The 230,686-nt window shown below is 51.9% G+C and carries 200 protein-coding genes, 2 tRNA genes, 1 other RNA gene and 2 riboswitches (1 of these 205 cut by a window edge); of the genes, 114 read left to right on the top strand and 89 right to left on the bottom strand.

Translation table 11 applies throughout. The features are described 5' to 3' along the window. Both DZC79_RS04745 and DZC79_RS04740 read right to left on the bottom strand, forming a co-directional pair. Nucleotides 1–565, bottom strand: the 5' end (the start) of a protein-coding gene (locus DZC79_RS04745) for an esterase-like activity of phytase family protein (protein WP_198666775.1). Its footprint begins 3,197 nt before the window's first position; the window shows 565 of its 3,762 coding nt (coding positions 1–565); the start codon lies at nt 563–565; the stop codon falls past the left edge of the window. A gap of 242 nt (nt 566–807) precedes the next feature. Beyond that, entirely contained in the window at nt 808–2,859 is a 2,052-nt protein-coding gene (locus DZC79_RS04740) for a M13 family metallopeptidase (protein ID WP_118950398.1), read from the bottom strand. Between the two features lie 389 nt (nt 2,860–3,248). Between DZC79_RS04740 and DZC79_RS04735 the strand changes: the two genes are divergently transcribed. From DZC79_RS04735 to DZC79_RS04700, 7 genes are all read left to right on the top strand, one after another. After that, a complete protein-coding gene (locus DZC79_RS04735; protein ID WP_118950397.1) occupies nt 3,249–3,956 on the top strand; it encodes a hypothetical protein in 708 nt (235 codons plus the stop codon). 217 nt (nt 3,957–4,173) lie between these two features. Then, a complete protein-coding gene (locus tag DZC79_RS04730; protein WP_118950396.1) occupies nt 4,174–4,923 on the top strand; it encodes a 5'-nucleotidase C-terminal domain-containing protein in 750 nt (249 codons plus the stop codon). Then, entirely contained in the window at nt 4,913–5,845 is a 933-nt protein-coding gene (locus tag DZC79_RS04725; protein WP_118950395.1) for a bifunctional metallophosphatase/5'-nucleotidase, read from the top strand. The genes DZC79_RS04730 and DZC79_RS04725 overlap by 11 nt, the downstream gene beginning before the upstream one ends. 259 nt (nt 5,846–6,104) lie before the next feature. Then, nucleotides 6,105–7,583 (top strand): chromosomal replication initiator protein DnaA, encoded by a 1,479-nt coding sequence (dnaA, locus tag DZC79_RS04720; protein ID WP_118950394.1) that lies wholly within the window; start codon nt 6,105–6,107, stop codon nt 7,581–7,583. A gap of 118 nt (nt 7,584–7,701) precedes the next feature. Then, nucleotides 7,702–7,790: transfer RNA gene (locus DZC79_RS04715), tRNA-Ser, on the top strand. A gap of 42 nt (nt 7,791–7,832) precedes the next feature. Continuing rightward, nucleotides 7,833–7,906, top strand: a tRNA-Pro gene (locus DZC79_RS04710). Nucleotides 7,907–8,700: 794 nt separating this feature from the next. Continuing rightward, on the top strand, nt 8,701–9,585 hold the full coding sequence (locus DZC79_RS04700) for a site-specific integrase (protein WP_118950392.1): 885 nt from the start codon (nt 8,701–8,703) through the stop codon (nt 9,583–9,585). On the opposite strand, the gene DZC79_RS04695 is transcribed toward DZC79_RS04700, so the two are convergent. The 3 genes from DZC79_RS04695 to DZC79_RS21450 form a co-directional block, all read right to left on the bottom strand. Beyond that, nucleotides 9,582–10,277 (bottom strand): M48 family metallopeptidase, encoded by a 696-nt coding sequence (locus tag DZC79_RS04695; RefSeq protein WP_118950391.1) that lies wholly within the window; start codon nt 10,275–10,277, stop codon nt 9,582–9,584. The two genes, DZC79_RS04700 and DZC79_RS04695, sit on opposite strands and share 4 nt — an antisense overlap. After that, nucleotides 10,277–13,504, bottom strand: a complete 3,228-nt coding sequence (locus DZC79_RS04690) for a type I restriction endonuclease subunit R (protein ID WP_118950390.1) — start codon at nt 13,502–13,504, stop codon at nt 10,277–10,279. Before DZC79_RS04690 ends, DZC79_RS04695 begins: the two co-directional genes overlap by 1 nt. 204 nt (nt 13,505–13,708) lie before the next feature. Beyond that, the gene (locus DZC79_RS21450) at nt 13,709–14,554 is read right to left on the bottom strand and encodes a Fic family protein (protein WP_198666773.1); all 846 of its coding nucleotides are present in this window, start codon (nt 14,552–14,554) and stop codon (nt 13,709–13,711) included. Nucleotides 14,555–15,178: 624 nt separating this feature from the next. On the opposite strand from DZC79_RS21450, the gene DZC79_RS04680 reads away from it, so the two are divergent. Further along, nucleotides 15,179–15,688, top strand: a complete 510-nt coding sequence (locus DZC79_RS04680) for a hypothetical protein (RefSeq protein ID WP_118950389.1) — start codon at nt 15,179–15,181, stop codon at nt 15,686–15,688. Next, nucleotides 15,678–16,649, top strand: a complete 972-nt coding sequence (locus DZC79_RS04675; protein WP_157976925.1) for a WD40 repeat domain-containing protein — start codon at nt 15,678–15,680, stop codon at nt 16,647–16,649. The genes DZC79_RS04680 and DZC79_RS04675 overlap by 11 nt, the downstream gene beginning before the upstream one ends. Nucleotides 16,650–16,753: 104 nt before the next feature. On the opposite strand, the gene DZC79_RS04670 is transcribed toward DZC79_RS04675, so the two are convergent. From DZC79_RS04670 to DZC79_RS04660, 3 genes are all read right to left on the bottom strand, one after another. After that, complete coding sequence (locus DZC79_RS04670) at nt 16,754–20,848, bottom strand: T9SS type A sorting domain-containing protein (protein WP_118950387.1); 4,095 nt, start codon at nt 20,846–20,848, stop codon at nt 16,754–16,756. A 723-nt stretch (nt 20,849–21,571) separates the two neighbouring features. Next, nucleotides 21,572–22,210, bottom strand: coding sequence for a response regulator (locus DZC79_RS04665; RefSeq protein ID WP_118950386.1), 639 nt, complete (start codon nt 22,208–22,210; stop codon nt 21,572–21,574). An 8-nt stretch (nt 22,211–22,218) separates the two neighbouring features. After that, nucleotides 22,219–24,225, bottom strand: a complete 2,007-nt coding sequence (locus DZC79_RS04660; protein ID WP_118950385.1) for a tetratricopeptide repeat-containing sensor histidine kinase — start codon at nt 24,223–24,225, stop codon at nt 22,219–22,221. Nucleotides 24,226–24,321: 96 nt separating this feature from the next. Here DZC79_RS04660 and DZC79_RS04655 point away from each other — a divergent pair, with 96 nt between their 5' ends. From DZC79_RS04655 to DZC79_RS04645, 3 genes are read left to right on the top strand one after another with little or no spacing between them, the layout of a single operon-like run. Next, a complete protein-coding gene (locus DZC79_RS04655; protein WP_118950384.1) occupies nt 24,322–27,213 on the top strand; it encodes a DUF7948 domain-containing protein in 2,892 nt (963 codons plus the stop codon). A gap of 54 nt (nt 27,214–27,267) precedes the next feature. After that, nucleotides 27,268–29,490: a gliding motility-associated C-terminal domain-containing protein gene (locus DZC79_RS04650; RefSeq protein WP_118950383.1), complete on the top strand. Its 2,223-nt coding sequence runs from the start codon at nt 27,268–27,270 to the stop codon at nt 29,488–29,490. Nucleotides 29,491–29,521: 31 nt separating this feature from the next. Continuing rightward, the gene (locus tag DZC79_RS04645) at nt 29,522–29,827 is read left to right on the top strand and encodes a GIY-YIG nuclease family protein (protein WP_118950382.1); all 306 of its coding nucleotides are present in this window, start codon (nt 29,522–29,524) and stop codon (nt 29,825–29,827) included. 73 nt (nt 29,828–29,900) lie between these two features. On the opposite strand, the gene DZC79_RS04640 is transcribed toward DZC79_RS04645, so the two are convergent. The 3 genes from DZC79_RS04640 to DZC79_RS04630 all read right to left on the bottom strand — a co-directional run bounded on the left by DZC79_RS04640 (nt 29,901) and on the right by DZC79_RS04630 (nt 31,874). Next, entirely contained in the window at nt 29,901–30,467 is a 567-nt protein-coding gene (locus tag DZC79_RS04640) for a YdeI/OmpD-associated family protein (protein ID WP_118950381.1), read from the bottom strand. A gap of 83 nt (nt 30,468–30,550) precedes the next feature. Next, nucleotides 30,551–31,192, bottom strand: a complete 642-nt coding sequence (locus DZC79_RS04635) for a chloramphenicol acetyltransferase (protein WP_232831756.1) — start codon at nt 31,190–31,192, stop codon at nt 30,551–30,553. Next, nucleotides 31,179–31,874: an HAD family hydrolase gene (locus DZC79_RS04630; RefSeq protein WP_118950523.1), complete on the bottom strand. Its 696-nt coding sequence runs from the start codon at nt 31,872–31,874 to the stop codon at nt 31,179–31,181. The genes DZC79_RS04635 and DZC79_RS04630 overlap by 14 nt, the downstream gene beginning before the upstream one ends. 75 nt (nt 31,875–31,949) lie before the next feature. On the opposite strand from DZC79_RS04630, the gene DZC79_RS04625 reads away from it, so the two are divergent. Together DZC79_RS04625 and DZC79_RS04620 are read left to right on the top strand one after the other, a co-directional pair. Beyond that, nucleotides 31,950–32,513: a Crp/Fnr family transcriptional regulator gene (locus DZC79_RS04625; RefSeq protein WP_118950380.1), complete on the top strand. Its 564-nt coding sequence runs from the start codon at nt 31,950–31,952 to the stop codon at nt 32,511–32,513. A gap of 106 nt (nt 32,514–32,619) precedes the next feature. Continuing rightward, a complete protein-coding gene (locus DZC79_RS04620; RefSeq protein ID WP_157976924.1) occupies nt 32,620–33,201 on the top strand; it encodes a hypothetical protein in 582 nt (193 codons plus the stop codon). Nucleotides 33,202–33,292: 91 nt separating this feature from the next. Here DZC79_RS04620 and DZC79_RS04615 read toward each other — a convergent pair whose 3' ends face one another. Next, the gene (locus tag DZC79_RS04615; protein ID WP_157976923.1) at nt 33,293–33,928 is read right to left on the bottom strand and encodes a hypothetical protein; all 636 of its coding nucleotides are present in this window, start codon (nt 33,926–33,928) and stop codon (nt 33,293–33,295) included. A 168-nt stretch (nt 33,929–34,096) separates the two neighbouring features. On the opposite strand from DZC79_RS04615, the gene DZC79_RS04610 reads away from it, so the two are divergent. Beyond that, a complete protein-coding gene (locus DZC79_RS04610; RefSeq protein ID WP_118950377.1) occupies nt 34,097–34,735 on the top strand; it encodes a response regulator transcription factor in 639 nt (212 codons plus the stop codon). Nucleotides 34,736–35,006: 271 nt separating this feature from the next. Continuing rightward, a complete protein-coding gene (locus DZC79_RS04605) occupies nt 35,007–37,229 on the top strand; it encodes a T9SS type A sorting domain-containing protein (protein ID WP_118950376.1) in 2,223 nt (740 codons plus the stop codon). A gap of 74 nt (nt 37,230–37,303) precedes the next feature. On the opposite strand, the gene DZC79_RS04600 is transcribed toward DZC79_RS04605, so the two are convergent. Then, complete coding sequence (locus tag DZC79_RS04600) at nt 37,304–37,741, bottom strand: GNAT family N-acetyltransferase (protein ID WP_118950375.1); 438 nt, start codon at nt 37,739–37,741, stop codon at nt 37,304–37,306. Between the two features lie 141 nt (nt 37,742–37,882). On the opposite strand from DZC79_RS04600, the gene DZC79_RS04595 reads away from it, so the two are divergent. The 4 genes from DZC79_RS04595 (at nt 37,883) to DZC79_RS04580 (ending at nt 43,374) form a co-directional block, all read left to right on the top strand. Next, the gene (locus tag DZC79_RS04595; RefSeq protein ID WP_118950374.1) at nt 37,883–38,284 is read left to right on the top strand and encodes an ester cyclase; all 402 of its coding nucleotides are present in this window, start codon (nt 37,883–37,885) and stop codon (nt 38,282–38,284) included. A 177-nt stretch (nt 38,285–38,461) separates the two neighbouring features. Next, nucleotides 38,462–40,672: a gliding motility-associated C-terminal domain-containing protein gene (locus tag DZC79_RS04590; protein ID WP_118950373.1), complete on the top strand. Its 2,211-nt coding sequence runs from the start codon at nt 38,462–38,464 to the stop codon at nt 40,670–40,672. Between the two features lie 85 nt (nt 40,673–40,757). After that, a complete protein-coding gene (locus DZC79_RS04585; protein WP_198666772.1) occupies nt 40,758–42,746 on the top strand; it encodes a tetratricopeptide repeat-containing sensor histidine kinase in 1,989 nt (662 codons plus the stop codon). Beyond that, entirely contained in the window at nt 42,736–43,374 is a 639-nt protein-coding gene (locus tag DZC79_RS04580) for a response regulator (RefSeq protein ID WP_118950371.1), read from the top strand. The genes DZC79_RS04585 and DZC79_RS04580 overlap by 11 nt, the downstream gene beginning before the upstream one ends. Before the next feature lie 6 nt (nt 43,375–43,380). Here the strand turns inward: DZC79_RS04580 and DZC79_RS04575 are convergent, their stop codons facing one another. After that, entirely contained in the window at nt 43,381–44,019 is a 639-nt protein-coding gene (locus tag DZC79_RS04575; protein ID WP_198666771.1) for a response regulator, read from the bottom strand. Between the two features lie 29 nt (nt 44,020–44,048). After that, the gene (locus DZC79_RS04570; protein ID WP_157976922.1) at nt 44,049–46,055 is read right to left on the bottom strand and encodes a tetratricopeptide repeat protein; all 2,007 of its coding nucleotides are present in this window, start codon (nt 46,053–46,055) and stop codon (nt 44,049–44,051) included. 164 nt (nt 46,056–46,219) lie between these two features. Here DZC79_RS04570 and DZC79_RS04565 point away from each other — a divergent pair, with 164 nt between their 5' ends. Beyond that, the gene (locus DZC79_RS04565) at nt 46,220–47,419 is read left to right on the top strand and encodes a T9SS type A sorting domain-containing protein (protein ID WP_118950368.1); all 1,200 of its coding nucleotides are present in this window, start codon (nt 46,220–46,222) and stop codon (nt 47,417–47,419) included. Between the two features lie 550 nt (nt 47,420–47,969). On the opposite strand, the gene DZC79_RS04560 is transcribed toward DZC79_RS04565, so the two are convergent. After that, nucleotides 47,970–48,659 (bottom strand): response regulator transcription factor, encoded by a 690-nt coding sequence (locus DZC79_RS04560; RefSeq protein WP_118950367.1) that lies wholly within the window; start codon nt 48,657–48,659, stop codon nt 47,970–47,972. Between the two features lie 277 nt (nt 48,660–48,936). Then, a complete protein-coding gene (locus DZC79_RS04555) occupies nt 48,937–49,158 on the bottom strand; it encodes a hypothetical protein (RefSeq protein WP_118950366.1) in 222 nt (73 codons plus the stop codon). Between the two features lie 199 nt (nt 49,159–49,357). On the opposite strand from DZC79_RS04555, the gene DZC79_RS04550 reads away from it, so the two are divergent. Next, nucleotides 49,358–51,016: an FAD-binding dehydrogenase gene (locus DZC79_RS04550; protein ID WP_118950365.1), complete on the top strand. Its 1,659-nt coding sequence runs from the start codon at nt 49,358–49,360 to the stop codon at nt 51,014–51,016. Nucleotides 51,017–51,088: 72 nt separating this feature from the next. Here DZC79_RS04550 and DZC79_RS04545 read toward each other — a convergent pair whose 3' ends face one another. Further along, nucleotides 51,089–52,207: an alkaline phosphatase family protein gene (locus tag DZC79_RS04545; protein ID WP_157976921.1), complete on the bottom strand. Its 1,119-nt coding sequence runs from the start codon at nt 52,205–52,207 to the stop codon at nt 51,089–51,091. A gap of 278 nt (nt 52,208–52,485) precedes the next feature. Here DZC79_RS04545 and DZC79_RS04540 point away from each other — a divergent pair, with 278 nt between their 5' ends. From DZC79_RS04540 to DZC79_RS04500, 9 genes are all read left to right on the top strand, one after another. Beyond that, nucleotides 52,486–53,565 (top strand): hypothetical protein, encoded by a 1,080-nt coding sequence (locus DZC79_RS04540; protein WP_118950363.1) that lies wholly within the window; start codon nt 52,486–52,488, stop codon nt 53,563–53,565. Beyond that, nucleotides 53,555–54,361, top strand: coding sequence for a cytidylyltransferase domain-containing protein (locus tag DZC79_RS04535; RefSeq protein WP_118950362.1), 807 nt, complete (start codon nt 53,555–53,557; stop codon nt 54,359–54,361). Before DZC79_RS04540 ends, DZC79_RS04535 begins: the two co-directional genes overlap by 11 nt. A 23-nt stretch (nt 54,362–54,384) precedes the next feature. Further along, nucleotides 54,385–55,239 (top strand): transketolase, encoded by an 855-nt coding sequence (locus DZC79_RS04530; RefSeq protein ID WP_118950361.1) that lies wholly within the window; start codon nt 54,385–54,387, stop codon nt 55,237–55,239. 1 nt (nt 55,240) lies between these two features. After that, nucleotides 55,241–56,179, top strand: a complete 939-nt coding sequence (locus tag DZC79_RS04525; protein ID WP_118950360.1) for a transketolase family protein — start codon at nt 55,241–55,243, stop codon at nt 56,177–56,179. A 21-nt stretch (nt 56,180–56,200) separates the two neighbouring features. After that, a complete protein-coding gene (locus DZC79_RS04520) occupies nt 56,201–57,550 on the top strand; it encodes an aminotransferase class III-fold pyridoxal phosphate-dependent enzyme (protein ID WP_118950359.1) in 1,350 nt (449 codons plus the stop codon). 1 nt (nt 57,551) lies between these two features. Beyond that, nucleotides 57,552–58,355 (top strand): SDR family oxidoreductase, encoded by an 804-nt coding sequence (locus tag DZC79_RS04515; RefSeq protein WP_118950522.1) that lies wholly within the window; start codon nt 57,552–57,554, stop codon nt 58,353–58,355. A 20-nt stretch (nt 58,356–58,375) separates the two neighbouring features. Further along, complete coding sequence (locus DZC79_RS04510) at nt 58,376–59,827, top strand: N-acetylneuraminate synthase family protein (protein WP_118950358.1); 1,452 nt, start codon at nt 58,376–58,378, stop codon at nt 59,825–59,827. Beyond that, on the top strand, nt 59,824–60,777 hold the full coding sequence (locus tag DZC79_RS04505) for a sterol desaturase family protein (RefSeq protein ID WP_118950357.1): 954 nt from the start codon (nt 59,824–59,826) through the stop codon (nt 60,775–60,777). The genes DZC79_RS04510 and DZC79_RS04505 overlap by 4 nt, the downstream gene beginning before the upstream one ends. Before the next feature lie 125 nt (nt 60,778–60,902). Continuing rightward, nucleotides 60,903–61,289, top strand: coding sequence for a DMT family transporter (locus DZC79_RS04500; RefSeq protein ID WP_198666770.1), 387 nt, complete (start codon nt 60,903–60,905; stop codon nt 61,287–61,289). Between the two features lie 10 nt (nt 61,290–61,299). Here the strand turns inward: DZC79_RS04500 and DZC79_RS04495 are convergent, their stop codons facing one another. The 3 genes from DZC79_RS04495 to DZC79_RS04485 all read right to left on the bottom strand — a co-directional run bounded on the left by DZC79_RS04495 (nt 61,300) and on the right by DZC79_RS04485 (nt 66,847). Next, nucleotides 61,300–61,494 (bottom strand): hypothetical protein, encoded by a 195-nt coding sequence (locus DZC79_RS04495; RefSeq protein ID WP_118950356.1) that lies wholly within the window; start codon nt 61,492–61,494, stop codon nt 61,300–61,302. A 191-nt stretch (nt 61,495–61,685) separates the two neighbouring features. Further along, complete coding sequence (locus DZC79_RS21100; protein WP_157976920.1) at nt 61,686–64,907, bottom strand: metallophosphoesterase; 3,222 nt, start codon at nt 64,905–64,907, stop codon at nt 61,686–61,688. A 107-nt stretch (nt 64,908–65,014) separates the two neighbouring features. After that, nucleotides 65,015–66,847 (bottom strand): cytochrome-c peroxidase, encoded by a 1,833-nt coding sequence (locus DZC79_RS04485; RefSeq protein WP_198666769.1) that lies wholly within the window; start codon nt 66,845–66,847, stop codon nt 65,015–65,017. A 223-nt stretch (nt 66,848–67,070) separates the two neighbouring features. On the opposite strand from DZC79_RS04485, the gene DZC79_RS04480 reads away from it, so the two are divergent. Then, complete coding sequence (locus tag DZC79_RS04480) at nt 67,071–68,279, top strand: hypothetical protein (RefSeq protein ID WP_198666768.1); 1,209 nt, start codon at nt 67,071–67,073, stop codon at nt 68,277–68,279. A gap of 44 nt (nt 68,280–68,323) precedes the next feature. Here DZC79_RS04480 and DZC79_RS04475 read toward each other — a convergent pair whose 3' ends face one another. Both DZC79_RS04475 and DZC79_RS04470 read right to left on the bottom strand, forming a co-directional pair. Then, nucleotides 68,324–69,190 (bottom strand): hypothetical protein, encoded by an 867-nt coding sequence (locus DZC79_RS04475; RefSeq protein ID WP_118950355.1) that lies wholly within the window; start codon nt 69,188–69,190, stop codon nt 68,324–68,326. 195 nt (nt 69,191–69,385) lie between these two features. Then, nucleotides 69,386–69,784, bottom strand: a complete 399-nt coding sequence (locus DZC79_RS04470; RefSeq protein ID WP_157976919.1) for a hypothetical protein — start codon at nt 69,782–69,784, stop codon at nt 69,386–69,388. Between the two features lie 126 nt (nt 69,785–69,910). On the opposite strand from DZC79_RS04470, the gene DZC79_RS04465 reads away from it, so the two are divergent. From DZC79_RS04465 to egtD, 3 genes are read left to right on the top strand one after another with little or no spacing between them, the layout of a single operon-like run. Then, the gene (locus DZC79_RS04465; protein ID WP_118950353.1) at nt 69,911–71,299 is read left to right on the top strand and encodes a mercuric reductase; all 1,389 of its coding nucleotides are present in this window, start codon (nt 69,911–69,913) and stop codon (nt 71,297–71,299) included. A 10-nt stretch (nt 71,300–71,309) separates the two neighbouring features. Continuing rightward, the gene (egtB, locus tag DZC79_RS04460) at nt 71,310–72,473 is read left to right on the top strand and encodes an ergothioneine biosynthesis protein EgtB (protein ID WP_118950352.1); all 1,164 of its coding nucleotides are present in this window, start codon (nt 71,310–71,312) and stop codon (nt 72,471–72,473) included. A 53-nt stretch (nt 72,474–72,526) separates the two neighbouring features. Then, nucleotides 72,527–73,540: an L-histidine N(alpha)-methyltransferase gene (egtD, locus tag DZC79_RS04455; RefSeq protein ID WP_118950351.1), complete on the top strand. Its 1,014-nt coding sequence runs from the start codon at nt 72,527–72,529 to the stop codon at nt 73,538–73,540. 46 nt (nt 73,541–73,586) lie between these two features. Here egtD and DZC79_RS04450 read toward each other — a convergent pair whose 3' ends face one another. Further along, complete coding sequence (locus DZC79_RS04450; protein ID WP_118950350.1) at nt 73,587–76,187, bottom strand: M1 family metallopeptidase; 2,601 nt, start codon at nt 76,185–76,187, stop codon at nt 73,587–73,589. A gap of 73 nt (nt 76,188–76,260) precedes the next feature. Further along, nucleotides 76,261–76,761 carry an NADPH-dependent FMN reductase gene (locus DZC79_RS04445; protein WP_157976918.1) on the bottom strand — a complete coding sequence of 167 codons (501 nt, stop codon included), beginning with the start codon at nt 76,759–76,761 and terminating at the stop codon, nt 76,261–76,263. A gap of 211 nt (nt 76,762–76,972) precedes the next feature. Here DZC79_RS04445 and DZC79_RS04440 point away from each other — a divergent pair, with 211 nt between their 5' ends. Then, a complete protein-coding gene (locus DZC79_RS04440; RefSeq protein ID WP_118950348.1) occupies nt 76,973–80,239 on the top strand; it encodes a zinc-dependent metalloprotease in 3,267 nt (1,088 codons plus the stop codon). Nucleotides 80,240–80,317: 78 nt separating this feature from the next. Here DZC79_RS04440 and DZC79_RS04435 read toward each other — a convergent pair whose 3' ends face one another. Beyond that, complete coding sequence (locus tag DZC79_RS04435) at nt 80,318–81,001, bottom strand: hypothetical protein (protein WP_118950347.1); 684 nt, start codon at nt 80,999–81,001, stop codon at nt 80,318–80,320. A 284-nt stretch (nt 81,002–81,285) separates the two neighbouring features. Here DZC79_RS04435 and DZC79_RS04430 point away from each other — a divergent pair, with 284 nt between their 5' ends. The 7 genes from DZC79_RS04430 to DZC79_RS04400 all read left to right on the top strand — a co-directional run bounded on the left by DZC79_RS04430 (nt 81,286) and on the right by DZC79_RS04400 (nt 86,480). Further along, entirely contained in the window at nt 81,286–81,543 is a 258-nt protein-coding gene (locus DZC79_RS04430; RefSeq protein ID WP_118950346.1) for a hypothetical protein, read from the top strand. A 96-nt stretch (nt 81,544–81,639) separates the two neighbouring features. Then, nucleotides 81,640–82,092 carry a DUF6194 family protein gene (locus tag DZC79_RS04425; RefSeq protein ID WP_118950345.1) on the top strand — a complete coding sequence of 151 codons (453 nt, stop codon included), beginning with the start codon at nt 81,640–81,642 and terminating at the stop codon, nt 82,090–82,092. A gap of 146 nt (nt 82,093–82,238) precedes the next feature. Continuing rightward, nucleotides 82,239–82,937, top strand: coding sequence for a cytochrome c biogenesis protein CcsA (gene ccsA, locus DZC79_RS04420; protein WP_118950344.1), 699 nt, complete (start codon nt 82,239–82,241; stop codon nt 82,935–82,937). Continuing rightward, the gene (locus DZC79_RS04415; protein WP_157976917.1) at nt 82,897–83,145 is read left to right on the top strand and encodes a CcmD family protein; all 249 of its coding nucleotides are present in this window, start codon (nt 82,897–82,899) and stop codon (nt 83,143–83,145) included. Before ccsA ends, DZC79_RS04415 begins: the two co-directional genes overlap by 41 nt. 40 nt (nt 83,146–83,185) lie before the next feature. After that, nucleotides 83,186–84,631: a Glu/Leu/Phe/Val family dehydrogenase gene (locus DZC79_RS04410; RefSeq protein WP_118950342.1), complete on the top strand. Its 1,446-nt coding sequence runs from the start codon at nt 83,186–83,188 to the stop codon at nt 84,629–84,631. 214 nt (nt 84,632–84,845) lie between these two features. Further along, complete coding sequence (locus tag DZC79_RS04405; RefSeq protein WP_118950341.1) at nt 84,846–85,715, top strand: helix-turn-helix domain-containing protein; 870 nt, start codon at nt 84,846–84,848, stop codon at nt 85,713–85,715. 306 nt (nt 85,716–86,021) lie between these two features. Next, the gene (locus tag DZC79_RS04400) at nt 86,022–86,480 is read left to right on the top strand and encodes a hypothetical protein (protein WP_118950340.1); all 459 of its coding nucleotides are present in this window, start codon (nt 86,022–86,024) and stop codon (nt 86,478–86,480) included. A 96-nt stretch (nt 86,481–86,576) separates the two neighbouring features. On the opposite strand, the gene DZC79_RS04395 is transcribed toward DZC79_RS04400, so the two are convergent. Beyond that, a complete protein-coding gene (locus DZC79_RS04395) occupies nt 86,577–87,584 on the bottom strand; it encodes a Smr/MutS family protein (RefSeq protein ID WP_118950339.1) in 1,008 nt (335 codons plus the stop codon). 99 nt (nt 87,585–87,683) lie between these two features. Further along, nucleotides 87,684–87,885, top strand: a riboswitch (cobalamin riboswitch). Nucleotides 87,886–88,009: 124 nt separating this feature from the next. Between DZC79_RS04395 and DZC79_RS04390 the strand changes: the two genes are divergently transcribed. The 10 genes from DZC79_RS04390 (at nt 88,010) to DZC79_RS04345 (ending at nt 95,738) form a co-directional block, all read left to right on the top strand. Continuing rightward, nucleotides 88,010–89,254 carry a DUF4465 domain-containing protein gene (locus DZC79_RS04390; RefSeq protein WP_118950338.1) on the top strand — a complete coding sequence of 415 codons (1,245 nt, stop codon included), beginning with the start codon at nt 88,010–88,012 and terminating at the stop codon, nt 89,252–89,254. 66 nt (nt 89,255–89,320) lie between these two features. Next, on the top strand, nt 89,321–90,322 hold the full coding sequence (locus DZC79_RS04385) for a T9SS type A sorting domain-containing protein (RefSeq protein ID WP_118950337.1): 1,002 nt from the start codon (nt 89,321–89,323) through the stop codon (nt 90,320–90,322). Nucleotides 90,323–90,332: 10 nt separating this feature from the next. Then, on the top strand, nt 90,333–91,400 hold the full coding sequence (locus tag DZC79_RS04380; RefSeq protein ID WP_157976916.1) for a YncE family protein: 1,068 nt from the start codon (nt 90,333–90,335) through the stop codon (nt 91,398–91,400). Nucleotides 91,401–91,506: 106 nt separating this feature from the next. Further along, the gene (locus DZC79_RS04375) at nt 91,507–92,043 is read left to right on the top strand and encodes a hypothetical protein (RefSeq protein WP_118950335.1); all 537 of its coding nucleotides are present in this window, start codon (nt 91,507–91,509) and stop codon (nt 92,041–92,043) included. Between the two features lie 207 nt (nt 92,044–92,250). Continuing rightward, entirely contained in the window at nt 92,251–93,213 is a 963-nt protein-coding gene (locus DZC79_RS04370; RefSeq protein WP_118950334.1) for a MauE/DoxX family redox-associated membrane protein, read from the top strand. 26 nt (nt 93,214–93,239) lie between these two features. Next, nucleotides 93,240–93,800, top strand: a complete 561-nt coding sequence (locus tag DZC79_RS04365) for an NADPH-dependent FMN reductase (protein ID WP_198666767.1) — start codon at nt 93,240–93,242, stop codon at nt 93,798–93,800. Nucleotides 93,801–94,026: 226 nt separating this feature from the next. Then, nucleotides 94,027–94,689, top strand: a complete 663-nt coding sequence (locus tag DZC79_RS04360; RefSeq protein WP_118950333.1) for an SRPBCC family protein — start codon at nt 94,027–94,029, stop codon at nt 94,687–94,689. Between the two features lie 166 nt (nt 94,690–94,855). Next, nucleotides 94,856–95,137 carry an HU family DNA-binding protein gene (locus DZC79_RS04355; RefSeq protein ID WP_118950332.1) on the top strand — a complete coding sequence of 94 codons (282 nt, stop codon included), beginning with the start codon at nt 94,856–94,858 and terminating at the stop codon, nt 95,135–95,137. Further along, nucleotides 95,124–95,369 (top strand): 30S ribosomal protein THX, encoded by a 246-nt coding sequence (locus tag DZC79_RS21620; protein ID WP_232831755.1) that lies wholly within the window; start codon nt 95,124–95,126, stop codon nt 95,367–95,369. The genes DZC79_RS04355 and DZC79_RS21620 overlap by 14 nt, the downstream gene beginning before the upstream one ends. Before the next feature lie 135 nt (nt 95,370–95,504). Further along, nucleotides 95,505–95,738 carry a PspC domain-containing protein gene (locus DZC79_RS04345; protein ID WP_118950331.1) on the top strand — a complete coding sequence of 78 codons (234 nt, stop codon included), beginning with the start codon at nt 95,505–95,507 and terminating at the stop codon, nt 95,736–95,738. A 3-nt stretch (nt 95,739–95,741) separates the two neighbouring features. On the opposite strand, the gene DZC79_RS04340 is transcribed toward DZC79_RS04345, so the two are convergent. Beyond that, entirely contained in the window at nt 95,742–96,038 is a 297-nt protein-coding gene (locus DZC79_RS04340) for a hypothetical protein (RefSeq protein WP_118950330.1), read from the bottom strand. Between the two features lie 454 nt (nt 96,039–96,492). On the opposite strand from DZC79_RS04340, the gene DZC79_RS04335 reads away from it, so the two are divergent. Together DZC79_RS04335 and DZC79_RS04330 are read left to right on the top strand one after the other, a co-directional pair. After that, nucleotides 96,493–97,566 (top strand): sensor histidine kinase, encoded by a 1,074-nt coding sequence (locus tag DZC79_RS04335; RefSeq protein ID WP_118950329.1) that lies wholly within the window; start codon nt 96,493–96,495, stop codon nt 97,564–97,566. After that, entirely contained in the window at nt 97,538–98,221 is a 684-nt protein-coding gene (locus DZC79_RS04330; RefSeq protein ID WP_118950328.1) for a LytR/AlgR family response regulator transcription factor, read from the top strand. Before DZC79_RS04335 ends, DZC79_RS04330 begins: the two co-directional genes overlap by 29 nt. Nucleotides 98,222–98,227: 6 nt before the next feature. On the opposite strand, the gene DZC79_RS04325 is transcribed toward DZC79_RS04330, so the two are convergent. Both DZC79_RS04325 and DZC79_RS04320 read right to left on the bottom strand, forming a co-directional pair. Continuing rightward, nucleotides 98,228–98,728: a YkgJ family cysteine cluster protein gene (locus DZC79_RS04325; protein WP_118950327.1), complete on the bottom strand. Its 501-nt coding sequence runs from the start codon at nt 98,726–98,728 to the stop codon at nt 98,228–98,230. A 32-nt stretch (nt 98,729–98,760) separates the two neighbouring features. Beyond that, nucleotides 98,761–99,576 carry an SDR family oxidoreductase gene (locus DZC79_RS04320; protein ID WP_118950326.1) on the bottom strand — a complete coding sequence of 272 codons (816 nt, stop codon included), beginning with the start codon at nt 99,574–99,576 and terminating at the stop codon, nt 98,761–98,763. A gap of 127 nt (nt 99,577–99,703) precedes the next feature. On the opposite strand from DZC79_RS04320, the gene purE reads away from it, so the two are divergent. Next, complete coding sequence (gene purE / locus DZC79_RS04315; protein ID WP_118950325.1) at nt 99,704–100,159, top strand: 5-(carboxyamino)imidazole ribonucleotide mutase; 456 nt, start codon at nt 99,704–99,706, stop codon at nt 100,157–100,159. 183 nt (nt 100,160–100,342) lie between these two features. On the opposite strand, the gene ruvX is transcribed toward purE, so the two are convergent. From ruvX to DZC79_RS04300, 3 genes are all read right to left on the bottom strand, one after another. After that, complete coding sequence (ruvX, locus tag DZC79_RS04310) at nt 100,343–100,759, bottom strand: Holliday junction resolvase RuvX (protein WP_118950324.1); 417 nt, start codon at nt 100,757–100,759, stop codon at nt 100,343–100,345. A gap of 31 nt (nt 100,760–100,790) precedes the next feature. Next, nucleotides 100,791–101,390 (bottom strand): DUF5683 domain-containing protein, encoded by a 600-nt coding sequence (locus tag DZC79_RS04305; protein WP_118950323.1) that lies wholly within the window; start codon nt 101,388–101,390, stop codon nt 100,791–100,793. Between the two features lie 68 nt (nt 101,391–101,458). Then, on the bottom strand, nt 101,459–102,379 hold the full coding sequence (locus DZC79_RS04300) for a lytic transglycosylase domain-containing protein (protein ID WP_118950322.1): 921 nt from the start codon (nt 102,377–102,379) through the stop codon (nt 101,459–101,461). Nucleotides 102,380–102,643: 264 nt separating this feature from the next. Here DZC79_RS04300 and DZC79_RS21095 point away from each other — a divergent pair, with 264 nt between their 5' ends. After that, nucleotides 102,644–102,808: a class I lanthipeptide gene (locus tag DZC79_RS21095; protein WP_157976915.1), complete on the top strand. Its 165-nt coding sequence runs from the start codon at nt 102,644–102,646 to the stop codon at nt 102,806–102,808. Between the two features lie 139 nt (nt 102,809–102,947). On the opposite strand, the gene DZC79_RS04290 is transcribed toward DZC79_RS21095, so the two are convergent. The 4 genes from DZC79_RS04290 to DZC79_RS04275 all read right to left on the bottom strand — a co-directional run bounded on the left by DZC79_RS04290 (nt 102,948) and on the right by DZC79_RS04275 (nt 106,811). Further along, a complete protein-coding gene (locus DZC79_RS04290; protein ID WP_118950320.1) occupies nt 102,948–103,634 on the bottom strand; it encodes a response regulator transcription factor in 687 nt (228 codons plus the stop codon). Between the two features lie 97 nt (nt 103,635–103,731). Further along, a complete protein-coding gene (locus tag DZC79_RS04285; protein WP_118950319.1) occupies nt 103,732–104,916 on the bottom strand; it encodes a mechanosensitive ion channel family protein in 1,185 nt (394 codons plus the stop codon). Between the two features lie 247 nt (nt 104,917–105,163). Beyond that, nucleotides 105,164–105,979 carry a 2,3,4,5-tetrahydropyridine-2,6-dicarboxylate N-succinyltransferase gene (locus DZC79_RS04280; RefSeq protein ID WP_118950318.1) on the bottom strand — a complete coding sequence of 272 codons (816 nt, stop codon included), beginning with the start codon at nt 105,977–105,979 and terminating at the stop codon, nt 105,164–105,166. A gap of 130 nt (nt 105,980–106,109) precedes the next feature. After that, a complete protein-coding gene (locus DZC79_RS04275; protein ID WP_118950317.1) occupies nt 106,110–106,811 on the bottom strand; it encodes a CoA transferase subunit A in 702 nt (233 codons plus the stop codon). A 212-nt stretch (nt 106,812–107,023) separates the two neighbouring features. Here DZC79_RS04275 and DZC79_RS04270 point away from each other — a divergent pair, with 212 nt between their 5' ends. Further along, complete coding sequence (locus DZC79_RS04270; protein ID WP_198666766.1) at nt 107,024–108,355, top strand: peptidylprolyl isomerase; 1,332 nt, start codon at nt 107,024–107,026, stop codon at nt 108,353–108,355. A gap of 73 nt (nt 108,356–108,428) precedes the next feature. Here the strand turns inward: DZC79_RS04270 and DZC79_RS04265 are convergent, their stop codons facing one another. The 8 genes from DZC79_RS04265 to DZC79_RS04230 form a co-directional block, all read right to left on the bottom strand. Next, on the bottom strand, nt 108,429–108,653 hold the full coding sequence (locus DZC79_RS04265; RefSeq protein WP_118950315.1) for a class I lanthipeptide: 225 nt from the start codon (nt 108,651–108,653) through the stop codon (nt 108,429–108,431). A gap of 100 nt (nt 108,654–108,753) precedes the next feature. Beyond that, complete coding sequence (locus tag DZC79_RS04260) at nt 108,754–109,443, bottom strand: carboxypeptidase-like regulatory domain-containing protein (RefSeq protein ID WP_118950314.1); 690 nt, start codon at nt 109,441–109,443, stop codon at nt 108,754–108,756. 98 nt (nt 109,444–109,541) lie between these two features. Then, nucleotides 109,542–111,464, bottom strand: coding sequence for a gliding motility-associated C-terminal domain-containing protein (locus DZC79_RS04255; RefSeq protein ID WP_118950313.1), 1,923 nt, complete (start codon nt 111,462–111,464; stop codon nt 109,542–109,544). 415 nt (nt 111,465–111,879) lie between these two features. Beyond that, nucleotides 111,880–112,644, bottom strand: coding sequence for a succinate dehydrogenase/fumarate reductase iron-sulfur subunit (locus tag DZC79_RS04250; protein WP_118950312.1), 765 nt, complete (start codon nt 112,642–112,644; stop codon nt 111,880–111,882). A 60-nt stretch (nt 112,645–112,704) separates the two neighbouring features. Continuing rightward, on the bottom strand, nt 112,705–113,595 hold the full coding sequence (locus tag DZC79_RS04245; RefSeq protein ID WP_118950311.1) for a carboxypeptidase-like regulatory domain-containing protein: 891 nt from the start codon (nt 113,593–113,595) through the stop codon (nt 112,705–112,707). Between the two features lie 15 nt (nt 113,596–113,610). Beyond that, nucleotides 113,611–115,587, bottom strand: coding sequence for a fumarate reductase/succinate dehydrogenase flavoprotein subunit (locus tag DZC79_RS04240; RefSeq protein WP_118950310.1), 1,977 nt, complete (start codon nt 115,585–115,587; stop codon nt 113,611–113,613). Nucleotides 115,588–115,665: 78 nt separating this feature from the next. Beyond that, nucleotides 115,666–116,334, bottom strand: a complete 669-nt coding sequence (locus DZC79_RS04235; RefSeq protein WP_118950309.1) for a succinate dehydrogenase cytochrome b subunit — start codon at nt 116,332–116,334, stop codon at nt 115,666–115,668. Between the two features lie 149 nt (nt 116,335–116,483). Next, nucleotides 116,484–120,167 carry a TraB/GumN family protein gene (locus DZC79_RS04230; RefSeq protein WP_157976914.1) on the bottom strand — a complete coding sequence of 1,228 codons (3,684 nt, stop codon included), beginning with the start codon at nt 120,165–120,167 and terminating at the stop codon, nt 116,484–116,486. Between DZC79_RS04230 and DZC79_RS21445 the strand changes: the two genes are divergently transcribed. Together DZC79_RS21445 and DZC79_RS04225 are read left to right on the top strand one after the other, a co-directional pair. Then, nucleotides 120,082–120,489: a hypothetical protein gene (locus tag DZC79_RS21445; protein WP_198666794.1), complete on the top strand. Its 408-nt coding sequence runs from the start codon at nt 120,082–120,084 to the stop codon at nt 120,487–120,489. The genes DZC79_RS04230 and DZC79_RS21445 overlap by 86 nt on opposite strands. Next, nucleotides 120,456–122,147 carry a PQQ-dependent sugar dehydrogenase gene (locus DZC79_RS04225; RefSeq protein ID WP_118950307.1) on the top strand — a complete coding sequence of 564 codons (1,692 nt, stop codon included), beginning with the start codon at nt 120,456–120,458 and terminating at the stop codon, nt 122,145–122,147. The genes DZC79_RS21445 and DZC79_RS04225 overlap by 34 nt, the downstream gene beginning before the upstream one ends. Before the next feature lie 6 nt (nt 122,148–122,153). Here DZC79_RS04225 and DZC79_RS04220 read toward each other — a convergent pair whose 3' ends face one another. Continuing rightward, the gene (locus DZC79_RS04220; protein WP_118950306.1) at nt 122,154–123,107 is read right to left on the bottom strand and encodes a hypothetical protein; all 954 of its coding nucleotides are present in this window, start codon (nt 123,105–123,107) and stop codon (nt 122,154–122,156) included. Nucleotides 123,108–123,180: 73 nt separating this feature from the next. Continuing rightward, entirely contained in the window at nt 123,181–123,669 is a 489-nt protein-coding gene (locus DZC79_RS04215; protein WP_157976913.1) for a heavy-metal-associated domain-containing protein, read from the bottom strand. A 140-nt stretch (nt 123,670–123,809) separates the two neighbouring features. On the opposite strand from DZC79_RS04215, the gene DZC79_RS04210 reads away from it, so the two are divergent. Further along, on the top strand, nt 123,810–124,892 hold the full coding sequence (locus DZC79_RS04210) for a DUF3810 family protein (protein ID WP_118950304.1): 1,083 nt from the start codon (nt 123,810–123,812) through the stop codon (nt 124,890–124,892). A 24-nt stretch (nt 124,893–124,916) separates the two neighbouring features. On the opposite strand, the gene DZC79_RS04205 is transcribed toward DZC79_RS04210, so the two are convergent. Further along, on the bottom strand, nt 124,917–126,218 hold the full coding sequence (locus DZC79_RS04205; RefSeq protein ID WP_118950303.1) for a tetratricopeptide repeat protein: 1,302 nt from the start codon (nt 126,216–126,218) through the stop codon (nt 124,917–124,919). Nucleotides 126,219–126,531: 313 nt separating this feature from the next. On the opposite strand from DZC79_RS04205, the gene infA reads away from it, so the two are divergent. The 7 genes from infA to rplQ all read left to right on the top strand — a co-directional run bounded on the left by infA (nt 126,532) and on the right by rplQ (nt 130,435). Next, the gene (gene infA / locus DZC79_RS04200; RefSeq protein WP_106524340.1) at nt 126,532–126,750 is read left to right on the top strand and encodes a translation initiation factor IF-1; all 219 of its coding nucleotides are present in this window, start codon (nt 126,532–126,534) and stop codon (nt 126,748–126,750) included. Nucleotides 126,751–126,784: 34 nt separating this feature from the next. Then, nucleotides 126,785–126,901, top strand: a complete 117-nt coding sequence (rpmJ, locus tag DZC79_RS04195; RefSeq protein WP_118950302.1) for a 50S ribosomal protein L36 — start codon at nt 126,785–126,787, stop codon at nt 126,899–126,901. Between the two features lie 38 nt (nt 126,902–126,939). After that, on the top strand, nt 126,940–127,320 hold the full coding sequence (gene rpsM, locus DZC79_RS04190) for a 30S ribosomal protein S13 (protein WP_118950301.1): 381 nt from the start codon (nt 126,940–126,942) through the stop codon (nt 127,318–127,320). 156 nt (nt 127,321–127,476) lie between these two features. Then, on the top strand, nt 127,477–127,881 hold the full coding sequence (rpsK, locus tag DZC79_RS04185; RefSeq protein WP_118950300.1) for a 30S ribosomal protein S11: 405 nt from the start codon (nt 127,477–127,479) through the stop codon (nt 127,879–127,881). A 179-nt stretch (nt 127,882–128,060) separates the two neighbouring features. After that, nucleotides 128,061–128,666: a 30S ribosomal protein S4 gene (rpsD, locus tag DZC79_RS04180; protein WP_118950299.1), complete on the top strand. Its 606-nt coding sequence runs from the start codon at nt 128,061–128,063 to the stop codon at nt 128,664–128,666. An 81-nt stretch (nt 128,667–128,747) separates the two neighbouring features. After that, the gene (locus DZC79_RS04175) at nt 128,748–129,743 is read left to right on the top strand and encodes a DNA-directed RNA polymerase subunit alpha (RefSeq protein ID WP_118950298.1); all 996 of its coding nucleotides are present in this window, start codon (nt 128,748–128,750) and stop codon (nt 129,741–129,743) included. A 128-nt stretch (nt 129,744–129,871) separates the two neighbouring features. After that, complete coding sequence (gene rplQ, locus DZC79_RS21795) at nt 129,872–130,435, top strand: 50S ribosomal protein L17 (RefSeq protein WP_118950297.1); 564 nt, start codon at nt 129,872–129,874, stop codon at nt 130,433–130,435. A 270-nt stretch (nt 130,436–130,705) separates the two neighbouring features. Here rplQ and DZC79_RS04165 read toward each other — a convergent pair whose 3' ends face one another. From DZC79_RS04165 to sucC, 5 genes are all read right to left on the bottom strand, one after another. After that, complete coding sequence (locus DZC79_RS04165) at nt 130,706–132,469, bottom strand: GEVED domain-containing protein (RefSeq protein WP_118950296.1); 1,764 nt, start codon at nt 132,467–132,469, stop codon at nt 130,706–130,708. Between the two features lie 363 nt (nt 132,470–132,832). Next, nucleotides 132,833–135,634 (bottom strand): T9SS type A sorting domain-containing protein, encoded by a 2,802-nt coding sequence (locus DZC79_RS04160; protein ID WP_118950295.1) that lies wholly within the window; start codon nt 135,632–135,634, stop codon nt 132,833–132,835. A gap of 514 nt (nt 135,635–136,148) precedes the next feature. Beyond that, nucleotides 136,149–137,678 (bottom strand): poly(R)-hydroxyalkanoic acid synthase subunit PhaE, encoded by a 1,530-nt coding sequence (locus tag DZC79_RS04155; protein WP_118950294.1) that lies wholly within the window; start codon nt 137,676–137,678, stop codon nt 136,149–136,151. Between the two features lie 324 nt (nt 137,679–138,002). After that, nucleotides 138,003–138,431 (bottom strand): DUF3276 family protein, encoded by a 429-nt coding sequence (locus tag DZC79_RS04150; protein WP_118950293.1) that lies wholly within the window; start codon nt 138,429–138,431, stop codon nt 138,003–138,005. 248 nt (nt 138,432–138,679) lie between these two features. Next, entirely contained in the window at nt 138,680–139,900 is a 1,221-nt protein-coding gene (sucC, locus tag DZC79_RS04145; RefSeq protein ID WP_118950292.1) for an ADP-forming succinate--CoA ligase subunit beta, read from the bottom strand. Nucleotides 139,901–140,007: 107 nt separating this feature from the next. Between sucC and DZC79_RS04140 the strand changes: the two genes are divergently transcribed. Beyond that, the gene (locus DZC79_RS04140) at nt 140,008–141,156 is read left to right on the top strand and encodes a glycosyltransferase (RefSeq protein ID WP_118950291.1); all 1,149 of its coding nucleotides are present in this window, start codon (nt 140,008–140,010) and stop codon (nt 141,154–141,156) included. 29 nt (nt 141,157–141,185) lie between these two features. Here the strand turns inward: DZC79_RS04140 and DZC79_RS04135 are convergent, their stop codons facing one another. Next, nucleotides 141,186–141,959: a TylF/MycF/NovP-related O-methyltransferase gene (locus DZC79_RS04135; protein WP_157976912.1), complete on the bottom strand. Its 774-nt coding sequence runs from the start codon at nt 141,957–141,959 to the stop codon at nt 141,186–141,188. A 369-nt stretch (nt 141,960–142,328) separates the two neighbouring features. On the opposite strand from DZC79_RS04135, the gene DZC79_RS04130 reads away from it, so the two are divergent. From DZC79_RS04130 to meaB, 8 genes are all read left to right on the top strand, one after another. Further along, nucleotides 142,329–142,748 carry a hypothetical protein gene (locus tag DZC79_RS04130; protein ID WP_118950289.1) on the top strand — a complete coding sequence of 140 codons (420 nt, stop codon included), beginning with the start codon at nt 142,329–142,331 and terminating at the stop codon, nt 142,746–142,748. 126 nt (nt 142,749–142,874) lie between these two features. Beyond that, on the top strand, nt 142,875–144,209 hold the full coding sequence (locus DZC79_RS04125) for a methylmalonyl-CoA mutase family protein (protein WP_118950288.1): 1,335 nt from the start codon (nt 142,875–142,877) through the stop codon (nt 144,207–144,209). A gap of 11 nt (nt 144,210–144,220) precedes the next feature. Next, entirely contained in the window at nt 144,221–144,757 is a 537-nt protein-coding gene (locus DZC79_RS04120; RefSeq protein ID WP_118950287.1) for a GNAT family N-acetyltransferase, read from the top strand. 19 nt (nt 144,758–144,776) lie between these two features. After that, nucleotides 144,777–146,924 (top strand): methylmalonyl-CoA mutase, encoded by a 2,148-nt coding sequence (gene scpA / locus DZC79_RS04115; protein WP_118950286.1) that lies wholly within the window; start codon nt 144,777–144,779, stop codon nt 146,922–146,924. A 238-nt stretch (nt 146,925–147,162) separates the two neighbouring features. Beyond that, nucleotides 147,163–147,624, top strand: a complete 462-nt coding sequence (gene tnpA, locus DZC79_RS04110; RefSeq protein WP_118950285.1) for an IS200/IS605 family transposase — start codon at nt 147,163–147,165, stop codon at nt 147,622–147,624. A 16-nt stretch (nt 147,625–147,640) separates the two neighbouring features. Then, nucleotides 147,641–148,342, top strand: a complete 702-nt coding sequence (locus tag DZC79_RS04105) for a hypothetical protein (RefSeq protein ID WP_157976911.1) — start codon at nt 147,641–147,643, stop codon at nt 148,340–148,342. Between the two features lie 40 nt (nt 148,343–148,382). Beyond that, nucleotides 148,383–148,775, top strand: a complete 393-nt coding sequence (locus DZC79_RS04100; RefSeq protein WP_118950283.1) for an acyl-CoA thioesterase — start codon at nt 148,383–148,385, stop codon at nt 148,773–148,775. A gap of 48 nt (nt 148,776–148,823) precedes the next feature. Beyond that, on the top strand, nt 148,824–149,801 hold the full coding sequence (gene meaB / locus DZC79_RS04095; protein ID WP_157976910.1) for a methylmalonyl Co-A mutase-associated GTPase MeaB: 978 nt from the start codon (nt 148,824–148,826) through the stop codon (nt 149,799–149,801). 72 nt (nt 149,802–149,873) lie between these two features. Here meaB and rpoN read toward each other — a convergent pair whose 3' ends face one another. From rpoN to DZC79_RS04060, 7 genes are all read right to left on the bottom strand, one after another. After that, entirely contained in the window at nt 149,874–151,358 is a 1,485-nt protein-coding gene (rpoN, locus tag DZC79_RS04090) for an RNA polymerase factor sigma-54 (protein ID WP_118950281.1), read from the bottom strand. 65 nt (nt 151,359–151,423) lie between these two features. After that, on the bottom strand, nt 151,424–152,437 hold the full coding sequence (locus DZC79_RS04085) for a glycosyltransferase family 2 protein (RefSeq protein WP_232831751.1): 1,014 nt from the start codon (nt 152,435–152,437) through the stop codon (nt 151,424–151,426). A 39-nt stretch (nt 152,438–152,476) separates the two neighbouring features. Continuing rightward, nucleotides 152,477–153,004, bottom strand: a complete 528-nt coding sequence (locus tag DZC79_RS04080) for a DUF4199 domain-containing protein (RefSeq protein ID WP_118950280.1) — start codon at nt 153,002–153,004, stop codon at nt 152,477–152,479. A gap of 3 nt (nt 153,005–153,007) precedes the next feature. Continuing rightward, nucleotides 153,008–154,252, bottom strand: a complete 1,245-nt coding sequence (locus DZC79_RS04075; RefSeq protein WP_118950279.1) for a dihydroorotase — start codon at nt 154,250–154,252, stop codon at nt 153,008–153,010. A 198-nt stretch (nt 154,253–154,450) separates the two neighbouring features. After that, entirely contained in the window at nt 154,451–157,912 is a 3,462-nt protein-coding gene (locus DZC79_RS04070; RefSeq protein ID WP_198666765.1) for a hypothetical protein, read from the bottom strand. A gap of 168 nt (nt 157,913–158,080) precedes the next feature. Next, on the bottom strand, nt 158,081–158,728 hold the full coding sequence (locus DZC79_RS04065; protein WP_157976908.1) for a porin family protein: 648 nt from the start codon (nt 158,726–158,728) through the stop codon (nt 158,081–158,083). Between the two features lie 154 nt (nt 158,729–158,882). Further along, complete coding sequence (locus DZC79_RS04060) at nt 158,883–159,518, bottom strand: porin family protein (protein WP_118950276.1); 636 nt, start codon at nt 159,516–159,518, stop codon at nt 158,883–158,885. 347 nt (nt 159,519–159,865) lie between these two features. Here DZC79_RS04060 and DZC79_RS04055 point away from each other — a divergent pair, with 347 nt between their 5' ends. Beyond that, nucleotides 159,866–162,658 carry a 2-oxoglutarate dehydrogenase E1 component gene (locus DZC79_RS04055; protein WP_118950275.1) on the top strand — a complete coding sequence of 931 codons (2,793 nt, stop codon included), beginning with the start codon at nt 159,866–159,868 and terminating at the stop codon, nt 162,656–162,658. 72 nt (nt 162,659–162,730) lie between these two features. Here DZC79_RS04055 and DZC79_RS04050 read toward each other — a convergent pair whose 3' ends face one another. Further along, on the bottom strand, nt 162,731–162,931 hold the full coding sequence (locus tag DZC79_RS04050; protein WP_118950274.1) for a hypothetical protein: 201 nt from the start codon (nt 162,929–162,931) through the stop codon (nt 162,731–162,733). A gap of 283 nt (nt 162,932–163,214) precedes the next feature. Here DZC79_RS04050 and DZC79_RS04045 point away from each other — a divergent pair, with 283 nt between their 5' ends. The 4 genes from DZC79_RS04045 to DZC79_RS04030 all read left to right on the top strand — a co-directional run bounded on the left by DZC79_RS04045 (nt 163,215) and on the right by DZC79_RS04030 (nt 167,207). Then, entirely contained in the window at nt 163,215–163,997 is a 783-nt protein-coding gene (locus DZC79_RS04045; RefSeq protein WP_118950273.1) for a hypothetical protein, read from the top strand. A 154-nt stretch (nt 163,998–164,151) separates the two neighbouring features. Continuing rightward, nucleotides 164,152–165,711 carry a signal peptidase I gene (gene lepB / locus DZC79_RS04040; RefSeq protein ID WP_198666764.1) on the top strand — a complete coding sequence of 520 codons (1,560 nt, stop codon included), beginning with the start codon at nt 164,152–164,154 and terminating at the stop codon, nt 165,709–165,711. A gap of 497 nt (nt 165,712–166,208) precedes the next feature. Continuing rightward, an RNA gene (gene rnpB, locus DZC79_RS04035) (RNase P RNA component class A) lies at nt 166,209–166,574 on the top strand. 36 nt (nt 166,575–166,610) lie between these two features. Then, nucleotides 166,611–167,207, top strand: a complete 597-nt coding sequence (locus DZC79_RS04030) for an HPP family protein (RefSeq protein ID WP_118950271.1) — start codon at nt 166,611–166,613, stop codon at nt 167,205–167,207. A 95-nt stretch (nt 167,208–167,302) separates the two neighbouring features. On the opposite strand, the gene DZC79_RS04025 is transcribed toward DZC79_RS04030, so the two are convergent. Genes DZC79_RS04025 through DZC79_RS04015 form a run of 3 tightly spaced genes read right to left on the bottom strand, consistent with a single transcriptional unit; the run spans nt 167,303 to nt 169,352 of the window. Then, nucleotides 167,303–167,800 (bottom strand): KdsC family phosphatase, encoded by a 498-nt coding sequence (locus tag DZC79_RS04025; RefSeq protein ID WP_118950270.1) that lies wholly within the window; start codon nt 167,798–167,800, stop codon nt 167,303–167,305. Between the two features lie 15 nt (nt 167,801–167,815). Continuing rightward, nucleotides 167,816–168,592: a Rossmann-like and DUF2520 domain-containing protein gene (locus DZC79_RS04020; protein ID WP_118950269.1), complete on the bottom strand. Its 777-nt coding sequence runs from the start codon at nt 168,590–168,592 to the stop codon at nt 167,816–167,818. A 16-nt stretch (nt 168,593–168,608) separates the two neighbouring features. Next, nucleotides 168,609–169,352, bottom strand: a complete 744-nt coding sequence (locus tag DZC79_RS04015) for a lysophospholipid acyltransferase family protein (protein WP_157976907.1) — start codon at nt 169,350–169,352, stop codon at nt 168,609–168,611. 331 nt (nt 169,353–169,683) lie between these two features. Between DZC79_RS04015 and DZC79_RS04010 the strand changes: the two genes are divergently transcribed. After that, complete coding sequence (locus DZC79_RS04010; RefSeq protein ID WP_198666763.1) at nt 169,684–172,029, top strand: T9SS type B sorting domain-containing protein; 2,346 nt, start codon at nt 169,684–169,686, stop codon at nt 172,027–172,029. An 80-nt stretch (nt 172,030–172,109) separates the two neighbouring features. Here DZC79_RS04010 and DZC79_RS04005 read toward each other — a convergent pair whose 3' ends face one another. Both DZC79_RS04005 and DZC79_RS04000 read right to left on the bottom strand, forming a co-directional pair. Then, entirely contained in the window at nt 172,110–173,033 is a 924-nt protein-coding gene (locus DZC79_RS04005) for a bifunctional riboflavin kinase/FAD synthetase (RefSeq protein WP_118950266.1), read from the bottom strand. Nucleotides 173,034–173,070: 37 nt separating this feature from the next. Beyond that, nucleotides 173,071–175,014, bottom strand: coding sequence for a KUP/HAK/KT family potassium transporter (locus tag DZC79_RS04000; RefSeq protein WP_118950265.1), 1,944 nt, complete (start codon nt 175,012–175,014; stop codon nt 173,071–173,073). A gap of 162 nt (nt 175,015–175,176) precedes the next feature. On the opposite strand from DZC79_RS04000, the gene DZC79_RS03995 reads away from it, so the two are divergent. Then, on the top strand, nt 175,177–176,010 hold the full coding sequence (locus tag DZC79_RS03995; protein ID WP_118950264.1) for a hypothetical protein: 834 nt from the start codon (nt 175,177–175,179) through the stop codon (nt 176,008–176,010). Between the two features lie 54 nt (nt 176,011–176,064). Here DZC79_RS03995 and DZC79_RS03990 read toward each other — a convergent pair whose 3' ends face one another. The 5 genes from DZC79_RS03990 to DZC79_RS03970 all read right to left on the bottom strand — a co-directional run bounded on the left by DZC79_RS03990 (nt 176,065) and on the right by DZC79_RS03970 (nt 181,288). Continuing rightward, complete coding sequence (locus DZC79_RS03990; RefSeq protein ID WP_118950263.1) at nt 176,065–177,312, bottom strand: homoserine dehydrogenase; 1,248 nt, start codon at nt 177,310–177,312, stop codon at nt 176,065–176,067. Nucleotides 177,313–177,349: 37 nt separating this feature from the next. After that, complete coding sequence (locus tag DZC79_RS03985) at nt 177,350–177,982, bottom strand: peroxiredoxin (RefSeq protein ID WP_118950262.1); 633 nt, start codon at nt 177,980–177,982, stop codon at nt 177,350–177,352. Nucleotides 177,983–178,014: 32 nt separating this feature from the next. Further along, nucleotides 178,015–179,280 carry a homoserine dehydrogenase gene (locus tag DZC79_RS03980; protein WP_118950261.1) on the bottom strand — a complete coding sequence of 422 codons (1,266 nt, stop codon included), beginning with the start codon at nt 179,278–179,280 and terminating at the stop codon, nt 178,015–178,017. A gap of 17 nt (nt 179,281–179,297) precedes the next feature. Further along, entirely contained in the window at nt 179,298–179,750 is a 453-nt protein-coding gene (locus DZC79_RS03975) for a hypothetical protein (RefSeq protein ID WP_118950260.1), read from the bottom strand. 344 nt (nt 179,751–180,094) lie between these two features. Next, a complete protein-coding gene (locus DZC79_RS03970) occupies nt 180,095–181,288 on the bottom strand; it encodes a trans-sulfuration enzyme family protein (protein WP_118950259.1) in 1,194 nt (397 codons plus the stop codon). A 158-nt stretch (nt 181,289–181,446) separates the two neighbouring features. Beyond that, a riboswitch (SAM riboswitch) is annotated at nt 181,447–181,549 on the bottom strand. A 499-nt stretch (nt 181,550–182,048) separates the two neighbouring features. Between DZC79_RS03970 and DZC79_RS03965 the strand changes: the two genes are divergently transcribed. From DZC79_RS03965 to atpG, 4 genes are all read left to right on the top strand, one after another. Next, nucleotides 182,049–184,319: a S9 family peptidase gene (locus DZC79_RS03965; RefSeq protein ID WP_118950515.1), complete on the top strand. Its 2,271-nt coding sequence runs from the start codon at nt 182,049–182,051 to the stop codon at nt 184,317–184,319. A 185-nt stretch (nt 184,320–184,504) separates the two neighbouring features. Next, nucleotides 184,505–185,185 carry a lipoprotein signal peptidase gene (locus DZC79_RS03960; protein ID WP_198666762.1) on the top strand — a complete coding sequence of 227 codons (681 nt, stop codon included), beginning with the start codon at nt 184,505–184,507 and terminating at the stop codon, nt 185,183–185,185. Nucleotides 185,186–185,221: 36 nt separating this feature from the next. After that, nucleotides 185,222–186,487, top strand: coding sequence for a kynureninase (gene kynU / locus DZC79_RS03955; RefSeq protein WP_118950258.1), 1,266 nt, complete (start codon nt 185,222–185,224; stop codon nt 186,485–186,487). A gap of 155 nt (nt 186,488–186,642) precedes the next feature. Then, the gene (gene atpG / locus DZC79_RS03950) at nt 186,643–187,524 is read left to right on the top strand and encodes an ATP synthase F1 subunit gamma (RefSeq protein ID WP_118950257.1); all 882 of its coding nucleotides are present in this window, start codon (nt 186,643–186,645) and stop codon (nt 187,522–187,524) included. A gap of 449 nt (nt 187,525–187,973) precedes the next feature. Here the strand turns inward: atpG and bla are convergent, their stop codons facing one another. From bla to DZC79_RS03935, 3 genes are all read right to left on the bottom strand, one after another. Further along, entirely contained in the window at nt 187,974–188,708 is a 735-nt protein-coding gene (gene bla, locus DZC79_RS03945) for a subclass B1 metallo-beta-lactamase (protein ID WP_157976906.1), read from the bottom strand. Between the two features lie 86 nt (nt 188,709–188,794). Beyond that, nucleotides 188,795–189,274: a DUF4920 domain-containing protein gene (locus tag DZC79_RS03940; RefSeq protein WP_157976905.1), complete on the bottom strand. Its 480-nt coding sequence runs from the start codon at nt 189,272–189,274 to the stop codon at nt 188,795–188,797. 87 nt (nt 189,275–189,361) lie between these two features. After that, complete coding sequence (locus tag DZC79_RS03935) at nt 189,362–190,015, bottom strand: peptidase associated/transthyretin-like domain-containing protein (protein ID WP_118950254.1); 654 nt, start codon at nt 190,013–190,015, stop codon at nt 189,362–189,364. A gap of 181 nt (nt 190,016–190,196) precedes the next feature. Here DZC79_RS03935 and DZC79_RS03930 point away from each other — a divergent pair, with 181 nt between their 5' ends. Further along, nucleotides 190,197–191,297: an Mrp/NBP35 family ATP-binding protein gene (locus tag DZC79_RS03930; RefSeq protein ID WP_118950253.1), complete on the top strand. Its 1,101-nt coding sequence runs from the start codon at nt 190,197–190,199 to the stop codon at nt 191,295–191,297. Nucleotides 191,298–191,768: 471 nt separating this feature from the next. Here DZC79_RS03930 and DZC79_RS03920 read toward each other — a convergent pair whose 3' ends face one another. The 5 genes from DZC79_RS03920 to DZC79_RS21090 all read right to left on the bottom strand — a co-directional run bounded on the left by DZC79_RS03920 (nt 191,769) and on the right by DZC79_RS21090 (nt 196,229). Further along, nucleotides 191,769–192,350, bottom strand: coding sequence for a DUF3109 family protein (locus DZC79_RS03920; RefSeq protein WP_118950251.1), 582 nt, complete (start codon nt 192,348–192,350; stop codon nt 191,769–191,771). A 39-nt stretch (nt 192,351–192,389) separates the two neighbouring features. Then, a complete protein-coding gene (gene purD, locus DZC79_RS03915) occupies nt 192,390–193,661 on the bottom strand; it encodes a phosphoribosylamine--glycine ligase (protein WP_118950250.1) in 1,272 nt (423 codons plus the stop codon). A gap of 166 nt (nt 193,662–193,827) precedes the next feature. Further along, complete coding sequence (locus DZC79_RS03910) at nt 193,828–194,469, bottom strand: family 16 glycoside hydrolase (protein WP_118950249.1); 642 nt, start codon at nt 194,467–194,469, stop codon at nt 193,828–193,830. Nucleotides 194,470–194,612: 143 nt separating this feature from the next. Further along, complete coding sequence (locus DZC79_RS03905) at nt 194,613–195,803, bottom strand: pyridoxal phosphate-dependent aminotransferase (protein ID WP_118950248.1); 1,191 nt, start codon at nt 195,801–195,803, stop codon at nt 194,613–194,615. Between the two features lie 249 nt (nt 195,804–196,052). Continuing rightward, nucleotides 196,053–196,229 (bottom strand): hypothetical protein, encoded by a 177-nt coding sequence (locus tag DZC79_RS21090; protein WP_157976904.1) that lies wholly within the window; start codon nt 196,227–196,229, stop codon nt 196,053–196,055. A 231-nt stretch (nt 196,230–196,460) separates the two neighbouring features. On the opposite strand from DZC79_RS21090, the gene DZC79_RS21085 reads away from it, so the two are divergent. After that, the gene (locus DZC79_RS21085; RefSeq protein WP_157976903.1) at nt 196,461–196,613 is read left to right on the top strand and encodes a class I lanthipeptide; all 153 of its coding nucleotides are present in this window, start codon (nt 196,461–196,463) and stop codon (nt 196,611–196,613) included. Between the two features lie 62 nt (nt 196,614–196,675). Here DZC79_RS21085 and DZC79_RS03900 read toward each other — a convergent pair whose 3' ends face one another. The 3 genes from DZC79_RS03900 to DZC79_RS03890 all read right to left on the bottom strand — a co-directional run bounded on the left by DZC79_RS03900 (nt 196,676) and on the right by DZC79_RS03890 (nt 199,040). Continuing rightward, complete coding sequence (locus DZC79_RS03900; RefSeq protein ID WP_118950247.1) at nt 196,676–197,158, bottom strand: DUF4328 domain-containing protein; 483 nt, start codon at nt 197,156–197,158, stop codon at nt 196,676–196,678. A gap of 49 nt (nt 197,159–197,207) precedes the next feature. After that, nucleotides 197,208–197,429 (bottom strand): hypothetical protein, encoded by a 222-nt coding sequence (locus DZC79_RS03895; RefSeq protein WP_157976902.1) that lies wholly within the window; start codon nt 197,427–197,429, stop codon nt 197,208–197,210. Between the two features lie 72 nt (nt 197,430–197,501). Continuing rightward, a complete protein-coding gene (locus DZC79_RS03890) occupies nt 197,502–199,040 on the bottom strand; it encodes a YifB family Mg chelatase-like AAA ATPase (protein WP_118950513.1) in 1,539 nt (512 codons plus the stop codon). A 154-nt stretch (nt 199,041–199,194) separates the two neighbouring features. On the opposite strand from DZC79_RS03890, the gene paaE reads away from it, so the two are divergent. The 4 genes from paaE (at nt 199,195) to DZC79_RS03870 (ending at nt 203,802) form a co-directional block, all read left to right on the top strand. Next, the gene (paaE, locus tag DZC79_RS03885; protein ID WP_118950245.1) at nt 199,195–200,286 is read left to right on the top strand and encodes a 1,2-phenylacetyl-CoA epoxidase subunit PaaE; all 1,092 of its coding nucleotides are present in this window, start codon (nt 199,195–199,197) and stop codon (nt 200,284–200,286) included. A 123-nt stretch (nt 200,287–200,409) separates the two neighbouring features. After that, entirely contained in the window at nt 200,410–201,120 is a 711-nt protein-coding gene (locus DZC79_RS03880) for a LytR/AlgR family response regulator transcription factor (RefSeq protein WP_118950244.1), read from the top strand. A gap of 99 nt (nt 201,121–201,219) precedes the next feature. Further along, nucleotides 201,220–201,489 (top strand): hypothetical protein, encoded by a 270-nt coding sequence (locus DZC79_RS03875; protein WP_118950243.1) that lies wholly within the window; start codon nt 201,220–201,222, stop codon nt 201,487–201,489. 216 nt (nt 201,490–201,705) lie between these two features. Continuing rightward, nucleotides 201,706–203,802, top strand: a complete 2,097-nt coding sequence (locus tag DZC79_RS03870) for a sensor histidine kinase (protein ID WP_198666761.1) — start codon at nt 201,706–201,708, stop codon at nt 203,800–203,802. On the opposite strand, the gene DZC79_RS03865 is transcribed toward DZC79_RS03870, so the two are convergent. Both DZC79_RS03865 and DZC79_RS03860 read right to left on the bottom strand, forming a co-directional pair. Then, nucleotides 203,786–204,247, bottom strand: a complete 462-nt coding sequence (locus DZC79_RS03865; RefSeq protein WP_157976901.1) for a nuclear transport factor 2 family protein — start codon at nt 204,245–204,247, stop codon at nt 203,786–203,788. The two genes, DZC79_RS03870 and DZC79_RS03865, sit on opposite strands and share 17 nt — an antisense overlap. Nucleotides 204,248–204,312: 65 nt before the next feature. Then, a complete protein-coding gene (locus tag DZC79_RS03860; protein ID WP_118950240.1) occupies nt 204,313–204,687 on the bottom strand; it encodes a hypothetical protein in 375 nt (124 codons plus the stop codon). A 182-nt stretch (nt 204,688–204,869) separates the two neighbouring features. Between DZC79_RS03860 and DZC79_RS03855 the strand changes: the two genes are divergently transcribed. Further along, nucleotides 204,870–205,268, top strand: a complete 399-nt coding sequence (locus DZC79_RS03855) for a single-stranded DNA-binding protein (protein WP_118950239.1) — start codon at nt 204,870–204,872, stop codon at nt 205,266–205,268. Between the two features lie 213 nt (nt 205,269–205,481). Here DZC79_RS03855 and DZC79_RS21080 read toward each other — a convergent pair whose 3' ends face one another. Together DZC79_RS21080 and DZC79_RS03845 are read right to left on the bottom strand one after the other, a co-directional pair. Then, nucleotides 205,482–205,736 carry a class I lanthipeptide gene (locus tag DZC79_RS21080; RefSeq protein WP_157976900.1) on the bottom strand — a complete coding sequence of 85 codons (255 nt, stop codon included), beginning with the start codon at nt 205,734–205,736 and terminating at the stop codon, nt 205,482–205,484. A gap of 93 nt (nt 205,737–205,829) precedes the next feature. Next, entirely contained in the window at nt 205,830–207,536 is a 1,707-nt protein-coding gene (locus tag DZC79_RS03845) for a T9SS type A sorting domain-containing protein (protein WP_118950237.1), read from the bottom strand. Between the two features lie 253 nt (nt 207,537–207,789). Here DZC79_RS03845 and DZC79_RS03840 point away from each other — a divergent pair, with 253 nt between their 5' ends. Further along, complete coding sequence (locus DZC79_RS03840; protein WP_118950236.1) at nt 207,790–210,762, top strand: sensor histidine kinase; 2,973 nt, start codon at nt 207,790–207,792, stop codon at nt 210,760–210,762. Between the two features lie 93 nt (nt 210,763–210,855). Then, entirely contained in the window at nt 210,856–211,611 is a 756-nt protein-coding gene (locus tag DZC79_RS03835; protein ID WP_118950235.1) for a LytR/AlgR family response regulator transcription factor, read from the top strand. A gap of 3 nt (nt 211,612–211,614) precedes the next feature. Here the strand turns inward: DZC79_RS03835 and DZC79_RS03830 are convergent, their stop codons facing one another. Together DZC79_RS03830 and DZC79_RS03825 are read right to left on the bottom strand one after the other, a co-directional pair. Continuing rightward, nucleotides 211,615–211,974, bottom strand: a complete 360-nt coding sequence (locus DZC79_RS03830) for a hypothetical protein (RefSeq protein WP_157976899.1) — start codon at nt 211,972–211,974, stop codon at nt 211,615–211,617. 30 nt (nt 211,975–212,004) lie between these two features. Then, complete coding sequence (locus DZC79_RS03825; RefSeq protein ID WP_118950233.1) at nt 212,005–212,556, bottom strand: RNA polymerase sigma factor; 552 nt, start codon at nt 212,554–212,556, stop codon at nt 212,005–212,007. Nucleotides 212,557–212,732: 176 nt separating this feature from the next. Here DZC79_RS03825 and DZC79_RS03820 point away from each other — a divergent pair, with 176 nt between their 5' ends. The 17 genes from DZC79_RS03820 (at nt 212,733) to DZC79_RS03740 (ending at nt 230,652) form a co-directional block, all read left to right on the top strand. After that, on the top strand, nt 212,733–214,343 hold the full coding sequence (locus tag DZC79_RS03820; RefSeq protein WP_157976898.1) for a hypothetical protein: 1,611 nt from the start codon (nt 212,733–212,735) through the stop codon (nt 214,341–214,343). A gap of 70 nt (nt 214,344–214,413) precedes the next feature. Next, nucleotides 214,414–215,283, top strand: coding sequence for a 2OG-Fe(II) oxygenase (locus DZC79_RS03815; protein WP_118950231.1), 870 nt, complete (start codon nt 214,414–214,416; stop codon nt 215,281–215,283). 242 nt (nt 215,284–215,525) lie between these two features. Further along, nucleotides 215,526–216,092, top strand: coding sequence for an elongation factor P (gene efp / locus DZC79_RS03810; RefSeq protein ID WP_118950230.1), 567 nt, complete (start codon nt 215,526–215,528; stop codon nt 216,090–216,092). A 111-nt stretch (nt 216,093–216,203) separates the two neighbouring features. Beyond that, a complete protein-coding gene (gene accB, locus DZC79_RS03805; RefSeq protein ID WP_118950229.1) occupies nt 216,204–216,692 on the top strand; it encodes an acetyl-CoA carboxylase biotin carboxyl carrier protein in 489 nt (162 codons plus the stop codon). 211 nt (nt 216,693–216,903) lie between these two features. Continuing rightward, nucleotides 216,904–218,241: an acetyl-CoA carboxylase biotin carboxylase subunit gene (gene accC, locus DZC79_RS03800; RefSeq protein ID WP_118950228.1), complete on the top strand. Its 1,338-nt coding sequence runs from the start codon at nt 216,904–216,906 to the stop codon at nt 218,239–218,241. A 339-nt stretch (nt 218,242–218,580) separates the two neighbouring features. Further along, nucleotides 218,581–218,919 (top strand): TM2 domain-containing protein, encoded by a 339-nt coding sequence (locus DZC79_RS03795; protein WP_118950227.1) that lies wholly within the window; start codon nt 218,581–218,583, stop codon nt 218,917–218,919. An 11-nt stretch (nt 218,920–218,930) separates the two neighbouring features. Next, a complete protein-coding gene (locus DZC79_RS03790) occupies nt 218,931–219,338 on the top strand; it encodes a DUF2752 domain-containing protein (protein WP_157976897.1) in 408 nt (135 codons plus the stop codon). A gap of 899 nt (nt 219,339–220,237) precedes the next feature. Beyond that, entirely contained in the window at nt 220,238–222,241 is a 2,004-nt protein-coding gene (locus DZC79_RS03785; protein WP_198666760.1) for a M43 family zinc metalloprotease, read from the top strand. A 249-nt stretch (nt 222,242–222,490) separates the two neighbouring features. Then, nucleotides 222,491–223,348, top strand: coding sequence for an ATP phosphoribosyltransferase (hisG, locus tag DZC79_RS03780; RefSeq protein ID WP_118950224.1), 858 nt, complete (start codon nt 222,491–222,493; stop codon nt 223,346–223,348). A gap of 19 nt (nt 223,349–223,367) precedes the next feature. Next, complete coding sequence (hisD, locus tag DZC79_RS03775) at nt 223,368–224,648, top strand: histidinol dehydrogenase (RefSeq protein WP_118950223.1); 1,281 nt, start codon at nt 223,368–223,370, stop codon at nt 224,646–224,648. 1 nt (nt 224,649) lies between these two features. Continuing rightward, nucleotides 224,650–225,687 carry a histidinol-phosphate transaminase gene (gene hisC / locus DZC79_RS03770; protein WP_118950222.1) on the top strand — a complete coding sequence of 346 codons (1,038 nt, stop codon included), beginning with the start codon at nt 224,650–224,652 and terminating at the stop codon, nt 225,685–225,687. 11 nt (nt 225,688–225,698) lie between these two features. After that, nucleotides 225,699–226,787, top strand: a complete 1,089-nt coding sequence (gene hisB / locus DZC79_RS03765; protein WP_118950221.1) for a bifunctional histidinol-phosphatase/imidazoleglycerol-phosphate dehydratase HisB — start codon at nt 225,699–225,701, stop codon at nt 226,785–226,787. After that, the gene (gene hisH, locus DZC79_RS03760) at nt 226,784–227,362 is read left to right on the top strand and encodes an imidazole glycerol phosphate synthase subunit HisH (RefSeq protein ID WP_118950220.1); all 579 of its coding nucleotides are present in this window, start codon (nt 226,784–226,786) and stop codon (nt 227,360–227,362) included. The genes hisB and hisH overlap by 4 nt, the downstream gene beginning before the upstream one ends. Then, complete coding sequence (gene hisA, locus DZC79_RS03755) at nt 227,359–228,072, top strand: 1-(5-phosphoribosyl)-5-[(5-phosphoribosylamino)methylideneamino]imidazole-4-carboxamide isomerase (protein ID WP_118950219.1); 714 nt, start codon at nt 227,359–227,361, stop codon at nt 228,070–228,072. The genes hisH and hisA overlap by 4 nt, the downstream gene beginning before the upstream one ends. Then, entirely contained in the window at nt 228,066–228,818 is a 753-nt protein-coding gene (hisF, locus tag DZC79_RS03750; RefSeq protein ID WP_118950218.1) for an imidazole glycerol phosphate synthase subunit HisF, read from the top strand. The genes hisA and hisF overlap by 7 nt, the downstream gene beginning before the upstream one ends. After that, nucleotides 228,815–229,405, top strand: coding sequence for a bifunctional phosphoribosyl-AMP cyclohydrolase/phosphoribosyl-ATP diphosphatase HisIE (gene hisIE, locus DZC79_RS03745; protein ID WP_118950217.1), 591 nt, complete (start codon nt 228,815–228,817; stop codon nt 229,403–229,405). The genes hisF and hisIE overlap by 4 nt, the downstream gene beginning before the upstream one ends. A 113-nt stretch (nt 229,406–229,518) precedes the next feature. Continuing rightward, nucleotides 229,519–230,652: a formimidoylglutamase gene (locus tag DZC79_RS03740; protein WP_157976896.1), complete on the top strand. Its 1,134-nt coding sequence runs from the start codon at nt 229,519–229,521 to the stop codon at nt 230,650–230,652. Nucleotides 230,653–230,686 lie beyond the last annotated feature (34 nt).

The following is a 230,686-nucleotide window of genomic DNA, read 5'->3' as shown; positions in this document are numbered from 1 at the left end:
ACACATAGAAGTTGCCATCCTTATCTACCACCAGTCCTTCCGGATCGATAGACCAGATGTCTTTGGCAGCGATCTTGGTATTGAAGTTAGCGCAGTTCATTACGGTATCGGTGGAAGCCTGCTCTGTGGCGGTGCTGCCAAAGCCTGTAGGGTTAAGCACTCCGCTGGCATTGGCGCCGCCGGGACGCTTCATCGTAATCGAACGCAGGATACGGATCGAATCCCCTTCGATACGGATACGATGGATCTTAGGCGCATAGCTGGGAAAGCAAAAGATCTTATCGTAGGTGGGCGTACATCCGGAAGGATTAGCGCTGCCGCAATCGATGTTCACGCCACGGTCGGAGCAGGTCCAGAACTCCTTACCATCGGTACCGGGGATCGGATACAGCGTAGAAAAGCCTCCCTCGCGGAAATTGATACCCTGGAAGGTACCGATAGGCGCGGAAGTGTAATTTTTGTAGTCCTGCAACAGGTTGATCTGTCCCTGGCTGCGGGCCGGCGCCAGAAGGGCCATACCCAGGCAGCTGAGGCCGGACAACAGTCTTGTAAAATTGGTTTTCATGTACATCATTTTGTGCGGCGAAACTAGATGCGTAGTATTTTCTTAATGCTAAGCCTGGATTATGTAAATGTTAATCCTTCCGTTAACAGCGTCCCAGCCAGCTAATGTCCAGTTCGGTTTATTTAGACAAAAAGGAACATATGTATCTATTGTCAGCGTAGCGTCAGCAAAAAAAAGCGGGAAAGCTGTGTGCTTTCCCGCTGCTTCGGGGCGATTCGCCCTCATATTTTACGTTTCTTTTATTACCAGATCCTTACCCTCAGGTTCTCGGCAATATACATACCGTCGCCCGGCTTTACGTTGAAGACTTTGTAAAAAGCGTCCACATCCGAGAAGGGACCGTTGACCCTGTATTTCGCAGGCGAGTGTACATCCGTCAGCAATTGCTGCGCCATGGATTCCTTGCGGATATTGTACAGCCAGCCCAGGGAATAACCGAGGAAGAAACGCTGGCCGGGATTGAGACCGGCGATCAGCGCACCTTTCTTGTACTGTTCTTTTTTGGTAAAAGCATCCCAGCCCAGGAGCACCCCGCCGAGGTCGGCGATATTCTCACCCAGGGTAGCGCTGCCGTTGATGTGCTGGCTGTCGACAGGTATATAAGCATTGAATTGTTTCACCATTACTGCCGCCCGGGCGTTGAACTTCGCTTCATCTTCTTTGGTCCACCAGCTTTTCAGGTTGCCGTATTCATCGTACTGGCGGCCCTGGTCGTCGAAGCCGTGCGTGATCTCATGCCCTATGGTCGAAGCTGCGGCGTAGCCATATACCAGGGCATCGTCCAGCTCTTCGTCACGTTTGCCCGGTACGGTAAAGATACCGGCAGGCAACACGATCTCGTTGTTGGAAGGATTGTAGTAAGCATTGTAGGTTTGCGGCGTCATATCCCACTCATCGCGGTTTACAGGCTTGCCCAGCTTGTTGATATCGTACTGGTGCCACCATTGGCGGGCGGCGATCACGTTGCGTACATAGGGCTGGTCTTTGATATCCATAGCAGAGAAATCTTTCCACTTATCAGGATAGCCTACTTTCTTTTTCATCTTAGCCAGCTTCACCAGGGCTTTTTCCTTAGTCGCCTCGCTCATCCAGTCCAGCTTTTTAATGCGTTCTTTCAGCGCGTCCCGTATGTCTTCCACCATATCGTTGTAGCGCTTCTTGGCCTTCTCATTAAAATATTCTTTCACAAACAGCTGTCCCAGGGCTTCGCCGATCGCCCTTTCTTCTTCATCCAGCACACGCTTCCAACGGGGCTTTTGCTTCTTGGCGCCGCTGAGCAGCTGGCCATAAAAAGAGAAGTTAGCTTGTTCGATCTCTGCGCTGAGGTAAGGTGCAAGGTCGTTGAGCAGGTTCCATTTCAGGTAGTCTTTCCATACATCGATGCTTTCAGACATTAAAGCAGCATTCATCTCTTTGAAGAATTCCGGTTGTCCTACGATGACGGTATCCAGCTTGTTGACATCGATCATAGGCAACCACTTTTGCCAATCGATATCCGGTGTCAGCTTCTTCAGATCGGCTACAGCAAATTTGTTGTAGTTCTTATAAGGGTCGCGCAGGTCTTCCAGCTTACGGCTGGCTTTAGCCAGGCGTGTTTCCAGCCTTACAATACCTTCGCTTTTCGCTTTCGTTTCGGTAATGGGCGCCAGCGCCGCCAGGTTGAACATGCGCTCGATATGGCCGGGATAAGCTTCCCTTATTTTCTTAGTGCGCTCGTCCGCATTAAAATAGTAGTCGCGGTTGGGCAGCCCCAGGCCACCCTGCACCAGCAGGAAGGCCATCTTTTCGCTGTTCATATCATCCTGCGCTACATAGTTGCCGAACATAGCCCCTATGCCCATTTTGTTCAGCCTTGCAACCATAGCCAATACGTCCTCTTTGGTCTTGATCTGGTCGATCAGCTGCAGCTCAGGCTGTATCGCGGTCATCCCTTGCTTGCCGATACCCGCCGAATCCATACCGCTCTTCCAGAAGGCGGCGATCTTCTTAGCGATCGCATTGTCTGCTTTGGATACCGCCTGCTCATTGATCGTCTTCAGCCGGTTGTACAGGTCCTCTTGCACCAGGTAGGCGATACCCCAGCTTTTCTGCTCATCGGGAATAGGATTCTTTTTGATCCAGCCGCCATTGGCATAGTCGAAGAAATCGTTTGCAGGATTTACGGTTGTATCCAGGTTGGCTTTCAGGATATCGCCGGTCTTCTTATTGACATCGGCTTGTTCGTTATGGCTATTGCAGGCCGCAGTAAGCAATACTGCAGAACCACAAACTACGGACAGAACTTGTTTGATCATTAAAACAAATTTTACGTTTGAAGGGATACGATTATGCCCGCCAAAGATAAAATTTACCTTCCATCTATTTACTCCCCCGGATGAAGGGAGGTTTTTTGTGAAGTGTCGCTGCCGTTCTGTGCTTTGCTCACAAACAGTCAGGGGCATAGAGCCGTGTCTTGTCAAGCCGCCGTTCAGGCCGCTGCGCGTCCCGACCGGCTTGTCGATCTTGTCCCGTAGGGACAACACGTTTGTAGACAAAACCGGCACACCATTTCTTGCTCCGTAGGAGCAAAACCTGCTTAGTGCTATCCGGTCATCCTTCAAGCGCCGGGCATTCCAAGCGGCTTGCCGGTCTTTTTTGGAACAATTTTTGCAATGTCCTGTTTAGTCTGTAAACTTTGCAAGCTATGAACCCCGTACTTATCTTTTGCCTCCTGTCCCTTACCGTGCTGCCTTCCCTGCATGCCCAGAATACGGCTTCCAACCGCTGGAAAGAAACAAAAAGGCTGGACCTGAAACAAAAACCCGTAACCTATACGGACACACTCCGCCTCTCCGATATCACCAAAGAAAGCCTGAATATGCGCAAAGGCGCTTTCCAGTACAAAGGCAGCATTCAGAACGACCTGCTGGATATGGGCTACCTCACTTTCGGTATCGATAAGCACACGAAAGATGAAATACGGCTGAGAGATGAAGAATTCATCCATATCTTCACCAGGGAGACTAAAGATCTTTCAGCGGCAGATGCTGCTGCGGGCAAAGAAGCCATTGATCTGCCGGCACAACCGGTAAGCGCTATCGACACGGCGCTGCTGCAGGGCAATTGGGAAGTGTACAAGCGCAAAGGCAAAAACGGCCCCTTACCCGGCATTGACTACAGCACACTGATCAAAGGACTTAAGGTGGATAAAGGAGCTACCGGGCTGGGCACAGTATCCGGAGGACAGGGTCCCGGCCCTTTGTACACCATAAAAAAAACGGAAGCGCCCGATCTGGTCGTTACCGATGCGGGGCAAAAAGAGCACCGTATCAAGGTATGGCGGCTCAGCGCTACCGAGCTGGTGCTGGAAGATGAAAACGGGATCCTCTATTTCCTGAAACACTTCCGGTAAAAACCGGCACAAATAACAGGCCTATATCGCAGTATTAGCAGACTTATAGCCATACAGAACTGGCACAGGCATATGAACCTTTTTATAGGGGATATTTTTCTATAGCAGGCGCTGAAAAAGTACGCGCGACGGGCCATCGGGGATTTTTTGAATTTAATGTTGTATTAACCACTTTACCGGATGAGTAGCTTAATTTTGCCTCCTGATCGGCTATGATATGATACCTGCCCTGCGTCGCTTTTCTCCCTGCCTGGCCCTGCTGCTGCTTGTTTCCTGTTCGGCTTCCCGCAAGCAGGTGAGCCAGTATCATACGGCTTATACCGTAATTGATACCACGCTGCGCAAGGACACTCGTATGGAGCAGATGCTGCTCCCCTACCGCAAAAGCATGGATACTGCCATGAATGTGGTGATCGGCTACAGCGAAGTGCCTTTGTCCAAGGCCCAGCCCGAATGCACCATGGGCAATTTTATGGCCGATGCGCAAATGGCCCTGGCCCTGCGTTCCGATCCGGCAACACAGGTATCTATCCTGAATTACGGCGGTATCCGTATCCCCTACCTCAGTCCCGGAGCCGTAACCAAAGGCAAGCTATACGAGATGATGCCTTTTGACAATAAGCTGACGATAGTGGAAATACCCGGCAAGGTAATGCAGACGTTCTGCGATCATATCGCTGCCTGGGGCGGCTGGCCCGTAGCCGGCATCACCTTCCGGATCAAAGACAAGAAAGCCGTGGACATACGCATACAGGGCGAGCCGCTGAACGAGCAGTTGGTCTATCATACAGCCGTTTCCGATTACCTGGCCAACGGTGGCGACAATTGCGACTTCCTCACCACCTGCAAGAAAACATACTTCAACATATTTGTAAGGGACATGCTGATCGACTACCTCGCTGAACTCAACAGCAAAGGCGCTAAGCTGAATGCTTCCCTGGAAAAAAGAATCAGCTATGCAGAGTAGAAGATCATTCCTGAGACAGACCGCGCTCGGCAGCGGACTCTTGCTGGCGGGCGGCTTTCCTTTTGATGCTCTTGCCGCGGGCGAAACCACGCGGCTCACCATTCTGCATACCAACGATGTGCACAGCAGGCTGGATCCTTTCCCTATGGATGGCTCGAAATACCAGGGCCTCGGTGGTATTGCGGCCCGTGCTGCGTTGATTGAGCAGATCAGGAAAGAAGAGCAGCACGTATTGCTGTTCGATGCCGGCGATATTTTCCAGGGCACGCCTTATTTCAACTTGTATAAGGGAGAGCCGGAGATCAAAGCGATGTCGATGATGGGCTACGATGCCTGCACCATGGGCAATCACGATTTCGATGCCGGCGTGGAAGGCTTTGCACGGCAGCTGCCGCATGCCACTTTCCCGGTGCTGGTGGCCAATTATACATTTGACCATACTGAGCTGGAAGGAAAGACGCAACCGTATAAGATCTTTAAAAAGGCAGGCCTTAAGATCGGCGTGTTCGGGTTGGGTATACAGCTATGGGGATTGGTGCCTAAAGAAGCCTATGGAAAAACCAGGTACGGGGATCCTTTACCCGTTGCGCTGGCGCTAAGCGAAAAGCTGAAAAAGAAAAAAGGCTGCGATATGGTGATCTGCCTGTCGCACCTCGGCTACCAATATACCGGGAACAAGGTAAGCGACTGTGTTATTGCCCGCGAAACAGAGCATATCGACCTCATTATAGGAGGCCATACACATACTTTTCTCGATCAGCCGACCCTGATCAAAAACAAAGCTGGCCGCGATGTTATCGTCAACCAGGTGGGATGGGCAGGTATTCGCCTGGGCAAACTAGACTTCACATTTGACAGCAAAAAAAATACCAAACTCGCCAATGCCCAAACTGTAATTCTAGGGAAACAAACAATAGGTTGAGAATTTTTTTTTTCAACAAAATGTTGAGAATTTCGTCGTCCCGCTAAAGAAAAAGGGACCTGGTTTTCGGACCGCTGCACTCGCTACGAGCACGCAAAAAGAAGCTCCTGTATTACTTGATTTTTTTGAGAATTCATTAAGAAAAAGATTTAAGAAACGGATTGATTTTTGATTATTGAAAATAATCGAAAGAGTGCCTTGTCGACTGTAGAAAAAAAATTACATTTGAAAACAGGAAAAAATATACTTGGTTAACTAAATGACTCCATCCCAATCCAACAACTCTACTTCTAATCTTGACGCAGTAGCGGCATGGGACAAATGTCTTGGTATCATTAAAGACAACGTCAACTGGCGTGCTTTTCAAACCTGGTTTGAACCCATCAAAGCTGTTGCCCTCACCAACAACATTCTTACAATACAAGTGCCCAGCCAGTTCTTTTACGAATGGCTGGAAGAGCACTATGTAGAGCTGCTGGGCAAAACGATAAAACGGATACTCGGAAGGGAAGGAAGGCTGGAATACCGGATTCAGATGGAGGCCACGGCGCAGCAACGCCAGCAGCCTGCTACCATGCAGCTGCCCGGAAGCGCACACCCCAAGGCATCCAAGGAGAATAACTTTGTGAACCTGGATTACGTAATGGAAGATCCGCAGAAGATCAAGAACCCATTTGTGATACCGGGCATGAAGCGGGTACAGATCGATCCGCAGCTGAACCCTAATCTTACTTTTGAAAATTATATCGAAGGCGAATGCAACCGCCTGGCGCGCACTGCCGGTGTGCATATCGCCCAGAAGCCCGGCGCTACAGCGTTTAACCCGCTCATGATCTTCGGCAGCACCGGCTGCGGTAAGACGCACCTGATGCAGGCCATCGGCAACGAGATCCGCAGGCAGCACCCCAACAAATCGGTGCTGTATGTGAGTACAGAAAAGTTCATCAACCAATTCATCGATCACTCCAAGAACCAGGAAGTAAACGACTTCATCCACTTCTACCAGCTGATCGATGTGCTGCTGCTCGATGATATTCACCTGCTGGTGAGCGCGACCAAGACACAGGATGTGTTTTTCAACATCTTCAACCACCTGCACCAGAACGGCAAGCAGATCGTGCTGAGCAGCGACACACCGCCCAAAGACCTGGACGGCATGCCCGAACGCCTGCTGAGCCGCTTCCGCTGGGGCCTGCACGCCGAGATACAAGCGCCCGACTACGATACCCGTAAGGCTATCCTGGAGATGAAGATGCGCAACGAAGGCCTGGAGATACCCGAAGAGGTGGTACAATATGTAGCTTACAACGTGCAGAATAATGTGCGCGACCTTGAAGGCACCGTGATCTCGCTATTTGCACAGGCCACCCTGAACAAGAAAGAGATTGACCTCGAGCTGGCCAAGCGCGTGCTGAAGAACTTTGTGAAGGCTTCTTTCAAAGAGCTGAGCATCGACGATATCCAGAAAATGGTCTGCAACTTCTATAATGTCCCTTATAACGACTTGCTGACGAAGACCCGCAAGCGGGAGATCGTGCAGGCCCGCCAGATCACGATGTACTTTGCCAAGAAATTTACCCGCAGCTCTTTAAAGACTATCGGGGAGCACTTTACCGGCAAAGACCATACCACGGTGATCCACTCCTGCCAGACGGTAGAAAACCTGATGGAGACCGACCAGGCTTATCGCGAAAAGCTGCTGGAAATCCAGCAGAAAGTGCAGCTGGCCGCGATGTAAGCGCAAAACGATGGCGAAAAAATAATTATGAAAAATTTCGGGAAATAATTTCGCGATTCAAATTTCAGACGTTACCTTTGCACTCCTTTAACGAAGGAACCAGTTCTTTAAGATTAACGGTGAGGTGGATGAGTGGCTGAAATCAGTAGTTTGCTAAACTGCCGTACGGGTCAAACTGTACCGGGGGTTCGAATCCCCCCCTCACCGCTGAAAATTTCCTCAAATTTATTTTCAGCTGATTAACCGGTACGGGAAGTAGCGCAGGCCGGTAGCGCACCTGGTTTGGGACCAGGGGGTCGCAGGTTCGAATCCTGTCTTCCCGACTTAAGCCTGCAAGTTATTGACTTGCAGGCTTTTATATTGAATTTTTAGCCACTTTTTTACCCCGACGAACTACATTTACTGAGCTATCTACTGAGTAGATAAATAACTCAGTTCTAATGTCTTAACCACCCCCACTCTCAGGCTACAGTTCCCAAATTAGCAGCATTTTGTAAGTCTTTCCGTGAGTTAAGATTTCCTCTCCAATCTAAACTTCACGTATGCAATTCTTTACAACGGCTAGTTCGAATCCTATCAGGATTCGAGTTTCATTAAATAATTGATTATCAACCTGCCCAATCTGACCGTCATTTCCCAAAAGCGTATTATAAATTCACATTGAAATCATAAGATTTCCACTTATTTGAAGCTATTTGACCTGTCTTTAAAAGTAGGTCATGATGCTTCAAATTGAACCCATTTTCACCTTTTCATCTTAAAAATATTAGCCATGAAAAGCCATTCCGTATGCAATATTGCCTTCTACATCAGACAAGCCAAGAGTAAAAGAAAAGACTACAAAATATTCTGTTGTATCAAGGTTGATGATACGAGGCCTAGAGAGATAAGTATTCCCGGCAGCATAAAACGAGATGAGTGGGATTTGGGCAAAGGGCCCAAAGCAGATTAGAGATGACTTAATCCAACTTTCACTTTTCCTAGATTCAGTAAGAGCGAAGCTATACTCCATCTACTTTGAAGCGCAGATGAAAGGTTATGAACTTAGTGCTGATGCAATAAAGAAAACTTACTCAGGGCGTGGAGAACAAGACAAAACCATGCTGCAACTTTGGATATGGCTATCCGAAAATATAAAAGCGAACTTGCCTCCGGAAGCATAAAAAACTATGCAGCTACACGGAAATATACTGCGGCCTTCTGTCAAGTTAAATACATTGCGGGTGATATTCCTTTAAAGCGATTGACCTATGCCTTTATTGATGAACTGAAAACATTTATTCTAACCACTCCAATACGCCCTAATGATCCTTGTACGAATAATGGCTGTATGAAGCATCTAGAGCGGATTAAAAAAATAATGACCTGGGCGCATGAAATGCGCTACATAGACCGCGATGTTTTCCTTTCTTATAAAATCCAAAAGAAACGCTATGAAAGCAAATACTTAAGGTGGGACCAATTAAGGGCTATAGAGCTAAAAAAATTACACCAGCCCATGGTCTCGCTGGTAAGAGATCTATTTGTTTTCTGTTGCTATACCGGCATGGCACCCGCCGACATGCAGCTTTTACGACCGACCCAAATATATACGGGAACAGATAAAATAGCTTGGCTCGAATACACCAGGTTAAAAAGCGATATAAAAGCAAAAGTGCCATTACTAAAGCCAGCGCTAGATTTATTAAAAAAATATGAATTAAAGAAAGGAGATACTTTTCGAAATACAGCCTTCCCTGTAGTTTCCAATAAAGATTTAAATGCCAACCTTAAAGTCATCAGTGAGATCTGTGAGTTGGGCATTTCACTCAATTTCTACATGGCGCGACATACATTCGCGACAACAATTGCGTTATTAAACGGAGTACCCATAACGTCCATCAAAGAGATGATGGGACACGAGCGAATAGAGAGCACTATGATCTACATAAAGATTCATGCTGCATCCGTTGCACAACATATGAAACGGGTTCAGAAAAAGCTTGATAACTATTTAATTTAAGCTAATAATTTCTCCAATTTCATTTTCCACCTTTCCCAGTCTTTCATTTCCTTGGTTTGTAAGTCTATAAATTTCTGCGTATGATCGTGATGAATTAAATGACAAAGTTCATGGATGATCACGTATTCAATGCAACCTTTAGGCGCTTTAATCAATTCAGGATTTAAAATGATCTTGCCTTGGGGTGTACAACTGCCCCAGCGTGTCGGCATGTTACGCAATACAATAGAACCGGGTGCAACTTTGTATTTCCTGAACTTGTCGATAATGGGGGCGGCAATTGTATGAAATTTTGATGTGGCATGCTGCAAATACCAATCTTGCAAAAGGCTTTTTGCTCTTGACTTTTCTTTTGCGGTTACTTCAATAAATTTACCCCGTAACTTAACCGATTCGTGTTCCCGAATTTGTACCAGCAATCTGTATTGCCGGCCAAGGTAAAGGTATGTTTCTCCGCTTATATATTTCCGTTTTGGGGTCTTTGGTAGGAAAGAAAGAAAGAAGCTCTGCTGTTTAATAATCCAGGGCGCTTTCTTTTTAATCTTTTCCTTTACTTTTTCAACTGAGGTGGCTACAGGCGCTTTGACCAAAACCTCCATCTCTGGAGTTACGGTAATGCCAAGGGATTTCCTGTCTGAATATTCCAGACGGAAGTTAATGGTTCTGCTTCCAAATTGTATTGCCTCTGTCATTACCTGTAACGAATTTTAGCTACTTCAATACAATCATCCGCAATTTTGTCCATTTCTCTGAAAGATAAATCCACATTGTATTTGTCTCTCACTTCATCAATCAGATAATCTCCAATTTCGATGAGCAATTTACCCGTGATATTTGTTTTGAATTGCCAGTCGATAATGGGCTTGCCATTATCTAAAACAGATTGTTGTATCAGCTCGTCAATTTGTAAAGCTGTTTGGGTAGCCACCTGCTTACGAACCTGGTTATCTTGTATTTTCCCGGATAGGGCTTCTGCGGTCAGACCATAAAAAGCTTTCGCGATATCCCTGTTCTTTAACTGCTCCGGGATGTCGTTATCCGTATGCGTCAATACATTGTTCATGATGTGCTGTACCCTGGTCAGGTATTGTGCTTCGCTGATCCTTTTCGCCTCATAGTCGGCAATGGCTTCTCTCAGCATCTGGGAAAACTTTTTGTAGAATGCTGGGTCTTCCTCCATCTTTTCTGTAATATGCTTCGCCGTGCGGCTGGCTATCTTATCCGCCTTGGCGGCTTTCCCGATAGTATTCTCTACTTCCTGCTGAAATTTATCCTTTTCAAAGATGTTCACCAGTTCGGTAATGGTTTCGATGCGCTCCGTAGTGATATGTGTGTCGATCAGTTTTTGAATTTGTCCTTCATACTGTTTATAGTCTATTACATCGCTGTATCTTTCCATTACGGCCAGCCGCAGCTTCAGGAACATCGCTACATCTTCTTTATAGCGGTTAATTGTTTTCTCTTCTGTGTCTTTATGAAACTGGATAGATGATAGCGCCAGCTTCAGGCTCCTGGCAAAGGCGGCCAGTTTATCGTAAAACAAAACGCGCAGGGCCTCGTCTTTCAATAACTGCTGGTAAGCTTCGGCATCCCGCTTATTGGTAATGGTTTTGAAAATATCCCAGAGCTCCGCGTGCTTTTGTGGCAGTTTTTTGATTTCGTCGGCAATGTTGGTGAGCGCTCCGGCAAGATCTTCTTCATCAAAATCTTCAAAGGAGGAATACATTTGCAAAGCATCATCCAGGTTTTCGATCACCCCGTAATAGTCTATAATATAGCCGAATTCTTTATCAGGATATACCCGGTTTACTCTTGCAATGGCTTGTAGGAGCTTATGGCCCTGCAGGTTCCTGGTCAGGTATAAAACGGTGTTTTTGGGCTCGTCAAATCCCGTAAGCAGCTTATCCACAACAATAATGATCTCGGGATCCTTTTGATTTTTGAAGCGGCTGATGAGGTTCTTCTCATAGTTCCTGGAATTGCCATGTTCCTCCATCATCCGTTTCCAGAACTGGTTTACTTTTTCAGGCGATGTGGCATAGGCGCTGTCTTCCCCTTCACGCTCATCAATAGGAGATATCAATACCTCGCTGCTTACAATGCCGATCTCGTCCAGGTACTCCTTGTATTTAATGGCATTTATTTTCTTATCGCAAACCAACTGGGCTTTGAAAGGAGTTCTGCCTTGCCAGTTGTCGCGAAAATGATAGCTGATATCCCAGGCAATCATCCGCATTTTTTGTTCGGCCGAATTCAAATGGTCATAACGGGCAAATTTCTTTTTAATATCAGCTTTCTGGTATTCTGTCAGTGGTTCTGAAACCATTCCGAAAAAGGTATCTATCGGGCTGGCAATTACTTCCTGCAACGCCAACCGACCTTCATACAGTAAAGGCACAACTGCTTTGTCGCTCACGGCCTGGTCAACGGTATAGGCGTCGATGATACCACCAAATTTCGCTGCGGTGCTTTTGTCTTTTTTGAACAGGGGGGTGCCGGTCATCGCTATAAAGCAGGCATTGGGCAAGGTCTTTTGCATGTCGATATTAAAAATACCGTGTTGCGTCCGGTGGCCTTCGTCCACCAATACAAAGATGTCGGGGCTTTCCAAAGGCTTGGCGATCTTCTTTACGGCTGCCACAAATTTATTAATGATGGTGGTTACTACAGCATCGCTTTTGCTCTCCAGCAGTTCCACCAAGCGCCGGCCTGTAGCAGCATTTTCTACCAATTTGCCACATTTGCGAAAGGTACCGGTAATCTGCTGGTCGAGATCGGTGCGGTCGGTGACCAGCACAATTTTGGGATTGCGGATGCTTGGCTCCATGGCTATTGCCTGTGCCAGCATGACCATCGTCAATGATTTTCCGCTTCCTTGTGTATGCCAGATCACGCCTCCTTTTCTCCTGCCATGCTCCATTTGCTTTATTTGCCGCATCGATTTTTTAATGGCGAAATATTGCTGGTAACGAGCCACTTTCTTTTCTCCGTTGTCAAACAAAACAAAATTGAAAATAAGGTCCATCAATCGTTCGGGCCGGCACAACCCGAACAAATATTCGTCCTGCACCGTGGGCAGTATTTCTTCCTGTTCCAGTGCATCAAAATATTCACGAACGTATTTGAAGCGGTCGGAGAATAACTGTTCTTTTGCGGCACTAGAAAGTTTCCGGTTTTTAAGTTCCTGCAATACCGATCTGTAGTGCAGTTCTGCTTCATAGTTCTCGGGTTTTTCCTGCCATTTTGCCCAGAATTTTTCTTTTGTAGCGTTGGTGGCGTATAAGGCATCGTTGCAGCTTAAACAAAGCAATAATTGTGCGTAAACATACAGGTGCCGGATACCCTCTTCCTGCTGGCTTCTCAATTGCTGGCTTATGGCCTGTTTCAAAGGTTCTTTCCTGTCCGGCCTTTTACACTCGATAATACACAGGGGAATACCATTTACAAACAATACCAAATCGGGGCGGTAATGCTCTTTGCTGGCGCTGCGCATTACGCTGAATTCTTCCGTTACATGGAATACATTGTTCTCCATGTTTTTCCAATCGATATACTGCAGCGTAAAGCTCTTTTTATCACCATCTATATTTTGCTCCAGTGCCTGACCTAGGGTGAGCAGGTTATACGCTTTTTCGCTGGCAGCCATATAGCCTTCGTTCATGGGCAGGTGCTTCAATGCCAAAATGCCACGCTCGATATTTTCATCTGTAAAAATGCCGGTTTTGGTAGTGCTGACGCGGATGCTGTTGATTTCCTTTAACTGCTTCCGCAGTATGTCTTCCAGCAGCACATGAGTAGTTTTGCCGCCTCTCAGCCTTTCGGCTTCCGCCGGGTTCAGGTACACATAGCCCAATTTGATTAGCATTTGTAATGCCGGGATCTGGCTAATATGATCTTCTTTAAAACTAGGAGTGTCCATTAGTTTTTCTTTTCATTTTTATATCATGTATAGGAAAGTGATATTTTCTATACATGTTGTAGCGCTCATAGGAAGTTTTTATCTTTTTCTTTACATGAATCCTTGGTTTCAGTAATACTTCGCTTTTTTCAATTTTGTAGATTATCTACTCGAAAAAATACACCTATATATGTCTCAGAAACATGTATAGGGAAATGCCTTTTTCTATACATGTTTAATTTGATTCACGTTCGATAAAAGGTTATACAAATCGGTATTGATGTAATAATTATCCCTTCCCAACTTAACTTTTTGTACTATTCCAATCTGATCGAGCTCATCCAAATACTTGGCTGCTGTCAGGCGGCTTACCTCCAAATCGGTTATAACGAAATCAATTTTGGTATATGGGTGATTAAACAGATTATTGATTAAGTCTTGGCTGTAGAACTTAGTATGCTCTCTTATTTTCTTCTTATGCTTTAGCATCAGGTTTTTAATTCCTTCAATGATCTTAATGGTTTGCAAAGAAGTCTGTTCAATACCATTACCGGTCGCCGCAGCGCCGGCGCTACCGGTAGCCTGCCAGGCGCTGTTGCTGTAGATAAATTCGGTGGCCCGCCCCATGGCTACCTGCGTGCCGTTGAGCACGGCCGGGAAACCGCCGGTGGTGTTGTTGAAGATCACCAGGCGCTGGCCCGCATTGGGCGCCGCCGGCGCCGTAAGGGTAATGGCGGCCGTGGCTGCGCCGGTGAGCTGCACCTGCGAAGTATTGTCGGGGATAGTGGCGGCATTGCCGCTCACCGCTACTGCCGTTTCCCGTTGGGTAATGGCGCCGTTCACATCCAGGCTGGTACCGGGGGCAGCGGTACCGATGCCTACTTTGCCGGCGCTGTCGACCAGCAGCTTCGCCGGCGTGGTGGTCGTGTTGTTGCCGTCGACCTGGAGCTTGGCGCCCGGTACGATCTGCGACGGATTGGCCCCTATTTTCATCTGGGCCATAGCAGGCAGGCTGAGCCCCGCAAGGGTAAGGCCACACAGGGCCATACGGATTGTCGCTGTTGCTTTCATAGATTTTATGATTGAAGAGATTAAAATTTTATGATTAAGAGATTAAAAATATCCTGACCTGCGGGGTAGCTGTTTTTTAAAAGGAATACCGGTAATCGCCAGCATCGCCTGTTTCCGGCAGGCAGGCCACCTGCTCATACCACCATTCTTTCTTTTCCTTCCCCTGTGCTTTCAGACAAGAATGTGTAGTTCGAAACTAAATGCAAGGTACGGTGCATCCCAAGCAGGCAAGATCACCCTACAGGGTGATTTTTCTGTTTGTCTTGTAAAGTGAAATGCCGAAGGGCAAAGATGCATGGTGCTGGTCAATGTGGGCGCAAATGAGGCCCGCAGCAAGTGACGCAGGTCACGCTCCCGCTGCTTTGCAATGCGCCATGGGCAAGGATTGTACCTGTTGCCAGCGGGGCCGGACCGCTTACCGTTCCTTACCCGAACGTCGCTCCGGAACAATGCTCCGGGCTTTATGCAGCTGCCGGGAAAAACAGGCCGGCGTTCCGGGAGTGATCCCTTCCGGGAAAAGTCACCTTCAATGAGCGGCGCGGTAAAAGAATCCTGGTTTTCCGGTAGATACAGCCCTGTGAAACGAACGATACTTTTGCAGAACATTCCTTAAAACAGATACACATGAAAGACAAGCTTCTTTATGCAGTCAGCCTGCTCAACCTGGTCCTGTTCAGCAGTTACCTCTTCTCTTTTACCTCATCGAAGGATAAAGCCACAGAAGACCTCAGCAATAAGATCCTGAAGGTAAGCGGTATTGTTATCGTCGACTCCTCGGGAATAGAGCGGGTGATCGTAGGCGCGCACCTGCCGGAACCCAATTTTGCAGCCGGCAGCCGGACCAAAGCCCGGAAAAAAAACGGGTCCGTTTCGGGTGTCATGCTGTACGATAGCGAAGGCCAGGAAAGGGGCGGCTATGTAACCGACGACAATTACGGCAATGCCTTCCTCACATTGGATTCCAAAACCGCGCAGCAGATGCTGCTGATCGCTGAACCCCAGGGTGCAGCTACCATGCAGGTATGGAGCAGGAACGGGAAAAACAAGGCATCGCTTTCTGCCAGCGACGCGGATGCCGATATTACCTTGAAAAAAAATGAGCAAACCGTTAAGCTATATACCGATGAACATTAGAACAGCCTTGTACTGTATTTGCTTTTTCCTGCCGGCCTTGCCAGGCGCCGCCCAGCAGGTCATTGATAAGTTTACCGGCATTAACCCGGTATCTTATACCGCTGTTGTTTATACCGGCAGACACGATACCGTACTGGTAGCCACACCCAGCGGAAGAATAGCCCGTGTGATCAAAGGCTCGGGAGAGCGGGTGGTCGCTCAGCTGCACGACGAGATCTACGCACTGGCTTATAATAAGCGGACTTCGGAAATTGCCGCGGCCACGCTGGAAAACGGTGTCGTGCTGCTCGATGGCAAAAGCGGGCGCATTACCCGGAAGCTTGCCCTACCCGCCACCTGGACGATTGCACTCTGCTATTCGGACGACTACAAATGGCTGGCCACTTTCGACCAGGATGCCAGGCCGCATGTATGGGAAGTACAGGAAGGCTACAAAGAATTACAACTTCCCGATAGCTTTCCCAAAGGGACCATTATTGCCATCGACAGCCATAACATGGCTACCATAGCTTCGCCGAAGAAGCTCTGCTTCTGGGACCTGAAGCGCAGGCAATTGCAGGAAAGCCGCGAGATACCGGCCGGGAAGGTCATGGATAAGGATGCCGGAGGGAATGTCCTTATCATAGACTTTAACCAATGCATCAACTACAGCTCGCGGCAAAAGGCTGTAGTCTTTAGTCTCCAGCATCCCGACTGGCCTTACCACGATTTGGAAGACAGCAGCAAAGTGTACCGGGCTCCCTACCATATGCAGCTGAATGCTGCACGCTTTACCCCGACCCGGATCTATACTGCAGGTATCGACCGGACCATACGCGTATGGGACAAAGCCTCCGGCAAGCTGCTGCAAACGCTCACCGGGCACAGCGGTTCGGTCAGCAAACTGAAGGTATCGGAAGATGGAAAGCAGGTGGTTTCCGTCGACCTGAAGGGTATCCTTAAATTCTGGGATGCCGAGTAAAAATTGATGCTTCTTATTCACAAAATACAAGCCAGCATCGTCCATAGCAAAGGGCCGTCTCTCACGAGACGGCCCTTTCGGTTGAAAGGCTTTTTTCAAAAGGATCAGCGGATGATCACCTTCCGGCTTATATTAACCGAAGCATTACTGGCTTTCACGAAGTAAACACCGGCCTTCAATCCTTTGATCGTCGTCTGGCCCGAGAAGCGGCCTTCACGCAGCAGCCGTCCTGTCTGATCGAACAGCTGGTAGCTCACCTCATCCAGGTTGCTGATCTTGATGCAGAAGCCTTCCTGTTCCTTAACCGGGTTGGGGAAAATGGTGATCGCTGCATTCATGCAATTGTTGCCGAGCGCAACCACCGGGCTGAAGCGGTAAGCACCGTCTTCATCCGTCATCTTCAGCCGGTACAGGTTACGGCCCTGCGGTGCAGCCAGGTCGACATACTTATAGTCTTTCCGGTCCAAGCCCCTGCCCAGCGCAGGTACGGTTCCTATCGCTGTCCATTTGCTTCCCGCAGCGCTTCTTTCTATCGTAAAGTCCTTCAATTCCTCTTTTGCGGTCTGCCAGCTCAGGTAGGCGCGGCAATCCGTCATCTCTCCTCTGAAATAGATCAGCTCCAGCGGCAGGGGCGTCGGCGGTGGCAGGATCAGCACATAAGTCGTGTCGCATACCGGGCCGTTACAGCTGGTAATGCAGGTGGTTACGGTATCTGTAGCGGGTTGCGTACCGTTGGGTGTCCAGGTGGCGCAGCCGCTGGCATCCAGCACCAGGGTACCATAGCTGGAACCGGCAGGTGAAATGCCGCAGGTGCTGTGCGTAGTGGTATCGGTCACCGGCAGCTCAGGATTGGGCGTGTTGCATATCGTTACCGGGCAGGTATCGCAGGGCGGTACAACCAGTGTATCGGAGATGCAGTTGATCACCCTTACCGCTACAGTATCCGTACAATCTGGTCCGTTGGTCCAGATGAAATGGTAAAGACCGCTCTGGCTGAAATCAGTGATCGTGGTCGTGGCGCTCAGCGGGTTGGTGATGCTGGCGGTACCCGGGTTGTCGCCCTGGGCCGACCATTGCACACCCGATACCTGTGTAGCCGTCATGATCACATAATTGGAGATACAGATCATCGTATCCCTGCCCGCATCGGGCTTGATGCAGGCATTGTGGTTCATCGTACCGTCGTTGCCTGCCGAAGGTTGTCCCTGCGAGCGCAATGCAGCCGTGGTATTGCCGGTAACATTATGCACCGTATTGATTTTGAACACGCCGCCAGCAGTATTGTCGCCTACATACAGGTTGCCTGAGGCATCCATATAGGCTGCACCGAAAGAGCCTGCGGTAAAAGCAGCATTGCCCGTCACGTTGCCTACACTGGTGGCTGCGCCGGTAACCGGGTTGATGCGGTACAGCACGTGCGGCGAAGCATTGCCTACACCATACAGCAGCCCATCGATGGGATTAAAGGCCCAGTCGGCGATGTTCATGGCTGTAGTGTTCAGCACAGGCGCCAGGAGCGTGAGAAAGGTAGGAGAAGTGGGATTGACATCCACCCTGAAGATCTGGGTCTGGTTGGAGGAATACAGGTAAAGCACACCATCGTTGTCTACGGTGCCCACGTTGTAACCGCCGCTGTATAGCCCCGGTACCACGTAATAATGCGGAATGCCATCTTCCCCGATGCGGGCGATGCTGTCGCCGGTCAGCGCCAGGCCGGTGCCGTTCACCACGCTGCCCCATATTTCACCATCGGTAACATTGTAGCCTACAGCATTGATGTTCCCTGCAGAGCCATTCACATCTGTATACAAGGTCGATTGTGCACCGGTACCAATGTTCACAGCGATAATATCGGTTGCCGAGCCGGCTACGGATTGGTACAGGAAGGCGCTGGTATTGTTGATCAGCGGGCTGAGGCAATCGTCTACAACAACGGCCACCGTATCCTTACAGGCGGCAGTGCCCCAGGCAAACTGGTAGGTGCCCACAGCAGTAAAGCCATTGATGCGGGTGCCGGGCGCGGCAGCATTAACGAAGGTCGTCGCTGCGGGGTTGCCCGGCAGCGCGTCCCAGGTAGCGCCGGCCAGGGCAGCCGCTGTCATAATCGCGGGCTGGTACTGGCAGATCGCCTTATCGGCGCCGGCACGGGCCGGGCGGAGAATATTGAGGTTAGCGGCAGGGTTGGATACGCAACCGGTCGATACGAGCCGGCATACAGGGCTGTACAGGCCCGCAGGCAGCGTACCGAAAAACACCTGGCCAACAAAGCCATAGGTAGCGCCGCCGTCGATGCTGTATTGATAGTTGCCTATAGGCGTCGGACCGGAGAACGTGATCGAGCCGTCGGGGGCGCTGCAATCCGTTACATCTGTCTTTGTAGCGGTAGGTACCGTAACAACCGGGTTGGTCAAGGTTTTATTAACCGTTGCCGATACGCAGCCCGTGATCACCGACCGGGCTTTGGTGGCATAGACATCTGCTGCAAGGTTGGGAAAGTTGGTTACACCCGCAGCGCCGAAGGTAGCGCCGCCATCGATGCTGAACTCATAGTTGGCCAGTGCAGTGGGACCGGTAAAATTAATGGCGCCGTTAGGTGTATTACAATTCGTGGGATTGGTGCCGGCTGCTGTAGCAGGTACAGCGGTTACAGTATTGGTGATCACCTTATTGACTGAAGCTGCCGAAATACAGCCTGCTGCAGAACGGCTCTTCGTAACATATGTACCCGCCGGCAGGTTGTTGAATGTTGCTTGTCCTGCAGTACCGAAGGTGGCGCCGCCATCAACACTGAAGGAAAAGCTGGCCAGCGGTGTAGGCCCGGTAAAGGTAATGGATCCTGTAGCCGAAGAGCAGCTGCTGGTCGCGACCGTAGAGACAGGCGCCGCTACCGCGGGATTGGCAATGATTTTTGCAGCAGGCGTAGGCGAAACACAGCCGGAGGAAACCAGCTGGGCAACGGTGCTGTAGGTGCCTGCAGCAAGGTTGGGGAATATGGTCTGCCCCGGCGTACCGAAGGTAGCGCCGCCATCGACACTGAAACGGTAATTGGCCAGGGGCGTTGGACCGGTAAAGGTGATCCGGCCGTTAGGCGTGGTACAATTGGTAACATTCGTTACGGTAGAAACGGGCGTGGCTACCGCCTGGCTGGCTACCGTCTTATTTACCGTAGCAGAGACACAGCCGGAAGAGACCAGCTTGGCCACAGTAGGATAAGCAGCTGCCGCAAGGCCTGTGAAGGCCGCCTGCCCCGCCGTACCGAAGGTGGATCCGCCGTCGGTGCTGAACTGGTAGCTGGCCAATGGCGTAGGGCCTGTAAACGTAATGCTGCCGTTAGGGGCAACACAATTGGTTACATTAACGACGGTCGACACCGGGTTGGCGACGGTAGGCGCAGCAACCGTTTTGTTGACCACGGCCGAAAGACATCCGGTAGCGGTTACTTTAGCGCGGGTAGCATAAGTACCCGGGCTCAGGTTAGGAAACACGGTCTGTCCTATCGTTCCGAAAGAAGTGCCGCCGTCAATGCTGAAGACCGCACCGGCTTGTGCCGTAAAGGTGATCGTACCGTTGGGCGTGATACAATTCGTAGCCGCCGTTACGGTAGATACCGGCGCCGCTATTACCGGGTTGGCAACGGTTTTGGAGGTGATGGCTGAAACACAGCTGGTCGCTACACTACGGACCACCGTAGGATAGGTGCCGCCGGATAAGCCGGGAAAGGAAACGGTACCTGCCGGCCCGAAGGTTGTACCGCCGTCAACGCTGAACTGGTAGTTGGCCAAAGGTGTGGGCGCCGTAAACGTAAGGCTGCCATTGGGTGTAAGGCAATTCGTGTTGTTTACCACGGTCGAGGCCGGGTTGGCGGGTACGGCGGGATTCGTAATCGTCTTGTTGGTTGCAGCCGATACACAGCCCGTGGCGATGAGCTTGGACACCGTAGGATAAGAGCCGCCGAAGAGCCCGTTGAACACGGTTTGACCAGGTGTGCCGAAGGTAACCCCGCCATCAATGCTGAACTGGTAGTTGGCAACAGGTGTGGGGCCGGTAAAAGTGATCTTACCATTAGCCGTGCTGCAATTGGTATTGTTGACCACTGTTGAAGTCGGCGCTGTACATTGCGCATAGGCCAGCTGTGCCGGGAGCAGGGCTCCGCACGACAACAGCGCGTTTAAAGCTAAGCCGCGTAGAAAATTGCTCATAGATTTGGATTGGTTTTTGGTGAAAAATAAAAGCTCGGGGCTAAATCAATATCTTTTATTCCACCTCAGCACACCACTTCCAAAACAGCACAGGATATTCCATCTCCTATACACACAAAGATTTGCGCACAAAGGTACCCTGCATTCACCCGGGCGCATGCCCTGGTAAATCACTTGAAGCAATAAGGCCCCCTCTACCTCATGGCTGAAGTTCGGTAGCTCATTGCCGGAAATAATTCGCTGATTGCGGTGGCTGAGACGTTGTTTGGTTTGGTTTGGTTCGGTGGTTATTACTCAATAACCGGGCAAACTTAGCTGTTTTCTTATTAAGAAATACCAGTACATCAGAAAGTAACCGTAGTAATTTATTACCGGATATGAAGACCAGCAAGGCTCAAAGCAAAGCTGCCTGACTGATAAGCGCTTGCATTACAGTTAAGCGAAATAATTATGCTTAACCCAACCGGAACGTAGCATTTTTATTACAGGCATAGCCCTTCCAGCCTTTCATTCAGGGAAAACCACCAGCCTGAAAAAGCAAGGCTTTAGAAATAAGAGCAACAACGGCCTAACCCGCCAGTACCTTGGCCTTTTCCTGGTCAAACCCGGACGGGGTAAGGATACCGGCGTCCGGCAACGCTTTCGGGTCCATAAGGGCTTTCTTCCTGTCCGGGGCAGGAACTAACCTAAACACAGGATGGGCAGGCCTTTTCGGCCCGGTAGCTATTCGGCCAGTCCCGTGGTCAGCGCCTTCTTCACCAGCATAGCCGTATTGTTGACATCCAGCTTGAGCATGATGCTGGTGCGGTAATTCACCACAGTGCGCAGGCTGAGGAAGCACTGCTCGGCGATCTGGGGTGCGCTGTAGCCGTTTACGATCAGCTGCAGGATCTCCAGCTCTCTCGGCGTGAGGGTCGATTTGGAAAACGAAGCCTTCTTGTCCCGGATGCTCATTTGCCTGATCTTTTCTTTCATGCTCTCCTGCAGATACTGTCCACCTTCATACACCGTTCTGATCGCCTCTACCAGCGTGCTGTTCTCGGCGGTCTTCAGCAGGTAGCCGTGCGCGCCGCGCTTGAACATGTTGTTGGCATAAAGGGCGCTGTCAAAATTGGTCAGCACCAGTATCCTGAGCTCAGGATAGCGTTTCAGCAGCAGGGGCGCCAGCTCATCGCCGGTAAGGTCGGGCATCTGTATATCCAGCAGCAGTACATCGGGCCTTGTATTTTCCATGCCTTCCAGCAGCGCATTCCCGCTTTTATAGCTTCCCTTCAGTATGATATCGGGATAATTGGGCAATATATTCTGCAACCCATCAATAATCATAGGGTGATCGTCGGCAATGGCGATGTGGATACTCATGGATACCGTCAGAGATTTTTAAGCTTACTGAATTCAAATTCGATATGAGCAGTGGTCCCGCTGCCCGGCCGGGAGGCAATGGAAATATAACCCTGCAGCGTCTCTACCCTTCCCCTGAGGTTAAGCAGGCCGGCGCCTTTAGTTGGCACACCGCTGTCGAAGCCCTTGCCATTGTCTTCAACTATTATGCTAAGACGGCCATCGTGCAGCATGAGTTGGATCACGGCATAGCTGGCCCGGGCATGCTTTACTATATTCTGCACCAGCTCCTGAACGATACGGTAAACAAACAGCTCCGCCGCCTTGCTGCAGGATTCCGCCACGTCATATTGCAGGTCTACCCGCAGCTGGCTGTTGCTGTTGTTCTCGCAATACAGCAGCAGCGCCTCCCTCAGGCTTTGCCGGGTAAGCGCATCTGGTATCAGGTTATGCGCTGTCTTGCGTACTTCCCTGGTAGTGTCGGCCAGCATAGCCGATACTTTGCTAAAGCCGGGCAGCGCCTGCAGCTCGGATCGCTCGTCGCCGATCGCGTTCAGGTTCATTTTAATGGAAGCCAGCATGCCCCCGATGCCGTCGTGCAGGTCCTGCGCAATACGGATGCGTTCTTTTTCTTCGCCCTGCATCATGGCTTTCAGCTGGCCTATTTCCTGCTCCTGCTCCAGGCTACGCAGCTTTTCTTCCTGAAAACGCTTCTGGTGCCAGCTGCTGCGGTACAGGCTGTACAGCAGCGCCGCCATTACCGCCAGCAGCAGCGAACCTGCCGAGATGCCGAGTATCCACAGGTTGCGCTGCTTGATCTGCGTCTTCTGCCTGCTGATCTGCAGGGCCTTTTGCACGATCTCCTTGTCCTTCTGCGCTGTGCGGTAGCGGACTTCCAGCTGGTTGACGTTATAGCGGGTTTCCTTTCCTTCGGTGCTGTCTTTCATCAGCTGGTAAACCTGCTGGTGATGATAGGCTTCTTTAAAACGGCCCTGCCGGGCATAGAGATCAGCTAAGAGCTGGTGCCCCTGCGTAATGCCCCTTGCAATGTTCATTGTCTCCGCCATCTGTAGCGATTGCAGCAGGTATTGTTTGGCCAGCTGATACTTGCCCAATGCCATCTGCGCTCTGCCCATTAACGAAAGATTGGTGTTGCGGTAGTTGGGATCCACCTCTCCCCTGAGGCTCAGCGCTTCCTCCAGGTACACGATCGCTTCCCTGTATTGCCCCAGCTCATTGCAGTTGCCGGCCAGGTTGCTGAGCGCCAGGTGCTGCCATTGCAGGAAATGTTTCCGCCGGGCGATGGTCAGCGCCTCTTTCAGGTTTCTCGTGCTGGAGTCGATCTGGCCCAGGTTGCTGAAAGTATTGCCCTTATTGATCAGGATAAGGGCCAGCAGGTGATCGTGCCGGATGTTCCTGGCGATGGCTTCCGCTTTACGGAGGTAAAAAATACTTTTTTCATCGCCGCCGGTTATGTCCAGCACACCGCTCAGGTTGGTATATAAAGTAGGCAAAATAGCTTCGTTGCTGGTCTTATGCCGCTCGGCCAGGGCGATGGCCGAATAGTAATAGTGCATGGCGGAATCATACATACCCTTTCGCTGAAAGCGATTGGCCAGGCTGTTGTATACGGCCATAGACAGCTCATACAGCTTCAGCGAGGCAGCAATATTTTCCACCCGCCGGGTTTCGGCCAGCGCTTCATCATAACGGCCGGTATTGTTATAAAAGGTAATCACATGACTGAAAGCATCCATTGCCTCCACAGCCAGGCGCTCCTCAATAGCCAGGTCAAAAGCCCGGCGATAAAGCTGCAGCGCAGCTTCGGGCCTGGCATTGACAAGGCCCCCGGCGGAGTCGACCATTGCGGTAATCGCCTTCTGTCCCGGCTCCCGGCCGGCGGCTTCAGCAAGAGAAAGCCAGGCAGAGAGGCCCGTCAGCAAGCACACTTTTCCGGTAAACCGGAAAAGGGAAAGAAATTTCAGAGTAGGAAAAAGCCGCCGGAAAAACGTATTGGGAAATAAATTATAGATCATTCACTCTCTTTTCCTGGTGGTTAAACATTCGTTCTTTGTCAAGTAGTAACAGAACGAATAAAACATTTTTTACAGCAGGCATAAAAGTAGCAAATTATGAACAAAAAAGTAGTTACCCTATTAGCCGGTATCATGCTGGTTGCCGCGCAGGGCCAGGCCAGGACCGGCGCCAGCCGGAGCTACCGGCTCAATCCAACCTTAGCCCCGGGCGCATCCCCGGTAACGCCGGAATACAATATCCGCAGCCATGAAGGCTTCATCGAAAATGCAGGACAGATAACGGACCAGGCCGGGAAACCCAGGCCCGATGTGGACTTCCAGGTCAAAGGGGACGGGGTCAATGTCTTTTTCGGCGACGCTGCGATCCACTACCAATGGGCCGCAGCACGGGAGGCAACGAAGGATGGTAAAGATGCAGCGTCCCGCCTGATCGATATGTATCGCATGGATGTTACGCTGCTACATGCCAATACCCATGCTGTGATGATCAAAGAAGCGCCGCAAGCCTATTTTGAACAGTACCTCAATGGCACTATGCTGCAACGTGCGCATACCTATAAAAAGGTCATCTATAAAGATGTTTATCCCCATATCGACTGGGTGTTTTACTTCAATGCCGAAGGCAAGCTGGAACACGATTTCGTGGTACGGCCCGGTGGCAAGGTATCGGACATCCGCCTGCAATATGACGGAGCTACTGCTTTACAGCTTAACCGGGACGGGAGCCTTACGGCAACGACACCCATGGGCCGCGTATCGGAAAGCGCGCCCCGAAGCTATACGGACAAAGGTGTCGCAATCGCCTCTTCTTTTGTGCTGGACAAGAAAGAGCTCCGTTTCCGGACCGCAACGCACAGCGGCACGCTCACCATCGACCCAACATTGGAATGGGGCACCTTCTACGGCGGCACCAGCGACGATTTCAACCCCAGCCTGGCTACCGATCCGGATGGTAACGTGTATATGTCCTTTGCGACTATGCAGGGCAGCGCTGCAATCAATATTGTAACCACCGGCGCTTACCAGACTACCCGCCAGGTAGCAGAGGGCGACAACAGCCCCTTCCTGGTCAAGTTTGACAGCACGGGACAACGGCAATGGGGTACGCACTTCGGCCATTCTTCCTATACCCTGTATCCCCGCGACGTACCCAATCTCAGCTGCGATCCCTATGGCAACATCTTTATTATGGCCGATACGATGATCGCCAAGTTCAACGGCGCCGGACAGCTCAGCTGGACCAGGGGCCTGCCCGGCTATATCGAATTTCTTTACCGTACAGCGGCGATCCAATGCGATCTTTCCGGTAACCTGTACCTCACCGGCAATGCCTATTCGGGGCAGAATGCGGTGTTCGGCACGCCCGGAACTTACAAGGATACCGTTACCGGAGGCATGGACGCTTTCCTGATGAAGTACGACAGTGCCGGCAACCGGCTCTGGGGTACGTTCTTCGGCGGCGAAGGCAGTGAGCAGAATTATGTTGGTTTTGATCCGTTGGCGTGTGATGCCGCCGGAAATGTCTATCTCTCCGGGCGTACCGAAAGCCTTACCGGCATTGCCACGCCCGGTAGCTTCCAGACAACGCTCAGCGGCACTGACGATGCCTACCTGGCTAAGTTCGACAGCCAGGGCCAGCTGCTCTGGGCTACCTATTACGGTGGCGAAAGCACCGAAATGGGCGGAAGCGTGGTCACCGATGCCGATGACAATGTGTTCCTCGCAGGCATGACCAAAAGCGCTACGGGCATCAGCAGCCCCAACAGTTTCCAGGATACGCTGGCCGGCGGCAACGATTTCTTCGTCGCTAAATTCAACAGCAGCGGCGCCCGCCAATGGGCTACCTATTACGGCGGCGAAGGAGAAGAATGGTACAATTACAGGGGCGGCATCCTCGGTCGCGATGCAACCGGCAACGTGGTGCTGTATGGCTTCACCAACAGCCCTGACGGGATCAGCACGCCCGGCGCTTACCAGGAGGATATTCTTTCGGGCGGATACACCGTCTTCCTGGCCAAGCTGAACACTTCGGGCAACAGGCTCTGGGGCACTTATTTCGGCGGGGCCGGCGGCGCACAGATCGGCGGATACATCAGCTTCTATGGTCCCAACAGCGCCGGTGGCGACATCAGCTGCGACGCTTTCGGCAATATCTATATCGCCAACTCTGCAGGCCCCAATGCCGAGGTTACTACACCCAACAGCTATCAGCCCTTGTGGAGCGCGGGCAATACCAATGCCGGCATGCACGATGTCTTCCTTTCTAAATTCAGCGACTGTAGCATAGCCCTTCCCGGTACCATCACCGGCGATACTATGTTGTGCGCCGACGCAACAACGGCCAGCTTCCGTACAGAAGCAGCACCCGGAGCGGCTTCCTACACCTGGATCCTTCCTGCGGGATGGAGCGGCGCCAGTGTTGCCGATACCATTGCCGTAACCACCAACGGCAGCGGCGGGACCATAGGTGTTGTGGCCATCGCAGCCTGCGGCGGCACCGATACCGTATGGCGGACCATAACCGTGAGGACAGCGCCGGCACCGGTGATCAGCCAGACCGGAAACACCTTAACCACGGGGACTTTCAGCAGCTACCAATGGTACCGGGATGGTCAACCTTTGGCCGGCGCCACCAGCGCCAGCTATACGGTAAGCGCTACGGGTGACTATACCGTTAAGGTTACCGACGTCTTCGGCTGCAGCGGCACTTCTGCAGCGTTGCAAGTCCCTACGCTGGGCATCGGCGGGTCTAAATCCATAGCAGATAAAATACAAGTGTATCCTAATCCTTCGAGCAAGATCGTGCACATCAGCAGCCCGGTGAAGCTGCAGATCAGGCTGAGCAGCATCGACGGCAGAAAGCTCCTGGAAATGGATGAGACCAGCACCATAGACATCGGCGCTTATCCTGAAGGGCTATACCTGCTGCAGCTTTCCGATAGCAAAGGACACCTGCTGAAGACCGTGAAGCTGACCCGTTCAAAGTAATCTTATTCCCTTTCCCGGCGGCGCAGGCCGCCGGGAAATCTTCATCCCGCTTTTATGAAACGACTGATACCGGTGCTTGCGCTTTTAGGCTGCCTTACAGCAAGCGCGCAGAAGGAGGATTATGTATGGGCCTACGGCAATGCCTGCGGTATTGATTTCAATGCGACGCCGGCAACCTTCTTTTCCTCTTCTGTTGAAAATTATCATCATTATTCGGGAGGCGGTGCGGCCAGTATCTGCGACAAAGAGGGCAGGCTGCTGTTCTATACCAATGGCGCTAAAGTATGGAGCCGTGATGGTAGCATTATGTCCGGCGGTATCCTGCTTTCAGGCTACCCTATGGGACCCATCTCGATGGAGAACGGCATCTGGCAGCTGCAGCAATCGGCGGCTATCGCGGCCGATCCGGCCAACCGGAACCGCTATTATATTTTCCACACCTGGCGCAATGCACAGCCCGACGGACAATCCTTTTCCGATACCTGCTCGCTGTTCTATTCGGTAGTCGATATGAGCCTGAGCAATGGCAAGGGCGCTGTGCTGGCTTCGCAGAAAAAGGTATTGCTCGATCGCAGCACGACCGGCGCGCTCACCGTAGTCCGCGGCGAAGACTGTAATGTATGGGCCATCACACATGATATCGCCGGCAATACCTTTAAAGCCTACGAGCTTTCCATCAGGGGCGTGAATGCGAACCCGGTGCTTTCACCAACCGGCTTGCCCAGCCCGCCGCCAAACTATTCCAACGGCGGTATGTTCACGCCTACCCGTACCGCTATAAAAGCATCGCCCGACCGGAAAAAGATTGTTCACAGCAGCCACCAGGGCGCCGATGCCTACGGCAATGCCGGCTTGTCCTTCCTGCAGCTGATGGATTTCAATGCGGCCACAGGACAGGTCCTGAATCCATTGACGCTAGCGAATGTGCCCCTGAATATGCGGGCAGTGTATGATGCCTGCTTTTCCAACGGAAGCGCCAAGCTGTATTATGCCTGGACTTTCCCTTGCATCAGCTGCGGCAGCGTGTCCCAGTTTGATCTCAGCCTGCCCACACCGGCGGCTATCCTGGCTTCGGAGACATATATTTCCGCAGGCGCCCCCGTGTCGGCCAGCATTAAAAATGCACCCGACGGCCGCATCTACATCGCCAAAAGCTATGGCTATAGTCCCCCCTATGCCCCGGCGCGCGACGGACTCTTTTACATCCGGCAGCCCGAGCTGGCAGGGGTAGCCTGCCAGTTTATAGCCAACGACCTGCAATTTGAATCCTTCGACGACCGTGCAGGCCCGTTTCCCAACGATATTGCCGTATTGCCCAGGGATACCGTATCAGGAACCTATCCCGTGCTAGCCTGCGGTAAAGATACTTTATGGCTGCAGACCGACACCCTGGCTACGAATATCCAATGGTGGGATAATACCTCGGCTGTCCGCAAAGCAGTCACGCAGCCGGGCAAATACACCGTGGCCTACCAGTATGGCTGTACCGATCACTTCGATACGTTCGAGGTCAGGTTCCAGCAACTGCCCATCGTGAGCCGGGACAGCATTACCTGCGTCGATCCGGCAACAGCCCATGCCTATGCCACACCAACCGATACCACTACGGTTACTTTTATCTGGCAAAAGAACCAGGATATCCTGCGCACTGCGCAAAGCAATGCCGGGGATACGATAGGCGGACTGGCGCCGGGCAGCTATTCGCTGCGCATGACCACAGCCACAGGCTGCGATACCACGATACTCTTCGACATTGCGGCCTATCCCGGGATACAATTATCAGTTACGCCGGCCACCGCCAGGATCCCTTATGGAGACAGCATACAGCTGCAGGCTTCGGGCGCCATGCTTTACACCTGGTGGCCTTCGGGTACGATAAGCAACGACACCGTTCCGGCGCCATTTGTAAGACCTTTACAGCCCACCACCTATACCGTAATGGGCCTTAGCGAACATGGATGCCGCGATACAGCCACGGTAAGGATCGATATCGATTACCAGATGCCGGTCTTTATTCCCAATGCTTTCAGCCCTAACGGCGACGGCATCAATGATGTGTTCCGGCTGGGCAATGTCCGCTACCAGAAGCTGGCTGCGTTCCGCGTCTTCAACCGGTGGGGCCAGCAGCTGTTCGAGACTTCCGACCCTTATAAAGGATGGGACGGCACACAGCAAGGCCAACCCTGCAATACCGGCACCTATCACTACCTGGTCATTGTCCATTATCCTGATGGCGCCGCACGTACCTTCAAAGGCGACCTTACCCTGATACGGTAAGCCGCCGGCTACGAACATTGAAATCACCCCGATGGAAATTGAATTCAGGTCTTCCTATTTTGTCTATATCGTAACCGACGAAGAGCGTTCGCACTTCCAGGCCGGTGTCACCACCAGCCTGCACAATTTACCTGATGCCCGCACAGGCGCTGCTGCAGCCAGCGCGGGCGTTTACGACCGCTTGCTTTACTATGAGCAGCATGAAGAAATGCTGACGGCTGTCAAACGGGAAACAGAGCTAGCCTTCCTGTCGCAAAGGAAGCTACGCAAGCTGGTGTCGGCAGCCAATCCGCAGCTAATGTTCCTGGAAAAACCTGCCGGCACTCCGGGTATATAACCGTTCCTGCCTCCATGAGCAACAAACGCGCACGTGAATACGTGCGCGTATCTGTTTCCTTATCGCTTAATGCTTAATAATACTTTTGGTTACCGGCGCTTCCCGGCAACAGTTTGTTGCAGCTGGTACAGGCAATGAATTTCTCCAGGCGTTTCTCAAAAAGAGCAGGTTCCTTCCGTGCCAGCTCAATGGAAGCAATACGTATACGCTTATACGCTTCAGGCAGCTCCTGGAAATAATGCCAGGCTTCCTTGTTCTTTTTTATGGCTGCGATAATATCCTTTGGGAAATGGAAAGGTGCGGCTACTGCTGCTTCCAGCGCTTCCCGGAAATCGGCATGCACCAGGTCCCGGGCCAGGAGCAGCCTGATCCGTTCTATATTGAGCTGCGAAAAACCACCCTTCTTTTTCCGGGGCGTCATCCGGAGCACAGTATGCGCCTCATCCAGGGCCTTCTGGGTACTGTCGATCCAGTTAAAGCATAGCGCTTCTTCAATAATATCGTTCAGCTCGATTCCCTTCTTTCCTTTAGGAATGGTGATCCACACTTCTTTCTTGTCCTGGTAATGCTGCTGCAACCATTTTCGCCAGGCCTTCCTTGTTTGCGGACGGATAATTTCAGTAATGGTTATCGGGGCCATATTGCTTATCGGTTAAAGCATAAATATAAACCCGATTATTGTTTCCGCCAATACCGCCAACCGGTAAAGGCTACAGTGCGCGCCTATAAAGCTTCCCCGTTCAGCAGGCGCTGGAAGGTTTCTACAAACTGTCCTACATGGTAGCCATCTGCCAGGCCATGATGTACATGTACCGAAACGGGCATGATCTTCCGCCCGTCTTCGCCGCTCAGCTTGCCGAACGATATTTTAGGACAGCTGTCTATAAAGCTGAAGCTGCGCGCATGCGACAGGCTGGTAAAGGATAGCCAGGGCAGGGCCGAGCAATGGATCACATTTTGGCCCGACACGGAAGGGATCAGGCCTGTGCTGTTCTTCACTGCTTCCGAAGCCTGCCGGGCATCGGCATAAAATTGTTCCTCGTCTTCATTAAAGTCCATGTAAGCGAAGCCGAAAGTCCCGTCGGACCTGTTGATCGTAGGCGAAGCGTGCACCTTGTCGTAAAGGAAGACCTTGTCCTCCGCAATACGGTAGCGGAAAGCTTCTGTACGGTTGGCCGCTTTGAGCGCCCGGTATAGGTAATACAGGAAGAAGGAGCGCTCCTGTTCTGCTGCATAGCGATAAGCCAGCGTGCAATCCAGGTTGACCGTCACACCAAAGAAAGGTTCTTCAAAGCGGGAAAAGAAACGGTAATGATCCCGCCGTGCCCAGGTTTCCAGGTCTATTTCGTGTCTAATGTCCGACATAATCCAGGATATCGGTTATGGTAGTCAGTTGTAAAAAACGGGGATGCTCCAGGTTGCCTTCATAATGCTCGTGCGCCCATAAGGTATGAAAAGGGATATGCGCAGCATAGCCGTCCAGCTCCAGCACAGGGATCACATCTGACTTCAGCGAATTGCCCAGCATCAGGAATTGTTCGGGAGCGCAATCCAGGTGCTTCAGCAGCTTACAGTAGTCGTCCGTCTTTTTATCGCTCATGATCTCGATGTGATGGAAATAGTCGAGCAGGCCCGACTTCTTCAGCTTCCGTTCCTGGTCCAGCAGGTCGCCTTTGGTAGCAACCACCAGCCGGTAACGGCCTTTCAGGGCATCCAGCACTTCTTTGACACCATCCAGCAATTCAATGGGATGCTGCAGCATATCCTGCCCCAGGCGTATGATCTCCGGGATCAGCTTCAGGTCGGCTGTTCCGCCCGAAATTTCGTATACGGTTTCGATCATGCTCAGCATAAAGCTCTTGATCCCGTAACCATAGAGGTGCAGGTTCTGCATCTCGATCTTAAACAGCTCCTGCGATAAGGTATGATGGGGAGCATAATTTTCCAGCAAAGCACAGAACCGCTTTTCGGTTTCCTGGAAGTAAGGCTCGTTCACCCAGAGCGTATCGTCTGCATCGAAGGCAATTACATTTATTTTATCGTTCACAGCAAATTTTGTTTTTTTACGTGGCAAAGCTCCGCATTAACCCGGCAATTTAAAAAGACATTTGTCCCAGACCCTATGTTGCGTACCAATCCTGATTTCCTGTCCTATATCGAAAATCTGTACCATCAGCAGGGCGACGGGGCGGAGATCACGCTGAAAACCTTTGCCCGCGGCAGCGTGCTGCTGCACCAGGGCAGCCGCCCTTCCCGCATTTATATCATCAGGGATGGCATCACGAAATGTTATTGCAGCGAAGACAACGGCAAGGATTATGTCATGGAATTCCTGAGTGCGGGAGAGATTACCGGGGAGATCGAGCTCATCCGCAATACGCCTTGCCTGTGCACGATAGAAGCGCTGACAACGGTACAGGCCTACGTGATCCGGGGCGCTTATTTCCGCAGCCTGCTCGACAAGGATGCCGCGCTGAACCGGCTGATGCTGGAGGAGCTGGCCGAGCGCCTGGTAAATACGGCCAGCAGGGCTTCTTTCCAGCAGCTGTACACCATGGAGCATGGCTTGAAAAAGCTCCTCGCCTTCTGCGATAAGCTGCAGATCGAGCTGAGCAAAGAGGATATGGCGGCCTATCTCGGCATCACTCTGCGCAGCCTGAACCGTTTATTGAAACCCCGGCCCTGAAAGCAAAGGCAATTGCCCGTCAGCAAATGTTAATATTGCTCCCGGTGAACATAGCATTGGAATGCATTCAGGATTTTAACCCTAAATTACAAGATGAATTCATGATATGAACAAGCGAGCAGACATACGACGTCTACTGATCATAGCGCTATTCTTTCCCTTGTCCGTACAGGCACAAACGGTGAAGGGGAAAGTGATCCGCGCCAATATTCTGCCCAAGGACGGCTTCCCTTTCAGCAAGGAATGGGTCTATCCCTGGTACATCAGCAAAAACGATGAGGGCAGGTTTGAGCATGCAATGGGAGAACCCATTCAGGCGGAGGATACCGCTCACCTTTATTTTACGGCAAGCTGCGAGACCAATATACAGGGTGTATATACTTTTCGTTATTGCTATGCCTCAATGAGCCGCGATACCCTGAAGCTTTTATTCGAAGACGGCATGCCGGCCTATGCCAGCTCCTTTGAAGTAAGCGTGTACCAAAACGAGTTTGAAGTGATCCCTCACCTGGTCTATCCTTCGCCCGGAAAAGTGAAGCCGGGAAGGGTCCTGGAACAATCGCTGACCCTAAGCACCAATGCTTATGGCGCCGGAGGCTATATTTCCTATACCTTCCGCATCGGGGACAGCGACGAATCATACTACCTGCGGGGCTTTTTCAACACACCGCTTCAGCAGCAACGTTAAGTTCCCTTCCGCAATGCAGCACCACTCCATTAAGTAGTTTTATGTGTCTGGCTTCCTGAATTAGCAAAACGTCCCATCCATCATGCGATAATCAAGGCAGCTGGATCGCCCTGAAGTAGTCGGCCTGTAAGGTAGTATTGACGCCCACCAGGAAGCCGCAGACATCCAGCCGGTCGCCATTAGCAGCCATAGAATAGACTTCCGTGCCATTGATCAGGCAATGCGTGGTACCATCGCGCTGCTCCACCCGCAGCACATTGAAATCGCCCTTGGCTATGGCGCTGCTGAACAGGTCGCCCGAGATGTTAACATAGGTTCCGTTAGCATCATATTTTCCCACGGCGAAGATCCCGTTATCTTTCATTTCCAACGTTCTCGCCGCGATGCCAGCAGCGGAGCTGTTATCATTCCAACGGAGACCGCCATAGGTACCTGCTCCCGGCTTTACTTTAGCCTCTATGGCGATGTTGCCGCTAATGCCGTTAAATAAAGACGAAGTGTAGAAAAAGTCGACAAATTGTGTCTTTTTGTTTCTCATGGTGTAGATACCGTTTTGTATTGTCCCCGCTCCGGTAGCATCTTCTCCTGTATAGAAGAAACCGTCGTCGGTATCAAAATCGGTTTGGTAGATTATTTTTTCTCCCGGGGCTGTGTCACTCTTTTTGCAGGAGCCGCCAAACAGGAGGAGAAAGAAAGTACCTGTCATTGTCATCATGTAAGCTCTCATAGGCCAGTTTTTATTTCAAAATTCGGCAGCCGGAGGAGAACAGACAATCGACAGAAGGCTCCATTTTCAGTGCTCCACGAAAACCCTGAGAAAAATTCAGGGAATACCCGGAGCAACTGAAAGCAAATTATCGGCAATTTTGTAGCAACACCGCAAACTGCAAAAGCCATGTCCCAATTGCCAACACCCCTTCCCATCATTATTGTAGAAGACCATGCCATTTTTATCGAGGGCCTGTGCAGTATCCTGAAGCAGGTCGAAGGCATCCGGATTGCCGGTACGTTCACAGAAGGCAAAGCAGCGCTGGCCTTCCTGCAGCAGGAGCCCGTTGCGATTGTTTTCCTCGACATCAGCCTGCCGGAAATGTCGGGCATAGAGGTTTGCAAAACGATCAAGGCGCTGAATAAAGATATCAAGGTCATCGCGCTGACCAACCATATGGAAAAAAGCGTCATTATGGAAATGCTGCAAAGCGGCGCCGATGGCTACCTGCTGAAAAATACTTCCCGCGACGACCTGGTGACTGCTATTTTCCAGGTACTGAACAACCAGTTCCTGATGAATCACGAATTACAGCAGATCCTTTTTTCCCAGGAAAAAAAACCGAAAACCAAGCCCCGCCTTACCCAGAGAGAACAGGAGATCCTGCAGCTCGTCAGTGATGGCGCAACCACAGCGGCTATAGCCAAGCAATTGTTCATCAGCCCGCAAACGGTAGAAACCCACCGGCATAACCTGATGCAGAAATTCGAGGTCGGCAATTCCCCTTCGCTTATCAAGAAAGCGATCGAATACGGTATGCTGTAATCGCCCGGGACCTATGCTAAAAACACAGGGTTGACCAACGGCCACCTGTCCAATAAACCCGGGAGACTCTAAGAGCGAACTCCCGGGTTCATACCGCTTAAATCCACGCCCCATCGCTATTCCAGGAACCATATCCCGCCTGCCTGCCCCCGCCGTAGCAAAAAAACACAACCCTTAAAATACCTTCTTGTTGGTATTTAACAGACCACCGTGGCAAAGTACCTTTGACATAACCGATAACCATATTTATAACGACCAATTAAGACAGGCAATGACAAAGACAAAAATTTTACTATTGCTGCTCCTGTTCCAGTGCAGCCTCTCCGGGTTGCAAGCCCAGCAATGGTTCCGCTATAGCGGCTATCCCATGAACGCAGTGCCTAAAGATGTTACCGTCAACGACGCCGGCACCCTCTTTATGGTGACCAAGAGCAACCAGGTTTTTTATAAACCGCTCGACGGCACATGGACGGAAATCCCCGGTCCCCTGCCACCCGACGGCACGTACTGGCAGACACCTTCTATTACTGTAGAAAAAGCATCTAACCGTTTATATGTCGGTAGCGATGTATATCCCGGCGGACTGTTTGTTACATCCGACCTGGGACAGACCTGGGAGCAGTATTCTTTAGTAACCAACCCGGTCAGCGGTCTACACGAAAACTATTACTGCTTTACGGAAATAAAAAACCCCAACCTCTTCTTTGCCGGAACTATAGGTGGGGTAGTCAAGCTTACCAACCGGGGCGCCACCGGGCAGATCATTCCTTTCGGCAATCCGTTCATTTCCACACCTGAAGCGATCCACTATACCCGTAACAATAAGCTGCTGATCGGGAGCTTCAACGACGGTATCTGGCTTTCTACAGACGATGGCGGCAACATCAGGCATGCTAATTTCACCGCCAAACAAGTATACCGCTTCGCTGAAGCCCCGAATGGAAGGGTCTACGCCCTGTGTAAGAACCTGGTTACCCAGATGACGGAGCTCATTTACTCAGACACCTACGTGGACTGGACTTCGGTCAGCCTGCCCGACCCTGCGCAGACGTATACCAGCCTCTATTGCGACAGTGCTGCGGCTACCTTGTGGCTCGGCAGCGCATCGGGACTTTACAAAACCAGCCTCAGCACTATATCCTGGCAAAGCGCAAACCTCAACAACAGCGCCCACAATGTAGTGGAGGTCATCGGCGACAGGAACGGCATCTATGACTTCAGCAACCAATACGTCGCGCAAAAACGTAATGCTGCAGCCACTGCATGGGAACAGATCAACGAAGGGCTGCGCGGTGAAATCAACAATATATTCTTCAACGCGAATAACAAGTTATTTGCCTTTAACTATCTCAACTCCGAATCGGTGGCTGCGCTTGCTCCCCCGGCAGGTACGCCTCCTGTCCTGAGCGGCTGGCAACAGGCCCCGGTAGGACCGGCAGGCGCCAATATCCAGTTTGTCTGCAACGACCAGCATCCCGGCGTGCTATATGCCCTTACCAGCCAGAGGAAGTTCTTCCGCTCTGAAGATGATGGTATCAGCTTTACAGCAACTGCACTTCCGCCCGAATTCAACGCCGCATTGGTCCAGGTACACCAGCTGATTCCCGGTCAGCAGAGCGGTCTGTTCCTTGTTGGCCGGGATGGGCCTGATCCGGCTTTAGGGGGCAAGCTTTTCGGTTCGTTCGATAAAGGGAACACCTGGAGCGAGCTGGGTCGCTTCAGCGCTGCCGGCATCGAGACGGTTTCCCAGGATGCCACCGGGCGCTTGTTTGCACTGGTCGTTATCGACAGCACCCTCAACAACAATCTCTATACATCAGTCGATACAGGCCGCACCTGGAGCCTTGTAATGGAAGATGCGCTGCCCTTCAGCAACAGGACCCTGGTATCTTCCGGTAGCCGCACCTTCCTGTATTCCGACTGGGAGCTGTTTGAGATCAATCCGGCTAATGCAACGCCCAATACGCCTATTGGCCTTCCCTGGCCAAGCGGCACTTCAGGAAGGGAGCTCCGCAATCTCGCGGTAAGCCGGACCGGCACGCTGTATCTCTTCAACGACGGACTTTACCGGTCTACAGACAATGGCGCCAACTGGCAAAGCCTGGGTAAACCGGATATCACCTTACCGGATATCGATTTCCTGGGGACAAATCAGCTGTGCATTGCATTCGACAGTATTCCTTTTATCCTGCCTGCACCCGTGGCAGCAAAAGACAAAGGTATCTACTACTGGCGCAATGCACCTTTACTCAGCATTCACAAGGTCAGCAAAGAACATAACCTGGTCGTCTTCCCCAATCCAGCTGCCTATACCTTACAAGTAAAAACGGATTACCGCGGCAATATTTCCCTGCTGAACGTGCTGGGACAAGAGCTGAACCGGTATCGCATTAAAAAGGAAGAAACGGAAATAGATATCAGCAATATTGCTCCCGGTATTTACTTTATCCGTCTCGAAGAGACGGGACAATCGATAAAGATCGTGAAGCAGTAGGAAAAATAAAGGCAGGAGAAGTCAAGTTTTTAAGCAGGGGAAGTCAGGTTTTTTGAAACTTGACTTCCCCTCGTTTATACCAGCTCCATGTAATAAAGATCATAACCCGGCGCCCAATAATCTTTGACCACCTCCTTCGTACGGAAGCCGAAACGTTCGTAAAAGCGCCAGGCCAGCTGCGAGGTCCTGACCACAATCGTTCCCCTGTCGGGGATCGCCTGCATCTGCTGCAAACGGTAGCGAACCAGGGCGCTGCCCCAGCCTTTGCCCTGCCCTTCAGGATGGACCATATCCCAGGAGATCCTGGCTTCTTTTTTGTCTGCCAGGAGATTAAATCCGCCGCTGGCTACAATACGCCCTTCAGCTTCCAATACAAAATAGTATTCCGCTTCATGCAGCAGGTAACGAATAAGGTCCTGCTCTTCTTCGGGGGCAAAATATTCCGGTGTATTGGCCCTCAGCAAAGCCAGCACAGCTTCCCGGTCATCTTTACGATATGCTCTGATCGTCATGCTATTCATAACCAAAGATAGCCGTTCGGCGTGGGATATCCAGGCTAATCCGGGTCCGTAAAGCGGCTGAAGCAGAAGATCGTTTGCGCAGGAGATGGCTCAGGACCAATCCGTTTAAAGAAAGCAGGCTACCTTTACACCATGACAATAGCCGACAACAAGCAAGTAGTCCTTCGCTTCAACAAAGAATTTATAGAAGGCGGCAACACCGCTGTGCTCGACGAGATTGTCGCGAGCGACTTTACCAACCATACCGCCGTACCGGGCATTCCAAAGGATGTATCGGGACTGATACAGTTCATCGGCATGCTGCGGACCGGCTTTCCCGATCTTCGTGTAGAGATACTGGACCAGGTAGGCGAAGGCGACCTGGTCGCCAGCCGCAAAGTGCTCCGGGGCACGCACCTGGGGGAGATCATGGGCCATGCGCCCACAGGCAAGGAAGTGATCATGAATGTAATGGACTTTGTGCGCCTCCGCGATGGTCAATACGTCGATCACTGGGGCCGTAACGATGTGATGCAGGTCATTGGGCAGCTATAAGAACCGGAGGTTTTTCTGTCCCGGGAAAACTGAGTAGTTCTACTCATTTTAAAAATTGAGCGCTTGTACTCTAGTTGTTTTGCAGCAGGATAAATAGTTTTGTTTTCATCTTTTTGATTCATCTCATCAGGCACCGGAGTGAGGAAAGAAGGCACCACGTAGCAAAGCCAATGATTTATGAGAAAACTATTTACCCTGCTGCTGACCCTGTATGCTTTGTCGGCCTGCGCCCAGCACGGCTGGCACTTGAGAGAAAATGCCATCTGGAACTTCGCCGACTCGCTGGGTCTGAATTTTAACAGTGGCGGTCCTGATACCTTCAGCTCCACAGTACCCACTTCCTATAACTGCATTGCCACCGTATCGGATCCTGCAGGGCGGATGCAGTTCTATACCAATACCGAATACATCTGGGACCGGAATGGCAATGTGATGCCCGGTGGTTATCTTTTGTCTTCTTCCATCAACCCGCCTCCCGGCTGGGTGTTCAATTACCCGCTTCTCGATGCGACCTCCCACGGTGCGCCACAGGGTGTGATCATCCTGCCGGTAATCGCCAACCCGCAGCAGTACTATGTTTTCACCTTGTCGGGATATGTGTTCGGAGAAGACATCGGTGGCCCAACTTCCTTCCTGTGGCTTACCTATTCGATCGTGGACATGTCGCAGAACAGCGGTCTGGGCGCCGTGATCAGCGGCCCCAACCTTATCGATACCAATATGAGCGCGCATATGACCGCTGTACCGGGCGACAATTGCAACATATGGCTGCTGTGCCATGAAAAACGGACACCGCGCTTCAAAGCCTTCGAGATTACCCCGGCCGGGGTCAATACCACACCTGTGATCTCCAATACCGGCTTTCCCCCGGTAGTCATACCCGATCTCGGCAATTACAGTCATGGCTATGGCTCCATGGCGGTAACGCCCAACCGCAAAAAACTGGCTTATACCAGCCCTTACCAGCTTTTTCCAGAGACCTATGGCGGCGGCGAGCAGTTGTTCGACTTCAACCCGGCCACGGGTATCGTATCCAACGCGCAAACGCTCGATAGCTTCTACAGCTGGGACCTGGCTTTCTCGGCAGATAATTCCAAGCTTTATTTTACCTCCTGCAACCTGGTAGATGATGTCAACAATCCTTATCCCTTTCAAACCCTTTTGTACCAGTTCGACCTGAATCAGCCCACTCCTGCGGCTATAGCGGCTTCCAAAGTAATAGCCGATACCATTAAATCGCCGTATGCGGTAACGACACCGATCCGGCTGGCGAGAGATGAAAAGATCTATTACATTATGTCCAACAGCGCAGTGCCCGGGGATGCCGATTACCTGGGCGCGATACAGCAGCCCAACCTGGCAGGAACCGCCTGCAACAACGAACCTCATGCCGTGCTGATGCCGCATCGGTTCTATCCCGACGATAACCTCTCGGGCATCGGCTGCAACGGCTTTGTGCGGCCGATACCGGCCGACACCCTGTTCGGCAGGAAAGACACCATCATCTGTACGGCCGGCGACAGCATACGCCTGAAGGGACCGGCCGCTATTTATTATACCTGGAATACGGGCAGTACAGATACCAGCCTTACCGTCAACACGCCCGGCGTTTACTGGGTGGGTAGCGCACAGACCTATTGCCAGTACCGCATCGATACTTTTGTGGTTGCTCCGCCCTTTACCTTCAGCCTGGGCAACGATACCGTGATCTGCAACCAGGGCAGCTTCATGCTGAATGCCCCGGCAAATGCCACAGCCTACCAATGGCAGGACAACAGCACCGGCCCCAGCTTCCAGGCCGATACCAGCGGCTGGTACTGGGTCAACGTCAGGCATAGCGGCTGCGAAAAAACAGACAGCATCTTTGTTGCCATAAAAGACCTGAGGATGGACCTGGGCGCCGATTCCATATTGTGCCGGGGCATGCCTGTTGCACTTACCTTTGATGCCCGTGTAAAAGATCCTGCTGCCACTTTCCAGTGGAACACCGGCGCCACCGGCGCCCAGCTGACCATTACGGACACCGGGCACTATTCGGTGCAGGTAACGGATGCTCCCTGCGTCTTTAATGACGATATCCATATCACCGACGAGGTATGCAGCTGTGTGCCCCTGGTACCAACAGCTTTCTCACCCAACAGGGACGGGCTCAACGATGTATTCGGGATCGTGTTCAGCGAGGGCTGTCCCATACAGCATTTCAGGTGTTCGATCTATAACCGTTTCGGACAGCGTATTTACTTCAGCAATGATCCGGCAAAAGCCTGGGACGGCACCTGGAATGGCCGGCCCGCCGATGTGGGTACCTATATGTACACGATCACTGCGGAAACCGGCACCCAGCGTAAGCTTTACCAGCTAAAAGGCGACATTACCCTGTTGCGGTAGCGCCGCCAATGGAAATGCGCGGGGAAATCGGTACTTTAGCATGGACCGTTAAACCCGCTTTGTCTTCCTGCCGATGTACCGGACAATGCCTTGCCTGCTTTCTATTACCCCCTGGCGCCGCTTCGCTGCGGCAGCCTTGTTCCTTTGCCTGCTTTGTTGCCGGGCAACAGCGCAGGAGGTCCCGGGAAAGCTGCATTCCGGTATTTCCCGAACCGATTCGGCTGAGATATCTACCTTGATCAACCAGGCCAATGCTTTCCAGGAAACACAGCCCGACAGCACGATCTTCTATTCACGGAAGGCTTTAAGCAAAAGCCTGTCCCTGAATTATGCTTTCGGTTCGGGATTGGCCCTGGCCAATATGGCCACGGCTTACCGGAATAAAGGGGAGCACAGGAGAAGCCTGGCCTTATACCGCGAAGCCCTTACGATGATACAACAGCAGGAGCAGGATCGGGATTACTACACCGCAGCCGCGCGCAATGCGATGTTCGGCGTATTTTTTCACATGGGCATGTTTGACAGCGCCGCGCTGAATTGCTTTAAAGTGATCTCCCTGTACGATAATGCAGCACCGGGCAGTGTCAATCCTAAGGGAAGCCTGGTCGATCCGCTGATCGATGCCTTCCAGTACCTGGGTATCTGCTGGCTGCAGACCGGCTATCCCGAACGTAGCCTGGCTTATATCCGGAAGGCGGAAGCCTTATCACGCAGAGATAAGCATCACTACCAGCTGCTGAGCATCCTGACCAATAAAAGCAGCGCCTATTGCCGCCTGGAAATGCCGGATAAAGCCATAGCTACCGCCGCCGAAGCGTTGCAGCTTGCCGGTAAAGATAACAACCACAACTTTGATTACCTGCTCCGGATCAATACCGCCGCCGCCCTGCTGCAGCAAAACAACATCGATAGTGCCATCGCCTTGCTGCGGTATTACCTTAAACCGGATACCCGTCCGGGCGAAGCCATCGACGCGGCCTTCGTGCTGGGTGAAGCCTTTTACCGGAAGGGCCGGTATGCGGAGGCGATTGCTATGCTTGAACCGGCCGTCAGTGCAGCCCGGCAGGCCGATCAGCGATACAACCTCATTACACCTTACCGCGTTATAGCTGCTGCTTATGCAGCATGGGGCAAGCCAAAAGCCGCTTATGATGCGCTCAGCACCAAAGAGCTGCTGGAAGATTCGCTGACACACAAGGCGATCGAGGTTATGAACATGATGGATGCGGCATTGCAGAGCGCGGAGAAAGACCGAAAGCTCAGCCAGAACCAGGTAAGGATCAGCCACCAGCAGCAACGGCTGAAGCAGCAATACCAGTGGATTGCGGCGATATCGGCAGGTGGCCTGATGCTGGCTTTATTGCTGTTCTTATTGTACCGCAATGCGCGGAACAAGCGATTGCGGCAGGAAAAGCAGCTGCAGCTGATGAGCAAAGAGCAGGAGGTGCAGCAGCTTAAGGCGATCATGAAAGGCGAAGAGCAGGAAAGGGCACGCTTTGCCCGCGAGCTGCACGATGGCTTTGTCAGCCAGCTGTCGGCCATAAAGATGAATTTTGCGGCGATGGCAGCGCAGCCTTCTCCTGCCCGGTTCAACGAGAGCCTGTCGCAGCTGGACGAGACTATAAGAGAGCTGCGCAAAACCGCGCATAACCTGATGCCGGAGATACTGTTGAATGCCGGCCTGAGCGAGGCCACCCAGCTGTATTGCGACCGGATCAACCAGTCGCATACCCTGTACATCGACTTCCGGAACTATGGCTACCTGCCCAAGATGGAACCGGCATTCGAGCTGCCCTTGTATCGCATGATCCAGGAGGCGATCCAGAATATCATCAAGCATTCGGAAGCCAACCAGGCCCTTGTGCAGTTCAACTATGACAGTAACATCCTGGGCATTACCATCGAAGACAATGGCAAAGGTTTTGAACCACTCCCGGGAAAGACCACTGGCAGTGGCATGCACAATTTCAACGCCCGCGTGGAAAGCCTTGGCGGGCAATTCCATTGCAGCAGTGTGCCCGGTGAAGGCACAACACTTTATTTTGAATTTGACCTGAGTACTCATGAGCAATAAACCCATACGGCTGGCTATAGCCGACGATCACCCGATGGTCATCAGTGGCATCAGGAATATGCTGCACTACTACAAACATCTTGAAGTGACGGACACTTACAGCAGCGGTGCGGCGCTTATGGAAGGCTTGAAATCCGGGCAGCCCGATATCCTGCTGCTCGACCTGCAGCTGCCCGATATCAGCGGTAACGAGCTGATACGGCTCATCACGCAACAATACCCCACCATAAGCATACTGGTCGTAACGAGCATGGAAAGCGCCTTCCATATTAAAGACGCAATGAGGGCCGGCAGCAAAGGCTACCTGCTCAAGACGGCCAACCGGGAAACTTTGCTGGAAGCCATAGAGACCATACAGCAGGGCGGCGAATACCTGGAACCTTCCCTGAAAGAGCAGCTGCTGCAGGATATGCTCAAAAGAAAAAGTGTATCGGCATCACCGCTTACCCGCAGGGAAAAAGAAATACTGGGTCTGATCTCCCGGGAGCTCAGCAGCCCCGAGATCGCCGCCAGCCTCAGCATCAGCGTGCGCACAGTAGAGAACCACCGTTTCAGCCTGATGCAAAAGCTCAATGCCAAGAACACAGTAAGCCTCATCCGCATTGCACAGGAAAAAGGATATCTGTAGGCCAGCCTATTCGCCCAGCCCCAGGGTAAGCGCTTTCTTTACCAATTCGCCGATAGAGCCTACTTCCAGCTTGGTAAAAATGCGCGCCCGGTAATTGCGCACTGTATTATAACCCAGGAACAGGGTATCTGCAATTTCCTGGTTAGACTTACCTGCTGCGAGCAAACGGAGTATCTCCTTTTCTCGTATCGTCAGGGACAGCCGCGCATAAATATTTTTCTTCCGCTGCGGATAATCCTGCTGCAGCTTATCCTGCAGCGAAGGCTCGATAAAGGTCCGGCCCTGCGATACCGTTTCGATAGCCTCGATCAGCGTAGGTTGCCGCGTGGTTTTCAGCAGATAGCCCAATGCACCCTGCCGGAACATCGTATTTACATAAAGGCTGCTGTTGAAATTGGTAAGGGCCAGCACCGCAATACCGGGATATTGCTGCAGGATAAGCGGTACCAGTTCATCGCCCGGCATACCGGGTAATTGTATATCCAGCAGCAGCACATCGGGTTGCTGGGCCGGAAGCGCCGTCAGCAGGTCCTTACCGTCATTGAAAGCGCCGACAAGGCGTATGTGCTTGTAGCCCTTCAGCATATTTTTCAGGCCGTCGATGATCATCGGGTGATCATCCACGATCATGATCTTGATCTCCATTGTTCCATTCATTTTAGCAGGTGCAAGCCTCAGATAGCAGGGAGGCTTACGTCTTTCCGTTCAAAGGTTACCATAATAGAAGTACCCACTCCGGGCTCCGATTGTATATCCAGGCTACCGCCCAGCGTCCGTACCCTGTAATTCAGGTTTTCGAGCCCGAAGCCCTGGCCCCGGTTGCGCGTATCGAAGCCACGGCCGTTATCTTCGACCATCAGCGCGATCCGGTCGCCTTCTTTTTCCAGCGAAACGATCACATGGTCGGCCGCAGCATGCCGGATCACATTCTGTATCAGCTCCTGCACGATCCGGAACAGCATGTTCACATAAGCCGGGTTGATTGCTTCCAGGTCGCCATGGCGATGCAGATCGATATACAAACCGCCTTTATGGCCTATCGTATCGCAATAATACTGCAGCGCTTCACCCAGGTTCTTACGCAGCAGGGCCGAAGGCATCAGGTTATGGGCCGTCTTGCGCAATTCGTCGGTAGTATCTTCAATCATCTGCATCACATCGAGCAGCTCATCCTTATGGTCAAAATTATCTTTACGGGCCGCCTGCATATTCATATTCACAGCAGCCAGCATACCGCCGATCCCGTCGTGCAGCTCCTGGGCCAGCCTGATCCGTTCCTGCTCCTCGCCCCGGATCAAGGCTCTCATTTCCTTAATCTCCTCATCGCGCAGCATCAGCTTGCGTTTCTGCCTGAAGCGGTTGTACAGGAACAGACAAATGAGCACTGCCAGCAGCGCAAAAGCCGCCGATAAGATGATGATCATGTTTTTCCGGTGCAATGCCTGCTCCTGGTGCTCCATCTGCAGCTTGTTTTCCAGGAGCTCACGGTCCTGCTCGGAAGTACGGAACTTTACTTCCAGCTGTTGTACATTGCGGATCACCTCATGGTTACGCATGCTGTCGCTAAGGCGGGAATATTCTACCTGGTGAGCAAAAGCCCCGGCAAAGTCGCCTTGCTGCGCGCAGATCTGGGCCAACTTCCGGTTGCTTTCGATCAGATCGCGCACGATACCATGCTTGCGGGCCAGCTCCAGCGACATTGAAAAATACATCTTCGCCTTGTCCATATCCTTGAGGCTGTAATACACCTCGCCCAGGGTAAAGACCGCCATATTCCGGTAATAGGGCGCAATCCCCTGGCCCTCCACTTTGAGCGCACGCTCCAGGTAAGGAATGGCCTTTGCCGGTTGTCCCATATTGAAATATAGATCGCCGATATTGTTAAGCAGCACCATTTCCCACTGGCTGAATTGACCTTGCTGCGCCAGGGCCAGGCCCCGGTAAGAGAGCTCAAGGCTTTCGTCGTATCGCTTCTGGCTGCGCAGCAGTTTGGCTTTATTGCAATAGACGCAGGTGAGGATACGGAGGTTATGGTCACGGTTGGCGATTTCTTCCGCCTTATCCAGGTAATACATGCTGCGCTGCACGTTGATCGCGCTATCGGGCATCAGGGAGAGCAACCCGCCATAGTTGTTGTATACTGTCGCCAGGTATTCGGGGTGATGCCTGGTCGCCATTGGTATGGCCATCATGTAATAATTCACGGCCCTGTCATACTGCTCCCATAGCTGCATGATCTTGCCTAGCCCCGAATAGATCACGTCCAGCGCGGGCTCCAGGGCTGCCGTATGCCGGCAGAGCCATAGCTCCCGTTGTAGCAGGGCCTCTCCCTCCTGCTCCGGAAGCAATGGCAGTATAGCTTGCAACCCTTTCCGGATACCATCGGGATAAAGCGCCTGCCCGCTCTGGTACAGGCTTTTCTTCAGAAGGACACGGGCACTGTCGGGCAATGTCTCCGCTAGCTGCTGCGCCTCCCGGATAGCCGTAGCGATCGCTATGGTATCCCGCGGACTGGCCGGCGTCAGGGCATACAGCACTGTCCGGTTCTCCTGTGCAGCGGCCATTGCAGCCAGGCACAGCAACATACCCAGTGCAGGGAAAATACGGGCGCCGCTTTTCCTGCATAGGCTAAGCAGGTAACGAAGCAGCCTGCTCCTACGGTGTGTTAAATGGTACAACAATGGCAATTGTAAAAAGGTTAAATCATCTGCTCTAATGTATGAAAAATTATTTTATGATACACTTGTATCTAGTCTGCCGTATGCAGTAAAAGTATTTTTGTCCTATGTATCCAACGCTTTTCCCCGGGGAAAAGTACATTTTAGAATTCCTTTAATAACCCAATATGAAAAAGACCGCTATTTTTTTTTCGGCGATGGTAGCAGGACAGCTGGCCCTGGCACAAACACAAATTCCCAACAGCAATTTTGAAGACTGGACAGTGGCCGACAACGGCACAGATTCCCTTGTCGGATGGAGTTCCAGCAACCTGGTGGTGATGCCGCCCGTACACTCCCTGTACAAAGAATCCGGCGCCTATCAGGGCTCATTTGCAGCCAAAGTGAACACTGCGCCTTTTGGCTTTGTGCAATATACAACGATCGGTATCCTGGTTAATGGTACCGGTGCTGAATTCAGCTACGGCGGCGGTGGCGGCGGCGCCAACGTCGAATATGTTTCCGGCGGCGGAACACCCATATCGGTCAAACCTACCGAGCTGAGAGGCTATTATAAATATACGACCGGATCTGCAAGCGACCAGGGTACTGCACGTATATTGATGACCCGTTACAATACCAGCGATAACAAAAGAGATACGGTAAGCTATGCCACGCATACGTTCACTGCCCAGGCCTCCTATGCACCTTTCAGCATTACTTTGCCCGATATGCTGCCCGGTGTTACGCCCGATACCATCACGACTATCTTCTCTTCTTCTAATCCCGCTACAGTGGCTCCCAACAATGTGTTCAGCGACCTGGTCCTCGACAGCCTCAGCCTGTATAAGGCGCCGGCGCCACCTGTAGCGAACTTTTCGGCAACACCTGTTGTGGGTAATACCAATGTAACGCCGATCAATTTTACCGATCTCAGCACCAATATACCTACGACATGGCAATGGACAATTACACCCAATAACGTAGCCTACCAGTCGGGCACCAGCGCCACCTCCAATAACCCCATCGTTAAATTTACTGCTGCCGGTACTTATACCGTAAAGCTGAAAGTAGCGAATGCCGATGGCGCAGATTCGCTCACCAAGACCGGCTATATCATCATCACCGATGGTATGGGTGTCAACGAAAGGGCTTTGCTTGAAAGCACCACGCTTTATCCCAACCCCGCAAAAGACAAGATCAACCTGGATGCCCGTTTCCTGGGCGCTGAGCTGAAGATCAGCGATCTGTCCGGCAGGAGCCTCATCTATGTCGATAAAGTAAAGAACAAGACCGTTGATGTCAGCGCGTTAAGCGAGGGCCTGTACCTGGTAAGCCTGAAACAGGGCCAGCAGACTCTTTCAGGGAAATTGCTGATCCGAAAATAGCTAATGAGTAAGCAGTGTTTCTGTTCGGGACATGGATATTGATCCATGTCCTTTTTTTATAAAATACATCTTCTCATCCCGCAGCGTACCACAGCGCAGCCGGGTTTTCCATTAATCCTTTGGTGTCTTGTGAGAAAAGAAAAGAGATCCTTCGGTTGCTGCGCAGACCTCAGGATGACTGTGTGGTGCTTATGCTCTAATGTCAGCTTCATCCGAAAATTCCCCATTGTTCCCGGCTGGCACGCGCCCTCGCGTGTGCCTGGCGCTACAGAAATGTAGTTGGTCCACGCGAGGACGCGTGAACCAGCAGCATTTATTCCGCAGCGCTGCAGCGGCGGGATTTCCTATTAATGTTTCGTGTCTTGGTGAGAAAAGAAAGAGATCCTTCGGTTGCTGCGCAGACCTCAGGATGACTGTGTGGTGTTTATGTTCTAATGTCAGCTTCATCCGAAAATTTCCAATTGTCATCCTGAGCGCAGCTTGCGGAGCATGTGTAGTGAAGGATCTCTATTATACTGCTGTTCCTTTTGCTGCGAGAAAAAAGAACAACTTAATACTCATCGGTGAAACGATAGCCGACGCCCCAGGTGGTAAGGATATAGCGGGGATGCAGCGGATCGGGCTCAATCCTGGCCCGCAGGTGGCCCAATGCTGCGGTCAGCGTATGTTCGAAGCCTGCAAAACCCAGACCCCAGACTTCTTTGAGCAGGCTTTCCGCAGTGAAGCTTCTCCCCGGATGGGCCATAAGTACCTGCAGGAGATCAAATTCTTTATAGCCCAGCTCCAGCAATTCACCGTCCAGGGTAACCCGTCTTTTTTCTGCATCCAGTACCAGCGGCCCCCTGACGATCTTGTCCTGCGCGGGACCAGGCGCTTCCTGCTGCATCACCGAGCTGTGCATTAATGCTTTTACCCGCGACATAAAGCTGTTCATACTAAAGGGCTTCAGCAGATGATCATACAGGCCGGTTGTATCGGGACTAACATCTTCCTGCCTGGGAATAAGGACCAGCAGCGGCACTCCTGCCTTCTGCCGTTTCAGCTGCGCCAGCGCATCGGCGCCGGGCATATCGGGCAGCTCAATATCCAGTATCACCAGGTCATAGTGCCTTTCATGGGCCATAGTAAGCCCCAAAGCGGCGCCGGAAGCATAATCCAGTCCCCAGCCTTCGGCTTCCAGCTGCGCTCCCGCCAGCTTTGCGATCTTATCATCAGCCTCGATCATCAGTATCCGTTGCATAAAGGTTCTCTTTTAAACAGGCAACAACTATGACACCTTACAGCAATGTAATAAAAAACCGCATATAATAAAGCGGAAAGGCCCATAAAAAAAGCCTCCATCGAAGGGAGGCCTGTTTTAAATTCCAGTGATCAAATTCCAAAAGACAAATTCCAAATTCCAAAAGTCAAATTCCAATGTCCAATGATCAAATTCCAAATCAATTTCCAATTTCTAAGTTTACAAACACTTACATTTCGACATCTAACATCTAAAGTCTGATAGTTAACCACTGCCCTCACGATCGCAACATTTCTTCCCGGGCTTCCACGCTCAACTGATCGTATTGCTCGCGCAAGGCGTCCTGCGCATGATACAGCGCGCCATGAAATTCTTCGCAGCAGGCAGATACGGTGATAAAGCCCTCATCGTTGATATAGACATTGGGATTTTTGCGGTGGTGTATACAATAAAGGCCCTGCAGCCCTTTCATAATAAAGTTATTCCTTTCTATGTTCATCTTGAGTCGCGTTTAAGGGGTCAGAAAATAAGGTGAAACGGGTTTCGGCCAACAACCCGGGGACGTTTGGTTATTGTTCTTCAAAATTAAACAACTGTTTAATTTCCACAAAAAATTTCGGTAAGATTTCGGCAAAAATTTTTTACGCCTTTTGTGCTTAATTTCGGGATAGGCGGCTAACCCTTAAACCACCCGAACTATGGCAACTACGGAAACCGATGTGATCATTATAGGCGCCGGGCTGGCTGGCCTTGTTGCCGCTGCCGAACTGGTACAGCAGGGCAAAAGTGTATTGCTGCTGGACCAGGAGCCGGAGCAAAGCCTTGGAGGGCAAGCATTCTGGTCCTTCGGCGGCCTTTTCTTCGTCAACTCTCCTGAGCAGCGCCGTATGGGCATCAGGGATTCGCATGCACTGGCTTACCAGGACTGGATGGGCACGGCCGCATTTGACCGGCCGGAAGATCACTGGCCCCGGCAATGGGCTGAAGCCTACCTCGACTTTGCTGCAGGCGAAAAACGCCCCTGGCTGGGCCGTTTGGGCATGCGCTTTTTCCCGGTCGTCGGCTGGGCGGAAAGAGGCGGCTATGGCGCGATAGGGCACGGTAATTCCGTTCCCCGCTTTCACGTGACCTGGGGCACCGGACCCGGTGTGCTGGCCCCGTTTATCCGGATAGCCAGGGACGCTGAAAAAAAAGGGCTGCTACAGTTCCGCTTCCGGCACCGGGTCAACGAGCTGCTGACCGCCAATGGCGTTGTACAGGGCGTTTCGGGCGATATACTTGAAGACAGTACAGTGGAGAGAGGGATCAAAACTTCCCGTACGGTAACGGGCTCTTTCCGCTTTATGGCGGGCGCCGTAATCGTAACCTCCGGCGGCATCGGCGCCAATCATGAGCTGGTACGCCGGAACTGGCCTGCCTCGATGGGTAAGGCACCGGAACACATGCTCTGCGGCGTTCCCGATCACGTAGACGGCCGTATGCTGGCCATCACAGAAAGGGCCGGCGGACAGATCATCAACCCCGACCGTATGTGGCATTATACCGAAGGCATTGCCAACTGGAATCCTTTGTGGACCGGCCACGGCATCCGCATTTTGCCCGGCCCCTCATCGCTGTGGTTCGATGCTTATGGCAACCGGCTGCCGGTACCCTTGTTTCCCGGCTTTGATACCCGGGGCACGTTACAACATATCCTCGGCACGGGTAAAGAATATACCTGGTTTGTCCTTAACCAGAAGATCATTAAGAAAGAATTTGCCTTGTCGGGCTCCGAGCAGAATCCCGACCTGACCGGCAAAAACTGGAAGCAGGTGCTGAAGCGGGCTATAGGGAAAAAGGCCACACCGCCGGTTGAGGCCTTTAAAGAAAGGGGAGAAGACTTCATCGTAAGGTCCGACCTCGAAGCGCTGGTAGCAGCAATGAACGCGCTGAGCGGGGAATCCTTACTGGATATAACAAAGATCAGGCAGGAGGTGGAAGCGAGGGACCGCGAGCTTCATAATACTTTCAGCAAGGATTTGCAGGTGACCGCTATAAGGGGCGCCCGCAAATACCTCGGCGACCGGCTCATCCGCACTGCACCCTTACACCCTATTCTTGATCCCAAAGCAGGCCCCTTGATCGCTGTACGACTGCACCTGCTGACACGGAAAACACTGGGCGGCCTGCACACCGATCTTTCAGCACGGGTACTGAACGATAAGGGGCAGCCCGTTGAAGGCCTGTATGCTGCCGGAGAAGTCGCCGGCTTCGGCGGCGGCGGTATGCATGGCTACCGTGCACTGGAAGGCACTTTCCTGGGCGGTTGCCTCTTTTCGGGCAGGGTTGCGGGCAGAGCTGCCGCGGGTAAGGTATAACATTCATTTCAGCGCTTACATGGTTTAAAATCCTGTAAGCACTGAAGGAAAGCTTTAAAACCCTGTAAGGGTTCAAGGACGGTCCAGAGCAAAGCCATTGCCGGCCTCTCCTACCGTCGTTGGCAGGTCGATATAACGGCCCACGCTATGCTCGCATTCAAATTGCTGCCCCAGCAGGCGGGCGATCGTCGCTGCGATCTGCTTCTGGTAGATCACCTGCTCCGTCTTCACTTCGCCCAGGGGCTTAATGCCGGGACCCATTACTGCCATCCATATTTCCCGGCTGCCGCCGATAAGGAACAGATGATCTGTCCAGGTGCGGGTACGGCGGCCCCGGCCATGGTCGGTAGTGATGAGGAAAGTGGTATTGTTGCGGTAAAAGGGATCGCTCTGCACTTCATACCACAGTTCGGCGATCATACGGTCGGTATTGGCAATGGAGCGCAGGTAGCGGTCATAATGCCCATGGTGGGCAAATTCATCAGCTTCGCCAAAAGCCACCAGCGCTACTTTCGGATGACTCTTACGGATATACTCCCTGGCGCTGATAAAGGTCAGCTCATCGTAACGGGTGTGCGCCTTTCTGCCGACGGCTTGCTGCACGCTGTCAATCATCAGGGATAAGGGATCGGTATCATCCAAAGACTCGTAACCACTGTTGACCGGGATACCGCTCCTTTTTTCATTCAGGATAAAAGGGAAAATATTCCAGGAGGAAAATGCGGCCACCTTATGCCGATAGCCCCGCTGCTTGTTCAGGAATTCCAGGATATTGGTATTCTCGTTAAGCACCGGCGTGTTCGGTATAAAGTGGCTATCGGCATAACCGGTGAAGATCTCGTTGTAGCCGGGATAAGAAAACTTGTACCGGTTGCTCACGTTCATTTTATTGCCATGATCGCGGTTGCCGTAGATCTGTCCCTTACGTGCAATCACATTCCAGAGAAAGGGTGTCAGCCGGCGGCGGCGTTCGTCCTGGTCTTCGCTCCAGTACATCTCCCGCATCAGCGCAGTGTCGGCTACATAGCTTCCCTCGTTCAATATCGCTTCATCGGCGCCATGAAAGATCTCTTGCCAGCGCAGGCCGTCGATGGTAATGATAAAGATATTGGGGCCGGGAAGGCTGTCGGGTAACTGTGCTGCAGCAGTAAGCGAGAGTAGCAGGCAGAGCAACAATGCAGAGGCTTTCATTGTATCTGGTTTTGCAAAGAAACCCACCGTATGTAACCTTAACATGAGCGTATCGTTAATATATCGCTATGCCCTTTACAAGCCTGGCACCATGGGCATTCTGTTATTAATATTCATTACAGATGAACAGAAGATTATCCTATCATTACGCTTGTCTTACCAAAATAAGATGTAGTGGTTAGCAAAATATCAAGTATGTGTTATGTTTAACGAAAGCCGGCGAAGGTATCCATTCACAATATAAGTTTGCCGCCATAAGCGGATTGCTTCTAATGGGAATGAGCAAAAAAATACTGTTTCTTACCGGGTCGCTGAACCAGACCTCCCAGATGTACCAGATCGCCCTTGAGCTCGGCGATTTTGATTGCTGGTTCAGCCAGATGTTCACCGATCATAGGCTGGTCAACTTCCTGAAAAACAAAACACCCTTGCTGGATAAGACCATCATCTCCGAACCCCACCGGAAAAAAGCGGAAGCTTACCTGAAAGAGCGCAGCTGCGCCATCGATTATGGCGGGCACAAACACCACTATGACCTGGTCGTTTGCTGCAGCGACCTGATCGTTCCTGATATGCTGAAACAAACTAAGACGGTATGGATACAGGAAGGGATGATCGACAAGCTGACCCCGCTAAGCAAAATAGTCAAGGCGCTGAACCTGCCGCCCACCTGGTGCTTCAATACCTCCCTCAACGGATCGACCAATCAATGCGATTTGTACTGCGCCGCCTCCGAAGGCTACCGCCAATATATAGCAGAGCTGGGTACGGACCCCGAAAAAATATGGGTAACCGGTACGCCTAATTACGATCATGCGGCGCAGTTCCTGGATAACGATTTCCCGCACCGGGACTATGTTATGGTCGCAACAACCGACATGCGCGAGACGGCGAGACCCGAGAACCGCGTCCGGTTCATCAGGCATTGCGTAGCGATCGCAACAGGACGGCCTTTGCTGTTCAAGCTGCATCCCAACGAAAATTTCAAAAGAGCCATTAAAGAAATACGGCAACATACGCCGGAAGGTACGCTCATCTTCACCGAAGGACATACACAGGAGATGATTGCCAATTGCAGCGAGCTGATCACACAGTATTCCACTGTAGTATACACCGGTATCGCCCTGGGCAAAAAGGTACACTCCTATTTCGATATACAGCAGCTGAAACGCCTGTCGCCCCTGCAGAACGGCGGCACTTCTGCGGCCAGGATTGCCGCGCTATGCCGCGGCTACATCGCCTTTAACGGCACAGGTCCTGAATTCCTCCGCCAGTATCGCGACCGGGAACAGCCAGCGGCAACGGAGGCGCTGGTACCCTATTATCGTAACGAAAAGGAACAATCCTATGCAGGATAAGATCGTCATCGTGATACAGGCCAGGATGTCGTCCAGCCGGCTGCCCGGCAAGGTAATGCTTCCCGTATGGGGCAAAAGCCTGCTGATGCGCATGGTGGAACGCGTGCAGCGTACACAATACCCGGTAACCATAGTAGTGGCGACCTCGACCGATGCGTCCGATGATGTGGTCGAGAATGAGGCATATGCTCATGGTATTCCGTGCTATCGCGGCAGCCTCAACAACCTGCTCGAAAGGCATTACCTGGCGGCGCGGCAATATGGCGCACATGTGGTGCTGAAGATTCCTTCCGATTGCCCGCTGATCGACCCGGCGGTCATCGATGCCACGCTCGACCTGTTCTACGAGCAGCCCGGGCATTACGATTATGTCAGTAACCTGCATCCCGCTACCTGGCCCGACGGCAACGATGTGGAAGTAATGACCATGACCTGCCTGGAACGGGCCTATTATGAGGCAACGCATTCCTGGGAGCTGGAGCATACCACGCCTTATATATGGGAGCATCCCGAACACTTCCGGACCGGTAACCTGGAATGGTCTACCGGCCTCGACCTTTCGATGACCCATCGCTTTACCATCGATTATCCTGAAGACTACGACTTCATCGTACAGGTGTATAAAAAGCTGCACCCTTTAAAGCCGGCATTCAGCTGCAACGATATTCTCCAGCTGCTGGAAGACCGCCCGAAAATATATGAGATCAATGCCGGCTATGCCGGGGTGAACTGGTACCGCAATCACCTTTCCGATCTGAAGACCATTTCTGCAGACCAGACCAAAGTACTTCCGTAATTCCTATCCAAACCTGAAATCATATGGAAAGCCAGTATCAGCATTTAAAAGACATTGCCTTCAAGGTGCGGGAGCATATCATCCGTATGGCGGCCAATGGCGGCTGCTTTATCGGGGCCTCGCTCTCCGCAGCAGACCTTATCGTCTTCCTTTACGCCGACTTCTTAAATCTTAATGTCAACAATCTGGACGATCCCAACCGGGATTACCTCTTCCTGTCTAAAGGCCATGATGTACCGGCGCTGTACGGCACGCTGGCCGAGCTGGAGATCATCGGCAGGGAACGGCTGCAACATCACTTATCTATTGACGATCATATCTACTGGCATCCCAATACTCAAGTCGCTGGTATAGAATTCCACTCCGGCTCCCTCGGGCACCTGCCTTCCGTAGCCCTTGGTGTTGCGATCGATATTAAGGTAAGAGGCGGCCAGAATAAAGTGGTCTGCATCCTGGGTGATGGCGAGCTTAACGAGGGTACCTGCTGGGAAGCCGTGTTGGTAGCCAATGCCTACAAGCTCGACAACCTCATCTTTATCGTGGACCGTAACCAGTTCCAGGCCAATATGGCTACAGAAGACCTGATCCCGCTGGAACCCCTTGCAGATAAATTCCGCGCCTTCGGCGCTGAAGTACGGCGTGTCGACGGACATAGCTTCCAGGCCCTGGATGAAGCCCTGAGCCAGTACCCCTTCAGCGAAGGCAAGCTGAATGTGCTGATCGCCGATACCCTGAGGGGTAAAGGACTGCCCAGCATTGAAGGCCGCGCCGACCGCTGGTTCTGCAATTTCAACACAGACGAAACGGAACAGCTGCTGCAGGAGCTGCACGGAGCGCATCAAGCCCAATTAACCTCACAAACCTTAGTCGTACGTTAAGATGAACTACGAACAACTGCTGACCCAAACCGCGCTGAACGATGAGCGCTACATGGTAATGACCGCCGAGAACCGCGCCCTGGTACGTAATATACCAGCTGCTTTGGGGCCACGCTTTATCGACACCGGTATCACGGAGCAGACCATGATCGGCGCTGCTGCGGGCCTGGCCCTGCGTGGCCGTATCCCGGTTGTACACGCGCTCACTGCCTTTCTCACCATGCGCGCCTTCGAGTTTGTCCGCACCGACGTCGGCATACCCGGCCTGCCGGTGAACCTAAGCGGCTTTATTCCCGGCTTTCTTTCCGATGCTAATGGCCCTACCCACCAGGCCATCGAAGATATTGCCCTGATGCGGGGCATCCCCAATATGGAAGTCTATGCCCCGGCAGATGAAGAGGACCTGCTTCTGATGCTGCCGGCGATATGGTCTTCCCCGGCACCCGCCTACGTTCGGATCAATACACGACCTACCGGTCACAAGCATACGCCTTACGAGCCGGGAAAAGCCGAGATTGTCAGCAGAGGCGAGGATATTACGCTGCTCTGCTACGGGCTGCTGTTCGAGCAATGCCTTCAGGCCACAGCCATTTTGCAGGCTGAAGGTAAATCGGTGGGCCTGATCAATATGCGCTCTCTGAAGCCTGTCGATGAAAAAGCCCTTATCGATGCTGCACAGAACAGCAAGCTGCTGATCACCGTGGAAGATCACTTCCTGACCGGCGGTCTCTACAGCATTCTCGCCGAAACACTGCTGAAGCACCGCATCACCACCAATGTTATTCCTTTTGCCCTGAAAGAACGCTGGTTCAAGCCCGCGTTGCTTCCTGATGTGCTGCAATATGAAGGCTTCACCGGCAAACAGATCGCCGAAGAGATCCTGGGCTACGCCATCTCTGAACCGGCGGTCCGGATGAGTCCCTCCGAATTTGCAGAGTAATTTTTTAAAACAATCTTTTCTATGCCGAATACCGTTTCCTTCAACGAGCAATACCCGGAGATCAGCCTCTCCGAAGCTTATTATCAAAGAGCCCTTAATGTACAAAAACCCGTTACCCAGACGCTGGCCAAAGGTCCCGGCCAGTTTACCAAAGGTGTCGCCCCCAAATACCTGCAACGCGGCAAAGGCGCACGGGTATGGGATGTGGACGGCAATGAATATATCGACTACAACAGCGCCATAGGACCTATATCGCTGGGCTATGCCTATCCGAGGGTTGATGAAGCCATCCGTCGCCAGCTGGAAGAAGGCATTACCTTTTCGCTGATGCATCCGCTGGAAGTCGAGCTGTCGGAGCTGTTGCGGGAAGTGATCCCCAATGCCGAAGCGGTGAAGATCACCAAGACCGGCGCCGATGCCTGCTCCGCAGCGATCCGCGTAGCCCGCGCCTTTACCGGGAGAGACAAAGTGTTCTGCTGCGGCTACCACGGCTGGCACGACTGGTATATCGGCATCACCAGCCGCAACGCCGGCATCCCCACGTCCATACAGGACATGACCTATACTTTTGAATACAATGATATCGAATCGGTGAAAGCCGCGCTGGATAATGATGTAGCCGCAGTGATCCTGGAACCGTTCATTTTTGAAGCGCCGAAAGAAGGCTACCTGCAGGAGCTCCTGGACGTATGCCGGGCCAACGGAACCTTGCTCATCTTCGATGAGATGTGGACCGGCTTCCGCATTGCGCTGGGCGGCGCGCAGGAGTATTTTAAGGTAAAGCCAGATCTGGCGGTGTATTCCAAAGCCTGTGCCAACGGCATGCCTATCGCTCTGCTGACCGGTCGTTCCGATGTGATGGAACTGTTCAACAGCGAGGTGTTCAGCTATACCACCTTCGGCGGCGAAGCGCTTTCGCTGGCTGCCTGCGTTGCTACCATAGAAGAGCTGCGCGATAAACAGGTACCGCAATACCTGGATGAAAAAGGCGCCCTGCTGAAGGATGGCTATAACGAGCTGGTGCGCCAGCTGGAAATGGAGCAGTACACGCATTGTATCGGTTACAACTGCCGCAGCATGGTCACCTTCTCCCCCACTGCCGGCAATGCCCTAGAACTGAAAACCCTGATGCAGCAGGAGATGATCAAACGCGGCGTTCTCTGGGCCGGATTCCACAATATGTGCTTCAGCCACACGGATGAGGATATTGCTTATACGCTTGCGGCCTATGCTGATGTATTGCCCCTGGTGAAAGCAGCGATCGAAAGCGGTAATATACAGCAGCACCTTAAAGGCGAAGTGCTGGAAGCCGTATTCCGTAAGGTGAATCATTACAACATTAAACCCAAACCCACACCTGTTGCCGGATAATATGGAACGCTTTTCCCTTAAAGACAAAACGGCCATCGTCACCGGCGCCCTGGGCCTGCTGGGCCGAAAGCATTGCGAAGCGCTGGCTGAAGCCGGCGCGCAGGTGGTGGCTGCCGATATGAATGAAGCCGCAGCACAAACCTTTGCTGCTACCCTGGGCACAGCCCACACCGGCATCGGTGTCGACGTAACGGACAAAGCTTCCGTAACGTCACTCCGCGACAAAGTGCTGGAACGCTACGGCCGCATCGATATCCTGGTCAACAATGCAGCGATCAACGATAAGTTTGAAGATCCCGCTATGGCTGCTTTGCTATCCGCATTTGAACGCTATCCTCTTGACGCCTTTCAACGGTCGATCGATGTGAACATCACCGGGGTGTTCCTTTGTGCGCAGGTACTGGGCACGGTTATGGCCGAACAAGGAAAAGGCAGCATCATCAATATCGCTTCCACCTATGGTATGGTAGGTCCCGACCAGTCGATCTACCGCGATAACGAAGGCGTGCAGACCTTTTACAAATCGGCGGCTTACCCCGTAACCAAAGGTGCCGTGATCAATTTCACCCGCTTCCTGGCGGCCTATTGGGGCAACAAGGGCATAAGGGTCAATACCCTGTCGCCCGGAGGCGTAGAACAGGGACAAGACGATTTTTTCATCCGGAATTATTCCTCAAAAACCTTGCTGGGCCGCATGGCACAACCGGGAGATTACCAGGGAGCCCTGGTGTTCCTGGCCGGAGATGCCTCGGCTTATATGACAGGCGCCAACCTCGTGGTAGATGGCGGCTGGACAGCAATTTAAACCTATTAAAAACTGACAACATGAACAAGAACCTGCTCACAGAAAAAGCAAGCCGTATCCAGTTGTTGCTGACCGACTGCGACGGCGTGCTGACCGACGCCAGCGTATATTATGGCGAGATGGGTGAAACCCTGAAAAAGTTCAACCTGCGCGACGGCATGGCCGTAGAACGCCTGCGCCGCTTTGCCGGTACGGAGACCGGTATCATTTCGGGCGAAAACTCTGCAGCTTTACACCAACGCGCCGAAAAGCTGCGCATCAATGAGCTGCATGGCGGCATTAAAGATAAAGCGGCCCTGCTCAGCGATATCCTCGAGCGCTATCACCTGCTGCCCGAAAACGTGGCCTATATCGGCGACGATCACAACGACCTCGGCATTATGCAGCTGGTAGGGCTTAGCGCCTGCCCGGCCGATGCGCTGCCTGCGGTAAAGCAGCAGGTAGACCTTATCTGCCGCGCCAAAGGCGGCGAGGGCTGCTTCCGCGAGTTTGCCGAGATCATTATCGAAGCCCGCACACACAACAGCCAGGCCTTTGCCGTAAGCCGCGGCGTCACCTTGTCCAACGGCCGTACCATCGACAAAGACCAGCCTTGCTATGTGATCGCCGAGATCGGCATCAATCATAACGGATCGCTTGAGATCGCCAAACAGCTGATCGACGAAGCCGTAGCGGCCAAGGCCTGCGCCGTGAAGTTCCAGAAGCGGACCCCTGAGATCTGTGTTCCCAAGGACCAGTGGGAAGTGATGCGCGATACGCCCTGGGGCCGCATGAGCTATATCGACTATAAACGCAAAACAGAATTCGGTTTCGACGAATACACCGCGATCGATCAATACTGTAAGGAAAAAGGCATCGACTGGTTTGTATCGCCCTGGGATACGGCTTCTGTAGACTTCATGGAGCAATTCGATACCGTGATCTACAAGCTGGCCTCCGCCTCGCTTACCGACTTTGAGCTGATCAAGCGCATCCTGTTCACCGGCAAGCCGCTGATGCTGTCGACCGGCATGAGCACCATGCAGGAGATCGAAGATGCCGTGGCGCTGATCCGCAGCTATGATGAAGAATATCCGCTTCTCATCGCCCACTCCACTTCGGCCTATCCCTGCAAGCTGGAAGAGCTGAACCTGAAAATGATCCCGGTGCTGAGCCGCAAATTCCCAGGCGTACCTATCGGCTACTCAGGGCACGAGACAGGTCTGTCCACCACAGTAACTGCGGTGAGCCTGGGCGCCACTTTTGTAGAGCGTCACTTCACCCTGGACCGCGCCATGTGGGGCTCCGACCATGCGGCATCGGTAGAGCCGCAGGGCTTCCAACGCCTGGTACGGGACATCCGCGACGTAGAGCTGGCCCTGGGCGACGGCATCAAGAAAGTATATGAATCTGAGCTGGGGCCCATGAAGCGCCTCAGGATAAACATTAATCCCGTACAGGCTGAAAACAGGAAAGATGGCATAATGGCATGAGTCAGGAACGGATACTAACGATCACTTCGATCATACTGGCCTGCTGGGCCGTCATTATTATCACCTGGGAACGGCTGTTCCCCTACCGCAAAGGCCTTCCCCTGTTCAGGGAAGGCTTTTGGTTAGACCTGGTATGGTACACCATCATCCAGAGCTTTGTACTAAAGATCGTCATCTTCGATTATATTATCGCACCGCTGCAGCATCACTTCGACTGGTCGCGGTTTCAGGGTGTGAGTCACTGGCCGGTGGCCTTGCAGGTGTTGTTGTTCTTCGTGATGCACGATTTTTATATCTACTGGTTCCACCGCTTCCAGCACAGCAGTAAATTTTTCTGGCGCACCCACGAGGCGCATCATTCGGGCAAGGAAGTAGATTTTCTTTCCGGCTCGCGCTCGCATGTGGTCGAGATCATCATCAACCAGACAATCGAATTCGGCCCGATCATATTGCTGGGCGCCTCACCGGAGGTGATTCCCATCAAAGCCCTGATCGATTCCATGTACGGGATGTTCATTCACGGCAATATCCAGGTCAGGATGGGCAAGCTGAAGTATATTTTCAATTCGCCCGAGCTGCACCTGTGGCACCATGCCAATTACAGGGAAGTGTTCCATGCGAATTTTGCTACAAAGCTTTCCCTATGGGACTATCTTTTCGGCACGGTCTATTTCCCGGGAACAAAGCCGGGGGATCGGCCCGAGAACTGGGGGCTGTATTATGACTATCCGAAGGATTATTTCCTGCAGCATGCCTTTTCTGTAAAACGCTTCGAGGAAAAACGCCTGCTGCGTTACAAATGGTTCCGCTGGTATTATAACCTGCGGCCGGCGCTGCTGAATGTATTCCTGCGCCGGAAGAAGCCGCTGGCGCCAGTTGCTGAATCCGATCTAACGATGACGACGGCAACAACAGAAAAAGAAACGGTAACTGCAGATACTGCGCCCTGAGATTGTTGAGTCTCCGAAACGATATTAAGCTTGTTCGTTCTTTCGACAGGCTCAGCGACCACTAAAGCACCAAAAGAATCAGTCGTTGCGTTGCTGCAACGACTGTCATTAAAAAATAGTAAGATTTGAACAACTGGATCTATTGGGGATACTTATTGCTGGCAGCGCTGATGGAAGCCTTATGGACCTATTCGCTTAAGGTGATGCAGTTCAGGCACCTTAAACAGCTGACCTGGTCCAATTTTTATATCCCGCAAAGCGGCCTGAAGATACTGGCGCCTTTTGCAGGATATATCTGTTTCGGTATCGCCAATGTCTACTTCTTCTCTATGGCTACCCGCCAGATCCCGCTAGCCACGGCATTTGCCGCGTGGACAGGCGCCAGCCTGGTACTGATCAAGCTTTCGGAAGTGATCTTTTTCCAGCAGAAGACCAGCCTGCCCGAAGTCCTTTTCATCCTGATGATCATGGGCGGCATTACCGGTCTTAAATTCTTTGCCCTGAAAAGCTAACGACCCGACATTACTCCTGGGGCACGATCTGTACGCCTCTTATATTCTCTGTCACCTTAAGCCGGTCCAGCCATTCGGGGCGGTCCTTGTGGTTATTCAGTTCGCTTTTCAGGTGGTCGTAGCCGATATAGCTGATCAGTATCTCAGATACTTTTTTCCCTGCTTTAATGGTCTCCTCGTAAAGTTCGTTAATCTGGCGAAGCATAATTCATTTATTTCCTGCAAAAATATCAAACCGCGAAAGTGATGGATACACCTTCAAATAAATTATTGCATTGATAACATTGAGCGTATTAATCTGAGAATAAATACATTGCAATGCACTAACGTTAAATAAAAAAAGTTAAGGGCAGCGCTTTCCGGCGCTGCCCTTTAATGATCTATGTTTTCCAGCGATTACCTGATGACAATCTTACCGGTAAAGGATTGTCCGGGGTACTTCACGGAAAGGAAGTAAATACCATTCTGCAGCTGCGGCAGGAATTGCTGCGGCCGGCTGCCGATGGTCATCCTCTGGCGCCACATTTTGCGGCCCGCGACATCGGTAAGTAACAGCTCCGCTTCTACATCCGCCTTACCATTAAGCGCGATGACCATCTCACCATTACGGGCCGGGTTGGGCGCCAGGATCAGCTCTGATGCATCTTTGCCCCGGCGGCCCACCGGCACTACCTGCGAATAAGTTATTTTGCCATCCCGATCAACCTGGCGCACCCGATACAGGTAGAGGGGCTGTGCCGGATCAATCAGCACATCGGCAAAGTGGTAGCTGATCGCCTTCATGCTGTTGCCTGCGGCATCCACTTTACCTACCGTCGCGAATGCACCTCCTGCAGTAGCCCGCTCCACTTCAAAATAAGCAGTATTGTGCTCGTTCAGGGTTTGCCATTCCACAAGATTGCTGTGCGCATCTTTTACACCGGCGCGCATATAGCCCCAGTTCAGCGGCAAGGGCACAGCTCTCGCCAGCACGATGAAAGTATCGCTGATACAGCTGAAATTGTCGTTCACTACATAAGTGGTCGTATCGGTAGGCCTTACGGTTACCGACTTGGTGTTTGCGCTTACACCCTGCCAGCTATAAGTACCGTTGTAGGCGGCGGTAAGGGTTATGTCGTTGCCGCTGTTCACCTCGAGCGTACGGCTGCGGTTCGCATCCTTCATCATGGTGAACTGGTCGCGGATCACGCCGTCGGCGCAGATCCATTTTGCATCCAGGCGATTGCCTTTGACTTCGAGGATCATGGAGCCGCCGTTCGTGGCATTGGAATAATACATCGCGTTGTACGGGAAGCTGCTCTGCTGGCCGCCCAGCTGGCCTGCCGATCCTGATACTACATAAACCGTTCCCTGGTAATTGGTGGCAGAGTCTTTGATATAAGGGCAGGAATTGGCCGAGCCGTCGTACATACCGCTGGAAGCGCTGAGGTGGTGCACACCGGGATCGAAGCTGGCTTCATTGCCGTAATGGCCTTTCATCAGCTTTGAACGTTCATAGTCGTGGCTGTGGCCGCAAAGAATGAGATCGACCCCCATGCGCTCAAGGATCTGGATGAACTTCTGCCGGATCTGCACCAGGTCGGTCTCATTATCCGAGTTGTGCGAGCCCATAGTATAAGGCGGATGATGCCAGTAGGCCACTACCCATCCTTTGTTGGTATTGCTGGCCAGGTCCTGTTTGATCCATTGTACCTGTGCGCCTGCGGTATCATACATTTTGGAAGCATCAGCCTCTTTACCATAAGAATCCAATGACAGGAAATGTACGTTACCTATATCATAAGCGTAGAAGGCCGGGTTGTTTGACGGGGTACCACCAGCTTCGCCGGCAATGGGCATGGTGAAGTTCTGGTAGTAAGGCGCCAGCGCGTGGTTCGTCACGGAAGGCGAGCTGTTGCTGTTGCCGTAATCGTGGTTACCGGGTGCAGGAAACAAAGGGTTCTGTTTCAGGAACTGGTCTTTGTAGATATTAAAAAACTCGGCCTGGTATTCATTGTCGAGGCCGGTAGAGTAAGCATTATCGCCCAGCAATATCCAGGAGTTCATGTAATTGCTGCCCAGGTAAGCGCTCAGCTGATCCCTTACATTACGCTGGTTGGTCGAGTTGTTGCCGCAATCGCCGATCACGCCGATACGCAGCAAGCTGTCGGCAAGACCGGCTACAGGTAAAGTGTAAAAGTAATTAGCCGTATCGCCCTGCAGGGTATCAGTCAGCGAGCCTACACTATAGAAGTAGCGGGTATAAGGGGTAAGGCCGGTCAGCTTGATGATATGCTCTGTAACAGCCGCCGTATCCTGCACAATCTGGTTCAGGTTGCCGGCAGTGGGGCCGAAACGCACGCGGCTCTTCGCAGGTGCGTCGGTACGCCAGCGGATCACGATGCTGCCGGGTGTGGCGGCATTCAGGTAAGGTCCGCGGAGCAAAGAAGGCGACGGTGGGATCACATGCTCGGTAAGCTCCAGATCGAAGCCCAGATCGGAGCTGGTGCCATCGCGCTGGTGCACTTCAACGGCAATAGTGTTCAAGCCGTTGACCAGGACGCTTTTCGGCACAGAATAATGGAAGTAGGTGGCTTCATCAGCACCGTCGACAATCGCGGCGGAATGGGTGAGGTAGTTATAGGGGCCGGCATCCATATTGCTGCGCAATACTTCTACGCCATTGATGAAGACGACTGCGCCGTCATCACGGAGGATGTTAAGGTCGAGGCTGTCGGTAAGGCTGCCAAGATTGCTTACCGTAAAGGGCTTCCGGAAATAATAGGTGATGTATTTATCGCCGGAATTGGGACCGTAAGTCAGGTTAGTTGCGGGGTTATCGCTGTAGCCCAGCTTGCCCGGGCCGAAGCTCCAGCTGCTGTCGTTGAAAGAAGGCGTTCGCCAGGCCGTATCCTGGTTGCTGCCGTTGTCGAGGTATTTCCACTGGCTTAGCTTAGCAACAGGGAAAGCAGTCACCGGCATTTGCGGTATTGTCGAAGAAGTATACTGCACCACCAGTTTGGCAGCGCCCGCTGCGCCATTATCAAAGGAATTGGCATTGCGCACACCGTCTGTACCGGTGACAAAAAGGACCATGGCATTGCCGCTGGCCCAGCCGGAACGGTTGATCACTGCCTGCACCAGGGTCTTCAGCTCGGGTGTCTTCTGGTCGGGGCCGGCTGCTCCGGCGCTGCCGGTACCCCAGGTGCTGCTGGTGCTGCCGGGCCATAATACAGAATCTGCTACGCGGATGCGTGAGGTAATATTAAAGTTGCCGCTAAAAGTAGCAGGATTATCGGCATCCTGTATGGAGAGATAGGCGTTGCCCAGCACCGGGTTCTTATCGCCTTTGGTGGAAAACTGGACATAAGCATTCTGGATCACCGCGCCGGGAGGAATGGTAATGTTAGTAAAACGTAAGCTGATCATTTGCTTTTTGGTCCCATCCAGCATAATTTCCAGGTCGGAGCTGGTAAGGTCGATGGCGCCCACGGTGCCGGAGCCGCCGGGGACACATTCTTCGGCGTCATCCGAGCCGGCAGCTATGGACCGGTTCAGTGTTATTGTTTGTTGCGCGCCCGCTTCACCCACAGGTACAAGGACGGCAAGCAGGAACAAAAAGGTAGAAATAAATCTCATTGGTTCTGTTTTGTGCGCGCAAAATTCAAAGGTTATTGTTATGCCCTTGTAACGCCTTTCTTAACATACAGTTACCTAATGGTTAACCAGCACAATCCGACATTTATCTATAAGGAATCCTTCAACGCGAGAATAAAGCTTTTGAGCTCGGCAATCTCCGACTTGCTCAGGTTCAGCTTTCGTGCCGATAGCGTTTGCGAAGGCACATTGAGCCCGATGCCTGCACCGCCGCCACGGTTGTAAAATTCGATCAGGTCTTCCAGCGATGCAAAGCTGCCGTTGTGCATATAGGGCGCCGTTTCACCGGCATTGCGCACCGTAGGGGTTTTAAAAGCATATCGGTAAAAGTCAATAGGAAATACCCCGAACCGCCCGCTGTCGGTATCCATTACCGGCTTGTCGAGGCTGCCGTTGGCCGGTGTACCCAGCACTTCCAGCTCGGTACGGTTGAATAAAGGTGGCAAGGTACCATTGAATAAGGGCGCGAAATGACAGGTGCCACAGAGCGCCTTACCCATAAAGAGGTTGAAACCCTTTCGCTGCGCGGCATCCATGGCCTCTCGGTCGCCGTTGAGATAGCGGTCGAAGGCCGAATTGAAAGGATTGAGGGTACGTTCGTAGGCGGCGATGGCCCTGGCGACCAGGGCCGGTGTTATTTGTTTACCGGCTTGCGGAAACGCTTTCCGGAACAGGAGCCTGTAGGTCTTGTTATCCAGCTTCCGGGCTACTGCATCCAGGTCGCTGTGCATCTCGTCAGGATTTAGCAGCACGGTATAGACCTGCTTTTCAAGAGAAGAATCGCGGGCGTCGAAGAATTGTCCGTATTGATAGGTGCTGTACAACAAGGAAGGTGCATTCCTACGGGTAGCAGCTTTCTCATCGATAGTAAGACTGCCTTTCAGGCCATCGGTAAAATACCGTTCCGGCTTATGGCAGGTAGCGCAGCTGCGGGTATTATTACCCGATAGCCGCTTATCGCTGAACAACATTTTACCCAGGGCCATCAGGCCGGCGGCAGTATCGCTCAGCGCCCGGCTGTCGAAGGCGCCCGGGTTCAGCGCATCGGGACGGAACAGGTGCCGGGCGTTATAATTGAAAGCACCACCGGCGCCAATGCCGGGATATTGCTGGCGCAGGTAATGGTTCAGGTGCTCCTGTGCCGGCAGCAGCGCATCGGTCAGTAAAGCCAGGCGGTCGAACTGGTCAAATGCCACAGGTGCTTGTAGTAAAGCAATTGCTTTGCCGAGATAGCGTAAAGCACTGTCGGCATAGACATTGCCTTCATCGCCGGCCTTTGCCTGCAAGGCTTCTTTCAAAGACTGTAAGGCCACGGCAGCTTCGGAAAGGCCCGACTTACAGAGCGGGGCATCGTATCCGGTAATGCCCAGCGCCAAGACGCGGATAAGCTCCTGGCCCAGGCTTTCGGCCACCTGCTGCCCACCGGCCCGGAACCCATAGACGGTAGCGGGAATATCGGCTGCCGTAGATTGCACCACGGTGGCTTGTTCGAGCAACGCCGGCTTCATAGCAACAGGATCCTCGCTGTACAGCAGGTCTTCGATCACCTGCAGGCCTACGGGCGATTGGTATTCCATGTAAGGCTCTTCAATCTCATGTACCGGCGCCCGGTTGTACAGGTTCACCGGGTAAGCGAAGAAGTACTCCATGAAGTACTCGATCTTTTTGTAGGAAAGGCGGCAGCGGACCAGGGCCTGCCGGGCACGGGCAACGCTGGCCGTATCTGACGCCGAAAGCCCGCCGATAGACATCTTCAGCCCGGACGCCGTGGCGGAAAAATTTTGTGCATCGCGCAGGAACTGCGACAGGCAATATGCCGCCCAGGAATCTTCAGGCGCATCGTTCACTTTGAGCGCAGACAGGGTATAGATCAGGAAGATGCCGGAGCACAGGGCCAGGCCCCATTTCAACAACTGCTTCATAAAATGGCGGCAGTGGCGCTGCCGGGCGCGCGAAGGTCCGCCTGGAGTATAACCAGAATGTTAAGCGCGGGTTACCAAACCATTTCCACATCGTAAAAAACAGCCAACATGCATCATATTTCTTCGCATATCAACTATAAAAATGATCTATTCCGGAAAAGCAAATTCTCAATATTAAGTAATTATTAATTTTCCGTAACTTTAGGTAATTAAAGAAATAGGCATGAAAAAAATGCTGCTCCTGTTCTACTCCTGCTTTCTCCTGTGGTTTCCCCGGGGGGCGGAGCTTCGTGCCCAGGACAGCATACAGCGCATTCATTTCACCTTCTACGGCGATACCCTGGACGTAAAGCTGGACCAGTGGCACTTCACCGATTTCCATGATCCTATTTCCAATGGCGCTATCCGGGAGTTTTACGACAGCTTCAACACCAACCATTATCAACCGTTGATTGATGCCCTGCTGGCCTGCAAAGAGAAGAACCAGCTCAACGACTGGCTGTATTACCAGCTGATCCGGAAAATGGCCCAGCAGCTAAGCCCCAAAAAGGATAACTATCACCGGTACACACTGTACAAATGGTTCCTTCTCAATAAATCGGGCTACGATGCCACACTGGCCCTACGCGGCGATGTATTGCTCTTTTATGTGCAAAGCGACGAGAATATTTATGATATTCCCTATTATCAGAAAAGGGGTAAACAATATGTCTGCCTCAACTACCACGATTACGGGCAGATTGATTTCGCAGCGCAGGAACCCAACGAGGTGACCGTGAAGATACCGGAAGGCCGGAAAGCCTTTTCGTACAAGATCACCCGTATGCCGCAATTTACCGATGCTGATTACGAGGAGAAGGATATTCAGTTTGACTATAAAAACAAAAGCTACCTGTTCAGGATCAAGGTCAACAGCCAGGTACAAACATTGTTTGCCAATTATCCTGTGGTCGATTACGAGTCCTATTTCAATATCCCATTAAGCAATAAGACCTACAATACGCTCATTCCCGAGCTGCGCAATACGCTTAAAGGTATGGACCAGCGCAAAGGTGTCGACTACCTGATGCGGTTTACCCGCAACGCTTTTTCCTATGAGAACGACCAAGATAACTTTGGCAAGGAGAAACGCCTGTCGCCCGAGCAAACCCTGCTCAACCGCTACAGCGATTGCGACGATCGCGCAGCCCTGTTTTTCTGCCTGGTGAAAGAGATCTACAACCTGCCGATGATCGTGCTGGCCTATCCACATCATGTAACCATCGCAGTAAAATTCGACAAGCCCAAAGGCTCTGTGATCCGCTATAAGAACGGCGAATATTCCGTATGCGAACCTACTCCTCAGCTGAAAGATCTTTCCGTAGGCGAGCTTTCGCCCAAGCTGAAAGACGAGCCGTACCAGGTCGCTTACGAGTATGATCCTGCTCCATAAGACCAGGAACCAGCGCACAGCTATCGCCGGTGAACGGAACGCCTCTATTTACGCGGTGGCGGTGGTGGCGGGTCAATAGGAACGGCATCCCAGTTGGGACATTCAATGGAAAATAAGGGGCCGCCTTCAACCTTGATATTCCGGTCTGCAGCGATACGGGGTACCAGCATTTCAATTGCTTCTTCTTCACGAATGCCAAAATGCTCCCTGAATCGCTTGGTTCTCGCCTGCTGTAAAAGCGCGCTCTGATCCCTGAGCACTTCCGGCAAGGTATCCAGCGCTATAGCTTGTTTTTCCAGGACTTCGCTGCCTATGGTATATCGCTTGTCTTTCCAGGTAATATTGACGCTGCGTTGTTCCAGGAAAGCATCCTCGTTGACCACAACCGCCACCCTGCCCTTTCCTCCCGGGAGCGTATAAGCATAACAATCCACCAGACCACGCTCTCCGTCTGTTTTGCCGGTATTCAATGCGATCGTTATTTCGCCGGTCTCTTTCCGCGGTAGCACGACCGATTGCGTATTTTCATAGGAGCATGCCGGTTCTTTTTCAAATACAGGCATAAATTCCTGCTCCGCTTTCCCTTCTTTTCCGATATTGACGAAGGCTTGCTTATTGCCGAAACCCTGGAAACTGAAATCTATCTGCTCCTTTTCCGGACCCCACACATACACTTCAACCGCATCCATTTTTCCGAAGGTCAACGCAGCCGTGTGCTGATCCGTCTCCCGCCAGGTACCCCAACGATAATGGTAACCGCTGAACAGGTAGAAACGGCCCGATTCCTCCAGTACCAGGCGGATATTGCCCAGCTCCTTATCCTTGGAAGGTAAAATATATAGCCCCGCAAAGCGGGCAAAGGCGGTGCTGCTGCACAGCACGACGAGCAAGGGCAAGAAGAATAATTTCATGAGCGCAAGGGTTAAAGAGCGCAGGGCAGCCTATCCTGCTTACAGGAAAACAAAAAAGGTTCCGTACAGCTCCAAATATACAGATCGTCCTTGCCGGGAAGAGGCAATACCTTGTGAAAATAATTAAAAAGTGCTCTGCTAGATATTGCTACAATAAATCCATACGCGCCGCGGCTGCTTCCTGAGGCGTATGGCTTATTCTGCCGCCCGGCCGATATTGTAAGGGAACTCCTGCGCAGTAAGGCTTCTGAACAAATTCTGGAACTGGTGCAGGTATTGCACATGTGGCAAGGGGATCACCGATCCGTTCTCGTGCACGATGGCGATGGCGCCGGGCGCTTGTATCAGCAGCGAGTGTTCGCCGAAGGCCAGTCCGCCGATCATCTGCGTCAGCCGTTCCAGCGAGCAGGGAAAAATCTCTGCTGCGGTATAAGCAAGGCCGGTGTTATCCCGGTCGGCCCTGGCCATGACCTGCTTTTCCACCAGCTGAAGAGAAAGCACCCTCAGGTAGCGGCCGGTATCCGGCTGCGTCGGGTCGTCCTCCCGGCAGGGATGAATATAATTGCCCGCTCTCAAATCCATTATATCGATCATGAATACCGCTTTTCCGGCAAAGCTACGTACAGACATTCAATAAGCTAGAGGATTCTTTGCCCCATTGTGCTCCGAACAATACCCGCATAATCTTGTTGTACTACCGCAGACCAAGCAACGCTATTCATGAAGCATTTTGATGCCCTTGTTATCGGATCGGGCCAGGCAGGAACACCATTAGCCATCCAGATGGCCCATGCCGGTTATACGACCGCGCTGATCGAAAAAAGAGCCGTAGGCGGCACCTGTATCAACGATGGCTGCATTCCCAGCAAAAGCCTGATCGCCTCGGCCAAAACGGCCTATACCGTAGCCCATGCTCCGGAGCTCGGCATCTATAATACCGACGCTTTCCGGGTTCATTTCAATGAAATTATCGAAAGAAAACGCGGCATTGTTTCCCGCTTCCGCAATGGCAGCGAACGGTCCCTGGAAAAGACCTCCAACCTGGAGCTGATCATGGGCATTGCTGCATTCAGCGGCGATAAAGAAGTAACTGTAACCGGTATCGACGGCAGGCAGCAGGTCCTTACGGCCGATTATATCTTCATCAATACCGGCGCAAGGCCCTTTATCCCTCCTCTTCCCGGGCTGGAGGAAAGCGGTTATCTCACGTCGACTTCCGTTATGGAGCTCGATGAGCTGCCACAGCACCTCATTATCCTTGGCGCCGGCTATGTAAGCCTGGAAATGGGGCAGGCGTTCCGTCGCTTCGGCAGCCAGGTTACCCTTATCGAAAGCAAAAGTCATATTCTTGACAAAGAGGATGAGGATATCCGCCAGGCGGTGGCTGGCTTCCTGGAAGAGGAAGGCATTACGCTGCTTACCGATGCCCGCGTGGAAGAGGTAAGCCGCAACAGCAAGCAGGATATCGTGCTACGCATAGAGAAGAACGGCATTCCTGCCATCGTCACCGGCAGCCACCTGCTGGTTGCAGCCGGTCGTCAACCCAACTCGGATATACTGCAGCCCGAGAAAGCCGGCATCATACCGGATGCGCATGGTTATATAAAAGTAAATGATAGACTCGAGACCAGCGCAGACCGTATATTCGCCCTGGGAGATGCGAACGGCGGACCGGCGTTTACACACATTTCCTATAATGATTACCGGATCGTGTACCGCAACCTGGTGGAAGGCGCATCCCTTTCGACAAAAGATCGCATTGTACCCTACTGTATGTTTACCGACCCGGAACTGGGCAGAGTAGGCCTTACAGAAAAGGAAGCGCGGGCAAAAGGCTTACGCATCAAGGTGGCCCGGCTGGAAATGGAGAAAGCTACCCGCGGCATCATCGATCATAAGCCGAAGGGTCTGCTGAAAGCCATCGTGGACGAAGATTCGGGCAAGATACTGGGCGCGGCATTGCTGTGCAACAATGGCGGAGAGATCATGAGCGTGCTGCAAATGGCTATGGTGGCCGGCTTCAGCTACGAGCAGGTAAAGGAGCATATGTTTGCGCACCCCACCCTTTCGGAATCATTGAACAACTTATTCTTTTCGTTGGAACTATAGCAGGATATACATGAATTTTCAGGAAACCTATCAGAAATTAAGAGCACGCACCCTGGCTATCTGCGCATCCCTCAGCCCGGAAGATCATGTGGTGCAACCCGTAGTAGATGTGAGCCCGCCCAAATGGCACCTGGGTCATACTACCTGGTTCTTCGAGACCTTCGTGCTGGCGCCGCACCAGCCGGGCTATGCTGTTTTCGACCCGGAGTACAACTATGTTTTCAACAGCTACTATGAAACCGTTGGCGCCCGTGTGATCCGCACCGACAGGGGCAACCTCAGCCGTCCAACAGTGGAAGAGGTGCGGCGCTACCGCAGCTATGTCGATGAAGCCATGACCGCTTTCCTGGCTAATGAAGAGACGCTGCCGGAAGACCTGCAGGCTATCCTCCGGCTGGGCTTCAACCACGAGGAGCAGCACCAGGAGCTATTGATCACCGATATTAAATATATACTGGGACACAATCCCCTGCTGCCTGCTTATACCACCGCCTACGAAAGGCCCGTCGTGAAGGACATTGCAGAAAAAGCCTGGATCGATGTGGCGGAAGGCGTGTACGAGATCGGCGCTACCGGCCAGTCGTTCTGCTTCGACAATGAGCTGAGCCGTCATAAAGTCTATGCCCGGGCTTATGCGATAAGGGATACGCCGGTGACCAACGAAGAATTTATGGCTTTCATCGCAGATAAGGGCTACCAGGATTTCCGGCACTGGCATTCGGATGGATGGGCCTGGGTAAAGCAGCATCAGGTGCAGGCGCCGCTGTACTGGCAGCAGATAGAAGATGCCTGGTATCACTACACTCCTGAAGGATTGACACTGGTCCCGCTGAAGCAGCCGGTATGCCATATCAGCTATTACGAAGCCTGGGCCTTTGCTGCCTGGGCCGGCTATCGCCTGCCCACGGAAGCGGAATGGGAGATCGCCAGCGACCGCTTCGACTGGGGCGCCCGCTGGGAATGGACCGAAAGCGCTTACCTGCCCTATCCCGGTTTCGCCAAGGCTGAAGGCGCTATCGGCGAGTACAATGGCAAGTTCATGGTGAACCAGATGGTGCTGCGCGGCGCCTCCGAAGCAACCACACCGGGGCACAGCCGCAATACCTACCGCAATTTTTTCCAGCCCGAGCTACGATGGCAGTTTACCGGCATTCGCCTGGCCCGGTCATTGTAAACTAAACCCATCCGGATCCCGATCCGGACCGTCAATCAAATCAATACGCAAGTATGAAATCAACGATAGCACAAGACAAAACATGCATGTCGGTACCGGATAATCATTTTCGCAGGGATGTGATCAGGGGATTGTCTGCACGGCAGAAATACCTTGAGCCTAAATATTTTTACGACGCTACGGGCGACAGGCTGTTCCAGCAGATCATGGAAAGCCCCGAGTATTACCTCACCAACGCTGAGCTCGAAATACTGCAAAGGCAGAGCAATGCGATACTCGGCTCGTGCCTGCAATACCAGCGACGATTCGATATCGTAGAGCTGGGCGCCGGCGACGCTTCCAAGTCGCTGTTCCTGCTGGAGCAGGCTTTGCAGCGCGGCATCAGTAATCATTATTACCCTATCGATATCTCTGGAAATGTGATCGGACAGCTGGAACAAAACATTCCCGGCAAGCTGCCCGGCCTGGCAGTCAAAGGCTTTACCGGCGAATACTTTCATATGCTGGATGAGCTGGCCCGCTACAGCCAGGGCCCCAAGCTGGTCCTGTTTCTCGGCGCCACGATCGGCAATATGCAACCCGAAGAAGCGCTGCATTTCTGCCGCGAACTGCATACCTATCTTAACGAGGGCGACCTGTTGCTTATCGGCTTCGATCTGAAGAAAGACCCTTCGGTGATCCTGGATGCCTACAACGATGCGGCCGGCATTACGCGTGAGTTCAACCTGAACCTGCTGCGCCGGATCAACCGGGAGCTGGAAGGTAACTTCGACCTGGAAAAATTCAGGCACTACCCGGTGTATGATCCCGGAACCGGGGCCTGCAAAAGCTACCTCATCAGCACCGAAGCGCAGAAAGTGACGTTGTGCGGCGATACGGAGATCTCGTTCGATAAAGATGAAGCGATCTATATGGAAGTATCGCAGAAGTACGATATGCGCCAGATCGAGCAGATGGCGCGTAAATCAGGCTTTGCACCAGTACAGCATTTCTATGACCGGGAAAAGCGCTTCGTCGATACGCTCTGGACCGTGCCTTCACTGAAAACAGTACTGGGCAATCATTAAACTTGTTTTCAATAACAATAAGGCCAGGTAACCATCTGGCCTATTGTTATTCTTTTTCATATTGTGCGGCCGCTTCTTTCAGCTGCTCGTCGGTAAGGCTTTCCTTATAACGCTGCCAGGCCGCTGCAGCAATCTCCCGGCGGTTTTTGGCCTCGTCTATCGCTGCACGTTCCGTGGCCAGCTTCACCTGTTTGTCTGCATTTACCTGCAGGCGGTAAAGAATGGATGCGGTGTATAAGCTGCTCTCGCTGTCTTTTTTATTGTCGGATAAACGGCTGAGCAAGGCTACCCCTTTGCTGAAGGCAGCTTCATCCTTAAGCTGCAGCATGTACTCGCTAAATGCGCCCAGGAAGCTGCTGCGCATGCCTTCAAAAAGATGCAGCAGCTTTTGTTCGAAGAAATCATAGTCGGCCGCCAGGCCTTCCTTTGCGATCACGCCGGCAGCCTGGTACAGCAATGCATTCCCCCTCATGGTTTCCGGCTTTAACTGCCGGGCGTATTCCAGCGCCTGCTTATGATTGACCTGGTCAAGCGCATAGAGGCCGCCGGCTGCAACCAGGTAGGAGCTGTCGTCCAGGGCCTGCTGATAGGCCGAAGCATAGCTTTGGTTATCCATTCTGCCCAGCGCGATCAAGGCGCTGGCGCGGGCCCTGCTGTCCTGGTCGAAGGTAGCGATATGGCCAAGCTTCGCGATCCAGGTACCGGAAATTTTTGCATTGACCTCATAATTCCTCAGGTTGATGGCAAGGTTGCGGATATATGCATCTTTATCCTCAAGCGCCGCTTCCAGTACCTGCTGCGCCGTATCGTTGTTCTTCAGCAGGGAACAGGCCATTACCGCCTGGCGTTTGCTGATGCGGTCGTTGCTGTACAAAAACTGGACTTCCCATTGCGGCGCCGTTTTCCTGTCTTCTAGCTCGCCGGGCATCCAATGCCCCGCATCGGGCACCAGCACCGGCCTTTGACCGTTGCGATAAGGATAGCTGAAAGTCTGCTCTTCCTTATCGATAAGCCAATCCGTTTCCGATGCCTGGTTGCCATAGATCAGCTGCGCTTTCAGGGGAAGGATGTATACGCCGGCCGAATCGTTCTGCGCCTGGGCTACCTTTACTTCAAGCAGCTGCCGGGCATCGTCGTAACGATACTGTACAGACAGCTTAGGGTGCCCGCCGCGGTAATACCATTCGTCGAAGAACCAGTTCCAGTCTTTACCGGTCACCTGCTCAAAGGCAAGGCGCAGCTGGCTGACCTCGGCGCTGTACAGGGCATTTTGCGTCAGGTACAGATGCAGCGCATCGAAGAAAGCTTCGTCGCCCGTAAGCTGCCGCAGGTAATGCAGTATAAGCCCGCCCTTGGAATAGGACACACGGTCGAACATCTCTTCGTGCGAGCGGTAGTGATAGCGGACCAGCGGCGAATCTTTGCGGCGGGCCTGGGCCAGGTATTTGAGCTGGCCCTGTATCCAGGCCAGCTGTAATGCGGGCTTGCCCGAACGATGTTCGGCCCAGAGGTACTCGCCGTAATCGGCAAAGGATTCGTTCAGGGTAAGGTTGCTCCAGGATTCGGCGGTCACATAGTCGCCGAACCATTGGTGGAACAGCTCATGCGCGACGATATAATCATTGTTATCGTCGGCGAGCTGTCTTTTATCTTTAAGATTGAAAGCGCCGAAGAGGCTCGCCGAAACATTTTCCATAGCGCCCGAAACATAGTCGTAGGCAACCACCTGGCTGTACTTGTCCCAGGGGAAAGGAACCCTCAGCAGGTTAGCATAAAACTCGATCATTTCGGGTGTGCCGGCGAAAATATCTTTTGCGAAAGCACCGTATTCCTGCGGCACATAATAGCTCACTTCCTTGCCCTTCCAGCTCTTGTCTTTAACGATGGCAAAATTACCTGCGGCCATCATGGCCAGGTAAGGTGGTATGGGCAGCGCCTGCCGCCAGCTGTCCGCGCGCCAGCCACCAGTCTCTTTTACCGACTTTACCAAAAGGCCGTTGCTTAAAGTTTTAAAGCTATCGGGAACATGCATGGTGATATCGAAGGCCGAACGGAAATTGGTCTTGTCGAAAGTAGGGAACCAATGACTGTTGGCTTCCGTTTCGCCTTGCGTCCATATCTGCACCGGCTGGTAAGGTTCTTTACCGTCGGCATTGACGAAGTACAGGCCCCTGTCTTCGCTGATCGCATCGCTGCCGCCTGCTGCGAAAGCATAAGGCATCGCTTCGTACCGGATCTGCAGCTGCAACGTATCCTTGCGGCTGTAGCGTTGCGGCAGCCGTATCTTCAGCTGCAAGGTATCGTAGCTATAGCGAAGCGGCTGACCTGCCAGGCTTACCTCCGCTATTTTCATCGCTTTGGCATCCAGCACAATGCTATCCGTTGCATAGTAGTAAGGATGGAGCGTAAGCACCGCCGTACCGGAAGCGCTGCGCTCTTTGATATGAAAGCGGATATCGATCCCGGTATGGACCAGCTCCCATGCTTTGGTTGCGCTGGCACGATAGATACCCAGGAGGCTGTCGGCCGGGGCTGCTTTATTTTCCAGGGGTGTTGCCGGTGCTGCGGCACGTTTTTTCAAAGCGCTGCAGGAAGCCAGGAAACAACAGAGGCACAGGGCAAAAATACCGGATTTTGTGGGGCTCATACCGCAAATTTGGGGGTTATCGGCAAGACCGGATTACCCCGTGAAGGGGGATTATTCCGCTTACGCCCCTCCATCAATATTGCACGAAGCCTTCGATCTGGTCCAGGATCGCGTTGCGCGTGCGTTCGTGCAGGAATTGCCCCTCAGGGTCCATTTCCTCATTGATACGGGATAAGGGGAGCTTATCGTAATAGACATTCATCTTTAAATAGTGCAGGATATTGGTCATGTGCTCGATACCGCGCAGGTTGCCGCCCCGGCCATCGGCTACACCCGTCAGCAGCGCTTTTTTATGCCACCAGCATTTTTTTATATCCGTGCTATCCAGCAAGGCTTTCAACACACCGGGGAAACTACCATTATACTCGGGCATGATCATGATGAACTTTTCGGTCGGGATCAGCAGCTCATGCTCCAGCTGCTTCACTTCCTCGTTGCGGGTAAATACATTTCTGCCTTCGAGCGACACCAGGTGCACCGCTTCGCCTTTTTCCCGCAAGCGGTGAAAATAATGCGTGGCTACCTGTATTGTGCGGCTATCTTTCCTGTTGGTCCCGGATATGATCGTAATCATCTGATATTGGTAAATAAAGCAGCGGTAAAGGTACAGCAAAGGATGTGCTCTGCAACGGATATTTACCTATAGCCTTATCAGGCGTTTTCTACACAGCAATAAGCGCCCTCTTAACATTTAGGGTGATCGGAAATTCACCCTGGGCCATTAAAAGGAATCTACTACTTTGCGATATAAGCTCATAAATAAGGATACCCTAAAATATACTGCTATGAATATAAGCTTTATCCCAAAAGCATTAATAACGCTCTTGTTTTGCAGCTTCATGCTGACAGCCAGCGCCCAGACCTGGCAACGCCTTACGGCAGCTTCTCCGGATCCATCTGCACAAGGCAGCTTTGCTTCGTATTATACCGATCGGTTGGCGCTCCATTCCTTATTGAGCCGGATACCTCGGGAAAACAACGCGCTAAAACCTGCTGCCGTGCGCCTGGTATTGCCGGCTCCTGACGGCCATATGACGGAATTTTTCCTGGAAGAGACACAGCTGTTACATCAAACTGATGGCGCCCCCAAAGTGCCGGTCCATACCTACAGCGGCTACAGCAAGGATAAAAGCGAGCTGATCCACCTCAGCGCTTATAAAGACAAGGTCTACGGGATTGTGCTACGTGGTGGCTATACCTGGTATATCAGTACCCCGGATGGTGTACCGGGTGAGGAACACCTCGCGACGATCGATGTTTTCGATGATGCCGGGCGGCCCGATGCGCAGGCGCCATTAGCCGTATGCAGCATGGGAGACGACATCACCCGGCAGCTCACGGAAGAAGCTATCGGCCAGAAACCGACTTTAACGCCCTCTACAGGATATTCCCTGCGTATATACCGCCTTGCTGTCGCCTGTACCGGAGAATATACCAATGCCAGCGGCAGCCAGGCCAATGCGATTGCCAATCTTACGGCGTTGATCAATAATGTGAATGCCATATACGAGAGAGATATGGGCATACGGTTTACCATGGTGACGAACAATAACCTGATCTATACCGATCCCACCACCGACCCGTTCGATCCTACCCAGGGGTCCTGCGGCCAGCTGGATGCTTCTCATACCAGCTTCAGCAATAACCTGAGCAGCACCGACTACGACCTGGGCATTACAATATTCTATAACAATTTCGGGGGGTGCGCCATTGTAAGAGGAGCCTGCTGGAATAATAATAAAGGGAAAGCTACTGCGGGATTTAATTCGCTCAATCCTACCTCGTACTTGTTGCGGGCAGCCAGCCACGAGATATGTCACCAGCTAAGCGGTGGCCATACCCATAATTCCAATGCCGCAAACTGTTCCTTTGGACCCAACTCGGCCTGGGAGCCCGGCGGCGGTTCGACAATAATGGCCTATTCGGGTTGCCCCCCTGCCTTTACTTCTTATAACACCACCAATTATTTTCACGGGGGCTCCATAGGGCAGATGAAGGCTTTTACCAACAGCACCGCGGGCAGCTGTTATACCACCGGGGCTGTCAATACTACCCCGGCGATCACTACGCCTTCTGATGATACTTTCTTTATTCCCATATCTACACCTTACCGGCTATATGCCGATGCGACCGACGCCGAAGACAACAACCTGCTTTATTCCTTTGAGCAGATGGACCTGGGTACCGGCGACTCGGTGCTGGCTACCCCGGCCACAGCTACCGGCCCTATAGTACGCTCCTTTCAGCCCGCCAGCCGGCCTTATCGATATATCCCCGGTATGGATAGCTTGCGTGCCAATATATATCCGGCATTTGAAGTGCTGTCTTCCGTTCCGAGGCTGCTCACGTTCTGGGCTACCGTGCGCGACAATCATCCCGGCGTCGGCGGCACCAGTGTCGATACCCTCCTGATCAGGACCACCGGAACAGCTCCTTTCCAGGTCAGCAGCCAGAATACTCCGCTTACCTTATTCGGCGGCTCGGCCGCTACCGTAACCTGGGATGTTGCGGCCACCAACCAGGCGCCGGTAAATACACAAAGTGTAAAAATATTGTTTGCTGCAGATGGTCTCAGCTACGACCATATCTTACAGGATTCCGTTCCCAACAATGGCTCGGCTGCTATAACCGTTCCTAATATCAACACACAAAACGGCAGGATCATGGTAGCAGCACGGGGAAATATCTTTTTCGATATCAATAATGCCGGTATCACTATTCAACCCATCTGTTCTACAGCGCAACAATCAGGGATATGGCCCGCCGATCCGGTCAACGCATTGCAAGGTGACGCCGCGCTGCAATTGGACCTGCTCCCCATATATGGTCAGGGCGTGGATACCTTCGCCGGGGAAATAACAGCTACTGACCCGACCGGTGTCCTCGGGTTCCGCAACAGCCCTACCGATTCGACCTGCAGGACAGGTACCGGGTATAACGGCAGGTATGACCTGTACCGCTTCCGGGTGGCGCAGCCAGGTACCTATACTATCGGAAGAACATTGTACACGTTACCAGCCAACCCTTATATGACGATTTATGGCCAGGGTGGCCTGATAGCCACTGATGCCGGCGCCTGCAATAACTACGCCTACGGCAGCACTACCTATTTTACCAGCCCAACCAGCAGTAGCACTTCTACCAGCAGTAGCTTTACTTTTACCGGTAAACGCGACAGTGTCTATACGCTTGCTGTAATGAGAAGAGGTACGAACAACCTGGGCACCTATAGGGTCAACATCAGCGGCCCGGCACAAGTCTATCCGGAGCTACAAACCCCGCCCGGTAATTACGCCTTCCTGGTGATCAACAATGCAGGAACTATTATTGATATCAGCACCACATCGCCCAACCTGCAAAGCCGGGGGCCGGGAAGCTATACAGTTTACGGTGTTTCCTACAGCCCTTCGCTTAACCTGAACACTTATCTCAATCAGCCATTCGCCAACCTGGCCAATGCCAGCTTCGGCCCCAATGAATGCGTAGCTATCAGCACCAATAAGGTACAAGTGAATATCAGCCCCAACAACCCTTTACCTAATGATGCTATCCGGCTAACGGCGCATCAGGAGCAACAGGCAGCCCGGCTTGACTGGCAAACAGGGGGCACAGCGGGTATCGCAGGCTTCCAGCTGGAGCAAAGCAGCGACGGACGCCGCTTCAGCCTGTTTAAGACCCTTAGCAAAGACGCGGCAAAACAACAGGAAGGCCGATACAGCTACCGGCATACAGGCGTGATACCCGGCAACAACTACTACCGTGTAAAAGCGAACGGGATCGATGGCGATTCCCGGTACAGCAATATCGCGGTCCTGAACTTCAGCGGCCAGCCTGGTCTTACGATCGTTCCCAACCCGGCCACAAACCAGGTAAGTATACAGGTCAGGGGTTATACACTGCCGCTGCATGTCCGGCTGACCGATATGAGCGGCCGGATGCTGCAGCAGCACCTTATCGACCACGACGGCTATACCTTCAGCGTTGCCGGCCTGGCGCCGGGCCTGTACCTGCTCAGCGGCAAAGGCTTCGCGGTGAAGCTCAGCAAACGATAAGCGCTATTCTTTTTACACAGAAAAAGGCTGGCTCCGTAATTTTTTTTGGAGCCAGCCTCTTCTTTTATTATCCGGAAATTATTTATTGGGCATACCTGCAATATCCGTACGGTTCGATTCTCTCAGGCCGTCATGATCAGAAATGGCCCACACCGCGCTTTGCACCTCGCCGCCTTCGCCATCAGGCACGGCCTTGTTGCGCAACAGCTCGATCAGCTCGTTCATGGATGCCGAGTTGGTTACCGGCCCCAGCTTGAAGTAATCGCCGCTGGGATGCTTGGAAGCGTTGATGCAGTAGGCCTGGATGAGCACCACTACCGTATCGTGCGCGGGCAGGGTAATGCTATTGGTCTCGGCGCAGATGCCGTTCTGGTATTCGGGGTCAAAACATTCAAAGGTAAGTCCGCCCGGAATTTGCCATACCACCTGGGGGCCGCTGTTGTAGAGCACCAGGTGCACGTCAACATAGCTGCCGTGGCCCCTGGTCGCAAACACGGTATCTTCAGTAGGATTATCGCCGAAAAGCGTATCATTGACCAGGCTTACACCTGAAGGAAAGGCATAGGGCGTACCTTGCAGCGTGCCGCCGAATTCGCCCATACCGGGGATGTGCCCGGGCGAATCGGTTGTCGGGGCGGGGCCGGGATCAGGGCCGGGATTATCGTCTTTGCCACAGGAGGCGACCAGGACAATAAAGGCAGGCAGCAGACCGGCGAGGAACAGCTGTTTCCAAGAAAAGCGGGAAGTACGTTTTGTTTTCATATTCAATATCGGTTTGTTTCAAAACTGCGGGCAAAAGTACTTTGCTACCAGTGCAGAAGTGGTACCGGGAAACCGGTATTGTGAAAAGTATAACAGACTTTCCGTTGTTGCTGCAAAGACGGTAAGGGTTGAAAGAATATCCTGGTGAATACCGCTTGTATAAAGGATTTCACAACCGGGAGAAGGCAGTCTTGATCATATCCGGGCAGCAGGAAAGCTTTTGGGGCCAGGCACAGCCCTATCCTTAATTCTTATTTTTGAGGCAGAAACAAAATAGCATACCCATGAAACAAGCATTGCTGCTTCTGCTCGCGATCGCGCTGCTGCAACAGCCCGCCCGTGCGCAGGAAACAAAGAAGGCCAAAACAGAGAAAAAGGAAAGCCGCGAAGAGACAAAAGAACGGCACAAAAAATTCTGGAAAAAGGTAGGCACGGACCAGCGGGACTTCTGGAAAAATGAGCATGAGAAGCATGTAGCCAAACAGGAAGCCCGGAAGGCAAAGAAAACAAAGGAAAAAGAGGAAAAAGCCAGGGAAAAATAAAAGTATTTTCCCGGTCTTTATGCCGCGATAAAGACTGGTACGCCGGCTTTTAATTATATTTGCCGTTCTGCACAACCGATTTAACCGTTTACTCCGATGAAGCTCGATTTGATCAAAGAAAAGATCATTGCCGGCCTGAAAGACAGCTATGTCCAGGAAGCGGATGGCGATCTGTTTTTTCTATTCGGCGCCGACAACCGTTTTCCCTTCGCTACCGTTGTGACTTCGGACAACGAGTTTGACCATATCTCGCTGCTTAGCAGGGAAGGCGTTTTCCGGCTCAATGCCGGCATAGGCAAAGACAGCTTCAAAGCGTTATTCGGTCATCTTCCCTCCCGTCCCGGCATTGGCGGCTTTGTAGACAGCGGTCCCGATTTTGCCGCTCTGGACACACTGATGCCGCACCCGATGTACGGGAATATGTACTGGATTTCTGTGCTCAATCCCACCAACGCAACATTTGAACAGTTCTGGCCTTACCTGGAAGAGGCTTACAGCCTGGCCGTACAAAAAGACAGGAACATATCCAAAGCGGGGACCGGAGAATAGCCCTCGGGGAAAGCAGCACCGCTGGAACAGCCGCTATGGCCGGGATATTAAAAATGATCTGTCCCGAATGGCTTTATTTCAATAAACCCACCTACCTTTGCGCAAATTTTGCGGCTCAGGCTGCCTTACCAATTCCGATTTGCTTCATGCGAAAGTCCTGGTGGAAAATTCTCTGTGTGGCGTTGCTGATCTATACGATTATCGGCGGCCTTCTGTTCCCCGTTCCTGCCCTCGCCCTTATCCACGAAAGTATCCGCAATCTTTATTTTCACGTACCCATGTGGTTTGGCATGATGACCTTGTTCACCATCAGCCTGGTATATTCCATCCGCTATTTACGCAACGGCAACCTTAAGGAGGACATCTGTGCAGTGCAATATACTAATATCGGCCTGGTGTTTGGCGCGCTGGGACTGGTCACCGGTATGGAATGGGCCAATTATACCTGGGGCGAACCCTGGAGCAACGATCCCAAACAGCTGGGTGCAGCGCTCAGCATGCTTTCCTACTTTGCCTACCTGGCGCTGCGCGGCGCGATAAGCGATTACGACAAGCGGGCCAAGATCAGCGCGGTGTACAATATTTTTGCCTTCGCCCTTATGATCCCCTTTATCTGGATCCTGCCCAGCCTGGCCGATTCGCTGCATCCCGGCAGCGGCGGCAATGCCGGCTTCAATACCTACGATCTCGACAACCGTATGCGTATGGTATTTTACCCGGCTGTGATCGGGTGGATACTGCTGGGCGTATGGATGACGACATTGACCATACGATTGAAACTCTTAGAAAAAAAGGATATACTCAATGAAGATCTTTCGCAGCATTTCGGCCCTGATCAACAGTAAGCGTCTACTCACCCTGTTGTTCCTGCTCCCGGTTTTCTGCCATGCGCAGGAGCGCCCGGAGATGGCCGATACTTTCCGTTCCGAAGGCAAAATTTATGTTGTTCTATTGGTTATTTGCACTATTTTTGCCGGCATTATTTTATTTCTGGTGTTTTTGGAGCGAAAAATCAAGAAACTGGAACGCAATCAAAATAACAACAAGCATTAGTTGATCAAGACTAAGTAATTCATCACTTATTTTAAATTTTATGGCTTCTACGGCAACAGTAACTACTACTTCAGGTCACACTGAATACAGCTTTTTCCAGGGCGTTGAGCGCAACTTCGACAAGGCTGCGAAATTTACCCGTTTTGAAAAAGGTATTCTCGAGCAAATCAAAGCCTGTAACTCCATTCTCCAGATCAAATTCCCGGTACGCATCGGCGACGGTGTAGAGGTAATTGAAGCGTACCGTGTGCAGCACTCCCACCACAAGCTGCCCTGTAAAGGTGGTATCCGTTTCAGTATGGATGTAAACCAGGACGAAGTAATGGCCCTGGCTGCCCTGATGACCTACAAGTGCGCTATGGTGAATGTTCCCTTTGGTGGTGGTAAAGGCGGCATCAAGATCGATCCTAAAAAGTACACACCCTTCGAGCTGGAGAAGATCACCCGTCGTTATACCTCTGAGCTGGCCAAAAAGAACTTTATCGGACCCGGCATCGACGTACCGGCCCCCGACTACGGTACCGGCGCCCGTGAAATGAGCTGGATCGTAGATACCTATGCTTCTCTTAATCCCGGCGAGCTGAATGCCCAGGCATGCGTAACCGGTAAACCCATCGCGCAAGGCGGCGTACGCGGCCGTACAGAAGCTACCGGCCTCGGTGTTTACTACGGTATCCGCGAGCTGTGTAATGTTGCCGAAGACATGAAGAACCTGGGCCTGACCACTGGTTTGGCCGGTAAAAAAATCGTTGTACAAGGTCTTGGTAACGTAGGTTATCACGCTGCCAAATATTTCCAGGAAAGCGGTGCGATCCTGGTTGGCCTGGCTGAATACGAAGGCGCTATTTCCAACCCCAACGGACTGGATCTGGAAAAAGTAGTTGCCCACCGTAAAGAAACCGGCTCTATCCTTAACTTCCCCGGAGCAGAGAATATCCCCGTAAGCGCCCATGCCCTGGAGCTGGATTGCGATATCCTGATCCCTGCAGCGCTGGAAAGCGTGATCCATGGCGGCAACGCAGCCAACATTAAGGCCAAGATCGTGGGTGAAGCCGCCAATGGCCCGCTGACTCCTGATGCAGACGTTATCCTGAACCAGAAAGGTGTAGTTGTGGTGCCCGACATGTATCTCAATGCCGGTGGCGTAACCGTATCTTACTTCGAGTGGCTGAAAAACCTGAGCCACGTACGCTACGGCCGCCTGGAAAAGCGTTTCAGCGAAAACCAGTTCGGCGAGATCCTGAAAACCATGGAAAGCATGACCGGCAAGCGCGCCAACGAGATCGAGCGTAAGGTGCTGCTGCATGGCCCCGATGAAGTGGACCTGGTGTACTCCGGCCTGGAAGATACAATGATCACCTCTTATCATGAAATCCGCGAAGCCTTCAAATCCCATTCCGGCGTTGAAGACCTGCGTACTGCCGCCTTCATCTGCTCCATCAATAAGATCGGTGTGGCTTACGAAGAGCTGGGTATTTTCCCTTAATCGTAATACGGATCGTATTTTATATTGCCAACAGGGCTGCCTTTTTCGGTGGCCCTGTTGTTTTTTTTACGGCTTGACATTTCCTTATTTAAATATGCTGTAATCCGCGCCGGTCATAGCATATGGGGCTCCCGGTATGCCGGTACTTTTGCCCACATTTTAATGCCTGACCCTATCCCCCGTGTTTACTTTTCCGTCTATTGTTTATACAAGAATGACGGAAGCCGCACTCATACCCACACATAATTTTCCGCAGCAGCAGGAAGAGGAGATAATGTTCCAATACATTGCATTGGACCGCAGCTCTCAATACGATCCTTCGCTGCCACATCGGCACAGCTACTACGAGATCTTCCTTTTCGACAAAGGTGGCGGTACACACGAGATCGACTTCGATACCTATCCTATCCCTGACCACAGCATCCATTTTGTATTGCCCGGCCAGGTGCATAAGGTGAACCGGGAGCCGGGAAGCTTTGGTTCCATTCTGCTGTTTTCCTCCGACTTCTATTATCTGGGCGATCCGGCCAATGCCGCCCCACCCGACCGGCTGCTGCATATGCACAGCAACGGAGCTCCCGTTCTGACACTGACAGCGGAACAATTTGCCGAACTGCAGCAGCTCTCCTACGCCATGAGCAAGGAAGGCGCTGCCGGCACCCGCATTCATATGGATATCGTACGCAGCTACCTGCATATTCTGCTGCTGAAATGCGGACAATTTGCCCAAACAGCGGATCAGCCCCATGTAAGGGCCGAGTCTATGCTGTTCACCAGACTGAAGCAGGCGCTGGAAGCCCACTACCGGGAGCAGCATCTTCCCTCCTACTATGCCACGCATTTGCTGGTGTCGGTAAAGAAGCTGAATGAGCTTTGCCGGCAGCACAGCGGTCTGACGCTTAATGGCCTGATCAAAGAACGCCTGATTATAGAAGCCAAGCGCCTGCTGCTCCACTCGGGCTATATCATCAAAGAGATCAGCTATCACCTGGGCTTTGAAGACCCTGCTTATTTCAACCGTTTCTTCCGCAAGCATACCGGCTTTTCTGCCGGTAATTTCCGCCGGCAGGTGCAACAAGACTAACGCTTTATTTGCAATGGCAGGTATCCGGCTGCCAGACAGTTGCGCCGGCATCTGTTGTGCAATATTTAACAACTGAAATCCCGCCTTTAGGGAATGCTATCTCCGTACAATTCTGCTATTGCAATTAGTATATATCAATGATTTTCAAAATAAAATAAACAGGAAAACATAACATTTAATGCGCACTACCGGAAAGCAGGTAGAAAAAAACCACTCCTAAACGGTATGGCCTGCCTTGTATCCTGGCACTACTTTTGTTCCCGAAGAACAAACCCTATTTCTTTATTTTCACTCACTACTTTTTTTATGAAAAAAACGCTTTTACACCTGGGTATCCTAGCTGCCTGCGCGCTGACCCTGGGCTCCTGCTCAAAAGACGACAATCCCGTGGTGCCCTCGGCAAACAAGAACATTAAATTCACCTTTTCGACACCGGGCGTAAAGGATGCGGAAGGGGATGTCGTCCATTTTACGGTGGTCGGCTCTAACAGCACCCTTAACGCTACGCTCTGGAAAGTCAATGGCCAGGTACGGAGCAACGAACAAGGCTTTCTTATTTCCGAAGCAGAGCTGGAAGCCGGCGGTACCTTTGTCGTGGAATCCGTAACGCCCTTATTCAACGCCAGTATGTCGATCAGCGCTCAGAATTTCGGCGCTACCAGCTACACCCTGAAATACAAAGCAGAGGTAAACGGCACCGTGCAGAACGACATTACCGAGAATATTGTCAGCTCAAACGCCTTTATCAAGGATTTCAGCTATTAAATTTTTGCCCCTTATACGTTAACAGGAACGCCCGGGATGCCCGGGCGTTTTTTTATTGAGTGGCTTATCTTGTTCTGACAGTGTCGCGCCGGAGCCTTATTGCCGAAAGAAAATTTCGGTTGCACCATAACCGTAACGCGGATTCCAGTCGTGTTGGTAGAAATCGACAGCCCATGTCTCGCGCAGGATCCGATGGATCTCTTCCTTCAGCCTGCCTTTGCCTACACCGTGGATCACTACCAGCGATTGCTGGTGATTTCCGATGGCTTCATCGAGCGCATCGCTGAAGGCTTCCAGCTGTATCGTGAGCATTTCGAAATTGCTTAATCCCCTGATATCCGCCACCAGCGCTTCAATATGAAGATCGATCTCTGTACGGGGCTTTTCTTTTTTCACCGTCTTCAACGCCGTAACAATGCTGCCTACAGATTCTTTGAGCTGCAGCTGCGACTCAAGGGGCGTCGGCAGCGGGAAGTCTTCGGCCAGCTGGATATGGAACATGGGCTTGTTCTCCTGCTGGATGTGGCTGATATACTCAAATAATTTTTTGGGCTTGATGCGCAGGGTATTGCTCAGGCTGGCAGCGCGATCGCGTGCCTGCTGCTGCTCAAGTATCCAGGAAAAACGGGGCTGCTCCTGCATGGCGGTGAAAGGAATGTCGTGCAGGTAAAAATGAGAAAAGGGTCTCAGCTCGGTCTTATGCCTGAAAAAAGCACCGCCCTGACCCTGGCATTCGTATTGCAGGGTAAGCAGGTGCGGCGTCTGGTTGATAAAATAGGTCTTCAGCTTATCGACCACATCCTCATACTCATCGAAGCGGAACACCGGCAAAAAGGAAAGATGGAAGCCGGAGGCTACGCCATGCCCGATGCCCCGCACCTGCGGTTCTACCGGCACCTCATCGATACGGCGGATGGCCGCGGGCCGGCCCTTCTTTTTATCGGTAAACCATTTCAGGTAGGGATGATCTACCTCATCAAGAAAAACGGGAAAATGAGTGCCGCCCACTTCCACCTCGATCATCTCCTTATTCACAAAATCTACCACCCTGCCTTCTTCGCCGGTCCGCTTCAGCAAGACGATATCGCCGATCGAGAATTTCATCTTTTAAATGGTTTATTCAGATAAGATAGTTAATGGACAGGGCTGCTCCGGAACCGCTGCAGGACAGGGGCGGCGCAAGCGTAGTACAAATTTCGGAACAAAATTTTAATTGACCCGGGTTTTAATTTTTAATTACCTTTGCGTCTCCTTGGACAAGGGAATCCGGTGCAAATCCGGAACAGTACCCGCTGCTGTAAGCCCGTTCGATGCTGCTTCTCCACCATGCCACTGCCCCTTTCGGGACGGGAAGGCCGAAGCAGCTGGGATAAGTCAGAAGACCTGCCAGGACTGCAATACTGCATCAACCGCTTTCGGGAATAAAAGCCGGAGATACGACCCACACACCAGTCAGGGCTGGTATGTCTTTCCGTAATTTCCCGTGTCCCGGACCAAGTTGAGCCCCCAGCATGCTAACTATTTGATCTATGACATATTCATTACCCACAACCCTTATTACTGCCGCACTGCTTGGCCTGGTCGGTTTGCAGGCTAAAGCGCAGACCGTGTCGGACTTCGAAGCGCTCCCTCTTCCCGGTCCCGATACTTCTTACCTGGAGTCCATCGCGCCGGTTGATGGTATCTATCCCTTTGAAAGCGGCAACGCCCGCTATTACGGCAAGCTCGACTTCGGCGGCGGCTACCAGGCTCAGTTCAATTATTCCAACCGAACCGATACCGTAACGCCCGGTTATTCTAACCAGTGGGCAGCCATTACCGGTAAGGGCGCCGACAATTCCGCCCAGTACGGTATCGCCTATGCCGAAACGGATTTGACCAATTTCTCCAGGAGCGTTGAAGAAGGCGTAAAGCTTACCGGTGCTGCTGCAGGCCACAAAGTCCAAGGGCTTTACATGACCAATACGACTTTAGCCTACCGTTGGATCAAAGCCAACTACACGGCCAATAGCTGGTTTAAAGTGATCGTACGCGGCTACCTGAATGGCGCAAGATCGGCAGACAGCGCGGTAGTAACCCTGGCCAATTATGGCGCCGACACCATGGTGCTGAATACCTGGAAGTGGGTCGACCTGCTGCCATTGGGTAATGTGGACAGCATTACCTTCCAGACCACCTCTTCCATCAACGTCACTCCCTATTATTTTGCGATCGACAACCTGACCACCCTGGATGGCATATGCCCCACAGCAGACAACATCGCCGCAACCAGCGTGAACGAAAACAGCGCCACCATTGCCTGGAGCAGCAGCATTGCCGGCTTCACCACCAACTATGAAATTGTAGTAGACCAATCGGCTACAGTAACGCCTGCCGGCAGCGCTGTTCCCGTAACCACCACCAGCTACAACAAGACCGGCCTCAGCCCCAATACCCTGTACTATGCGCACGTACGCGCCGCCTGCGACGACGGCTCCTTCTCTGCCTGGGATACCGCTTCTTTCAGGACCCTGCCAAGCACCGGCATCTGGAATACGCAACGCAATGTGCTTGAAGTAAGCCTCAGCCCCAACCCGGCCACAGATGTGCTTTACCTGCACTGTGGCGTAGCCGTGGATGCTGTTGTGTACAGCATTGAAGGGAAGGCCTTGCTGTCGGCGAACCGAGTGCAGCAGGTCAACATTACTGCTTTACCTGCAGGCATCTACCTGCTTAAAGTAACCGATGCAGCCGGAACCGGCAAGCAAAGCACAATACGCTTTACCAAACACTAAAGCAACCCTGCGGCCCGCAAAGCATTTTTTTGCGGGCTACTCTTTTCCTGTCGTAATTTTGCCTTTATGAAGAAACAAGTACTCGCCTTATTTGCGGTATTGTCCTTGGGAACCTTTCCCGCTATAGCCCAGTTTGCGCCACAGGCGCCGTTGCCAGGCAGTGAAGGCATAGCAGCAGGCAGCCCCCTTTTCAAGGAATGGGCATCGGGCTGCACCCTGCACCGCGGCTGGCTGGATATTGCCGACAAGAGCCTGGGGCAGCCCTCTATGGGCACTGCAAGCGATATCTACGGCGCACCACACGGCGCGGTGCTGAGCCTGGGCGACAGCGGCGTGGCTGTCGTTACCTTTCCCCACCCAATTGTGAATGGACAGGGTCCCGACTTCGCCGTGTTTGAGAATGGCTTTTCCAACCCGGAGAACGATACCATGGCTTACCTGGAGCTGGCCTTTGTCGAGGTAAGTTCGGATGGCGAGCACTTTTTCCGCTTTCCGGCAAGCTCGCCGATGCAGAATACCACACAGATAGACAATTTCACTTACAGTAATGCCATTTACTACAATAACCTTGCCGGTAAATACAAGACCGGTTTCGGCACACCCTTCGATCTTGAAGCGCTGAAAGGCACGCCTGGACTGGATATCAACCAGGTGACCCATGTCCGCATTGTCGATGTGGTCGGCAGCATCGATCCGCAATATGCCTCGCGGGATAAAGACGGACGCATCATCAATGATCCTTATCCCAGCGCATTCGCTTCCGGCGGCTTCGACCTGCAAGCCGTAGGTGTTATCAACAGCGGACAGCCGGCTACGGGCATCGATGCCGTGGCCGCGGGATGGCAGCTCAGGTATTACCCCAACCCGGCCGGCAATGATCTTATCGTGGAAACGCAGACCGGCGGGCGGCTACAATACCAACTGACCGATGTCTGCGGCCGCCTGCTGCGGCAGGGCGCTTTTGCCGGCCAGACCAGGATCAGCCTGGCCGGGCTCAGCTCCGGTCTTTACTTTATGCGCCTTGATAATGGCCGCGAACATTCTGTATCCAGGATACGGAAACAATAGCCAGGAGATTATGAGGAAATACCTGCTTCTGCCGGGACTGCTGCTCCTGGCTTCCTGTGTCAAAGACAAGCCGGCCGATCCGGCGCCGCCACCTGTAGCCACCGGCGCCAGGCGGCTGCTGATCGCCAACGAAGGCAGCCTCGGCAATGGCAACGCTTCCTTATCCTTCTTTGAGCCGGATGCCGGTACCGTCTTCAACAACGTGTACAGCGGGGCCAACGGCGGGCAAGCGCTGGGCGATATCCTGCAAAGCATGCTGCTCGACGGAGACCGGCTGTTCCTGGCGGTCAACAATTCGGATAAGATTGCCGTGGTGAATAAGAACGACTTCAAGCTGCAGGCCAATATCTCTCTGCCCAAGCCCCGCTATATGCTGAAGGTAAGCGAAGATAAAATGTATGTCAGCTGCCTTTATGCGCCGAAGATCAATATCGTGAACCTGCAGACCCTGCAGGTAACGGGCAGCATTGCTATTGACTATGCCAACTCGGAAGGGATGACGCTGCTGAACGGCAAGGTGTATGCCTGCAACTGGGATACCGCCTGCCGTCATATCTACGAGATCGACCCTGCTGCCGATACCATCATGCGACGCATCCCCATTGCCGGCGCAGCGGGCCAGCAGGTATTAAGCGACAAGAATGGCATGCTATGGGTATTGGCCGGCAATGTGTATAAACAGAAAGAAGCTTCGCTCACTTGCATTAACCCCGTCAGCGGGGCTACAGTAAAGAGTTTTATCTTTCCGGCAGGCGCCGATGTGATGAAGCCCTGCTGGAATCCCGGGCGGGACACCCTTTATTTCCTGGGCGTAAATTATAACGGCGGCACGGCTTATAACGGCGTGTACCGCATGAGTATCGCTGCCAATTCCCTGCCCACCGGCCTGTTTGTACAAGCCCGGGCGTTGCAATACTTCTGGGCCCTGCTCGTCGACGCTGCTACCAATCGCATTTATGTAGGCGATCCCAAAGGCTTCATCCAACAGGGAAGCATCAGCGTTTACCAAACCGATGGCAGCCTGATGCAGTCTTTTACTACAGGATTGGGGCCCGGCTTCCTGCTTTTCGACCGCTAGGCCACGGCTATTCAATTTTTTTGGCAGAATACTTTGAATTTATCCTGTAAATTATATCTTTACGGAGATTATTTATTATCCAAAACGATCAACATTTTTCCATAGCATGAAAAAAATTCTCCAACTGGCTTTAGTATGTGCCGGCATCGGACTGTTTGCAGCGTCTTTCACTTCCTGCTCTTCAGAGTATGACGCCACACCCCAGGTTCCGGGCAGGGATACGATCAAGAACCCGCTGCGCGGCACCTTTACGGCTGTTATCGACGGAGAAACTTTCGTGGCCAATTCCAAATATGTAAGCGACAAGACCGTCGACGGCGTACGCACCCTGGTTGTTTCCGGCGTGATGGACAGCAAGATCAAAGATCCCAAGAACAACAAATCCATATCGCTGACCATTACCAACTATATGGGCCCCGGCACCTATCCTATACAGATGGGTACTGTAGGCATGTACAGCGTGCAGGACGACGGTACTTATACCCATTTCCTGGCCAAGACCGGAGACGAGACCTTCGTAGTGACCATTACCAAGGACCAGGGCGATGTAGAAGGCTCTTTCAATTTTGTAGTTGCGCCCAATGGTATGGGCACTGCCGACAATCACACAGTAAGCAATGGCGCCTTCAGCATTCCGAAATAAATACCGGTGAAACTTACTCGCAGAACAAATGGCCGCCCTGAAAACAGGGCGGCCATTTACTGTAAGACGTCCAACGCAGCACCGGTGCAGCATTTCCCCGTTCCCGGCAAGCCGGAAGCACCATGCCACGCAGCAGATCTTAATTATTAACAGCAGCATTAACAATATACCGGTGCGCTTTAGCCATGCCGGTTTTACTTTTGAGCCATGATACCACCAGAAGCCGCAACTCCTTCCATAAAACAGAACAAAGGGCTCAGGATTGCCATGATCCTGCTGTCGGCTGCTATTGGCTGCCTGTTCCTTTTTTCGGCCTATGCCAAGACCGAGCCCGTGGCTTATTTTGAATATACCATCAGTAACCAGATCCACCTGTCGCAGCAGCTGGCTGCTCTGCTGGCCCGCTTCTTTATCGGGCTGGAAGCGGCGCTGGGCCTGCTGTTGCTGCTGAGCATCCTGGGCTGGCGGCGCTGGGTGCTGTACAGTTGCCTGTACCTCCTGCTGCTGTTTACGCTACACCTGTTCTACCTGCTGCTCACACAAGGTAATGATGTCAACTGCGGCTGCATGGGCAATATCGTCCCCATGTCGCCTGCAATGTCTATATTAAAAAATGCGGGACTCATCGTTGCGGTATCGGTGCTGCTGAAATGGCATCGCCCCCAGGACGGCGTGGTATTGAATATCGCCTCTTTCCCGGTAGCGGCCATTATTATCGCCGTGCCGTTCTTCATCTACCCGATGCAACGCCAGCTTCAGATGCCGCTCAGCAAGCTTTATACCACTACAAAGTCGGAGCACCCGGTAACCGAGCTACGCCATGGCAAGCATATTCTCTGCTTTATGAGCCTGAGCTGCCCGCATTGCCGGGATGCCGCCAAAGCTATTGCAGCTATGAAGAAAGATAATCCCGCCCTCCCTTTTTATTTCGCCCTGTCGGGTGGAACAGACAGCACCAGGGCAGAACGTTTTGCCGAGTTCCTCGCGGCAACCAAAGCGCAGGATATTCCCTACCATTTTCTTGCGCCTGAGGATTTCGTCGATATGGTGCACGCTTCAGGCAGCGGCGGTGTTCCGGTGATCCTGTGGATGCAGGATACAACAGTGGTCCGCAAAATAGACGTCCCCGCGCTCAACCAGAAAGAGATCGAGCATTGGATCGCCCGCTAGTCCGTTAAGCTAAAACGACATTGCATATGGTTACGCCTAATATCCTGGCCATTTCGGGCAGCGTGCGCGCTGCCTCTTCCAATCTTAACCTGCTGAAAGCAATTGAAAACAGGTTGCCACCTGGCATGCTCCGCTACAGCATCGGCGTGGACCAGCTCCCGCCATTCAACCCCGATCTCGACCAGGCCGGTATGCCCGTACCCGAAGCTGTAGCTACCTTTCGCCGGCAGATCGCCGATGCCGATGCCGTGCTGATCTGCACACCGGAATATGCTTTCGGCGTACCCGGCACCTTGAAGAATGCGCTCGACTGGACGGTATCCTCCGGCAGCCTCAATGAGAAGCCTGTAGCAGCTGTTACCGCCTCGCCCCTATATACCGGAGGCGATAAGGCTATGGCCTCCCTGCTTCCTACCCTCAAAGCCCTGGGCACCCGAATGCCGGCACCTTCTTCTCTCTGCATTCCTTCCATCAACAAATTCCTTTCAGCCGAAGGAACCTTTACCGATAATCAGCTTGCTGCACAGCTGCAGCAGCTGATGGATCACCTGGTGATGCGGGCATCCGAACATAGCATCCATTCCTGAATGCAGCACCTGATAACACTGTGATACTACCTTTACAGATGTAAGGGCCGGAGACGCTGTTATACGGATGGGAAACGCGCCGTTTTGTTTGCACGGGAATATGATTATTTTTACATGTTGTCTCCCGGCGGCGATACCGTCTCCATTACTGAACAGCATCTGACCATTAACCATGCTTTAGCGATGGCATCTATTTCTGATCCCGTCTTTAAAAACCGATAAGCGAATGAAGAATTTTTTCCGTGTCCTAGGCATCGTCGTCCTGCTGGTGGTTGCCTTTATACTCATATCCGGCATTTTTATTTCCCGTGCCTATCATTTTGAACGGAGCACCGTGATCCATGCGCCGAAAGAGGAAGTATGGAAGAACATCAGCCTCTTCGCCAACATAGAAAAATGGGATCCCTGGAAGGCAAAAGATCCGGGTATGCGCCGTAGCATCAGCGGCACCGACGGCACGCCCGGCGCGGTTTACAGCTGGGAAGGCAACGACGAGGTCGGCAGCGGCTCACAGACCTATACCAGGCTGCAGCCCTACGAGCATATTATGATCGACATCGCCTTCGTAAAGCCCTTCAAAAGTAAAGCCAAGGCTTTCTATCACTTGCAGCAGCAAGGCGATGCCGTCAGGCTGACCTGGGGATTCGACTGCAAAATGCCTTATCCCATGAATGCCATTTCTTATTTCTTTATCGATATGGATGACCGTATGGATAAAGATTTTTCTACCGGGCTGGCCAACCTGAAGAAGCTTTGTGAAAGCAATGTCCAGCTAACGGCCAAGGCAATACACCAGGCTGTAACGAAGACAGGAAGCCACTTTCGAAAGAGCGCCAGGCGACCAGCAATAGCGAAATTTTCTGAACAATGCGTCAGCAGAGGCTTTTAAAAGATTACAAAAGCCGTTATTTGTGCATAACTTGTGAAAAAGCAATACAGGAAAGGGTTTCGGCGTCGATTTTTTTTATTAGAAATTTGCATATGTAGAAAAGAAGAGTATATTTGCTTTACATCATTGTCATTCACCTATTAATTCACTTATTAAAACACACATTATGAACAAAGCAGAATTAGTGGACAAACTTGCTAAAGATGCAGGCCTCACCAAAACCCAGGCAAACGAAGCTTTGGATTCGTTTACCAATAGTGTAGTAAGTGCGCTTAAGAAAGGCGACCGCGTAACGCTGGTAGGCTTTGGAACGTTCTCCGTTTCCGAACGCTCTGCCCGTAACGGCCGCAACCCCCAAACCGGTGAAGTGATCAAAATTAAAGCACGTAAGGTGCCCCGCTTCAAAGCCGGTAAAGAATTTTCTACCAAAATAGGTGGCAAAAAGTAAAAGAATAGAACTGTTTATCTATAAAACCTGTGAAACTTTTTCACGGGTTTTTGTATTTTTGCACTTTGTTCATTTTTTCAAAAAACAGATTACCATGGGTAGAGGTGATATTCGCACCAAAAGAGGCAAAATTTCCAGCGGCACATACGGCGTTTCCCGTCCTGCCAAAGCCAAAAAAGCTACAGCACCCAAAGCTGAAGATAAAGCAGCTGGCAAAAAAGCTAAAGCTTAATAAAAAACCTTCCTCTACCGGAAGGTTTTTTGCTTACAGAAATTTATCTTAAAATCTTGTGCCCCTTATAGCCATCAAAGCGGAAAAGACGATAATTTTGTACCGGCATCAGAGGAACAGCTCAAGCTTTACGACATGAAAAATCCGCTTTATCGTTTCAAGAATTATATCGAATGGCAGGCTTTCGGCGTATGCAGCGCCATCGGTGAACGGTTGGGCATCGCTACTTCCCGCATCAGGCTCTGGTTCATTTACATTTCCTTCCTTACCCTGGGTTCCCCACTGATCCTTTATATGATCCTGGCCTTCTGGATGAACATCAGGAACTATATCTGGCTCAATCGCCGGAACCCCCTGCGCTGGCGCTAAAAGCTAGGCCTCTTCGTGGTCGGCGGTGGTCACCACATCCTGCTGGTTCAGCAGCCAACTCGCTTCCAGCAAGCGTTCCAGCTGCTGCCACAAATGAATATAGGCAAACTGGTCACCGTTATTAGCTTTAAAAGAAGCAAGCAACCAACTGCACAGCCCACTCCTTATATCCTCCAGCGTGGACAGGCTGAAAAAATCGGCGAGCACCCTCTGCGGATCTTTCCGCTCCAGCTCGGTTAACCGGGAGCTGTTCCTTTCTTTTTCCAGGTCGGCAAAAGCAACCTCGTTAATAGTAGCCATAATTGTTGTTTTAGGTTTTAGCACTTCCGGATTCCGGGAGTTTTTTTTTATTATAGCTAAAATAATTCCGAACAGATATTCCGGTAAATTAACTTGATAGAGGCTGGTCTTTTTATCATGAACTACGATTTTCTACGCCCAACTACGATTTTGGTATTTTTGCATATCATATTTCTTCATCCTTAATTTCTGACTTATGAAAACAACAAAGAAAATTACCGCAAACAAAATGGAACTTGTAAAAACAAGGATTGTGGCTTTAAACACCAAAGAGCAGGAAAAGGTAGCCGGCGGTCAGGGCCCGATTGCCCCAGCGCTGCAGATCCTTCAGCCGCCCAAACCGGCCAGCTATGGCTGTACTCTTTAGCCCGGAAAGCTATTTTTATAATATTAAATGTATATTTGGGTTATCAGCAAGCCGTGTATTTTATAAACACGGCTTGTATGCCACCTAATGCATAAGGTAACACCGGGAAAAATCAGGGTTGTTTTATTACATACCTGTGTATGGCTGCTCTATATTGCCTTCGCCATACTTGTTTACGGATATGATGTCGGCTTGCACAATGTTTTCTACGAAACCGTAGTTTCTTTCTGCATATCGGCTTCCGTATTTTATCTGCATGCTTATTACCTGCTGCCGGTACTCGCCGAAAAAAGGAAGTACCTGCTGTACGTGATTGGCATGCTTATTGTGCTGGCCTACAACTTTGGTATCCGCTACCTGTTTGCGTTCTGCATCGATCCTGTCGTGCTGCACCGCTCTTCTTCCATTGCCGGCTATTCGCTGGTGAAGCTGGTGCTGGTGTTCAGCTGGTATTGGTTTACTTTCGCCCTTTTTTCGCTCGGCTACTGGCTCGCACGCAGGCTGGTGCGTGTAGAGAAGGAAGCCCGGCGAAAGGAATTCAGCGAGGCCGAACGCGCCCGGCTGCAGCTGGAAAATGCCGCTTTGAAGGCGCAGATCAATCCGCATTTTTTTGTCAATACGATGAACGCTTTCCGGGTAGAAGTGGAGCCGGTACTTCCCGAGACCGCGAGAGGCATCGAAGCCATGATCCTGTTCATGCGCTCTTCGATAATGCAGCCCGATGGCGACGGCACTATAGCGCTGGCTGAGGAAGTAGCAGCGATCGAGAGCCTGATCACTATTTACCAGCGGCGCTTTCCCAATGCCAACATCCGCTACAGCAAAGAGATCGGCCAGCAGCTGCGCATCGTACCGCATATCTTCGCTGCCTTCGTGGAAAATGCTTTCAAGCACGGCAGCTTTACCCGCAAGGAAAAGCCGCTTTCCATCCGGCTGGAAACTATTGACAATGACTTACTATTCTATGTCCACAACTGGAAAAGCCGACGCATTAAGGACGACTCAAGAGGAATAGGCCTTAAGTACATCCGCCGGCAGCTCGAAAATGCTTTCGCTGACCGTTACGAATTGGCCATAGAAAATGCCGACACCGACTATACCGTTACCCTAAAGATTAAAAACATCGGCTGTAATGAAAATAAGCTGCTATATACTGGATGACGAGCCCAGAGCGATAGATGATTTGATCCGATTTATTGAAAAGACACCTGTACTGACGCTGAAAGGCTATGCTACAGACCCTTTCGAAGCCCTGAACTACCTGCGCAGCCATGCCGTCGATTTTCTGTTCCTGGACATCAGTATGGATGAGCTTTCCGGACTGGAGTTTATCGAGCTGGTACCCAATAAGGCTATCTTTACCACCGCACATGAAAGCCATGCTATTTCCGCATTGTCCTATGTGAATACCGTCGATTACCTGCTGAAGCCGATTACCTTCACCCGCTTTATGACAGCGGTCAAAAAGATCGAGGCTATCTTCCTCAACCCGGTGCACAAAGAGCTACAACCCGCTCCTGCAGCCACTTTCGAAGCGAAGACCCCCACCGGGCAAATCGTGATCGAATATGACAAGGTCGATTATATCAAAGCCAATGGCTCTTATTCAACGATATTTTACGAAGGGAAAAAGGCTTTTGTATCCATGCCCCTGAACGATATTGAAGCGCTCTTCCCCAGGGAGCTGTTTGCAAGGGTACACCGGTCTTATATCGTCCATCGGCAAAAGATCGCCAAGCGGACTTATTACCACCTTACCCTGCTCAACGATGTGCCCATCCCGCTGGGCCGCAAATACAAGGAGCAGCTGGACTAGCATATGCTACCATTCATATTCTGCTTCCACACGCTTCTTCAGCCGTTCGATCAGGTTGAAGGTGGCGGGGCAGCGGGAAACATTCTGAATAAAAGTATCGTTGTAGAGGTCAAAAGGCTTCTTGTAGTGATGCGGAAATTCGGCGCAGTCCCTGGGCCGCACCTCATAGATGCTGCATTTGTCGTCGATGAGAAACTGGCAGGGCTGCTCTTTATTCACAATGCTACCGGTATCTTCTTCCCTGATCAGCCACTTATCGGCAAAGGCTTTCGGGGTCATGCGCAGGTGCGTGGCGATACGCTTGATATCGGCTTTTGTAAATACCGGCGTCATGGTCTTGCAGCAATTGGCGCAGGTAGTGCAATCCGTTTCTTTCCATACTTCAGCATCCTCTTCCGCCACTATCCGCGAAAAGCCGCGGGGTACTGTCGTATCCAGCTTCTTCAGGAATGCGGTGAGTTCTTCCTGCTTGCGTGCTGCTTTGCGTTTAAATTGCTTCAGGTCCATAACGATTGTGTTCCCGGATCTTACGGGGATTTTTATTTTTTCAGCGGGCTTCCCGGCTCTTTGACAAAGTGGTTGAAGACCATTTTGTCCATAAAGCCCGGGAATAGCTTATTGAGGAATACCGTTGCTTTGCCTTGTGTCGTCATTACAACCGTACGTTTCCTTTTCTGTACCCCTTTCCAGATGAGCAGGGCGCAGGCCTCAGCGCTCATCAGCTGGTTCTCGTCCAGGGGCGTTTCTTTCTGTGTGTCGCCATGCGCGCCCAGCGCCACATTGCGGATATTGGATGCAGTAAAGCCCGGCGCGGCCCACATTACATTGACGCCGCTATGCAACAGTTCGGTTCGCAGGGCCTCCAGGAAACCCTGCATAGCAAACTTGGAAGAGGAATAACCGGTACGGCCGGGCAATCCCCTATAGCCTGCGATCGACGATATGCCTGCGATCGTTCCTTTTGCTTCCTTAAGATAAGGCAGGGCATACTTGGTCATGTACACGGCGCCCCAGAAATTGACGTCCATCAATTCTTTCAGCACCTTAAGCTCAAGGTCGGCAAAGAGGGCGCGCATGCTCATACCGGCATTATTGATCAGCACGTCGAGGCGCCCCCAGGCCCCGGCGATCCCGGCTATAAAACGGGCGCAATCCGCTTCGCTGGCTACATCGGCCTGTAGCAGCAGCAAGCGGTCGGCAGCATGACCGGGAAAAGCCGCTTCGAGACGCGACAGATTACGGGCGCACAGGGCTACCCTGGCGCCGCCGGCAAGGGCAATATCGGCAAGGGCTTTGCCGATCCCGGAGGATGCTCCGGTAATCGCTACCACCTTGTCTTTCAGAAATAGATCCATGAAATACAAAAATACAGTTCACGCTTCAGGAAATGGATATTATTTTTGCAAAAAAACGTCTTCCACCAGAGACGTTGATCGAAGCCGGGAAATTTCAATTCTATATACTAAAAATCAATCTACGTTTATGAAAGTAATGATTATCATGGGCTCCAAGTCGGACGAAAGTGTAATGCAGGAAAGCCAGAACTGGCTCAACTGGTTCGGCATCGAAAACGAAATGATCGTGGCCTCTGCACACCGCAACCCTGATAAGGTACGTGATCTGATGGTCAACGCCCGCAGCAACGGCTTCGGCGCGGTGATCGCTGCTGCCGGCATGGCTGCTGCCCTGCCTGGTGTTTGTGCGGCCTATACTTCATTACCCGTACTGGGTGTACCGCTCGACGGTGGCCTGCCCGGCGGTATCGACGCCCTCTATTCTATCGTTCAGATGCCCGCCGGTCTCCCGGTTGGCACACTGGCTGTGGGTAAAGCCGGCGCCCGTAATGCCGCCGTGCTCTGCGCCCGTATGTTTGCCCTCAGCGACGAAAAAATCGCAGCTAAGGTGGAAGCCTTCAAAGCCCAGGAATACAAGATCTGAGCCTGAACCGGTTTCAGACCGGCAAAGGGCGCCTGCAGCTACAGGCGCTCTTTGCTTATGTGTACCATGTTGCCATGAACATTTATAGCTCTTTATCGGGCGCCTCCCGGATGGCAAATATCTGCGGTGGAGACGTTGCAGTGCAACGTGTGTACAAGGGAGAATTGAGAATAGGATAAGCGCTTATTGCCGCTGCCCATCAAGATAGCCCTGCAGCAGAATAGTCGCACTGATCTCGTCGACAAGGGCTTTATTCTGACGGTCCTTTTTCTTAAGGCCACTGTCGATCATGGCCTGGAAAGCCATTTTGGAGGTGAAACGTTCATCTACCAACTGCACCGGTATTTCGGGGAAGAGCCTTTGCAGCTGTGCGAAAAGCTTTTCCACTTTCGGTGTGATCTCGTTATCGGTGCCGTCCAGCCGCCGCGGATGGCCCAGCAGGATCAATTCTACGGATTCTTTCGCGAAGTACTGTTTGAGCTGCCAGATGAGCTGTTCGGTATCGATCGTGGCCAAACCTGAGGCAATGATCTTTAAGGGGTCTGTAACAGCCAGCCCGGTCCGCTTTTTGCCATAATCGATTGCCAGGATACGTGCCATCAGGAGTAAAAAAAATAAGCGTGAGAAAAGATCAGAAGTTCATCACCAGGCCGAAACCCAGGCCGCCATTGGGCATCGCCACAGGGCGGTAGCGGATGCTGATGTCCTCGGAAATGTCGAAGCCCTTGAGGTGGGCAAAGACTACGGCATCGATCACCTGGAGGGTATAGCCTACGCCGGTAAGCAGGATGGTAAGATCGAGGTTGCGCCGGTAATAATCCTGCGCCGACTGGAGCGTTCCTTCATCCTCGTATTGCGGGAATTTCCGCTCATAACCGCTGGGATTATTCCTGCGCCCGGCGAGCTCTTTCCGGAAGGCATTGTAATTTTTCAGGTTATCGTTCACAAAATATATTGCGGTCCCTACCAGGGCATAGATCACCGGTATCTTCCAGTAGTGCTTATTATAATATTGTCCCAGACCGGGTACGATCGCCGAAAAGAGGGCCGTCTTTTTAGGCGTAACGAAAGGTGTGGTATCCACATCTGCTGCCATTACAGGCACCGGAGGCAGCTGAGAGGGCATCAGCACCGTGTCGGGCTTCGCAGCAGCCAGAGTATCGGCCTGCTGAGCATGGGCCGTGGTCAGCACAAACAACAAAGGAATCAATAAGTAAAGTATCCTGCTCATACGGTACAAAAAACGCTCCGGCTGCAAAAGTATTGCTTTTAGGGCGAAGCATAGCAAAGTGCCGTGCTTTACTTATCCATCGGCAGCTGGATCGTATAGCTTTTACCAGGTTTGATCGTCAGCTTGCGATCGCGCAACCAGGGATTGAGCAGCTTCAGCATTTTATAATTGGTACCCTGGTCAACGGCAAACTGGGCCAGGTTGGGCACCGATTCGGTAAGGGTCATGCTGCGTGTAGGCACGGGCTGGTAGCCCTCGCCGGGCGGTATGATATAGCCGAACTGGTTCGCATTGCCCAGCAGGTGCTTCAGCGCCAGTATCCTGAAAACATAGCGGTTCGTCTCTTCAGGCAGCAGCAGATCGTAATAGTTGGACGACATCTGGAAGCTGCTCTGGTTGCTGAAGCCGCCCATGCCGCAGTTGTAGGAAGCCGCAGCGGCGGTCCAGCTGCCAAATTTGGCATAGGCTTCTTTCAGGTATTTACATGCAGCATCTGTCGACTTTTCCAGGTTATAACGTTCATCTATCTCGTCATTGATCTCCAGGCCATACCGGGTGCCGGTTTCCCGCATAAACTGCCAATAGCCTACCGCACCGGCTGGAGAGGTAGGATTCTGCAGCGAGCTCTCCGCTACGCAGAGGTATTTAAAATCTTCGGAGAGGCCGTTTTCTCTCAGGCGCTTTTCAATCAGGGGAAAGGCCCTGGTGGTTTGTTTCAGAATATACAGTGTGGAGCCGTGCATATAATAGTTCATCAGCAGCTCGCGGTCGAGACGTTCCTTTATCTCCCAGCGGTCCAGGGGTACTTTTTCGCCCGCAAAGCTCATGCTCTTGGGCAAAGGCGTGGAATACCATTTGTATTGCAGTCTGCCGTCGTCCATTATTTCTACAGGGATATCCTTGTCACCTTTGTTGAAGGCAAGTCCGGCAACGAAAGTGGCGCCCAATAATACACCCAGTCCCAGGGCTTTTGCGAATTGCTTGTTCATCTGCTGTCACGGTTATGTCTGTATGCAATTTAAGCATTTAAAGGGAGTCGCAGGACAACAGCAGCGCTTTTTTGCGGGCCCTTATGAAAAATACGATCGCATATCTATTCAGTGCTGCTACAGGAACACCCGAAACAGAGCCTTCGAAAAATCAGTATTTACCCTGATCATATGCTCCATGAAAACCCGGAAATCAGTACCACTGCAGCTTTCATGCAGCAAGCCTGCCTAATTTCGGTTATTGTTTCACTTAAAAGATACGATATGAAAAAGAAAAAAGTCAGTGTACAGAAGCTGTCCTTTGACAAACAGAAGATCATTCCTCTGATGAGCCGCGAAAAGACAGTTATCATTGGTGGTGTATCCCGTCCGAAGCCGGGGCATTCGCTTTGCGGCAGTATGTGCTTTACCGTATGTGTAGCCAATTGAGCAAAGGTAAACCAATGATATGCGGTGGTACGGAAGAAAGGTAACCGAAGTATATCAAGGTAAGGGCATCTAAAAGCCCTAATGAGCGAGGGCTGTCCGGTATGCAGACAGCCCTCGCTCACAGATAAAAGACAATTTATTATTCCATTTCGAACTTGTAGCCGACACCTTTTACAGTAGTGATCACATCGATACCCAGCTTCTGGCGGATCTTACGGATATGCACATCGATGGTGCGGTCGCCAACGATCACTTCCGTACCCCACACCTTCTGCAGGATCTCGTTGCGCAGGAATACACGGCCCGGCTTGGACGCCAGCAGGTTCAGCAGCTCAAATTCTTTCTTGGCCAGGATAATCTCTTCGCCTTTATAGCTTACGGTAAATTTATACTTGTTGATCTCGAGGTCACCGAATACGATCTTGTTGCCCTGCTCTTCATCCTTCTTCAGGCGGCGCATTGCGGTACGCAGACGGGCGAGCAGCAATTCCGGCTTGATCGGCTTGGCAATGTAATCGTCTGCACCCAGCTTCAGGCCTTCGATCTCCGACTTCTCATCGCTTAAGGCGGTAAGGAAGATGATGATCGTGTTGTCGAGATTGGGATTGCGACGCAGCTGCTGAATGGTTTGCAGGCCGTCTTTTTCGGGCATCATGATATCCAGCAGGATCAGGTCGGGATTAAATACTTCGGCTTTCCTGATCGCTTCATCACCATTATACGCCGTTGCGGTCTCGTAACCGGCCTGTTTCAGGTTGTAGTTGATGAACTCTACAATGTCTTGCTCATCATCAACTACGAGAATTTTTCCAAAATTGGATTCCATATTGTGCGTTTAAAATTCGAGTGCAATATTAGAGTAAGTTAAAAGAAAAATAACATTACGAAATTGTTAAGCAAAATATGAGCTAAAACCCTCTACCCTACTGCGTTTCAGGCGGTTGAGCCACCGGCGGGAACACTTCATTCACCTCCGGTCCGCTGATCTCGAACTGTGTGGGATAAGCAAAGCCTTTGGCATGCCGGTACATGGTTTCATATACGCCCAGGTACACCTGCTGCCGTACTTTCCCAAACTCGACATTGCTGTTGACCGATACAAAATAAACGACCTGCAGGTTGACCGACGAAGCGCCGAAGCTTTCGAGCTGCACCGAAGGCGTGCCTGTGGTCCCTTCTGTCTTCAGGATCACGTTAAGTATCTCCTTCATGGTCGTTTCCAGCGTCGCCACAGAAAGGCCGTAAATAGCGCCCACACTGAATACTACCCTGCGCATGCCCCGCTCCGAAAAGTTTTCCAGGCTGTTATCGATCAGCTGCCGGTTAGGAATAGAGATCACCGACTTGTCGAAGGTGCGGATACGGGTGCTGCGAAAGCCTACCTTCTCAATATTCCCTTCGACACCTCCTATCTTTACCCAGTCGCCGATGGTAAAAGGCTTATCGATCATCACCATAAACGAGGCCAGCAGGTTCTCCAGGCTTTCCTTTGCTGCAAAAGCGATGGCGATACCGCCTACACCCAGGCCGGCGACCAGGGCGGCTACATTCACGTGAAAAACCGCGCCCAGCACGGAAAGCACGCCAAAGGCCCATACAATTACTTTCAGCACATCCTTGAGCAGCGGCAATACCTGCTGCCTTTCCCTGTCGTCGCGCTCCTTGGCCTTATTGACCAGCACCAGGAAAATAAAATCCAGCAGGCGCGAGATCAGCAGCACAAAGTAGAACAGCAGGAACAGGAAGAACAGGTGATCGACAATGTCCATGACCGTGACCAGCGTAGTGGGCACGTCTTTACCCGCCTCTTTAACCGGCTTCATGCGGCGAAAGAGGATGACCTTATCCAGCGAGATGCTAAGCTGGTAAAAGGCGATGTAAAAGAATACCGTAACGATAAGCCCTTCTACCGGGCGCAGCAGCAGCTCCTTAAACTGCTGACCGAAATAGTCGGAAGAGAACTTCCGGAATACCGTATAGAACAGCCGGGTAAAAATCGAAGAGATATACCGCTTCAATAGCAAGGCCAGCAGCAGTATGACGGCAAAGCGGAGGTAAAGCTCCACTGTATTGCCAAAATAGACTTGTTGCAGAAAATCTAAATTCAAATGCGCTTTCTTTTGTTGAGATAACAGGGCAAAAATAGCCCTAAAAAGATTGTGTGGCGTCAACGGTCATTTCATAGTATATACGATGCTTCCCATTATCAGTACGATTATTCGCCGCCAGCAATACCGCATATATTTTTCATCAGGGTCGGGTTGCAGCCCTTAAGATACAAAAAGACAGCGTTCCCCAACCGGGAGCGCTGTCTTTTTTATCCGCTGCAGCATCTTCTGCCGCTGCCAATACGATTTAAATCGACACATTGAAATCCCTCAGCGCATCGTTCAGGCTCGTCTTCAGATCGGTGCTTTCCTTACGCTGACCGATGATGAGCGCACAGCCCACGCCGTACTCGCCCGCGGGGAATTTCTTGGTGTAGCTTCCGGGGATCACCACGCTGCGGGCCGGCACGATGCCTTTGTATTCTACGGGCTCATTGCCGCTCACATCGATGATCTTGGTCGATTGGGTCAGCACAACATTGGCGCCCAATACGGCTTCCTTCTCTACACGCACACCTTCCACCACGATACAGCGCGAGCCGATAAAGCAGCCGTCCTCAATCACAACAGGCGCTGCCTGCAAGGGTTCCAGCACACCGCCGATACCTACGCCGCCGCTCAGGTGCACATCTTTTCCTATCTGGGCGCAGCTGCCTACTGTGGCCCAGGTATCCACCATCGTGCCTTCATCCACATAGGCGCCGATATTGACATAAGAGGGCATCAGCACCACGTTGCGGGCAATATAGGCGCCATAGCGCGCTACGGCATGGGGCACGGCCCGTACACCCAGCTCAGCATAATTCTTTTTCAGCTCCATCTTATCGTAAAACTCGAAGGGCGGCAGCTCCCAGGTCTTCATCTTCTGTATACCGAAATACAGCAGTATCGCCTGCTTTACCCATTGCTGCACCTGCCAGCCATCGCCTTCGGGACGGGCCACGCGCAGCCGGCCTTTGTCTACTTCTTCCACTACAGCGCGCACGGCATCCTGGTACCGGGCTTCATTCAGCAGACTGCGGTCGGCATAGGCCGCCTCAATCAGTTGTTGGTAATCGTTCATTATCGGAATGGTCTTTTTCTAAAATATAGTATACAAAGTCGTTGCCTCAAGAGCAAGGCTGCAGCCGGCACTGCGAAGCAATCCCGGCCGGCTTTTCCGGACATCCCGGACAGCTGAAATGATAACAGGCTTACTTGCTGCGAACGGTTCTTTGCTCGATACGTTTTTCGTAATTGCTGCCCTGGAAGATGCGATGCACATAAATGCCGGGCACATGAATAAAGTTGGGATCCAGCTGACCGGCGGGTACCAGCTCCTCCACTTCTACGATGGATATCTTACCGGCCATAGCCATAACGCTGTTGAAGTTGCGGGCGGTCTTGTTGAAAATGAGATTGCCTGCGGTATCGCCTTTCCAGGCTTTGACAATAGAATAATCGGCTTCGAAGGCTTCCTCGACCAGGTAATCCTTACCCTTGAAATTCCGTACTTCCTTACCCTCGGCCACCTCGGTACCGACACCTGCGGGCGTGAAGATCGCTGGAAAGCCATAAGCAGCGGCCATGCAGCGGGTCACCAGCGTTCCCTGTGGCACCAGCTCCACTTCCAGCTCACCGCTGAGCAATTGCCGCTCAAACTCCGCATTTTCGCCTACATAGGAAGCGATCATTTTCTTTACCTGCCGGGTCTTCAGCATCAGCCCGATGCCGAAGTCATCCACCCCGGCATTATTGGAAATAAAGGTCAGATCTTTAACGCCTTTTTTGATCAAAGCAGTAATACTGTTCTCGGGTATGCCGCACAGCCCGAATCCACCCAGCATGATCACTGCGTTGTCCCGGATGTCTTGTACCGCCTCTTCGGCGTTGGCTACCACTTTATTGAATCCCATAAGATCATGTTTAATTTTAGGGCTTAAAGGTAAAACTTACCTGTTATTTTAAAAAGAAGATTTGGCGCAGCAGTAAAGAATAAGCCGCAGCCCATACTAATTCCGGCAAAAATCAGTTTAATTGAGGGTAAAATTCCTGATTAACCAAAAATCAACAAAGCAATCGCTTATCTTTGCAGGCTATGTTTCGAATCAAAATATTAGTTCTTCTGATGGCTGCGGCCGCTGTGCCGGCACTGGCGCAGGTCCAGGTAGCCAACAAGATCATCGGCCAGGTCGGCAACAAGATCATTCTCCAATCCGACCTCAACGAGATGTACAACCAGGAAAAGCAGAATAGGCCAGACCTGCAGGAAAGCGACAAATGCGGTATGCTGTATAACCTGCTGGCCCAGCAGATCCTGATCGAGCAGGCCGGCCGCGATAGCGTGATCGTGACCGATGAAGAGGTAGAAAACATCCTGGAAAACCGTATCCGATCCATGATGCAGCAATACGGCAGCAAAGAAGCTTTTGAGGAAGCCAACGGCGGCAGAACCATTTACCAGCTGAAGGAAGAGTTCAGGAGCTTTTTTAAGGACAAGTCCATTGCCGATAAGATGCAATCGCAGATCATGGACAAGGTGAAGGTGACGCCCCAGGAGATCGATGCTTTCTTCAAAGGGTTGCCTGCCGACAGCCTTCCCCCATACCCCGCTACTGTTGAAATGGGCCAGATCGTGATCAAGCCCAAGGTTGCTCCCGAGATTGATGCCCTGGCCAAAGAAAAGCTGGAAGGTATCCGCAAGGATATCGTAGACAATGGCAGAAGCTTTGCTACCATGGCCGGCCTGTATAGTATGGATGGCACCAAAGATAACGGCGGTGAAATGGACATTACCCGTAAAGAAGTTGATCCGCAATTTGCATCGGCTGCCTATCGCCTGCAGCCCGGCGAGATCTCCCCGGTAGTAAAGTCCAGATTCGGATATCATATTATCCAGATGGTACGCCGCATGGGCGACGAGGCCAAAGTGCGCCATATCATTATCATCCCCGAAGTAACGAATGTGGACCTGCAGCAGAGCATCAAGAAACTGGACAGCATCCGCGCCGACCTGGTAAGCGGAAAGCTGACCTTCCCCGAAGCTGTTGGTAAATACAGCACAGACGATCAATCCAAAATGACCGGCGGTATGATCTACAACGCTAATACCGGGAGCAATGTGCTGGCCATCGAAGGTATGGATCCGCAAATGGCAAAGGTCGTGGGCGAGCTGAAGGTGGGCGAATACTCCCAGCCGCAGATCTTCACCGATCCCTACGGTTCCCGCGCTACCCGTATCCTGTACTTGAAAAGCCGCACCGATCCGCATATCCTCAACATGAAAGACGACTATGCCGATATCCAGCGTGCGGCGCTGGCAAAAAAACAAACCAGCTATATCAACGACTGGATCATGCAAAGGGTCGACAGCTATTATATAAAGATCGATCCGGAATACCAGGATTGCCCCGCGCTGAAGGGCTGGGTGAAAGCTGCTGCTGCCAGCGCCAATAAATAAGCAATAATACTATCCATATTAAAATGGCTGCCCACAGGGACAGCCATTTTTTTTGTAAACAGATACCCTGTTATTACATTTCGCAGGTAGTCCAGGTAGGACAACGGTCGCAGCCGGAAAGATGGGAAATACAGGCATCGCACAACGAATCCCATGACGGCTCGCATCCGACCTTTGACAGCTCGCAAACATTCACGCTGAGCCTTCCGCCTTTCACATCGGTCAGGTTGTTATTACCCAATGCCGTAATGCTCTTTTTGTTCAAAGTAAGTTTGGTGCTTAAGCTTTTCTTTTTCATTGTTGGTCTTTTGTGCTCAAAAATAAACCGGTGCACTGTAGAAAATCTGCAGTGCACCGGTTTGTTCTGTTAAAATCCTTTAAAGCCGGGCACACCGGCGCTATTGCCGGCGACGCTTGAAAATGGCGCCGGTATTCTTGATGTATTCCAGGAACTCGTATTCGGTCCAGGCCTTCACCTGGTCATACCGGGGCCGGTACACCCTGCGGTACAGCTCCATATCAGTGGTGTCGATACCGGTAACTTTGCCGATCAGCTTGGCATTGAAGACGAAGTCGACATATTTTTCCTTTTCAAAGTAATCAAACCGTTTCTGGAAAGCCCAAATCTGGCGATTCCTTTTGCTCAGGGCATCGAAGGGATGCTGGATTACGTCCAGCCCGTCCAGGGTATAATGCTCGATCGCCCATTTGTAGGTCTCCCTTTTTTCCAGGCTGTCGGTATGAAAGTTGCTGCCCCTTATCTCTACTTCGTCCAGGTCGAAGGCGCCTTCTCTCATGGCCACATTGTAGTAGGGCAGCTGATCCGATTCGATGCGTATGCGGGCGATCTTGTAGCCGATGCGCCTGAATTCGACCAGGTGTCCCTTTTCCACATTCAACACGAAGTTGCCGGAACTGTCGGTGGTAATGCCCACCTCGGTATAAGTATTAACGATATTGACATTAGGCAGGGGTTGGTTGGTCTTAAAGTCATAGACTTTTCCTCTCATGACCAAAGCCAGCGCGGGACTGCTGAAGCAAACGAAAAGGATACCCAGGAGCGGCAGGAAACGGGGGACGGCGAACATAAGAGGCTAAGGTACAAATTAGATAAAAGCCCCGTTGCTATTTTTTTGTGAATGCAGGACTTATAAAACGGTTATACGCATAGCTTCAAATCGATGCGTTAGCGGACCAGGGTCACGTCCCCTTTTTTCTCCAGCCGCGCTCCCCATGGATTTTTGTAGCGGACAAGGTAGAAGTAGCTGCCGATATCACTTTCTGCCCCTTTATAAGTACCGTCCCATCCTTTATCGATATCGTTGGTATAGAAGATACGCTCTCCATAGCGGTTGAATACGGCCAGGTTCTCCAGCTGGATATTGACGCCACTTATCTTAAAAATATCGTTACGGCCGTCGCCGTTAGGGGTAAAAGAATTAGGCACAAAGAGCAGGTAGCTCATGTCTCTTATCTCCACGCATTTTGTAACGGTATCCGCACAGCCCCAGCTGTCTTTTGCCTCCAACCTGAAGCAAACTTCGCCATCCCGGCTGATGGGATAGATATAGTCTGTGGCATTGGACAACCAGGTGTAGGTCGTATCGTACCAGGTAAAAGCCGTCGCGTCTTTGCTGTTATTGACCAGTTGTATCTGCCGATCGTCGAGCGTAGGCGCAGCCGGGTCAAAGAAAAAGTCGGCTACAGGATGGACAACATGAACTGTAAACGGAATGGTGTCGTTGTAGCCGCAGCTGTTCCGTTTTATGATGGTATAAGTCGTGGTTAGCCGGGGAGCAAAACGGATCAGGGAGCTGTCGGCATTGATGATAACGCTTCCCATGGGGCTGATACTGAAGTTCGGATGCTCTGTCTGAGGGGCATCCAGTGTATCGCCCAGGCAAACGACACTGTCTGTGGGCAGATAGAAGGCGGGATTGACCACGGGAGAGAGAAAGCTTTCTACCATACAGGGTAGCCCCAGTGTGGAAAATGTACCTGGCATCAAGGCAGCAGCATTAGCAGTATAACCACAGGCAAGGCCCGCAGCATTGGGGTTCTGGATCACATCCAGTCCTGCAATGCTGGGGGTTACGGCCACGTACATTTTACCGTCAGGGCCGTTCTGAAGCGCCCACAGGCCCATGCTGCTGCTACCGATCAATGTCCTGCTCGCAATAATGGCCGCCGCACTGCCGGCAGTCAGATCATACTGGAACACCTTGCTTTGCGGGTATGCATTAACACTGACATAAAACTTACTGTTATCCGGAGAGAAAGAACAACCATAAGGCCCGTCGAAAGGCGAATCAATTGTTGTAAAAAGATCGGTAATCGGATTGCTGACAACCCCGGTAGCAGCATTAAAATCGAACAGCTCCATTGTATTCCGCGTTACATAAGTTACCATACCCAGCTTCGCACCATTGGCCGAAAATTTCATATAGCCGATGGCCTCTGACGTACTGGAAGAGAAAGGAGTTCCCGGTGCAGACCCCACTTTGCTTTTTACCGGCGGCGCAAAGCCTGCAGCCGTCAGCTTGAAGGCATAAAAGCTATCGCAGCTCCAGCGATGTCCTACCACCCAATAAGCAGTTTTGTCGCAGTTGCTGGTAACAGCGATCTTTTCTGTCGACGAATCGATCAGGACATTGTTCACGGATACCAGGTCGCCATTGCCACCGTTCAGGCTAAGGTCGACCACGCTATAGCACATTGCGGCACCCGCAGCGGGAGAAGCCCCGCCCACCTGGGCAGGGGTAGTTACAATATAATAAATGGAGCTGTTACCGGGTAAGGGAACAATGACACCGCTTTGCGTGCTGGATGGATCTCCGTTAAGTGGAGTCGACACACTGCCGGGCATCGGTGTATGGGTTCTGTCCCATACCGTGATCCCATCCGTATAAAGCAAAAGCTGCCCTGTGGCAGGATCTGCAATGCTGGCACAGCCTTCGTTAGTATTTAAGGCTCCGGAAAGCGGCGCCGGCGGCGATGCATTGAAATCAAGTCCGGCTCCCTGGCCGAAATACCAGATGTTACCTTGTTTTTGTGCACAGACACTTTGCCAAAGACAGCAAATGCCCCAGAAGAGCAGTATTCTTTTCATGGTTCAGGTTTGGATAGGCGGGGTATAAATATAGACAATGTTCTGCTATTCTCCAACCTCACCATGAATCCCATCATGATCCCTACCCTTCCGGGATCAGGCAGAAATTCGGGGGGATTACAGTAAGGTGTACGGAATGAGGTTCTGAGGACTCCAATCATTACGTAAGGACAAGGTAGCACAGTCCGGGCCACAGCACTGCTTGATCCTGTAGCTGTCCATGCTCTATAAAGCTCCGTAGGAGCAAAACCAGGGTTGCTGAGATGAATATATATCCAGCCGCCGTTCAGGCCGCTACACGTCCCGACCGGCTTGATCCCCCTTTGCAGGTATGGATCATTCATCAAAAGCAAGGCTGCTCCCGGGGAACAGGAGCAGCCTTGCTTTTTAAACGATCGTTATGTGCGAGCTATTTTTACTCGCCGCCGCTAAATACGGAACGGATGTACTCAGCGTTCAGGCGACGGATATTCTGTACGGAAATACCTTTAGGGCATTCGGCCTCACAGGCCTGCGTATTGGTACAGCTGCCAAAGCCTTCCTTATCCATTTGCTCTACCATGTTTACCACACGGGTCTTGCGTTCTACATCACCCTGAGGCAACAGCGCCAGGTGCGATACTTTGGCAGAAAGGAACAGCATAGCTGAGGAGTTCTTGCAAGCGGCAACGCAAGCGCCGCAACCGATACAGGCTGCTGCTGCAAAGGATTCATCTGCCTTATGCTTATCGACGGGCAGATTGTTTGCATCCTGCGCATTGCCGGTATCGACAGAGATATAACCACCGGCCTGGATAATGCGATCGAAAGCGCGGCGATCTACCATAAGGTCCTTGATCACCGGGAAGGCTTTTGCACGCCAGGGTTCTACGACGATGGTATCCCCGTCTTTATAGGCACGCATATGCAGCTGGCAGGTTGTGGTCTGGTGCCATGGACCATGCGGCTGACCGTTGATGTGCATAGAACAGGCGCCGCAGATCCCTTCGCGGCAATCGTGATCGAATGTGATCGGTTCCTTGCCTTCATTGATCAGCTGCTCATTCAGCACGTCAAACATTTCCAGGAACGACATCTCCGAAGAGATATCCTTTACCTGGTAGGTTTCAAAACCACCTTGAGCCTGTGCATTCTGCTGACGCCATACTTTAAGGGTCAGGTTCATATTGTAATGTTCCATCGCTGAAAATTAAATTGATCAGTTATAACAACGGCCGCAGCCGCAGGTTTTCTTATTGTTCTACTTTTCCTCTTCGCTGAACGTGACAAAGGATTTGATCCCCATGCCTATGATCGGCAGCTTGATGAAGCGATCGTGCAGCGAGGCGATACGCATATACATAGCCGCGCCGAACATCTTACCGCAAATGGTAAACTTACCGGCTCCCAGGTCCTTCACTTTCTCCAGACTCACAATGAAGTTGTGGTTCACCACAATGTTCTTATCTGTCAGGTTTACCCGGATCACGTTACCCACCTGCTCCTTTTTCATCCGGATATAGATCGGCGCCGTCAGTATATTCTTAAACTCGTCGTCCAGCTCTTCATAGATATTCAGGCGATAAAGAATCTCTTCGTGTGTGCAGCTCCCTACATTGATCTGTACGCTGTCGATAAAGGTTTTCCGCTTCTTCACCTTCATCAGGGTGCCTATCTCCGTCAGCGTGTCTACCTTTACCACTACGCCTTTTTTCTTCTTTTCATAGATAAAAGGAAAAGGCAGACCATCTTTTTCTTTTCCGGCACAGGCAACATCGTTACCCAGCTGTGCCGTCGTCAGCTTCGCGGGCCTGACAACAACCTCTTTAAGCTCGTTCGCTTTTTTCTTCAGGTAGATCTTCTGTCCGCCGGCCTTCAGCGCGCTTTCCAATGCCGATGCCTTTACGGCATAATCTTCATAACCGATCAGGGTCACCATTACCGTTTTGTCCCCGTTGCCGGTCGCATCGATCCTGAAGTGCCCCTGCTCATCCGAATTGGTGCCCAGTTCGGTGCCTATAAGGCCGATGTTGGCATAAGCCACCGGTTGCTTGTCGTCGCTGTCCAGCAATTGCCCCTCGAGCTGCTGCGCCAGAACGGCTGAAGTGGGCAACAGCCAAAGAACCAGCAGCAATATCCGGGATCTTATCATGACAGCGCTTAAAGCTTATTTGTAAGAACGTTGTGTCGGGTGCATGATCTCGTAGTTCAGCGGTTCCTTATGCATTTCCCACTGGTTGTTGCCTTTGGATTCCCATGCGGCTACATACATAAAGGCCTCATCGTTACGCTTGGCCTCGCCGTCCTCGGTCTGCGATTCCTCGCGGAAGTGACCGCCGCAGCTTTCTTCACGTTCCAGGGCATCCATGCACATCAGCTCGCCCAGCTCCATAAAGTCCGCTACGCGGTTAGCTTTGTCCAGCTCGGTATTCATACCGTCGGCGCTGCCGGGAATCCTTACATTTTTCCAGAACTCTTCGCGCAGGGCACGGATCTCGCTGATGGCTTCACGCAGTCCCTGTGCATTACGGGCCATGCCGCACTTATCCCACATGATCTTGCCCAGGCGCTTGTGCAGGCTTTCCACCGACTCAGTGCCTTTAATGCTCATCAGCCGGGCGATGCGGTCGGCTACTTCTTTCTCGGCTTTCACAAACTCGGGATGATCGGTCGGAATGGCTTTGGTCCTGATCTCATCGGCCAGGTAGTTGCCGATGGTGTAGGGGATCACGAAATAGCCATCGGCCAGCCCCTGCATCAAGGCAGACGCACCGAGACGGTTAGCGCCGTGATCGCTGAAGTTGGCTTCACCCAGGGCATACAGCCCGGGCACCGTTGTCATCAGCTCATAGTCCACCCATATGCCGCCCATTGTGTAGTGCACCGCAGGGTATATACGCATGGGCGTTTCGTAAGGGTTTTCGCCGGTGATTTTTTCGTACATATCGAAAAGGTTACCGTATTTTTCTTTCACCACTTCCTTACCCAGCTTGATTACCAGGTCTATCTGCGGGTTGTGGTTGCCTTGCTTGTTGCACTCTATTCTGCCGTAGCGCTCGATCGCAGCGGCATAGTCGAGGTAAACGGCCTGACGGCTGGAACCCACGCCATAGCCGGCATCGCAGCGCTCTTTGGCGGCGCGGCTGGCCACGTCGCGGGGTACCAGGTTACCGAAAGCAGGGTACCTTCTTTCCAGGTAGTAGTCCCTTTCCTCTTCGGGTATATCAGTAGCCTTGCGGGTATCGTTCTGTTTTTTGGGTACCCAGATACGGCCATCGTTACGCAGTGACTCCGACATCAGGGTCAGCTTGCTCTGGTGGTCGCCCGATACGGGGATGCAGGTCGGGTGGATCTGTGTAAAGCAGGGGTTGCCGAAATAAGCGCCTTTCTTGTGGGCTTTCCAGGCGGCGGTTACGTTGCTGCCCATAGCGTTTGTAGAAAGATAGAACACGTTGCCATAGCCACCGCTGCACAGCAGCACGGCATGACCGAAATGGCGTTCCAGCTTACCGGATACCAGGTCGCGGGCAATGATGCCGCGGGCTTTATCGTCGATCTTAACAATGTCGAGCATCTCGTGACGGTCGTACATGGTCACGTTGCCCAGGGCAATCTGGCGTTCCAGGGCCTGGTAAGCGCCGATCAGCAGCTGCTGGCCGGTCTGACCTGCGGCATAGAAGGTGCGTTGTACCTGCGTACCGCCGAAGGAACGGTTGCTGAGCAGGCCGCCGTATTCCCTTGCAAAAGGTACGCCCTGCGCTACGCACTGGTCGATAATGTTGGCGCTGACTTCGGCCAGGCGGTAAACGTTGGCCTCACGGGCGCGGTAATCGCCTCCTTTGATCGTATCGTAAAAAAGACGGAATGTAGAATCCCCGTCATTCTGATAATTCTTTGCTGCATTGATACCGCCCTGTGCTGCGATGGAGTGCGCACGACGGGCAGAATCCTGGAAGCAGAATGCTTTTACCTTGTATCCCATCTCGCCCAGGGAGGCGGCCGCAGAAGCGCCGGCCAGGCCGGTACCGATCACGATCACCTCGATGCTGCGCTTATTGGCAGGGTTCACGAGCTTACAGGTGTTCTTATAGTTGATCCATTTCTGGGCCATTTCGCCCGCAGGTATTTTTGAATTAAGTGGCATTGTTGCTACGTATATTTTTTAATTCAGAACTATAATGCTGTTTGAAGACGGAAGCCTGGCTCCGCCGGTCGTTCAGGCTTAAGCCAGCCAGCCCATGTAAAAGGAAAGGGGCATGAGGATAAAGATCAGCGGAACGATAACAGCAAAGGCCATACCCATACCGTTGATGATCTTCTTATATTTCTTTGTGCTGAGGCCTACGGTCTGGAAAGCGCTCCAGAAGCCATGCATCAGGTGAAAAGACAGGGATATGCAGCCCAGGATATACACGATCACCACCCAGGGTTTGCTGAATACCAGCTTCATTTTGGCGTAGGCATCGATCTCGCCGTTGCCCATAAACTGGGAGGCACGATTGGGTATCCAGAAATGGTACCAATGCAGAACGAAGAACAGGAGAATAAGGGTGCCCAGTAGGCCCATAGAGCGGCTATACCATTTGCTGCTTTTGTTACCGGGCGTCTTGGCATAGCCGATAGGACGTTTGGCTCGGTTTTCGAAAGTGAGCAGCAGGCCCTGGATGATATGGGCAAAAATACCCACAGTAAGGCCGATCTCCAGGATACGGACGACAGGATTGGTTCCCATAAAATGGGCGGCCTCGGTAAACTTCACACCACCATCGTTGAAAAAGATCAACGCATTGACATAACAATGCACCACCAAAAAGGAAATGAGGAACAGACCGGTAAAGCCCATAACAAGTTTTTTACCGATCGACGAAGTAAAAGCGTGTTTCCAATTCATAATGTAAGTGGAGAAAAATTGAATTGTAATTTTTTTGTCATTTTTTCGGGTGCAAAGTTAATACCCAAAAACAAGAAATACTAACTATTTTTTTAAATCGTATATCACTATTCAAGCAGCAAACAACAGCTGGCAGCGGCTTTGGCAAGCTAGTTGTCAACCGGCGGCGGTGCAGCATAGCTATTATTGTACCGGCTTCCGCGGTAAAAATGACTGCCTGAATTGCTTCTGCTTATAGACAATCTTCTGAACTGCTCTTCGATCTGCCGGTCTATTGCCGGCGCTGTAGCTGCCAGCTTTTTGTCCGAAAGCTGCATGAGATAGGTGTACCCTTCTACCGGCTTCCCTTTCGGCTGCTGCACGCTGCTGATGGCGAGCTTCCAGTCGTTGGACCGCTTTTGCTTGTACTTATAAAAATAGCTGGTGATAGTTTTCCCTTTCTGCACGACAGGTGCATGATCCAATGGCACCAGGCTGTCCAGCATATTTCCGAAGGAAGCGTACAGCTGCCCCTCGGCCACAGCTTCCGGCCGACGGTACTGCCTGGGGAAAAGTCGTTCCTGTCCTGCAGCGCGCAGCTGTGACCAGAGCTCATTGCGATATTCTTTTTCCCCGGCCAGCGCGGTCCATATGCTGTCGGCAACCGGCTGCTTCTGCTTCAGCAGTGCCAGCGCAGTATTAAGCCTTATCTGCCGGTTATTCAGCGACAGCAGCTTCCCGAAGAACTTCGGGAGGTTGGGATTTTTATTGTAGAAGGGCGCCAGCAGCGTTACATAGGTCGACATATCGGTAGCGCCATAGGCATCGGCCTGCCTTCCCCTGCTGTAAACCCGTTCGAGGCTATAGCCTGATGCATCCTCCTCATCGTGCCCCTGCATGTTTTCTGAAGCGTACTGCAGCTTCTTCAAAGCGATTTTAGCATCGAAATAAATATTGCCGGCAAAATCATCATATACTTCCGGCTTGATATAATTGCTGTCGAGCAGCGAGGCCAGCAGCGACCTTACCGGTGCTTTAAAGTCCTCAGCTACCGTAAGGTTAAGGATATCGGGGAAGAGACCGGCAGCCAGCTTCAGGCTATCGCTGTACACGCTAAACAGGTCGGCATATTCGTAGGATTCATCGAACGCCGGAGGGTCACGGAGGATAAGCTCCCTGAACAGGGCCGTAGCAGCAGGCATGGCCTGGGTAGCCATGGCCTTGAGCACACTATTCTGGAAAAGTGTGGTATCGCCGGCCGCCAGGTAGAGCGTCTTCAGGCGGGCTGTGATCAAAGGTTTTGTACTGCTATCGCTTATTGTCCCCAGCTCTGTGATCAGCTTCGTCTTTACGTCATAATAATCCTTCTCTTTAGACTGCAGCTTATCCAGGGCGGTCAGCAGTTGCGGATAACCCTCCTTACCGAAATAGACCGAAGGCAGGGCAACCCTGGCTTTTTTGCTGCGCAATGTATCGCTGCTGTAATAATCTTTGAAGAAGAGCTCCTGTTTGTTCTTGTAGAGACTCCCCGGTGTAGTGCGGCCGCTCATGGTCAGGGTTCCGTAGAAGCTGCCGAGGAAGGAGCTTACAGGTAGCGTGCTGTCGCGCATGGTCGTTGCCGTGACCATATCCATATCCTTCTGAAGGATCAGCTTGCGGATCAGCCGGGTGCTACCGGTATCGGCCCATTCCAGCATCCAGGCCTGCACGCCGGGCCCGCGATCAAGCCGATGCTTATTCCTGAGCACCAGGCTGCTGTCGGGATAAAACTGGTCGTTCCAGAAAGCAGCGCTGTCTTTAACATAGAAATAAGGCGGGAACTCATAGTGATTGACCACGATCACTTCGCCGGTCTCCTCGGAAACGAAGTTGGCATAATGTGCTTCGGGCCGGTTGTCGTAGGTCACTTCCTTCTTCAGCAAGGGTTCCTTTTGCTTTACATACTGCATCATATCCATGATGTCGGGATCGAATACCGGCTTGATACAGGTGCTGACCGAAAAGCGGAAAGCCGTATCGCTGAAGGCCTGTGGTTCCGGATACCGGAAGGGAGCAAAGGCAAAGGAATTGAAAAAAGCCGTTGCCTTGCGCTCCTTATTCCTGCTCCGGTGTACGAGCAGGTAATATTGCGGGCCAAACAGCACCGCACGGGCCTGTATATAGTCGCCGTCCTTTGCCCTGAAAGCAAGGTCTCTTACCGGGCGCCCTTTAACGGTGGAAAGATGGCTTACCTTACGGTTGTCGCCCCACTTGTCACTGCTGCTGAAGCTCTCAGCCATCAGCATCAAGTCGAAAGTATCGGGCTCAATAAAATCGAAGCTGTAAATGCTTTTCCTCATTACCGCATACTGATCGCCTGTGCTGCGGTCGACCGCTTCGTACTTCCATTCCGGCAGCCCGTCGTCGCCATTACTGTTGAAAAAAGTGCGGGGCAGCTCCGGCAGGTCGATGCTGAATCCACCTGATGGCGGCGAATAGCGATGCCAGCTACCGGCTTCCGTTTTCAGCGCAATGGAGCCGAAAAACGCTTCAGCTTCCTTACCGTTGACATAATCGCCTTTGCCGCCCATCTTAAAAATAAAGAGCTCGGAAGGTGTCGCCAGCAGCTGGTAATGCTGCAGATCACCTTTACGGGTCCGGTTGCGGATGTCGATTCCCGGGTAGCCGTTTTTAGTAATCGCAGTATTGGACAATATAGTTCCCGGGATGTTTTCGTAGAGCAGGCTGTCGACGATCTTCAGCACACGCTGCGGGCTATAGCCGTTAAACAGCATATTGGTCTTGATACGGGTAATAAGGTAGTAGGCGCCGTTGCCCATATCGGCATAGTGCTTCAGCGACATGCTGCGGCTATCGATATCGTTCAGCTGACCGGGCACCGATACGCTGTACATGCTGTCGGCAGCATATTGCCGCACAAACTGCACAGGCACAGTAAGCGAATCGATATAATGTTTTTGCGAAGCATCCCGGTCCTGCATGAGTATAGGGCGTAAGGTATAGCCTTTCTTCCTCAGCAGCTCAATGACACCTCTTTTGCCCGGCAGATGCGCAGCGCCGACGCCTACAAACAGGCTTTGGCGCTTCATGATGCTGTCCATCGAGGCCGCCTGCATTTCATTGCGCCGGTACAGGAATTTTTCCGTAAAGCTTTCTGCATATTCCGAGACCTTATTAAGCGAATCGAGCAGGTCCAGGTCGCCCCTGCGGTAGGCATCCTGCAGGCTTTGCCCGATCTCATAGGCATTAAGCTCTTCGTTGTTCTTTTTAGTGTCCTTTTCCGCCGCGGCATCTACCATGGCTTCCATCATCATGCGCTGTGAACCCATAAAAGTCTCCACACCTGCTGTCTGCTTGCCCAGCTTCTTACCGGTCTGGTAAATGTACAGGTCAAGATAAGTGTCTTCCTGGAAATTGTCCATCCGGCTTTCGTTGCGGTACAACAATGCATCGTTTATGGCCGGCTCAAAGCGCAGGGATGCCAGCAAGGGCTCGAGGAAGTCGCCTTCGGCAAAGGACTGCTCTTTCAGGTAATCGGTATAGTAGGTGGCGTTGTAGTATTTATAAAGCTCTCCCTGCTTGTTCATGCGGGGCAGCTCGCTTTGCCACTGCTCGGGATTAAGCTCGATGGCCACTACATCGGCGCTGCGGATGGCGGCATAAAAGCTATCGCTCAGGTGAAACACCATTTTGTTGCTGATATGCATAGTGCCGAACAGATATGACGGCTTCCGGAGCCCGTTACCGGTAATTTCCCAAAGCAGGCTTTTGTACGACTGGGCCGGTAATGTAACTACGGAAAAACAAAAAAGCAACCCGATACCAACCGCACGAAAAAAAGAAGAAAAAGACATAGATGATAAAAGGCTGAAACAGCCCTGGAGTTTATGCAAAATTAACACATTAAAATCCATTTTAACGCCGGGCAGGCGCCAATCCGTCATTTTTATCCCGGCTTGGGTGCCACTGTTCATTTTTAGTATTTCCTTATCATCTTCCCGGGAAATACAGCTGTTAGTTTACAATTCTTTAGAGCTTGGCCCTAAAGAAATTCCAAAGTTAGCTGGCCGAACTTCGTACGCTGCACCGCCCCTGATCTTCCTTCCGATCTACGCTTTTTTAAACCAAACTCCAATGCTGCTATGTTATTTAAACGTCTACAACTTCCCGTCTTAACGGTATGCTTCTTCCTGGCCGGCGCGGCGCTCAAAGCCGGCGCCCAGCAACCCGTGCTGCAATATTCATCCGCCATAACGGGCTTGAGCGACCCTATGGATATCGTTCATGCCGGGGATGGCAGCAACCGCCTGTTCGTGGTACAGCGCAGCGGCACCATCCGTGTGTACAATGCCAGCCTGGGCTATGTCCGCGACTTCCTTACCGTGACCGGCATCGGCACTGCTGGAGAAGGCGGCCTGCTCAGCCTGGCCTTTCATCCTGCTTATGGCACCAATGGCTATCTTTTCGTTTATTACACCCTGCCCAGCCTGGATCTTGAGCTGGCGCGCTACCAGGTGAGCGCCAACCCGGATAGTGTTGACGTTGCCTCCAAACAGATCGTCCTCACCATTCCGCACCCTACCAACAGCAATCATAATGGCGGTCGCCTGCTCTTCGGGCAGGACGGCTATCTCTACCTGGGTACGGGCGACGGCGGCGGCGCCGGCGATGTGCCCAACAATGCCCAGAACGGGACCGTGCTGCTGGGCAAGATGCTGCGGCTCAATGTAACGACCACGGCTACAGCGCCCTTTTATACCATTCCGCCCGGCAATCCGTATACCAGCGATCCCAATGTGAGCGATGAAATATGGAACCTGGGTTTACGCAATCCCTTCCGCTGGAGCTTTGACCGCAGCACCGGCGATATGTGGATCGCCGATGTAGGGCAAGGCGCCTATGAAGAGGTCGATTTTCTTCCGGCGGCAACCACCGGCGGGCACAACCTGGGATGGCGGTGCTACGAAGGCAATACGGCTTACAATACCACCGGCTGCCTGGCGGCTTCGGCCTATACGGCGCCCATATTCGTATATGGCCATAATAATGTAACCGGCGGCTCTTCCATTACCGGCGGGCATGTATACCGGGGGACGGAATATCCCGCAATGGCCGGCACCTACATCTGCGCCGATTACATATCGGGCAACCAATGGACGATAAGGCCCAACGGCAGCGGGGGCTGGAGCGTGTATCAGCAGAATTCCGCGACATTTCCCGGCGGCCTGGTCGCCTTCGGCGAGGCGGAGAACGGCACACTGTACGCGGTTTCGCTAAACAACAATACGGTGTACAAGGTCGAGCTGGCGAGCGTATTGCCTTTAACCCTGCGCTTCTTCACCGGCACTTACCAGAACAGCAGGGCAACGCTTAAGTGGGAAACAGCCATGGAGCAGACCCTGGACCGTTTCGAGGTAGAGTATAGCCGGGATGGCCAGCAGTATACCTTTGCCGGCTCGGTTAAAGCAGAGAACAAACCTTCCGGCTATAGCTTCGGGCATTTCCTGCCTGCAAACGGCCGCCTGTTTTACCGGCTGAAGATGATCGACCGGGACGGCAGCCACCGCTTCTCCGACATCCTGACCCTGAATGCCGGCGCTGCGGCTGATGCGCTTATCTATCCGACGGTGATCAAAGACGGTTGGCTGCACCTCTCGCTGCCGGCAGGCATGAACCGGGTACACGTTACTGCGATGAACGGCGCCGTAGTGCTGCAGCAGCGCCTGGACGGGAACCAGGGGCAGCAGCGCCTCTCGCTGGGCGGTCTGGCCCGGGGCATGTATATTGTACGACTGGAGGGCACTGGTGTACGGCAGAAGATCGTGCTGGATTAGCAGCGCTTACCGGTAAAAATACCGCTGTATACCCAGGCTGAACACCGGATACAGGCGGGCATAGGAAATGCCCATAGAGCTGAAGGTCGCAGAGAGATCGATCCGCAGGTTAGACTTGAGGATCACCTGCACGCCGGGGCTGACATCGACATAGTACCCTTTTTGTAAAGCGGTCGGATAACGCGACTGGTCGAGATAATACTCATTGGGCTGTCCGACAAACAGGTCCACCTTTGCCGCCTGGAAAGCCTTGCCATGGAGCTCCAGGTAGAGGTTTACGTTCACCTGGTCGTAGCTGGAATATTTTCGCGGCAGCAACAGGTAACCAAAGGACAGGCTATAGCTGAGCGCCTTCCCGTACTGCACCCTGACCGGGACATCGGGCAGGGTCTCTATCGGATCGGGCGAAGCACCTTCATACACTGCAGGGAAGATCGCACCGGCGGTAAGCGAAACGGCGAATTTATTTTTAAGGTAAGTTGTGATCAGTCCCGCGCCCAAGCCTTTGTTATCGCCCATTTCAAGATCGGGTTCTGTTTCATGATGGGTGGTGTTCACATAAGTGCCTTCGCCATAGGCAGCCATACGGAAATGGGTATTTTCGCCGTCCAGCGAAAGGAAACGGTATTTGGCATACAGGTGCACGCCGTTGAATTTATAAGGATAGTGTGCCCCGCGCTCGGGCGTATTGTGAAAGGGAAATTCGACAGGCATTTTTCTGCCATGGTGATTGGATGCAATACCGGTAAGATACACCGACAAGCGGGGCGTAAGTCCATACATCAGCCGCAGGGAGGTCATGTTGCGCAGCTGGTTTACTTCATTATAGGCCTCAGTGTAAAAACGCACACCCAGGGCGCCCTTGGGCATATTGCTGGCCGGTTCGCTGAGCGGGAACAGTTCCTGAGCGCTCACAGGAAGAATACAGCAAGCAAGCAATATGGTCAGCAGGCATTTCACGGTAAGGAAAAAGATATTTTCAAAACAAAGGTAGCAAAACCCTGCTGTACGGGAGAGACTGTCGCAAGGCTATCTAGTCCCGTGGCCGGGCAATGGTGTAATAGGTATTTTTTCCCCGGCAGGCGCCGGCTTCGGGAAAGCGGTAGCCTTTCTGCGCGCTGCGCGGCGCATAGTCGTTGCCTACGAATTGCAGCCGCAGCACTTTGCCGGATGTAAGACCATCGGGCTGTGACACATAGTAGGCATCACCGTTGAACTGGAAGCAGCCTTTACCGGATAGCTGCACGGTTGCAGGATCGATATCGGCTTCCAGGTAGCGTACCGAAAAGCCGGCATCCTTTACCGCGCGGGCAATAGCGCTGATGTTTACCGGCTCCTTATCCCTGAAACGGATGGTCCCCTCGGTGCGGCCCAGGTCCATACTCACCTCTTTGACGAAGGGAAGCTTGCGTAGCTGCATTTCCACGCTGCGGCTGCATTGGGAGCAGGTAAGCCCGTTCACGCCCACGCTTGCCTGCGTGAATTGCGCATGCGCTGCAAAGCTGGTGGTATTTAATAACAAACAGGAAACAAAGATTTTAAAACCCCGCATCGTCATAATTAAGTAAAGTTAGCTAATTTAGAGTCTGGCATCAACATCCGGCGCGGCTTTACCATCTGCCTAACATTTCCCCTGCCCTGCCTTCCTCAGGGCCGCATGCTATGAAACGAAGAAATTACCTGCGTATAGGTGTTATAGTGGTCCTGCTTGTATTGATCCTGGTCTTTCAATATGCGCTCAACCACAGCGAATCTTTCCTTATTTTCTATATCCGTCATCTTTTCCTGCCCTTGCAGCGCGGACGCAGCAACCTGTTCAACGGCATCTCCATCAGCGTGGGCGATACCCTGTACCTGCTGCTGGCGCTGCTGCTCCTCCTGGTGCTGATACGGACGGTCTATTTCCTGTTTACGTTCAAAAGGAACAAGAACGACCTGCTCACCGAATCCCTCCGGCTGGGAATGCTGCCGCTGATCATCTATTTTCTTTTCCTGCTCTTGTGGGGCGGCAATTATTCGCGTAAGCCGCTCTCCGCCGAATGGAACCTGGAGACGCTCCAATGGGATACGCATGCGCTGATCGATCTCAATGAGACCCTCGTACGGCAGATGAACGCTGTACAGCAGCATCCTATATCCTATACCACGCTGGAGCTGACCAATACCCTCGCCAACCGGTTATATCACCAGCGCTTCGGGGACAAGCTGCCGCACCTCAAGGTCAAACCGACCTCGCTGGGCTATATGCTGAACTATCTGGGCATACAGGGCTATTACAATCCCCTGTCGGGAGAGGGCCAGTTCAACCGCTTCATTCCGCCGTTCATGCACCCCTTCGTCGTGAGTCATGAGATGGCGCACCAGGCCGGTATCGCTGCAGAAGATGACGCCAACCTGCTGGCTTATGTGCTGGCATCGGAAAGCACTATACCAGCTTTCCGCTATTCTGCTTATTTCAACTTATTCCTTTACGCCTATTCCGACCTGCAGGTACGGGATTCCACTGCGGCGCGGCAGATCTTTGCCGGGCTGAACCAGCAAAGCCGGAACGACATGGATACGCTGCGGGCCATGAACCGGCGCTACCGCAGCCGCTTCCGGCGCATCAGCACCTCGCTGTACGACGAGTACCTGCGCCTGCATGGCCAGACCGAAGGGATCAATACCTACAGCGATGTAAGTCGCTGGGTATATTTCCGCGAGCATGCGCGTGAAAAAGGGGCAGACCTGAATGTCTGCCCCTGAAACCTCGTTTTGCACATATTTGCTTTAGAAACCCAGCTCGCTTTGCAGCTTCTTGATCTCGGCTACTTTGTCGGCCTGATCGGTACGGTTGTAGATCTCTTTGAGGGCACCCAGCGCATTCTGGTAGAAACGCTGCTCTTCGCCTTTCAGGTTGGTCTTTTTAGCCGTGAAAATGTCCTTGGCTTTCTCCAGGCCGGGCAGCGATTGTTTGAATAAACCATCACGCTGCGCCAGCAGCACATTATATTTCTTCTGATCTTCCTTGCTCGTACCCAGGTTATTGATCTCGGTATTGATATCGGCGGCCTGGTTGAAGTAGAAGGCGCCCAGCTGGTAGTTGTAAGAGCCATTATCCGGCGCCAGCTCTACGGCTTTCTTATAGGCGGCTTCGGCCTTGCCACGGTACTCGGCAGCGTTGGCTGCTGCAGGCGAACCGCTGGTCGGGCGGGCCATTTCGGCATACACGATACCCAGGTTCAGCTGCAGCTCGGGATTACCGGGATCTTTGGCTGCGGCTTCTTCCAGCTTGCCTACCATTTCGCTTTGCTTACCGGAGGTAATGTAGTAGTTCAGCTCGGCGCTTTGCAGGTTTTTCTCATTGGGGAATTTCTTCTTGCCCTCCTGGAGCGTGGCCAGCTGGTTGTCCTTGTCGCCTTTCTGCTCATAAGCCTGCGCCAGGATCAGGAAAATGTTGTATTCCTTTTCCAGGTAAGGGCTCGCCTTCGCTGCCGATAGGTTGGCGATGGCTTCATCATAATGCTTATCGTAAAAGGCGTTGTAGCCCATAAACATCTGCGTCTGGGCACGGATGGTATCGATCACCGGCATCAGCACAAAGCGTTTGTCCTTATCGGGGCCTACGATCTCAAAGCCTTTTTTGAAGATATTATAGGCCTCGCCGTATTTGTTGTCGTTATAAGTATTGATACCGTCGTTGTAAGCAAAGAAAGCAGCATTAGCGGCCAGGTTGACGCCATCCTGCTCGGTAGACAGCTTTTTATCCATCGCAAACGCTTTTTGCAGCGCGTCTACGCCTTCACGGTAAGGCATGCTCTCCTTGAATGCCGGGTTGTCCTGCATACCGATGTAGATTCCGGCACGGGTAAACCATACCTGAGCATTGCCTTTGGTAGTCTCGTCGGCAGCAGCGGCGTCAACGGCGGCTTTTGCTTTACGAAAAGCCTCTGCGGCTTCGGCTGGCTTATCCTTGTTTTTCTCCAGCGCATTTTTCAGCTCCTTCTGGGCCTCTTTGAACTTGTCCTTCTGGGCGTAGGTGAGGGATGCCGCCATTATTCCGGTAGCAAGGAATAATATCTTTTTGCTCATGTTAGCTATTCTTTTATATGAAGGGGTAAAAATACGGCATTTCTTGAAAAACCCCTGTTAAGAATTTATAGTTAGCTACTTATGCAGGGTTTCCGTTTTTACCGGCTATCCCTGGGACAAGAGCGGCCGGGCCAGGCACAACAATAAGTGCATCTGCTGTTTTTTGCTTAACTTTGCGCACCAAACCTCAAAACAGATTTTAAATTCAAAAATACGACATAAGGTAGGTATTTCCCGGCATGTTATTCCTATTGAGGAAAAACTTTTTTTGTATTGGAAAATTCTTCCTACTTTTGCAGTCCTTTTGTAAAATATGGCGAAACAGTCCCTGATTAAACAAGACGGAAATATAGTTGAAGCGTTGTCTAATGCTATGTTTCGTGTCCGATTGGAAAATGGCCACGAAATACTGGCAACCATCTCCGGAAAAATGCGTATGCACTACATTCGTATCCTACCGGGCGACAAAGTGGGCGTGGAGATGAGTCCATACGACCTTTCCCGCGGCCGGATAATATACAGGTATAAGTAGCAACCCATTTTAAATATCAAATTTATAACTCAGTATGAAAGTTCGTGCAGCCATTAAAAAGCGCAGCGCCGATTGTAAGATCGTTCGTCGCAAAGGCGTATTATTCGTAATCAACAAAAAGAATCCCCGCTTCAAGCAGCGCCAGGGTTAATCCACTCGTTTCTAAATCGTAAATAGTAAATACACAACATGGCTCGTATAGCTGGTATTGATCTTCCCAAAAACAAGCGTGGCGAAATTGGTCTCACGTACATCTTTGGTATCGGACGTAGCACCGCCCGTTACATCTTGGACAAGTCAAACATTGACGTAAACAAGAAAGTAAGCGAGTGGAACGACGATGAGCAGGCTGCTATCCGTAATATCATCAACGGCGAATTCAAAGTTGAAGGTCAGCTGCGCTCTGAAGTGCAGATGAACATCAAACGCCTGATGGATATTGCATGCTACCGTGGTCTCCGTCACCGTAAGGGACTTCCCCTGCGCGGTCAGCGTACCCGTACCAACAGCCGTACCCGTAAGGGCAAGCGCAAAACTGTTGCTGGTAAGAAAAAAGCACCAAAGAAGTAAACCGGATTTATCTTGCCTGTTCGCCGGAGCCTCTTTTTTTACTTCTTTGCGGGTTAGGGAACAGCGCAGCTTAGTACAGCGGCATACAGCCCTCGTGGCCTGATTGCCGGAAACGGACTAAGTCATTTTTTAACAGACTACCTTTTTTACGAAAAAATGGCAAAAGCAAAAGCAGGCTCAGCAAAAGTAGCCGCCAAAAAACGTGTAGCGAAAGTGGACGCCCATGGCGACGTGCACATCAGCGCTACATTCAACAACATCATTATCAGCTTTACCAACAAGCAGGGACAGGTGATCTCCTGGTCTTCTGCCGGTAAAATGGGATTCCGCGGTTCTAAGAAGAACACGCCGTATGCCGCGCAGCAAGCAGCAGCAGATGCCGCTAAAGTTGCCCTGGATGCCGGTATGAAAAAAGCGGATGTATATGTGAAAGGCCCCGGTTCCGGCCGTGAAGGTGCCATCCGTTCCGTGTCTAACAGCGGTATCGAAGTAGTGACCATCAAGGACATTACGCCACTGCCCCACAACGGTTGCCGTCCTCCCAAGAAAAGAAGAGTTTAATCTGAACGATAAAAGCTGGAAATCGGAAATTGCCTCGGTAGTTTCCCATTTCCGTTTTTGCCAGGCCCTGGCCGGCAAAAAATCTACTGACATAAAAGCCCTCCGTATCCGGTTTTCGATTTTTAATGAGACGGACGGGCTATTCTAAATCAAAAATCGAATTAATTTACAAAGTACACATGGCACGTTACACTGGTCCAAAAAACAAAATCTGCCGCATTTTCGGTGAGCCTATCCTGGGCTCCGGCAAAAACCTGGGAAAGAACAGCAATCCTCCCGGTATGCACGGTGCAAACCGCAAGCGTAAGCAAGCAAGCGAATACGCTATCCAGCTGAAAGAAAAACAAAAAGCAAAATACACCTACCTGGTGCTCGAGCGCCAGTTCAGCAACACTTATGTTGAAGCTGCCCGCCAGAAAGGCGCTACCGGCGAAAACCTGATCAAGCTGCTGGAAGCCCGCCTGGACAATACCGTATACCGTCTCGGCATTGCGCCTACCCGCAGTGCCGCCCGTCAGCTGGTGTCCCACAAGCATGTGCTGGTTAACGGCCATGCCGTAAATATTCCTTCTTACACCATGAAGCCCGGCGACGTAATCGAGCTGAAGCCCAAGTCTAAAGCCAACGCTGCTGTAACCGGTAATGTACGTGGTAAGAACCCCGGTATCAACTGGCTGGATTTCAACGAGAAGGAAGTGAAAGGTGTTTTCCTGGCCTACCCCGAAAGGGAAAACGTACCGGAGAACATTAAGGAGCAACTGATCGTAGAGTTGTACTCTAAGTAATCCGACCCCAGGCCCGTTGGGCCTTTTGGGTTTTTGTTGATACATTTACAAAAAATTCTAATTTAACTTCAAAATTTCCAAATGGCAATATTGAATTTTCAAAAACCGGATAAAATTGTGTTGCAGAAAGCAACGGACTTTGAAGCACAATTCGAGTTTCGTCCCTTGGAGCCGGGCTACGGCGTTACCATCGGTAACGCGCTGCGCAGGGTATTGCTGAGCTCTCTCGAGGGCTATGCGATCACCGGTATCAAGATCACAGGCGCAGACCACGAATTTGCTACCATCAAAGGCGTTATTGAAGATGTGACCGAGATTATCCTGAACTTAAAGCAGGTTCGTTTGAAGAAGAATGGAGATGGTGACCTCAACCATGACAGAGTGGAACTTGTGATCAAAGGAAAGGAGCAATTCACTGCCGGAATGATAGGCGATGCTACTCCCAACTTTGAAGTAATGAATCCGGAGCTGGTGATCTGCAACCTGGATTCTGCTGCTACCCTGGAAATTGAATTACACATTGGAAAAGGCCGCGGATATGTTCCTTCAGAAGAAAATCAGCCCAAAGATGCGCCGGTTAACTTCATCGCGATTGACTCCATCTACACGCCTATCAAGAATGTAAGGTATACCATCGAGAACACCCGTGTGGAGCAGCGTACCGACTACGAAAAGCTGATCATGGAAGTGGTGACCGACGGTACCATTCACCCCGAAGAAGCTGTAAAAGAAGCTTCCCGTATCCTGATCCAGCACCTGATGATCATCACCGATGAGAACATCTCCCTGGATGTGAAACGTGAAGAGAAAGAAGAGACTGTGGACGAAGGTATGCTTCAGCTGCGTAAAGTGCTGAATACCCCGCTGGAAGATCTCGAGCTTTCTGTACGTGCTTTCAACTGTCTCAAAGCGGCTAAGATCAATTCCCTGAGCGAGCTGGTTCAGTACACCCAGGATGAGCTGATGAAGTTCCGCAACTTCGGCCAGAAATCCCTTACCGAGATCGATCAGGTGCTGCAAGAGCGCGGTCTGCACTTCGGTATGGATATCAGCCGGGTAAAAATGAGCGAAGATTAATCTGTTTTCACACCCTTCCTGTCCTATGAGGCAGGAAGGTTTTTTTATTTTCATTACTAACAGGCTTCATCCGGAGCCAGCCGCAGTAGCCCTTGACACGGTACAGCGGTATTAAAACAACAAATGTCATGCGTCACGGAGACAAAATCAACAACCTCGGCCGTACAACGGCACACAGGAGAGCTTTAATGTCCAATCTGGCCTGCCAGCTGATCCAGCACAAACGTATTACCACTACCCTGGCAAAAGCCAAGGCGCTGCGTACCTATGTTGAGCCTATGATCACCAAATCAAAGACCGACAACGTGAACAACCGTCGTCTGGTATTTGCCAAGCTGCAGGATAAAGAAGCGATCAAGGAACTGTTCAGCGCAGTGAGCGATAAGGTAGCCAGCCGTCCCGGCGGTTACACCCGCATCATCAAGCTGGCTCCCCGTATGGGCGATGCTTCCGAAATGGCAATGATCGAGCTGGTCGACTTCAACACAGTATATGTGAAAGAAGCGAAAGCAGGTGCTGCCAAGAAAACCCGCCGTAGCCGCGGTGGCTCAAAAACAACTTCTAAAGCGGAAGCCGCTCCTGCTGCTGAAGTAGCTGAAGCGGTAAAGCCGGTTGCTGAGGATACGATCGAAGCACCTGCCAAGGAAACCCTCGAAGCGCCGCAACAGGAAGAAGGTAAAACCGAAGAATAATTTCTTTCCACATTACCCGGATGAGAAGAGACGATGCCCCAAAAGCATCGTCTCTTTGTATGAAGGCGGCAACACTAAGATTTTCCCCGCAAAGATGCAACGTTGTAAAGTCTTTTTCGACACTGCATGTTGTTGATGAAGTCCACCAATGGCGAAGCGCACTTCCGGCAACGCAGCATGTTTGCCCGATGTACCGTACCGTGTCTTTGAATACAAAAAGAATGCCGTCCATTAAGAACGGCATTCTTCTTCTAAACCAGGGAGACTAGACTATTGACGGGTTACTTTAAGGGTTTTGCTTTGGCTGCTGTCGGTATACTTCAGCAGGTAAACGCCTTTGGCAAGGCCGGCCATGTTCACTATCGTAGCGGCAGCGGTAACCGGCGCCTGCATCACTACTTTTCCTGAGATGTCGGTAATATAGAGCATAGCATCGGCACTGCGGTCGCCTTTGATGCGCACGGCAAGGTCGCCGGCTACGGGATTGGGGGAAGCGATAATGTTGAAGCTGCTTTCTGTTTGGCTACCCAGCCGGACAATGTTCGACAGGGTTGCCTTACCATCCCGGTCTACCTGCTGCAGGCGATAATAAGCGGCATCGCTGATGGCTTTCTTATCCGTGAATTGGTAGCGTAAAGCCTGGCTGCTGTTGCCACCCTCGGTTTGTGTACTGACCCAGCCGATGCTGCTGAAGGTACGGCCGTCTTCCGAACGCTGTACATCAAAGCCTTTATTGTTCTTTTCCATAAAGGTGGTCCAGCTCAGCTGCGCCAGGTTGCCGGCAAGCAAACGGCCAGACAACTGATCCAATACAACGGGTAAAGGAGCGCCCGAAGCCTGGAGATTAAAGCTGACCTGTCCGCCATTAAAATCATAGACCCTCATATAATAAGTGGTATTTGCTGTGGCACTGGTAATGGTGTATGTTTCTGTGCCAAAAGAATTATCAACGCAGGCGAGGGAAACCGGAGCACTGCAATCTCCTGAGAAAACTTCCATAACGACATCAGCCCCGCCGTCTGGCGTGGCAGTAAGTGTAATATCGCCCGCACTGCCTGCTGTCACCTTATACCAGGTATCCAGGGCTGTACTGGTGCTGCCACAGGGAGTCATGCTTTCGTTGGCGCCATTGGTTGATGTCGCCAGTGCTGAGCCGCCGGAAAGCGCAATGGCCCTGCCGCATTCATCGTTGGTGGCAAAGACTGCTTTCATGTTAATGCTGAACCCGGAAGCACCGCAGTCCTGCCGGATGTATATGTCATAGGTACCGTTAGAAAGGCCGGGGATCGCCTGGGGAGATACTGCCGGGGAAATCAGCGTTCCGTTTGTTCCGGCTGCAGCTCCGGTACCGGGTGTATATCCTTCCGGGCCATATTCAAGGACAAAACTACCAGCGCCACTCCAGCTTACCGTTGCACCATTACCGGAGGCGACAGCTGTAAGGCCTGTCGGGAACGGACAAGCCGGAGGCGGTAGAATATTAACCATATAGTCATGTACTTCACCATAATCCCAGGTATTGGCTCCGGCATTGCAAGGATCCATATCCTCAATAAGAACGCCATAGGCCACTACTACTCTCATTCTGCGATTACCCGAAGTCGCTGCTCCTGGTATGGAGATCGTAACAGGACTTCCACTGTCCAGGATATAGGTATTCGTTCCCCCTACCTGTTCTGATGATTCAAAAGTGCCGTTATTATCAAGATCGATCCATATAGCACAAAAATCACCATCCACGAAAATAGGATCATAATATTCAGATGAAACAGTAGCTGTGTAATTAAGTCCAGGCATCAGGTCGACCGGCGTAAGCGTTGTAAGATCGTCGTATGCGCCCAGGGAACAACCTGTATTGGCTGTATTCAAACTTGTTCCTCCCTCTCCGTTAAGGATAAAAGTGTTAACGTCATCGCCTTCGTCACAGCCATTCAAACTGGAAGGAATACAATACTGTCCGTAGGTATGCATACCGGTGAACAGCAATCCCAGGCTGCATAGTAAGCCCATCTTTCGCGTCAGTTTTCTCATCATGGTAAAAGGATTTAGGATATGTTTAATGCCTACTCTGAAAAAGGGTTTTCGGCTTCACCCCTTGCAAATGGCACTTCAAATAGCAAGTACCACTTGTAATATTTTATTGTTCTAAACTTAATAAATACAAAACGACAAGTTAAAACAATTAACTTAAAAAAATCTTAAAAATCCATATTCAATACATATACTATTGGCTTTAAGTAAAAAACAAAGTATGGTATAATAGCGTGCAATAGCCTTAAGCAACGCGATACTGCGATTTGCCCCCGACCGGGGCAAATAATTTATGGCGTTTATACAGGAAAAGGGGCTATTCCTTACGGGATAGCCCCTGCTGCAATCGCTTATGAATTGTTGTCCTTATTGTTTGCTGATCTTCAGCGTTTCCTTACGGTTGTCGTCGGTATAGCGCAGCAGGTACAGCCCCTGCGACAGGCTGCTCATGTCCATGCTGATCTCTTCACCGCTTACCGTGTACGTACGGAGCGTCTTACCGGTTACGTCGGTTAAAACGAGTGTAGCATTAGCGGCACGGTCGCCCTTCAGGCTTACGTTCACCGTATGCTGCACCGGGTTGGGCGATACCCTGAAGCTGAAGCCCGCCTTATCGGTTACCGTAGCAGACACCACCTTCGAATACACAACCTTGCCGTCATTATTCACCATCTTCAGGCGGTAATAGCTGGTTCCCGCCAACGGCGCTTGATCCCAATAAGTATATTCGGCTGCAGCGCCTTTACCGTTCACCTTAGCTAAGAAGCGGAACGTCTTACTGTCGGCGCTGCGTTCCAGCTCAAAGTATTCGCCGGCATCTTCTTTTGCCGTGCTCCAGTCGACACGGTTGCTGCTGCCGGCATTGGCGGCAGTAATGGATTTCAGGTCAATGGGTAGCGGTGTTGTGCCGTTCATCAGGTAAAAATTGGAGAAACCCGGTGTCGTAATATTGATCCAGGAAGCATTTCCTGAACTGCCGTTCCCGGAAGCGATCAGCGCCGTCTGGCTGCCATCACCGGTTGCATTTTCGGAACAGGCCACCCCAGGGCTATGCGTTACATTCAGGCCGGAAAGCGGTGTTCCCAGCGACATAAGCTCGGCGCTTGTAAAGAAGAGCTGCAGATCCATATTGGCGCCAGGCAGCTGATTGCCATTGACATCTTCCAGGGAAGCTTCATAAAAGCTGTTGCGGTTGAGGTAAGCGAGGCCGTTCGCATCCTGCCGTAACGAACCCTGGTGAATGCTGAACGAAGGGGTTATACTATAATTTACCAGGCTCGTAGTCGCTGCATTAGGTTTTACATTCGCAATCAGCTTACCATCCTCATCAACCAGGGAAACCCAGCCTTTGTATTCATCGCTGGCAAAATTACTCTGCCCTTCTGTACAGGCGCCGGCAGCAGGCAGCATAGCATCGGTAAGCGTGCTGACCTCCAGGCAGAAGGTACCTGCTGCAGTGGAATTATCATACTGGTCAACCACAATGTAGTAGTCGGCGCCTGCAGTAAGGCCGGTGGCATAAAGAACAGAATTGTAGCCATCGCCCAGCACGCCATTATCCTCATCGCAGGCCAGCGATTGGAAAGTGCTGTAGTCTGCTACATTTCCTACGCTGAACAAGGCAATCCGGGTGTCCTCGAGCAGGTAGCCTGCAAAGTCGGTAGTAATCCTTACCGCTCCTGAAGCGGGCGCAGTGAACTTAAACCACACCGTAGCATAATTTTCAGCAGCGCCGGTGCAGAGGGCTCCGGGCTCTCCTGTCGCAACAGTAGCGCCATTGTTATAATAAGGGGTGGAACAGGGTTGATCCACAGGAACGGTAATGGCATCGGCCGGCAGATCGTTGGTCACAGGTGGCGGCGGGGCCAGGATACAAACGTCAAAGCTGGCATAGTTACCCGCGGTGCTGCTATAGGTCCATACCCTGAGGTAGTAGGTCGTTCCGGCTGTGAGGCCGGCAACGGTCATCGTTTCCGGATCGCTGTACTGTATCTCCGTAAGCGCGCCACAGCTGCCGCTGTACACGGCCATCGACATATCAGTACTGCCGTTGATATTGGTGAGGTCAATAATCTGGCTGCTGGCTGAAGCTACGAATGAATACCATACATCATCGTCGGTACCATTATCATTTGCACTTGAAGCGACCTCGTTGGAATGGGTGGCATTTTCTGTGGTGCCGCTTACCGGTGTACAGACCAATGTGGAAGGGGTAATGGCCACGGCATTCGTGCAATTGTCGTTGGCGGGCGGGATCGCATTGGTGACGCAAACATCGAAGCTGGCATAGTCGCCGGCAGCATCGCTATAAGTCCACACCCGCAGGTAATAAGTCGTTCCCGCAGTGAGGCCGCTTACGACCATTGTTTCGGGATCGCTGTACTGAATTTCCGTGAGCGTGCCGCAGCTGCCGCTGTACACGGCCATGGACATGTCGGTGGCCGGACCGTTAAGATTGCTCAGCGTGATCTTCTGTGTGCTTCCCGAGGCCACAAATGTATACCATACATCATCGTTGGTGCCGCCATCGTTTGCGCTTGAAGCCGTTTCATTGGAATGGGTTGCGCTTTCCGTAGTACCACTCACCACACCGCCGCAGGTTATGGTGGCGGAAGCCGTGAGTGCTACAGCTCCGGCGCAATCGTCATTGGCCGGCGGCGGCGGCGGTACGGAAACACAAACGGAAAAATCTCCGCTGGCGCCGGTAGCGTAAGTGAATACCCTGATGTAATAAGTGGTACCCGGTGTTACGGTGATTAAGCTGAATCCGGGCATCGAACCGTTGTCATCGTCGCTGCAATCCGCCAAAGCAAAATTGCCGTTGCAATCGCCTGTGCTGGACGTGTACAGCTGGGCCACCATATCATCCTCTCCGCTGATAGAAGTGAAGGCAATATTGACTGTAGTCTGACCGGCAGCCGGCGTAAAGCTATACCACACATCATCGTCCCAGCCGCTGCTGCCGGCGCCGCAACCGGGATCCGGTATGCCGGTCGATCCTGTGGCATTTGTCGTGGTCCCGTTTACCGGCGTGCAGGTAGTACCTACAGTAAGACTTACGGCTCCAGAACAATCATCATTGGCCGGCGCCTGTGCAAAGGTGCCGAAGCCCGCTCCCAGCAGGCCCAGCGTCAGCAGACAGCCATACTTTGTAAAACTCTTCATCATACTTTGGTTTTATATTGCCTACTCTGAATAGGTTTTCGGCGGTCCCCTCAATCGAAAAAAAGCCATTATCGTGCATTTATATTCCTTTTTTATGCATTTTTCTATTTTTAAACTTAACAAATGAATTCGGGGGTTGATTTCTCTTTAACTAAAAAAAAATCATAAAAAAACACCGATCCTATTTAAAGGACAGCATTTAAACATTTAACAAGTTACTCTTTTTTTACTGTTTATAAATTTCCAAATAATGGCCCTGTTTGCATCCAAAACCCAGGAGGATACATATATGGCGCATAGCATGCATAGCAATAAAATCAGCTATCGATAATCGCTTATAAGAACAGCCATAAAAAATCCCGGCCACAAGGAGCCGGGATTGGTTTTATAATATTTTTCGTAGTAACGATATAGCAATACGACAAATCCCGGCCTTTCGGACCGGGATTTGGGTTTTATATCATCGTCATAGAGCGATATAACAATGCTACGCCACTACAACGAAACGATTGTTTGTTTATGCTTTTTTAGCAGCAGCTTTCCGGGGAGTGGGCTTAACTTCTTCAGCAGCGTTCTCTTCCGAATCGATGTCCAGCATCTTTTCCAGCTGGCGCACTTCTTTTTTCAGATCATAGATCACCTTGTACAGCTCATCCATTTCGCTGCGGGTAGCCACGGGAAAACCACCCAGCATTTTCTCGGCCTGCAGGTCCATTTCCTTGCGCAGCTTCAGTTGCAGGGCGCTTACTTCAGCCATCAGCTTGCTGTAGTCGTCGCTTTCGAAAAGCTCTACATAAACCTTATCGCTGATGTTCAGCCATTCCTGGTACAGGGCAGTCATGCTGTTGATCTCAGTACCGTTCTCTACCTTGTTGGTAATGTTCTCTACCAGCTTGTCCATCACTTTGCTGCCCTGCTGGTATACCATATACTGCATTTCTGCATTCTTGATATTGAAGATAGCCAGGCGGTCGGCGATCTCGGCCCACTCTGCTGCGTTCTTGGTGAACTGGCTGGGGGTAACCATTTTGGCGATAGGCGAAACTGCATGCTGGAAGTTCTGCTGCAGTGCCTGGTAACCGCTCAGCATTTGCTCAAATACGTTTACCTGGCCGAAAGGATTCATGCCGTTCATGAACTCGCGACCGTTGCTATAGCCGCCTTTGCTCATTTCGGCAAAGCTCTTCATGCCGTTGTTCCACCATTCGGTAGCTTGCTGCATATACTCGCGGCCATTGTCGGGCATGAAGCCGAAAAACTTGTCCAGCATTTCTTTATAAGCCTCGGCATTGAATGCTTTCTTGAACTGATCGGCGTTGAAGCTGTTTTCCTGCAGGGACTTCCAGAAAGGCGCCCACAGCTCGGCAAATTTACCGAAGCTTCCGGCAACATTCACCATATTGCTGTACACATCCTGTGTGGTAGCGTTGTGCATGTTCTTCTGCATATCGGCAAAAGAATTGCTCAGCAGCTCGTTGTATTGGTTGAACAGGCTGGAGAAGCTCTCAGTCGCCTTTTTGAAGGTTTCTGCAGCATTGGCCGGTGCAAACTGCTGCAGCATATTGTTCCATTGGTTCTGGAACTGGCTGGCCTGGTTGGCCTGCTTCATCCAGCTGAACATATTGCTCCAGTTGTTGGTCATGTTGTTCCAGCCGTTGGTCATGGTATTGAACCAGTCGGCAGGATTGGTATTGGCTTTAAACGTATCGGCGTTGGGCAAGTTGTTTTTAATGAAGTTCTGGTTCATTTCCCAGGCCTGCTTAGCCCAGTTTATCTGGTTGTTCAGCCAGTTCTGGTTAAACTCGTTTGCCTTATTGATATTTTCTTTTGCTGTTTCTTTTACCTCTTCCGCTTTTTCCGTTACACCGCTGAAGGCATTTTTCTGCTGCTCGATCCATTTCTTGTAAGACTCTGTTCCTTTATCGATGGCTTCATTGATAAAGTTATTGCCATTGGTAACTTTCTTGGTGTTTTCAACCATATTGTCTACCAGATTCTTTTGTGCTTCCAGTACGGATTCCACAAAATTTTTGCCATTTGTAGCCATGTTAAATGTATTTAAGTTTTTGAGAAACCTGAGTTGATTGTTCGCCTTAATACAGGCAAAATTAGATTTGTATTCCTTAATGGCCTGTTACCATTATATCACTAAATCATTAAAGAAAAAAAACACCTGTGTCTACGCCTACCTACCGGCCTTTCCAATAAAGAGATCCGTTTTTCAGGGCGCAAAGGTAGGGATAATTCAAAATAAAAAATAAAAAATTTTTACGATCCGTATTTTTTTTACAAATGACTGACCATTAAAAGGTACCGGAAACAAAAAAGCGTTCCCCTGAGAAGAACGCTTTTTAATGTTGTGTAAAGTTCATCAGATCTTCCAGGCATCCATCCCGGAATCGTCGGTATCAACAGGTGCTGCATCGGCCACCGGGGCTTCTGCCTCAACAGTTACCGCTACCGCTTCGCTGCTGTATTCGCGGCCTTCTTCACTATCGTCGTGGTTGAACGCATCGAAATCGAAATCAGGCATCAGCTCGGTCTTCACATAATCCACCGTCTCCGTCAATGCCGCCAGGAATTTATTAAAATCTTCCTTGTAAATAAACATTTTGTGACGATCGTACCCATCATCATTAAAACGCTTCTTACTCTCGGTAATGGTGATGAAATAGTCGCTGCCACGGGTTTCGCGCACATCGAAGAAATAAGTTCTTCTTTTGCCGGCCTTGATCCGTTTACTGAAAATGCTCTCAGTATTCCGTTTGTCATCAAATGATTTGTTGTTGTCGTACGCCACAGGTCGAATTTTTAATGAGTGAGTAAATTTTAGAGTGGCAAAAATAATGAAGTTCGGTTTGCAATCAAATTAATTTGTTGTAAAAGTTTAGTCAGATTTCCAAAGAGGCAAACATTTGGTAATCACACAGGTAAAAACCTGGTTTTTCTATAACATTGAGGTATTTTTCTCCCCCCGAAGGGGGTATTTTTCAATAAAAAAAACAGCGCAAATAGCGCTGTTTTTCCATATAATAAATCAATATTTTCTTAGTTTCCGCTTACCGCCTTCTGTACCAGGTCGGCTGCTTCGCTCAACAGGATTGCCGATTGCACCTGCAACCCGCTTTCCTCGATCAGCTTTTTAGCCTCTTCGGCATTGGTACCCTGCAGGCGCACAATGATGGGAATATTGATGGTACCCATATTTTTATAAGCCTCTATAACACCCGCTGCTACACGGTCGCAACGTACGATACCTCCGAAGATATTGATCAGGATGGCTTTCACATTAGGGTCCTTCATAATGATACGAAAACCGGCTTCTACTGTCTGCGCATTGGCCGTACCGCCTACATCCAGGAAGTTGGCAGGCTCGCCGCCGGCCAGCTTGATCATGTCCATGGTTGCCATCGCAAGGCCTGCGCCATTCACCATGCAGCCCACGTTACCGTCCAGCTTTACATAGTTGAGGTTATGCTCTCCGGCTTCCACTTCGGTAGGATCTTCTTCCGATTTGTCGCGCAGGTCTACCAGGTTCTTGTGACGGATCAGCGCGTTTTCATCCAGGCCCATCTTACAGTCTACTGCGATGATCTTGTCATCAGAAGATTTGAACAGGGGATTGATCTCGAGCATAGCGCAATCGAGACCGATATAAGCATTGTACAGGTTCGTTACAAACTTTACCATGTTCTTGTGCGCTTCGCCGCTGAGGCCCAGGTTAAACGCTATGTTGCGCGCCTGGAAGCCCTGCAGGCTGTAGCCGGGCTTAACCCACTCTTTGTATATTTTTTCAGGAGTGCTGTGCGCTACTTCTTCAATATCCATACCACCTTCGGTGCTGTACATGATCACGTTTTGCTTTTTAGCGCGATCGAGCAGGATGGAGAGATAAAATTCTTTACGTTCGCTGGGTCCGTCGTAATACATGTCCTGTGCGATCAGGATCTTGTTCACTTTCTTACCCGCTTCGCCGGTCTGGATGGTGACCAGGGTATTGCCCAGGATATTCTTGGCAACGGTTTCCACATCATCAGCACTTTTCACAACCTGTACACCGTGCTGTAAAGGCACTTCTTTCATAGTGCCTTTACCGCGGCCGCCGGCATGGATCTGCGCCTTAACTACGGCAAATTTACTGCCGGTATCCACAGCGATCTGCTTGTAAGCATTCACCGCTTCGTCTACGTTGTGTACAGCGATACCTTCCTGCGTGGGAACATTATATTGCTTTAAAAGTTCTTTTGCCTGATATTCGTGAAGATTCATTTTTCAAAAAATTTTGGCGAAGATAGTGTTTAATTCAAAAAAAGTTGAGTTTTTTCGCCACCGGTAAGGCCCTGCCCGACTGACAAGAACCAGCCCTCAGCGATTCGATGACATTAATCATTATTTCCGCAATACTTTTCCTGGCCTACACTTTGCTGATGCTGGTCTACGCCCGCGGCTGGCAGCGTGCAGGGAAGATGTCGCCCGGCGCCGGAAGTGGCGCCCCACCCCGCATTTCCATTATTATTCCGGCCCGCAATGAAGCGGATAGTATCGGTTTCTGCCTGCGCTCCATACTGGAGCAGCCCTACCCTGCAGGTAAGCTGGAAATATTGGTGATCGACGATTTTTCGACCGATGATACTGCAGCCATTGCTGCCTCACTGTTGGGCAACGGACGCGGACGGGTGCTGCGCCTGGAGCAATACCTTTCCAGGACCGAACGGCTCAATTCCTATAAAAAGAAAGCGCTGGAGCTGGCCATAGGCGCGGCACAGGGCGAATGGATCGTAACGACCGACGCCGATTGCACAACTTCTCCCGGCTGGCTGGCAAGGATGAGCGATGCGATGCAGCAGGACAGCCTGCAGTTCCTGGCGGCGCCGGTTTCCTTTACCCCACCCGGCCGGCGCGACATACTATATTATTTCCAGTCGCTCGACTTCATGACCATGCAAGGTATTACGGCCGCATCAGCCGCATTGAAGCTGGGCAATATGTGCAACGGCGCCAATCTTGCTTTCCGCAAAGCCGCCTATACCGCAGTTGACGGGTACAAGGGGATCGACCACATCGCCTCGGGAGATGATATGATGCTGATGTACAAAATACAGCAGCATTATCCGCAGGGCATAGGCTATCTTAAAGAGGCCACAGCTATTGTTACCACACCCGCGCAGCCCGGCTGGCGCAGCTTCCTCAATCAACGCATCCGCTGGTCTTCGAAGGCGGATAAGTATGATGATAAAAAGCTGACGCTGATCCTGGCCCTGGTGTACTTCTTCAATTGCAGCTTTATTGCGCTGGCGGTCGCCGGCTTCTACAACAGGGATTGCTGGCTGTGGCTGCTGGCGCTGCTCGTCGCGAAAACGCTGGTGGAGCTGCTCTTCCTGGTTCCTGTAGCCGCCTTTTACCATAAGAAGAAGGAGCTGCTGTGGTTCCCGCTGTTACAGCCGCTACACATCCTCTACATTATCCTCGCCGGCTTCCTGGGCAAGTTTGGGAGCTATCAATGGAAGGGAAGAAAAGTAAAGTAACTTGCAAAGCCGGGACAAACAAGGCCGCTTTATTTGATCCTGATCAGGATACCGTTTCCGTTCAGGTTATGCAGAATAATGCGATCCTGCTCGCTGTAGCATTCATTGACAAGTTGTGTGATCCCTTGTGTAATGGGAAAACCGTAATCGCTGAAAACAACCACCCCGCCGATATGCAGCCGGGGCCATACCCACTCCAGCACCGACCGGGCCGATTCATAGGCATCTACATCGATATGACAAAGGGCAAATCGTTTCCCGGCGATCTCATCTCCTGTATCATCGGGGAAAATGCCACGGAGCAGGTGAATATTGTCCAGGCCGGCTTCACCGATCAGGCGGTCAACCAGCTCAAGAGAGGTATCTTTATGTTCTCCTCCTTTGTAAAAATTATCATTGGGCCCCGAAGCTTTCACTACTCCCTCAAAGGTGTCGCAGGCATAGATTTTCTTTAAAGAGCCGGCGATCTTAAGCCGGGTGCCCATAATAATGCTTGTACTGCCCCGCCATACGCCTACCTCCAGGATATCGCCGGGAACTTTTTCAAGATCACCCGCCAGTGTCCAGAGCTCCCATGCCTGGTATAGGTTGATCAGCGAATCGGGCTTCACCTTCCTGAAAATATACGAGAACGCAGCATCTTTCAGCCATGGGGCGTACGTGTTGGCGGGTATCACTACCTGGTAGGCGCTTCCCCTCAGCCTTGCCCAACCACGGAAAGGTGTATTGAGCAGCCTGATCCCGGCAAAGCCTATAGTGCTCCGTATCTGCTTCCATCGATAAGATCCGATATACTTATTCATAACATTCCTGTCTTTTATAGTCAATAGCCTGCCGGTACAACGGCATGGCCGCTGCTGTCTGTTCTTATTCCAGTTTTTGTCCGGTTTCCGGGTAAGACAAACCCGTTTGTTCAAAACCCTTAAACAAAAGCCGGCTCTGTACAGATTTAAATATTTCAATACCGTCCTGATGATACTATTGCTACCCTGTAATATGAGTAGCCGGACCGCTGCCATCAACGGAAAAAACAGAAACAAACGAATATCCAGGTTCGGGTTTATTTTTTAAGCTTAGCTTTATGCAGGAGAGAAAAGTCCGGGGCACGGCCGGACAACAATGAAGGGAATGAAGTACTATCTTTACCCCGTAAAGCTAAACCCCGATAAGCTATGCGCAAAATCATCCTGTTTGCTGTACTGTTCCTGCTGCTGATCATAGCAGGCTATGTCTACTGGAACTATTATAACGTTTACGAGGAAGGCCGGAAGGAAGGCATCCTGTATAGCTTTTCTATTAAAGGCAGCGTCTTCAAAACACATGAAGGCGTGATCCTGCAGCCGGGCCTGCGCCCGGCGCGTACCGGCGGACTCAACACCAACGAGTTCCATTTCTCTGTATCGGACCAAAGACTGGCCGACTCGCTGGAGAAGCTTTCCGGCATGCAGGTCGAAGTACATTACAAACGTTACCGCAAATCTTTACCCTGGCGGGGCGACAACTACAACAACGATAACAAGGAAAAAGGGCAGTACATCGTCGATAAGATCGAATCTTCGCGCAAAGCCGAGAATGCCTACAACAATTTCTGATTACCGGCAGTATCTCTTGACATCATATCGGACAGGTCCCCCGGCCGCTAAGCATCAATCGGCCGGGAGATCGTATATTTGTGCGCACAATTCCGGCCGGCTGGCCGTCAACGACACAAGTATTCAATGGAAACATTATTCAAGGATTTTCATCCTGCAACGGCAGCAGACTGGAAGGCCCGCCTGGAAAAGGATTTGAAAGGAATTACCTTTGAGCAGCTGTCCCGTACCGATCGCAACGGGCTGACCATTCATCCCTTTTACACCCGAGAGGACCTGGCTACGATGCCGGCTCCGCTGGATATACAGCCCGGATGGAGCATTTGCGCGCAGGTAAAAGTTACCGATGCTGCAACTGCAAACAAGCAGGCGCTTGATGAGCTCAACAACGGCGCATCGGGTCTCTGCTTCCTCCTGGATAAAACAACTGATGCCGCCACCCTGCTGCAGGAGATCGGTTTACCCTATATCTATACCTGCTTTTGGCTCGGGCCGGAGGCTTTGTCTTTCGCAAGTGACCTGCAAGCCTATATCGGACAACAGGGCTGGAGCGATACGACACCCGAATGCTTTATCGCATTCGATCCGCTGCAAAGCTATCTACGCACCGGCGTCTGGTCTGCAGGCAGGGAACAGGATATGCTGGCTTTCGACCACTTACGGCAAAGCACCGCCGGCAAACAGGCGCTGTCCGTCGATGCCACCATCTACCAGAATGCCGGCGCCAATACCACTTACGAGCTGGCCTGCGCCCTGGCGCATGTACAGGAATACCTGCACCGGCTCGACCAGCAACAGCAACTGAATGTGCTGGATAAAGTACAGGTAAGCCTGGCTACAGACACTGCCTTCTTTGAGCAGATCGCCAAGCTGAGGGCTTTCCGCAGCCTGCTGGCGCTGTTGTTCAGGCAGTATGGCATTCATCCGCAAGTCCAACTGCACATAGAAACAAGCGATGTTTACCGGTCGCCGTTCGACAGCCACAGCAACCTGCTCCGTGACAGCATTGCCGGTATGGCTGCCGTACTGGGTGGCTGCAACAGCCTCTACATTCATCCCTTCGATGAAGCGCGGCAGGCGCCCGATGCCTTCAGCCGCAGAATGAGCCGTAACCAGCAGCTCCTTTTTAAAGAAGAAAGCTATCTGGATAAAGTTGCCGATGTCGCCGCCGGCTCCTATTACCTCGAAACGCTTACCGATGCGCTTGCAGCCAAAGCCTGGGAGCTGTTCAGGGAAATCGAATCGCAGGGCGGGCTGATCGAAGCTTTTGAGAAAGGAATCATCCAGGCAGCTATAGCGCAACAGGCAGATGAGCTGGTGCAGGCATACCGGGAAGGCCGGAATGTGCTGATCGGTGTCAATAAATTTCCCAACCCGAAAGATGCACCGCAAGCGGTATCCGCTCCACCGGCGAAGGGCCGCGGCCTGCAGCCCCTGACACTGTCGCAACATATCCTTTAAACCGGAAAGACATGGAAACGATAGAGACCACAAGATTGCTGCTGAGAAAAGCGACGCCGGATGATTACCGCGAGCAATATGAAAACCGTACACAGGAGGAAGCGATGGCCTACTTTGGTTTTGAGACCGGGGCGCAATATCTCGAGAACAAAGCCAAATACGAGGGCGGCCTCACCACCTTTCGCACCAGCTTCGTTGGCTTTTACCTGGTCGAAAAAAACAGCGGGCGTGTTATTGGCGATTGCTTCTTTCATACCTGGTACCTGCTGCATTCCAGGGCCGAGATCGGCTATGGTCTGCGCAGGGAAGAAGACAAGAATAAAGGCTATATGAAGGAAGCTTTATTGCCGGTGATCCGTTATGGATTTGATGCTATGGCGCTGAACCGTATCGAAGCTTTTATCAGCCCGCTCAATACGCCTTCACAAAAGCTGGTGACCGGCCTGGGATTCAAGCCGGAAGGGCGTTTGCGGCAACATTACCGGAAAGACGGCGTGATCGAGGACTCTCTTGTGTTCGGTCTGCTGCGTGAAGAATTTACACTCTAATTTTTTTGAAGAAACATACATGCGTAAAGATTTTTCAGGGATCGCCTACGAGAAGGCCAATCCCGATAAGCATAAAGCTCCTGGGCAGCAAGCGGCATCAGATGTCTGGCATACCGCCGAAAATATCGCGGTAAAGCCCCGTTATGCTGCCGCTGATATAGAAGGCAATGAGCACCTGGGGTTTGCCGCGGGAATAGCCCCCTTCCTGCGTGGCCCCTATAGCAGTATGTACGTTAAGAATCCCTGGACGATACGCCAGTATGCAGGCTTCAGCACGGCCGAGGAGAGCAATGCCTTTTACCGGCGCAACCTCGCCGCCGGGCAGAAAGGCCTTTCCGTGGCCTTCGACCTGGCTACACACCGCGGCTACGACAGCGATCATGAACGTGTGGTCGGCGATGTAGGCAAGGCCGGTGTAGCGATAGACTCCATCCTGGACATGAAGATACTCTTCGACCAGATACCTCTTGATGAAATGAGCGTGTCGATGACGATGAACGGGGCGGTGCTGCCGATACTGGCTTTTTATATCGTGGCTGCCGAAGAACAGGGCGTAAGCATGGATAAGCTCAGCGGCACCATACAGAACGATATCCTGAAAGAGTTCATGGTGCGGAACACCTATGTCTATCCGCCGGAAGCCTCGATGAAGATCATCGCCGACATCTTTGAGTTTACCTCGAAGCACATGCCCAAGTTCAACTCGATATCGATCAGCGGCTACCATATGCAGGAAGCCGGCGCTACCGCCGATATCGAGCTGGCCTACACCCTGGCCGACGGTCTTGAGTATATCCGCACAGGGATCAAAGCAGGCCTGAACATCGATGATTTTGCGCCCCGGCTTTCGTTCTTCTGGGCGATCGGTATGAATCATTTTATAGAGATCGCCAAAATGCGGGCGGCGCGCATGCTCTGGGCCAAACTGGTGAAGCAGTTCAACCCGCAGAAAGAAAAGAGCATGGCGCTGCGCACCCATTGCCAGACCAGCGGCTGGAGCCTTACCGAGCAGGACCCCTTCAACAATGTGACCCGTACCGCAATTGAAGCCCTGGCCGCAGCCATGGGCCACACACAGAGCCTGCATACCAATGCCCTCGATGAAGCGATTGCACTGCCTACCGATTTCAGCGCCCGTATTGCCCGTAATACCCAGATCATCCTGCAGCAGGAAACGGACATCTGCCGCACAGTCGATCCCTGGGGCGGCTCTTATTATGTGGAAAGCCTGACGAAAGAGATCACCGAAAAGGCATGGGCCCTGATCGAAGAAGTAGAGCGGCTGGGCGGTATGGCCAAAGCCATCGAGACGGGCGTGCCTAAAATGCGTATTGAAGAAGCGGCCGCCCGCAAGCAGGCCCGTATCGACAGCGGTAAGGATGTGATCGTCGGCGTCAACAATTACCTTACAGACGAACCCAGCAATATCGAGATCCTCGATGTGGACAATGCCAAAGTAAGGGAACAACAATTGGCACGCCTTGGCCGGCTGAAAGCGGAGCGGGATAATAATGCGGTGCAAAAAGCCCTGGAAGCCCTGACAGCAGCGGCGACCAGCGGCGAAGGCAACCTGCTGGCGCTGGCTATAGAAGCCGCCAGGCTGAGGGCCACGCTGGGAGAAATATCCTTTGCGCTGGAAAAAATATTCGGCCGTTACCAGGCCCGTATCCGGTCCATTGCCGGTGTATATTCCAAAGAGATTGCTATGGACAAACATTTTACAGAAGCCCGCCGGCTGGCCGATGAATTTGCCGAGCTGGAAGGCCGCCGCCCCAGGATCATAATCGCCAAAATGGGACAGGACGGCCACGACCGCGGCGCCAAGGTGATCGCCACCAGCTTCGCCGATCTCGGCTTCGACGTGGATATCGGCCCACTGTTCCAGACCCCGGCTGAGGCCGCCAAACAGGCTGTAGAGAACGATGTACATATCCTGGGCGTATCGAGCCTGGCAGCAGGGCATAAGACCCTGGTGCCACAGGTAATTAAAGAACTGAAAAAATATGGCCGCGACGACATCATGGTGGTTGCCGGCGGTGTTATCCCGCAGCAGGACTATGATTTTCTGTTTAAGGCCGGTGTATCTTTTGTTTTCGGCCCAGGCACCATTATCGCCAAAAGTGCGATAGAGGTGCTGAAGAAATTGATCGGGACGGTAAAGGGATAAAGGTTTTGCCCCTACGGGGCAAAGATAAAATAATGACTGATGGGCTACAAACGTGCGGCCCCTACGGGGGCCGGCCGGTCCACAGCACATTGACAGATTTAGGCTGCTTTTGAAACGAACAAGCAGCCATAGTCTTTTGCTCCGTAGGAGCAAAACGTTTGTAGCACAAACAAGCAGCCATAGTCTTGCTCCGTAAGAGCAAAACGTTTGTAAAACATCTCGCTAACGATCAACGCTTATGTCCAATACCTATACGCAATTGTACATCCAGTTTGTTTTCGCTGTGAAATACAGGCAGGCCTTGATTGACGCCACCTGGGAGGAACGGCTGCGCTCGTATATAACGGGCATCGTACAAAATCACAAACACAAGATGCTTGCCATAAACAATATGCCCGATCATCTTCACCTGTTTGTGGGCTTGCATCCTTCTCAATCCATATCTGACCTGATGCGTGTTACCAAAGGCGACTCTTCCGAATGGATCAATGCCAATCAATTTACAGGAAAGCGCTTTAGCTGGCAGGAGGGCTATGGCGCCTTCAGCTACTCCAGGTCTCATATTGATAACGTAGTTCAGTACATACATCAGCAGAAAGAACACCACCGGAAGACTACCTTCAAAGATGAATACAAAGCCCTGCTGGAGCAGTTCGGCATCGCTTATGAAGAGCAGTATATTTTCCACGACCCTATCTAATTAAACGGCTAAGACATTGAAATATCTTTTGCTTATTTTATTGCTCTGGGTGGCTGGCTGTAGTAACGTTTCAGCACAAAACTCTCTTTCCGGCGACTTTTATACATATAGGATGGGAGGCTTATGTTCTACGATACTACATTTTATCAACGACAGTTTATTCAGTAGCAATGAAGGGTGTGAGGGCCCCGGCCACACGCATTATGGACGTTACAAGATAAAAGCGGATTCTCTTTTTTTAGAACATGGACTAAACGATCCTTCATTAAGAATTGTAAAAATGGATTCATTGCGCAGAAAGGGAAGCAATCAAATAATATTGCGATTTATCGACCAGAATGGCGAAAATATAAGCAAACCCTTTCGCGCCCATTATTTTAGGAGTAATGACAGACGATATGGCTTTCAGTATGACAGCTTAAACCAAGTACTGGTGGCGACCAATCTAGAAGTACAAAGGGTAAGCGTCCAAAGCCTGAAACTTATGGGCCTGGAGGCAGACCTGCTAACGGATTTTACATCCGGAATCGAAGTTACCTATTATCTTCAGATACCTCCTTTGCTCTATCGCTATTTAAATAAGGACATTGCTGGAACAGGTCATGAAGTATTGCTCATCAAACCCGATCAGTTAATACCTGTGAACGACGATATAAAGTATGTTTCAGAAGAACCAAGAGTATTTCGGAAAGACACGATATACGGAAAACAGAATTGAATTAGTAATAAGTTCCAAATCAAGCTAAAAACAGATAGCTATGAATTTTTACACCCGTAAGCTGATCAAGCCCGAAGACCTTAACGCCAACAATACCTTGTTTGGCGGCAGCCTGCTGCGCTGGCTGGACGAGGAGGCTGCGATCTATACGATCGTACAGTTGGGCACCAACCGTTGCGTGACGAAGTTCATGTCGGAGATCAACTTTATCAGTTCGGCAAAGCAAGGCGATATTGTCGAGCTCGGTATCAAGGCCATTCAATTCGGCCGGACTTCGCTGACGCTAACCTGCCAGGTACGGAACAAGATCACACAAAAGATGATCCTTACTATTGAAAAAATGGTATTTGTAAGCGTAGATGAAGATGGTGTGCCGACACCGCACGGCAAGACCGAGATTACTTATACCGACGAACGCCTCAGAGAAGAATAATGGATATCCTGCTGGTTTTTATATTTGCATCGCTTCAACCCATATCATTTGTCTGCAACACTCAGTATAGAACAATATAAAGAAGGCCTGCTTCAGGGTAATATCGCCCTGCTCAGCCGGGCGATTACGCTTATCGAGTCGCGCCGGCCGGATCATCAGCAGCGGGCGGCCCGGCTGATCGACACGCTGCTGCCCTATACCGGCAACTCGGTACGGATCGGCATTACCGGTGTGCCCGGTGTCGGGAAAAGCACTTTCATCGAGGCTTTCGGCATGCACCTGATCGGGCAAGGGAAAAAGATAGCAGTACTGGCGATCGACCCTTCCAGCAGCATCAGCAAAGGCAGCATACTGGGTGATAAGACGCGAATGGAACAGCTCTCCGTGCATCCCAATGCTTTTATCCGCCCTTCGGCGGCCAGTGGCAGCCTGGGTGGGGTTACCTACAAAACGCGGGAAGTCACCCTGCTTTGCGAAGCTGCCGGATTTGATACCATCATTATCGAAACGGTGGGTGTAGGTCAGAGCGAGACCGAGGTCAGCCACATTACAGATTTCTTTTTACTGCTGATGCTGGCCGGCGCCGGCGATGAGCTGCAGGGCATCAAGAGAGGCATTATGGAAATGGCCGACGGGCTGGTGATCACCAAGGCCGACGGTGAGAACAAGGAAAAGGCCAAAGCGGCACGCAACGAGTATGCAAGGGCCCTGCATTTTCTCCCGCCCCAGCCATCGGGCTGGATACCCGAGGTAAAGATCTGCTCGGCCTATGATCAGACGGGCATTGCCGAAGTGCTGGCGATGATCGAGAAGTATATCACACACCAAACGGCCAATGGATTTCTGCAGCAGCAACGCAGCGAGCAAAACCGGTTTGCCTTTCAACGGCTGCTGAACGAACAGCTCCAGCAAATGCTGTATTCAAGGCATGGACTGAAAGATGAAGTGTTGCGCCTGGAGCAGGAAATATTGCAGGGCAATATCAGTCCTTATACAGCGGTTAGCCGCATTATGCAGCATGTATAGCAGGTTACCGGCACAGGAAACGCAAGGAAGGCTATTGCAGTACTTCGGCTAAGAGCAGGCCTGGTAATACTTTTATGCCTGCTTGCGAAGCCGGGCTACCGGTATCTCCAGCTGCTCGCGGTATTTGGCCACCGTGCGGCGGGCGACATTATAGCCCTTCTCCGCCAGCAGCTCCATAAGACGCTCGTCGGATATAGGCTTGCGCTTGTCCTCTTCTTCGATCAGCTCGGTAAGGATCCGTTTTACCTCACGCGTCGATACTTCTTCGCCGCTTTCATTTACGATCGCTTCCGAGAAAAAGAACTTAAGCAAGAAAGTTCCGTATTCGGTCTGCACATATTTGCTGTTGGCGACGCGGGATACTGTGGAGATATCCATATTGATCTGGTCCGCGATGTCCTTAAGGATCATGGGACGTAACGAGCCTTCATCGCCGGAGAGGAAAAATTCTTTCTGGTATTCCATGATCGCGTTCATGGTAACAAGCAGCGTATGCTGTCTTTGTTTGATCGCATCAATAAACCATTTCGCGGCGTCGATCTTCTGCTTGATAAAGACCAGGGCTTCCCGCTGGCTTTTGTTCTTCTTCTGCCCGGCGTCGTAGGTCTTCAGCATTTCGCGATATCCCTCCGAAATGCGTAGCTCGGGTGCATTCCGGGCATTCAGCGTTAGCTCCAGCGTACCGTTATTGTTAAAGACAAAGAAATCGGGAATGATATAGCCGCCGACTTTATCGGAAGAAGAGAAAGCGCCGCCCGGTTTAGGCGTAAGCTTCAGGATAACACCTATCGCCTCCCTGAATTGCTCTTCGTTGATCTTGAGCCGCTGCTTGATCTTTTCGTAATGCTTACGGGTAAACTCATCAAAATAGTCGGTGAGGACAATGGTCGCCGTTTTTACGGCGGCATTCTGGTCTTTCAGGCGGTGCAGCTGCAGCAGCAGGCATTCCCGCAGATCCTGGGCTGCAATACCTGGCGGATCGAAATCCTGTATCAATTTGATCAGTCCGCCCACCTCTTCTTCATCAGTAGCAATGTTCCGGTTGAAAGCCAGGTCGTCGGCTATGGACATAGCATCCCGCCGCAGGTAACCGTCATCGTCGATGCTGCCGATGATCTGCTCGGCAATCTCCTGTCGCCGCTCATCGAGCTCCAGCATACCCAGCTGGTTATTGAGGTAATCGGTAAATGTCGTTTCGACCTTTACCGGGATAGACTTAGGCTCATCGTCGTCGTCATGCCCTTCATTCAGGTGATAATCGCCCTGCATATCATTTTCATCGCGCAGGTAATCGCTCACATCGATGCTCTCAAAGTCATCGTCGCCGTTCTGGTCCCGCTCATCCTCACTCTGGTTATCTGCGCCTTTCTCCTGCTCATTTAATCCATAAGGATCATGCTCATTGTCGGAACCCACATCCAGCGCAGGGTTGCTCTCCAGCTCATCTTTGATCCGCTCTTCAAGACTGGCCGTAGGCACCTGTAACAGCTTCATTAATTGGATCTGTTGCGGGGAAAGTTTCTGGGCTAGTTTCTGTTGCTGGGTCTGTCTGAGCATGTGGTTAAATTCCGTACGAAGGTAATCATAGAAAGCAGAAGGCGTATGCCCCGGCCTGTTCTATGCTACACCTTCAGTTTTTCTTCAATCAGGTAATGGTTGCGTTCGGGTGCGTTCCGGACGATGAGCTCAGCCAGGAACCCAGTCAGGAAAAAGATGGATCCCAGCAAGATGCAGATCAGCGCAATAAAGAATGGCGGCCTGCTGGTAAGCCAGTAGTCGTCGTATACCAGCCTGGCAACGATCATGTATCCCGCCGACAGAAAGCCGACGAAAAAGACAAACAGGCCGATAAGACCGAAGAACTGCATTGGCTTTTTACCATAGCGGCCTACAAACATAATGCTGGCCAGGTCAAGCGGGCCATTGATGAACCTTATCATCCCAAACTTGGACACCCCAAACTTACGGGCGCGGTGCTCCACCACTTTTTCTCCGATCTTCCGGTACCCCGCCCATTTGGCCAAAACCGGAATGTAACGATGCATTTCGCTGTACACTTCGATACTCTTCACAACGTTTTTCCTGTAGGCCTTTAATCCGCAGTTCATATCATGCAGCTTAATGCCGCTCATACGGCGGGTTACGGCATTATAGAATTTGGAGGGCAGGTTCTTGGTGAAGGCGTTATCGTAGCGCTTCTTTTTCCATCCGCTTACAAGATCGTAGCCATCTTCGATAACCATCCGGTACAATTCCGGTATTTCATCAGGACTGTCCTGCAGATCGGCGTCCATTGTAATGACCACTGCGCCCGTTGCCGCTTTGAACCCTTCATTCAGAGCAGCACTCTTGCCATAGTTACGCTGAAATTTGATTCCTTTTACATGGGGATTCGCCCCCGCCAGCTGCCGGATCACTGTCCAGCTGCCGTCTGTGCTGCCGTCGTCGACGAATATGATCTCGTAGCTCAATCCATGCTCCGTGGTCACACGGGATATCCACTCCGTCAGTTCCGGCAGCGATTCCTCTTCATTGAGCAAGGGAACAATGATCGACAGGCAAAGCATATCAGGTTTGGGGCGCTCCGTTACAGGAGCTACCAGGGTATCGGTTATCGGTATGCGTTCTTGGTTCAATGCAATTTCTCCTTTTTTGTCCTGAAGGACGTTTTACAATCAGGCGGCAGGTACTCCTCCGTTTTTCCTTTTCAGCGCAAAGGCAATAATAAGACCGGCAAGACTATCGAACACTACCGCTCTGGCGAAGCCGAACAAGATGGTACCTGCATTGGTATCTTTTTGCGCGGCCATGGTCAGTTCAAATTCTTTCAGTTTGTCTTCGGGTATTTTGGCGCTGCGCATCTGGTCCAGCGTGCTTTGCGCAAAGCGATCCAGGAAACCGGAATCGATGTACCACAGATAAATATAGTTGAACGCAGTAAAGCAAAGCTCGGTGATCAGTATGGCAATGAACAAGGTACCAAAAATATCCCTGAGCTCCGCCCAACCACCCAATTGTTTTCGCCTGTATACACCAGCCGCCACAAACAGGGATAAGATAATAAGGTAACCCACTACAGAACTTATCGTAAACTCCGTTGGCGTATGACCAAAGAAACGATACCTCACCGCGATGATCAACATATAAACAACGCCGGCAATAACACCGAAAATAAGGCCTGTTTTCGATTTAGAGGGTTCCATGCTTTACAGTCTTTCTATAGTATAACTTCTGCCTTTTATCGTTTTTCCGATCCAGGGATGATTAACCCCCAGCGATTGCTTTTCCCCACCTTCGTACACCCAGCTCGCCTCCGGATCAAAGAGCGTGATGGCTGCAGGCGCTCCTTCGGCTATGGTAGCCTGCGGCAACCCGAATATCTTCCTGGGATTGGTGGAAAGCAGCTCCACCCAGCGGGTCATGGGCAGCTCCGGCGCTGCCGCACGAAGCATGGCGAAGCAGGTTTCCTGCCCGGTCATTCCCGGCTGCGCATATTCAAATTCTTTGGTCTTGGCATCCCAGTCCTGGGGACGGTGGTGTGTGGCGATGCAATCGATGGTACCATCAGACAGCGCTGCCACCAGCAGCAGCCGCTCGGCTTCGGTCCGCAATGGAGGCTCTACTTTATAAACGCTATCATATTGTTGCAGGGCCTCATCTGTGAAATAAAGATGATAAGGCGTAACGGAGCAGGTAACGTCCAGTCCTTCCTTTTTGGCGGCGCGGATCAGCGCCAGGGATTCCGGTGTGCTGATGCCTGAAAAATGAAGACGTGATCCCGTATAGCGCAGCAGCTCGATATCCCGCTGTACCAGCAGGCTTTCTGCTATATTGGGGATACCGCTCATGCCCAGCCGCATCGACATTTCTCCTTCGTTCATTAATCCGCCCTGCGCCAGCGAGGCATATACCGGCAGCTGGATAATGATCCCGTTGAATGCTTTTACATATTCCAGGGCCTTCAGCATCAGCCCCGCATGCTGCAGCGCCTGCCAGCCGTCGCTGAAGGCTACCGCACCGGAATGATACATGTCCATCATCTCCGCCAGCTCCCGGCCTTCAAGGTTGCGGGATACTGCTCCTATGACATGCAGCTTTACCGGGTGGCCGGCCGCCTTGCGCTGCACGTACTCCAATACAGCCTTGGTCGTAATAGCAGGCTGGGTATTGGGCACAACCAGCACATCTGTAAATCCGCCGGCAGCAGCAGCCTTAAGCCCGCTGTCAATGGACTCCTTATGCTCATAGCCGGGATCGCAATAGTCGGCCAATACATCTACCCAGCCCGGACCGGCATAGAGGTGCCCGGCTTCCAGTACTTTTTCTGCCTTTTCGTTCAGCTTTTCTCCTATGGAAACAATGGATCCGTTACGGACCAGGATATCGGTTTTCCGGCCATTGTGCTCAGAAAGCGGGTCGGATATAGAAACATTTCTAATTAATAGAGACATACGAAGCGCAAAAATAAAAAAGCAGCCGTTAAAAAGGGCTATTTATTTTTTGCGGTCCGCGCCAACCTTTTGCCGGAGGCCTCTGTCTAATATGCTACCAATAACCGCCCCCTGGGGAAGATGTACTGTTTTGACCGCACCTGTAGCCCCTGTCACCATGAATTTCCAATACCAAGCCACCGGAAGGAGCAAAGGGGTCTACAAAATGGCCCTTATGCTCATCCGGCCGGTATGCACAACAGGATTGTCGCCGGGCTTCCGGCCTTCATATTCGAGCGACAGCTCTATCCCCTTGCTCAATCGCCTTTCCCAGTTCAGGTACCAAAGCCAGTTGCTGCCATTCTGCAAGGCATCCAGCATCACAAAAGACAATGAAGTATTGGGCGCGCCGCTGTAGCGGATGTTGGCATACGTCGCTCTCGACTGGATGGTTCCCAGCGTTTTAGTAGTCAGACGGGCGTCCAGGTTGGCCGATTGGATCAGCGCCAGCTCGCCGCCATATTCAGGACTATTCCGGCGATCGTCGTATTTGTAGCCGCCGGTAAGCCTGAAGGCCGATCGCAGTATCCAGGTAAGCGAAGGCTCCAGGTTATTCTGCCGCACCAGGTAGCTCCGGCCGTCGTTCAGCGATGAGCGATAGCTTCTCTCCCCGGTTTGGGCAGCCAGGTTACCTGTCAGCGACCTCAGGAAGGTCCACCGCAGCTTTACGGCATGCCGCAGCAGGTTATTTCCCTCCAATCCGTAAGTCAGCAGCGTTTTACCGGCATTGTAAGCAGTCGTGTATTCACCGCCCCACACGGCACTGCTCCGGTTGTAGAAAAAGGTATTGCTGATAGAGGTAAGATTGGCGATGATGTTCGTATCCTGCACATTTCCGGCGAAGGGGTTGAAGGCGGAAAAGCCGGCCGTCGCCAGCACACGGTTGTTGATCTGCAGGGAAAGCTGGTCGGAGAAGCGGCTGACGAAGCGCTGCCAGCCTTTCTTTTTCCCGTTAGACACCCACAGGTTCTCCGGGTTGAGCTGCAGCGAATGGTTTAGGATTACATAGTTTACTTTTGTGTATTCATTGGTAGGCGTAATCAGCCTGATGTATTTTTTCTGATCGGGATAGAGGGCCAGCTCAAACTCGTTGGCCTGCTGTACGCCATCTTTATTATAATCGTTCCACATATAAATCCCCTGCCCTGCCGGCACCTCCACATAGGTATAGATCCGCTTCTGTTCCTGCCCCGAGCCCACCTCGTACAGCAGCGAAGGTACCAGGAAACCCTTAGCTATAGTACCGTTATACTCGACACGGCCCAGCACATTCTCTCCCTGCTCCGGCGCAACGGGCGACGGAATATGGATGAACAGCTTGCGATAAGCGCCGGTAAACGTGATCTGCTGATTGGCCCATTGGTACAAGCCAAGCTTCCCATCTATGGTATGGCCTTCATTCTGCCCCCTGAAGCCATTATTGACCACAGCCATGTCTTTGCGCAAGGTATAGTTGAGCTCCAGCCGCGTCTTGCGGTCCTCTTTGCTTTTCAGGTAAACGTTGTAGATATCGAAAGCAAAAGCCGAAGGCATCAGGGTGTCGGTAGGTGTATACCGGATCTCGTCGTGCTCTTTCTGGTAACGTGCACCCAGCGTGATCCCGCCCAGTTTCGGAAAGGTCTTTTCCAGGAAGCCGGATGGCCTGAAGTATAAGGTTTTCTGAAAAGGGCTGCTGGACTGCATCAGGTTGAAGGTAATATTTCCCCTTACCTGCTTGTGCTCGTAATTGAGGCTGACGATATTGCGATTGGCCTTATAATCGGCCCCCCGCTGATACCAGGTAAGGTTATACTGCAGGCTGCCCAATGCGTTCTTCTTCAGCTCGGTATTGTATCCTATGAGATGCTCGTCTTCCGGCTCCGCATCCTGCGGGATGTTCCAATCCCGTGCAAACTCTACATTCCGGTACGGCGCAATGGCCTTGAACCGGCTTTGCACAAACTCATAGCTCAGCTGGTTTTTCCAGCTTATAGGCTTGCGCCCCAGGCTGTCTTTCTTTCCCATAAACCGGAGCTCATCGTAAATGCCCCGTCCCGAGAAGCCCCAGTGCTCACCTTTATCCCGCGCGGAAAAAAGGTTGGGCGCGTAATTGCTGGCGCCCAGCTCCACGCTGATCCGCTTAAATGAATCGACCTGGTAAGTCGAGCCCAGGGTAAACAGCTGTTGCTTTTTGGGTGTGATCAGCAGCACTACCGGTTCATAGTTGCCCTGCAGCTGTCCGTTCGCCGGGGCGATCCAGCTGTAGGAACGGCCATTGGTGTTGGTCCCCGAAATGATATAGCTGCCTTTACCCTCTCCTACATAAGAAAAGCCAAGGGAATAACGGGCGCTGTCCTTATTGGTGGAATAAACGAAGACGCTGTCGTAGGTCGTGCCGTTCACAGTGGTGTCTACCATTTTATACAGGATCTTATTGGCCGCGAATGTATCCGTATTGATCACGCGGAAGAAAGCCTGGTCAATATCGTCGCCGATCCCTTCCAGGAAACGTTTTTGCTCCCCGGTAAGGTTCTGGGTATAAGGTTGGTTTTTGGCATCCTGATTGGAATAGGCATTGAAACGGAAATTCCATTTATTCCCCAATTGCAGCTCATCGTAGGCATAGATAAGCGTGTTGAGGTAATTCCGGTCCTGGTATTCAAATTCGAACTGTATCCTTTTATCCTTGGTAATGAGCTGCCGCGGCATAAAGGTGATCTCGCCCGTATTGTAGTTGATCACGTAGTCGCGGTCCTCCCCCCGCTCCATCAGCATGCCGTCGATGTAGACTTTTTCCGTACCGGCCAGCACGATAAAAAACTGTTCGCCGTTGTTTCCCGTAAGCTTGTAAGGCCCCTGGTTGCCTTCGATACCCTGGATAATGTTGCGTGCAAACTGTCCTTTGGCGATCGATCCGCTCAACCCGAATTTGTTCCGGACATTTTTGCTGGAAGGCAGCTCGGTCTGGTACATCAACCCCTGCACCCTCTTGGTAAAATTGATGAAATAGCTGTTGGGCCGTTCAAGGTTATAATCGCCTGCGGTAAGCTTGTGCTTCCCTTTTTCGAAGGTGATGTAAATACGGTCAAACTCCTGTATCTGCTGGGTATTCCCGTCTGGCTGAACAGGTATGTTGTTGTCGGTAACGGCCGCTTCTATCCGTACGCTATCGAGTATGTACCCGTTGAGCTGCAGGTTGAAATTGGAATTGAGCGACACGTCCTGGCTGTTGCCGACAGTAAGGCTGCGACCATAAGTCCCATTGTATTCGATGCTGCTGAAGTCGACAAAGCCGCTCATGGCCGTATCGCCCAGCGAATAACGGAAAGGAGAAAAGGGAACATTGGTTGCGATAAGGCCCGTGCTCTTGTGCGTTCGTTTACTGGTAAACAGGAAGGGCAAAACCCGGTACTGCAGCTTCAGCGAATCGGTACGGGGGAGATGCTTCCACACCAGGAAGGCCTGCTCGGGATAAAGGGTATAGCTGGAATCGGCGACATCCGCTATCCTGAAGCTGCTGCGGTCGAGCGAAAAGCTGTCGATAAAGAGCGTATCCGGACGGGCAGCCGACACTACCCTGCTGCGCAGGTTGCTGCGCACCGCCAGGGTATCTTTTGCCTGGGCCCACATATGCCGGGGCAAACAAAAGATAAGGAATACAACCAGGATCCGATATATAGACTTCAAGTACAAATGCGCCGGAAATACAACGCGAAAAGTAGGAAAATATTTCCGTACGGGATGAAGGAAAAGCGCTGTCCATGGGTTAGGAACAGCGCTTTCAACATTTTTCCCGGGGAGCATGCCGGTTTATTTTCCCAGGGCAAAAGCATAACCGAGGGTAAAGGCCAGCGCATTGTTCTTATAGCTGGAACCGCTGGCATTGGCCAGGTTGGTGAGGCCGAAGCCATATTGCACACGGGCGTAAAGGCCAATGGGCAATTGATAGCCGGCGCTGAAATTAAGACCGAAGTCCAGCGCTTTCATTTCGGTTTCTTTCGAACCGAAATCGATATCCCTTTCTCTTGTTCCGCCTAAGCCAGCCACATTACCTTCAACCTTCACCTTACCCGACAAGGCATAGCCCAGGTAAGGTCCTGCGGTCACGAAAAGGCTACCCGCATTACCAACATGATAGCGGTAGCCCAAATTGACCGGCACTTCGATGTAGTTCAGCGATATTTTTTCTTTAGCGTTGAATACGATACCTCCCAAGCTGCCGGAGGCTTCGCTTTGGGTACCTTTCATCGTATAAAAGATACCGGGCTGGATAAAAAATCCTTTCACAACAGGAATTTCCACTACGGCGCCGGCTTTGAGACCGGGACGCATGCTGGTGCCGCCGCCCGAAACAGAAGCATTGGCCAGGTTCAGGCCGGCTTCCGGCGCAATGGAGATCTGGGCCTGGGCATTGCTGATTGCTATACCGGCTGCAAGGGTCAGCATCATTTTCTTCATAGTCAATTGCATTTTGGTAAGGGTAACTTTTAAAATGACGGCGAAATTAAGGGGAAAAATGGCTTTAAACACCCGCTCCCTATAGAACAGTTTATTGCACTAAATAACAAGGACCGCCGGTTGGCAGTCCTTGTCTTCCATGATGAGGTAAAAATTATCTTTCATTCAGCTCGAAGGCATAGCCCAGGGAGAAGCCCCATACCCTGTTCTTGGAACTGGTATTGTCTGCATTGGACAGGTTAGCCAGACCCAGGCCATACTGCGCCCTTACGTAAAGACCGATGGGTGAAATATAGCCGACACTGAAGTTAGCGCCGTAGTCGATCTTTTTGGTTTCCCCGATTTTGCTGCCGAATTTGATATCGGTCTCAGTAGAAGCACCTCCAACTTCCGTTTTAGTCTTTCCGTTCATACCGATACCGATGTATGGCCCTACGGCAGCAAATACAGCACCGGCATTATCAAAATCGTAACGGTAGGCAAAATTCAGCGGTATTTCAAGATAATTGAGGGTCACTTTAGCACTTGAATTCAGAAACGATGATTTGAACTCAGTCCCTTTCACCGAATACAGAATACCTGGCTGGATGTAAAATCCTTTTACGATGCCGATGTCTACCATAGCGCCGACTTTGAAGCCGATTTTAGAGCTGCTGCTCACTTTGTCGCCACCGATTTTCTGGCTCATATTAGCGATATTGATACCCGCTTCGGGGTTAATGCTTAACTGTGCATGCGCAAATTGTGCGGCTGCTACGGCCATAGCGGCGAGAATGATTCCTTTTTTCATAATCGTGTTGTTTTAGTTGTTTGCAGGGTTAACAATAAATTTGCGTTACGGTTGATCTGCCTGTTTAGTTTGGACCAAAAACCATGCCAAAGCAGGAAATACAGGCTGATAGTAGCATTCAGGTAGCAAATGCAACAGGAAGACAAGCTATTTTCCCTTTACCCCCACGGAGATTTCCTAATAGATTCAGAAAAAGATACTATAGTCCCTAATTTTATTTTTTGGTTGGGTATATGCAGCCAATTATAGTAACTTTGGGGGCTTTTATGGCAAGAATACCCGTTTTTGCCTGGCAAGGTAACATCAACTGCATTCATTAATCATAATAAGTTCTCTATTTAAACGAAATGGAAGATTTTTCGTACATTACCAATTCCCATCCGGCTTATATTGAGTCGATCTACAACGACTATCTTAAAAATCCCCAGACTGTTGACCCCGAACTGAAGAAGTTCTTCGAAGGTTTTGATTTTGCAATAACCAGGACAAACGGGAACGGACATGCCAAGGCTGCGCCTGCCACCGGCGCCGAAAAAGAAGCCACAGCGGCCAATGTTGCTTTTGGATCAACAATTGCTGCGCCGGTAGATCTGCGGAAGGAATTTGGTGTATTCGAACTGATCAGGGCCTATCGTAAGAGAGCGCATCTTATTGCAACGACTAATCCTATCCGCCCCAGGATCGACCGTAAGCCTCATCTCGACCTTTCCGAATTTGGCCTGGGTGATGCCGATATGGATACTGAGTTTTACGCCGGCGACTTTATCGGCCTGGGTAAGGCCAAGCTGAAAGATATCTACGCCAAGCTGCATCGGATCTATGCAGGCAATATCGGCATCCAGTACACCTACATGAACCGCATGGAGGCGCATATGTGGGTGCAGAACCGCTTTGAAGAGCTGATGGAGCAGAAGTTTACGCTGCCAGAGCAGAAGCGTATCCTGGAAAAGCTGAACTACGGTGTGATCTTTGAAAAATTCCTCAACACCAAATTCATCGGCCAGAAACGTTTTGGCCTGGAAGGCGGTGAAAGCATGATCCCGGCGCTTGATGCCATGATCAATACCGCTGCCGACGGCGGCGTGCAGGAAGTCGTGATCGGCATGGCGCACCGCGGTCGCCTGAATGTGCTCACCAATATCATGCGGAAGACCTACGACCAGATCTTTTCCGAATTTGAGGGCAATATGCCCACCGATATGACTATGGGCAGCGGCGACGTGAAATACCACCTGGGTTTCCGCAGCAATATTCAAACGCCTTCGGCCAAGACGGTAAATGTACAATTGCTGCCCAACCCCTCGCACCTAGAGGTAGTGGATCCCATTGTTGCCGGCTTCTCCCGCGCCAAAGCCGATGTGCTGTATGGCAGCGATTACGATAAAATATTGCCTATCCTGATCCATGGCGATGCTGCTGTAGCCGGCCAGGGCGTGATCTATGAGCTGCTGCAGATGAGCAAGTTGAAAGGCTACGAAGTAGGCGGTACCGTTCACTTTGTAATCAACAACCAGATCGGCTTCACCACCGATTTCGACGATGCCCGTTCGGCCGACTACTGTACCAGCCTCGCGGCCATGGTGCATGCTCCCGTGCTGCACGTTAACGGCGACGATCCGGAAGCCGTAGTAAAGGCTGCTATTTTTGCGATCAACTACCGCCAGGAATTCAACGAAGATATCTTTATCGATATGGTGTGCTACCGCAAGCATGGCCACAACGAAGGCGATGAGCCTAAGTTTACCCAGCCCGGCCTGTATGCCCTTATCGAAAAGCATCCCAATCCCCGCGAGGTTTATACCCAATACCTGCTGGACAATGGCGAGCCGGAAGCCAAAGACATGGCCAAGGAAATGGAGCAGAAGTTCTGGAATGAGCTGCAGGCCCGCCTGGACGAGATCAAGCAAAAACCCATTCCTTATACTTACCAAGAGCCGGAAAAGAAATGGCAGGAGCTGCGCAAGTCTAAAAATGAAGACTTTGTTCAGTCGCCCGATACCGCTATATCTGAGGCCGAAGTGCGTGAGCTGTTCAATAAGCTGATGAGCTTCCCCGAAAACTTCAAGCCGCTGCGCAAAGTGGAAAAGCTGCTGATTGACAAGACCAAGCTGCTCGAGGCCGAGAACAAGATCGACTGGGCTACCGGCGAGCTGCTGGCCTATGCCAGCCTGCTGGTGAAAGGGCATGATGTGCGCTTAAGCGGCGAAGACGTAAAACGTGGTACTTTCTCCCATCGTCATGCCTGCATTATGGACGAGAATACCAATAAGGAATACAGCAGGCTCAATCACTTCTCCGAAGACCAGGGCCGGTTCTATATCTACAATTCCCTGCTGAGCGAATATGCGGTGCTGGGATTTGAGTACGGCTACGGCATGGCCAACCCCAACAACCTTGTGTTGTGGGAAGCCCAGTATGGCGACTTTATGAATGGCGCACAGATCGTGATCGATCAGTACATCACCAGCGCCGAGCAGAAATGGACCACGCAGAACGGTCTTGTCATGTTGCTGCCCCATGGCTATGAAGGTGGTGGTCCCGACCACTCCAGCGCCCGCCTGGAACGCTTCCTGCAGCAAGCTGCTGAGAACAATGTGTTCATCACCAACATTACTACTGCTGCCAATTTCTTCCATGCCCTGCGCCGTCAGCTGACACTGCCCTTCCGCATACCGATGATCAACTTCTCGCCCAAGGCCAACCTGCGCCACGTGCGCTCCTACTCGGCCGTAGCGGAGTTTACCCAGGGCGGTTTCCGCGAGGTGATCGACGATCCCAACGTGAAAGATGTATCCAGGGTGAAGCGCGTATTGCTCTGCAGCGGCAAGATCTATTTCGACCTGAGCGAAAAGCAACTGAACGATAACCGCGAGGATATCGCTATCATCAGGCTGGAACAGCTGTTCCCCCTGCCCCAGCAGCAGCTGAATGCCCTGTATGAAAAGTACCGGTCGGCACAATGGCTGTGGGTGCAGGAAGAGCCCCGCAACATGGGCGCAGCCTCTTTCCTGAAGATGAACCTGGAAAACATCAATATCGGCTACCTGACCCGCCAGGCCAGCGCTGCCACCGCTACCGGCTTTGCCCGCAAGCATGTGCAGGAACAGGCGATGCTGGTGAACGAAGCGTTTGCCGTATAACCGTTAATAACCTAAATAAAAGTACAGGCATAGCTATTAGGAGCTATGCCTGTTTTTTTCTGAAGGAGGCTTTTAATTAAGCTTCATATAATAGCAAAAGAAATCACCGCCGTCAGGATTGCCAAAGCATGTTGGTGTCGTGCTCCACATTTCATCCGTTGAAGATACGCCACCTTGCACATCGGAGAAATCGGCCGTACCGCCGGTAATCTGTTGCATGTCCATTTCGCTTAAGGCCTTGATCGATGCCATTTGCTTTGCTTGCTTTTTCATTTAAATGTTCATTTTATATTTCCCGCCTACTCTGTCCAAGGTTTTCGGCAATCCCTTCACGCCATCTGCAGATGAATACAAAAATAGGAATGGCGCATACAAAGGATATCCCCGTAAACAGCCATATTTTTCGGAGCAGCTCATGCATTGCGAAAGGGAATAAACCAATAACTTTGAGACATCCGTCTGGACACTTTACGGAAAGCGGCGGCCGGAGAACATTTCAACGCTATACCAATATTGAACAGCACATTGATCAGTTTCCCTGAAAACGGAAGAGGAAATGCAGCGCGGATCTAAAAAAGAATACATACAAAAGGTAAAGCAGCTACGGGAGCAGCTGTGCATGGGTATCCAGGAAGGCCTGGACCTGCTGGATCAAACCGGGGGCGATGTGGCGCAGGCTTCGGCGCGCTTTAAAGAGAAAATGCTTCGCGTCACCACAGATTTCGTAAGGCTGCCGGAAGAAAACGTTCTACCCTACCTGGAGGAGTATAAGTATGATGCCGGACGAGCCATAGACCAGATACTGGACGACTTCCGCCTGGTCGACGGCGTACCACAGCCACTGCCGGTCTATCTCCTGCACAAATACCGAAACAATAAGAAAGAGGCGGTGGAACAGCTGGCGACGCTTGTCGAAAAGAAAGCACAGCTGAAGCGTGACTGGAAATCGGTAGGCTATTATGAACATCCCTGGCTGGCCGAAGAGCTCCTGCTGCAGCTGAATGAACCTTCGCGCTGTGTGCTGGCACTAACGGAGTGGCTGCGCTTTGAAGATTCCGAAGGCTTTGAAAATGCCTTGTTCTATAATCTCGATCTGGCTGTGACGCAGATGCAGGTACTGGATCAGTCCAACCTCGCAGCCGCGCTACGCATGGCCAGGGATATCTACAACGAGCATGAAGAAACGCATCAGCAGGGACCGGCCTTTTACAAGGCCTTGAACAAGGATAAAGACTACCAGGCCGCCCGCCGTTTTTTCCTGGCCAGCCGGGAACTGCTGACCAATAAGCTCTACGACTTTATTCAAGCCAACCTGGATCAGCTGGCGCTACCGGATTGATCCCGGGCATCATCTTCCCGGCAGTATGTTTACCGTTCCTCTCTGCCCGTTCGCCTATTTTTTACCGAAGAAGATAGTTAACACAAGCCATCAGCCTCCGGAGCACGTTAATTTTAAGTTCTGGTCCTATTGTCCACCTTTAAATTTCCCTGCTATGGAATGGAGTCAGCTCCCGCTTACCCTTGCGTTTATCTTTATCGCCTTTGTATTGCCTGTGATCGGGCTGTACAAGATGTTTCAGAAAGCCGGCATACCCGCCTGGCTGGCGCTGATCCCGGTGCTCAACACCTGGCATATGCTGCGGCTTACCCGGCGCCCCAAGTGGTGGATCGCCGCCCAGCTGATCCCTTTCCTGGGTTATATTTTCACCATAGGTATTTTCCTTGAGTTTGTCCGCTGCTTCGGTAAGACGAAGTTCTACCAGCAGGCGCTTACCGCTGTAGCGCCCTTTGCCTATTTCCTCTATATCGGCTTCAACCGTAAGGACCAATACCAGGCGCCTTCCCGCCTGATCCCGGTACAGGGACCACGCAAGCTGGTACGCGAATGGGTTGATGCCGCAGCCTTTGCCGTAGTGGCCGCTACCATCATCCGCACTTTCTTTATCGAAGGCTATACCATTCCTTCCGGTTCTATGGAAGGCACTTTGCTCACCAACGATTACCTGTTCGTCAGCAAATCGGCCTATGGCGCCCGCATGCCGATGACACCGCTGGCTGTGCCCCTGGTGCACAATACGCTTCCGCTCACCGGCGGCCGGTCTTACAGCGACCTGGTACAATGGGATTACCATCGCCTGCCGGGAATGGGCAAAGTAAAACGCTACGACATCGTTGTGTTCAATGTACCGCATAATGATACCGCAATGGCCGATGCCCCCGGCCGCGACTACTACGCCGCTGTCCGCAATGAAGGCCGGGAGACCGTATGGCGCCGTACCAGTATCCTGACCAGACCCGTAGATAAGAAGGAGCACTTTATCAAGCGCTGTGTGGGCATACCTGGCGACCAGGTAGAGATCAGGGACGGGCTGCTGTATGTCAACGGTGTAAAGGGCAATAGCTTCCCGCACCAGCGTACCGACTATAGGGTACAGGCCCAAAGCGGCTTTTACCTGTCGCCCGATTATACAGAAGAGCAGCATATTCTTTACAAGGGCACCGATCAGGCAGGTAACCTCATACTTGAAATGGAGCAGCAAACAGCTGCAGCAATAGCCCAACTATCCAAAGTCGCCGCTGTAACACTTTTCACAGAGCCAAAAGGTTATCTTGACGGCAGCGGAAGGGCTACCTTTCCGCAAAACAAGGACCTGTATCCCTGGAACCAGGACAATTACGGTCCTATCCTGATCCCGGGCAAAGGCACAACCATCGACCTGAATCCCGCCACCCTGGCCTTGTACGCCCGCGCCATCCGTACTTATGAAAAGAACCGGCTCGACATACGCGACGGCCGCTACTACCTCAATGGCAAGCCGGCAACGCAATATACCTTTAAGATGAACTACTACTGGATGATGGGGGATAACCGCCATAATTCGGAGGACTCCCGTTTCTGGGGATTTGTACCCGCAGATCATATCGTGGGCAAAGCCTCCTTTGTATGGCTGAGCTATGGCGGCGATGGCGAAGACGGCCCCAGCTCCTATACAACAAAGAATGGCATCCGCTGGGATCGCTTGTTCAGGGGTGTTGGCGCTTTACAGCAGTAACGTTTTTCCCTTATTGTATTTCTCGCGGCGGCACAAAAACGCAGCGGAAAGAGCAGTCTTCTTTTGAAAAGAAGACTGCTCTTTCCACCTTTCGACTACGCTCAGGGGGACAATGCGTTATAAAGCAATACTGCTTGTCAGCGCCCAAAACATATTTATTGTCAAACAAAGTGCGACAGCAACAGAGATGCTTCCATGGCGCCCGCAGATGTCAGCATGACAATGAGATGTTTTTAGCTTTGTGCTAACGGTAGACTCCCTATTGTCATCCTGATCGCAGCTTGCGAAGCATGCGAAGAGAAGGATCCCAAGTGCTTTATCACAGTCGATGGAGACATAAACAGTCATGTTTCATTTTTCCTTCTAAAGCCATTGCCTTAGTGAGCAATAAATATAAGGAAGAGAAGTCTTCTTTTTTACTACTCCCAAACTGGTGCATCGTGCCGCAGCGGAAAGTAACCCGTACCACGAGAAAAATTAAACTTATCTTTGCGCCGCTACAAACCCGTGCTGCCGCTGTTCCGAAAGGAAGAGAGGAAAGTCCGGACAGCACAGAGCGACGCACCACCTAACGGATGGGGTTCCCTGCAAAGGGAATACAGACAGCGCCACAGAAAATAACCGCCCCGAGCTTGTCGAGGGGTAAGGGTGAAAATGTGCGGTAAGAGCGCACGATAGTTGCAGGTAACTGCAATTATGGGCAAGCCTTGCGTGATGAAATGCCCAATAGGCAGGCGATTGAGGGCTGCTCGTCCGATGCCTGCGGGTAGGCAGATAGAGTGTTGCCGCGAGGTAACACCCAGATAAATGGCAGCACCGCCGCTTGCGGCGGACAAAATCCGGCTTACAGGGTTTGTAGTTTTTTTCCAATATTCATCTGAAGCTTTTAGAACGGCGATATGGTCCGCAAGAAGATCAAAAGAGGATTGCGGGTATCCCGCTACGTGATCTACAAAGAAACGCTGGTTGACTACCGCGAGCATTTCTGGTCCTTTATCGGCGCTTTTGCCGGCATTGGTATCATCGCTTTCCTGCAGAGCCTGCAGCTGAGCCGCCTCGAAAATATTTTCCTTATCGGGTCGTTCGGCGCTTCGAGCGTGCTGGTCTATGGCGCTATTCAAAGCCCGCTGGCCCAGCCGCGCAACCTTATCGGGGGGCACCTCGTATCGGCCCTGGCGGGCGTGACCGTGGCCCAACTGCTGCCCGATATCATCTGGCTGACGGCGCCGCTCGCAGTGGCTATCTCGATTGTACTGATGCAGGTGACCAAAACCTTGCATCCGCCTGGTGGCGCCACCGCCCTGATCGCCGTGTCCAGCGGTGAAAAAATAAAGGCTATGGGCTACCTGTTTGTACTATCGCCCGTGCTGACCGGCGCCTGCATCCTGCTGCTGATGGCGCTGCTCTTCAACAATATGACACCGCACCGCCGCTACCCGACCACCAACCGTTTCACCTCTTATATCAGGGGTGTCCTCAATCGCAACAGGGATTAAAAAAATACAGCCTGCTATGCGTAGCATAACAGGCATGTAAAAAATTCACATCTCCTGTAGAGCCGTTGCATGCAACGGCTCTACGCGCAACAGCGCTATTCCCAATGCCCGTTAATTTTCATCACCTTTTCGATCACATCGCGCACGCAGCCGGCGCCGCCTTTCAGCGGGGAGATATAATGCGCGATCTGTTTGATATCGCCCACGGCATCGGCCGGACAAGCACGCAGCCCGCACAGCAGCATCGAGGCCTTGTCGGGCATATCGTCGCCCATGTACAGCAGTTCTTCTGCACGGTGCCCTCCGGCGGCCATCAGGCTGCGCAGCAGGCCCAGCTTGTCTTCTATAGCTACATGCACTTCCGTCACGCCCAGCTTATCCAGCCGGTTCCGTACGGCGAGGGTCTTCCCTCCCGAGATCACCCATACCTTATATCCTTTTTTAATAGCCAGCTGTAAGGCGTAGCCATCCTTGATATTCATACGGCGCAGCAGCTCCCCGTCTTCCTGCACATGCAGCATGCCATCGGTGAGCACGCCGTCGATATCGAATACAAATACTTTTATCGCTTCAAATAATTCAAGAACATTCATAAGGTAAAGGGTGCTTTAAGAACGGGAAGGATTCATCTGCTGTATGGACGCCGTAATGCCGGCATATACCTGCTGCCATTCGGGATGATCTTCCAGCAAAGCCAGGTGCCGGGATATGGTAGCCTCGTCGTGCCGTACGGCAGGACCAGTCTGGCTTTCGGCAGGCAGTACCCGGGCCGTCTGCTCCAGGGTCTGACGGATGATCGGCTGCAATATCTCAAAAGGCAGCTGATGGATCTCGCTGATCTTTTGCGCAATCGCCAGCAGGTGATTGGTAAAGTTATTGGCGAATACGGCATTGAGGTGCAGCATCTGCCGGCGGGTATAATCTGTTTCCAGCACCGTGCCGGAAATATCGCGGGCCAGGGCCAGGGCTGTTTCCCGGGCCCTGCCGGTATTGGCCTCCACAACCAGGGGCACCTCGTCGCTTTGTGGCAGGTTGGCCTTTTTGACCGAATACAGGGACCAGATCACCGCCAGGTCACCGGCAGTGCCGGCAATGGCCTCCAGGGGAAGCGCGCCTGCGCAGTGGATCACTACTTTTCCGTCGAAGCGCAACTGCCGGGCCACCTCAGGCAAGGCGTCATCTTTTATAGCCAGGATATAGGCGTCAGCACTATGGTCGATGTCTGAAAGTTCCGTTGTCACGGAAGGCATTCCGCAAAGTGCAGCCAGGGCCGCAGCATGGCCGGCATCGCGGCTGTACACCTGGACGAGGTCGTGTCCCTTGCGCTGCAGCCGGGTAGCAAAGAAATGGGCGATGTTGCCGGAACCGATAAAGACGATACGCATGGGGGATAGAAAAACGTTAAGCGTGTTGTATGATATAGCTTTCCATGATCCGGAATACCTTTTCCTTCAGCTCGTGCCGGTCGCTCATCGAAAGTCCTTTGGTGGGTATCGGCTCCAGGAAATGGTAACGGATGGTCTTCGGCCGCGCCCAAAGCTTGGGCTTGTTGGGTAATATTTCTTTTGTACCGAAGATCACGGCGGGCACGATCGGCTTTTGCGCGCGGATCGCTGCAATAAAGGCGCCGTCGTAAAAAGGTTGCAGCGGCGCTGTTGATTTGTTCCGGGTACCTTCTGGATACAGGCACAGGTGAATGCCCAGCCTCAGTGTTTCCTGCATACGGGTAAAGCTTTCCTTACGGCTGGCATCGGCCTTGCGGTCGACCAGGATCGAACCGGCCCGGTATATAATGCCAAACAGGGGAATCCGGGCCATTTCCACTTTAGCCAATGTTTTATTGGGACCAGGGATCCAGGGTGTGGATACCGGGATATCAACAAGAGAATTGTGATTGACTACCACGACATAATTTTCACCCTTTTTAAAATGATGCTTCCCTTTACGCCTCACCGGGCAACCTACCAGGGGCAGAAAAATGCTCATCCATATTTTATAGGTGGGGTGAATGATGCGGGCTCTTCGCGGCTCGGGGAAGAACAAGGCGATACCTGCCGGCAACATCACGACCAACATTGTCGCTACGAACAGGATCATCCCGGCAAAGAAATACAGATGCCCGGCAATTCTTTTGAAAATATTCATTCTCTTTTGAATAGAGCGGCAAAGGTAGTAAGGTCCGGCGATTCTACCTTGTCCTTTTTCCATGCTTTCATTTGCCGCGGCATCCGTCCCATTTTGTTCATCCCTTTCACCACATATAGATGTAGGAACCACATTTATAACCGTTTTTCACCCAACCTTTATAACAAAGCAACCTTTCTTAATAATAAGTAAATCAAACATTTAGAAACGCTTCCCTGGTAGCTGTGCTGCAAGTATCGGTATGCTGCAGGACAGCGGGTGGAAGGGCGCCGCCACCCTACTAGAGATTCTTAACTATTCTTTTATTTTTGTTGCAAACCGAACAAATGATATGAACAAGAACCGATACTCACTCCTGGTTTTACTGGGGCTTTTAGCTGCTTCGGAAAGCGCCCGCGCCCAATCGCCGGGCGGCGTAACCGGTAGCAATACCATATGGCTAAAAGCCAACAACGGGGTAACGCTGAGCCCGACAAATACCGTGACCACCTGGGCCGAGCAATCGGGTGCGGCGATTACCGGCGACTTTTCCACCCAGGGACCGGCGATCAATAAACCGACACACCAGCCGCCCGGTTTCCTGGCCAATGGTCTCAACTTTAACCCTTATATCCAGTTCAACAATACGGCTACACCCAATTCCGTATCCAGCGGCAATGCCGTAACCGGAACACAGATCCTGGACGGCACCTTCTGCACCATGTTCCAGGTAATACGGCTGCGCACCATGACCAGCACCGGTGTATGGGTAAAATGGCAGTGGGCGACCAATCCCTATGCGGGTCCCCGCCTCGGCAACGAGCACAACACCAGCAATCCGGGTTGCGTACGTTTCGATTTCAGGACCAATACCGGCAGCTTCTATTCTGCTACCAATATCTTTGAAAAAAGCACTATAGTGACCCAGGAAGCCGGCAGCACGCAAAAGACCATAAGGCTGAACGGCGCCCAGGATGCTTCCATTGCTGTTTCCGGCACCTTCTCTCCCGGCACCAACGCCAGCAGGATCACCCTGGGCGCGGAACCTTACGGCGACGACTATCCTACCAAGGTCGATATTGCCGAGTTCATTCTATATAAGAGAGCATTGACAGCGGCCGAACGCAATAAGGTGGAATCCTACCTGGCGGTGAAATACGGCTATACCCTGCCCCAGACCGGAGCAGATGCTACAGATTACAACTCGGGCATAGGCACCTCGATCTGGAATCATACCGGCAATGCACCTTTTATTAATAATATTACAGGTGTGGGACGGGACGACTCTTCGACCCTTGATCAGCGGCAATCGCTTTCCGTTAATACCAAGGCTATGGTAACGATGTACAACGGCAATATTGCCGGTACCTTTCCCGCGGTAAATGCCGATAACACCAATGCTTTTGCCGCAAACCATACTTATGTGCTGTTTGGCGACAACCAGGCCGATACCCTGGTCAACCTTTGCAGCAGCGACGGTCGTTTTTCCCGTATGCCCAGGACCTGGAAGGTACAAACCACCGGCGCACCCGGCGCAGTAACCCTGGCCCTGAAGAAGGCCAATGTACCTCCGCAGATCACCCAGCTGATCGTTGCCGGCGATCCGGGATTCACCACAGGCGTTACTTTCATCCCGATACAGGACAACGGCACCGAGCTGTATGCTTCGACCACATTTAACCAGCCTGCTTATTTTACCTTTGGCACAGCACCGCTGGCGCTTAACGGTGTGGTAGGTCCTGTAGTATGCGAAGGCAATAACGGCAGTGTTACCCTCAGCCCTACCGGCGGCACGGCGCCCATCAGCTATAGCTGGAATTCCACTCCTCCGCAAACCACACAGGACCTTAACGGTGTAGCGCCGGGCAACTATACGGTAACCGTTACCCAGGGCAATGGCTGTACCTTCTCCGAGAACTATACCATTACCGGTAACACTTCGCCTGTATTTATCCGCGTGAAGGACACGGCCAACACGATCTGTACCACCAGCAACGGTCTTATCGAAGTGGGCGGTATAGGCGGCACACCTTCTTACCAGTACAGCATCGACGGCGGCGCCTTTGGCGGTTCTCCCCGTTTCAACAACCTGGCAAGCGGTACACATACCATTACCATCAGGGACCAGAACAATTGTGAAAGCGATACCACCGTTACGCTGACCAATACCTCCTATAAGCTGACTGCCGAAGGCGAAGGAGAGAATGCCTGGTGCGATGCCGGCGGTCTCGGTGGTAAGGTAACGATCACCGCGGGCGGCGGCACCAGTCCTTACACCTATTTCTGGGACAACCTGCCTAATGGGAAAGGGCCTGTCATGAACAATCTGCCCAAAGGCACCTATAAAGTTATTGTGACCGATTATTATGGCTGTACCGGCGAAACCAGTGTTTCCATAGATGAAGAGTCCTGCTGTAAGATCGGTATTCCCAATGCTTTCAGCCCCAACGGCGACGGCAACAACGATAAATTCGTAGCCGTAACCAACAGGCCCATTCCCAAGTATGAGATGGCGATCTTCAACCGTTGGGGACAACGCGTATTCTATACCACCAAATTCAATGAAGGCTGGAATGGCAGCCATTACAATGACGGCGGCACCCTGGATGCCGGCACCTATTTCTACCGTATCCGCTATACCTGCGAAATGGGCAATAAGGAGTTTACCTACCAGGGCGATATTACGCTCATTAGGTAGCCAGAGATAACAATAGTAAAAGCGGCCAGGTGATCCACCTGGCCGCTTTTGTATGCCGCAAAATCATGTTATCATTTGTTTCAGGCCAGCAGCTCCCTTGTCCTTACCTCATCCCTGGCGATCTGTTCCTTCAGCGCATCCAGCGAAGCAAACTTCTCTTCGCCGCGGATGTAATGCAGGAATTGAATGGTCAGCACCTGGCCGTAAAGATCTTCGTTGAAGTCCAGGATATTGACCTCGCAGGTGATCTTTTTCTCCTCGGTTACTGTAGGCCGGTAGCCGATGCTCATCATTCCTTTATATTGCTTTCCTTTCCAGGTAACACCTACGGCATAAATGCCGATACCGGGCACCAGGATGTCGGGATAGACCGGCTGCAGGTTTGCAGTGGGATAGCCGATCGTGCGGCCTATCTTGTCGCCATGCACTACCATAGCGCTAAAGGAATAGGAGCGTTCCAGCATTTCGCCGGCCTCCGCTACATTGCCCTTCAGCAAAGCATTGCGGATCTTGGTCGAGCTCACAGCAGCATCTTCAATCAGCTGCGCCGGTATCTCGATCACCTTGACGGTACCGGGTAGCATTTGCTTCAGCAGGTCAATATTCCCTTCGCGGCTATGGCCGAAGCGATGATCGTAGCCGATAATAATAGTATGCGGCTTAAAATTCTTCAGCAGGAAATCGGCTACGTATTCCGCAGCAGACATCATAGAGAAGTCGCGTGTGAAGGGCACCACAACCACATGGTCGATACCTTCGGCGGTGATGAGCGCAATCTTCTGCTCGGGCGAGGTCAGCAGGCCCAGGGGTTGCTCGGGATGAATGATCTTCCGCGGATGCGGCTCAAAGGTAATCAGGATACTTTCGCCATTCACGGCCCGGGCAGCCTTTACGACTTCGGAGAGGATCACTTTATGCCCGTGATGCACACCATCGAACGAGCCGATAGTCACTACAGGATTACGGAAAGAAGGGAATTGGTCTAATTGATGAAATACGGCCATTATGCAATAATTGTTGCTGCGGAAGAGGCGGCCTGTCTTAATCGCCTACCCGGCGCAGCTTGATGTCGGAGGCTTTGGAAACCAGCAGGGGGAATTTCTCCACGGTTACATCGCTCTGGTCAAGGCCAAAGCTCCGTTCTTCGGAAAGACTTACTTTTTTAAGGAAAAAATAGCCGCGCATGACCAGCTTGTCCAGGAAGGGCAGGTCGTTGTCGCGTGACAGGAATTTTTCCATGACGATAAAGCGGAAATCACCGCGTACGTTGTTCTTGCTAAGGGATTCGTAGCGGCTCGTTACATTCACTTCTTTGTTGGCAACCATTTCCTCCACCACTTTCTTAAACATCATCTGGATGCGGTGCTCCACGCGGAAGCCCAGGCGGAATTCGATGCGGATGATCTCGTTGGGGATCACCGTTTGCACCACGTAATCCATGGTATAAGGCTCATCCATAACGTCCACATGCACAAACCAGTAGATATCGGCGCGTTTGGGCTTTTTGTAGAGGATGGAAAAAATGATCTTATGCTCTATTTCTTTGGAAAAGTTGGCGCTGGTCATATAAACCAGGTGCGTCGCATATTTGGGAATGCTGCGGTCGTTGCTCAGCTCCTGGATAATGGGCACATAATCTTCCAAGCGCACAAACTCCACGTAGCGGTTTTTGATGCGCCGGGCTTTGTACCACATGAACATCACGCCGAAAATACCACCGGCGATGAATACGGTTACGAAACCATTGTGCGGATAAGGGAATTTTTCCAGGTTGGCGATCAGGAACGAGAATTCGATGGTGAGATAGACGGCCAGGTACACAGCGATCCAGGCGCGGGGCACTCTCCTGGTGAACAGGTAAAAGCTCAGCAGCAGCGAGGTCATGATCATCGTAATGGTGATGGACAAACCATAGGCGCCTTCCATGTTGGCGGAAGTCTGGAAGAAGAGCACCACAACGGAGCAGCCCAGCCAAAGCACGAAATTAATGCCGGGGATAAACAGCTGGCCCCTTTCGGTGGTAGGGAAATTGATCTTCATCTTAGGCCACAGGTTCAGCTTGATGGCTTCGTTCACCAGGGTAAACGAGCCGGAGATCAATGCCTGCGAAGCGATGATCGCGGCCAGGGTAGCCACTACGATAGCGGCTACCCGCGCAGGACCTTCGGGCGCCAGGGCAAAGAAAACGCTGGTCTCACCGGTATACTGACGACCCAGGAAATTCTGCAGCAGGTAAGAACCCTGCCCGATATAGTTCAACAGCAGGCATATTTTTACAAAAGCCCAGGATGCGCGTATATTCGCACGGCCTACGTGCCCCAGGTCGGAATACAAGGCCTCGGCCCCGGTAGTACAAAGGAATACGGCGCCCAGCAGCCAGAAGCCATGCGGGTATTCGATCAGCAGCTTAATGGCATAATAGGGATTAAAAGCCATGAAGATACGCATATTATCCCCAAGGTGCATGATACCCAGGATAGCCATCAGCAGGAACCAGGTGACCATAATGGGCCCGAACAGCTTACCGATGGAATTGGTGCCGAACTGCTGCATGAAAAAGATGCCGCCGATAATGATCAGTACCGTAGTGATTGTGAGCTTAGGGCTGAGTTCAAGCCCCTCAATAGCAGAAGTAACCGTGATAGGTGGGGTGATCAATCCATCGGCAAGCAAAGCGGCGCCGCCGATCATAGCAAAAAATACGATCCATTTGGCGTGTCGCCGGACCAGCGCAAAGAGCGAGAAGATCCCTCCTTCTCCCTTGTTATCGGCCCGGAGGGTGAGCATTACATATTTGACGGTCGTTTGAAGCGTAAGGGTCCAGATAATGCAGGAAACCCCGCCGATAACCAGTAATTCAGAAATAACCTTCCCCCTGACGATCGCACCCATTGTGTAAAGCGGGGAAGTACCAATATCACCAAAAACAATGCCCAGTGCAATAATAATTCCGGCAAAAGTCGCCTTCTTAACAAGTGTTCCCACAACGAGGTGAAATTTATTTAGGGGGCAAAGGTAGCAGTTTACTTGAAATTGCAATTATTGTTATTTTGCCATAAATTTTGTATTTTAATATTTGATTCTCATCCGGTGAAGGGCCGAACCAACCTTCAGCACCCGGAATATTACTCACGAATCCCCCTTTTTATGAAGAAAAACTACATGCTGTTTTTGCTTGCCTTGCCCTTGCTCCTGCTCTCCTGTCAGCAAAAGATGTATTTCCCCGAGAGAGCCAATACTCCGGGACTTACCGAAGCGCTGGAGGGTAAGGCTACCCTTTCGTTCAAACCGCAGACCAACGATATCGACAGCGGCGACTCCAAGGGCGGCATTCTCAGCCCGGCTTTTGATATTGCCTTTGCCCCGGCCAATCACTTCGGGATCATCGCCTCTTACCGTTCCACCCTTAACCGCTATATTAAAGAGGAGTCGGGCACGTTCCTGACCGAGAAGAATGTGGGCGGTAAATTCAACGGGCACCGCTTCGAGATCGGCGCCGGCTATTTCAGCACGTTCGGCAGCCGCGGCAAGGTAGAGGTCTATGCCGGCTATGCCAACGGTAAGCTGGAAAGACGGGGCATACGCCGCCTCAATTACGATTACGATACCCGTTACCATCGCTACTTCATCCAGCCCGCGCTGGGCTTCGGCGACGATAAGATATCCTTCACGGCAGGTCTCCGCTTTGCCGTACATAAATATTACGACTTCAAGCCGGTCAATGACCCTAACCTGGTCAACTACATTACCGGCGACGGCGCCAACGTAGAGAACAACCTGTTCCCCTTCGTGGAGCCTTTTGTCAATTTTGAGTTCGGATCGCCCTATGTCAAGTTCAATATACAGGCCGGCTTCGGCACCCAGATGACCCGGGACAACCGCGTCAGCGGCACAGCGCCCATGTTCATTTCCTTTGGTGTGGTTGGCCATTATGCGCCGCGCTTTTCCAGGCAGAGCAGCAACAGCAGTGAGCGGGAATAGCCAAACGCAAACCCCACACAAACATGCGGGCCATTTCAGCCCGCATGTTTGCCTTTATACCGGTTGAAAGATATCGGCCCGCAACAGCATCAGGGTATTCAGCTGTTCTTTCAGCTCCGCTTCATCGCCGGCGATAGCCGAAATGTCCAATAGCGAAATACCCTCTTCCTTCCACCAGCTGCCCACGGCCAATACCGCAAGCGACAACCTGCCGGTGAAATACCGGTACCGGCTGTCGGATGCGTAATATTCCAGCTGCTCCTGTACCTGCGGCGGTACATAGGCGCCATGGGGCAAAGAGAAATGAAGGATCAGTTCCTGGTCGTAGGCCAGCGATACAGGTTCTTTTTCGGGATAGCTATAGCGGTAGCCCCTGCGCCAGGCCTGAAGATCGGCCCACAGCCCGCGGGCCGTAGGTTCGGCACCGGAGCCTTTGCCGTAAAGCAATTGCTCGTCGCCATTAATATCTTCGAGCACAATACCATTGTATTCATGCAGCACCTGGTACAGCGGCGTTCCCTTAACGATCAGCCGGGGCAATACAAAGGCCGTAATGCTGCCGGGGCCCAGCTTTCTTGTCTGGGCCACCAGCTTCACTACCCCACCCAATTGCTCGGCCAGGCGCAGGTCCTGGGGCAGCACATGCTGGATACCGGTATGCAACAGCGCTTCGGGCGCGACGTGTAAGCCCCACAGATGGCGTACAATAATGCTTAGTTTACAGACGGCGTCCTTGCCTTCAACGTCAAGCGCAGCATCGCTTTCCGCGAAGCCCGCTTCCTGGGCCAGTTGCAGCGCATGATCGAAGCGAAAACGAAAACGCTCCATTGCCGTCAATATATAATTGGTAGAGCCGTTAATGATCCCGCTCAGGCCGGCGGTAAGCTCCGGGCTGAAATACTCTTCCAGCGTTCTGATTACCGGAATACCTGCGCAGCAGGCGGCTTCGTACAATACGGGGGTGTTGAAACGTTTCTGTAGCCTGATGATCTCGGGCAAATGGTTTGCGATCATCCGTTTATTGGCTGTAATCACCGGCTTGCCCTGCTCCAGCGCCAGCTTCAGTATCGTAAACGCCGCTTCGGCATCGTCTATCGCTTCTACAATGATGTCAATTTCCTTGCTGTACAATATATCGTGCAGGTGGCCGGCGAGCAGCTCGGCGTCCAGCTCCTGGTGCAGGAAGGGATGCTTGACCATAACCCGGCTGATCACCGCGCCCGGGATGTCTTCCAGGAGCCGGGCAAAGCCTGAGCCGACCACACCATAGCCAAACAGTCCTATACGGATTGGATTTTCCATTTTGTCGTTGATCTGTTTAAGGTAATCATGAATGCGTCTACTCCGGCTGTGGCGTGTAGCGCAGGTAAGGCTTAACGATCCGCAGCCCTGCGGGGAATTTCTTTTCGGCTTCTTCCGTGCTGATGGCGGGCACCACGATCACATCTTCACCCTGCTGCCAGTCTGCAGGCGTCGCCACGCTATGTCCGGCGGTCAGCTGCAGCGAATCGATCACGCGGAGCACCTCGTTAAAGTTGCGGCCTGTAGAAGCCGGGTAGGTCAGCGTGAGCTTGATCTTCTTATCGGGACCGATCACAAATAATGAGCGAACGGTAGCGGTAGCCGATGCATTGGGATGGATCATATCGTACAAGCCGGCCACCTTGCGGTCCTCATCGGCGATCACAGGGAAAACCACTTTGGTCTGCTGCGTTTCCTCAATATCCCTGATCCAGCCCTGGTGCTGGCTAAGCGTATCTACACTAAGCGCCAGTACCTTCACATTGCGGCGGTCAAATTCATCTTTGAGCTGCGCGGTGCGTCCGAGTTCGGTAGTGCACACCGGCGTATAATCGGCAGGATGGCTGAACAGCACGCCCCAGCTATTGCCCAGGTATTCGTGAAAACGGATATCGCCGATGGTCGATGCCGCTTTGAAATCAGGGGCTTCATCACCCAGTCTTAATGACATACAGTTTGTTTTAAGAAAATAAGAAAATAATTTTAAGCCAGGATATCTTCAAGGCTAGCTTTGGTCCTGACGGGCCGCAATTGTTCCAGCTCACCCGGCTCGATAATAGCCTCGGGCGCCAGTATCAGCGATACTCCGGGCTGCTTCCACCAATCGCTGTCCTTAAGCCTGCTATAGTGGATCACCCCGCCAAGATAGCTGCGTTGCTGGCCGCTATGCCATTCATCTATCCATTCCAGCTCTTCCTTAGGCAGCTGCGACCAGTCGGCAGCACTGATATACACCTTCAGATAGAAGTCGGACGACAGCTTCGAAGGCTCATGGTAATACAGCTTCTTGTATTCATATTTATAATCGTAGCGCAGCGCCGAGATATCGCTCAGCACGGCAGAGGCTGTAGGAAAGCTACCCGCCCCCTTACCATAGAAAAACTGCTTATCGGCAAAGCCGCTTTCGATCACCACACCGTTGTATTCCTGCCGCACAAAGGCCAGCGCATCATGCTGCGGCACGAACTGCGGCAGCACAAAGGCCGCTACGCCGCCATCATCCAGCTTTTTGGCCTGCGCCACCAGCTTGATCTCACACTCCCGCCCGCGGGCGATCCGGGCATCGTTCAGCTGGATATTCTGTATCCCGTTAAAGAGGATGCTGCTTGTCGGCGCTACGATACCATAGGCATGGGTGAGCAGGAAGGTCCACTTATTGGCGGCATCGTAACCTTCTACATCGAGCTTCGGGTCGCTTTCCGCAAAGCCCAGCTCCTGCGCCAGCTTCAGCGCGTCGGCAAAGTCCAGCTTGTCTTCCAGTATCTTGGTGAGGATGAAATTGGTGGAGCCGTTCACGATCGCCCTGATCGAATGCAGCAAGTCGTTATCATAGTATTCCTCGAGGTTGCGGATCACCGGTATGGAAGCGCAGGCAGCGCTTTCGTACAGGAAGGGCAGTCCGGTTTCCTTTTGCAGGGAAAGGATCTCAGGCAAGTGCTCGGCGATCATTTTTTTGCTCGCGCTGACCACCGCCTTACCGTTGCGCAGCGCCGTCTGTACGATATCGAATGCAGCACCCGCATCATCGATCACTTCGACGATCACATTGATGTCCTTATCGTTTAGCAGCGCTTCTTTTTCTGTGGTGAAAAGGGTATCGGGCGCATTCCGCTTTTTCTCGGGATGTTTAATGCAGACCTTCTTGATGGTGCCATTCAGCGACGTCGTCTGCTGCAGGACCTTATAAAGGCCTTCGCCCACCACGCCAAAGCCGAAGAGGCCGATGACCAATTTTTTATTCTCAGACATGCTCTGTTTTTTTAAGATTAATTCAGATGAATAATAGTATTAAGTGAAAAGCGGAACTGTACCTTATCGGAAAGGGCTTCCTCGACCGGGCTAAGCTCTTTCGCCAGCCGGAAAATGTCTTCCAGCAAGGCATCCGGGGCATCGGCGGCAATGGCCAGAGACACATCGATCCTGTTGAAGCGCTGGTCGCGGCTGCCGTATCCCTGCCTGCCGCCGGAGCTGAGCGATCCGGTAATGTTGAGCGCGAGGTGCTCAACGGCCACGCCCGCTTCGCGCGCAGCCAGGTGAAACGCTTCACTCAGGTTTTCAGCATACCGGTTGATGGAAAAAAAATACTCAACGGTAAACTGTGCGCCATTCACTTCTGCATAAACAGGATTCTCAAATTCAAGGTCGAACTTACGGGTCCTGGATTGCAGCTTCGCGGCATTGATGCTCTCTCCGGCAAATGAGAAATTTAAAGTAGCCATGATCGGGAAAATGAAAAGATGACAAAATGGTTCGTAGCTGAAACCTTTTACAGGCAAGCAACAAGAACATTCAAAAAAGAAAAGGGAAAAAGAAAAAAGATACCTGGATATTACCAGCAGCAACAATAGCTACACATGACGCAGGGCTGCGTCATTCGAATTCGTGTAGTAAAATTTGTTGCGTGAATCATAGTATTTGCAATAGCATGCAAGCGTTCTTACAAAGCTAAGGGTTTCCGTTTTTATTTTCCAAAATTAATTTGAAGCGGCCATTGTCTGTCTCTATAACCCTTTCCAGCAGCCGTTTCCGGGCCGGAAGGGTTATAATGTTTATGTGTTTCGTATCATGCGGTGGCCAGCAAATGTTCAGGGATACCAGTCGTAAAGGCTGCATCCGCAAGCTTTTCAAAAGCCTGGTCCAGGTCCGCGATCAAGTCCTCCGTCTCTTCTATGCCTACAGACAAGCGGATGAAGCCGTCTGTAACGCCCGTCTGCAGCCGCTTTTCACGAGGTACCGATTTATGGGTCATTTCGCAGGGCAGGCAGCAAAGGCTCTTCACGCCGCCGAGGCTCTCGGCCAGGTGAAACAGCTGCAGCGTTTTCAGGAAAGCGGTAGCCAATCCCTGGTCGTCCTGCTTCAGGCGAAAGCTGATCACGCCGCCGAAGCCTTTCTGCTGGCGCGCGGCCAACTCATGGTTGGGATGCGAAGCCAGACCCGGGTAATAGACTTCCGCTACGGCTTCATGACTGTTAAGGTATGCTGCAATCGCCAGCGCAGATTGTGATTGCTGGCGTACCCTGAGCGGCAGGGTTTCCAGTCCGCGGAGTACCAGCCAGCTGTCAAAAGGACCCAGCACATTGCCTCCGGCATTTTGCAGGAACTTCAGCCGGGCGCCCAGCTCGGGATCTTTAGCGATCACCGCGCCTGCGATCAGGTCGCTGTGTCCGCCCAGGTATTTGGTCGCGCTGTGCACCACGATGTCGGCGCCCAGCTCCAGGGGCTTTTGCAGCACAGGAGAAGTAAAAGTATTGTCGACGCAGAGCCAGGCATTGTGCGCCCTGGCCAGCTCTGCGATAGCCCGGATGTCGGATACCTTCAAAGTAGGATTGGTAGGCGATTCCAGCCATACCAGGCGGGTGGCCGATGTGATCGAGCGACGCACGAGCTCAATGTCGCTGGTATCGACATAACGGATGGTAATACCGAACTTTTCATAGACATGAGTGAACAGGCGGTAAGCGCCGCCGTAAATATCGTCGACAGCCAGTATTTCGTCGCCGCTGTTCAGCAGTTTCAATACGGTATCGATAGCAGCAAGGCCGCTGGCGAAAGCCAGGCCGGTGACCCCGCCTTCCAGCGTTGCCAGCACTTGTTCCAGCGCAGCACGGGTGGGATTGCCGCTACGGGAATAATCATAGCCTTTGTTGACACCGGGAGCCTCCTGTACAAAGGTGGCCGTTTGGTAAATGGGGACGCTGATCGCGCCGGTTTGCGCATCGATGGGAATGCTGCTCAGGATTTGCGTGGTTGTGCTCATCGCTTTCGTTGATTAAACAGGTGGACAAAAAAATGATTAAACAGTTTTTGCGTACCATCCGGAAAGCATCATTACCAGGCGGGCATAAAAAAAGCTCACCTGATAAATCAGATGAGCTGTATAAAGAGATTGCGGATATCTTTCTAAAGCTGTGACCTGACTTATCTGCCTTGCTTGTGCAAGTTGGAATTAGCACCTTATATCTGGTATAGGTTGCTAAGGTATCATCGGGCCATTTCCCTCCACCTTTCTGGATAAGTAGCAATAATTGAAAAAAGAACTTCGGGTGCAAAGATAACAGTGACTTTTTCAATTCACCAAATTTTTTTTATCGCGATCCTGAAATGACTTAGTGGACTTGTCGTTCTATACCCGCAACCTTCGTCGTTCAGACCGCTATCGCGTTTTAACCGGCAGCCGCACAGCATAAGGTTTCTGTGCATTTGTAATGCAACAGGAAAATACAATGCGGGATCGGGATCCGTCACTGCACATGCCGCGTAAGCTTCTTTTTCCCCGCTGCGATAGTGCAGGCATAGGAACCCATTGCCGTTTCGTGCTTGTGCTGAAATCTTCATTCCTCATCCTACTGTGCAAGCGACATAGCTATCCGGGAAAAGATTTCTTGATTCGCAACAAAGCAAAAGCATATCGTTTCGTCGAAGATTTACCCCCGTTGGTCTAATTCCGGCCGTTACGGCAAGCGCTCCTATTACTTTTGTACCGGAAACAGCAACAATCACGCAAAAAACAAACAACAATGCGGAAAAACACATTATTCACGCTGGCGCTCGTACTTTTGGGTATGGCACAAGCTTTCGCACAAATTGGCGGCGCCTGGAAAGGCACGCTGGATGCAGGTCCAGCAAAGATCGGCATCATTTTCAACCTTAAGGAAGAGAACGGCAGCCTCTCGGCCACCCTCGATATTCCCGACCAGGGCGCCATGGGCATACCCGTAGACAAGGCACAGTTTGAAAACCCTAAGCTGACGCTCGGCGTATCGCAGGCCGGCATGACCTATGAAGGCGTGCTGGAAGGCAACGAGATCAAAGGCACCCTGAAGCAGGCCGGCCAGCAATTGCCGCTTAACCTGGTCAAAACAGAGATCAAGAAGCCCGGCGATCCTACCCTACCCTCTTCGGAAGCAGACCTGAAGAAGTTGATGGCCCAGGGCAAGGGCAACTATAAGTATACCGTTGAAGACTATTTCAAAAAGCCCGCCTCATCCGGCTTCCAGCTTTCTCCCAACGGCAAATACCTTTCCTACCAGGAAAAAGATGCCAATGGTAAAAATCATGTCTATGTAAAAGAGACCGCCACCGGCAAGGTGACCCGCGCCATCGAGGAGAAAGATGAGCTGATAAGGGGCTACGGATGGATCAACGACGAGCGGCTGGCCTATGTGATGGACAAAGGCGGCGATGAGAACTACCATGTGTTCGCGACCAACCTGGATGGCAGCAATACCAAGGATCTCACACCATTTGACGGCGTTCAGGCCAGCATTCTCAAAATGCTTAAAGAACAGAAAAACTTCATCATCGTTTCGATGAATAAGGACAATAAGCAGGTACACGAGCCGTATAAGGTAAACGTGGTTACCGGCGCTATGGAAAAGCTGTTCAGCAACGATGATCCGGCCAATCCCATCGCCGGTTACGACTTTGACAAGGATGGCAACTTAAGGGCCTACTCCAAAATGAAGAACGGCACCATGACGCAGCTGTACTTCAGGAACAGCGGGGACAAGGATTTTCACCTGGCCCAGGAAAGCAAATGGGACGAGGGCTTCAATATCATTTCCTTCGACTACGCTTCGGCCAATCCTGACGACGCTTACATTACAACCAACCTCGACGGCGACAAGACCCGTATTGTGCTGTACGACTTCAAAGCCAAAAAGATCCTGAAAGAAATATTCTCCAATAAAGACTTCGACGCATCGATCATCAGCCTGTCCCGCAAGCGGAACTGGGAGATCGACTACCTGGGTTACGAAGGGGAGAAAGTGGAGATCGTTCCGGTGAGCAAAACCTTCAAAACGATCTACAACAACCTGGAGAAGCAATTCAAAGGCTATGAGTACAATATTATCGGTAAGACAGATGACGAAGACAAGTTCATGGTGATGGTGCAAAGCGACAAGCTTTATGGAAAGTATTACCTGTATGATACCAAAACCGGCAAAGCTACCCTGCTGTACGACCTGATGCCGCAGCTGAAGGAAGAAGACATGGCCGTAATGAAGCCGATCACCTTCAAAAGCCGCGATGGCCTTACGATCCATGGCTATATTACCTTGCCCAAAGCAGCGCTGGAAGGCAAGAAGGTACCCCTGGTCGTGAACCCGCACGGCGGCCCGCAAGGCGTCCGCGACAGCTGGGGCTTCAATCCCGAAACACAGTTGTTTGCCAGCCACGGTTATGCCACCTTGCAGGTCAACTTCCGTATCTCCGGCGGTTACGGTAAAGAGTTCCTCCGCGCCGGCTTCAAGCAGATCGGCCGCAAAGCGATGGACGACGTCGAAGACGGGGTTAAATATGTAATTGCGCAAGGCTGGGTAGACAAAGACCATATTGGCATCTACGGCGGCAGCCACGGCGGCTATGCTACACTGATGGGCCTGGTCAAAACTCCGGAGCTGTACAAATGCGGCGTAGACTATGTAGGTGTCTCCAATATCGAAACCTTCTTTGCCTCCTTCCCCGAGTACTGGAAGCCCTACAAAGAAATGGTGAAAGAGATCTGGTACGACCTGGATAATCCTGAAGAGGCAAAGATCGCCAAAGAGGTTTCGCCCTTCTACCAGCTCGACAAGATCAACAAGCCGCTGTTCGTGGTGCAGGGCGCCAATGATCCCAGGGTGAACATCAACGAGTCGGACCAGATCGTGAAAGCCATGCGTGCCAAAGGATTCAATGTTCCGTATATGGTGAAGTACAACGAAGGTCACGGCTATCACCATGAAGAGAATTCGATAGAATTCTACAAGGCCATGATGGGCTTCTTCAGCCAGTACCTGAATTAAGGGGGTAATGTGTAATCGTGTAGCGAGAAGTCAAGTTTTTTTAAAACTTGACTTCTCGTTTATAACTGAAAGCTGACTTCTTACCGGGGAGAAACCGCTATCAGTGCCATACAGCGAAAAATTTGAATAATTCGGCGCGTATAAGCTATTTTTGCAGGCAAAATTTCCGGCCTAAACTATTCTGCGTGAAATATAAACACCTTCTGCTTATCGTATTCCTGATCTTGTTGCTCGACCAGATCATCAAAATATATATCAAGACCCATTTTCTGATCGGTAATGCCGGCGCGGTACACGTGGCCGGAGATTGGTTCCAGCTCTGCTTTATAGAGAATGAAGGCATGGCCTTCGGCATGACCATTATGGATTCCCCGCCGGGTAAAGTGATCCTGACCCTGTTTCGCCTGGTGGCCGTAGGCTTCGGTTTTTTCTGGGTAAGGAACCTGGTGAGGAAGCGCTACAGCAAAGGCCTGCTCATCTGTGCCGCCCTTATCCTGGCCGGCGCGGCAGGTAACCTGATCGACAGTATGTTTTACGGCCTCATCTTTACCGAGAGCGATTTTATGCAGCTGGCCCGGCTGGTGCCTCCCGGCAAGGGTTACGGCTCCTTCCTGCATGGTAAGGTGGTGGACATGTTCTACTTTCCTATTATCGATACCGTATGGCCCAAATGGGTGCCCGTATTCGGCGGCAGGCCCTTCCAGTTTTTCGAGCCGATCTTTAACCTGGCCGATGCTGCTATTTCCGTAGGGGTGATCACCCTGCTGCTGTTCCAGAAAAAATTCCTGGCGCAGAGCCGGAAAGCTGCTCCCGACAACACTAGCGGGCAGGCACAACCCCTGGCCAAAGAAAATACCGATCAATAACTCTTTATCTGTACGCTTCAACCGCAACATTCTTCCGTGACAAACTTCGAACCTACTCTCGAATACGCCCGTTCCCTGGACGATGTAGATATTTTATTCTCCTTCCGGGAACGTTTTCATTTTCCCCGGCACGGGGATAAGGATGCCATCTATTTTTGCGGCAATTCCCTGGGCCTCCAGCCCAAAAGCACCCGTTATCTTTTTGAAAAGGAGCTGAACGACTGGGCCAGGTGGGGCGTTGAGGGTCATTTCCAGGCAGAGAATCCCTGGTTCAGCTACCAGAAGCCCTTTTCTGCATCCCTGGCCCGTATTGTAGGCGCCCGGCCCGAAGAGGTGGTTGCCATGAATACGCTTACGGTCAACCTGCACCTGCTGCTGCTATCGTTTTACCGTCCCAAAGAAGGCCGGTACAAGATCATCATGGAAGCCGGCGCCTTTCCTTCCGACCAGTATGCCATCGAGACCCAGGTACGGATGTACGGCTACGATCCCTCCGACGCGATCATCGAGCTGACGCCCAGGGCCGGTGAGCATACCCTGCGCGATGAAGATATCCTGCAAACGATCGCGGACGCAGGTAGCGCGCTGGCCTGCGTCATGATCGGTGCGGTCAATTACTATACCGGGCAGTATTACGACCTGAAAGCCATTACGGAAGCGGCACACGCTACAGGCGCCTATGCGGGCTTTGACCTCGCGCATGCCATGGGTAATCTTCCCCTGCAGCTGCACGACTGGAACGTGGATTTTGCCTGCTGGTGCTCCTACAAGTACCTGAACTCGGGCCCCGGCGGCGTAGGCGGCATCTTCGTCCACGAGCAGCATGGCAATAACCCCGATACCTTCCGGCTGGCCGGCTGGTGGGGCAACGAGGAGAGCACCCGCTTCCAGATGAAGAAAGGCTTCATTCCTTCAAAAGGCGCGGCCAGCTGGCAAATGAGCAATGCCCCGGTATTCAATATGGTGGCGCATAAGGCTTCGCTCGATATATTCGATAAGACCACGATGCAGGTATTACGCGAAAAAAGCCTGAAGCTGACCGCCTATCTCGAGTACCTTTTGAAGCAGCTCGATCACCTCAGCTTCGAGATCATTACCCCGCCGGAGCCCGGACGCCGCGGCGCGCAGCTGTCCCTGCTGTTTGGCAAAGACGGCCGCAAGGTATTCGAAGCGCTGGCCGCCGAGGGCGTGATCGCCGACTGGCGCGAACCCAATGTGATCCGCATCGCACCGGTGCCGCTCTATAATTCTTTTGAGGATGCCTACCGTTTTTACGAGGTGCTTAAAGGACTGAGCCTGTAGCCAACCGGCTTGTTCATCGGCCCCGGGAGCGGGTTTCAAGGTGCGGGAAAAATGCCGCGGAAATTTCCTGAAAGTAGGCCCGTTAAAATTTGCACATCACGCATTTGGGTCGTACCTTTGCAGCCAAATAGAGAAATTAAAAATAATTTTATTATATGTCCGGACAGCTTAAGGAAGTTCGTTTACGCATACAGTCAGTAACCTCTACCCAGCAGATAACCAAGGCGATGAAGATGGTGAGCGCCGCCAAGCTGCGCCGCGCGCAGGATGCCATTCTGCAAATGCGTCCCTACACCCAGAAGATGCAGGAAATGCTGACCAATATCGTAAGCAGCCTCAGCGGCGATATGGAGCTGCCCCTGGCCGCAGAAAGAGCGACAGAGCGCGTGCTGATCATCCCGATCACCAGCGACCGCGGTACCTGCGGTGCTTACAACTCCAATATCATCAAGACTGCCCGCCAGACCATCGAGACCAAATATGCTGCCCAGCAGGCCAAAGGCAATGTAACCATACTGCCTATCGGTAAAAAGGGCTACGAATATTTTCAGCGCCACGGCTATAAGCTGGTAGATGATTACTGGAACCTCTTTGCCGACCTGAGCTTTGAGAATGTACGCCGCGCCGCTATTTATGCCCAGGAAGCATTCCTGCGCAAGGAATACGACCGCGTAGAGCTGGTGTACAGCCAGTTCAAGAACGCCGCTACACAAGTCTTTGTGAGCGAACCCTACCTGCCGATCCCCAAAGTGGAAGCTACAGAAAGCAAAAAGCAAACGGACTTCATTTTTGAACCTTCAAAGGAGATCCTGATCCAGGAGCTGATGCCCAAGATCCTGAACACACAGGTGTACAAGGCCATCCTGGATGCGCACGCTTCCGAGCACGGCGCCCGTATGACTGCTATGGATAAGGCTACGGAAAATGCCGCGGAGATACTGCGCAGCCTGAAAATCTCTTACAACCGTGCCCGCCAGGCGGCTATCACTACCGAGCTGACCGAGATCGTGAGCGGTGCAGCAGCGCTGAAAGGCTAACAGGCTACACAGAATATACTTTTTCAAAATCCATTCCCGCAGGAATGGATTTTTTATTTTCCTGAACCTTTACCCCTGAAAAGCCGCTGTAAGGGTTCAGGATCAGTTGGAAAAATTCGGGGAGAAATGAGGCATGTATTTATGAAAGCAACGGCCTGAACGGCGGCTAAATCCGTATCTTTCTTTCAGCCCTGATTGGGCTTCTACAAAGCAATTTATGCTTGTTCGTGCTGGCGCTGCAAACGTTTGGCTTCTATGGAGCGTTATAGCGCGGCAGCTATAAAGTCATCTGCAAATCTATCCTATAGATCTCATTAGCGATGCCGGGCTGTACTATCTTGCCATTTTCCGCCGCTGACAGAGTTATCACCAACAGCCCTTACTTTTTGCCTTAAGATTTGCAGAGTGCCCGACAGGGGGCTTTGTACTTTTTGAGCGATTGTTATGTTTTATTTTCCTTTGCGTTGCTTTTCGTATTGCTCCGCCAGGACTGCGGTATGCCGTAGCGCTTTCTGGCTGCTGAAGCTGCCATGACCGGGGATCAGGTAGCGGGGTCGTGGAAATGCCCGCTCCACACGGCTTATGGAGGCCGGCCAGCGGGCAGGGTCGGCATCTTCAAGATTGCCCAGGTTTTCCGCTTCTATGCTTTTGACAAAACAGCCGCCATAGAGTACTTTTTCCCCCGGAAACCAGACCACGATATTATCGGAAGTATGTCCCGGTCCGGGATAGAAGGTCTTCACCTGCACGCCACCAAAGTTGAAAAGCGTATCCTTGTCCAGGAGGAACTCAGGGCGTTCTTCGCCCTTCAGCACGCAAAGGCTGTCGGTTTGCCGTGTGGCATAGGTACGGATACCGCGTCGCTTCAGCATATCCAGACCGGCGGTACGGTCTTTGTGAAAATGGGTCGAAATGCAGGCCACCACCTTTGTACCGTGTTTCTTTTCGATGCTGTCGAGCAGTGGCAGCGTCTGCGTCGTATCCCAGGGAACATCGATCATTACTATGCCTGCCGGGGTTACTGCATACAGGCTGTTGGAAGGGAAAGTGCTGCCGTCGTCGAGTGTACCGTAGGTTGTATAAACAAAGAAGCGTTTATGGTCGAGCGGTGTGATCTGCAGGCGAGGATGCTGCTGCGCAGCAGCAGGTGCAGCAAAGGACGACAGCCCCAATGCCAAAAGCATATACCGGTAAAGTTTCATGCCGCAAAATAACAGCAAAAAGCGCATCTCAGGGGATGCGCTTTCCGAAAAAAGACTTAAAAATAAGCTTATTGTATGGCCACACCGGCAGCCTGCATTTCATATACCTGTTTGGGTGCGGTTACTTTGGCAATCTCTTCGCGGGAAGCGCCGGCATCTTCCAGGTAATGCTTTTGCTCTGCGACGCTCAGGGTCTTTTGTGTTAGCGTACCGTTCACCAATACCTGCCGACCGGTAATATTCTGGGGCAGCACAAAAGCATGGTCCTTTACTTTAACCAGCACATCAAAATCATCCCGTTTGGCTACGCCGATCTTCATCCAGCAACCTTCTTTCTGACAAACTTCTTTGGCAATGCCAGTCAGCTGCGTAGCTACACTTTGCTGATTGTGCATAAGGGTACCTAAACGGTTCGTGGAAAGGGCGCCTTTCTCCAGCGTCACAACGCCGAAAACCCTGGGCGGGACAGCAGGAGCGGCTTTTTGCGCAATAGCCGGTGCGATACCGGAAGATAAAGCCAGCAGGGAAAAGAATATGATTTTTTTCATCATGCAATGTTTGATTTTAAGTTGTCCGTTATCCTGGACAAATGCTTTCTTTCCATAAGACAAGCCATCCGGCGCAAAAGTTGGGCCTTAATTGTTGTTGTTTTTACGCTTGAAGTCGCCACGCTTCCAGGCGTTGAAAAATTCGCCCCATTTGAAGGGATTGAAAATACCGATCGGCCGCTGCTGACCGTAGTAATATCCCTGTCGGGCCTGGTCGGCCTGGTAATAAGCCTGGTTTTCACGGCCATCTTTGGGGGTATTCTGCATCAGGTAAGCCATGGCGCGCTTGCTGGTATTCTTCTGGGCTACCGCATATTTATCATCCGGTATGTCCCAGTATTTGAAAGCATAGTCAAACTCATCGCCGTAAGGCAGGGGCCTGATGATGGTCTCGGGAAGGAAGAAGGTGTCCTGTACCATCAATTGCACCATATTGAAGTATTGTCCTTCGATATTGCGGGAGATTACATAATCTTTGGGCCTGAAGCCAACGGCCGAGAAGCTGAGCGTATCCCCTTTGGAACAGACCAGGGAAAACACACCGTATTTGCTGGAGTAGGTACCCCTGTCCTTATTTTTGACCTCGATGGTGACATCGGGCACAGCACGCAGGCTATCGGCAGTCATGGTAACGCCGGTGATCTGGATCACATTATCCCAGAAATGGTTCTGCGCAGTTGCCGCAAGGCCAAGGAAGCAGACCAGGAAGGTCGCAACAAATAATTTATAGTGGCTTCTCATCTGCAAACAAAAGTAAGATAAAGGTTGCAATTGCAACGTTTCCGTATCACTAATTCCAATACAATTATATCAGCCGCAATTCCTTAAACAGGAAGTTAAACCGTAACTTTGCGGCGCTGCCGGTCGCTATCCGGTTACTGCCGGCGATGGGAAGCCATATCCCCGAATAATATACATGCACATGATTACTGAAGAAGCTGTACTGAAAGCACTGACCAATGTAGATGATCCGGACCTGGGCAAGGACCTCGTGACCCTGAACATGGTAAAGGATATTAAAATAGACGATAAGCAGGTGTCCTTTACCGTTGAGCTGACAACGCCTGCCTGCCCTATGAAGGACATGATCCGCTCGGCCTGTGTCAATGCCGTAAAGATCTTCGTCGACAAGGAGGCCCAGGTAACGGTCAATATGACAGCGCGGGTCAATACCAACCGGAAAGATGGCGGCGCCATATTGCCCGGCGTAAAGAATATTATTGCCGTGGCTTCGGGCAAAGGCGGTGTGGGCAAGTCTACCATATCGACCAACCTCGCCCTTGCCCTGGCGCAGGAAGGAGCGAAAGTAGGCATCCTGGATGCCGATATCTACGGCCCGTCCACACCTATGATGTTCGGCCTGCAGGGTGAAAGGCCGATGATGCGCGACGTAGATGGCAAAGGGATGATCGAGCCGGTAGAACGTTTCGGCGTGAAAGTAATGTCGATCGGCCTGCTGGTAGACGAGAAGCAGGCGGTGATCTGGAGGGGACCTATGGCCACTTCGGCGCTGCGCCAGTTCATCAGCGATGTATACTGGGGCGAGCTGGATTACCTGATCCTTGACCTCCCTCCCGGCACCGGCGATATCCACCTGACTATGGTACAGACCATACCCGTTACCGGCGCCGTGATCGTGACCACGCCCCAGGCTGTGGCCATGGCCGATGCCAAGAAAGCGATGATGATGTTCAAACAGGGCCAGATCAATGTACCGATCCTGGGTGTGGTGGAAAACATGGCTTACTTCACGCCAGCCGAGCTACCCGACAACAAGTATTATATCTTCGGCAAGCAAGGTGGTCAGCACCTGGCCGAACAGTTCGAAGTGCCTTTCCTGGGTGAGATACCTATTGTACAAAGCATCCGCGAAGGTGGCGATAAAGGCTTCCCTGCCGTACTGAATGATGAGCCGGTAAGTAAGAAAGCCTTCACAGATATGGCCGCTGCGGTGGCCCGGAATGTCGCTATGCGCAATGCGAACCTTGATCCCAGCAGGGTATCGGCGATCAAGCTGAATTAAGCAGTAGCTATTTAATAAATATACCGGCGCAGGAATATTCTTCCTGCGCCGGATTTGTTTATACAATCATCTCATTTCAAATAAATGGATCAAAGATCAAAGGTAGATACTGAAGTGCAAAAAAGGATCGGGAATAGAACCAGGGTGCTTTGGCGGCCCTTAGAAAAATGGCGTTAAGAAAATGGCTTGCCGGACGGTTAAGAATTTTTACTGTCTGAGGACGACGAAGGCCGAGTTTAAAAATTTCCAGTCTGGCAAGCCATCTTTAGTCATTTTTCTACAGGCCTTGATTTTTTGGTTCTTTTGCGTCAAGGCAAAGAACATGAAAATAATCATGAAGCCAGCCCTCGCAACATTATATCTTGAGGGAGGCAATTACAAAATGTAATTTCGGAAGATGAATACTTCAGGCAATAAAAGACCGGCGCGGGAAATATCTTCCCGCGCCGGTTTTATAAAGACTGTTCAAAGCTATTCCTCTATCCCGAAATGCGCTTTGGCCGTGGCATCCAGCGCCTCATAGAATTCCTCGCCGTATTTACGGATCAGCGGTTCCTTCAGGAACTGGTAAACCGGTACCTTAAGCGACTGGCCCAGCTTGCAGGCAGGCTTGCACAAAGATTCCCTGGGCTCGTAATTGACCGCTTCAAAACTTTCATATTCTGTAATGCGTATAGGGAAGAGGTGACAGCTGATCGGCTTTTTAAAATCGATCTTACCTTCCTTATACACATGCTCGATCGCGCATTTCACGATACCTTTTTCATCGTAGTAGCCGTACACACAGATGCCGCCGTCGAGCGTCGGCGTTACCAGGCCGTATTCATCGTCGAAGGTGTGGGTGCCTTCGTCCTCGACAAGGTCGATCGCCCGCGGACTGAGCAGATGCTTGATATGAGGGTAGATATCTTCAATGATGCCTGCTTCTTCCTGGGTGATAGGAGCGCCGGTATCGCCGTCCACGCAGCAACCACCCTTACATTTATCCAGGTTACAAACGAATTGCTTTTCCACCACTTCGTCGCTGACCAATATATTGTCTATCGCAATCACGTCTTCATTTGTTTTTAATCATTAACAATACGGACGGCCTCAGAACTCGTAGCCGATATCCTTGCGGTACTGCTTTCCTTCAAAGTTAATCTTTCCTGCGTTAAGATAGGACTGTGCCAGGGCTTCTTTTAGATCAGTTCCGTAAGAGGTGATGGCCAGCACACGGCCGCCGCTCGTCACCACTTCGTCCTCTTTCAACGCGGTACCGGCGTGGAACAGCAGGCTGCCTCCGGCCTGATCCAGGCCGCTCATTACTTTTCCTTTGGCGTAATCGCCGGGATAGCCCTCCGATACCAGCATCACGGTGCAGGCAGCCTTATCGCTGTGCTGTACTTTTACCTGGTCCAGCTTATTATCGTTCATGGCGCAGATGAGGTCTACCAGGTCGCTGTCGAGCCGGGGCATTACCACCTCTGTTTCCGGATCGCCCATGCGGCAATTGTATTCGATCACATAAGGCTCATCCGCTACATTGATCAGTCCGAAGAAGATGAAGCCCTGGTAAACGATACCTTCAGCAGCAAGGCCTGCAACCGTCGGCTGTACAATGCGTTCGATCACCTTTTCCATAAACGCGCCACGGGCAAAAGGTACGGGAGACACGGCGCCCATACCGCCGGTATTGGGCCCGGTATCGCCCTCTCCTACCCGCTTGTAGTCTTTGGCTTCGGGCAGCAATACATAATGCCTGCCATCGCTTAAAGCAAATACGGATACTTCAATGCCGGCCAGGAATTGCTCCACCACTACTTTTTTGCCGGCATCACCGAAGCGCGATTCGCGGATCATCGCGCTGAATACTGCTTTGGCTTCTTCTTTATCGCTGGTAATCACCACGCCTTTGCCTGCTGCCAGACCATCGGCTTTCAGCACGATAGGTGTTGTATGCTGCTCCAGGTATTCCAGGCCCTCTTCAAAATTGCTGTCGTCAAACTCGCGGTAAGCTGCTGTAGGAATACCATGGCGCTGCATGAATTTTTTCGAAAAGGCTTTGCTGCCTTCCAGCTGCGCCCCGGCTTTGGAGGGTCCGGCAACAATGATATGCTGCAGTTCCTTATCGTTCTTGAAAAAATCCCAGATGCCGGCTACCAAGGTATCTTCTCCGCCAGGGAACAATAAGCTGATATTCTCCGCAAGACAAAAGTCTTTGATTGCCTTGAAGTCGGTCAGTGACAGGGCCACATTGGTACCATGATCGCGGGTACCGGCATTTCCCGGTGCAATAAACAAGCGGGAGCAAAGGGGGCTTTGGGCCAGTTTCCAGGCAATAGCGCATTCCCGCCCGCCGGAACCTAAAAGCAGTATATTCATTTTTTGAACAGGTAATTTGAAAAGAGGCACAAAGGTAAACAATATCGCGGGCCCCGCCATGCTTCGCTGCAAAAACGGGAATAAAGCAAAGCGGGCTGCCCCATGAGGACAACCCGCTTTAATTATCTGGATTTTGGAATTTACATTTGAAATTTGCTTGGTATGTTTATTCCCACCAGTCGACCTGCAGGTAATCTGCATCGCCCTGGGTATTCTTCACATCTACAAAGCCCACATTGGTACCCAGCAGGTTCTGGGCAGGCACATTGAATACCTGTACATCGTTAACGAAACCGATCCAGCGATCGCCTCTCTGTTCGAGCCGGAGGTCGTTCCATCCGCCGTTAGGCACCACCCTGTTATTGGTCGTTGGCGCTACGATGGTCTGTACATCGGGGCCATAGCCGTTGCCGCCTTCGTCGTACAACGCGTAATAACCGTCGTAGTCGATGGTAAAGCTGTAACCATAGCTGCCCACGCTGCTGTTGTCGCCGAAGAGCAGGCCCATATTGTTGTTGGAACGGATGCGGGTATAGATCGTAAAGTCGCTGTAGCGGTTAAAGCCGATCAGCTTGGATACATAATAAGCCTCTGTGAAGTCATCATTGTAGTCAAACATATAGATCCCGTTGTTCACTTCACCGTAGGCATTGTTTGCCGGGTCGGCAAATTCCCAGCCCATGCGGTTATCGTAGAACTCCTCTACAAAGCTGCGCTGGACAGCAGGATAAGGCCCCCGGTCCCTGTCACAGGAAGAAAAAAACAAAACCATGCCTGCTACCGCGATAATTGAAGCTATCTTTCTCATTGTTCATCTGATTGTTAGTGCAAAGCTATGACAAGGGCTAAGGAAAAAGGTTTAAGCAGCGAAACTTAAACCTTTTTTTATCGTTTAGTCATCTTGTCGTTTCCTGTGACCATACGGCTCCTGTGCGACAAGGTCAAAGCGGGTTAATGCAGTGCTTCCAGAGCCTCTTTAAGGCGGCGGGCGCCTTCCTGCAAGGTCTCCATCGATGCGGCAAAGGAGAAGCGGATACAATTGGCATCACCGAATGCGGCGCCGCTCACTCCGATCACATGCGCGGTATTGAGCAGGTACATCGCCATATCGTCAGCATTATTGATGGTCGCCGCGCCGTTAGATTTGCCGTAGAAAGAAGAGATATCGGGGAAGGCATAGAAAGCGCCTTCAGGTGCGCTGATCTGCACGCCCCTGATCGCCTGCAAGGCAGGGATAAAGAATTCCTTTCTTTCCCTGAAGGCTTTCACCATATCGAAGGAAGGCGTAAGATCGGCCAGCAGCGCAGTAATGGCTGCCCTCTCCGCAATCGAATTGGCGCCGGAGGTGAACTGGCTTTGCAGCTTGTCGCAGGCCTTTACCAGCTCTACGGGCCCGGCCATATAGCCGAGGCGCCAGCCCGTCATTGCAAATCCTTTGGAAAAACCATTCACCACGACCACACGGTCCTTCAGCTCCGTAAATTGCGCAATACTTTCGTGCTTGCCCACATAATTGATATACTCATAGATCTCGTCGCTGATGATGACGATATCGGGATATTTTTGGAACACTTCGGCCAGTGCTTTCAGCTCTTCCCGGGAATAGACCGCGCCGCTGGGATTGCAGGGCGAAGAAAACACGAACAGGCGCGTCCGCTCGGTGATGGCAGCTTCCAGCTTTTCGGGCGTGATCTTGAAATGGTCCTCAATGCCACAGGGCACGAACACATTCTTTCCTTCGGCCAGGCTCACCAGCGAGGCATAGGTAACCCAAAAGGGCGTGGGAATAATCGCTTCATCGCCGGGATTGACGATGCTGAGGATAGCATTGGCCAGCACCTGCTTGGCGCCTGTGCTGACGATGATCTGCTCCGGCGTATAATCCAGGTGATTGTCGCGTTGCAGCTTGGTGACGATCGCCTGCCTCAGCTCGGGGAAACCTGCTATGGGCGGGTATTTGGTATAACCCTCCTCCATCGCTTTGTCTGCTGCTTCAATAATATGCTGTGGTGTCTTAAAATCGGGCTCGCCCAGGCTCAGATCGATAACATGTACGCCTTTCGCTTTCAGCTCGCGGCCAAGCTTGGCCATTAATATCGTTTGCGGCTCAGAAATACGGTCAAGTCGTTTCGCTAGTTGCATGTAGGTTTATTTATGTTCAGAATATCCCCCCTCCCCAAAAAACGGATGAACGAAGGTAAGGAGTTTTGCCTATGCAACAGTACGATAAAACCATTATAATCAGCGCACGGCAAGTGCAGAAGGCTTAAAGGGCTTTCATCGGGGCGCAGGCCTGAAACAGCACCCGTTGCTTAACCTTTTTTTAGGAACAAGCGGCATACAAAAAAGGCGCTGCAAGTCTGCAGCGCCATAAGTTCGGGAGAGGCAGGATCATTCTTTCTTTTTCGGCGGGCTGTGATGCTCCTTTTTATTGTGGGTTACATCATCGCCCTTATCGTCCTGCTCTTCACCTGTCCTGTTATCGAGGTTATCGCGTACATCGGGCCGGCTCTTCCTGTTGTCGGGATTCATATGCTTCTCCGGCACCTGCGGTTTGGTATTTTTCATAAACGTTCCTTTTACTGATGATTGAAACATTTCAGTATAGCTTATCATTTATAGTACAATGCTCCCGGCTAAAGGTTTACCTTATTTTCATAAAAGCAGAGGGTATGGACGCGGCCGGGAAAGCCCCGGCTTTACTGCTGATTCTTTGCATTTCTTTGACAGAAAATCCCGGAAAAGCGGTATAGACCAGCTTTTACAATCATCATAATTTAGCCTCTTAAATCATGTCTTATGAAGAAAAGGATCGTAAAGTCGAAGCTCTCGCTCGATAAGAAGACCATTATCGCATTGAACGGCAAGAAGGCCCAGGCTGTTGTCGGCGGTGTAAACTCACTGGAATACGCAACAAGGTGCTGCTGCGACCAGCAAGCCGTTATTGAGTAGTATGAAAAAGCCGGAAGCGGCTCCCTGTACGGGGAGCCGCTTTCTTGTGTAAGAGGAATGACTTAAAGTTTCCCATAGCCGAATATTTCGCTGTCGTCCGCACGGGGAATGAAGGGCTCCGCCAGGAATTGTTTCCGGTAAGCATTCACTTTTACCCAATGAATGATCCAGCAGACCATGGCGGCCAGCCGGGCCAGCGCACCAACAAACGGTATGATGCCCAGGCAGTTCAGTATACAATAGGTAAGCCCTATATTATTGACTGAAGGATCGGGGTATTCGACACCGCGCGCCCTTTGCTCCGCCTGTATCGACGATGCCACACGGCTGACGACGATAAATTGCCAGACAAGGTTGAACAGGGGAATGAACAGCAGCCATACCTGGCCGGGCGGCATACGCTGGTTTTCGGACTGTATCGCCTTAAGGGTATTTTGCAGGGTGATCAGGTACAGGACGAAGGAGATCACCAGGAGGATCAATACGGCCAGGAAGACGAGGAGCGCTTCAAGCCCGGACGGGAACAGGTTGTTAGGAATATCCATGGTGAAAAAGGACTGGATTAAGGAATGAAGCGCTCTTCCGGAATAAATATTAATTGTAGTTCTTATCCAGCTCCGAAAGCAACTCTGCCAGCCCCATATAATCTTTGGCTGCTTTGCGCCATTTCTTTTTCCTGGATTTATACTCGGGGTTGTCTGCAAAATTCTTCACACCCGCTTTGATCAGGTTGATCATCGTGTTGTCAAAGTCGGCCAGGGCTTCTGCTGTTCTCTGGTGGTATTTTTTCAATAATTCGAGGGACTCTGTTGTCATATTTTCGTGCTTAAAATGAATAGTACGCGAATATAGCATACCAGGTTTATATTCATGCACAGGTCTTATGCATTATCCCGCCCATCCCTCCCTGTCCAGGCTGCGGTACTGGATGGCCTCGGCTACATGCGTGGAACGGATGGCAGATGAAACATCGAGATCGGCGATGGTGCGGGCTACCTTCAGGATGCGATCGTAGGCCCTGGCGCTGAGGTTGAGCCTTTCCATAGCGGTCTTCAGCAGATTGCTGCCGGCATAATCCAGCACACAGATCTCTTTCAGCAATTTGCTACCCATAACGGCATTGCAATAGATACCCGGATGCGCTTTAAACCGCGTTGCCTGCCGGTTGCGGGCCTTCACCACCCGTTCGCGGATGGCGGCGCTGGTTTCGGCCTGCCGCTGCGACGACAGCTCGGTAAAGGCTACCGGCGTCACTTCCACATGCAGGTCGATACGGTCCAGCAAAGGCCCCGAGATCTTGTTGAGGTAACGCTGCACCATCTGCGGGGAGCAGTTGCATTCTTTGTCAGGATGGGTATAATAACCGCAGGGGCAGGGATTCATCGAAGCAATGAGCATGAAGCTGGCCGGGAAGTCGATGCTGAGCCTTGCCCGGGAAATAGTGACCCGCCGCTCTTCCATCGGTTGCCGCATCACCTCCAGCACGGTTCGTTTAAACTCGGGCAGCTCGTCGAGAAACAATACCCCATGATGGGCCAGCGATATTTCGCCGGGCTGCGGAAAGCCGCCGCCGCCCACCAGCGCCACATCGCTGATGGTATGGTGCGGGCTGCGAAAAGGACGGCAGGCAACAAGACCCGCCTGTGCAGGCAGCTTACCGGCTACGGAATGGATCTTGGTTGTTTCCAGCGCTTCGTGCAGGGTAAGCGGCGGCAGTATCGTGGGCAGCCGTTTGGCCAGCATGGTCTTTCCCGCGCCGGGCGGGCCGATGAGTATGGCGTTGTGCCCGCCGGCGGCAGTAATCTCCAGCGCCCGTTTGATGTGCTCCTGGCCTTTGACTTCGCTGAAATCGATATCGAAATGGTCCTGGGTTGAAAAAAATTCGGCACGGGTATCGACCTTGGATACCGGCGGTTTGCCTTCCCCTTTCAGCAGAGCTACGACCTCCCTGAGGCCGGCGACAGCAAAAACGTCCAGGCCCGATACCAATGCGGCCTCCCGGGCATTCTGCTCCGGCAGGATCATGGCGGTGAACCTTTCCTTACGGGCCTGTATCGCCATGGGCAACACCCCTTTTACCGGTTGCAGTGCACCATCCAGCGACAGCTCGCCCATAATAACATGGCTCTTCAGCAAGTCGGGAGGCAATTGCCCGGTGGCGCCCAGCATGCCCACGGCGATAGGCAGATCGTAGGCGGAACCGGCTTTTTTCAGGTCGGCAGGCGCCATATTGATCACCACGCGGCTACGGGGCCGCTCAAAGCCGTTGTTTTTGAAGGAAGAAAGGATGCGGTCGATGCTCTCCTTTACTGCATTGTCGGGCAGGCCAACAATAGCATAGCCCAATCCCGGCGCCACATCGGCTTCTACAGTGATCGTCATAGCCTCCACGCCCAGTACGGCGCTGGCAAATACTTTTACGAGCATAGTCGCTGTGTTATTTTCCAAATATAAGAACATGCATGAAATATGCAAAATTCAAAAACCGGGTGCGCTTTTGTTTTGCCCGCTTTCGCGATTTCCGTATTCCCAGGGCCAAAGCGGCGAAATATAGCCTGCATTGTTTACTTTTGCGCCCAATATGTCTACGCCCCATTTTCATTTGCTCAGGATCAAAGAGGTGCGCCCCGAAACGGCTGAATGCGTATCGGTTTCCTTCGATATCCCGGAAAACCTTAAAGAGACCTTTCATTTTTTACCCGGCCAATACCTCACTTTACGTACCATTATCGATGGCGCGGAGGTGCGCCGCTCCTACTCCATCTGCTCTGCTCCCGGCGACGAATTGCGTGTAGCAGTGAAAAAAGTGGACCAGGGCAAGTTCAGCGGTTATGTGAATGAAGGGCTGAAAGCCGGTGATGAACTGGAAGTGATGCCTCCCCTGGGTAAATTCACGCCGCGGGATAGTGAGAAAACGGCAAAAAAATACCTGGCCTTCGCAGCAGGCAGCGGCATCACACCTGTGATCGGGATCATGAAAACCGTGCTGCAGCGCGAACCGGGAAGCGAGTTCACACTCGTTTACGGCAACAAGAACAGGGGCTCGATCATCTTCAAAGAGCACATCGAAGCGCTGAAGAATAAATACATGGAGCGGCTCAGGGTTTACCATGTGTTTACCCGCGAGACCATGGACACACCTTTGTTCAACGGCCGTATCAACACAGAAAAAGCCCGGGCCTTCTGCGAGCGGCTTATCGATCTCGATCCTATCGATGAGATCTTTATCTGCGGCCCCGAAGACATGATCCTCGGGCTGCGCGATTACTTTATCGAAGAAAAAAAAATACCCGCCCAGAAAGTGCATTTCGAGCTGTTCTCTTCACCCAATCAGCCGCGGGTCGTACATAAGGCCTGGGAAGAGAAGAAGCAACAGATCGACAGCAGCAAGATGAGCCGCGTAACTGTACGCCTCGACGGCGCGGCCTTTGAAATGGACCTGGCCTATGGCGGCAACAATATCCTGGATGCCGCGCTGCAGGAGGGCGCCGACCTGCCGTATGCCTGCAAGGGCGGCGTATGCAGCACCTGTAAAGCCAAGCTGGTATCGGGCGAAGTGGATATGGAAGTGAACTATGCCCTGGAGCCCGATGAGCTGGCGGCCAACTTTATCCTGACCTGCCAGTCGCATCCCCGCACTGAAAAAGTGGTCGTGGATTTCGACATTAAATAAGCTCGCCTATAACATTTTTGATCATGCAGCGCCTTACAGGCGCTGCATTTTTCGATTTAACACCTACCGGGCAAAAAATAGCTTAAATTCATAGCGCCAATAAAAACAATAATACCCACGCCTATGCCCGATACCCTTACTTACCTGGTTGTTGACGACGACGAACTGGACCGGCTCACCCTTATCGGGGAAGCGACCAAGTACACCTGCTTGCAACGGGTGGGTACCTGCAGAAACGGAAAGGAAGCCGTCGAATACATCCTGCACCTGAAGCCGGATATCGTATTTTCCGATATTGAAATGCCGGATATGGACGGCATGGAGATGATGCGTGCCTTGTATGGCAGGGTGCCGGTTCCGGTATTCATTACTTCCCACCCCGAGTTTGCGCTGGAAAGCTACGACCTCGAAGTATTCGACTATATCCTGAAACCCTTGTCCTCCGAGCGTTTCGAAAAGTGCATGAGCCGCATCCAGGACTTCTTCCGCCTGCGCCAGCGCGCCATGGATATTGCCCCCGATGAAAACGGCTATATCCAGGTAAAGCAGGGATATGAAAAGCACCGGCTGCACCACAGCGATATCATCTACCTGGAGGCCATGAAAGATTATACCAAGATCAGGACGATCTCGGGACAAAGCCTGCTGGTGCTGGAAACGCTCAGCAGCCTGCTGAAGCAGCTGCCTGAAGATAAATTCCTGAGGATCCACCGGAGCTATGCCATCAACCAGCGCAAAGTGGAGTCGGTAGGAACCGGCAAGGTGACCATACAAGGCGTAGAGCTGCCCGTGGGCAAATCGTTCAAGGCTTCTGTAAGCACCCGCATGAGCTGAACCGCTGCTATATTAAGAATATTTAACAAACATTACTCCCTACCAATATTCCTAACTGCTATTTTTGCGGTCTGCAATAACCCTTTAACCCCCACACTTATGAAAACAGAAGAGTACATTATCATCCTGGTAGGTGTTACCGCCGACAACAAAGAGGTAACCATCGTTTACAGCTCCAATTCCCACAACGACGTATCAGTAGGCGTAACCTACAGCAACGGCAAGCCCATAAAGACCTTTGAGCATCTCAGCCCTGCCGAGCAGGCCGTATTGACCTTTCCCGTGGAGGGACTGCTGCCCGGAACTTACACCTGCGCCATCTATGAGAATGGTGAAGAAAGGGACAGCAAGCAATTCAACATCAAATAAAACAAGGTATCCCCTCAAAAGGCCTGCACATAATGCAGGCCTTTTGATATTATAAGATTCCTGTTTTAAATATTATCTTAGCAGCAGATTCTGACCAGACCAAACATCAGCGATTCTGTTTTGCTTCCTGCACATGCAATTCTGCTTCTGATGAAATATAGCTTTACCCTGTTTTTGCTTTGCGGATTCCTGCCGCTTCTTGCCCAACAGCCTCCTGTGCCTGATTTCGGACGCATCAAGAATTACGATGCAAAAATGGACAGTCTCAGAGCCTATTGCAACATCCTGCTCGGCAGCGATGCTTCCAGGGGCGTTAATTTTCCGCAAGCCATTGTATACGGGCAGAAAGGCCTGGATATGACCAGGCAGGATGACCATCGTCACAAAGCACAGTTTGCCCTGGTAGCAGGCATCGGCTATTATTCCATCGCCCGCTTCGACAGCGCCCTGGTCTATATGAAGCTGGCTGCTGCTGAAAGCGTTCCCGCCCGAAACAACCTGCTGATTGCCTGGAGCAGAAGCAACCTGATTCCCCTGTATATGCAAAGCCAGCATTTACCCGCAGCCGATTCCGTAGCGGAAGAGCTGAAGCTGATCGCCGATACTTCCAGGGACCGGGGAGCGCTGAGCAAGTGCTATTACGGTTTGGCCAATTACTATTACCTCCGTTCTTACTATGCTACTGCCCAAAGCTATTTCCTGCGGAGCCTCGAGATCATACGGCATTTGATGGACACTTCGTCGGACAACCGGTACCGTATGGACTATGCCGTCCAGAATTATATGCTGTATAAAGTGTACGGCAATACCGAACTATACGACAAGGCGCTGCAGGCGCTCAGGGAAGGCAGCCGTTACCTGCACAGTGCCAGCTCGCTTACCCAGCGCTATTACTCGGCTTATGTAGATGCTTATACCACGCTACCCGTAGCCAATATAGACTCCGCACTGTATTATTACCACCTGCTCGAAGAGCAGGCGCAGCCGGCCCGGACCACAGGCTCCGAATATGTGATCTCCAACATCGCCCTGGGACAGTTTTATGTAAAGAAAGGAGATTACGGGCAGGCGCTGACGTATATTGACAAGGCAACGACCCTGGCCGAAGCCAGCAAAGCACCCTTTCTCATCCACCAGGTAGAGAACATAAAAGGCATCTATAAGTTCCATACCGGCGCTTATGACGAAGCCATTTCCCTGCTCGAAAAAGCAATGGTGATAAACAAAGATGTTAATAAAGGCAATTACCTCGAAGACCTATACCTGATCGCACAATCCTATAAAGCCAAAGGCAACCTGGGCAAAGCCATGACTTATTACGATCAGTACGACCGCGAGAAGGATACCTTCACCCGGGCCAATATGAACCGTTACTTCGCCGACCTTAACGTGCAATACCGTTCGCGGGAAAAGGAAAAGCAGATCAGCTCGCTGAGCAGCGAGAACCAGCTGCGTGCGCTGGAGCTGAAAAATGCAACCCGGCTGAGGCTATTGCTGATCGCCGGCCTGGTGGCGCTGGGCATTATTTCGCTGCTCCTGTTCCGCATTTACCGCAATAAAGAAAAGCTCAACAAGGTCATGAACGAAAGGAACCGGGAGCTGGACCGGCTCAATGCGCGGCTGGCCCTGGCCAACGAAACCAAGGCGCGGCTGTTCGGCATCTTCAGCCACGACCTGCGCTCGCCGGTAAGCAAGATCGCCCAGTTCCTGCGCCTGCAAAAGGAAAACCCCGATCTCTTCAACGATAACGCCCGCTCGGAATATCATGAGAAATTTACACAGACCACCGCCAACCTGCTGAATACGATGGAAGACCTGCTGCTGTGGAGCAAGAGCCAAATGGAAAATTTTACGCCGGAGTACCATGCTGTAGCGGTCAGGGAACTGGCGGAAAAAGAAATGAGCCTGCTGCACGGGCCCGTAGAAGAGAAATCGCTGAAGATCGACAACCAGATACCAGAGTCTTTCTTTTCCGTTACGGACGAGAATTTTGTCAGCATTATCCTGCGCAACCTGTTGCAGAATGCCGTCCGGTACAGTAAAGATTCGGGTACCATTACTTTGAAAGTACAGGATAATGCGGTTTGGATATCCAATCCGTCCACATCGGGCATGAGCGCTGCTGCGCTCAACGACCTGCTGCAAAAGGAAGCCGTGAGCAGCAGCAATTACGGCCTGGGACTGCAGATTGCCAGCGATCTCGCCGAGCGCATCGGTATCCGCCTTCACTTCACCGAGGAGCAGACAGGATATGTTACGGCACGGCTGGAATGGGAGCAAGCTCCTGAGGCAGCTGTCAATGGTCGTAGCTGAGCACACGGCTCACTTTCCAGCCCTTGTCCGTCCGGCGCCAGATCATCGTATTTTTAAACGTCCCGCAGTCCTGCTTTCCCTGTTCGAGGTGGCAAAAACGATGCCGGCTTTCTGCGATCGCTCCGTAACCTTTGACGGGATATACTTGCAGGCTGCCGGGGATCAATTCCCTTTTCAGACCAGTGGTCGCATGCTGCACAAAAAGCCGTGCGAAGCCTTGCCTGGTCTGCTCGTATCCCGCAAGGCCTCCCTTGTCATGATAAAATTCAAGGTCCTCTGTAAAAAAAGACATGAGCCCGGCCAGATCGTACCGGTTAAAGGCATCGAACATCAGGCTGTCCTGGCGGGCGATATCCCGGTACAAAGATTCCGATACCGGTTTATAGCTTGTTGCTGCAGGCTTGCGGGTATTGCAGCCACATACCAGCAGCAGCAGTGCGGCCATACTTTGTACTATTGGTTTTAAGGTCATCATGGATCGTTTTACTGCCCGGCGCTAATTTTTCCTGCTTATGCTCCCTCCGCTTTTCTTCTGACCACCAGCAGCCATTCCCCTTCAAGCGGCAGGTAGCCGTACTCATAGCTGAAATAATACACCTGGCCTTTCTGGTTCTGGTACTGATGCGTATGATACTTGAAATCGAAGCCGGCCCGGGCCAGCTTTTCGCGGGGCACCTTTTTCATCTCCTCCCCATCGGGTATCTGCTCCTCCAGCAAACGCCGGTTCTTGCGCAAAATATGGTTCACATTGCGCACATAATTGTTCTGGTCGCTGTTCTGCTGGTTGTTGAAGGTGTTCCGGCAGGCATCGTCGCAGAATTTTTTATCGATACGGCCTCTCAGCGGCTTACCGCAGGTGAGACACAGGCGGGGCTTTGTTTCCATTCCCTAAAGCTACGGAAAAATTTCCGTTTTCAAACGACAACAATCAGTTACATCCGCTCATAAATGGTTAAAAACCGGCTATGGCTTCATGCCACCCCCATCTTTGCTTCAGCGTTGACCGGAAAGACCGACGCAACCACAAAACAGCAATATCCATTTTTTCATTTTTTAAATTTTATATTATGAGCACTTTAAGAAACCGAGTTCAACTGATTGGACACCTGGGCGCAGCCCCCGAAATGAAAACCCTGGAGAACGGCACCAAAGTGGCCCGCCTGCGCATGGCCACCAATGAAAGCTACCGCACTGCCAGCGGCGAGTGGAAGGCTGAAACGACCTGGCACAGCATTAATGCCTGGGAAAAACTGGCCGAACGCGCCGAGCAGCAATTTCACAAAGGCAGCTATGTGATGCTGGAAGGCAAGCTGGTCAATCGATCCTATACCGACAACACCGGAGCCAAAAAGTACATTACCGAGATCAGGGCGGTGAGCATGATGCTGTTGGACAAAAAGCAGCAGGAGCAGGCAGAGCCGGCGGCCGCCCTGGCAGAACCCGAAGATGACGGGCTGCCATTCTAGAAAGGATCATTCTTCCAGATTCAGCACCCTCCATATGGAATGAGCCGACGAAACACATAAAGCCGCTCGCGGCGGTATAACCGGGCCCCTATACCCTACCTTTAAGCATAATGCCCGTGAAAGGAGCAAAAGGCTGTCCAATGTACGGACAGCCTTTTGCCATGGTTATTCATGAGGACAGGTATTGCTAAAAAAATTCCAGGTAACAGCTATTTATCCGCCGATACCGCAACCGGCGCAATGGGTATCTATAGAAGGACAACCACCGGTCTGGCAGGGGTCTCCATTGCTGGGTCCGGGACAGGTATTGCTACAACCAAACCTGCAGGTGTCATCAATGAATTCCCTGGTGAGGCAGATGCAGCTGGCTAGCTCCGATACACCACCGATCACCTTATCTGATGACAGTGATCCGATTGTTTCTTTGTTCAGGCTGAGCTTGCTCAGCTTCACTACTTTCTTTTTCATAAAGATGTTTTTGTTAAGGGCCCTCCCCTGTCGCGCCATGGGGCGGTTGTTCGGCGATCTTTCTATTAAGAACCGGCTACCGGTCAGCTACCATTATTCTTTTACAAACCGGGCATGCTGCACCTGGCCGTTCCGGTCCGCTATGCGCAGGCCATAGATACCCGGCACCAATGAAGCAACTGGGAGACTGAATGAGGTTCCTGTAACTTTTTTCCGGAGGATTTCGCGGCCGGTAAGGTCATAAACGGTAACCTGTGCTTCCCTGTCGTCTCCGGTTTGCACCTGGAGCGTGTTGTGTGCCGGGTTGGGGAAAAGCGCGATTGCCTGTGTGCCAGGCTGCATAGCCAGGCCGGTAGTTCCGGGTTTGGGAAGACCGCAGGCATCGTATTCGCTATAAGGTACGTCGTAGCTGAGCATTACTTCCTCGATAACCGGCAAGGAAAATCCATAATGATCCGAGGGTGCATTTACGGAGGGCAGATCCGTTACCGGTACTGCAATATCACTGGCGCAATCGAAGCCATAGTTATTACGGACAACAGCAGTGCCTCCGGGATATCCACCGGAGTATACCGGATAGTTGCCCAGGGTATTCATCGTCATAAGACCGCCGTCGGAAATGTCGGAAGGATTGTGCGGCGTATAACGAAGCACATTGCCGTTGTCGTCTGTTTCCAGGTAAATGGCGGTGCCGCTGTATGAGCCAGATATACAGTAACGGGTGAGCAGCCCGCGCTGCCACACTTTAAGCCCTACGCCATAGGAATAGGTCCCGGGTACCTTGTTGTACTGCTTGAAAAAATCGACCACAAGGGTCGTAGGATCCAGCTTGATCATAATGAGCGCAGAACTGAGATCGCTGCCGCAGGGATAGCCGCCGGAAGCGTCAATAGAAGAGCCGGTCAACACCAGCTTTCCGCCGCCGGCATCGGCAACGTCAAAGCATTTGGGGAACATATGAAAGGCACCCTGGTGTACCATGGCATCATGATAAAAAGACCCGTAGGCATCGATCAGGGTAATGAGGATGCCGCCGTCTACGCCCATCCCCCTCTGATCGGCATTGCCTGCCAGGGCATAGCAAAACTGGCCACCTGCTGTAGTAAAGGGAATGATCCGGGAATAGCTGGTGCTGAGATTGGCGCCCGGATAAGGATCCGGCACTTTATCGCCGCGGCTCCAGAGCACATTACCTGCCGGATCCGTACACACGATCAGCCCGTCGGAATAGTAGCCATTCATACTACCGCAGGCGATCAGCCGCCCCGTGGCCCGGTCTTCCACCACGGCGCTGAAGTCACCTTCCACATCATAGCGCTTATACCACATAACAGCGCCGCTGCTGTTTGTTTTCAGCAAAAAAGGCTGGTTAAAAAAGGGAATTCCGGAGCAGCCGCTGATCTCGGGATTCTGCCGGCTTCTGCCGCAGATAAGATAGCCTCCGTCTGCCGTCCTTATGGCGCTTGCGGTATAAAAGGCGTTGATCAGCTTGCGGCAGCTTCCCTGCACACTCAGGGCGTAGCTGACCTCGGTTTGTGTAGCGTAGGTTTTCAACCATAAAGTATTCAACTGATCGTCGAGCGCCTGCAGCTGGATTCGGGGCAGCGGACCGGCCGGACCGGTGTTGTCCATACCCGAAAGTAAGGGAGGCGCAATGCTTCCAAAAAGAATATACTGGTTGGCCGACGGTTCATAGCGGATACCCGAGGCGCTGTTGGGGAAATGCCGTATGAGGTTCTGGGCATTGGACGAGGCGAGCAACAGGAATAAGGAGAACAGGACCAGGCTACACTTTTTCATGAGTGGGCGCCACGTTTACACTTGTCTAAATGTGGCCAAAATTTTGGTGTCAGGTCGAAGTAAATAATATTGACCATCAAGTTAGTAAACCATGTGCTTCCCGGCCAACCGCCAATGATTAAGTGTCGTCTTATAGCAATAAGTGTACTTTTAAAGCAATAAGTAAATAGCTGAGCGTTTCCCTATGGGAAGCACAAAAAACCATTATCTTTAAAACCACCAATACCAAAAGCATTTTTAAATTAAGCTGTCTATGCGCATCGGCAGTAAGCTATACCTGTTCCTGCTGCTGCTTTACGGCGCAGGCTACACTGCTTGCGCTCAGCTGCCGGGTATGCGCCGCTATACGCAGCTCGACGGCTATACAGCATCAACAGGTTACCTGATCGACCAGGATGCGGATGGTTTTTTATGGATAGGAACCGACAATGGCGGCATGCGTTTCGATGGAAGAAAATTCAGTATGCTGCAGGAGCTCAGGCACTCGTCTGATGTCGATATCATTTCCTGTAGCCCGGTGGGAAAAGACTGCATTCTCCTGGTCCCTGTCAATCATAACCTGCGCCTGTTGAAAAACGGGAAGCTGATCACTGCCCGGGAAGATCTGCGTCTGCTGGATACTACTCAAAGAGACCTTAATGTGCTTACCCGAGACCCGTTAACGGGCGATCGCTGGCTGTCCAATAATTTCGGTACACAGCTGCTGCATCGCTTTTCCGGCGACAGCTTCAGGGTGTATCGCCTGCCTGTCCGGGACTTCACCTTCCGCTATATCTTCAACGACCATATTATCGGCATCAAAGGATCTTATCTGCTGGACTATGCGCGCTCCTCCCGCACCAGCCGTTATCTTTACGATGAGCAGCACAAAAAACTACGGCACGATAGCCGGAGTCTGCTGGTGACAGCAGATTGCAACGCTCCCTATATCCTGATGTACCGGCCATTAAAGCGGGAAATCACCGCGTACCGGTACATCGAAGGCGACAGCATATTACATTCTGTCCGCACGATACGCCTGCCTTCCGGCGCTTCCCCCGATTGCCAGATCCTGGTTGACAACCTGTCCCACCTGTGGATCAAATTTTACGGACAAGGTGGGGTGGCCTACTATGGCCATGTGGAGCAGGGCACCGATGCCGACTTCTTCCAGTTTATGAAGCCCATGGCGCTTAATACGCTTTTTATCGACCGAAACAGCAATCTATGGATGACTTCCAGGAACAATACCTTGTATTTTTTATCGCAAAAGCACTTTCAGAATGCCCTGCTGACAAAGAATTTTCCCGCACGACAGGAGACGCCCAAGGCCCTTTCGGGCGACGAGCAGGGCCGGCTGCTGATCGGCTACATCAACAGTCCCGAGCTGGATTACATCGATAACCGGAAAAAACGTTCTTTCCGGCTCAATTCTTCTTTCATCCAGGGCATCCGCAAGGTATTGCCTACCGGCGATGGGCGATACCTTCTGTATGCTGCCAACCTCGCTCTTTTCGACCCTGCGCGCCGTACGTTTCGTTACATGAATGTTTTCGGGCATGTAAAAGACTGCTGCCTTTACAAGGGCAAAGGCCTGCTGCTCGCCACCACCAACAACCTGAAGTATTACCCTTCTCTTAACGGCACCGGTAAAGAAAAGGTTCTTTTCCGCGACCGGTGTACAGCCGTTGCCGTACTTGGCAGAGACAGCATACTGACGGGCACTTCCTGCGGATTGTACATCCTGCAAGGTCTTGGAGGGATTGCCGGGAGAACAGGCCATCCGGCACTGAAGGAAAGCTATATCTCCGACCTGCAGACGATGGCGGACGGAAGCGTGCTTGTGGGCACCAATGCCCGCGGCCTGCACCGTTACACTACCGACGGCCGAATAGCTGCCGTGCAGACAAAGGATGGCCAGCCGGAACGTATCCGGGACCTTTACCGGCAAAACGACAGTATTTACTGGGTGGCTTCAGACAATGGCGCCTGGCAGCTCATCTTCGGAAAAACAGGCGCACTGCAGTCGTCAAGGAATTATACTTTTTATGACGGGCTTCCTTCCAATAATATCAACAGCATTTTTGTGAGCAGGGATACCGCCTATATAGCCACTGCTGACGGCATTGGTGTCATCCCGCTCAAAGACAGCTTAAGAGAGATCATGTCCGCGCCGGCCATTTACCTTAACACGGTTCAGGCTAGCGAATTAAGCTTCCGGAAACCGGGAAAAAAGATTGTCCTGGATCATAAGCATCGCGATCTGTACCTCAACCTCAGCGCGATCTCCTATGAAAGCCTCGGCAGCCTGCGTTACTATTACCGCTTGTACCCTTTCCAGCAGGAATGGATACCAGCTGCCGAGTCAGATATCCGTTTTACCCGCCTGCCTCCGGGTGAGTACCGCTTTGAAGCGTACGCGCTTAATGCGAAGGGTATCCGGAGCCGGCAGGACGTAGCGCTCCTGATCCTGGTCCGCCCTGCCTTCTGGCAGACTTTCTATTTTACTGTGGCTGTCTTTGTTGTTATAGCAGTAACCCTATTTTCAATTTTGCACTACTGGGTACTTCGCCGGGAACGCAAGCGGCTGGAGAAAGTGCAGGAAAAGAGAAGGCTCGCCGAGCTGGAGCTGGAAGCTATCAAGGCGCAGATCAATCCTCATTTCATCTACAATTGCCTCAATTCGATCCAATACCTGAACTACAAGGCGGAGCATGAGCAGGCCCGGCTGTACCTCGATCTTTTTGCCCGCCTGATCCGTATGACCATGCACTATTCCCGGCAGGCTTTTATACGGCTCGACGAAGAAGCCGGCTACCTGTCGCTTTACCTTCAGCTGGAAAAGCTGCGCTTTAAAGATAAGCTGACTTACCAGGTAGAGATAGATCCTGCCGTGGTCCAGGCTGCCATGCTGCCCGCCATGCTGATACAGCCTTATGTTGAAAATGCCTTAAAGCATGGCATCGCCGGGCAGGAAGAAGGTACCCTGCTTATCCGTTTCGGCCTGGAAGCGGGTCGCCTGCGGATAATCATACAGGACAATGGCGCCGGCTTCTCGGGCCACAGCCGGCCCGGCGCGCTGGGGCTGAGGCTTTCAGGCACCAGGGCCCATTCTTACAATGAGCTGTTCAACCTGGACATACAGATCCATTCGTTCAACAGGCAGGATCATACTCCCGGAACTACAGGCGCAGTTGTGTGTATCGACATGGAATATCTTTATGAACCGTCACCCGGCACACGATAGCATTTGTGGAAGGAAAAGCCGCATTCGTTTAAAAAATTTGATCCGGCCTGGCGCAGGTCGTTTCTTTGAATCATAAACCCAGGCAACCCTACTATGGAACTTTTCAGCAAAATCGTTATTATCGACGATGAAGCCGACGGCAGGAACATCATCGCTCTGCTGCTGGAACAATGCTTTCCCCATTTGCAGCTATGCGGCATGGCAGAGAATGTCGCACAGGGCATGGCGCTTATCCGGTCGGTTCAGCCCGACCTGGTATTCCTGGATATCGAAATGCCCGACGGAACAGCTTTTGATCTCCTGGATGCCTGCCGGGAATTCCTGCCCCGGGTGATCCTGGTTACGGCATACGATCACTATGCCCTAAAGGCTATCAAAGCCTCGGTGCTGGACTACCTGATGAAACCGGTTAACCGGGAAGAGTTTATTGCAGCGGTACGTAAAGCCTCCGGCCGCAGCCCGGGCGATAGCGGCGCCCTACTGCCCGATCTGCTGGACCAGTTTCAACGGCAAATGAAGATCAGGAAGATCAGAATACCGACGCTGAACGGCTTTTCCTTGGTGAATGTGGACGATATCGTCCGCTGCGAGGCGTCGGGCAACTACACGCTGATCCTGTTTACCGACCATAGCAGTATTGTCGCATCAAGGTCCCTGGGCGATTATGAATCAGAATTGAAACGTTATGGTTTTTTGCGTATTCATCACAAGCACCTGGTCAATCCCAGCCAGGTGATCGAATACCATAAAGGAAAGAATGGAGGCGGGTATATTACCCTGCAGGGAAGGGAAGTGCTGGAAGTGTCGGCCCGAAGGAAAGCTGCGCTGTTACAGGCCTTCAGCGGCTGAGCATCAGCGGGTGGGCATTTGCCTGATGACCCACCAGCTCAACAGCACCAGCAACAGCAGCACCAGCACAAAAATCCAGCCCCAATGATTGTCCAGCCGGGGCCGGCGCCGGCGGTGCTTTCTGCGACTTTGTATCTGCCTGCGAAGCTGGGCGTTGATCTGCCCGGCGATCATTCTCAACTGGGCTTTATCTTCTATCGCCGACAGGCCGTCTATCGCATCGCTCAGAAAAGGGTCCTGGTCCAGCAAGGTTTCGAGCCGGAACTGCTCTTCGGGCGTCAGGCTGCCTTCGATATAGGCGAGCAGCTGCGCTTCGTCTATATCGCTGTGATGCATTCCCTCTGTTCTGTTTCTTTTCGGCACGATACAAAGATTTAAATACAGGCTTCCGGGTCAATGAGATTCCATTTTAATCCTCAGGTTCCGTTTTCCGTTCTGAATATGGCTTTTTACCTGCTTCACGCTATAGCCTGTCTGGCCGGCGATCTGCTGGTAACTTTTCTTTTCCAGGTAAAAGGCCGCCACGCATACCCGCTGCTCTTCTTTCAGGGTGGCCAGCTCTGCTTTCAGCCGGTCAATATCCCTTTCCTTTTCGATCAGCAAAGATAAGGGTACTTCCTCCGGCTGCGCCATAAATTGCAGCGGCGCTTCATCTGCGTATTCCTTTTTGCCACGAAGCTGGCTCAGGCAAAGGTTGCGGGCTACCTGGTAGAGCCAGCCGCCTATATTGTCGATCGGGTACTTGGGTATCTCCGACAAGGCCTTCAGGAAGACCTGCTGCACAGCATCACGGGCAGCATCCTGCTGCCGCAGGTATTTCATGCATACGCCGAAAAGCAGCATGGTATAACGCTCCAGCAAAATGCCGAGCCAATCGCTGTTGCCATCGGCCCTGAAACGGGCGAGCAACTCTTCATCGGCGATATGTAAGTGATCCCTGGACAATGACTGCCTTTAATAAATGACCTATCTTCACAACAAATCCTCTGGAATAAAGATGCCAATTTAGAAAATTTCCACACAGCAGCAGTTTTCTTCCGGCTCACCGCTTCCTATCGCTGATTGCCTTAATTTTACGGCTTGCCGGAAACCATCTTCCGTTGTTCCGGTACCTGCTGCCCATGAGCGATCATCTTGTATCCCGGTCACAGACCTCATCCGGACCGCAATGGCCGGTTTACCTTTTTCCCCCGCTGCTGCTGGTACTGCTGGTATGGGCGACCTGGCCGCATATGCGCTATTATGTGGACAGCGACGCCCTGTGCTACCTCAACATTGCGAAGCAATACCTGGAAGGAAATTTCAACCATGCCGTTAATGCCTTCTGGAGCCCCATGGGCTGCTGGCTCACGGCCTTGCTGGTAAAGGCAAGCGGCCTGGAGCTGTTTACCGCGGCCATCGTGGTCAATACAGTCTCGGTGATCGGCCTTATGGTCAGCACACAGCGCTTGTTCAACCGTTTCAGGACATCCACCTTCGAACGCTGGTGCTTCGGGCTGATGTCGGCCGGCTTCTGGCTGTACGCACTTTACTTCCAGTCCTTTACCGATTTCTGGCAATATTTCTTTCTCAGCCTCGGGCTATTGTTGCTGCTCCGCAGCGACTTTACCAAAAAGGTATGGATATGGCTGCTGCTTGGCCTGCTGAGCTCCCTGGCCTATTTCAGCAAGGCCTATTCCTTTTTCTTTTTTCCCCTGATGATCTTTATGGCTGCCGTAATGCATTTGCGCAGCCTGAGGCCCTTCCCCTGGCAACGGCTGATTACCATTTGCCTGGTTGCGGGTGTGGTGATGCTGGCGCTGGATGCCCCCTGGCTGTACCTGCTGCATGAAAAATACGGGATATGGACCTCCTCTACCGCCGGGAAACTGAACGCCTCCTGGTTCCTGGTGGGCACGCAGGAATTCAGGCCGGGCATCCGGGTGGTGGTACCGCCGCCTTATGAAGGCTCGCTGTTCTATTTTGAAGATCCGTATTTCGCCCAGGGTCGTATCGTCCATTTTTATGATTCTCCCGGCCTCCTGCTGCGGCAGCTGGCGCGTATCGGCTATAATGCGCTCGGCTGGGTCGGCACCGGCAACCGGATCTCCCCCTTCTTTTTTCTTACCTGGCTCATTACCCTGGTGCTGCTGGCCACCAAGGGCTGGTTCCGCGGATTGAAGCTGCCGCTGAAGATCCTGCTGCTGGTATACCTGGTCTACCCGCTGCCTTTCTGGCTGTTCACTTTTGAAGGTGGCCGCTATACCTGGTTCATCATGCCGGCAGCGGCGATCCTGTTCCTGGTTTATGCCGGGGAACGGCTGCTCCCTTTGTTTTCCTCTTGGGGCAGAAAAGCATTTACGGCCGTATTCTTCCTTTCTTTCCTGGTAACGCCGGTGTCGGACCTCAAAAAGATGTGGGGCAAAGGAGAGGCAGAATATCGGCTGGCGGGGGAGCTGAAACGCCTCGGTATCCGGGGTGCGTTTGTCAGCAACCGCAGCTATGCCGACGCCTCCATTTCCATGGCGCAGCTCTCCTGGTTTTCGCAAAATCCCTGGTATTGCCAGCCGCTCAATACAGCAAATACCGGCGCCTTGCTGGCAGATGCCCGGCGCTACGGTGTGCGCTACTATTTTTATTTTTATGAAGGCGCCGGCGACGATTACCAGCTGACAACGCCCGATGGCCAGGCCCTGCCCGATCTCACCCAAAACCGGGTGCCGGGGTTAAAAGTGTTTTCTATTACACCATAAATACGCAGCTTTCATTTACCTTTGCTTGCCCCAAGCCAGACAGCAAACTTTAACCCGTTAATTTTATCTGATGAATACATCGACGATCAGTGCGGACAAAGACAGTAAGAAGATCTTTGACTATAAGCATTGGGAAGAGCAGCTGGCTGCCAATGCGGGGAAGTACCAGCAGGCCGGCCCCTACCCTCACATTCAGCTGGAAGACTTCCTGGAGCCCTGGGCCGCAGAGCAGGCGCTGGCCGAGTTCCCCTCGGTAAAGGATGAGGGATGGATCCACTATGTGCATATTAATGAAAAAAAGCACGGCCTCAATAAGCTGGAGCTGCTGCCCCCTTTTATACAGGAAGTGATCAAAGAAATGAACTCTCCGGCGTTCGTTTCCTACCTGAGCAGGCTGACCGGCATTCCCAACCTGCTGGCCGACGATATGCTGGAGGGCGGTGGTCTGCATCAATCGCAGCGCAACGGCTTCCTCAATGTGCATGCCGATTTTACGGTACATCCACATAAACGCAACTGGCGCAGACGGGTCAATATCCTGATCTATCTCAATAAGGATTGGAAACCGGAATACAACGGCGACCTTGAGCTCTGGGACCGTAAAATGACCGGGGTACAGCAGAAGATCGCGCCGCTGTTCAACCGCTGCGTGATCTTTAATACCGATGAGGACTCCTACCATGGCGTACCCGAAACGATTCTTTGCCCTGAAGATATGACCCGCAAATCGATCGCGCTCTACTACTTTACCGAAGAGGAAGTAAAGCCGACGCTGCGGTCGACCAATTATAAATCGCGGCCCCAGGACGGTGCGAAATCCATCCTGATCTACCTTGATAAAAAAATGGTCGCCGGCTATACCCGCATCAAGCGGGCGCTGGGCATTAACGACGCCTTCATCAGCAAAATCCTGAATAAATTCGGCGGCAAAAAGAAATAGCCGGCCTTTTCTACCTTTTGTAAAAATCCTGCCCAAAATGGCAGGATTTTTACATTTTTAACCCATTTCAGATAAATTTTGATCAAAAACCAATCTTTTTTCCACAAAAAGCAGAAATAAGTGTCCTATAATTTCGGGAAAAGAACTAAATATTTACTTTTGCAGCCTGTTCTTATTAAAGTAATTAATCACAAATCCTTCCTGCTGATAAAACAACCTTTGGGGAAGGTAAAAACAATTTCATGGCAAACACAGCAGATATTCGCAATGGTCTTATCCTGAAACTGGACGGCGCACTGTACAGCGTAGTAGAATTCGGCCAGAACAAAACCGCCAGGGCTGCAGCCAAAGTATGGGCCAAGCTGAAAGGTGTGGACAATAACAGGAGCATCGAGCATACCTGGAACTCCGGCGATACCATTTACCCGGTGCGTGTGGAACGTCGCAGCTACCAGTTCCTGTACAAGGACGACAGCGGCTTCAACCTGATGGACAACAGCACTTTCGAGCAGATCGTCGTTGCAGAGAATATGGTTGACCGCCCCGATCTGTACAAAGATGGCCAGGAATGCCAGGTGATGATCAATACCGAAACGGAAATGCCCATGGGCGTAGAGCTCCCCGCTTCTATCGTGCTGCGTGTTACCTATACCGAACCCGGCCTGAAAGGCGATACCGCTACCCGCACCCTGAAACCGGCTACGCTGGAAACCGGCGCTACCGTGAACGTACCCTTGTTCGTAGACAACGACGAGCTGATCAAGATCAATACTGTAACCGGCGAATACGTCGAACGCGTAAAAGGATAATATCATTTGGTCCAGAAGCTGTCCCGAGGAACAGCTTCTGATTTTTTTTAAAGCAAATTCAGAGCATGCTCTTCCTGCCTCCCGGCAGGCGGAGTGATTAAATCAGCAATTATGGAATTCAAACAAATCCAGGAACTGCTTAAAGCGGTAAACAAATCCAATATCAGCGAAGTATCGATCAAGGACGGCGATTTTGAAATTACGATCAAACAGGCAGCTACTGAGACCCAGTTTGTAGCGGTACAGGCCACCACCGCTTTGCCTCAGCCTATGGCTATGCCCGCACTTCCCCAGGCTGCCCCCCCGGCAGCAGCGCCCCAGGCCCCTGCCACACCGGCAGCGCCTGCCGCTGAGGCCAGCAACGCCATCACCATCAAGTCTCCCATGATCGGTACTTTCTACCGCAGCCCCGGCCCCGATAAGCCTTCTTTTGTGAATGTAGGCGACGAGATCAGGCCCGGCCAGGTGATCTGCATTGTTGAAGCCATGAAGCTGTTCAACGAGATCGAGAGCGAAGTAAGCGGCCGTATCGTAAAAGTGCTGATCGACGACGCTACCCCGGTAGAATACGATCAACCCTTATTCCTGGTTGAACCTTAACCGGAAGCCCCGGCCTTATAGCTGGTGGCGGAGCCACGACAGCGGATCGGGCCGGTTGTCACGGGCATGATAAGGTCCAGTACAAAGTGCCCTGGTAGTATAGCTGTCAGCAGGCACTACCGGGCCGGTCATTAACATTCAATACCGGGAAATACCGGACCAGGGAAATTCACCTGTTCCGGATAAGATCCGGCAAGCTAATTCAAAGTTCATGTTCAAAAAAATACTGATTGCCAACCGTGGCGAGATCGCCCTGCGTATCATCCGCACCTGCCGGGAAATGGGCATCCAGACTGTCGCGATCTATTCTACCGCCGACAAGGATAGCCTTCACGTGCGTTTCGCCGATGAAGCAGTATGTATCGGTAAAGCACAGAGCGCCGACTCTTACCTCAATATACCGCACATTATGGCTGCGGCCGAGATCACCAATGCCGACGCCATCCACCCGGGCTATGGGTTCCTGGCCGAGAATGCCGGCTTTGCGGAAATCTGCGCCCAGTACAATATCAAGTTCATCGGCCCCACCCCTGAGATGATCCGTTCGATGGGTGATAAGATGACAGCCAAAGAAACGATGATCAGGGCCGGCGTACCGGTAATCCCCGGTTCCGACGGTTTGCTGCAAAGCGTTGAAGAGACCAAAAAGCTGGCCGCCGAAATGGGCTATCCTGTCATCCTGAAAGCGACCGCCGGCGGCGGCGGAAAGGGTATGCGCGTGGTATGGAACGAAGAGGAGATCGAAAAAGCCTACAATACAGCTAAAGCGGAAGCTGGCGCTTCCTTCAAGAATGACGGTATCTACATGGAGAAATTCGTGGAAGAGCCCCGGCATATCGAGATCCAGGTCGCCGGCGACCAATACGGTACGGTATGCCATATGAGCGAACGCGATTGCTCGATCCAGCGCCGGCACCAGAAGCTGGTAGAGGAGTCTCCCTCTCCCTTCATTACACCGGAGCTGCGCCAGAGAATGGGTGAAGCGGCGATCAAAGCGGCTTCCGCGATCAATTATGAGAGCGTAGGTACCATCGAATTTCTCGTCGATAAGCACCGCAACTTCTACTTCATGGAGATGAATACCCGTATCCAGGTGGAGCACGGAGTAACGGAAGAAGTGATCAGCTTCGACCTCATCAAGGAGCAGATCAAAATCGCGGCGGGCGTACCCATCAGCGGTAAGAACTACGAGCCGAAGATGCACGCCATCGAATGCCGCATCAACGCCGAAGATCCCTATAACGATTTCCGTCCGAGCCCCGGTACCATTACCGTGCTCCATACACCCGGAGGGCACGGTATCCGTGTCGACTCGCATATCTATGCCGGCTACACCATCCCGCCTTATTACGATTCCATGATCGCCAAGGTAATCGCGATCGCGCAAACCCGCGAAGAAGCGATCTCTACTATGGAGCGCGCCCTGAGCGAGTATGTGATCGAAGGCGTAAAGACAACCATTCCTTTCCACATCCAGCTGATGCGGAACGAGCAGTTCAGGGAAGGCAACTTCACGACCAAGTTTACTGAAACCTTCGAGCTGAAGTAAGGCAGGTAATTTAAAACCATTTGATATTGTAAATCGGGAACCGGTAGAGCAGCGTGCTTTACCGGTTTTTGTTTCAACCGCAACCTGTAACCAGCGCCATGGATGCGCCATGGTCAGGCCATTACACGTCCCGACCGGCCTGGCCATGCAGATGCAATACAAGCGCTGAAGCATTCCATCCTCCGGGTTCTGAACCGACGCTCCGGATTTTCCTCAGGACATACTATATTGTATCCCTCCAACATTTAAGCTTGATCCGCAACATCCCCGTAACCATAAAGTATAAATGGCTATTTTTGCGCCCGAAACAACTTTACACACCGTCAAACAAAAATCCCGATGGATAACCAGAAAGTAGAAATGTTCCTTATGACTAAGGGCAAGTATTTTGAAAGCTATCAGCTTACCGCCATCCGCGACCGGATGCTGCAGGTAGACGAATCCCGCTGGATGGCTATTCAAACGCTGGAATTTCATGATCCTACCACCATATTGATCGTTTCGCTGCTGGCTGGCAGCCTGGGTATCGACCGCTTCCTCATCGGCGATGTGGGCCTGGGCGTAGGAAAGCTGCTCACCTGCGGCGGCCTGGGTGTATGGGCTATCGTCGACTGGTTCCTCATTATGGGAGCGACCCGGGAAAAGAACCTGACCAAGCTGCAGCAGGTGCTTTATTAATCCGGCAGACAGTGAACAGGAACAAGCTATATGCTTTTCTGCTGGCGGCCTGCACTGCGGGATATGCCTGGCTGGCCTTTTCGGGTAAGGTGATCCATGAGCAGCATAGCTTCAGGATGTGCCTGTGGTACGCAATAACCGGGCTACCCTGCCCTTCCTGCGGCATGACCCGCTCTGCGGTAGCCATCCTGGACGGCGATATACGCGGCGCGCTATTGCTTAACCCGCTTGGATTTCCTGCGTTGTTGTTCCTTTTGGTGACGCCGGTATGGATCCTCACCGACCTTATACTGCGCCGCCAGAGCTTTTACAAAGAGTACCGCCGTGCGGAAACTATACTGCGCAAGCCATTCGTAGCGATCATTGCGGTCATCCTTGTTCTGGCCAACTGGGTATGGAATATTTACAAAGAAGGCTGAGCATGCGCTATTGCCCTAAAATAAGATGCTGCGATCAACCTTTAGCCGTTTACCTGAAGCCAGCTTCCTTTCACCGAAAAATGAATTTTGTTACAAAAGGAATGCTGTAATTTAGATCATTCATCGCGAAGTGACGCCAGGCGCCGCTGCAACGATGACCTACTTACCCTGGTTTTTGTTTTTGTTTTTTGTTAGCAGCCATGGCGGCAGGCCCCTGCCAGCCATGGCTTTTTTGCCTGTTAATGCACTTCTCACAACCTTATCAAGGACCAAGCCGGATACAATTTAAGTACGTCCTGAGGAAATCCGGAACATCGGCTCAATACCGGTGGAATGCTCCAATGCTTATGAGTGAGCTTGCGCCGCACCTGCGCGGATATAGTCCGACAGAGAGGTGTAACGGCCTGACCGACGGCTGGATCCATATCTTTCGTTAGCAACCCTCTTTTGCTTCCACAGAGCAATTTATGTGTGTTCATGCTGATGCTACAAAGCTCGGCTCCTGAGGAGTCCTGTAGTATGGGATAGCTATAAGATCATCTGCCAATCTTCGCTGTCCTGCAGAACCGGAAAAGCCGGAGTAGCAACAGTGCGGACCTGACTGTGCTATTCTGCCACTTCATAATGATCGAAGTTTCTCATAATATCATTGCATATATCTCCTGTAATCCACACACGGTTCCGCTTGATCCTTTATTTGCCCCACAACCGGCTTTGCGTTTGCATAAATTAACAAATAAAACATTGAAACGATATTATTTTAAGCAAAAATTGGTCTTATGAGCAAATTTACAAAACAAGCCGCTGTCTCTTTACTTTTTTTATCATGCATTTTATATAACCATCTGGCGGCCGGACAAAACCGGGCCTTTTGCGGAGCCGATGCGGTACGTGAAAAAATGATGCAGACAAACCCTGAATTCAACCGCCGTCAGGCTGCTTTTGAACAATTATGGCAGCAGGTGCACGGCCCTGGCAGCCCGGCCCGGAAAGTAGTCGTCAGCGGCAACGATACCCTCTACGAGATTCCGGTGGTTGTACATGTGATCCATAAAGGAGGCGCCATCGGCACTATCTACAACCCCAGCGATGCCACTATACAAAATGCCATTACAGAGCTGAACCAGAATTTTGCGGCGACCTTTCCAGGGCATCCGGCGGCAGGTGCGGGTGGCGTTAATATCCGGATACGGTTTGCGTTCGCCCAACGTGATTCTTCCTGTAACCCGACTACGGGCATCAACCGCATCAATGGAGTCACCGCATTAGGCGGCGCCAATGGCACTGCTTATGACAGCAACGGTGTGAATATACAAAGTACGGGCGGCATATCGGACGCAACATTGAAGGGACTTATCTGGTGGCCCAACACCAACTACTATAATATATGGATCGTTTCAGAGATTGATAACTGGGACGGCTATAGCGCCGGATCGGGAGTACAGGGTTATGCTTTCCTTCCACCGGCCCAGGCAAGCCTGGATGGCCTGGTCATTACCGCCAGCCAGCTGGCGCCGGGTGCGACCACGATATCGCATGAAATGGGACATGCTTTCAACCTACGTCATCCCTTCGAGGGCGGCTGTGTTACCGGGAACTGCGCCACAACAGGCGATAAAATCTGTGACACTGACCCTCAGGCGGCGGCCGTATTCGATTGTCCTACGGGCAACAACCCTTGTACGGGTACTTCCTGGGTCCCGGTGATCAATAACATTATGGGCTATTCAAGCTGTCCAGACCGCTTTACCCAGGGACAATCCGACAGGGTAATGCTCGCGTTATTCAATATGCGGAGCAGCCTGATCCAATCGCTGGGCGCTACGGCGCCGGGAGCGCAGCCGGTGCAGCCCGGACCCGCAGTTACAGCTTGTCCCGGGCCCGGTGTCGTCAATACCAACAACGCTTTCGATGTAGGGCCAAGAAATATCATAATAGGTGATCTGCAATCCTTCTCCCAGGGATATACCAATGACGGGAATCTTTCCTATATCAACCGTACCCTGTCCAGCTGCCAGCAGAGCGCCGTAGCTCCTGCCCACTTTCAGAAAGGCCAGAGCTATGCCATATCCGTGGGCGCCGGTAACAATCCGGAGAACGTGAGGGTCTATATCGACTACAACAACGATGGCGTCTTTACTGGGACCGGAGAACTGGTATTTTCCAGCGACGGGCCTTCAGGTCAAAGCTTTTATACGCACAGCGGAACCTTCACCGTGCCGAACCAGTCCTATGTAGTGGAAAACACCTATGTGCGCGTCCGTGTCGTTTCCGATGTTGCCGCCAATCCGCAACCCTGCACCACTTTGCAATACGGACAAGCCGAGGATTTTGCCGCTATCATCAACGAGGTTGTTCTTCCCGTCAGGCTGAAGAGCTTTACCGCAAAGACAGTGCAGACACAAGTACATCTGCAATGGGAGGCGGGAGAAGAGATTGCCTTCAGCCATTACGAGGTTGAACGAAGCAACGATGGCAGCGCTTTTACTACGATTGGCCATACAACCGCGAAAGGAAGCCACACGCTTTACTATTTCGAGGACCGCTTTCCCCTGGCGGCAACTAATTATTACCGGCTGAAAATGGTGGATAGAGACGGTCGCTACGCGTACAGCCCCGTACGTACAGCCCTATTCCCCTCGCCGGCATCAACCTTCGCTATATTTCCCAATCCTGCCAGTGAACGGCAGATAACGGTTATTGCACCGATATCCGGCACGTACAGCTACCAAGTGTTCAATACCCTTGGCCAGTCCCTCGTTATCCGCCGCAACCTGAATCTTCAACATAACCAGCCGTTGCTCATAGACCTCCGTTCGGCAGTGCAGGCCCCCGGCATCTATTACCTGCAGCTGTCCTCTGAAAGCGGTTCTGTTTATAAAGCCAGGTTCGTTCTGGAATAAGAAAGCCTGTTAATTATTGTTTATCCCGGATTTTTTTCCGATAAATCAAAATAGTTTCCTACTTTCGCTTCTGAAACGCGCATAAACATGTCCTTTACACAATTGCATCATCATCATTTTCATACCGGCCCTCAGCCAGGTGGAAATGATTTGGTGTAACTAACGACCATATTTTCTGAAACCCGTCTGAGCAGATCAGACGGGTTTTCTTTTTGTCTCCCTCGGTTTGCCAGGCACATTTTTCCTTCCATGCGTATGTTAAAACTGGCCATACAAAAGAACGGCCGACTGAGTGAACAATCGTTAGAGCTGCTGCGCACCTGCGGTATACGGCTCTCCAACGGCGACCGCAAACTGCGAGCGGCTTCCACCAATTTTCCCCTGGAAGTGCTCTTCCTCCGCGACGACGATATACCGCAATACGTAGAGCAAGGTGTAGCCGATATCGGCATTCTGGGAAAGAACGAAGTGCTGGAAAAAGCGCGAAAGGTGGAAATGCTCGACCAGCTGGGCTTTGCTGCCTGCCGGCTGTCGCTGGCCATTCCCCGCGAAGAAAGCTATGCCGGGCCTGCTTATTTCAACGGCAAAAGGGTGGCCACCAGCTACCCGCGCATCCTGCAGCGCTTCTTCGCCGAACAGCAGATCGAAGCCGAGATCGAAGAGATCGGCGGCAGCGTGGAAATAGCGCCGGGCATAGGCCTTGCCGATGGCATCTTCGATATCGTTAGCACCGGCAGCACTTTGCTAATGAACGGGCTTAAGGAAGTAGAGACCGTGCTGTGCAGCGAAGCCGTGCTGATTGCCACACCGGGCATTGCTTCTGAACCCCTGGCCTTGCTGGAGCAGCTGCGTTTCCGCATCCGCGCCGCGCAGAATGCCGTCATACACAAATACATCCTCCTCAACGCGCCGGATACCGCGCTGGAAGAGATCTGCAGCCTGATCCCCGGCATGAAGAGCCCCACCATTTTACCGCTGGCCCGCGAAGGCTGGAGCAGCATCCATTCCGTTGTGGGCGAAGATGTGTTCTGGGAGGTAACCGGGCAGCTGAAAAGGGCCGGCGCCGAAGGCATCCTCGTTGTGCCCATTGAAAAAATGATCCTTTAAATCTTTATCCTCGATTTTCATGCAGAAAATATTGCATCCACCTTCGGATCTGTGGACAGAATTGATCCGGCGGCCTGCTGCCGGAGGTGAAGACCTCTTTCCCCTGGTCAACCGCATCTTCGCCGATATACGCCTACAAGGAGATGAAGCCGTAGCCTCGTATTGCCGCTTGTATGATCAAGCAGAGCAAGCGATACAACCGGTAGCTCCCGACATCATCGCTGCGGCGGGCGACCGGCTATCCGAAGCGCTGAAACAGGCTATACAGCTGGCCGCCGCCAACATTACCCGGTTTCACGAAGCCCAGCGTTGCGGGCCGCTATCTGTCGTTACCATGCCCGGCATTGCCTGCCGTTGGGAAAGCAGGCCACTGGAAACGGTCGGATTGTATATTCCCGGCGGATCGGCGCCGCTGTTCTCTACTGTGCTGATGCTGGGCATACCCGCAAAGCTGGCAGGCTGTCCCAACATTGTGCTGTGCACACCATCGGATGCTAAAGGAGCAATAGACCCGGCGATCCTGTATACGGCAAACCTGGTGGGTATCGACCGCATTTTCGGTATCGGCGGCATACAAGCCATCGGCGCTATGGCCATCGGCACGGCAACCGTTCCGAAAGTCGATAAGCTTTTCGGGCCGGGTAATGCCTACGTCACCGCAGCCAAGCAGGTGGCGCAGCTCAGCGGAACAGCCATCGATATGCCTGCCGGTCCCAGCGAAGTGCTGGTTATCGCCGACAATACCTGCAATCCTGCTTTTGTCGCCGCAGACCTGCTATCGCAGGCCGAGCACGGACCCGACAGCCAGGTGCTGCTGGTCTCCGATGATGAAGCCACGATCGATCTCGTGCTTTCGGAGATAACTATACAGCTAAAACAGCTGCCCCGGGAAAACATTGCCGCACAAGCCTTGCTGCACAGCAAAGCCATACTGCTGAAAAACCCTGACGACTGCTTCCACTTCAGCAATTGCTATGCGCCGGAACACCTCATCCTGGCAATGGACAACGCACCGGCCTGTACAAACAAGATTCGCCACGCCGGATCGGTGTTTCTGGGGCATTACAGCTGCGAGAGCGCAGGCGACTATGCCAGCGGCACCAATCATACTTTGCCGACCAACGGCTTCGCCCGCAGCTACAGCGGCGTATCCCTGGACAGCTTTCTCAAAAAGATCAGCTTCCAGGAGATCAGCCCCGAAGGATTGGACCTTATCGGGCCCGCCATCGCGCTTATGGCTGAAGCAGAACAATTGTATGCGCACAAACAAGCAGTAACCATCAGACTAAACTCCCTCTGACATGCGAACCCTTCAACAGCTGGTCAGGAAAAACATCCTGGACCTCCGGCCCTATACCAGCGCCCGTTCCGAATACAAAGGACAGGCCGGCGTCCTGCTCGATGCCAATGAGAATCCCTGGGGCAATAATAACCGCTATCCCGATCCCGGACAGCTGCAGCTGAAACAGCAGCTGGCCCGCTACCGGCAGCTGAACCCGGCCAACATCTTCATCGGCAACGGCAGCGACGAAATGATCGATCTGGCCTTCCGTATTTTCTGCCGCCCCGGACAGGATAAAGCGCTTGTCTTTACGCCTACCTACGGCATGTATGAAGTATCGGCGCAGCTAAACGATGTAGCGCTGGTCAGGCTACCTCTGAGCGAAGACTTCCAGATCGATGTGCAAGCTTACCTGGAGGTGCTGAACGACGAAAACCTGAAGCTGGCTTTCCTCTGCTCGCCCAATAACCCTACGGGCAATTGCCTGGACGAGCTTTTGCAGGTACTGGAAACCTTCGACGGTATCGTTGTGGTAGACGAAGCTTATATTGATTTCGCAGAGCAAGCCTCCCTGCTGGAACGGCTGGACCGCTACCCTAATCTTATTGTGCTGCAAACCATGAGCAAGGCCTGGAGCCTGGCCGGCGCCAGGATCGGGATCGGCTATGCCTCCGCGGAGATCATTGCCTTGTTCCATAAGGTAAAGCCGCCTTACAACATCAGCACCCTGAACCAGGAAGCCGCCCTGGAAGCACTATCCGATCCCGTTACTTACGAGCAGCGCAGAGCTATCATCCTGGAACAGCGCCGATGGCTGGAAACAGCCTTGCTGCAGTTGCCGCAAGTGAAACGGGTCTACCCTTCCGACGCTAATTTCCTGTTGGCCGAAGTCGAAGCTGCGGAAGCGGTATACACCCGGCTGGTGCAGCAAGGCCTCATCGTACGCAACCGCCATAGCCAGATCCCCGGCTGCCTGCGGATCACGATAGGCAGCCCATCCGAAAACGCGCAACTGATCGATGCCCTGCAGCAAATGGCTTTATCTCCATCTTTTTAACAAGAAGCAAAATGAAAAAAGTATTGTTCCTCGACCGCGACGGCACACTCGTTGTAGAGCCGCCCGATTTCCAGGTCGACAGCCTGGAGAAGCTTACCTTTTATCCTGGCGTCTTCCGCTACCTGTCCCGTATTGCTGCCGAGCTCGACTATGAGCTGGTCATGGTCAGCAACCAGGATGGACTAGGTACAGTGTCTTTCCCTGAAGAAACCTTCTGGCCTGTACAGAACAAGATCCTCAGCGCACTTGAAAACGAAGGCATCGTTTTCAGCGAGATCCTTATCGACCGTTCCTTCCCGACGGACGGACATCCCGGCCGCAAACCCGGCACGGCCATGCTCACGCACTACATCAAAGGCTCCTACCAGATGGAGGCTTCTTATGTGATCGGGGACCGGCTTACCGATATACAGCTGGCGGAGAACCTGGGCTGCAAAGCCATTTACCTGGGCGCAACGCAGCAGGAAGGGGCGGCGCTGTCCACTTCTTCCTGGGCCGATATCTATGCCTTCCTGAAGCAGCAGCCCCGCAGCGCTACAGTGAAACGCCAAACGCGGGAAACCGATATTAAGGTCACGCTTAACCTCGACGGCAGGGGCAAAAGCAATATGCATACCGGCATCGGCTTCCTGGATCATATGTTGGAGCAGGTAGCACGCCATGGCGGCTTCGACCTCGAGATACAGGCCAGCGGCGACCTGCATGTTGATGAACATCACACAACTGAAGATGTGGCCATAGTGCTGGGCAGCGCTTTCCGCGAAGCGCTCGGCAGCAAGAAAGGCATAGAGCGCTATGGCTTCCTGCTGCCGATGGACGATTGCCTGGCGCAAGTCGCCATCGACTTCAGCGGCCGCCCCTGGCTGGTATGGGAAGCGGATTTCCGCAGGGAAAAGATAGGCGATCTGCCTACGGAAATGTTCTGTCATTTTTTTCGTTCCTTCTGCGACCATGCCGCCTGCAACCTCAATATCAGAGCTGAAGGCAGCAATGAGCATCATAAAATAGAAGCGATCTTCAAAGCCTTTGCCCGTGCGCTGAAAGCCGCTGTACACCGCAACGATACTTATCTTATTCCCAGCACAAAAGGCAGTTTATGATCGCAATCGTACACTACAATGCCGGCAATACCCGATCGGTGACCAATGCCCTGGAACGGCTGGGCTATGAAGCCAGGGTCACCGATGATCCGGCACAGATACAACAGGCCGAAAAGGTGATTCTCCCCGGTGTGGGTGAGGCCGCATCCGCCATGCATTACCTGAAAGAGAAGGGACTCGACCGGCTGCTGCCTGCACTTGATCAACCGGTGCTCGGCATCTGCCTGGGCCTGCAGCTGATGTGCCGTTACTCGGAAGAAGGCGACACGTCCGGCATGGCCATCTTCAATACGGAGGTGAAGCGTTTTCCTCCCGGCGGCCGGGTGCCACATATGGGCTGGAATAACCTCCGGCAAGTATCCGGCGCCTTGTTCGCTGGTATCGATCCGGACGCCGATGTCTATTTCGTGCATAGCTATTATGCGGCCTGCTGCGCGCATACTGTGGCTCGCAGCGACTACCTGCTGCCTTTCAGCGCGGCCTTGCAGCACAACAATTTTTACGCAGTCCAGTTCCACCCCGAGAAATCGGCGGGAACCGGGGCTGAAATCCTTAAAAACTTTTTGACCTTATGACGATCATCCCTGCTATGGACATCCTCGGCGGCCGTTGCGTACGGCTTGCGCAGGGCGACTATGCCCGGCAGAACATATACGCCGCCGAACCGCTCGAAGTCGCTAAATCTTTCGAAGCCCATGGCCTGAAACGCCTGCACCTGGTCGATCTTGACGGCGCCCGCTCCAGGGAAACAGTGAACTATAAAGTGCTGGAACAGATCGCCCGCTATACCTGCCTGGAAGTCGATTTCAGCGGTGGCCTGAAAACAGAAGCGTCCCTGCAGACCGCCTTCGGGTGCGGTGCAGCACATGTGGTGATCGGCAGCATTGCTGCGCAAGACCCGGAGCGCTTCCTGGAATGGCTGGCACAATATGGCGCAGATAAGATCTGGCTCAGCGCTGATTGCCGGCAGCGCAGGATCGCAACGCAGGGCTGGCTGGAGCACACGGAGCTGGATGTCATCGGCTTCCTTTCTACCTATTATGAAAAAGGCATCCGCACGGCTATCTGCACCGATATTAGCAAAGACGGTATGTTGAGCGGTCCGGCGCTGAAGCTCTACCAGGATATCATGAAGCATACTGCTATAAACCTGGTCGCCAGCGGTGGCATCGCTTCGGTTGAAGAGCTGCAGGCGCTTGAAGCCGCAGGTTGCAGCGGCGCGATCATTGGCAAAGCTATATACGAAGGCAACATCACCTTAAAAGAGCTGGAATCGCTATGCTGAAGAAAAGGATCATTCCCTGCCTGGACATCCGCGACGGCAGAACCGTTAAAGGCATACACTTCGAGCAGTTGCGCGATGCCGGCGACCCTGTGGCCCTGGCGCAACTATATGTGGAGCAAGGCGCCGACGAGCTCGTCTTTCTTGACATAACGGCTACTGTAGAAAAAAGAAAGACCCTGTGCAGCCTTGTGAGCCGTGCAGCCCGGGCGATCGATATCCCTTTTACCGTGGGTGGCGGCATCAGCAGCGTGGAAGATGCTTTGCAGCTGATCCGGTCGGGCGCCGATAAAATCAGCATCAATTCTGCCGCAGTGCTGCGGCCGGAGCTGATCACGGAACTGGCCGCCCGCCTGGGCAGCCAGTGTGTTGTCGTGGCGATCGATACACGTAAGATTGAAGGTATCGACCATGTCTTCATCCAGGGCGGGCGCCAAGCCACGCCCCTCGTTACGGTAGATTGGGCGCGACAAGCCGAAGCTTACGGTGCCGGTGAAATATTACTCACCTCTATGAATAAGGACGGCACGGGCAGCGGCTTTGACCTGGCCGTAACACAAGAAGTAAGCCAGGCTGTATCGCTGCCAGTAATCGCTTCCGGGGGGGCCGGCAGTGAGGAGCACTTCAAGACGCTTTTCGAAGCAACAGACACAGCAGCAGCGCTGGCGGCAGGTATCTTCCACTTCGGCCGGCTGAGCCTGCCCCAATTGAAAGCTTATTTAAAAACCGCTAATATTCCTGTAAGATGACAATCGATTTTGACAAGGCCGGCGGGTTGGTACCGGCAGTCGTACAACACCACCTCAGCATGGAAGTGCTGATGCTCGGCTATATGAATGCCGAGGCTCTGGAAAGGACCCGCACAGAAGGCAAGGTCACTTTTTACAGCCGCAGCAGGCAGACCTTATGGACCAAAGGTGCTACTTCAGGCAATACCATGCATGTTGTGGACATCCGTACCGATTGCGACCAGGACACTTTGCTGGTCCGTGTAGACCCGCAGGGACCGGCCTGCCATACCGGCGCCCGGTCCTGCTTCGGTACAGAAGATGCCAGAGGCTTCCTTTACCAGCTTGAAGCTACTATTGGCAACCGTATTGCCGGCGATAATCCCCATTCCTATACCAATAGCCTGTACCGGAAAGGCATCAACAAAATAGCGCAGAAGGTAGGGGAAGAAGCAGTAGAGCTGGTGATCGAGGCCAAGGATGACGATGAAAAGCGCTTCTGCAACGAAGCCGCCGACCTGCTGTTCCACTTCCTGTTGCTGCTGCAGGCCAAAGGGCAGAACCTGGAACGTGTTGAGCAGGTCCTGCTGGCACGCAGCAAACAGTAAGCAAGCCTCCTGTATCCTGTACAACCCTGACGTCCGCAGATGGTGGAATAAAATTTCCCTTTCATTGAGAGGGGTATGGTATCTTTACGGCCGTATTAAACTACAGGATGTACATGAGCGATCTACACTCTTTTTTTGCAGCAAAACACTTTGCTGAATTACCCCAGAATGATGCCCGGCATGCCTTGCAGATCGGGAAACGCATTATACCTATTACCGAATACAACAGCGACTGGAGCGAAGCCGATATCGTGCTGGTCGGCTGCGGCGAGCAAAGGGGCGCCGGCCTCGATGCGCCCTGGAGCCATAGTCCCGATGCTGTAAGAGAAGAGCTGTACCGTATGTATGACTGGCACACGTCTGTAAAGGTGGCCGATATGGGTAACATCAGGGAGGGCGCAACGCCCGGCGACACCCGTGCTGCTCTGCGTACAGTGCTCCAGGAAATAGAAGAAGCCGGAAAGATCGCTGTAGTGATCGGTGGATCGCATGATCTTACCCTGCAGCAATATGATGTGTTCAAAAAGCTGGGTAAGACAATCAATGCCGCTGTGGTGGATATGCTGATCGATCTTGGAGAGACCGAAGGGATCAGCGACGAAGGCTTCCTGATGGATATGCTGACGGAACAGCCCAATTTTGTGCGGCACTTCAGCCATATGGGCTTTCAGAGCTATTATGTCAATCCGAATATGCTGGAAACCCTGGACAAGCTGCGCTTCGACTGCTTTCGCCTGGGCAGGGTAAGAGAAGATATGGAAGAAATGGAACCGGTGCTGCGCCAATGTGATCTGCTGAGCATCGATATGAATGCTGTGCGGCTGTGCGATGCTCCTTTCCTGGAGAGAGGTTCGCCCAATGGTTTCTTCGGCGATGAGATCTGCCAGCTGGCCCGTTACGCAGGCATGAGCAGTAACCTGTCTTCCTTCGGCATCTATGGCTACCAGTCCGGATCGGACAACAACAGGCAGGGCGCGCGCCTGATTGCACAAATGCTGTGGTATTTCGTAGATGGCTACCTGGTACGTAAGAACGAAGCCGATCTCAGCAACCGCGAAGAGTTTATCGAATACAATGTTGCGCTTACGGGTAACGATACCCTTTTCCTGAAAAGCAGGAAAACCAACCGCTGGTGGATGCAGCTGCCCGAAGGTACCTTTATCCCCTGCAGCTACAACGACTACCTTACCGCGGGCAACAATGAAATACCGGAACGCTGGTTCCGCGAGCAGGAAAGGATTGTTTAAGCTAATCCACCCTGATCAAAAACACCAGGCCTTT

It is taken from the genome of Taibaiella helva (assembly GCF_003545695.1).
GTDB lineage: Bacteria > Bacteroidota > Bacteroidia > Chitinophagales > Chitinophagaceae > Taibaiella > Taibaiella helva.
Note: the sequence above shows the minus strand (reverse complement) of the source record. Positions and strands in the feature narration are given on the sequence as shown.

Bases quoted from the DNA above. Each gene is read 5' to 3' on its own strand.
- accB (WP_118950229.1), top strand. From the start codon at position 216,204: ATGGAATTCAAACAAATCCAGGAACTGCTTAAAGCGGTAAACAAATCC.
- DZC79_RS04660 (WP_118950385.1), bottom strand. From the start codon at position 24,225: ATGATCTATAATTTATTTCCCAATACGTTTTTCCGGCGGCTTTTTCCT.
- DZC79_RS04480 (WP_198666768.1), top strand. From the start codon at position 67,071: ATGAAAAAAATGCTGCTCCTGTTCTACTCCTGCTTTCTCCTGTGGTTT.
- scpA (WP_118950286.1), top strand. From the start codon at position 144,777: ATGCGTAAAGATTTTTCAGGGATCGCCTACGAGAAGGCCAATCCCGAT.
- DZC79_RS04375 (WP_118950335.1), top strand. From the start codon at position 91,507: ATGAAAAAAATTCTCCAACTGGCTTTAGTATGTGCCGGCATCGGACTG.
- DZC79_RS04415 (WP_157976917.1), top strand. From the start codon at position 82,897: ATGAAGATCTTTCGCAGCATTTCGGCCCTGATCAACAGTAAGCGTCTA.
- efp (WP_118950230.1), top strand. From the start codon at position 215,526: ATGGCAAACACAGCAGATATTCGCAATGGTCTTATCCTGAAACTGGAC.
- DZC79_RS04005 (WP_118950266.1), bottom strand. From the start codon at position 173,033: ATGGCCGTATTTCATCAATTAGACCAATTCCCTTCTTTCCGTAATCCT.
- DZC79_RS04620 (WP_157976924.1), top strand. From the start codon at position 32,620: ATGAACAAGCGAGCAGACATACGACGTCTACTGATCATAGCGCTATTC.
- DZC79_RS04505 (WP_118950357.1), top strand. From the start codon at position 59,824: ATGAGTCAGGAACGGATACTAACGATCACTTCGATCATACTGGCCTGC.
- DZC79_RS04550 (WP_118950365.1), top strand. From the start codon at position 49,358: ATGGCAACTACGGAAACCGATGTGATCATTATAGGCGCCGGGCTGGCT.
- DZC79_RS04440 (WP_118950348.1), top strand. From the start codon at position 76,973: ATGAATATAAGCTTTATCCCAAAAGCATTAATAACGCTCTTGTTTTGC.
- DZC79_RS03845 (WP_118950237.1), bottom strand. From the start codon at position 207,536: ATGAAAAAGTGTAGCCTGGTCCTGTTCTCCTTATTCCTGTTGCTCGCC.
- DZC79_RS04540 (WP_118950363.1), top strand. From the start codon at position 52,486: ATGAGCAAAAAAATACTGTTTCTTACCGGGTCGCTGAACCAGACCTCC.
- DZC79_RS03835 (WP_118950235.1), top strand. From the start codon at position 210,856: ATGGAACTTTTCAGCAAAATCGTTATTATCGACGATGAAGCCGACGGC.
- hisF (WP_118950218.1), top strand. From the start codon at position 228,066: ATGCTGAAGAAAAGGATCATTCCCTGCCTGGACATCCGCGACGGCAGA.
- DZC79_RS04230 (WP_157976914.1), bottom strand. From the start codon at position 120,167: ATGTCTTTTTCTTCTTTTTTTCGTGCGGTTGGTATCGGGTTGCTTTTT.
- hisD (WP_118950223.1), top strand. From the start codon at position 223,368: ATGCAGAAAATATTGCATCCACCTTCGGATCTGTGGACAGAATTGATC.
- DZC79_RS04305 (WP_118950323.1), bottom strand. From the start codon at position 101,390: ATGAGCAGGATACTTTACTTATTGATTCCTTTGTTGTTTGTGCTGACC.
- ruvX (WP_118950324.1), bottom strand. From the start codon at position 100,759: ATGGCACGTATCCTGGCAATCGATTATGGCAAAAAGCGGACCGGGCTG.
- DZC79_RS21080 (WP_157976900.1), bottom strand. From the start codon at position 205,736: ATGAAAAAGAAAGTAGTGAAGCTGAGCAAGCTCAGCCTGAACAAAGAA.
- DZC79_RS04370 (WP_118950334.1), top strand. From the start codon at position 92,251: ATGATACCACCAGAAGCCGCAACTCCTTCCATAAAACAGAACAAAGGG.
- DZC79_RS04125 (WP_118950288.1), top strand. From the start codon at position 142,875: ATGGAAACATTATTCAAGGATTTTCATCCTGCAACGGCAGCAGACTGG.
- DZC79_RS21085 (WP_157976903.1), top strand. From the start codon at position 196,461: ATGAAGAAAAGGATCGTAAAGTCGAAGCTCTCGCTCGATAAGAAGACC.
- DZC79_RS03865 (WP_157976901.1), bottom strand. From the start codon at position 204,247: ATGGCCGCACTGCTGCTGCTGGTATGTGGCTGCAATACCCGCAAGCCT.
- DZC79_RS04545 (WP_157976921.1), bottom strand. From the start codon at position 52,207: ATGAAAGCCTCTGCATTGTTGCTCTGCCTGCTACTCTCGCTTACTGCT.
- DZC79_RS04160 (WP_118950295.1), bottom strand. From the start codon at position 135,634: ATGATGAAGAGTTTTACAAAGTATGGCTGTCTGCTGACGCTGGGCCTG.
- DZC79_RS04265 (WP_118950315.1), bottom strand. From the start codon at position 108,653: ATGAAAAAGAAAAGCTTAAGCACCAAACTTACTTTGAACAAAAAGAGC.
- DZC79_RS04625 (WP_118950380.1), top strand. From the start codon at position 31,950: ATGTTGCGTACCAATCCTGATTTCCTGTCCTATATCGAAAATCTGTAC.
- DZC79_RS04640 (WP_118950381.1), bottom strand. From the start codon at position 30,467: ATGGCCCCGATAACCATTACTGAAATTATCCGTCCGCAAACAAGGAAG.
- DZC79_RS04380 (WP_157976916.1), top strand. From the start codon at position 90,333: ATGAGGAAATACCTGCTTCTGCCGGGACTGCTGCTCCTGGCTTCCTGT.
- DZC79_RS04155 (WP_118950294.1), bottom strand. From the start codon at position 137,678: ATGGCTACAAATGGCAAAAATTTTGTGGAATCCGTACTGGAAGCACAA.
- DZC79_RS04580 (WP_118950371.1), top strand. From the start codon at position 42,736: ATGAGCAATAAACCCATACGGCTGGCTATAGCCGACGATCACCCGATG.
- DZC79_RS03905 (WP_118950248.1), bottom strand. From the start codon at position 195,803: ATGCAACTAGCGAAACGACTTGACCGTATTTCTGAGCCGCAAACGATA.
- DZC79_RS04635 (WP_232831756.1), bottom strand. From the start codon at position 31,192: ATGTCGGACATTAGACACGAAATAGACCTGGAAACCTGGGCACGGCGG.
- DZC79_RS04235 (WP_118950309.1), bottom strand. From the start codon at position 116,334: ATGAATTGGAAACACGCTTTTACTTCGTCGATCGGTAAAAAACTTGTT.
- DZC79_RS04060 (WP_118950276.1), bottom strand. From the start codon at position 159,518: ATGAAAAAAGGAATCATTCTCGCCGCTATGGCCGTAGCAGCCGCACAA.
- DZC79_RS04400 (WP_118950340.1), top strand. From the start codon at position 86,022: ATGAAAAAAACGCTTTTACACCTGGGTATCCTAGCTGCCTGCGCGCTG.
- DZC79_RS04050 (WP_118950274.1), bottom strand. From the start codon at position 162,931: ATGAAAAAGCAAGCAAAGCAAATGGCATCGATCAAGGCCTTAAGCGAA.
- DZC79_RS04560 (WP_118950367.1), bottom strand. From the start codon at position 48,659: ATGCAACGGATACTGATGATCGAGGCTGATGATAAGATCGCAAAGCTG.
- rpoN (WP_118950281.1), bottom strand. From the start codon at position 151,358: ATGCTCAGACAGACCCAGCAACAGAAACTAGCCCAGAAACTTTCCCCG.
- DZC79_RS03740 (WP_157976896.1), top strand. From the start codon at position 229,519: ATGAGCGATCTACACTCTTTTTTTGCAGCAAAACACTTTGCTGAATTA.
- DZC79_RS03970 (WP_118950259.1), bottom strand. From the start codon at position 181,288: ATGAGCACAACCACGCAAATCCTGAGCAGCATTCCCATCGATGCGCAA.
- egtB (WP_118950352.1), top strand. From the start codon at position 71,310: ATGAATTTTCAGGAAACCTATCAGAAATTAAGAGCACGCACCCTGGCT.
- DZC79_RS04730 (WP_118950396.1), top strand. From the start codon at position 4,174: ATGATACCTGCCCTGCGTCGCTTTTCTCCCTGCCTGGCCCTGCTGCTG.
- rpsD (WP_118950299.1), top strand. From the start codon at position 128,061: ATGGCACGTTACACTGGTCCAAAAAACAAAATCTGCCGCATTTTCGGT.
- hisB (WP_118950221.1), top strand. From the start codon at position 225,699: ATGAAAAAAGTATTGTTCCTCGACCGCGACGGCACACTCGTTGTAGAG.
- DZC79_RS04430 (WP_118950346.1), top strand. From the start codon at position 81,286: ATGAAACAAGCATTGCTGCTTCTGCTCGCGATCGCGCTGCTGCAACAG.
- DZC79_RS04590 (WP_118950373.1), top strand. From the start codon at position 38,462: ATGAGAAAACTATTTACCCTGCTGCTGACCCTGTATGCTTTGTCGGCC.
- DZC79_RS04530 (WP_118950361.1), top strand. From the start codon at position 54,385: ATGGAAAGCCAGTATCAGCATTTAAAAGACATTGCCTTCAAGGTGCGG.
- DZC79_RS03980 (WP_118950261.1), bottom strand. From the start codon at position 179,280: ATGTCTGAGAATAAAAAATTGGTCATCGGCCTCTTCGGCTTTGGCGTG.
- hisC (WP_118950222.1), top strand. From the start codon at position 224,650: ATGCGAACCCTTCAACAGCTGGTCAGGAAAAACATCCTGGACCTCCGG.
- DZC79_RS04255 (WP_118950313.1), bottom strand. From the start codon at position 111,464: ATGAAAAGAATACTGCTCTTCTGGGGCATTTGCTGTCTTTGGCAAAGT.
- bla (WP_157976906.1), bottom strand. From the start codon at position 188,708: ATGCTTTTGGCATTGGGGCTGTCGTCCTTTGCTGCACCTGCTGCTGCG.
- DZC79_RS03930 (WP_118950253.1), top strand. From the start codon at position 190,197: ATGATTACTGAAGAAGCTGTACTGAAAGCACTGACCAATGTAGATGAT.
- DZC79_RS03965 (WP_118950515.1), top strand. From the start codon at position 182,049: ATGCGGAAAAACACATTATTCACGCTGGCGCTCGTACTTTTGGGTATG.
- DZC79_RS04695 (WP_118950391.1), bottom strand. From the start codon at position 10,277: ATGACAGAGGCAATACAATTTGGAAGCAGAACCATTAACTTCCGTCTG.
- DZC79_RS04700 (WP_118950392.1), top strand. From the start codon at position 8,701: ATGGCTATCCGAAAATATAAAAGCGAACTTGCCTCCGGAAGCATAAAA.
- DZC79_RS04140 (WP_118950291.1), top strand. From the start codon at position 140,008: ATGACATTAATCATTATTTCCGCAATACTTTTCCTGGCCTACACTTTG.
- DZC79_RS04045 (WP_118950273.1), top strand. From the start codon at position 163,215: ATGCAGCGCGGATCTAAAAAAGAATACATACAAAAGGTAAAGCAGCTA.
- DZC79_RS04515 (WP_118950522.1), top strand. From the start codon at position 57,552: ATGGAACGCTTTTCCCTTAAAGACAAAACGGCCATCGTCACCGGCGCC.
- DZC79_RS03985 (WP_118950262.1), bottom strand. From the start codon at position 177,982: ATGTCATTAAGACTGGGTGATGAAGCCCCTGATTTCAAAGCGGCATCG.
- ccsA (WP_118950344.1), top strand. From the start codon at position 82,239: ATGCGAAAGTCCTGGTGGAAAATTCTCTGTGTGGCGTTGCTGATCTAT.
- DZC79_RS04025 (WP_118950270.1), bottom strand. From the start codon at position 167,800: ATGAATGTTCTTGAATTATTTGAAGCGATAAAAGTATTTGTATTCGAT.
- DZC79_RS04485 (WP_198666769.1), bottom strand. From the start codon at position 66,847: ATGAAGCAGTTGTTGAAATGGGGCCTGGCCCTGTGCTCCGGCATCTTC.
- infA (WP_106524340.1), top strand. From the start codon at position 126,532: ATGGCGAAACAGTCCCTGATTAAACAAGACGGAAATATAGTTGAAGCG.
- DZC79_RS04645 (WP_118950382.1), top strand. From the start codon at position 29,522: ATGGAAATTGAATTCAGGTCTTCCTATTTTGTCTATATCGTAACCGAC.
- DZC79_RS04250 (WP_118950312.1), bottom strand. From the start codon at position 112,644: ATGGAACATTACAATATGAACCTGACCCTTAAAGTATGGCGTCAGCAG.
- rplQ (WP_118950297.1), top strand. From the start codon at position 129,872: ATGCGTCACGGAGACAAAATCAACAACCTCGGCCGTACAACGGCACAC.
- DZC79_RS04655 (WP_118950384.1), top strand. From the start codon at position 24,322: ATGAACAAAAAAGTAGTTACCCTATTAGCCGGTATCATGCTGGTTGCC.
- DZC79_RS04605 (WP_118950376.1), top strand. From the start codon at position 35,007: ATGACAAAGACAAAAATTTTACTATTGCTGCTCCTGTTCCAGTGCAGC.
- DZC79_RS04130 (WP_118950289.1), top strand. From the start codon at position 142,329: ATGCGCAAAATCATCCTGTTTGCTGTACTGTTCCTGCTGCTGATCATA.
- rpsM (WP_118950301.1), top strand. From the start codon at position 126,940: ATGGCTCGTATAGCTGGTATTGATCTTCCCAAAAACAAGCGTGGCGAA.
- DZC79_RS04240 (WP_118950310.1), bottom strand. From the start codon at position 115,587: ATGCCACTTAATTCAAAAATACCTGCGGGCGAAATGGCCCAGAAATGG.
- DZC79_RS04290 (WP_118950320.1), bottom strand. From the start codon at position 103,634: ATGGAATCCAATTTTGGAAAAATTCTCGTAGTTGATGATGAGCAAGAC.
- DZC79_RS21100 (WP_157976920.1), bottom strand. From the start codon at position 64,907: ATGAGATTTATTTCTACCTTTTTGTTCCTGCTTGCCGTCCTTGTACCT.
- DZC79_RS21095 (WP_157976915.1), top strand. From the start codon at position 102,644: ATGAAAAAGAAAAAAGTCAGTGTACAGAAGCTGTCCTTTGACAAACAG.
- DZC79_RS03880 (WP_118950244.1), top strand. From the start codon at position 200,410: ATGCCCGATACCCTTACTTACCTGGTTGTTGACGACGACGAACTGGAC.
- DZC79_RS04080 (WP_118950280.1), bottom strand. From the start codon at position 153,004: ATGGAACCCTCTAAATCGAAAACAGGCCTTATTTTCGGTGTTATTGCC.
- DZC79_RS04475 (WP_118950355.1), bottom strand. From the start codon at position 69,190: ATGAAATTATTCTTCTTGCCCTTGCTCGTCGTGCTGTGCAGCAGCACC.
- DZC79_RS04030 (WP_118950271.1), top strand. From the start codon at position 166,611: ATGGTCCGCAAGAAGATCAAAAGAGGATTGCGGGTATCCCGCTACGTG.
- tnpA (WP_118950285.1), top strand. From the start codon at position 147,163: ATGTCCAATACCTATACGCAATTGTACATCCAGTTTGTTTTCGCTGTG.
- DZC79_RS03935 (WP_118950254.1), bottom strand. From the start codon at position 190,015: ATGAGAAGCCACTATAAATTATTTGTTGCGACCTTCCTGGTCTGCTTC.
- DZC79_RS04365 (WP_198666767.1), top strand. From the start codon at position 93,240: ATGGTTACGCCTAATATCCTGGCCATTTCGGGCAGCGTGCGCGCTGCC.
- DZC79_RS04335 (WP_118950329.1), top strand. From the start codon at position 96,493: ATGCATAAGGTAACACCGGGAAAAATCAGGGTTGTTTTATTACATACC.
- DZC79_RS04525 (WP_118950360.1), top strand. From the start codon at position 55,241: ATGAACTACGAACAACTGCTGACCCAAACCGCGCTGAACGATGAGCGC.
- DZC79_RS04395 (WP_118950339.1), bottom strand. From the start codon at position 87,584: ATGAAATTCTCGATCGGCGATATCGTCTTGCTGAAGCGGACCGGCGAA.
- DZC79_RS04325 (WP_118950327.1), bottom strand. From the start codon at position 98,728: ATGGACCTGAAGCAATTTAAACGCAAAGCAGCACGCAAGCAGGAAGAA.
- DZC79_RS03855 (WP_118950239.1), top strand. From the start codon at position 204,870: ATGAGCACTTTAAGAAACCGAGTTCAACTGATTGGACACCTGGGCGCA.
- DZC79_RS03820 (WP_157976898.1), top strand. From the start codon at position 212,733: ATGAGCGATCATCTTGTATCCCGGTCACAGACCTCATCCGGACCGCAA.
- DZC79_RS03875 (WP_118950243.1), top strand. From the start codon at position 201,220: ATGAAAACAGAAGAGTACATTATCATCCTGGTAGGTGTTACCGCCGAC.
- hisH (WP_118950220.1), top strand. From the start codon at position 226,784: ATGATCGCAATCGTACACTACAATGCCGGCAATACCCGATCGGTGACC.
- DZC79_RS04565 (WP_118950368.1), top strand. From the start codon at position 46,220: ATGAAAAAGACCGCTATTTTTTTTTCGGCGATGGTAGCAGGACAGCTG.
- DZC79_RS03910 (WP_118950249.1), bottom strand. From the start codon at position 194,469: ATGAGAAAGATAGCTTCAATTATCGCGGTAGCAGGCATGGTTTTGTTT.
- sucC (WP_118950292.1), bottom strand. From the start codon at position 139,900: ATGAATCTTCACGAATATCAGGCAAAAGAACTTTTAAAGCAATATAAT.
- DZC79_RS03990 (WP_118950263.1), bottom strand. From the start codon at position 177,312: ATGGAAAATCCAATCCGTATAGGACTGTTTGGCTATGGTGTGGTCGGC.
- DZC79_RS04280 (WP_118950318.1), bottom strand. From the start codon at position 105,979: ATGAACGATTACCAACAACTGATTGAGGCGGCCTATGCCGACCGCAGT.
- DZC79_RS03785 (WP_198666760.1), top strand. From the start codon at position 220,238: ATGATGCAGACAAACCCTGAATTCAACCGCCGTCAGGCTGCTTTTGAA.
- DZC79_RS04320 (WP_118950326.1), bottom strand. From the start codon at position 99,576: ATGGATCTATTTCTGAAAGACAAGGTGGTAGCGATTACCGGAGCATCC.
- DZC79_RS04445 (WP_157976918.1), bottom strand. From the start codon at position 76,761: ATGATTACGATCATATCCGGGACCAACAGGAAAGATAGCCGCACAATA.
- DZC79_RS04245 (WP_118950311.1), bottom strand. From the start codon at position 113,595: ATGATAAGATCCCGGATATTGCTGCTGGTTCTTTGGCTGTTGCCCACT.
- DZC79_RS04015 (WP_157976907.1), bottom strand. From the start codon at position 169,352: ATGAATATTTTCAAAAGAATTGCCGGGCATCTGTATTTCTTTGCCGGG.
- hisA (WP_118950219.1), top strand. From the start codon at position 227,359: ATGACGATCATCCCTGCTATGGACATCCTCGGCGGCCGTTGCGTACGG.
- hisG (WP_118950224.1), top strand. From the start codon at position 222,491: ATGCGTATGTTAAAACTGGCCATACAAAAGAACGGCCGACTGAGTGAA.
- DZC79_RS04275 (WP_118950317.1), bottom strand. From the start codon at position 106,811: ATGGGATTCAATAAAGTGGTAGCCAACGCCGAAGAGGCGGTACAAGAC.
- DZC79_RS03840 (WP_118950236.1), top strand. From the start codon at position 207,790: ATGCGCATCGGCAGTAAGCTATACCTGTTCCTGCTGCTGCTTTACGGC.
- DZC79_RS04575 (WP_198666771.1), bottom strand. From the start codon at position 44,019: ATGGAGATCAAGATCATGATCGTGGATGATCACCCGATGATCATCGAC.
- DZC79_RS03890 (WP_118950513.1), bottom strand. From the start codon at position 199,040: ATGCTCGTAAAAGTATTTGCCAGCGCCGTACTGGGCGTGGAGGCTATG.
- DZC79_RS04330 (WP_118950328.1), top strand. From the start codon at position 97,538: ATGAAAATAAGCTGCTATATACTGGATGACGAGCCCAGAGCGATAGAT.
- DZC79_RS04520 (WP_118950359.1), top strand. From the start codon at position 56,201: ATGCCGAATACCGTTTCCTTCAACGAGCAATACCCGGAGATCAGCCTC.
- DZC79_RS04465 (WP_118950353.1), top strand. From the start codon at position 69,911: ATGAAGCATTTTGATGCCCTTGTTATCGGATCGGGCCAGGCAGGAACA.
- DZC79_RS04610 (WP_118950377.1), top strand. From the start codon at position 34,097: ATGTCCCAATTGCCAACACCCCTTCCCATCATTATTGTAGAAGACCAT.
- DZC79_RS03815 (WP_118950231.1), top strand. From the start codon at position 214,414: ATGAATACATCGACGATCAGTGCGGACAAAGACAGTAAGAAGATCTTT.
- DZC79_RS04345 (WP_118950331.1), top strand. From the start codon at position 95,505: ATGAAAAATCCGCTTTATCGTTTCAAGAATTATATCGAATGGCAGGCT.
- rpmJ (WP_118950302.1), top strand. From the start codon at position 126,785: ATGAAAGTTCGTGCAGCCATTAAAAAGCGCAGCGCCGATTGTAAGATC.
- DZC79_RS04385 (WP_118950337.1), top strand. From the start codon at position 89,321: ATGAAGAAACAAGTACTCGCCTTATTTGCGGTATTGTCCTTGGGAACC.
- DZC79_RS04585 (WP_198666772.1), top strand. From the start codon at position 40,758: ATGCCTTGCCTGCTTTCTATTACCCCCTGGCGCCGCTTCGCTGCGGCA.
- DZC79_RS04270 (WP_198666766.1), top strand. From the start codon at position 107,024: ATGGCTGCGGCCGCTGTGCCGGCACTGGCGCAGGTCCAGGTAGCCAAC.
- DZC79_RS04210 (WP_118950304.1), top strand. From the start codon at position 123,810: ATGAAACGAAGAAATTACCTGCGTATAGGTGTTATAGTGGTCCTGCTT.
- DZC79_RS04205 (WP_118950303.1), bottom strand. From the start codon at position 126,218: ATGAGCAAAAAGATATTATTCCTTGCTACCGGAATAATGGCGGCATCC.
- egtD (WP_118950351.1), top strand. From the start codon at position 72,527: ATGAAATCAACGATAGCACAAGACAAAACATGCATGTCGGTACCGGAT.
- DZC79_RS04600 (WP_118950375.1), bottom strand. From the start codon at position 37,741: ATGACGATCAGAGCATATCGTAAAGATGACCGGGAAGCTGTGCTGGCT.
- DZC79_RS04435 (WP_118950347.1), bottom strand. From the start codon at position 81,001: ATGAAAACAAAACGTACTTCCCGCTTTTCTTGGAAACAGCTGTTCCTC.
- atpG (WP_118950257.1), top strand. From the start codon at position 186,643: ATGTCCGGACAGCTTAAGGAAGTTCGTTTACGCATACAGTCAGTAACC.
- DZC79_RS04680 (WP_118950389.1), top strand. From the start codon at position 15,179: ATGAAAGACAAGCTTCTTTATGCAGTCAGCCTGCTCAACCTGGTCCTG.
- dnaA (WP_118950394.1), top strand. From the start codon at position 6,105: ATGACTCCATCCCAATCCAACAACTCTACTTCTAATCTTGACGCAGTA.
- DZC79_RS04075 (WP_118950279.1), bottom strand. From the start codon at position 154,252: ATGTCTCTATTAATTAGAAATGTTTCTATATCCGACCCGCTTTCTGAG.
- DZC79_RS04135 (WP_157976912.1), bottom strand. From the start codon at position 141,959: ATGAATAAGTATATCGGATCTTATCGATGGAAGCAGATACGGAGCACT.
- DZC79_RS21450 (WP_198666773.1), bottom strand. From the start codon at position 14,554: ATGAAAGCAACAGCGACAATCCGTATGGCCCTGTGTGGCCTTACCCTT.
- DZC79_RS03940 (WP_157976905.1), bottom strand. From the start codon at position 189,274: ATGAAAAAAATCATATTCTTTTCCCTGCTGGCTTTATCTTCCGGTATC.
- DZC79_RS04425 (WP_118950345.1), top strand. From the start codon at position 81,640: ATGAAGCTCGATTTGATCAAAGAAAAGATCATTGCCGGCCTGAAAGAC.
- DZC79_RS03860 (WP_118950240.1), bottom strand. From the start codon at position 204,687: ATGGAAACAAAGCCCCGCCTGTGTCTCACCTGCGGTAAGCCGCTGAGA.
- DZC79_RS04225 (WP_118950307.1), top strand. From the start codon at position 120,456: ATGTTATTTAAACGTCTACAACTTCCCGTCTTAACGGTATGCTTCTTC.
- DZC79_RS04665 (WP_118950386.1), bottom strand. From the start codon at position 22,210: ATGAGTATCCACATCGCCATTGCCGACGATCACCCTATGATTATTGAT.
- DZC79_RS04065 (WP_157976908.1), bottom strand. From the start codon at position 158,728: ATGAAGAAAATGATGCTGACCCTTGCAGCCGGTATAGCAATCAGCAAT.
- purE (WP_118950325.1), top strand. From the start codon at position 99,704: ATGAAAGTAATGATTATCATGGGCTCCAAGTCGGACGAAAGTGTAATG.
- DZC79_RS04100 (WP_118950283.1), top strand. From the start codon at position 148,383: ATGAATTTTTACACCCGTAAGCTGATCAAGCCCGAAGACCTTAACGCC.
- DZC79_RS03900 (WP_118950247.1), bottom strand. From the start codon at position 197,158: ATGGATATTCCTAACAACCTGTTCCCGTCCGGGCTTGAAGCGCTCCTC.
- lepB (WP_198666764.1), top strand. From the start codon at position 164,152: ATGGAATGGAGTCAGCTCCCGCTTACCCTTGCGTTTATCTTTATCGCC.
- DZC79_RS04020 (WP_118950269.1), bottom strand. From the start codon at position 168,592: ATGCGTATCGTCTTTATCGGTTCCGGCAACATCGCCCATTTCTTTGCT.
- DZC79_RS03995 (WP_118950264.1), top strand. From the start codon at position 175,177: ATGAAGAAAAACTACATGCTGTTTTTGCTTGCCTTGCCCTTGCTCCTG.
- DZC79_RS04470 (WP_157976919.1), bottom strand. From the start codon at position 69,784: ATGATCGATATAATGGATTTGAGAGCGGGCAATTATATTCATCCCTGC.
- DZC79_RS04615 (WP_157976923.1), bottom strand. From the start codon at position 33,928: ATGAGAGCTTACATGATGACAATGACAGGTACTTTCTTTCTCCTCCTG.
- accC (WP_118950228.1), top strand. From the start codon at position 216,904: ATGTTCAAAAAAATACTGATTGCCAACCGTGGCGAGATCGCCCTGCGT.
- DZC79_RS04555 (WP_118950366.1), bottom strand. From the start codon at position 49,158: ATGAACATAGAAAGGAATAACTTTATTATGAAAGGGCTGCAGGGCCTT.
- DZC79_RS04670 (WP_118950387.1), bottom strand. From the start codon at position 20,848: ATGAGCAATTTTCTACGCGGCTTAGCTTTAAACGCGCTGTTGTCGTGC.
- DZC79_RS04355 (WP_118950332.1), top strand. From the start codon at position 94,856: ATGAACAAAGCAGAATTAGTGGACAAACTTGCTAAAGATGCAGGCCTC.
- DZC79_RS04595 (WP_118950374.1), top strand. From the start codon at position 37,883: ATGACAATAGCCGACAACAAGCAAGTAGTCCTTCGCTTCAACAAAGAA.
- DZC79_RS04495 (WP_118950356.1), bottom strand. From the start codon at position 61,494: ATGCTTCGCCAGATTAACGAACTTTACGAGGAGACCATTAAAGCAGGG.
- rpsK (WP_118950300.1), top strand. From the start codon at position 127,477: ATGGCAAAAGCAAAAGCAGGCTCAGCAAAAGTAGCCGCCAAAAAACGT.
- DZC79_RS04175 (WP_118950298.1), top strand. From the start codon at position 128,748: ATGGCAATATTGAATTTTCAAAAACCGGATAAAATTGTGTTGCAGAAA.
- DZC79_RS04120 (WP_118950287.1), top strand. From the start codon at position 144,221: ATGGAAACGATAGAGACCACAAGATTGCTGCTGAGAAAAGCGACGCCG.
- paaE (WP_118950245.1), top strand. From the start codon at position 199,195: ATGTCTACGCCCCATTTTCATTTGCTCAGGATCAAAGAGGTGCGCCCC.
- DZC79_RS04735 (WP_118950397.1), top strand. From the start codon at position 3,249: ATGAACCCCGTACTTATCTTTTGCCTCCTGTCCCTTACCGTGCTGCCT.
- DZC79_RS03895 (WP_157976902.1), bottom strand. From the start codon at position 197,429: ATGACAACAGAGTCCCTCGAATTATTGAAAAAATACCACCAGAGAACA.
- DZC79_RS04010 (WP_198666763.1), top strand. From the start codon at position 169,684: ATGAACAAGAACCGATACTCACTCCTGGTTTTACTGGGGCTTTTAGCT.
- DZC79_RS04740 (WP_118950398.1), bottom strand. From the start codon at position 2,859: ATGATCAAACAAGTTCTGTCCGTAGTTTGTGGTTCTGCAGTATTGCTT.
- DZC79_RS04055 (WP_118950275.1), top strand. From the start codon at position 159,866: ATGGAAGATTTTTCGTACATTACCAATTCCCATCCGGCTTATATTGAG.
- DZC79_RS04675 (WP_157976925.1), top strand. From the start codon at position 15,678: ATGAACATTAGAACAGCCTTGTACTGTATTTGCTTTTTCCTGCCGGCC.
- DZC79_RS04165 (WP_118950296.1), bottom strand. From the start codon at position 132,469: ATGATGAGAAAACTGACGCGAAAGATGGGCTTACTATGCAGCCTGGGA.
- DZC79_RS04405 (WP_118950341.1), top strand. From the start codon at position 84,846: ATGACGGAAGCCGCACTCATACCCACACATAATTTTCCGCAGCAGCAG.
- DZC79_RS03975 (WP_118950260.1), bottom strand. From the start codon at position 179,750: ATGGCTACTTTAAATTTCTCATTTGCCGGAGAGAGCATCAATGCCGCG.
- DZC79_RS04360 (WP_118950333.1), top strand. From the start codon at position 94,027: ATGAAGAATTTTTTCCGTGTCCTAGGCATCGTCGTCCTGCTGGTGGTT.
- DZC79_RS04535 (WP_118950362.1), top strand. From the start codon at position 53,555: ATGCAGGATAAGATCGTCATCGTGATACAGGCCAGGATGTCGTCCAGC.
- DZC79_RS04300 (WP_118950322.1), bottom strand. From the start codon at position 102,379: ATGAACAAGCAATTCGCAAAAGCCCTGGGACTGGGTGTATTATTGGGC.
- hisIE (WP_118950217.1), top strand. From the start codon at position 228,815: ATGACAATCGATTTTGACAAGGCCGGCGGGTTGGTACCGGCAGTCGTA.
- DZC79_RS04690 (WP_118950390.1), bottom strand. From the start codon at position 13,504: ATGGACACTCCTAGTTTTAAAGAAGATCATATTAGCCAGATCCCGGCA.
- DZC79_RS21090 (WP_157976904.1), bottom strand. From the start codon at position 196,229: ATGAAAAATACCAAACCGCAGGTGCCGGAGAAGCATATGAATCCCGAC.
- DZC79_RS03795 (WP_118950227.1), top strand. From the start codon at position 218,581: ATGGATAACCAGAAAGTAGAAATGTTCCTTATGACTAAGGGCAAGTAT.
- DZC79_RS04410 (WP_118950342.1), top strand. From the start codon at position 83,186: ATGGCTTCTACGGCAACAGTAACTACTACTTCAGGTCACACTGAATAC.
- DZC79_RS04260 (WP_118950314.1), bottom strand. From the start codon at position 109,443: ATGTTCGCCGTCCCCCGTTTCCTGCCGCTCCTGGGTATCCTTTTCGTT.
- purD (WP_118950250.1), bottom strand. From the start codon at position 193,661: ATGAATATACTGCTTTTAGGTTCCGGCGGGCGGGAATGCGCTATTGCC.
- DZC79_RS04340 (WP_118950330.1), bottom strand. From the start codon at position 96,038: ATGGCTACTATTAACGAGGTTGCTTTTGCCGACCTGGAAAAAGAAAGG.
- DZC79_RS04725 (WP_118950395.1), top strand. From the start codon at position 4,913: ATGCAGAGTAGAAGATCATTCCTGAGACAGACCGCGCTCGGCAGCGGA.
- DZC79_RS04450 (WP_118950350.1), bottom strand. From the start codon at position 76,187: ATGAGCCCCACAAAATCCGGTATTTTTGCCCTGTGCCTCTGTTGTTTC.
- DZC79_RS04390 (WP_118950338.1), top strand. From the start codon at position 88,010: ATGACATATTCATTACCCACAACCCTTATTACTGCCGCACTGCTTGGC.
- DZC79_RS04650 (WP_118950383.1), top strand. From the start codon at position 27,268: ATGAAACGACTGATACCGGTGCTTGCGCTTTTAGGCTGCCTTACAGCA.
- DZC79_RS04510 (WP_118950358.1), top strand. From the start codon at position 58,376: ATGAACAAGAACCTGCTCACAGAAAAAGCAAGCCGTATCCAGTTGTTG.